Origin of the sequence: Streptomyces zaomyceticus, assembly GCF_014656215.1 — a bacterium.
Classification (GTDB): domain Bacteria; phylum Actinomycetota; class Actinomycetes; order Streptomycetales; family Streptomycetaceae; genus Streptomyces; species Streptomyces zaomyceticus.
On sequence record NZ_BNBZ01000005.1, the window covers coordinates 1 to 230,686 of the forward strand.

The following is a 230,686-nucleotide window of genomic DNA, read 5'->3' on the forward strand; positions in this document are numbered from 1 at the left end:
ACCCGCTACGACAAACGAGCCCGCCACTACAAAGCCCTGGTCACCATCGCCTGCCTGCGACTATGGCTCCCCAACTGACATTGCGGACACGCCCTAGGCCACCCCGGTCGTCTCCGTCCGGTGGACCGATTCCTCGGGCCGCCGTGCGTGACGCAGCACCCGGAGGACGAACGCGGGGGTGAGAAGCCACTCGGGCCTGCGGATCAGGCCCGACACCTCGCCGAGGCGGACGCACACCGCGGCGTCGTGCCGGGCCGCCACGGTGACCCGGGTCATGTAGCGGTTGAGCAGGTCGGTACCGGTCGGCTTGCTGCCCGTGGTGCCGGCGTACACGAAGTCGCCGGCGACGGCGACGGACCAGGCGGCGGCGACCGGATGGGCGACGGTGCGGAAGTAGCGGCGGGAGAAGTGACGGTCGAGGGCGCGGCTCTCGTCGAGGACCCGCCCCAGGGTGGCCGCCTGCTGGGCGGCCGTGCTCATGCCCTGCCCGTGGATCGGGTCGAGGCAGCACACGGCGTCGCCGATCAGCAGCCAGCCCAGGGGGAACCGGCGCATCCGCTCCACATGCCGGCGCTGGTTCGCCGCGAACCGGTAGCCGGTGGGTTCGTCCAGTGGCCGTGAGGCGGCCATGAGGTCGGCGATGACCGGTGAACCCAGGGAGCGGGCGAAGGCCAGCCGGTCGGCCTCGTCGGTCGGGGGGACCTCGCCGTTGATGCCGACGAGCCCGACGACCCACCGGTCGCCCTCCCACGGGAGCGCGACGGCGAGGCGCCGGGTCTCGGGGTCGCCGATCACGGCGGCCGCCTTCCAGTCCCGGCCCGGCTGTTCCTCGCGACGGTAGGTCCGGCTCGTGTAGTGGGCGTCCACGGTGACCACGGAGGTCGGTGGTTCGGCGTACCCCATCCGCTTCAGCCATCCCAGGCTTCTGGCCTGGCGTCCGGTGGCGTCGACCAGGAGATCGCAGTCGAGCGCCGAGCCGTCGGACATCCGGACCCCGACGATCCGGGCCCCCGCGTCGCCGGTGACCACTCCCTTGGCCGAGGACCCGCCCCGCAGGCTCACCCCGGGGAGGGCGGCGACGCGCCCGCGGACGGTCGCCTCCAGCAAGGGGCGAGACATCACCGGCCCGACCATCCCGGTGGGCGGGCGGATCAGTGGGCCGCCGCACTGGTGCCAGTAGAAGTCTCCGCAGAAGTCGAACTCGGTCGCGCCGGCGGCGTACAGCTCGTCGAGGATGCCGGGGAACCAGCCCTCCAGCAGTCGGCTGCCCGCCTGGAGCAGCAGATGCGGGTGCCGCCCCTGCGGCACGCGAGGACGCCACCGTACGTCGTCCGACAACGCGTCGCGGTCGACCACCGTGACCTGTCCGAAGTGCTCGGAGAGCACGCGGGCCGCACACAGGCCCGCCATGCTCGCACCGACGACGACAGCACTCTCACCCAGTCGGTGGGGCCCGCGCGTTTCCATGAGACCTCCCGGGGAGGGGTCCCTCACCCCGATTTTCCCACCGGTGTCCCACGGCCGCCGGGTGAGCCCGGCGTCGGCGCCCGCACCGCCCGCCCCGGCCGCACCGCCCGCCCACCCCGGCCGGCCCCCGCCGCCCGGCGTCCGTCAGGAGCGCGGCGCCGCCGGCACGTAGTACGGGCGGTTGTGTGCCGCCACGGGGGGCGACTGGAACGTCCAGGCGCCGACGGCCGGTGTGCCTTCGCCGAGGAGGGTGACGACGGCGGAGCCGAGGTCGCCGTCCGAGGCGTGGACCGTCAGCCGGGTTCGCCCGGAGTGCTCGGGGGCGGCCAGGTCGTACCAGCGGTACGGCTGGTAGACGTTCATCGGGCCGGCGAGCAGGCGCCCCTCCAGGTCGGTGCCGTAGCCGGTGACGGGGGCGGAGTTGGCGGCGACGGGGGTGAGGCCGTCGAGCTCCGCCCTGAGGTCCAGCAGTGGTCCCGGGTCCTCCTCCGACATGTCGTCCGGCCCGGCCGACGCCGCCTCGCACCGTACGGTCCAGGTCTCGCCCGCGGGTCCGTTGAGCGACGGCAGGTCGACCTCGAACCGGCCCGGGTACTTGGGCTCGGCGTACAGCTCGCGCCCGGCCCTGATCGCGAACGGGTTGTCGCAGACGACGTGGATCCGTGCGATGCCGAGCAGCTTCGTCTGGTCCCAGCCCTGCGCGTACTGGGCGTAGCTCAGCCGCGGCAGCCGGCCCTCCGCGCCCGTCGGGAACGCGATCGCGCTGAACTCGATCTCCTGGGTCACGCCGCCGCCGAACGCGTACTGCGCGAAGTACAGCTGGTAGTTCAGCGAGACCAGCGCCCCGCCGTCGTCGAACTCCGCCGCCGTCAGATCCGGATGGTGCTTGGCGAGCAGCTCGCGGACCGGTCCCGGATCGACCAGCCAGTCGAGGCCGATCTGATGCAACGCCCCGTAGTGGAAAGGGAGTCGAAAGGGCTCGGAGACGGGCGGAAGGGGCAGTGGGCCGGTCATGCGGAGGCTCCTCGGGTCGGTGGTGTCTCGCCGGTCACGGAAGGCCGCGGAGGCGGACCGAGCAGCACCGGGCGGTCACGGGCCGCCAGGTCCGACTCGACGCGCTCCGCGCTGCGCAGCGCCAGCGCGGCCATGGTCAGGGTCGGATTGGAGGTGGCCACCGAGGGCATGCTGCCGCAGCCGACCGCGTACAGGCCCGGGTGGTCCCAGCAGCGCTGCCAGGAGTCCACCACCGAGGTCGCCGGGGAGTCGCCCATGATGTGGGTGCCGGCGGCGTGGCCGGCCCCGCGGTAGCCGTATGCGCGGCCGCCGATCTCGAAACGGCCGGGCCAGTCCGCCACGGGGGAGTAGTCGGTGTGGTCCTCGGCGCCGAGCAGCGCGAAGATCTGGTCCGAGACCGCCCGGGCCGCCACCATCCCCTCCTTCACGTGCTCGTCGAGGTCGTATGTGACGAGGGGGCGGGGCAGCCCCAGGGGATCGCGCTCGGACGGATGGAGGGTGACCCGATTCGCGGGGTCGGCGCCCTGCTCCATCTCGAACTGGAGGGTGAACTGGCGGCGGATCCGGTCCCCGACCGCCCTCCGCAACTCCTTCCCGAACAAGCCCCGTTCGGTGAGGAAGTGCTGCACGTCCGTATCGACCGGACCCTTCGCCCAGATCCAGCCCCACGTGCCGAACTCGATACGGAACGGCGCGCGCATCCGGCGCCCGGGGCCCGCGCGGAAGCCCTCGAAACCGGAGACCGAGCCGGGGCCCCGGTACGGCCCGGCGTCCTCGGGCAGCAGCCCCCACGTCAGCAGCACCGGATGGTCCATCAGGTTGCGGCCGACCTGTCCGCTGCGCCCGGCGAGCCCGGAGAGCAGCAGCAGCCGGGCGTTCTCCACGGCGTGCGCGGCGAGCACCACCACATCGGCGTGCACGACGGACCTCTTCCCGTCGTGCGAGAGGTACTCCACGCCCGTGGCGCGCCCGCTCGCGTCGACGAGGACACGGCTCACCACGGACCGGTCCCGGAGCGTGACGGTGCCGCTCCAGCGGCCCTGGGTCTTGAGCGGGGTGTACTTCGCGTACGAGGGGCAGTGCGGGATGCAGGTCGCGTTGCCCACGCACCGGCTGTCCGGGTCCGGCCGCCCCCGCCGGCCGCGCGGCACATACCCGCGACCGGAGTCGTACCGGGGATCCGGGACGCCGTTGCGCGCGTGCGGCGTGCCGACCACCCTCAGTTCGACCTCGCGCCGGGCCACCGGATCCTTCACGCGCCGTCCGTCGAGGCGGGCCGCGAGGATCCGGTCCAGCCGCGCGGCCGGCAGTGGCCGCATGGGGAAGGCATAACCGTCGGGGAAGGGCAGCCCGACCTGCCCGCGCTGCTCCTCGGCATCGGCGGCCACCCCCAACTCCCGCTCGGCAGAGCGGTAATGGGGTTCGAGATCGTCGTACGCGATCGGCCACCGCCGCCCGTACCCGAAAGGCTCGGTGTCGAAGTCCTCCGGCAGCATCCGTGGCGCGAGGCCGGTCCAGACGGTGCCGGTACCGCCGTTCACCCGCACATAGCCGCTGGCGTACGGGAGCGGACCGTCCTGCCGGAGGTGACCGGACGCCCGGTATCCGGGGACCCCGTCCGTGCCGGCGAGGTCCGTGACCTCGGGCCAGGGAGCCGCCGGAAGGGGCCGGGGGAAGCCGGGGGCCTCGGCCGGGGCGGCCACCGGGGCGGTGGCCGGCGTACCGTCGACCGCTCCACCGGCACCTTTACCGGCACCGTCACCGTCACCGGCACCGTCACCGGCACCTTCACCGGGACCGGCCGGGTCCGCCGCCCCCGCCTCCAGGACCAGGACCCGCCGGCCGTGCCCGCCGAGCCGATGGGCGACGAGCGAGCCCGCGACACCGGCACCGACGACGACGACGTCGTATCGCGTCACGCGAAGCTCCCCTCACCCGTACCGCCGCCCGGGACCGACCGGTCTCCCGCCCCGGCCCAACTCCCGTACCCCCCGGGGTCGGTCGCGGGAGCACCGACCCCCGCCGCCTTCCACACCAGCCCCTCGGCGAGGGCGCGGGGTGACACCACGAACGGCGGCGACCCCGGCCAGCTGCCCGTGTACCAGAGATACGTCACGGCCCGGGCCGCCTCCCGCAGCTCGCCGTCCATCACGGCGTCCGGATCCTCCCGCACCTCGCTCAACAGACGGGCGTACCGCAGGGCGCCGAGCCGCTCCGAGGCCACCGCACGGTACACATCGGTCAATCCGGTGGCCGCCAGTTCCGCCGTGTCGAAGCCGGTCAGTCGTGCGGAGAGGGCGGTGAAGGGCGCTGTCTCGTCAGTGATGGGCACGCGGGCATCGGTGCCCCACCCCCCGCCGCACCATGCGCCGCGCCCCGCGAAGGGCTTGATCACGCCCCTGGGCGCTCACCCACAGGAGCGGCGGAGGACGAGCTGCAGTACGACACACGCCCTACCGCTCGGGAGCCGCGAACCGACGGCGGGGGCAGAGGGAGAGGGCGGAGGTCAGGACCACAGCAGGCGCCGCTGCCAGCGGGTCCCGGCGTCCCTCTCGTACCGCAGCCGGACGTGCACCAGGGTCGGGGCCGCCTGCCAGAACTCGATCACGTCCGGTGCGAGGACGTACAGCGTCCAGGCGGGGTCGACGAGGTCCGGATCCGCCTCGATCCTCGCCAGGCTCGCCCGGAGGGCCCGTTCCCGCTCGTGCGGGTCGATGAGGTACTGGCTCTGCCGGCCGAGCAGGGCCTCGGCCCGTGCCGTGACCGAACGGGCCAGGAAGTCGGCGGCCGAGCGGTCGGCGGCCGCGGGGGAGACGGCGCCACGGACCCGGACCTGCCGCCCGAGCTGCGCCCAGTAGAAGGTGAGGGCCGCCCGGCCGCTGTCCGCGAGCTGTCTGCCCTTGGGGCTGACGGCGTGCCCCGCGAACTGGAATCCCGAGGCGTCCACGTTCTCGAGGATGAGGACCCGGGCGTCGGGAGCGCCCGTCTCGTCCACGGTCGACAGGGTCATGGCGTGCGGATCGGGAACCTTCGCCTCCACGGCGTCTGCCAGCCACTCGAGGAACAGCGACGACGGCTCCGGTGGAGCCTCGTCCGTCGCGAACTCCGGGAGGGGACGCGCGAACACCTCGATGCCGCGCAGCCAGTCACGGACCGTGGGATCGTCGTTCTCGGCCATGCCGTCCCTCTCCTTCGCCTCCGCCCCCTCCTCCTCAGCGATGGAGGAGCCGCTGCCACTCCTGCGGTACGCGGCCGTCCGGGCCGGGGCTCGGCTGGTCGGTCGGGTGGCCGCCCGGAGGCGCCAGCGCGGGGCCGGACTTGTACAGCGCCCCGGTGTCGAAGTTCCAGAACCAGTCCTCACCCGGCTCGAAGCTCTGTACCAGCGCGTGCCCGGTGGACTTCCAGTGGGCGGTGGCGTGCTGGGCCGGCGAGGAGTCGCAGCAGCCGATGTGGCCGCACTGCGCGCAGCGCCGCAGGTGGAACCACCAGCCGCCCACCGCGTCGCAGTCCGCGCAGCCCGTGCCGCTCGGGGGGGTGCTCGGGTCGATGCCGTCGATCTCGGTCATGCGGGCTCCTCGGCGGTCTCGGTCCGGGTCCGGGCAGCGGTCTCGGATGCGGTCTCGGCCTTGGTATCGGTCTCGTTTCCGGTGGTGCTCGGGGTCTCCGACTCCGCTCCGGTCCCGGTCCCGGAATCGGATTCGGAATCGGACTCGGTCTCCGGCGCGGTCAGCGGCAGCAGCACCTGGAACCGGGTGTCGCCCGGGACGGACTCGACCTGGAGGCTGCCGTGATGCTTGCTGACGACGATCCGCCAGGAGATGTCGAGGCCGAGACCGGTGCCCTCGCCGACCGGCTTGGTGGTGAAGAAGGGGTCGAAGATGCGGCTCCGGATGTCCTCGGGAACCCCGGGGCCGGTGTCACGGAACTCCACGAGCAGCCGGTCGCCCTCGCGTGCGGTGCGGACCGTCAGGGTGCCGTCGCCGCCGGCGCTGCCCATGGCGGACACCGCGTTGTCGATGAGGTTGGTCCACACCTGGTTCAGCTCCGCCGGATAGGCGGGCACCTCGGGGAGCGAACGGTCGTACTCCTTGACCACCCGCACCCGCCGGCCGATCTTGCCGGACAGCATCAGCAGTGTGCTGTCGAGGAGTTCGTGGACGTCGACGTCCCGGTGCGGGGCACGGTCGAGCTGCGCGTACTGCTTGGCCGCGTCCACCAGATGGGAGATGCGGTTGGTGGAGTCGCCGATCTCGTCCATCAGCAGCTCGGTCTCGACGGTGTAGTTGAGCCAGCCGACGGCCCCCGGCAGGACGTCCTCGGCCACGGTCGCCGCCACCTGGTCCAGCCAGTCCGTGTCGAGACCGGCCTGGACGAAGGTGGGCGCGACCCGCCAGCCTTCCGGGATCCCGTGGTCCTCCAGCCAGTCGGTGAGCTCGTCCTCCCGGTCGGAGGCCTCCAGCGGGCTCAGCACCGGGGCCTTGGCGACCCGCTCGGCGGTGCGTTCCTGGATCTCGATGAGCTCGGCGAGGGCCTCCCGGGAGTAGGGTCCCCGGGCGATGATCGCGAGCTTGTGCCGCATCTTGCCGACCCGTTCCCGCAGGTCCGCGGTGGCCCGTACGGCCGCGGCGGCCGGGTTGTTGAGCTCGTGGGTCAGCCCGGCGGACAACGACCCCAGCGCCAGCAGGCGTTCGCGCTGGCCGATGGCGCGCTGAGTGTTCTTGGAACCGAAGAAGAGCCCTTCGAGGAGGTGCGCCGCCATCGGGAACCACTCCCGCATGATGTCCGCGAACGACTCCGCCGGCAGCACGAAGAACCGGGTGGGCTCGGTCACCCGCATGGAGTTGTTGTACGTCTGGGGGACCCGGTCTCCCAGATACGCCTGCATGGCGCCCGCGTACACCCCGCGCTGCGAGGTGCGGCTCACCTCCACGTCGTCGCCGCCGACCCGGCGGGACAGGACGACGGTGCCCTCGATCATCACGTAGAAGCAGGTGGCGGGGTCGCCCTCGGTGTAGACCGGGCCGGTGTCGAACCGCTCCACCCGCCCCTCGGCGCAGAGCCGCCCGAGCTGCTCGGGCGAGAGCTTCTCGAAGAGGAACAGCGAGGCGATCTCGTGCCGGTCGCAGGGCAGGACCTGTCCGCTCATGACTGCTCCAGATACCGGTGGACGAGCATCACGGCCATGGCTCCCTCTCCTACGGCGGAGGCGACCCGCTTCGCGGACCGGGCGCGCGCGTCGCCTGCCACGAACACACCGGGAACACTGGTCTCCAAGTGGTAGGGCGGACGGTCGAGTTCCCACTCGGCCGGCGGTCGCCCGTCCGGCGTGAGGTCCGGACCCGCCAGGATGAAGCCGTTCTCGTCGCGCAGCACCGTCCCGTCGAGCCAGTCGGTCAGCGGGGCCGCTCCGATGAAGACGAACATCCACTGGGCGTCGACGGCTTCCGTGGCGCCGCTCGCGGCGTCCCGCAGGGTCAGCCGCTCCAGGTGCTCCTCGCCGTGCGCCGCCTCCACGACGGTCCGGGGCCGCACGGTGATGTTCGGCGCCTCCTCGATCTGCTGGATCAGGTAGTACGACATCGACGCCGTCAGGGACTCCCCGCGCACCAGCAGCGTCACCGACTTCGCGCCCCGCGACAGATGGACGGCCGCCTGCCCGGCGGAGTTCGCGCCCCCGACGATGTACACGTCCTGGTCCTCGCAGGAGGACGCCTCGGTGAGGGAGGAGCCGTAGTACACGCCGCGGCCGGTCAGGTCGGCGCAGCCCGGGGCCAGGAGGTGGCGGTAGGACACTCCGGTCGCCAGGATGACGCTGTGCGCGGCGACCTCCGAGCCGTCCGAGAAGCGCACGACCCGTGCCGCGCCGTTCCTCTCCAGGCCCTTGACCTCGCGCGCGGTGAGGATCTCGGCACCGAAGCGGCTCGCCTGGCGGCGCGCCCGTTCGGTGAGCTGCGCACCCGAGACCCCGTCCGGGAAGCCGAGGTAGTTCTCGATGCGGGAGCTCTGCCCGGCCTGTCCGCCGGTCGCCGAGCGTTCCACCAGCACGGTCCTGAGTCCCTCGGAGGCCCCGTACACCGCCGCGCCGAGCCCGGCCGGGCCGCCGCCGATGACGACGAGGTCGTAGAAGTCCGCGGTCGGTGTCGTCGCGAGACCCACCCGGGCGGCCAGTTCGGGCGCGTCCGGCTCGACCATCGCGGTGCCGTCAGGAGCGATCACCAGGGGCAGCCGGAGGCCGTCGGCGCCGGCCGCGTCGAGCAGCCGCCGTCCCTCCGGCTCGTCGGAGGAGTACCAGCGGTACGGCACCTGGTTGCGGGCGAGGAACTCCCGTACGTACGAGGAACGCGCCGACCATCGGTGCCCGACCACCTTGGTGGCGGGAACCGGCCGGTAGTCGCTGGAGCGCCAGGCCGTGAGGAGGTCGTCCACCACCGGATAGAGCTTCTCCTCCGGAGGGTCCCAGGGCTTGAGCAGATAGTGGTCGAGGTCGACCACGTTGATCGCGTCGATGGCGGCGTTGGTGTCGGCGTACGCGGTCAGCAGCACCCGCCGTGCCCCGGGGTACACGGCGAGGGCTTGTTCCAGGAACTCGATGCCGTTCATCTGCGGCATGCGGTAGTCGGCGAGGATCACCGCCACCAGGTCGCCCCGCAGCTTCAGTTCGCGCAGCGCCTCCAGCGCGGACTCGCCCGATTCCGCGCGCACGATCCGGTACCCGCCGCCGTAGTGGCGCCGCAGGTCCCGGGCGATGGCGCGGGACACTCCCGGATCGTCGTCCACCGTCAGGATGACGGTTCGCGCCGCGTCGGTGGCCTGTGCCATGCGTCTCCGCCCTGCTCGCTCCGGACGGCCGGCACGGCGGGACCGCCGACGCCGGCTCCCGCCCATCGTATGTTCGTTCGTGCGGACCGGCATGTTCCCGCGCACCGGGGCCGCCGCCTCCCCGCCTCGGTCCGTGCCCGGTGGCCGGGGGGTGTCCCCGCGGGGCCGGCGAGGGTGGCGATTCGTGCATCGGCCGGGCAGTCGATAGGGTCCACGTCACGACCGCACCCCGTGGAATCCACGGGCCGGTCAGGGCTCTGCCGCGGTGTGTGGCACCTCCACGCCTGCCTTGCCGACCCCTGCCCGCCCGGGCCCTGGAACACGGGGGCGTTCATCACGGCGGGGCAGCCGGGCCCCGGCCGACGGGTCAGGAGGAACGAGTGGCACAGATCATCGCCGAGGTCTCGCGGACGTTCAACGAGTTTCTGCTCCTGCCGAACCGGACCCGGATCGACTGTTCGTCGGCGACGGTCGATCTGCGCACGCCCCTGGTGCGGCACATCGCCGGTGAGGCGTCGGCGATCGAGTTGCACTCCCCGTTCACCTCGGCGATCATGCAGGCCGTCAGCACCCCGGAACTCGCCATCGCGCTCGCGCGCAACGGCGGACTGAGCTTTCTGCACCACAACCAGCCGGTCCACGACCAGGTGGCGGCGGTCCGGGAGGTGAAGAACTTCAAGGCCGGATTCGTCACCAGCGACACCAACGTCCGCCCCGGCGACAGCCTCGGCGCGCTGGTCGACATCATGCGCCGCACCGGGCACAGCACCGCCGCCGTCACCCATGACGGGACCGCCACCGGCCGGCTGCTCGGCCTGGTGACCTCCCGGGACTTCCACCCCGAGCGCCACGACCTGGCCGAACCGGTCGGCGGCCGGATGACGGCCATCGCCGACCTGCCCACGGTCGGCCCCGACACCACGCTCTCCGAGGCCAACGCCAGGCTGTGGGACGAGCGGCTGGACTGCCTCCCGGTGGTCGGCGCCGACGGCAGTCTGCAGCACCTGGTGTTCCGGTCCGACTACACGGACAACAAGCGGTTCCCGCACCAGGTCGTGGACGCCGCCAAGCGCCTGCGCGTGGGGGCCGGCGTCAACACCCACGACTATCGGGAGCGCGTCCCGGCGCTGGTCGAGGCAGGCGCGGACGCCCTGTGCTTCGACTCGTCCGACGGCTACAGCGACTGGCAGGCGGAGGCCCTGACCTGGGTGAAGAAGCACTACCCCGAGATCCCGGTCGGCGGTGGCAACGTCGTCGACGGTGAGGCGTTCACCTTCCTCGCCGAGGCGGGGGCCGACTTCGTCAAGGTCGGCGTGGGCGGCGGCTCCATCTGCATCACCCGCGACCAGAAGGGCATCGGCCGCGGCCAGGCCAGCGCCGTGCTCGATGTCGCGGCGGCACGGGACGCCTTCCGCGAGCGCACCGGCGAGTACGTCCCGATCTGCTCCGACGGCGGTCTGGTGCACGACTATCACGTGGCCCTGGCGCTGGCGATGGGAGCGGACTTCGTCATGATGGGGCGGTACTTCGCGCGGTTCGACCAGGCGGCCGGCGCGAAGGTGCCCACCCGGGACGGCTTCGTGAAGGAGTACTGGGGCGAGGGATCGAACCGTGCCCGCAACTGGCAGCGCTACGGCCAGGGCGGGCAGGGGCTGCTCTTCGAGGAGGGCGTGGACGGCTACGTCCCCTACGCCGGTGACCTCGACGAGGGCCTCGCCCTGACCGTCGCGAAGCTCAGGACCACGATGGTCTCCTGCGGTTCGGCCACCCTGCCGGAGTTCCGGTCCACGGCCCGGATGACCCTCGTCTCGGACCAGAGCTTCCAGGAGAGCCACGCCAACGTCACCCTGCGGGACACCCCGGCGACGCACATCTGACGGGCCCCGGCCGGTCGGCCGCTCGCCCCGGCGACCGGCCGACCGTACGCCCTCAGCCTGCGTGCAGAACCCGGAACCGCCCGGGTTCCGCCGGGTCGCGGTCGACGACCTGGACGGGTGCCCAGGTCCACTGCCACACACCGATTCCCGGTGTGCGGGAGAACCGGATCGGGCCGCGCGTCCCCTCGACCGCCACGCGCGGCCACGACGCGGCGATCGCCGCCCGGTCCGTTCCGTGGGAACGCAGCAGCTCGGCGAGGACGGCGACGGTGTCCCAGCCCTCGAAGGCGACGAAGGAGGGCTCCTCGCCCAGCCGCTCGCGGAGCTCCCGCCCGACGCGTTCGCCGAGCGGACCGGGGCGCTCGGGCAGATAGCGCAGGAACGGGATTCCGGCGCCGTCCCCGCCCAGCACCGCGGCCCACTCGGCGAACTCCGGCTGCCCGGCCGGAGCGCCGATCAGGAGCTCCCCGAGCCGCCGGTCGCCCCGGACGGCCCTGACGATCGGCACCGCCGGTTCCGGATGGCCGACCAGCAGCAGGAGCGCCGTCGCGCCCCGGTCGACGAGCGCGTCGCACAGGGCCTCGGGGGTGAGCGCGTTCGCGTCGAGTTCGACGACGGTGCCACCGCGGGCGGCGAGGTGGTCCCGCAGGAGGCCCGTCCCGGACGCCCAGTAGACGCTGGGCTGGGTCGCCACGGCGATCCTCCGGTGGCCCGCGCCGAGGAGGAAGTCCCCGTAGATCCGCCAGCCGCGGGACTGCGCCGGGGCCAGCCGCGCGACCCACTCCGTCGGCTCCCCGGTGAGCGCGTCGAGCACCCCGGACGAGCAGAGGAAGGGCACTCCGAGCGCGTCGGCCCGCGCGGCGGCGGCGCGGGCGACGACGCTGTGGTACTCGCCCGCCACGGCGGCCACACCGAGGCCGGCCAGTTCCCCGACGGCGGCCGCGGCCCGCTCGGGATCGGCCGCGGTGTCCCTGACCAGCAGCTCCAGTGGTCTGCCGTCGATCCCGCCCGCGTCGTTGACCTCGCGCGCGGCCAGTTCGAGCCCTGCGAGCAGGTGCCGCCCCGCCCCCACCCAGCCGGGCGGTGTGAGCGGGGCGAGAACGCCGAGGCGGAGGGGCGTGGGGTCGGTGGGCGGTGGCGCGGCCGGCGACGGTGCTCTGGTCATGCCGGTCATTGGATCCGTCACCGTCCGCCGCGGGCAAGCGACTTGTTCGGACGCCGCGAGCGCGGGGCCTCCTGAGCCCGGCCCGGCGCCGGAGCTCCCGGCGCGGTGACGACACCGGGGATCCGGCGCCGTGACGACGCTCGTCGTTCCGGAGCCGTGAGGACGCCCGCCGAGCCGGAGGGGCGACGGCGCTCACCGCTCCGGAGCGGTGTCCCCGGGCCGTCGTCCGGCACCCGTCCTGGCCTCGATCCGGTGCCGTACGAGGGTCGCCAGGACTGTGAGGCGCGTCGACGCCATCGGCAGCGGCGCCGTCGGGTCCTCGATCAGCCGGGCCTCCTCCGGCAGCGCGGCGAGATCGCTCTCGAAGCGGGCGCGTGCGGCGGCCGGGGTGTCCGGCGGTTCCGTGCGCAGTCCGCCGCGCATCACCGTCCGGAGCAGCGGCTCCGTGCCCTCGGGGGGTTCCTCGTTCGCCAGACCGATGACGTCCCGCAGGCCGGGACCGCGGAAGACCTGCTTGGGGCCCGGCGCCGTCGCCTTGCCCGCGGAGAGCTTCATGACGGGCCGGCCGTCGTACTCGACGAGCTTGTACGCCGCGTCCAGGTACGGCGCGTCGGCGGCCGTTCCCACCTTGGTGCCCACGGCGTACGCGTCGATCGGTGCCCCCTCCCGTACGAGGGTGGCGACGGCGTACTCGTCCAGGCCCCCGCTCGCGATGATCCGAACGTCCCGCAGCCCCGCCTCGTCCAGGGCGGCACGGGCCCGGCGTGCCAGCGCGCCCAGATCGCCGCTGTCCAGGCGGATCGCGCACCCCGGCCCGAGCCGGAGGTCCCTGAGGACCCGCGCGGCCGTCGCCACGCCCTGTTCCGTGTCGTAGGTGTCGACCAGGAAGGTCACGGGACCGGGATGGGTGCGGGCGAAGAACCGGAAGGCCTGTTCCTCCGAGGTGAAGGTCTCGACGTACGAGTGGCCCATCGTGCCGGCGGCGGGGATCCCGTACCGGCGCGCCGCGGCGACGTTGCTGGTGCCGGCGAAGCCGACCAGGGCGCAGAGCCTCGCCGCCTGCAGGCCCGCCTCGGGCCCGTGGGCCCGGCGCAGCGAGAAGTCCACCAGCGGCCGTCCGCCCGCGGCGAGCACGCACCGGGCGGCCTTCGACGCGATCACCGTCTGATGGCAGAGGAGGGACATCAGATACGTCTCCACGAGCTGCGCCTGCGGAAGGGACGCGGTGACCTCGAGGAGGGGTTCGCCGGCGAGGACGCACCGCCCCTCGGGCACGGCGCGGACCTGCCCGTCGAAGGACAGGCCCTGCAGCGGTGCGAGGTCCTCGACGGGCCGCTTCAGCGCCTCGGCGAACTCCTGGACGTCGGAGCGGCCCACCCGGAAGCGGGCGAGGTAGTCGAGGGCCGGTTCGAGGCCGGCGGCGACGAGGAACCCGCGGCCCGGCGGCAGGTCGCGGACGAAGAGGCTGAAGGTGGCCGGAGCCCGCATGTCCTCCCGCAGGTACGAGAGCGCCATCGTGACCTCGTACAGGTCGGTGGTGGTCACCTGGGACATGCTTCGAGCATGCGCGGCCGGACGGCACCGCGCACGGGGACGGCCGCACCGGACCCCGCGGGGTCAGCTGCCGAAGCCGAGGCCGAGGCGGTCGAGGGACCGCAGCCACAGGTCCCGGCGGCCCCGGTCGCGGTCCGCGCGGGCGAGGGAGCGCTGGGTGAGGCCGATGCCGAGGGACCGGACGGGCTCGGGCGGGAACGGCAAGGGCTTGCGGCGTACGAGCTGGAGGGCGGTGCGCTCGGTGTACTCGCCGGCCAGCAGGTCCAGCATCACCTCGGCGCCGAAGCGGGTGGCGCCGACGCCGAGCCCGGTGAAGCCGGCGGCGTAGGCGACCTTGCCGCGGTGGCTGGTGTCGAAGAACACGCAGAAGCGGGTGCTGGTGTCGATGGCGCCGCCCCAGGCGTGGCTGAAGCGGAGGCCCTCCAGCTGCGGGAAGGTGTGGAAGAACCGGCGCGCCAGCGTGGCGTAGGTCTCGGGGCGCCGGTCGTGCTCCGAGCGGACGTGGCGGCGGTGCACGGCGTCGTAGCCGCCCCACAGGATGCGGTTGTCGGCGGAGATCCGTACGTAGTGGAAGGAGTTGGCCGGGTCCGCCCAGCCCTGCCGGTTGCGCCAGCCGACCGAGGCGAGCTGCCGCGCGTCCAGTGGTTCGGTCATCAGCGCGTAGTCGTAGACGGGGACGGTGTACGGGCGATGGCGGCGTACCAGGGAGGGGTACGCGTTGGTGGCGAGGGCGACCTTGTGGGTGGTGATCCGGCCGTAGGGGGTGCGGACGGAGACGACGGCCCCGTGTTCCTCCAGGGAGAGGGCCGGGGTGTGCTCGTGGACGCGGACGCCGAGGTCGAGGCAGGCCCGCTTGAGGCCCCAGGCGAGCCGAGCCGGGTTGACCATGGCGGTGTCGCTCTTGTTCCAGACGGCGCCGAGGAAGGTCGGGGAGTCGATCTCGGCGCGGACGGCGTCGGCGTCGAGGACGGTGGTGGTGGCGCCGTACCGTGCGGCCGTCTCGGCCTCCTCGGCGATCCAGTCGAGCTGATGGGGTTCGGTGGCGACGACGAGGGAGCCGGTGCGCTCCCAGTCGCAGTCGATGGAGTGGCGGGCGAGGGTGTCCTCCATGGCCCGGAGGTTCTCGCGGCCGAGGCGTTCCAGGACGCCGATCTCGTCGGGCCAGCGGGCGAGGCCGTTTCCGAGCCCGTGGGTGAGGCTCGACTCGCAGAAGCCGCCGTTGCGGCCCGAGGCGGCGCCACCGGCCTCGTCGGCCTCGACGAGGACGACATCGGCGGAGGGGTCGCGTTCCTTGGCGACGAGGGCGGTCCACAGGCCGGTGTATCCGCCGCCGACGACGAGCAGGTCGCAGGTGGTGCCGCCCACCAGGGCGGAGGTGGCCCGGGGGCGGTTCGGGTGGTCGAGCCAGAAGGGGGTCGGGGCGGCGTCCCGCAGCGACAGCAGGGGGTCCATGAGGGCTTCCTTTCCGGGGTGGCGCCCATGAGACCCGGCTGTGCGCGACAAGGTCAATGGTGTTGACCTAAGGCCCCGCCGTCTTATGTCAACACCATTGACGGTCGGTTGACCTGCGGGCTTCGATGACGCTCGTCACCCGGCACCACGTCGGTCACCCGGCACCACTCCCGGCATCCGGCGGCACGCCCGTGACCCTTCACCACCCCACTGTCGTCCCTCCACCGCGTCCGTAGGCAAGGGAGCCGCCGTATGCGTCACGCCGATCTGGTCTTCACCGGAGGCCCGGTCCTCACCATGGACCCGGCCCGAACCCGGGCGAGTTCGCTCGCGGTCACCGGCGAGCGGATCGCCGCCGTCGGCCATGACGAGGTACGGGAGCTGATCGGGCCCCGTACGGAGGTGGTGGACCTCGGGGGGAGGCTGCTGCTGCCCGGCTTCCAGGACGCCCACGTCCACGCCGTGGGCGGGGGCAGCGAGCTGGCGGAGTGCGACCTGACCGGGGTCGTCGACGCCGGCGCGTACCTGGAGCGGATCCGCTCCTACGCCCTGGAGCATCCCGAGCGGGAGTGGATCACCGGCAGCGGCTGGTCGATGGAGAGTTTCGCGGGCGGGGTGCCGACCCGTCAGCTGCTGGACTCGGTGGTGCCGGACCGGCCTGTGCTGCTCGCCAACCGGGACCACCACGGGGCCTGGGCCAACACCCGGGCGCTCGAACTGGCGGGGCTGACCGCCGCCACCCCGGACCCGGCCGACGGGCGGATGGAGCGGGAGGCCGACGGCTTCCCGAGCGGCATGCTCCAGGAGGGTGCGACGGCCCTGGTCGCCCGGCTGGTGCCCCCGAGCACGCCGGAGGACCGGCTCGCGGGTCTGCTGCGGGCGCAGCGGCTGCTGCACTCGCTCGGCATCACCGGCTGGCAGGACGCGCTGCTCGGTGACTTCAACGGCATGGCGGACCCCTCGACCGCCTATCTGGCCGCGGCGCGGGACGGTTCGCTGACCGCCCGGGTGACCGGCGCGCTGTGGTGGGACCGTGAGCGCGGTGCCGAGCAGATCCCCGAACTGGTCGCGCGTCGGAAGGAGCTGACGTACGGACGGTTCCGGGCCGGGTCGGTGAAGATCATGCAGGACGGGATCGCGGAGAACTTCACGGCGGCGCTGGGCGCCCCGTACCTGGACGGCTGCGGCTGTGCCACCGCCAACAGCGGGCTGAGCTTCGTCGATCCGGAGGCCCTCCGCGACCATGTGACGGCGCTGGACGCGCTGGACTTCCAGGTCCACTTCCACGCGCTGGGCGACCGTGCGGTGCGCGAGGCGCTCGACGCGGTCGAGGCGGCCGTCGCCGCCAACGGGCGACGCGGAAACCGGCACCACCTGGCCCACCTCCAGATCGTCCACCCCGACGACCTGCCCCGCTTCGCGGCGCTCGGCGCCCTCGCGAACATCCAGCCGCTGTGGGCGGCGCACGAGCCGCAGATGGACGAGTTGACCATCCCGTTCCTGGGTCCCGAGCGCGCGGGCTGGCAGTACCCCTTCGGCGGGCTGCTGCGGGCCGGCGCCACCCTGGTGGCGGGCAGCGACTGGCCCGTCTCCAGCCCGGACCCGCTGGCGGGCATCCATGTCGCCGTGAACCGCCGGGAGCCCGGGACGACCGACGACCGGGTGTTCCTGCCCGAGCAGCGCATCGACCTCCTCTCGGCGATCGCCGCCTACACCGCCGGTTCCGCGCATGTGAACGGGCTCGACGACGCCGGCAGTCTGCTGCCCGGCCACCTCGCCGACCTCGTGGTGCTCGACCGGGACATCCTGGCGGCGCCGCCGGAGGAGATCGCCGAGGCGCGGGTGGAGCGGACCTATGTGGGCGGTGAACTCGTGCACGGCGGCTGAGGAGGCGGTGCCGGCGGCGCCGGATGCCCGGACGGTCGTACCGAGGAGGCGCGGACGTCGAGGCGGACCGGCACGAGGGTCCCTCCGGTCTCTGCCCGGCCGTGCTCCAGCACGGCCACGAGCTGTTCGATCCCGGCCTCGGCGACCGCGTCGGGGCGCAGGCTCAGCGTCGTCACCTGCGGTTCGGTGTGCCGGGCGGTCTCGTCCTCGCTGACACAGGCGAGGAGGAGGTCGCCGGGGACCTCGTAACCGTGGCGGCGGGCCGCGTCCAGGACGAGCGGCGGGCTGGCCTCGGCGACCACGAGGAGCGCGTCGGGGCGTTCGGGCAGGCCGGTCAGGGCGGTCTCGACCGCTCGGACGACCGGCCCGTTCCCGGGCTCCGCGGCCCGTACCGCCAGTTCGGGCAGTCCGTGCGCCGCACACCAGTCGTGGTGCGCGGCGAACACCTCGCGATGGAAGCGGGTGGTGCTGTCGGGGACGACCAGCGCGGGCCGCCGGGCGCCCTGCTCCAGGAAGTGGTCCAGGGCCCGGTGGACGGCGGCGGTCGCGTCGACGTCCACCCAGTGGGCGCCGGGCCTGCCCTCCACGGACCGGTCGCTGAAGACCGGGATGCGGGCGGCGAGCAGGTCGTCCACGATCCGGTCGTCGGCCACCGGGTCGGCGACGATCACGGCGTCCAGGGGCAGCGCGGACCACTCGCTCTGCAGGGAGCCGGCGGGCAGCAGCACCATCGCGTAGCCGCGTCCGAGCGCGGTGGCGGCGGTGGCTCCGGTGAGCCGGGCGAAGTACGGCGACTCCAGGAAGGTCCAGGGGACGTCGGCCAGTTCGCCGACCACGTATCCGATCAGCCGGGCCCGCCCCGCGCGCAGCTGGCGCGCGGTGGCGTTGGGCCGGTAGCCCATGCTGCGCGCGGTCTCGCGGGCCCGCTCCCGTACCTCGGGGGAGAGCCGGCCGGTGCCGTTGAGCGCCGCCGAGACGCTCGTCTTGGACAGGCCCGCCTCGCGGGCGACGTCGACGAGACGGACGCGCGGGGCGGGCGAAGAGAGCCGGCCGTCCCGTGGGGAGGGCTGTCCGCCATGCCCTGGAGCTTTGGTCATGGAACCGATGCTGCCACCCTCCCGACCTCTGCAAAACCGTTCCCGCAAACCTCGCCGAACTCTTGTGCGGGAACGTTCCCGCATCAATACTCGCTCCATCCCCCAGTGCCCGTCCACAACACCCGTAAAGGGGTGGGTCTGCATGCGCATGCCCAGATTCGTCGCCCTCGTCTGTACCGCCGCGCTCGCGGCCTCCCTCACCGCCTGCTCCGGCGCCACCCGGCCCGGGGCCGGTGCCACCGGCGGTGCCGGCTTCGAGGTCACGCCGACCTCACCACCCGCCCGGGGCACCCTGGACTCCTTCACCTGGTCGCTGTACGCCGAGCCGTACACCCTCGACTACGCCCTCGCGTACGACTACCCGCCGAACACCGTGCTCGCCAACGTCTGCGAGCAGCTGCTCCGGGTCACCCCCGACCTGAGGATCGAGCCCGGCCTCGCGGTCAAGTGGGCGCGGCCCGACCCGCGCACCCTCGTCTACACCCTGCGCCCCGGGGTGAAGTTCCACGACGGCACCACGATGACCGCCGACGACGTCGTCGCCTCCATCGAGCGCCAGCGGGACCCGGCCACCGGCTCCCCCTGGGGCTCGGCCTTCAAGAACGTCGACTCCGTGGAGAGGACCGGGCCCCTGGAGGTGACGATCCGCCTCGGCAAGCCCGACGTCCTGCTCCACGAGCTCATGGCAGCCTCACCCGGAACCGTCGTGAGCGCCGCCTCCCTCACGAAGGAGGGCAAGGACTACGGCACCCCGAAGGGCGCCCTGAACTGCACCGGCCCCTTCGCCCTGGAGAAATGGGCGCAGGGCGACAGCATCACCCTGCGCGCCAACCCCGCGTACTGGGACGAGAAGCTCGCCCCCAAGTCCCGCTCCGTGAAGTTCACCTTCGTCGAGGACCCGGCCGCCCGCTCCAACGCCTTCCTGTCCGGCACCGCCGACGGCGGCTACATGGTCCCGTCCACCGCCCTCGCCCACCTGCGGACCGCCGGCAAGGGCTCGCTCCTCTTCGGCCCCAACACCGCCGCCGCGAACCTCGCCGTCCTCGACTTCCACGGCCCCCTCGGCGACCGCAGGGTCCGCGAGGCCCTCTCCATGGCGCTCGACCGGAAGAACATCATCAAGGCGGCGGCCGGCGGCGTCGGCCTCCCCGCCAGGGCCCCCGCCGCGCGCGGTGCCTGGGCGCTCGTCCCGGAGAAGACCCCGGCCCTCTACGACACGCTGCCCGAGCCGGTGTACGACATCGAGGGCGCCAAGAAGCTGGTCGGGGAGGCCGGTGCGAGCGGCCGCTCGATCACCGTCGTGACCAGCTCCCTCGCCCCCGAGATCAGCATCGTCGCCAACGCGGTCCAGGCGGCCGGCCGCCGGATCGGCCTCGACGTCACCCTCAAGCCCGTCTCACCCGACGCGTACAGCAGCATCTTCGTCGACCCGAAGGCCCGCGAGGGGATCGACCTGGTCATCACCAACGGCTACGACAACACCCCGGACCCGCTGGAGTTCTACCAGTACCTGCGCACCGGCGACTTCGGCAACTACGGCAACTGGTCCGACGCCGAGTTCGACGTCGCCTTCGACCGGGCCAACACCGAGCCCGACCCCGGCAAGCGCGCCGAACTCACCGCGGAACTCCAGAAGATCGCCCTGCGCGAACTGCCCGTCATCCCCGTGTACGAGGCGCCCTACTCGGTCTTCCTCGGCAAGCGGATCACCGGCGCACCCACCGGCATCGCCCAGCTGTACTACCCCTGGGCCGCGACGATCGGGGCCGCGCAGAAATGACCCGCTTCCTCCTCGGACGGCTCCTGGGCCTCGTCGCCGTGGTGTTCGTGACCTCCGTCGTGGTCTTCGGCACCATCCACCTGGCCCCCGGAGACCCCGTCACCTTCCTGCTGCACGGCCGCCCCGCGACCCCCGAGGCCGTCGCCGCCCTGCGCGCCGAACACCACCTCGACGACCCCCTCGTGGTGCAGTACGGCAGCTGGCTCGGCGGCGTCCTGAGCGGAGACCTCGGCCGCTCCGCCCAGTACCACCAGGACGTCACCGCCCTCCTCGGCTCCCGGCTCCCCGGCACCGCCCTCCTCGTCGGCTACGCGGCCCTCCTCGTCGCCGTCCTCGGGGTGAGCGCCGGCATCCTCGCCGCCCTGCGCCCCGGTCTCCTCGACCGGATGGTGCTCATCGGCACGGGCGTCGCCACCGCCACCCCGTCCTTCGTCACTGCGATCGTCCTCGTCTCGCTCTTCTCCGTGCAGCTCGGCTGGTTCCCCGGGCCGGGCGGCGGCGCCGCGGAGGGCCTGGGCGCCCGGCTCCACCAGCTCACCCTCCCGGCGTTCGCCCTCGCCCTGACCTTCATGGGCCTGCTGGCCCGCGTCACCCGCTCCGCGATGCTCGACGAACTCGGCCGCGAGCACGTCGAGGTGGCGCGTGCCCGGGGCGTCGCCGGCCGGACCGTGGTCCGCCGGCACGTGCTGCGCAACGCGCTGGGCCCGGTCGTCACGGTCGGCGGGACCATGCTCGCCGGCCTGCTCATCAGCACGTCGATCGTGGAGACCGCCTTCGACGTGCCGGGGCTCGGCTCCCTGCTCGTGCAGTCGGTCACCGCCCAGGACTTCGCCGTGGTCCAGGCGGTCACCCTGCTCAGCGTGGTGGCCTTCGTCCTCGTCAACCTCGCGGTCGACCTGCTCGCCCCGCTCATCGACCCCCGTCTCTCCCCCGGGGAAGGCCCCTCATGACCACCACCCTCACCTCGGTGCCGTACCGCAGGCCGGGCCTGCGCGGACTGCGCCTCTTCGGCCGGGGGCCCCTGTTCGCGATCTCGGTCGCGGTGCTCGCCGCCCTCGTCCTCGTCGCCGTCCTCGCACCCGTCCTCGCCCCGTACGACCCCGAGGCGCTCGACCTCTCCGCGAGCCTCGTCGGCACCACGGGCGACCACCTCCTCGGCACCGACCAGTCGGGGCGGGACATCCTGTCCCGACTGCTCCACGGCGCCCGCACCGGACTCCTCGGGCCGCTCCTGGTGGTCGGTGTCTCCACCCTGCTCGGCACGCTCCTCGGCGTGGTGGCGGCCTGGCGGGGCGGCTGGGCCGACGCGGTGCTCTCCCGCTCGATGGACCTCGTCTTCGCGATCCCGGGACTGCTCCTCGCCATCCTGCTCGTCTCCGTCGTCGGCCCCGGCATGACCGCACCCGTCATCGCCATGGCCGTCGCCTACACCCCTTACGTGGGCCGGCTGGTCCGCGGCATCGCCCGGCAGGAGAAGGCACGCCCGTACATCGAGGCCTATGTGGTGCAGGGCTGGTCCGGCCGGACCGTCTGCCTGCGCCACCTCCTGCCGAACATCGCGCCGACCGTCTTCGCCCAGTCCGCGATGAACTTCGGATACGCGCTGATGGACCTGGCGGCCCTGTCGTTCCTCGGCTTCGGCGTTCAGCCGCCCACCGCCGACTGGGGCGCCATGATCAACGAAGGCCAGGGGGCCGTCCTCCAGGGCGCGATGCTCCCGGCGCTCGCGCCGTCCGCGTGCATCGTCCTCGCGGTCGTGGCCTTCGGCATCGTCGGCGAGGGGCTCGCCGACCGGATCGCCCGGAGGGAGAAGTGAACGCCATGACCAAGACACCGACCACACCCGTCCTGGAGATCGAGGACCTCGGAGTACGGCTCCCGGACCACCGGGCCGCCCGGCCCGTCCTGGACGGGGTGAGCCTGACCGTACGGCCCGGGGAGACCGTCGGCCTCGTCGGCGAGTCCGGCTCCGGCAAGTCGGTCGCCTGCCGCAGCGTCCTCGGACTCCTGCCCCCCGGCGCACACACCACCGGCCGGGTCCTGGTGTCCGGCCGGGACGTGCTGACCCTGCGCGCCAAGGAGCTGGCCGCGCTGCGCGCCCGCGAGGTCGCCATGGTCTTCCAGGACCCGCGCGCCTCCGTCAACCCGCTGCGCCGCGTGGGCGACTTCCTCACCGAGGGGCTGCGCGCCGCGGGCACCCCCGCCGACCGGGCCGCCGAGCGCGCCGAGGAACTCCTCGACGCCGTCGGCATCCGCGACCCGCACGGCGCCCTGCGCCGCTTCCCGCACCAGTTCTCCGGCGGCATGCTCCAGCGCGTCGTCATCGCCGCCGCCCTCGCCGCCGAACCCGCCCTGCTGCTCGCCGACGAACCCACCACGGCGCTCGACGTCACCACCCAGGCCGAGGTGATCGCGCTCCTGGCCCGGATGCGGGCCGAGCGCGGCACCGGGATGCTCTTCGTCACCCACGACCTGGAGCTGGCCTCGGCGATCTGCGACCGGGTGTACGTCATGTACGCGGGCCGGATCGTCGAGAGCCGGTCCACCGACGAACTCTTCGACCGCCCCCGCCACCCCTACACGGCGGGCCTCCTCGCCTGCACCCCGCGCATCGGGGCGGGCGCGCCCCCGCCCCGGCCCATCCCGGGCCGGCCGGTGTCGCTCGCCGAGACCCCGCCCGGCTGCGCCTTCGCCGCCCGCTGCCCCCACGCGGTGCCGCGCTGCGCCGAGGAGACGCCCGCACTGGCACCGCACGGCGAGGGGACGGCCGCGTGCCACCGCGCCGAGGAAGGAATCACGCTGTGACCGAGGGACTGGTGGTCGAAGGGCTGAGCAGGCGCTACGGCCGGCACAAGGCCGTCGACGGGGTGTCGTTCACGCTGCCGCCGGGCGGCTCGCTCGCGATCGTCGGCGAGTCCGGCAGCGGCAAGACGACGACGGTCCGGATGATCGTGGGCCTGGAACGCGCGGACGGCGGCACGGTCCGGCTCGACGGCCGGGACCGCACGGCCCGGGCCCGGGGCCGTGCCGAACGGCTCGCCCGCGCCCGGGAGATCCAGATGGTCTTCCAGGACCCCTATCTGTCCCTCGATCCCCGGGTGACGGTGAGCGACTGCCTGGACGAGGTGCTGCGCCTGCACACCGGTCTGGACGGCTCCGCGCGCCGGGCGAGGGTCGCCGAACTCCTCGACCAGGTCGGACTCGGGGCCCGCGAGGCGGCGGCCCTGCCCCGTGGTCTGTCCGGCGGACAGCGCCAGCGCGTGGCGATCGCGCGCGCCCTCGCGGTGGAGCCCCGGGTCCTGGTCCTGGACGAGGCGGTCGCCGCGCTCGACGTGTCGATCCAGGCCCAGATCCTCGAACTGCTCCGGGACATCCGCGCCGGGGCGGGCATCGGCTATCTGTTCGTGACCCACGACCTGGCGGTCGTACGGCACATCGCGGACGAGGTGCTGGTCCTCCGATCGGGCGAGGTCATGGAGTCGGGGCCGGTGGACCGGGTGCTCGACGCGCCGGACACCCGTACACCCGACTTCTGTTGAACTCCGTGCCCCGACGCGGCGCCGGCGCCTGGGGCCGGACCGGCTGAGCGCGCGGGCACGGGTGCGTCAGCCGGCGAGGCCGGCACCCAGCCGGTCGCGGGTGGGCGCCAGGCGGGCACCCGGGACGCCCGGCGGCGCCCGCCCCGCGGCTCAGCCCCGCTACCCGCCTCCGCCGTCCTCGGCGTCGACGAGCAGCACCACATGAAGCGTCCGAGGGCCGTGCACCCCCTCCACCCGGTCGAGTTCGATGTCGCTGGTCGCCGAGGGGCCCGAGATCCATGTCAGCGGGTGGCCCGGGTCGAGCCGGGGCAGTGCCCGCGGAACCGAGGCGACGATCTGGTCCGCCGTCCGTACGACGCAGATGTGCAGGTCGGGCACGAGAGTGAGGGAACGGCGGCCCTGTCCGGGGCCGCCGTCCAGGACGATCGTGCCGGTCTCGGCGATCGCCAGGGCGCAGCCGGTGACGACCGCGTCCGTGGCGTCGAGCTCGTACGGCGTGAGCGTCGCGTCCGGCACGGCCCCCGCCGGGGACGTCCTGTCCCCGGCCGGGACCCGCCCGCCCCGGTCATGGCGCTGTTCCACCGTGGTGCGGGACAGCCAGACGGCGGGCAGACCCGGCGGGACGGCGACCGAGCCCGCGCCGTGTTCCCTCAGCAGCCTCTCCACCAGGGAGGGGAGTTCGGCTTCCGTGCCGCGGTGCACCTTCGCCCGGTAGTCGGCGAGGTTCTCGTGCAGGAGATCGAGGAGCGCGGCCGGGTCGTCGGCGGTGTGGGCGGTGGCGTAGCCCCGTGAGGGTGGCGGGACGTCGGGGGCGCCGGCGAGCGCCGCCCGGACGCGGCCCAGGATCCGATCGCGGGAGGAGGGCGTCGTGGGTGAGCTCATGAGCGGTTCTTCCTCCACCAGTCGCGGAACGGTTCGGCGGGCATCCGAGGCAGATCCCTGCTGTCGGTCCACCCGCTCGCGCCGGGCAGTCTGCCGGGGTGCAGCCCGCGCGTCCTCGCCGCGACACGCTCGCCCGCCGCCAGGACCCCGGGACGGTCGAGGACCCAGCCCGCCGCCTTGACGGCGGCCTTCTCCAGCCGGTGTCCCCTGCCGCCCCGGTCGGCGACCTTCTCCCTGAGGTGGACGAGGACTTCGGGGATGTCGATGGCGACGGGGCAGACGTCGTAGCAGGCACCGCAGAGGGTGGAGGCGTAGGGGAGCGAGGCGTCGATCTCGCTCGTCGTTCCCCTCAGCTGAGGCGTGAGGACGGCGCCGATGGGCCCCGGGTAGACGGAGCCGTAAGCGTGTCCGCCGGCCCGCTCGTACACCGGGCAGACGTTGAGGCAGGCGGAGCAGCGGATGCAGCGCAGCGTCTGTCGTCCGACCTCGTCGGCGAGCACGTCCGTGCGTCCGTTGTCGAGGAGCACCAGATGGAAGTCGGAAGGTCCGTCGTCGTCGCTCGTGCCGGTCCACATGCTCGTGTACGGGTTCATGCGCTCGGCGGTCGACGAACGGGGCAGCGTCTGCAGGAACACCTCCAGATCCCGCCAGGTCGGGACCACCTTCTCGATGCCCACCACGGAGATCAGCGTCTCGGGGAGGGTGAGGCACATGCGGCCGTTGCCCTCGGACTCGACGACGACCAGGGTGCCGGTCTCGGCGACCATGAAGTTGGCGCCCGAGATGCCGACCTTGGCCCGCAGGAACTTCTCCCGCAGGTGCAGCCTGGCCGCCTCCGCCAGCTCGGCGGGGCTGTCGCCGAGACCCTCGGGCGCGGGGCGGCCCCATTTGCCCATCTCCGAGCGGAAGATGTCGCGGATCTCCCCCCGGTTGCGGTGGATGGCGGGGACCAGGATGTGCGACGGGCGGTCCTCGCCGAGCTGCACGATGAGCTCGGCGAGGTCGGTCTCGTACGCGGTGATCCCCTCGGCCTCCAGGGCTTCGTTGAGACCGATCTCCTGCGTGGCCATCGACTTGACCTTGACGACCTCGCTCTCGCCGGTCGCCTTCACCAGGTCGGCGACGATCCGGTTGGCCTCGGCCGCGTCCGCCGCCCAGTGCACCGTCCCGCCCGCGGCGGTGACCGACTCCTCCAGCTGGACCAGGTAGTGGTCGAGCCGGTGGAGCGTGCGGTCCTTGATCTGCTTGCCGGCCTCGCGCAGCTCCGCCCAGTCGTCGAGTTCGGCCACGGCCACCGCTCTCTTGTCGCGGATCGTGCGGGTGGCGTGGCGCAGGTTCGCCCGCAGGGTGTCGTTCCCCACGGCCTCGGCCGCGGCCTCGGGGAAGGCCGGCATACCGATGAAGGCCCGCCCGTCGCCCGGCCCCCGCCCGTCCACGCGCGCCGACGCGCGCGCCTTCTCTTCCTTCACGTCAGGGGCTCCTCTTCCGTGCTCGCGAGAATCTCGGCGATGTGCAGCGTGCGCTGCGGGGCGTCCCGGCGGCGCAGCATGCCGTCGATGTGCAGCAGACAGGAGTTGTCCGCGCCGCACAGCACCTCCGCTCCGGTCGACAGGGAACGACGGATCTTGTCGGCTCCCATCGCCGTGGACACGGCGGGGTTCTTGACCGCGAACGTGCCGCCGAAGCCGCAGCACTCCTCCGCACCCGGCAGCTCCACCAGCTCCAGCCCCTTCACCGCCCGCAGCAGTCTGCGGGGCCGCTCGCCCAGGCCGAGCACACGCAGTCCGTGACAGGAGGGGTGGTACGTCACCGTGTGCGGGAAGTACGCCCCCACATCCGTCACCCCCAGCACGTCGACCAGGAACTCCGTCAGCTCGTACGTCCTCGGGACGAGGGAGTCGGCGGCGTCCGACAGCGCGCTGCCGCGCCCCTCGGAGCGTGCCTTGCGGCCGATCCGGGGGTAGTTGTCGCGCACCATGGCGACGCAGGAAGCGGACGGGGCGACCACATGGTCGTAGCCCTCGAAGGCCCGTGCCGTGCGGCGTACCAGGGGCTCGGTCTCCCGGCGGTAGCCCGTGTTGAACTGGGGCTGGCCGCAGCAGGTCTGGGCGGCGGGGAAGTCCACGGACACGCCGAGGCGTTCGAGCAGCCTGACGGTGGCGATGGCCGTGGACGGGTGGACCGCGTCGTTGACGCAGGTGGCGAAGAGGGCGACGCGCATCAGGAGTTCCTCGGGACGGGGTCGAGTCGGGTGGCGGCCGCGTCCCAGGCGGCGCCGTCGCCCCGGGGGGCGTAGTGCCTCAGGAGCTGCGTGGACGCGACGAGCCGGCGCATGGCGGGGAGGTCGCCGACCAGACCGGCGGCCCGGGCCCGGACGAGGATGTTACCCAGGGCCGTGGCCTCGGCCGGGCCCGCGACGACGGGCAGCCCGGTGGCGTCGGCGGTGAGCCGGCAGAGCAGGTCGTTGCGCGAACCGCCTCCGACGAGATGGACATGGGTGATGTCACGGCCCGCGAGCTCGGAGGCCCGGCGCAGGGTGCGCCGGTGGGCCGGCGCCAGGCTCTCCAGTATGCAGCGGACCACGGCTCCCCGGCCCTCGGGTACGGGCCGGCCGGTACGGGCGCAGAAGTCCCCGATACGGGCGGGCATGTCGCCGGGGGCGAGGAACTCCGGCGCGTCCGGGTCGACGACCGAGACGAACGGCGCCGACCGGGCGGCCTCGGCGAGCAGCGAGGAGAGGGGGACGGGCCCGCCCTCCCCCTGTCCCAGGTGTGTCGGCATTCCTCGAGCAGCCACAGGCCCATGATGTTGCGCGGATAGCGGATCGTGCCGTCGACACCGCGCTCGTTGGTGAAGTTCGCCGCCCGGGACTCCTCGGTCAGGACGGGGGCGTCCAGTTCGAGCCCGGCCGGCGACCAGGTGCCGCACGAGAGGTAGGCGAAGCCGGGAGCGTTGGCCGGTACGGCGACGACGGCGGAGGCGGTGTCGTGCGAGGCGACCGTCGTCACCGGGGTCAGCGGGTCGAGCCCGGTGTACGCGGCGACATGGGGGAGCAGGGTGCCCGCCCCGGTCACCAGGCGTCGACGACCGGCGCGTCGGGCTCGTGCTGCCGCCAGGCGCGGTTGAGGCGTCCGAGCCGGTGCGCCGCGGCGATGCCGCGCAGCGACGCGACCTTGCCGTCGCGGACCTCGAACGCCACGGCGCCCACGATCCGGCCGTCGACCACGGCGAGCACGGCCGGAGAGCCGTTGACCGACGCGATGTGCAGGGCGGGCGAACCGCCTGCCAGTCGCCGCTTCGCGGGCGTGGGCCTGAAGCCGGCCCGTACGTAGGAGGCGACGCGCTCGCGCGTCGTGTACCGCAACAGACGCTTGGCCAGACCGGCACCGTCCGAGAGCGCCGTCACGTCATCGGTGAGCAGCGCCACCAGCCGTTCGGTGCGCCCCGACGTGGCGGCGACGAGGAACTCCTCGACGACCCGGCGCGCGGACGCGGGGTCGGCCTCGGCGCCGCGGCGTCGATCGGCGGCGACCCGGATCCCGGCCCGGTGGACATGCTGCTGGCTCGCGGACACGGTGATCCCGAGGATCCCGGCGATCTCGGCATGACTGTACGAGAACGCCTCGCGCAGCACGTAGACGGCCCGCTCGACCGGGGACAGGCGCTCCAGCAGGGTCAGTACGGCCAGGGACACCGATTCACGCTGCTCGAAGGTGTCGGCGGGGCCGAGCATCGGGTCGCCCTCGAGGAGCGGTTCGGGCAGCCAGGCGCCGGCCGCCCGCTCGTGGCGTGCCTGCGCCGAACGGAGCCGGTCGAGGCAGAGATTGGTGGCGACCCTGGTCAGCCACGCCTCCGGTACCTCGACCCGCTCGCGATCCGCTGCCTGCCAGCGCAGGAACGTGTCCTGCACCGCGTCCTCGGCATCGGCGGCCGAACCGAGCAGACGGTACGCGAGCGAGGCCAGCCGGCCCCGGCTGGCCTCGAACCGATCGATGGCTGCGCTGTCCATGCGGCACAGACTAGGTCGTCGGAGACGGCCGGGACGCGACCGGGACAACGCCGGGGACGGGTGGGCCGGCAAGGCGCCGCGGGCGCTTCGGCATGCCGAAGGTCGGGTGGGCGATGCCCCACCCGGCCCCCGAGAGCACGCCCGCCTTGAGTCGCGCGGCGGTGCGGCCGCCCAGGTACCAGGACGCGGCCCGGACCTCCGCGTCCACCATCTGGAAGATCGCGTCCCGCCGTCCGAGGCTGATGTGGTTGCCGTGGTACTTCAGCCCGGTCAGTGGGACCTCGTCGCCCGTGAGCCGCGCGACGATCGCCGCGGTCGCCTGCATGTTGGTGAAGCCGGCCGAGGCGCAGGACATCGGCAGCGGCCGCCCGTTGTCCCCGATCGCGTAGGCGGAGTCACCGGCGGCGTAGACGTCCGGGTGCGAGACCGAGCGCATGGAACGGTCGACGACGATCCGGCCGTTCTCCGCGACCTCCAGGCCACCGGCGGCCGCCAGGGGGTGCACGGCGAAGCCGGCCGACCACACGGTCACATCGGCCGGGAGGGCCCTGCCGTCGGTGGCGATCGCACGCGCCGGCTCGACGGCCTCGATGCCGGTGTGCTCGTGGACGGTGACGCCGAGCCGGTCGAAGGCCCGGCGCAGATGACGGCGGGCCCTCGCGGAGAGCCAGGCGCCCGGTTCGCCGCGGGCGGCGAGCGCGACCGAGAGGTCCGGCCGGGACTCGGCGAGCTCGGTGGCGGTCTCGATGCCGGTCAGTCCCTCGCCGACGACCAGCACGGTGCCGCCCTCGCCCAGGGCGGAGAGCCGCTCGCGCAGCCGCAGCGCCGAGGACCGGCCGGTCACGTCGAAGGCGTACTCGGCCGCGCCGGGGACACCGTGGTGGGCGACGGAGCTGCCGAGCGCGTAGAGGAGGGTGTCGTACCCGAGCTCGCCCTCGCCGTCCTCGCCGGTCACCGCGACGGCCCTGCGCTCGGGGTCGATGCCCGTGACCCGGGCCAGGCGCAGCCGCACCCCGGTGCCCGCGAACACGTCGGCGAGCGGGCGGGTCGCGAGGTCCTGGCCGGCCGCGAGCTGGTGGAGCCGCATCCGCTCCACGAAGTCGGGCACGGCGTTGACGACGGTGACCTCGACGTCGGAGGAGGAGAGCCGGCGGGCCAGGTTTCCGGCGGCGAAGGCCCCGGCGTATCCGGCGCCGAGTACGACGATGCGGTGCTTCATGGCGTGGCTCCTGTCGTGTTGGCGTGCTCCTTGAACGAGACGGCCCGCCGATTGCTGACAGGCGGGGAGTGTGACGCGCGTCACCGGGCGGGGAGGGGTGTCGCAGCGGCGGCAAACCCTTTGCGGACCACGGCTGCCCTTGCTACGTTGCCGGAGGCCGTGCGAGAGAACGAGGAGGTGGTACCCGTGAACACAGTCTTCACGTGGGTGCTCTCCTCCGGGGTCACGGTCGGGCGATAGGTCGTCCGGGAGCGCCGTTCAGAGCTCTCCCGAAAGGCACGACCATGCGGTTCACTTCCGAACAGCGCTTCGACGACGGCGTCCTCGAGCGCGAATTCACCCTCGGCGAGATCCCCGGCACCCTGTGGACACCGGCGTCCGCCGCACCGGCCCCGCTGATCCTGATGGCCCACAACAACGGCCTGCCGAAGGGGGCGGCCCGACTGGTGGCCCGGGCCCGGCACTCCGCGGCCCACGGCTACGCGGTGGCCACCATCGACGCTCCCGGGTGCGGCGACCGGCCCCGTTCCGCCGCCGACGAGCAGGCCCGCGCAGACATCGGCCGGGCGATGCGGGCCGGCGAGCCGGTCGACGAGATCTTCGAGGCCTTCATCGGCCCCCTGGTCGAGAAGGCGGTCCCGGAGTGGCGGACCACCTTGGACGCCCTCCTCGCGCTGCCGGAGATCGACGGCCCGGTCGGCTACTCGGGGTGGACCGCCGTGGGGATCGGGCTGGCGGCGGTCGAACCGCGCATCAGGGCCGCCGGACTCTTCGCCGGGGGTTTCGTGCCCCGCGCCCAGCGCGAAGAGGCCCGGCGGGTCACCGTCCCGCTGCTGTTCCTCCTGCAGTGGGACGACGAAGGGAACCCCCGGCAGCGGGCCCTGGACCTGTTCGACGCCTTCGGCAGCACGGAGAAGACGCTGCACGCCAATCTCGGCGGACACGTCGGTACCCCGTGGTTCGAGGTGGAGGACGGGAACCGGTTCTACGACCGGCACTTGAGGTGACGTGACGTGACGTGACGTGACGTGACGTGACGTGGGGCCGGGCCGCAGGGCCGCCGGGCCGGCGGTCGGTTCGGCATCGGCTCCGGCGGCCCGGTCCGCGGCGGCGGAGCCGGTGCCGCCCGTGCCGAGTCCGCCGGACTCGGCGTGGCCCCTCTACACGGAGGTGTCGGTTCTACACGGAGGTGTCGGTCGGCTCCTCGTCGGAGGAGACGATCGACACCTCCAGCTTGCGCAGCAGTCGTGCCAGCTGACGGCGTTCGGAGGGCGACAGCCCGGCGAGCATCCGGCGCTCGTTGTCGAGGTGCTCGGCGAACACCACGTCCACCGTCGCCAGACCCTTCTCGGTGAGGCGGGAGTAGACGACCCTGCGGTCGTCGGCGTCCCGTTCCCTGACGATGAGACCGTCCTTCTCCAGGCGGTCGATCCGCAGGGTCACTCCGGCCGACGACACGAGGCCCGAGTCGGCGAGCTGCCCGGCGGTGAGCCGGTGGGGGTGCCCTGCCCTTCGGAGCGCGGTGAGGACGTCGAAGCCCGCCACGGACAGACCGTGGCGCTCGATCGAGGTGGTGAGCCGCGTGCTGTAGCGCAGGAAGGAGCGGTGGAGACGGGCGAGGACCTCCAGCGGGCTGGTGTCCAGCTCGGGCCTCTCCCGCGCCCAGTCCTCGATCACGCCCGCGACCGCGTCCCGGTCGGACGGCCTCGATGCGGCCATGTTCTTCCCCTCGTCCGGCGTCGTCCCCCGATGTGCCTCAGCGCTGAGAATCTTAGTGCTGAGGCGATGGTGGCGACACGCCGCACCGGCCGGGGACCCCGCGTGCCTCAGGCGTTGAGCTCCTCCAGCGTCCTGCCCTTGGTCTCCACGGCGAAGCACGCGATCGCGGCGCCCACGGCGGCGACCACCGCGAGCTGTGCGAAGACGAGGGACAGGCTGCCGCCCGCTCCGATGATCGCGCCGACGGTCACGGGGCCGAGGATGACGCCCAGCCTGTTCCACACACCGCCGAACGCGGCGCCCTTGGCCCGGTTGGAGGTGGGGTACAGCTCGGGGGAGTACAGGTAGAGCCCCGCGTTGATCGCGTACAGGAAGAAGGTCGTGCAGGAGGCGAAGACCGCCACCTGACCGCCCGAGGTGGCGCCGGCGAGGGCCAGTACCCCCAGGGAGAGCACGGTGCCGACGAGCGCGCCCACCAGGGCGGGCCTGCGGCCGACCCGGTCGATCAGGAGGGCGACGACGAACGTGCCGAGCAGCCCGGTCACGTTGCTGAGCAGGCTGTAGACGAGCGCGGTGGTCAGATCCAGGCCGAAGGTCTTCGTGTAGAGCGAGGGCAGCCAGGTGGAGATGCCGTGGTTGACGTAGTACGCGACGAACCACAGCCCCGACACGACCACGGTCCGCCGGAGGTAGCGGCCCCGGAACAGATCGCCCAGGCGGCCGCCCGCCGGCTCGTCGGCCAGGTCGGCGGCGGGGGCGGGCAGCGCCTCGGCGGTGGAGCGGGCGACCTCGGCCTCGATGCGTGCGATGACCTCCTCCGCCTCACGGACCCGTCCTCGGGACAGCAGCCAGCGCGGGGACTCGGCGACCTGGCGGGGGAGTGCGGCGGCGAGCAGCACCGGGACCGTGCCGATGACGAACATCGCGCGCCAGCCGAAGTGGGGGACCACCCAGACGGCCACCAGCGTGGCCGCCGCGAGTCCGGCGGGGAAGATCATCTCGTACAGCAGGACGAAGCGTCCGCGCTTGTCGGAGCGGGCGATCTCGTTGATGTACGTGGCGGCGACGGGTACGACTCCGCCGATGCCGAGGCCCTGGACGAACCGGAAGAGCGAGAAGGTCTCGATGCTGCCGGAGAACGCGACGGCGAGGCTGGCGAGGCCGGTGACGCCGACGCCGAGGGCGACGGTGCGGACGCGGCCGATCCTGTCGCCGAGCCAGCCGGCCGCGAGGGCGCCGAGCAGCATCCCGATGGAGGCGGCGGTCACGGCGAGCGTGGCCTGTCCTGTGGTGAGGTGCCACTCCTTCATCAGGACGGGCAGCGCCGACGCGGCGAGGAGCTGGTCGAACGCCTCGAAGAAGGTGACGGCGCCGATCAGGAACCGGACTTTGACGTGCCACCGGGAGTGCGGAAGCCGTTCGAGTCGCGCGGCTACGGAGCCGAGGGCCTGCTTTCCGGCCACAGTCGTCATGGAGGGGGTCCTTCCGCGGGCAGGGGAGTTGCCGAGACAGTAGGGGGCCTTATCTAAGCGGTCAATGGTTAAGCGCCTAGAGATCTCTGTCTCGTCGGCCCGGTAGCCATCTTCTGCTGCGCGAAGGGCGTGCTCAAGGCCCATTCGGCAACGATCTCGGCTCGGGGGCTTGTCGAGAAATAGTTAAGCGCTTAGATTTCTAGCACTTCGACGATTCCGGTCCCCGGATCGCGCCGGACCCCGTCCGTGCCCGGAGCCAACTCCCCTTCCGCCCCCGCCCGGAGGTCCACCCGTGCCGCTCCTTCCCACCGACATCCTGATCGCGGGCCAGTGGCGACGCGGTGCGGGCGAGCCCCTCGACACCGTCGATCCGGCGACCGGACGCGTCCTCGCCACCGTCCACTCCGCCTCCGCGGCCGAGGTCGCCGAAGCGGCCGAGGCCGCGGCCCGGGCGGTCGCCGACCCCGCCTGGCGGGACCTGCTCCCCCATGAGCGCGCCCGCCTCCTGTGCCGGATCGCCGAGCTGACCGAAGAGGCCGCCCCCGAGCTCGCCGCCGTGCAGACCGCCGACACCGGCAAGACCCTCACCGAGACCCGGGCCCTCGCACTCAGCGCGGCCGGCACCTTCCGGTACATGGCCGCAGCCCTGGAGACGGCCGAGGACACGGTCACGCCGTCCCGCGGCCCGTACGTCACCATGAGCGTCCACGAACCGATCGGCGTGGTCGGCGCCATCAACCCCTGGAACTCCCCGGTCGCCAGCGACGCGCAGAAGATCGCCCCCGCGCTCGCCGCCGGCAACGCCGTCCTCCTCAAGCCCGCCGCCTGGACCCCGCTGGTCTCCCTCGCCCTCGGACGGCTGATCACCCGGGCGCTGGAGGAGTTCGCCCTGCCCACCGCCCTGCTGTCGGTGCTGCCCGGCAGCGGGAGGATCGTCGGCGACGCCCTCGTACGCCACCCCCTCGTCGCCCGGATCGGGTTCACCGGGGGCACCGCGACCGGCCGGTCCATCGCCGCGATCGCCGGCGAGAAGCTCGTCCCCGCCTCGCTGGAGCTGGGCGGCAAGTCGCCGACGATCGTGCGCGCCGACGCCGACATCGAGCAGGCACTGGCCGGGGTGCTGTTCGGGATCTTCTCGTCCAGCGGCCAGTCCTGCATCGCCGGATCGCGGCTCTTCGTGGCACGCGAGATCCACGACGCCTTCGTCGGAGAGCTCGTCGAGCGGGTCCGCACGCTCCGCGTCGGCCCCGGCACCGATCCGGCCACCCAGGTCGGCCCCCTGGTCCACCACCGCCACCGCGACGCCGTCGCCGCCTACGTCGACCTCGCCCGCTCCGAGGGCGCGCGCGTGCTGTGCGGCGGATCGGCGCCCGCGGGGGAGCGGTACCAGGACGGCGCGTACTACCTCCCGACCGTTCTCGACGGTCTGGCCAACACCTCCCGCACCTGCCAGGAGGAGATCTTCGGCCCGGTCCTCGTCACCCTGCCCTACGACGACGAGGACGACCTCGTCCGCCAGGCCAACGACTCCGTCTACGGGCTCGCCTGCGGCATCTGGACCCGCGACCTGCGCGCCGCCTGGCGGATCGCCCGCCGGATCGAGGCCGGCACCGTCTGGATCAACACGTACAAGCAGTTCAGCGCCGCCACCCCGTTCAGCGGATGGAAGGACAGCGGCCTCGGCACGGAGAAGGGCCGGGACGCGCTCCGCGCCTACCAGCGACAGAAGTCCCTGTACTGGGGCACGTCCGACACCCCCCTTCCCTGGGCCGGCTGACCGGACACGCCCGCCCGAGCCGAACGACCCGCCACCGCCCCGGCCCGAGCCGGGCGACCCGGCCCTCACCGCGAGCCGGGCGACCTGCCCCGCCCCGAGCCGTACGCCCCCGCCCGGAGCCGTACGACCCGGCCGCCCCGCCCCGCCCCGAGCCGAACGACCGCGGCACGCCCGCCCGTCTGGAGAGACCCATGCAACCGTCACCGCCCGGTCCGATCGCCCGGCTCCGCTCGCTGCGTTACGTCGAGCTGCACACGCCCGCCTTCACCGAGGCCGCCGACTTCTACGAGGAGGTCTGGGGGCTCGAGACCGTCGAGTCCGACAGCGGCGCGCGATGGCTGCGCGGCACGGGCGACGAGCACCACGTCCTGCACCTGACCGAGCGCGAGCGCGTGGGCCTCGGCCGGCTCGCCTTCTCCGTCGCCACTCCCGCCGAGGTCGACGAGGCCGCCCGGCGGCTCGAAGCACGGGGCATCGTCCCCGTCTTCGGCCCCGGTCCGCTCGACCAGGCGGGCGGCGGACACGGGCTGCGGTTCACCGACCCCGAAGGGCGCCTCATAGAGATCAGCGCCCATGTCGAGGCGGTCGTCCCCCGCGGACGGGACGGCGCGGTCCCCGTCGGAGTCACCCACGCCGTGCTCAACACCACCGACATCGACGCCGCCGTCGCCTTCTACCGCGAGGTGCTCGGACTGCGCGTCTCCGACTGGTCCGAGCACCAGATGGCGTTCCTGCGCTGCAACGCCGACCACCACTGCATCGCCTTCAACCAGGCCGAGTGGACCTCGCTCAACCACGTGGCGTACGAGATGAGCTCGGTCGACCACTTCATGCGCGGCCTCGGGCGGCTCCGTCACCACGGCATCACCCCCCAGTGGGGCCCCGGCCGCCACGGTCCCGGGAACAACACCTTCTCCTACTTCACCGACCCCTCCGGACTGGTCTGCGAGTACACCTCCGAGGTCGCCCAGATCGTCGAGGACACCTGGATCGCCCGCGTGTGGCGGCGCGTCCCGGACCTGTCCGACCTGTGGGGGACGGCGGGCCCGCCCTCGAAGGAGATCCGCTGCCACATGGCGGGCGCGCCCGACCCCGGCCCGCTCGCCCCCGCCCCGCTCGCCCCCGTCGACGCCCAGGAGGTCACCGCATGAACACCGTGAGCACCGTACGCAAGGTCGGCATCGTCGGCTGGGGCGCGATCGGCCGGACCGTCGGCACCGCGCTCGCCGACGGCGGCGTCGATGGCGCCGAGCTGGTGTGCGTCGTCGACAACCGACCCCTCGGCGACGCGGCGCCCGCCCCCCAGGTCCCCCTGGAGGAGGCGCTGGAACTCTGCGACCTGATCGTGGAGGCCGCCGGCCAGGGCGTCGTACGGGAGTGGGGCGAGCGCGTGCTCGCCTCCGGCACCGATCTGCTCGTCGCCTCCAGCGGCGCGATGACCGACGAGGAACTCGCGAAGCGACTGCTCGCGACGGGACCGGGGCGGGTCTACTTCACCGGCGGCGCCGTCGGCGGACTCGACCTGCTCCAGGCGGCCCGCTCGCTCGGCCCGCTGGACGACGTCCGGCTGACCACCACCAAACTGCCGTCGACCCTCGAACAGCCCTGGATGGACGAGGAACTGCTCGCCCGGATGCGGACGGCGACCGGTCCCGTCGAGGTCATGACCGGCACCGCCCGCGAGATCCCGGCGAAGTTCCCCAAATCGACGAACGTGGCCGCCTCGGTCGCGCTGGCCGTCGGCGACCTGGACACTGTGCGGGTCCGGGTCGTCGCCGACCCCGCGGCGCACCACACACGCCATGTGATCGAGGCGTCCGGCGCGCACGGGGCGTACCGCTTCGAGGTCGCGCACCTGCCCGACCCCGGGAACCCGGCGACCAGCCAGGTGGTGCCGTACGCGGTCCTGCGCGGCCTCGCCGCGCTCGCCGGACGGACGGGACAGATCCTGTGAGCACCGACGGTCTCCCCTCCGTCTCCAGGGACGGCCTCCCCTCCGTCTCCAGGGACGGCTTCCCCTCCGACTCCAGAGACGGTTTCCCCTCCGTCTCCACGGAAGGCCGCCCCTCCCTCTCCGCGGACGCCCTCACCGCCCTCCCCGCGGACGTCCACATCGAGGAGGCGGGGGACCACGGCCCCCTGCTCCTCTGCCTCCACGGCATCGGCTCGTCCTCGGCGGCCTTCGCCCCCCAGCTCGCCGAACTCTCCTTGTACGCACGGGTCGTCGCCTGGGACGCCCCCGGCTACGCCTCGTCGCCCGACCCCGAAGTCCCCCTCACCCTCGACGACTTCGCGGACACGGCGGCCCGGATCATCCGGGAGCGCGGCGGCAGCGCCCATGTGCTCGGTGTCTCCTGGGGCGGCGTGATCGCCCTGCGGCTGGCCACCCTCCACCCGGACCTCGTCGCCTCGGTGATCGTGGCCGACTCCAGCCCCGGCTCGGGCACGGACGAGACGAAGGCGGCGGGCATGCGGGCCCGCGCCACCGAACTCGCCGAACTCGGCCCGCGCGCCTTCGCCGAGGCACGCGGCCCCCGCCTGCTGTCACCCGGCGCCCCGGCCGAACTGGTCCGGCGGGTCGTCGACACCATGGCCGCCTCGGTACGGCTCCCCGGCTACGGGTACGCCGCCGAGTCCATGGCCTCGGCCGATCTCCGCGCCGAACTGCCCACGGTCGCCGCGCCCTCGCTGGTCCTCTGCGGCGACCAGGACCGGGTCACCGGTATCGAGGGCAGCCAGGCCGTCGCCGGGGCCCTCCACAAGACCGCCTTCGTGATCGTCAAGGACGCCGGTCACCTGGCCAACCAGGAGCAGCCCGGGCGCTTCAACGCCTGGGTCCTCTCCCACCTCCGCATCACCGCACGCATCCCCGAACAGGAGCTGTCCCCATGCCTCTGACCACCACCGCCTACGACAACGGCGACGACCTCGCCGCGTACACCGACTCCCTCATCGCCACCAAGGACTCCCGGGTGGCCGACTTCGACACCCTCTCCTTCCAGGAGAAGGCAGGCCCGCAGTTCCGCCGCGGCCAGATCCGCTACGTCGGCTCCGGCGCCACCGGCAACCACGAGGGCGACAGCCGCATCATCCCCTCCGGCGGCTTCACCTTCTCCAACATGCTGCTGCCGCCCGGCGCCGAGGGCCCGGCCCACACCCACCACGACGTCGAAGAGGCGTTCTTCGTCCTGGAGGGCGAGGTCGAGGTCGGCATCCACCGCGGCCCCGACGAGGTCGAGTACCGGACCCTCGGGTACCGCGACATGATCGTCGTCCCGGCCGGCGTGACCCGTTCCCTGAAGAACAACGGGGACACCGACGCCCTGTTCTGCGTCGTCATCGGCACGCAGAAGCCGCAGGTGCCGACCTACCCCGAGTACTCGCCGATGCACGGCGTCACCCGTGGCTGACCTGCCCCCGGCCGACGCACGCACCGTCGTCGTCACCGGAGCGGGCCGTGGCCTGGGACTGGCCATGGCCCGCCGGGCCGGCGAGGACGGCTTCCGCGTGGTCCTCGCCGAACTGGAGCGGGAGCGGGGCGAGCGGGCTGCCGCGGAACTGCGCGCGGAGGGCATCGACGCCCACTTCGTACGCTGCGACGTCGCCGACCCGGAATCGGTGGCCGCGCTGGCGGCCGCCGTGCGGGCGATCGGCCCGCTGTACGGCCTGGTCAACAACGCGGCGCTCGCCAACGGCGTGGGCGGAAGAGAGTTCCAGGACATCGACATCGAGGTGTGGGACCGGCTGATGACGGTCAACGCCCGCGGCCCCTGGCTGGTCTCCAAGGCCCTGTACCCGCTCCTCGCCGCACCCGGCCGGATCGTCAACATCGCCTCGGACGCCGCCCTCTACGGCTCCCCGCGCCTCGCCCACTACATCGCCTCCAAGGGAGCGGTCATCGCCCTCACCCGGGCCATGGCACGCGAACTCGGCGACAAGGGGATCACCGTCAACGCGGTCGCCCCCGGACTCACCGAGTGCGAGGCCACCGAGACCGTGCCCGCCGAGCGGCACGACCTCTACCGCGTGAACCGGGCCGTCTCCCGGCCGCAGCAGCCCGACGACCTCACCGGGATCGTCTCCCACCTGCTCGGCGAGGAGTCCCGCTATCTGACCGGACAGGTGATCGCCGTCAACGGCGGCTTCACCATGAACTGAAGCGCAGGAGAACCCCCTATGGATCTGGGCCTCGCCGACCGCACCATCGTGGTCACCGGCGGAAGCTCGGGCGTCGGCCTGGCCACGGTCCGCGCCCTGCTCGACGAGGGCGCCCGCGTCGCCACCTGCGGCCGTGACGCCGACCGGCTCGCCACGGCGGCCGCCCGGCTCGGCGCCGGACCCGACCGCCTGCTCACCGGCGTCTGCGACGTCCGGGACGCCGAAGCCGTGGACCGCTTCGTACGGAGCGCCGCCGACACCTTCGGCGGCGTCGACGGACTCGTCAACAACGCCGGACAGTCCCGTATGAAGGGCCTCGACGACTCGACGGCCGAGGACTGGCGCGACGAACTGGAGCTCAAGTTCGCCGGGGTGCTGAACCCCCTGCGCGCCGCACGCCCGTTCCTCGCCCGTTCCGAGGCCGCGAGCATCGTCAACATCAACGCGGTCCTCGCCAAGCAGCCCGAACCCCGGCTGATCACCACCAGCGCCGCCCGCGCCGGCATCCTCAACCTCTCCAAGTCCCTGTCGGCCGAACTCGCCGCCGATGCCATCCGGGTCAACTCCGTGTGCCTGGGCCTCATCGACACCGGCCAATGGACCCGCCGCCACGCCGCGGCAGCCACCGGCACGAGCTACGAGGACTGGCAGGCGGAACTGGCCGCCGACCGGGGCGTCGCCCTCGGCCGGCTCGGCCGCGCCGAGGAGGTCGCCTACGCGGTCGTCACCCTGCTCTCACCCCGAGCCTCGTACATCACCGGTACCGCCATCGACGTGTGCGGCGGCGTCGGCCGCTCCATCCTCTGAGGAGACACCATGCGTTACGACAACGGAGGCGATCTCCTCGTCGCCGTCCTGCGCGAACTGGGCATCGACACCGTCTTCGGCATCGTCAGCGTGCACAATCTGCCGCTCGTCGAGGCCGTCGACCGCGAGCTCCGCTTCGTCCCCGTACGGCACGAGGCATCGGCCGTGAACGCCGCCGACGCCTACGGACGGGCCCGCGGCTCCCTCGGCTGCGCCCTGACCTCCACCGGAACCGGCGCCGGAAACGCCGCCGGATCGCTGATCGAGTCGCTGAGCGCCGGCAGCTCCGTCCTGCACGTCACCGGCCAGGTGGAGAGCGAATTCCTCGGCAGCGGCCGGGGGTTCATCCACGAGACCAAGGACCAGCTCGGCATGCTCACCGCCGTGTCGGCCCACGCGGCGACCGTGCCCGACACCGAACGGGCGGGCCGCGTCCTGCGCGAGGCGGCGCGCGCCGCGCTCGGCGGACCGGGCGGAACCGGCGGACCGGCGAGCGTGGAGTGGCCCATCGACCTCCAGTACGCCCCACAGACCGACGGCCTCGCCGTCCCCGAGTACCCCGCGGTACCCGCCCCCACCGACGGCGAACTGGCCGCCGCCGGTGCCCTCCTGGCCACCGCCCGCCGCCCGCTCGTCTGGGCCGGCGGCGGCGCCACCGGAGCCCGCGCCGAACTCGCCCGGCTCCTGGAGACGACCGGAGCGGGACTGCTCACCTCCAACTCCGGGCGCGGCAGCGTGCCCGAGGACCACGACCAGGTCATCGGCAACTTCGCCACCACCCCCGCCGCCCGGGCCCTCCTCGCCGACGCGGACGTGCTGCTCACCATCGGCACCCACTTCCGCTCCAACGAGACCGCCGACTACACCCTGGACCTGCCCGCGGCCCACATACAGATCGACCTCGACGCGGCGGCCCTCGGCCGGGTCCACCCCGCCACGCACCCCCTGCACGGCGATGCCGCACCCACTCTCACGGCCCTGACCCGGTACGCCGCGCCCGCCGAGGACGGCTGGCGCGAACGTGTCCGAGCCGTCAGGACCGACGTACGGGAGGCCCTGCACGACAGCATCGGCCCGCAGGCGGCGATCTGCGACGCCATCCGCGCCGCGCTGCCGCGCGAGGCCGTCGTCGCCCGGGACGTGACCATCCCCTCCAGCAGCTGGGGCAACCGCCTCCTCGAGATGTACGACCCCCGGGACAACGTCTTCCCGCGGGGCGGAGGCATCGGCCAGGGCCTCGGCATGGGGATCGGAGCGGCGCTCGCGCGGCCCGGCGCCCCCACCGTCGTCCTCGCCGGAGACGGCGGGCTCGCCGTCCACCTGGGCGAACTGCTCACCCTCGCCCAGGAGCGGCCCCGCCTCACCCTGATCGTCTTCAACGACGGCGGATACGGCGTGCTGCGCAACATGCAGGACCGCCACAGCGAGCGTCGCTCCGGTGTCGACCTCGTCACCCCGGACTTCGAACTGCTCGCCCGCGCCTGCGGCCTGCCGTACCTGCGGATCGCCGCCGAGGAACACGCGGCACCGGTCGTCACCGAGGCCGTCGCCTCGGACGGGCCGACGCTCGTCGAGGTGGACCTCACCGCCCTCGGCCCGATGAAGACCCCCTTCACACCACCCGTACGGATCCCGGGCCGCTAGGCCGTCTCTTCGGACAGGCCGTCCCTTCGGATACTGCCCGACCCGAGAGAGACGGCCCAGTCCGGTCCCGTCCCGCACCCGCACTGCCCGATCGCCGGTAAGGAGGCACCAGGCCATGAGCGAGAACCCGCTGCAGCTGATCGTCCACCGCATGACATGGGAGGCCGAGGGCGTACTGTCCGCCGAGCTGACCCACCCCGAGGGCAAACCCCTGCCCGCCTGGACACCCGGCGCCCACATCGATGTGCACACCGGGGGGCACATCCGCCAGTACAGCCTGTGCGGCGACCCGCACGACCAGGGCACGTACCGGATCGGCGTCCTCAACGAGCCCTCCTCGCGCGGTGGTTCGCGCTTCGTCCACACCCAGCTACGCCCCGGCCAGTCCGTGACGGTCTCCGCACCGCGCAACCACTTCGCGCTGGAGGACGCCGCCTCGTACGTCTTCGTCGCCGGCGGCATCGGCATCACCCCCCTCCTCGCGATGGCCCGCGAGGCCACCCGCCGGGGCACCGAGTGGCGCATGGTCTACGGCGGGCGCAGCCGCGCCTCGATGGCCTTCACCGCCGAACTCTCCCTCCTCGGCGACGACGTGACACTCGTCCCGCAGGACGAGCTGGGACACATCGACCTGGACACGGCACTGACCCGGCTGCCCGACGACGCGCTCGTCTACTCCTGCGGCCCGGAACCCCTCCTCGCGGCCGTGGAGGAACACTGCCCGGCGGACCGCCTCCGACTGGAGCGCTTCACCGCGCCCACCGTGGAACGCACGGGGGAGGACGCCGAGTTCGAGGTCGAGTGCCGCACCTCCGGCCTCACCCTCCGGGTCGACGCCCGCACCTCCATCCTCGACGCCGCCGAGAGCGCCGGTATCGCGGTCAACAGCTCCTGCCGCGACGGCATCTGCGGATCCTGCGAGACCCGGGTGCTCGACGGCACGCCCGACCACCGCGACTTCCTGCTCAGCGACGCGGAACAGTCCGCCGGCGCCACCATGATGATCTGTGTCTCGCGGTGCGCCTCCGGCCGGCTCGTCCTCGATCTGTGACCCCTTCCCCCGCCTCCTCAGGAGAGAACGTGACCGATACCTGGCCGTACCTGGACGTCCACCAGTCCCGTACGCACGAGCCGACCCCGTACGAGTACAAGCTCGCCGCCACCCTCGAAGAGGTCTTCACCCACGAGGGACACGAACTGACCGACGTGGTACGCGGGCTCAACGCCCGCAAGGTGCACACCGCCGACGGCGCGCCGTGGACCGAGGAGTCCTTCCGTGCCGAGATGAACCGCCTGGGAGCCTGACATGACGCTGTCGTCCACCGCCACCGCCGGCCGTATCTACGCCACCGGCCTCCGCAACCAGTGGCACCCCGTCGTCCCCTCCCGCTTCGTCGCCCCCGGCGCCATGCGGAAGGTGACCGCGCTCGGCGAGCAGTGGCTGCTCTTCCGGCGCTCCGACGGAACGCTCGCCATGCTCGCCGACCGCTGCCCGCACCGGGGAGCACCCCTGTCGCTGGGCAAGCACCTCGGCGACCGGGTGGCCTGCTGGTACCACGGTGTCGAGGTCGGCACCGACGGCACCGTCACCTCGGTGCCCGGTCTGCCCGGCTGCAACCTGGAGGGGAAGAAGCTGGTCACCTCGCTGCCCGTGCGCGAGGCCGGCGGCGCGATCCTCGCCTGGTTCGGTGACGAGGAGCACCCCGAGCCCGCCGGACTGACCCTGCCCGAACCCCTGACGGACCCCGCCGTCGACGCGTTCCTCTGCTACGCCGAGTGGGACGTGCCCTGGCGGTACGCCGTGGAGAACCTGCTCGACCCCATGCACGGCGCCTTCCTCCACCACGAGTCGCACACCATGTTCGCCGGCGACACGACCGCCAAGTTCCGCATCCGGGAGACCGATCGCGGCTACTTCTTCGAGAAGACCGACCAGCGGGGCGTCAACTTCGACTGGGTCGAACTGTGTCGTACCGGCGTCGACTGGGTCGACCTGTCCATCCCGTATCCGCCGTCCGCCGGCCCGGGCGGGCCGTTCGGCATCGTGGGCATGGTCTGCCCCGTCGACGAGCAGCGGTCCGGTGTCTTCTTCTGGCGCTACCGCCGAGTCGAGGACTGGCAGCGCGCGTCCTGGCGATTCCTGTACAAGACGCTGATCGAGAAGCGCCATTGGGAGGTGCTGGAGCAGGACCGGGTGATGCTGGAGGCCATGCCCGCCGACGCCGACCAGCGGGAGAACCTGTACCAGCACGACCTGGGAGTGGTACGGCTCCGCCGGCTGTACCGTGCGGAGGCCGAGGCGCAGTCGTCGGCGGGTGCGGCCGGAGGATGAGCGTCCGGCGGGGTGCCGGACAGGCCGGACGGGAAAACGGCGGGTCGCGTTCTCCGCCTCGGGAACCATTCGCCGGGGCGAGCTCCTCCTGGGGAAGGACGCGAAGGCGACCGCCGGGGGGATTCGCACAACTGCTGGCTGAGCAAGGGTGCATGAGACAGATCATCCACCTCCCGCAAGGATCTGACTCTCTGTGCGAAACAGACGAATAGCACCGCTCGTGGCCATCAGCGCGGTCGCGACGCTCGTGCCCGCGCTCACGCCGGCCGTCGCGTCGGCCGCCCCGGCCCCCCGTCCGACGGCCTCCGCCTATTCCCTGAAGCCGTACATGCAGCAGAAGCCGCACTGGAAGCGCTGCGACGCGCAGGCGCCGGCGAACTACCAGTGCGCGACGCTCAAGGTGCCGCTGGACTACACCCGTCCGGGCCGCAGGACGCTCGAGGTCGCCGTGTCCCGGATCAAGGCGACCAGCCCCCAGAAGCGGCGCGGTGTCCTGCTCCTGAATCCCGGCGGCCCCGGCGGTCCGGGCCTGGACATGCCCCTGTGGATGAGCCCTGAGCTTCCGACCGCGGTGAAGGAGCAGTACGACCTCATCGGCTTCGACCCCCGGGGCGTCGGCCAGAGCTCGCCCGTGAGCTGCGGTCTGAACGAGGACGAGCTGAACTGGCAGCGTCCGTACAAGGCCTCGACGTTCGACAAGGACGTCCGCTGGGCCCGGACCGTGGCCGACAAGTGCCGGGCGAAGAGCGGCGCCGTCCTGCCCCACCTCACCACCCGCAACACCGCACGGGACATGGACGTCATCCGCGCCGTGCTCGGCGAGAAGAAGCTCTCGTACCTCGGCTACTCCTACGGCACGTACCTGGGCGCCGTCTACACGCAGATGTTCCCGAAGCGCACCGACCGCTTCGTGCTGGACAGCGCGGTCGACCCGGAGCGCATCTGGCGCGGCATGATCCAGGTGTGGGCGGAGGGCGCGGAGCCGGCGTTCACGCGCTGGAGCCAGTGGACCGCCGATCGGCACACGACGTACGGGCTCGGCGACACCGCGGCCGAGGTCGGCAAGACCTTCTGGGATCTGGTCGCCCAGGCGGAGCGCAAGCCGATCGAGTTCCAGGGCATGCTCCTGACCGGCGACGACATCCGCGCCGGCCGGGCCATGTTCTTCGACGTGAAGGGCGCCGCCGAGGCGATCGCCGAGCTCAAGAAGGCCGCCGAGGGGACGCCGTCCGCGGCTCCCTCGCGACAGAGCACGTCGCCCCGTCCCGTACCGCCGTCGTTCGCCCGCGATGTCCCCTCGGACAACTCGGACGCGGCCTTCTGGGCCGTGGCGTGCGCCGACACCCGCTCGTGGCCGCGCGACCCGGAGCAGTACCGTCGCGACGCGATCCGCGACAAGGTCACCTACCCGCTGTACGGAGACTTCGCGTCGAACATCAAGCCGTGCGCGTTCTGGAAGGACGGCTCCGAGCCCGCCACCAAGGTGGACAACTCCGTCGGAGCGCTCATCCTGCAGAACGAATGGGACTCCCAGACTCCGCTGGTCAGCGGACAGGGGCTGCGCCGGTCGATGAAGGGCTCCCGGATGGTCACCGTCCTCGGCGGCCAGGGCCACGGCATCTACGGCTCCAAGTCCTGCGCCGACAAGACCGCCACCGCCTATCTGACGACCGGCACCCTGCCAGCCGCGGACCTGACCTGCCGGGCCACGGCGGCCCAGGCGCAGAACCGCCTGCAGCTGCCGCTGCCGACGCCCCAGGGCCTCCCGGGCAGCCAGAACCGATTCTGACCGCCACGGCGGACCACGGGTGACCGACAGGGCGATCCGCCTCCGACCGTCTCGGTGAACCGCCCGTGAAGTGGGGCCCTCGTGACACGAGGGCCCCACTGCCGTACCACCGTCGTGGCGCGGGCACGGACACCGCTACCTCACATGGGCTCGGGGCCGGGATTCGTCCAGGTAGGCGGCGAGGACGCCGCGACGGCGGCTGAGTTCGTCGATACGGGCATCGGTGGCCGCCAGTTCACGGTGCATCAGCTCCCGGATGTCGGAGCACCAGTCGAACGCCGACCCGTCCTCACCGGTGCAGGGCAGCACGATCCGGATCACCTCCGTCGACAGTCCGCCGGCCAGCAGGGCACGGATCTTTCGGACGGTGGCCACCGCCTCCTCGTCGTACGAGCGATAGCCGTTGGGGCCGCGCCGGGCCTCCAGCAGCCCCTGCCCCTCGTAGTAGCGCAGCAGCCGGGTGCTCACCCCGGTGCGTCGGGACAACTCCCCGATCAGCATGCGTGCCCTGCCTTCCGCCCGTCCCGGATTGACCTTCACACCAGTGTCAACCGTTAGCGTCCAGCCATGACCAATCATTCCCCGCTCACCGCGGACCGCTCGTTCCTGTTCGTGCTGGGCAGCTCTCGCGCCGACGGCAACACGGAGATTCTCGCCAGGGCCGCCGCCGAGGCGCTGCCCGCCGACGTACCGCGGCGATGGATCGACCTGAACGGACTGCCCCTGCCGGACTTCCAGGACGGACGTCACGAGGACGGCGACTGGCCGGTCCCGGAGAGCGAACGGACGCTGCGGGAGGCCACGCTCGAGGCCACCGACATCGTGATCGCCTCGCCGCTGTACTGGTACACCCTCTCCGCCCACACCAAGCGCTACCTCGACTACTGGTCGGGCTGGCTCGGAGTACCCGGCCTGGACTTCAAGAAGCGGATGGCCGGACGGACGCTCTGGGCGGTGACGGCCATGGCGGAGGAGGACGAGGCGGTCGCCGACGGATTGGTCACCACCCTCAACAACACGGCGGCGTATCTGCGGATGCGCTTCGGCGGGGTCCTGCTCGGAAACGGCTCGCGGCCGGGCCAGGTCCGCGACGACGCGCGGGCGATGGCCCGGGCGGAGACCTATTTCGCGGGGGAGACTCGGCCGGCGCTGTTCCCGGCCGAGGCGCACGCCGAGCGGGCCGTCGGTTCCCTGGTCTGATCCGGCGGCCCCGCCGCGATGGCCGCGTCACCACATGGCGCGGACGCGGACGCGGTTGAGCGGTGCCGGGGAGATCGTCCCGCGGCTCTTGAGGTAGGCCACGAAGCTCTCGTGGTCGGGTCCGTTGCGGACGGGTGCGGTGTAGCCCGCGAAGGCACCGTATCCGTCGGCTCCGATGACGGTGTAGGCGAGGGCGGCCACCCGGTAGGTACGCGCCGGGTCGAGCGGCCGGCCGTTGATCACCACGTCCCGGGGGGAGACCCGGTCGCCGACGGGCCGCGCCGGGTTGTAGCTGTACGAGACGTTGCGGGAGACGGCGAGGGGCGCGGACTTCACCGTCCCGTCGGTCTGCGTCTGCCACTGCTGTTCGAGGATCGCGTCGAGCTGCCGCCCCTTCACACCGACGGTCAGGACCGGATTGCCGTAGCCGTAGGCGTTCCAGGCCTCGCCGAACAGAATGCGCCCGTTCGCGTCGGCGGGGTGGCTGCCCCTGTCGAACGGCAGATCACCCCTCACGGCGTTGCTGCCCTTGGCGGGCCGCGCGGAGATCAGCGCCAGATCGGCCCGCCCCTCGCGGGTGCGGTTGGCGTTCCAGTACTGGGCGTCGGCGTACAGGTCGGCCGCCGTGCTTTCCCCCGCGGGGTTGGGCGTACGGGTGAAGGAGCCGGTCTGCTCGGCGAGCGGCTCGGCGAACCGCTCGGCTCCGCGCCGGGCCCAGTGGTCGACGATCCTCTGGACCTCGGGGTCCGGCGCCACGTCACGCGTCACCGCGTGGTTGACGGACCGGGTGCGGTCCCGGAGGACCTCACCGGTCGCCGTGTCCAGAGACAGGTTGATCTCGCTGATCACGGCGCCGTGGTTGCCCGCCTCCACGATCGGGCGGGGTACGCCTTCCGGGTCGGGCACCATGCAGTTGAAGCGCCAGTGCCAGTCGCCGGTGACGATCGCGTCGATCTCGGCCGGAACCCTCTTCGCCAGTTCGAAGACCGGCCCGAAGACGGAGTCGCACGCGTTCGGGCCCGCGGTCGTGGGGTCCTTCGGCGAGCCGCCCTCGTGCACATTGAGCACGATCGCCTCGACCCCGCGGCGCTTGAGCTCCCTGGTGTAGCGCTCGATGGTCCGCGCCTGGTCGAGGGCGCGCAGACGCGGCTGGAAGGACGTCGAGTTGGTGACGGAACCCTCCACCGTGGTGGTGATGAAGCCGACCGGTACGCGCTTGCCGCCGGGGGAGCGGAACCACTCGACGCGGTACGGGTCCACGACGGTGCGACCGGACTCCGCGTGGACGATGTTCGCCGACTGGAAGTCGAAGTCCGCGCCGTGGAACCGCCGGCCGGTGGAGTCCGTGAAGCAGCTGTCCACGTCGACCGTGCCGAAGCACCGGCCGTCCTCCATGTGCTCGACCAGGAACTCCGGGGACACGTCCAGTTCGTGGTTGCCCATGGCCGAGAAGCGCACGCCGAGCTTGTTGAGGACCTCGATCGTCGGCTCGTCCTGGAAGGCGTCCACTTCGAAGGGCCAGCCGGCGAAACTGTCGCCGGTGGCGAAGGTGACGGAGCGGGGACGGTCGGCCCGCAACTGCATGAGGTGAGTGGCGAGATAGGCGGCGCCGCCGACGGTGACCGAGGTCCCGCGCCCGGTGGGGATGGATCCGCCCTGCCCGGCGGTGGGCGGCTGCAGATAGCCGTGGAAGTCGGTGATGCTGAGGAGTTGGACGTCGACGGTGTCGTCTGCGGCTGCCGGTGAGACGGACAGTGCGCCACCGAGGAGGGCGGTGCCCGCGGCGACGACGCCGATCCGGCGAAGGAAGTTTCTCAAGGCGATGACTCCTTCGGAGTGGGACGAGCACACTCATCCCAGCCCTTGTCGGTGTCATGGCCATGAACGTCGTACTGCGCTCCAAGGCATGGGGAATGACCGCTTCAGCGAAGCGGGACCCGGCGGAAACGCGGGTTGGCCGACGCCCCAACTGCCGTGATCCCACAGCCGAAAACGGCGCCCGGCGGCGGTCGGGCGGTGGCCTGTGTGCACCCGGTCCTGCTGATCCTGCCGCGCCACCTGTTCGCCCACGGCCCGGTCGAGCTCCGCGCCTCCGCGCCTCCGCCTCTTCGCCCGACCCCGGCCGCAGCCCATCGCGCGGGTCGGGGGACCGGCCCACGGGTCCGGATACCGGTGCGGGGGCCGACGCCGCCGGAGGGAACGGACCCGGTCGCCGACCGTCCCGGTCATCGACCGTTTTCCGAAGGTGTCCGGTCCGGCCGCCCACCCTCGTGACCTGCGGCGGAACGCATCCCCCGGGGGTGACTCGTCGCCCCTGCTCCATCTGGCAGGTGCCTTTCATGCCAAATGGTGAGCGGCGTCCCCGAGCGGATCAACGCCGGGGCACCGCGCGTGGTGAGCCGATCGCCGGGAACCGAGACTCGCGCCATGAGACCACTCAGTCACCGACGACCCCCGCGCCCCTGGGGACGCGCCGGGTCCGCCGGACTCGCGTGCGCCGTGTCCCTCGTCGCGGTCCCCGCGCTCATGCTCGGCCCGACGGCGTCCGTCGCGCTCGCGGCCCCGCTTCCCGGGGGCCTCGGCCCCTGTGTCCCCGGGGACTGCCCCGACGAGTTCCCCGAGATCGACAACGGTGACATCGCCGGACGCGACGACGCGATCAACATCTTCGTGGGGAACGACTTCCTCGTCCGTGGCCGGGCCGCGGAGGCCGAAGGGCGGGTCGTCGTCCTCGACGACTTCGACCAGAACAAGGACGCCGCCGCCGGCGGCACGTACAACCTCGGCATCGTCGGTGTGGGATCCAGGGTCCCCCCGCCCGACGGATCGGACTTCCTCACCACCGGCGGTGGCGTCACCGTGGCCGCGGGCCAGACCCTCGACACCACCGGCGGCCTCCTGGGCGAACAGGGAATCGTCCGCCACGCCGGGGCCGTCTCGGGAACGGTGACCGGCACCCTGATCGAGGACGAGAACGCCGTCGCACCCTACGCCGGACTGCGCGACCAGCTCACCGACGCGAGCCAGTGCTACGCCCGTGTCGACGGCGCACCGCGGACGCCCACCGGCACGGCGGTGAACCAAGGCGGTCAGACGCTCTTCACCGGCGACGGAACCTCGCAACTCCAGGTGTTCAACGTCAACTTCGACCTGCAGACGGCGGGCGAGGGCCAGCAGGGGGTCGTCTTCGCGAACATCCCCGACACCGCGACGGTCCTCGTCAACGTCCTCGGGCCCACCCGGACGATCAACACCTACAGCGGTGGTATCGACGACGACACCGACCCGCTGAACTCGTACCGCGAGCGACTGCTGTGGAACTTTCCCGACGCCACCGCGGTGAACCTCGTCGGCACGGGCCAGTTCCAGGGCAGCTTCCTCATCGGCAACCAGTCGTCGAGCACGACGGTGACCCTGCCCGGCATCAACGGCCGCTTCTTCACGACGGGTTCCCTCACCCACACCAGCGCCGCGTCGGGCGGCGGCGGCCAGGAGTTCCACGCGTACCCGTTCAACGGCGACCTTCCGGACTGCGACGGGACCAACACGGTCACCGGTGAGGTGCGGGTGCTGAAGACGGACGCGGCGTCGGGTGCGGTGCTCCCGGGTGCGACGTTCCGTCTGTGGGAGGAGACGAACGGGGTGCCGGGTCTGCAGACGGGCGGGGCGGACCCCGACACGCAGGTGGGGGCCGCGTGCACGACGGGTGCGGACGGTGTGTGCGAGCGGACGGTGGAGACGGGGACGTACTACTGGCAGGAGACGGATGCTCCTGACGGGTACGACCTTCCGTCGCAGGCCGTCTTCGGTCCGCTGGTGCTGACGGAGGCGAACGCGGCAGCCGGGGTGCAGGTCACCGCGACCAACAGCCGCACACCGGTCCCGCCCGGCACCGGATCGGTCAAGCTCCTCAAGACCGACGCGGACAGCGGCCTGCCGCTGCGGGGCGCGAGCTTCGAGCTGTGGGAGGAGACCAACGGACGCACCGGCCTGCAGACGGACGGCACCGACCCCGACACCCGCGTCGGGACACCGTGCACCACGAACGTGGCGGGTCTCTGCTCCTTCGGTGAGCTGGACAACGGCTCCTACTACCTGAGGGAGACCGCCGTCCCGGAGGGCTACGTCCTGCCCGCCGATCCGGTCACGGGCCCCTATGTCGTCGACGGCGACCAGAAGGTCGTCGTGGCCCGGCTGGACAACAGCCGCGCCGATGAGCCCTGCGAGGACGGGGGCTACGGCGACGAATCGGGCTACGGCGACGAATCCGGCTACGGCGACGGTTACGGAGACGGCTACGGCGAGGACCAGGGGTACGGCTCGTGCCCCGGCGACCGGAGCACCAAGAGCGGCAAGGCCGGCAAGAGCACCAAGAGCGGCAAGGCTGACAAGGTCACCAAGAGCGGCAAGAGCGGTGTGAACCGCATCGGCGCCGTCTGAGCGACAACGAGCCGCGCCCACCGTCCGACGTGACCGTGGGCGCGGCTCCGTGCGTCGCTTCGGCAGAGGTGTTCGTCCTGGGGCGAGCGGCCCTCGACTTGATAGGCAAGTGAAAACTTGCCTATCCTGGAGGCGTGGCCGACGACCTCTTCAAAGCCCTGGCCGACCCGACTCGCCGGACCATCCTCGACGAGCTCACGCTGAAGTCCGGACAGACTCTGTTCGAGATCTGCTCGCGACTGAGCATGAAGCACCAGCTCGGCATCTCGCGTCAGGGCGTCTCCCAGCACCTCGCCGTGCTGGAGGCCGCCGGGCTCGTCGAGACCAGGCGGGAGGGCCGCTACAAGTTCCACGACCTGAACACGGCTCCGCTGCGGCGGATAGCCGATCGCTGGCTCGCGCCCGACGCATCCCGACCGGAGGAGAACACCCCATGAAGATCCATCTGACCAGTGTCTTCGTCGACGACCAGGCGAAGGCCCTGCACTTCTACACCGAGATCCTGGGCTTCGTGAAGAAGCACGACGTCCCGGTGGGGGAGCAGGACCGATGGCTGACCGTCGTGTCGCCCGACGAGCCCGGCGGCACCGAGCTCCTCCTGGAGCCCACGGGCCACCCGGCCGCCAAGGCCTACCGCGACGCGCTCGTCCAGGACGGAATCCCGCTCGCCCAGTTCGCCGTCGACGACGTGCACGCGGAGTACGCGCGTCTGCACGGCCTGGGTGTCCACTTCATCCAGGAGCCCCTGGACATGGGGCCCGTCACCACCGCCGTATTCGACGACACCTGCGGCAACCTGATCCAGATCGCGACCGAGCCGGCGTAGCGGGCAGAGGTCACCACAGTCCGGCGGCGGCGACGGCGGACGTCCGGTCCGGGGCCCGTGAAACATAGGGTGCCCGCCGGACGGCCGCGCGTCATCGTCGGCGGTATGAACGTCACCGGCCGAAGCCTCACCGCGACCGCGCGAGCGACCAGCTCGCCGGTTGCCGCCGTCTGACCTTCCTCTTCCCACCGGCGACCGGAAACGGTCCGCCGGTGGTTCTGGGTTCCCGTGGCTTCTCCGCCCGGTCGACGAACGCTCCTGCCGCCGCCCGGCGATCCGGTGCTGTTCACGACCTCCGGCATGCACCCGCTCACCCCGTACCTGGAGGGGCGGCCCCACCCCTTGGGCCGGCGCCTCGTCAACGTACAGCGCTGTCTGCGCACGACGGACCTGGACGAGGGTCCCGAGAGCCTCGACCGGGGGTACGGGCTGCTCACCGAGGGGCTGGGTGTCGATCCGGGCCTCCTCCACGCCACGGTGTACGGGGGAGACGAACGATCGGGCCGGGGCAGCGCCTCCCTGGAGTTCTGGCAGAACCGCCGAGTGCCAGTGGAGCCGACGGTCGAGGACAACTGGTGGTCCAGCGGGCCGACCGGCCCGTGCGGCCCCGACTCCGAGATCTTCTTCTGGAGCGGGGACACCCCGCCCCGTTCGACACCCACCCGGGACGACCGCTGGGTGGAGGTGTGGAACCACGTGATGATGCGCCACCGTCGGCTCGACGACGGTTCCCTCGTGCCGCTTCCCCAGCGCAACATCGGCACCGGGCTCGGTCTGGAGCGGCCGGCCGCCCTGCGCCAGGGGCGGCCGTCGGTGTTCGAGTGCGACGTCTTCGATCCCTGGCGCCGGCTCGTCCCCACGATGTGGCCGGTGGAGGAGCAGTCGCTGAGGCGGGTCTCCGACCATCTGCGCTCGTCCGTCGTCGTGATCGGCGACGGGGTGCGCCCCGGCAGCACCGGACGGGGTTACGTGCTGCGCCGTCTGGTCCGCAGGGTGCTCACCGTGCTGTGGCGCGACGATCCGACGCGGGGTCTCGGCGACCTGCCGTCCGAGCTGACCGAGCACACCCTGGACCACTTCCGGCAGGACATGGACCCTGCCGACGTACGGCGACTGCTGCTCGACGAGGAACTCCACTACCTCCATGACACCCACGGTCTGCCGCGCGACCTGATCATGGCCCTGCGGCAGGAGTGAGGACCGGCGCGTGGTCCGTCGCAATCGCGTCACCCCGCACGTCAATCGGTCAATTCACCGGTGAGTTGTGGACGGGTGCGGCGCCGCCCTGTTCTCTCGGGTCCGACCAGACGGAGGCACACGGACGACAGGGAGTTCAGCGATGGCACGGACAGGACGTCGACAGGGCCCCGTGAAGGGGGCCACCCCGGCGGCCGACGAACTGGCGGGCTTCTTGCGGGAGATCACCGCACAGCTCACCGTACGCGAGCTGGCGGACCGTTTCGGCGGCGGGCGGACCCTGTGGAGCGAGTACCGGTCGGGCGCGAGCACCGTCCCCCTGGGGAGGCTCAACGCGGTGGTCCGGGACCGGTTCCGTGACGCGCGCGGGCGGGAGGCCATGCTGGAGCGCGCGCGCCTGCTGCACGCCGCGGCGCTCATGGCGCGGGCCGTGGCGGAGCCGGAGGTCTCCGTACGCGAGGCGCTGGTCCGGGCCGAGGCGGCCGCCGCGGACGCCGTGCTGCTGGTCCGGGTGCTGCTCTCCATCGTCCAGCTGCTCCAGGGCCCGTTCCTGGCCGCCCGGACCGGGGCGGATGCGGGGCCGGCCGCCGAAGGTCCGGGCGCCCCGACGGCCGAACTGCCCCCTATGGTCATGGAGTTACCGGGAGCGGTGATCCGGACGGACGACGCGCTCGCCCGGCTCGCCGGCGTACGGGAGGCGCACGCCGTGGCCCGCCGGCTCGCCACCGAGATCGAGGTGTGGTCGGTGAACGGGGACACGATCGCCGACGTCCGGCACCTCCGGGCCCTGGCGCGGCTTTCGTGCCTGCTCCAGCAGCACGGAGACGAGGTCGCGGTGCTGCAGTGGCGGGTCAGCGGGCAGGTGCTCGGCCCGTACGCCGACGAGCTGGTCCCCCGGGCCGCACCGCTCCTCCCGGCCACGGACCGCTTCGCGATCTCGCACCGTCTCGCGATCACGGATCACCTCGCCCCCGCGAGCACGGCACGGGGCGGGGACCGTGCCGTGCGGGCGTCCGGCGGGCGTTCGACGGAGGGGCGGCTCGGTCGGCACGCGGTCGTGGTCGCCGCGGCGGCGCTCGTGTCCCTGACCCTCGTCGCCGGTGCCGCGGGCCTCGTCATCGGCCGCGGCTTCGCCCCCGTGACCGGCGCCGCCGCCGCGCCGCCCGTCGTGAACGCCACGATCCTGCTGCCCCCGGGGGCCACGTCCACCCCCGGCGTTCCGACCGCCGGCCCGAAGCCCACCACGGCGACATCCGCCCCACCTCCGACGACCTCGGTGTCCTCCGGCGCCTCCGGACAGCCGGTAGGGGGCACGAGAACCTCACCGCCCTCCTCCGCCCCCGCCTCCGGGCGCCCCGCCGCCACGCCCTCCGCGTCCCCGGGCGCGGGCCCGGCCGACCCGGTCGGCGCCGGCGATCCGGCCGGGCATCCCGCACCCCCGCTGCCCGACGGCCTGTTCCGCCTCACGGATGTGGGCAGCCGGATGTGTCTGTCCGCGCCGCGCGGCAACGACATCCCGGCGGCGGGCATGGTGCAGACGACCTGCGCCGCCGACACGGAGCAGTTCTGGCGGCTGACACCGGAGCACAGCGACCGCGCGGGAACGGCGTACGCCTTGCGCAACCGTTTCAGCGGTCTGTGCCTCTCGGTCGACGCGGCACGCACGACCGACGACGCCATCGTCACCCAGTACGTGTGCGGCGACGACGAGGGGCTGTTTCCCGATCAGCTGTGGACCCTCCGCTACCGTGCGGCCCACCGCGCCTGGCAGCTGATCAACCGGAACAGCGGCAAGTGCGTCGCGATCCGCCCCGGAGGCACGGACCTGGAGCAGGTGCTCCAGACGTCCTGCGCGGACGACCCCTGGATGCTCTGGCGCCCCTGACCCGGCGCCGGAGGACCTCCGTTGTCCGCGGACAAGGACCGTCGCTCGTGGACGAGGCCCGTTGTCCACCCGCCGCACCCGCCCGACCTGTGCCGACGGCGGTTCCCCGGCCAGGACAAGCACGCTCGCTCCCACGCTCGTGCCGTCAGGAAGGAGCCGGTCCGCGCCCGGCACCCACGCGTGCCGGCACGGCCGCGGCCCGGACGAGTCACGACAGGGAGATCCGACATGAACAGGAACACGACCCACCCGGTCACGCAGGACGAGAGGCGTGGGCGGCGTATCCGCGCCCGGCGTCTCGGCTCGACGACGGCAGCCCTTCTGCTGGCCCTGGGCAGCACGGCGGCCCTCACCGGCGAGGCGTCCGCCAGGGCCACCGCGTGCGCCACCTTCGGCTGCGACGGGCACAACCCGAACATCCAGACCTGGCAGCGGGGCCCGAGCGACGCCCTCGGCGAGCCGCACCCCTTCGGAGGCATCGACCTGCGGGCGGGAACGACGGACGGCGATCAGTACGCCTGGGCGCGCGCGACCTATATGACGGGCAGCGGCGGCGGCCACGTCTACGTCAATCGCAGAAACCGCGGTGGCGGCGGCGAAGAGTTCGGACGCGGACCGCGCGCACTGGGACAGGAGGGCTGGACCACGTCCGTGGGCACCAACACGATCGCCACCTGGTCGGGGATGTACTACAACCCGACGTACAAGCAGGTGCAGGCCTGCGTCTACCTGGACGCCCAGGGCCGCTCGTACTGCACCGGCTGGTACTAGCCGATGGACGTGACAAGGGGAGCGACAGGAAGAGCAAGAGGAAGAGCAAGAGCAACGGGGAGGACGGCGGGAGCGGGCGCCCGACGGTGGGCCGCCCTGGGCACCGCCGTGCTCGCCCTCGGGCTGCTGCTGGAAGCCGGGACCCCGAACGCGACGGCACTCCCCGTGCCCCCGCGGCTCGACACGTCCCCGGGAGCGGCCGCCGACGCCCGGCAGGCGCCGACCGACCCGCCCCCGGACCGGGTGCGGGAGCCCGACCGGGATCTGGCGCCGGGCTGGCGCACCGCCGAGGACCGGGCCGTCACCCTCGTGGGGGACGCGGCCGGACTCCACGTCCTCACCGCGCGCAGCGACGAGGCGTACCGCTGGCGCGAGGCGGCGGTACTGCGCCGCGAAGGCCTGGAGACCGACCGGTGGATCGGGAACCTGTGCGTGACCGGTTCGGGAACACGTGCCTTCGTCACCTACGCGCCGAGGGAGTTCACCAACACCGAGGCGCTGTCGGAGGCCGGAGGCTTCGCGGCCGTGGTGGACCTCGACAAGGGCACCGTCCGCCATCTGCCCTTCACCTCCTCCCTCGACTACTACAGCCCCGGCTGCGGTACGGGTGAGTCGGCGGTCTTCACCCAGGCCGGCTTCACCCGGGCGGGGAAGACCCGGCTGGTGACCGTGGACGGTGCGACGGGCCGGGTGACGGGACGGGCCACGGTCGACGGGCAGATCACCTCGGCCGTGCCCACCGCCGAGGGGATCGTCGCCGCCCGGGCCGGCGAGCTCGTGCGCTTCCCCGCCCGCGGCGGACGAGCCACCGCACTGGCGAAGACCGACGGCTCGGCCTTCCGTCTCGTTCCCGACGCCCAGCAGGGGGTGCAGTTCCTCCAGGCGGACGGGGACCGGGTACGGGCGGTGCGTTGGCGCGACGGCCGGGTCGCCGAGCTGGCCCGGGGCCGGCTCGGCGAGCTCAGCCTCGTCCGCGGCGCGGCCGGCCGGGTCTTCCTCACCGGCACGCCGACCGCCACCGCCCGCACGCTGCCCGCCTCGACGCGGCGCGTGACCTCCGCCGCCGGCGAGGAGCTCTCCACACGGGGACGGCTCGCGATCACCAGCGCCCTGCCGGGCCCGCCGCCCGGGAAGGCCGCCGAGAGCACCTCCGGCGGCGCCCCGGATCCCGCGCCCGACGAACCGCTGCCGGCCCGCATCACGGCCAGGGACACGACGACGGGGCGGACCCTGGAGTTCACCGTGCCGGTCGGCGGAGGCACCGACGGGGCCCCGCCCCTCGCCGCCCCGCCCGCCGCGTCCACCGGGGCCGCCCCGAAGTCCTCACCGACCGCCCCCGCCACCGGGACCGCCCCGAAGACCACACCCCCCGGCCCCACCCCGTACGGCCCGGCGGGCGGCGACGTCGAGCACTCTCCCGTCGACAGCGGCGGCCGGTGCGCCGTGGTGCGCAACGACGTCGGCACACAGGTGTACCAGCCGACCCCGAACCAGCTGGAGTGGGCGGTGGACCTGGCCGTACGCAACCTGCTGAACAACACCAACGCCCTGCGCCTCTCCGGCTGGAAGCAGGCCGGCCTGGACGCGCCCTGGTCCCCGCAGGGGCTCTTCCCCTCGCTCCCGTTGGCGGGCGCGGCAGCGGGCAAGCGGGTGCCCGCCCAGATCATGCTCGGAATCCTGGCCCAGGAGTCGAACATGTGGCAGGCCTCCAAGCACACCCTGCCGGGCCAGTACGGCAACCCCCTGATCGGCAACTACTACGGGCTGCCCCTCTACGACGCCGATCCGAACAACGACTGGGACATCAACTGGACCGACCCGAAGAAGGCCGACTGCGGATACGGCGTGGGCCAGGTGACGGACGGAATGCGGGCCGACTCCCCGGTCCACACCGCGTTCCAGAAGCGGGCCATCACGATGGACTACGCCACCAACGTCGCCCGGTCGCTGCAGATCCTGCAGGGCAAGTGGAACGAACTGCACAACCTCCCGACGCCGATGAAGGTGAACGACGACGATCCGATGCGGCTGGAGAACTGGTACCTCGCCCTGTGGAACTACAACCTGGGGTTCAACGCCCCCGGCGCCACCGAGGGCACCGACAAGTGGGGAATGGGCTGGCTGAACAACCCGGCCAACCCGAAGTACCCGGCCGACCGCAGACCGTTCCTCGACAACAACCACTACGCGGACGCCGCCAGACCCCAGAACTGGCCGTACCAGGAGAAGGTCCTCGGCTGGGCCGCCTGGCCCATCGACACGGGCCGCTCGTACAACGACTCAGGTGTCCAGGACAACGGGAACACCCATGGCTACCAGGCCGCCTGGTGGTCGACCGCCGGTGACCGGAGCACGCTGATCGCACCCCGCCTCGCCCTGTGTTCCCCCTCGGTCAACAACTGCGATCCCGACGCCGTCCCGGACTGCCCCGACGAGGCCTGCTACCGACAGCTGTGGTGGACCGGGTCGATCTCCTGGAAGGACTGCTCGATCAGCTGCGGCAACGAGACGATGACCTACAAGACCAAACTCACCGAACCCGGCGACGGACAGGTCAAGATCGCCCCCGCGTGCGGCACGGCGGGGCTGCCGGCGGGTGCGCGGATCGTGGACGACGTGCCGACCGGCTCCCCGGTCTACAACTGCACCAGGAACTGGACCTCTTCGGGCGAGTTCACCTTCACCTTCGAACGCGATCCGGCGATCAACGCCTTCCCCGCCCGTATCGACCTGCACCAGCTGGGCAACACCGGTTTCGGCAGCCACACCTGGTTCAGCCACACCCGTGAGAAGGGGACCCAGAAGGCGGAGCGGCTGAACATCACGGGCACCTGGCGGCTGGACGCGCCCACCGACGCGTGGACCAGGATCATGGTCCACATGCCGAGCAGCGCGGCCTTCACCCAGCAGGCCAGATACGAGGTGGACCTGCCCGACGGCCGCACCAAGGAACGTGTCGTCCCCACCCGTCACCGCGCCAACACCTGGGTCAACCTGGGAGTCTTCGACCTCCGCGGGGACTTCGCGCCGACGGTGCGCCTCTCGACACGGACGAAGGACGGAACCGGGGACGACGACATCGCCTGGGACGCGATGGCCTTCGTACCCCTGCCCGGAAAACCGAAGGACTTCGTCGTGTCCCTCGGCGACTCCTACGCGTCCGGCGAGGGCGCGGAGGACTACACCGTCGTCAGTGACAACAACTACGGCAACCGTGACTGGAACGCCTGCCACCGCAGCAGGCACGCCTGGCCGCGGAAGATGTCCCTGCCCGGCACCGCCACACCCGTCGGGCAGCGCGCGGACGCGGCCGACCCCTCACTCGACTTCGCGTTCCTCGCCTGCTCGGGAGCGCGGTCGACGGAGCTGCTCACCGACGACGCCGGCGGCTACTGGACCCGGGACGGCTGGAAGTTCGACGCCGCGGCCCCCGAGGGGCAGTTCAGGGAGGTCGCCCAGCTCAACTCCGGCTTTCTGGACGAGAACACCACCCTGGTGACGCTCAGCGTCGGCGGCAACGACGCCGGGTTCGCCGACGTCCTGCGGACCTGTGCGACGACGAAATGCCCGTCGAGCGAATCGGTCCAGGCGGGGATCGAGAAGGCCTTCTGCGACACCCTGTCGACGAGCTGCGCACAGGCCGGTCCGGCATCGGTCATCCGCGCGATCCACGCGAAGGCGAGGAACGCGGTGATCGTCCTCGTCGGCTACCCGCACGTGGTCAAACCCACCGCGGACAGCTGCCGCAAGGTGTTCCTGAGCGACTTCGACATCACCACGCTGTCGGAGGGCGCGAACTACATGGCCATGAGCCACTTCTCCGTGGCCACGTACCTCAGGGACGAGGAGCGGATCCCCGTCGCGTTCGTCGACGTCAGATCCGCGTTCGAGGGCCATCGTCTGTGCGAGAGCGACGAATGGCTCAACGGGATCGTCCTCGCCCCGCAGAGCGAGGGCGACTTCGACAGCGGCGCCGCCTGCATCGACCCCCGCGTCGTCGATCCGTTCTGCGTCAGCCGCGAGTCCTTCCATCCGCTCAAGGCGGGCACGACCGGCTATGCCCAGGCGGTGACCACGGGCCTGGCCGACATCTTCTGACCCACTGACCCACTGCCCCACTGACCCTCTGACCCTCTGACCCGCCGACCCGCCGTCTCCACGGCGGCGGTCCGCTTCTCCACCGCGGCGACCCCGGCTCGACGGCCGGAGGGGCCCGGGCTCACGGAGCCCGGGCCCTGCCCTCGTCCTCCCCGGGAACCGTGCCCTCACGGACCAGCCGGAGCCGGCGCCGGGCAGGACGCGACCGGGGTGACGGAGTCAGCGCGCGCCAGGTCGACCGTCGAGGTCACGCCGTTCACCTTGAGCACGACCGTTCCGCGAGCGGCCGACGTCGGCGTGCCGCACAGCGTCGTACCGCCCTGCCGGATCAGGAGCTGCGGCGGGTCCTTCGGCGGCGCGTACCAGGTCACTCCGACCGCGGCCGCGAGCAGAGCCGTACACAGGCAGGTCAGCGTGATGCCGATCCGCAGCGAGCGGGCACTGGCCAGGGTCTCGTCGTGGTCCTCGACGGAGAACGGGCGTACGGCTCCGCCGGGCGACGCGACGACCCGTGCCGCCGAGGGCCGGCCGTGGGCCGCCCGCAGCAGCGCGAGAACCCCCCACGCACCGACGACCAGGGCGCCGAGCAGCAGCAGGCCCGCGACCACGGCCCAGTTCGAGGCGATCTGCCCGACGTCGTTGCGGCCCTTGATCAGGCTGAACCCGATCAGCCCCGCCAGGACCGCGCCGAGCCCGTTCCGCCAGGCCAGTGCCGCCTCGCGGACCCGGCCGAGCTCCGTGGCCAGGGCCCGTCGGACCGACCGGGCATGACGCAGCTGGGCGGGGGTCGGTGCGGGCCCCGCCCGAAGTCCGCCGGTGGGCCCGGTCACGTGCCCGCCTCCGCCGCCAGCACGAGGCTCCAGTACGCGCCGCAGCCCGCCTCGCCCTCCGGGGCGCCCGGGTACTCCACGTCCTCGACGGTGCAGAAGACCACCACCGGCGGGGAGGCGGATGCCGGTGCGGAGGCCCCCGGGGTCGGGGTGCGGAAGATCCGCTCCACGACGGGGAACTCCATCGGGTGCCCGCAGCGCGGGCACGGCCCCGACAGCACCACCGCGCCGGCGAAGTCCTCCCGCAGGAACGTGGCCGCCGCCCGCTGCGCGTACGACGGCTCCGTCACCCGCAGATAGGGCAGGGGCACGGGCCCCTGCGGGATCGGGGGAGTGGTCATCGGCGGTCTCCTGTCCTGCGGTTCCGAGTGATGTCCTCGACGGCGACCGCGCCGTCCTCGGCGCGCCCCGTATAGGTGAACGCACCCCAGTCGCGCAGCGCCCCGAACGGCCGGGAGGACAACCCCCCGGTCGACGGCGGGGGTACGGCGACGGGGCCGCGCAGCACCCGGAGCCGTCGGACCAGCGCGGCCGGCGGCAGATTCCGCAGGGCGGTCTGCGCGGCGCGCAATGCCTCCGCGGGTGCCGCCCCCGCCGCCCACCGCCCGGCGAAGTCCGTCATCACCAGGCAGGCGGCGAGATCGTCCACGGGCCAGGCGGCCGACACCACGCCACCGGCACCCGCGCCGATCAGAGTGCCGGGCAGCCCCACCACCTCGTCGGGCAGCTCCCGCCCCGTCACCGACGTGGCACAGGCGGAGAGCATCACGAGATCGAGCTCGCCGCGGACCTCCAGCAGGTCCCGCACGGTGAGCCGGGCACCGCCGGCCAGGACGAGCGCCGAGTCGAGCGGATCCGCCGCGTCGGTCTCCGCGTGGCAGGCGAAGTGGACGACACCGCCGCCCGCGAGCCAGGCCAGGACCCGCTCGGGCGTCGCCTCCTCGTCCACCAGGACCAGAGACGTGTCGAACAGGGCGGCGACCGCCCGCACCTCCCGCTCGGCGTAGGCCAGTTCCCGCAGGCCCGTGCCGCGACCCACCGCCACGCCCAGGCAGCGGGAGGCGCGGCGCCCGCTCCGGGCCGGCAGGACGGTCATCGCCGGGGCGAAGGCGACCGCGTGGGCGTCGAGCAGGAAACCCGGCGGCGCGCCGCCGGGTGCTTCGTACGCCGTCTGCCACGGGAGGGAGACGAGTTCCCCGACCGGCACCAGGGTGAAGGGGGTGCCAGGCGGGGGCACCACCCCTGCGAGGACGTGCTCCCAGGCCCACCGGGCGAAACGCTCCAGCGGGCCGTCTGTGCCGTCTGTGCCGTCCGTGGCGTCCGGGCCGATCTCCGCCAGGAGCGTGTGCCATCGGGCCGCCGAATCCTCCCCGAGCCCCGGGAGCCCCGTCGCGCGGACGGCACCGTCGCGCACGGTGAACGCCACGCCGGTGTCCGCACCCGGCACCAGGTACACCACCGGTCCGGCGGCCGGGACGAGGGCAGCCGAGGCGCCCGTCCGGGCCGCCGCCTCGGTGTCCGCACCGGCTCCGGCTCCGGCCCCCGCGTCCGCCATCCGCAGCCGCTCGGCGAGCAGCAGCGCGCGGGTCCGCTCCAGTCTGACGACCGCGCCCTCGGCGTCACCGCCCCGCCAGGACGCGAGGGCGACGGCGGCCGGCAGTCCGCGTGAGGTGCGCAGCCAGGTCTCCTTGGCCGAACGGTGCCCCTGCCCGGCCACGAGTCGGCCCACCGCCTCCTCGGCCAGGTCGAAGGCGGCGACGGCCTCGGACCACCGCCCCCTCCGGGCCTCCCACGCCCCCCACTCCATCGCCCCTTCGGCGGCGGCTGCCGGATGACGTTCCCGGGCCGTCTCGTACGCCTCCCGGTAGTGGTCCCGCGCCGCCCGAGCGTCCTCGGAGGCGCCGGTGAGGTCGTGCCGTACGCGGGCGAGACCGGCGAGCGCGAACACGCACGACACCCGGGCCCGGGCCTCCGGTTCGGTGTCCCGGAGGGCCGTCGTGGCATGGCCGATGGCCTCGTCCACCGGCGCGGGCCGACCGGAGAACTCGCCCTGGGCGCCCAGGGCGAGGGCGAGTCCGAGCCGTGCGTCGGCGGCCGGTCCGGAGGTCGGCGGCAGCAGGGTGAGAGCCTCGCGCTGGGCCGCCACGGCCCGCGAGAGCACCGCCGGGTCCGAGGTCGCCTCGAAGCGCGCCTGCAGGGCGTGGCCGAGATTGATCAGTACGGCTCCCCGTTCGGCAGGCTCCGCGGGCAGGGCCGCCGCCGTGGTCAGGCGCTCGACGGCCTCGTCCAGGTCGTCGGGGACACCGCGCCGGTCGTAGCGCTGGTGCAGGGCGACCCCCAGTCCGCTGTGCGCGCCCACCGTGTGCGGCGTCACCGGGTTTCGGGTGTCGACGGCCTCGCGCCAGTGCTCGACGGCCTCGTCGAGATCGGTCATACGGCCCCGGGCCAGGAACCGTTCGTAGAGACCGACGGCCAGGTTCGTCACCGTTCGGGGCCGGTCGGGGGCCCCGCCGGGATCCTCCAGGACCCGGCGCAGCAGGGCCACCGCGCGGTCGAGGGCGAGGGGGTCGGAGGTCAGCGGACCCAGCCGTACGAGCGCACTGGCCCAGGCGTCCCAGAACGAGGTGGCGAGCCGCCCCGTCTCCGGCACGTGCGGAGCCACGGCCTCCAGGGTGCGGCAGGCCTCGACGAGTTCGGCGAGGTCACCGCCGAGTGCGTGCAGCGCGACACGGGCCTCGGCTTCGGCAGCACCCGCGGTGACCGAGAGAGCGGCCTTCGCCGCGGTGTCCGTCCTCGCCCCGGACGCCAGGAGCACCGCGCGATCGAGAAGTCGGGCGCCGTCGGCGGCGCCGGGCGCGCACTCGCGCAGGATCACGGCGAGATTGACGGCGGCCCCCGCCCGCGCCGGAGACGCGGCCGGCAGCCCGTCCACCGCCCGCTCCATGGCGGACCTGGCCTCGTCCAGATCCTCGCGCGCCCCGGTCATGCGGTACCGCTCGAATCGGGCGAGCCCCAGGTTGACCGCGTGTGCGGCGGGATGCTCCATCACCGCGAGGGGACACGAGGGATCGAGCAGGCCGATCACCCTGTCGAGGTCCGCCACCGACTTCGTCCACTGCGCCCGGGTCAGGAGAGTGCGTGCGAGCCCCTTCTCCGGGGCCGCGCGGAGCGCCGGATCCTCCCCGGCGAGGTGCAGCGCCTGGTTCGAGCGGCGGAGGGAATCCTCCAGCAGGTCCGTGTCGTGGGCGAGTTCGGACCGTTCGCGCAGGCTTTCGGCGAGGACGTCGAGGACGAAGATCCGGGTGTCGAGGTCCTCCGGATCGATGTCCCCGTCACCGGCCGCCGACAGTTCCGCCTCGATGACGCGGCTCGCCGTGACCAGGTCCTCCCGACCGCCCGTCGCCGTGAACCGGTCGACGAGACAGCGCCCGATGTGCCCGGCGATGAGCAGTCCGGGCCAGGAGCCCTCGTCGACCTTGTCGATCGCTTCCTCCAGGAGCGGCAACGCCTCCTGGATGTCGCCGAGTTCGCCCTGCGCGAGGAAGCGTGAGTGCAGCGCGTTCGCGAGCCGGAAGAGCGCGTCGGGCCACTCGTCGGACTCCTCGTCGAGCTCGCCCACGGCCTGGCGGAAGTGATGGACCGCGCTGTCGCGGTCCCCGAGCCGCTCGCAGACCGCCCCCACCAGCGCGTACCAGAGCTGACGGTCCTCCTCCTCGGAGAGCTCCGGGGGCGGCCCGACGGCCGCCCGATCGCGTACCGGGCCGAGTATGCGCCGCGTCAGCTCCCGACTCGGTACCGGAAGCTCCATCAACTCCGCCAAGGACAGGGCACCTTCGACCACTCGACTGCTCCCCCGGGATGCGGCTCCATGACGGGGCAGACCGGCGCTCCGTGCTGCCCCCGCGCGCCGAGCCTGTCCATGATCTCGGCGACGAAACGTCGGGGCGGGCTCGGGCGGCGGAGGGATGCCCGGTCGGTGGACGGGGCGTGGCGTCGGCGGAACGGCCTACGGTCGCGCTGCCGGCGGTGCTGCCTCCGCCGGATGTGCCGGCACGGCCGCCCGAAGGTCTTCGGCGGCTTCGGCGGCGCTGTACGACGACGCGAAGGTGAAGGCGCGCGGGGACGGCCCGTGTGCCCGGAGGTCCGCGAGTCGTTCCAGGGCCTCGGTCACGGTCGGGATGTGCCCGGCGGGGATCCACCAGAGCACCAGGTGGGCCTCGACGTGCCGTTCGAACCATTCGCGCCGCCGCCGCATCACCTCCAGGTGGCCGCTGCGGTACGCGAAGTCCCACAGGGCTTCCTGGTTCTCCCACACCGACAGGTTGACGATGACGTTCTCACCCGCGGGGCGCAGGCCGGTCGCGTCGGCCTCACCCTCCTCCACCAGCCGCCATACGAAGCCGGGCGTGCCGTCGGCGGCGGCGTTGACCGGGTCGAGCATCTCGACGAACGGAGCGATGCGCGGGTCGTCGAAGGGGTGGAGGAGCGTGGCGACGTTGAGCTGGGCCAGGTGCGCGGCGGGATGCGGGGATGCGGTCATGGCCTCATCCCAGCACGGGCCGGTTTTCTATGTCAATCATCATTGTTTTTAGAAGCATCGACCACCACGCAACACTCCCCGGGCCGGGCGTCCATACGGGCGCGTACGGGGCCGTCCGTGCCGAGCAGCCCCTCCAGGAGTGCCAGATTCATGCCGCACACGAGCGGCGGGAAGCGCTCGGCGACGGCGTGGAAGGGGCAGTTGCGCATACGGACGACACGCGCGGCCGCCCCGGCGGAGTCCGCGTCCTCGGGGCCCCCGATGTCCTCCAGGTGCGGTTCGTAGCCGCGGGCGGCCAGCATCTTCATGGCCTCTTCGAGGTCTCCGCAGGGCGCCGCCGAGCCCCGCAGCGACTCGCCCCGGCGGCGCGCGGCAGCGCAGAGGCCGGCGTCGAGCCCGGCCTGCTCGGCGGCCTCGGCGAGCAGCTCGGCGGCGGTGCGGTAGTCGCGGGCGGGCAGGGACACCGACCGCTCGGCCTTCGTCCTCGTGTACACCTTGGCGGGACGGCCCGCCCCCGGCCCCGAGCGGCCCGTCAGCCGGCGGCTGCCGCTCTCCAGGAGCCCGGCCTCGGTCAGTCTGTCCAGATGGTGCGCGGCGAGCGTGCGCGCGACCCCGGTCGCCTCGGCGGCCTCGTTGCGGCCGACCTCGCGGCCCTGGGCGGCCACGTACTCGTACAGGCGGCGCCGCACCGGATCCTGCAGCATGGCGATCGCTTCGATGTGCTCCATCCGGTCATTCTAGGAACAACGTGGATTGGAGATAGAAGGTCGGCCTTTTCGAGGCCCCCCGGGCGCGCCCGTGCCGTCGGGCGGCGTCCGCGCCGTCAGGCGGCGTCCGCGAGGAGGCGCTCCAGCGGGCGCGGCACGCGTGCGGGTTCGAGGTCCTCCACGAGGGCCCGTGCGTACTGTGCCTTCCGGCCGCTGTGCGTGCCCAGGAAGCGCCGCAGCTGCTGTTCCACGGTGCGCTCCCGCTGGGCGGGCTGCTTCTGGAAGGTGCGGAACGCGCGCAGCTCACCCTGCTCGTCGACGACCCGCTGAACGGAGTCGGTGCCGAGCGCGCGGATCAGCTCGTCCTCGAGATCCGCCTCGCAGACGTGGAAGGTGCCGAAGCCGAGCCCCGCCTGTTCGAGGCTGCGCCGGAAGTGGGGCTCCTCGCGGATGTCGACGAGACCCGCCAGCCGGAGCCCGAGGCCCTGCGGGCCGAAGAGGACGACGAACTTCCCGATGCTCGTCGCGCCGCCCAGGGGCACGACGGCGACCCCTTCCGCGGCGAGGTCCCGGCCTCGGCGGGCGGCGAGCGCGTCGACGGCGGCCACGTCGCTGACGCCTTCCACGAGGACGACCGTGCTCAGCCCACCGGCCAGCTCCCGCGCCGTCGGAGCGGCGTGCGTTCCACCGGCCGCCCACTCGACTGCCGCCCGAACGAAGCGTCTTGTGTCATCCGCGGTCATGAAGGCGTCTCTCGGGGAGGGGCGGGCGATGAACGGCGGTGCTGCCCACGCTCGTCGCGGCGCGCGGATCGCGGGAGAAGGCCGGGCGCCATCACCCGGAACGCGCCCGCCGTGATCCATGCTCCCCTCGCGACGGAACCCGGACAAGCGATTTACGCCCGGATTCCGGGGCCCGGACGTGGGAAGGGCCTCCCGGTGGTCGTTCCGGGAGGCCCTTCTCGGGTGGGCGGCGCGGCTGCTCCGTACCGGAGCGGCGCGGCCGATCGCTACGGCAGCACGTACGTACCGCACTTGATGGCGACCCAGGCGCGGGTGCCGCCGTTGTTCACCGGCAGCCAGGTGTTGTAGGAGCTGCCGCCGGTGGTGCAGGTGTAGCTGCTGCCCGTGATGACTCCCGTGCAGCTGGAGATCCAGCAGGGGATCGAGTCGTGGCCGCTCGAACCGGCGCAGCTGCCGTTGCGGTTGTAGAGCGTGCGCACGATCGCGGAGGACGTCGTCGCGTTCGCCCGCACGTTCAGCTTGCAGTACACCTGCGTCGGCGCGGCGTAGCCGCCCGCGGCGGCGGGCGCGGCGGTGGCGGTACCCGCCGCGCCCAACAGGGCGAGCAGCATTCCGGAGACGAGGGCCAGGAAGCGCAGAGCACGCATGGCTGAGTCCTTTCACGTCGAGCGCGCTTCCCCGGACCGGTCGATGAACACGGCGAAGCCACGCCGACCTCCCCCGATGAGAGGTCAAGATCAACATTATGAGGGGGTGTGGAACCGCGACGGCCCGGCAGGGGTCGGCAACCTTGCCGAAAAGGCCCACTCGTCCCACGCCCGAACAGTGGCGCGGCCCGGACACCCCCTACGACAGGACCGCCACCACAGGAAACGGCCGGACACTCCAGCCCGCGCGTCCCGCCGCCCGCACGCTCGTGAGTGCCGCCTGTACCTCGCCCGCGAGTGCGATCGGGTCGCCCGTCGGCGTCGTCGGGTAGGGCACGCGGCCGCGGGCCCACGCGTCGTCCCGCGCGAACCAGTCCTGGGCGACCGGCGCGGTGCCGTGCACCAGGGCGGTGTCGAGGCTCGCGAAGTAGGCGGCCCAGCGCGGCGCGTACACGTCCTGTACCAGTCCGGACCACTCACGGTTGGCGTAGTCGTGCAGGCCGGCCGACTCGCTCGGTCCCCGATCGGCCCACGTGGTGAGGATCGAGCGGGCGTCGTACTCCAGCCGGTCGCTCTCCGCCGCGTCGCCGCCCCACGCGCGTGCGTCGGCGAGCCAGGGCCCGACGAGGAACCGCCGGTCGGAGGCGACCAGCCGCCCGAGCAGCTTCTCGTCCGCGCCCCACTCCCGTACCAGCGCCCGGAAGCCGTCGAGGTTCCTGGCCTCGTACGCGGTCTTGATACGGGGCAGCAGGACCCGGGCGCGGTTCGTGAGCGCCTGTCGTGCCACGTCCACGAGGTCGAAGCGGTACGCGTCCGTGGCCCGCAGTTCCGGCGCCACCCGCAGCAGTTCCGTGAGGGCCCGCTCGACCGTGGCGCCGTCGTACCGCATCTCCTTCGGGCTCCACCGCGCGGCGGTGGCCGCCGTCAGGCTCGGCCGGGCGGCGAAGAGGCTGTCCTGCGGCTCGCTCCAGGTGCCGGACCGCATGCTGTACGGGCCGAGGCGCAGCTCCTCCCAGGCAGCGGCCGCATGCGGGTCCGCACCGCCGTAGCGCCGGGCGGCGTACGAGGCGAACCAGCTCTTCTGGTCGATGGGGCCCGGCTGCCAGGCGAGTTCGGTGAAGAGGTCGAAGGCGGCGGGGTTCCCGCCGGTGCCCTCGGGGAGGTAGGCGATACCGCGCAGCGCGCTGTCCGGCTCGGCGAGCAGGCTGGGGAAGCGGCTCACCCACGCGCCGGTGTTCGCGCCCAGACTGGTGTGGCCGCCGAAGTTGGGGATCGTGCCGAAGGCGTACGGCGTGCCGCCCCATGCCGTCTCGCGGTCGAGCCCGTCGTAACGGTCGGAGAGGCCGTCGACGATCAGCACCCGACGGCGGTCGACGCCGTTCAGGAGCTGCGGGGTCGGGTTGAGCTGCCAGCCGAGCATGACCCAGGTGGCACCGGGACGCGCGGTCTCCAGGGCCCGCTGGACGGCTCCCGCGGCCGCGGTGACGTCGACGCTTCCCGGCGACCCGCCCTCGTGCAGCAGGTCCATCTTGAACATGTCGCTGTTCCCGAACCGCTCCCGCTGGTGACGGTAGTAGGCCTCCGCGAGCCGGGGGAAGACCGGTCCGGTCGGATCCAGCCAGTCGGGCCGGTCGAAGCCCACCCATCGCCCCTGCGGGACGGTGACCGCGTCCCGGTTCCGCGCGGTGAAGTCCGGTGGCACCGTGCCGAAGAAGCCCGGCAGCACGGGTGTCATCCCCAGCGAACGGAGGTGCTGTGCGATCCGGCCGCCCAGCGCCGCGCGCTCCTCGATCAAACGCTCGGAGACCGGCCCGCCGAACCGCGACAGGTTCTGCAGCAGCCACCAGCCCTGATGGGCCGGCGCGGGGATCCAGTCGCGCAGTTCCGCGGCGCTGTAGCCGAACTCCTGGAGCGCCCGGTAGTACGGGTACTCGGCCCCCGTCGGGACGAAGACCTCGTTGACGCCGTGCAGGGCCATCAGGTCGATCTGATGCCGGTAGGCGGTGAAGTCCCGGTAGGAGCCGGAGTATCCCTCGTCGGTGTCGTTGAGGGCGTAGCGGTGGGGTACGGCCGCCGACCGCGTGATGGTCCCGGTGACCGCCGGGAGCGTCTCCGGCAGCCGCTCGACACTGCTGCCGGGCCATCCGATGTCGACCCCGGCGACCCGCTCCAGGTACCAGCCGACGCCGGTGAGGAGAGTGGCCGGCGAGGTGCCCCGTACCACGATCGACCCGGCCCCGCCCGTGACGGAGAAGTGGTCGCCCGAGGCGGCCTTCTCGACGGCGACCAGCGTGAACTGCGCCGACCGGGAGGGCAGCAGGCGATTCAGGCTCGCCCGGGCGGGCGCCGGATCGAAGGCGTCGGACGGGGCGAGGGCCGCCGCGGGGGTGAGGACGGCAGAGGGGCCGAGGGCTGCCGAAGGAAGAACGGGAGCAGGGGGTGGTGCGGCCGCGGAGGCGGTGGTGCCCGGAAGCGACGGCAGCCCGGGCGCGGCCGCCGCCACGGCGGCGAGCACCATGGCGGCGAGGACGGTCCGGCGGCGCGGGCCGAGAACGGTACGAGGGCGGGGCGGGAGGACGGTACGGCATCGAACGATCGGGCGGCGGCCCATATGGCTCCCTGCTCGGAGGAGGAGAACGCTGCATGCGGAAGACGGGTCAGATGTCCGGGGTGCGTTCGGTGACCCGCGTCCCCGGGTGGGCCAGCGAGCACAGGAACGCCACGGCCAGGGCGATCGCCATGCCGTAGAACACCCACTGGTTGGCCTCCGCGAAATCCATCCGGATCGCGTCCCCGGCCCCTTGCAGGGCCTTCGCCACCGGCCCGTCACCGGAGGGCCCCTGACCGTCCGGGTGACCGGTGACCGCCTCGGCGACCTTCTCCGCGGTGGCCGATGCCTCGGCCGGGGGCAGCCCGCGGTCCTGGAGCGTGGCGGTGATGCGGTCCGTGGAGACGTGGGACAGCAGGGTGCTGAAGACGGCCATGCCGATGGCGGCCGCGTAGTTGCGGACCGTCTGGGTGATCCCCGTGACCTCGCCGTACGAGGCGCCGATGGCCCGGTTGACGGCGTCGGTGGAGGCCGGCGCGAGCAGGAAGCCGATGCCGGCGCCCGCCATGGCCGCGTACGGCCACTGGTCGTGCATCGACAGATCGGTCATCTTCTGCGCCCAGAGGTAGAACCCGACCGCGCCGAGCGCGCAGCCGAGCTTCATGGCCGGGCGGGCGCCGCGCTTGTCGAGGATCCGTCCGCCCCACTGGGAGGCGAGGCCGAAGCCGATGAAGAAGTACAGCAGGAAGAGCGCGGCCTGGTTCGGGGAGGCGCTGAGCGACACCTGGGCGTACACGGACGAGAAGAAGAACACCGGCACGAAGGCGAGCATCGCGAAGAACAGCACGAGGTTGTCGACGGTGAAGGCGCGGTCCCGGAAGACGTCGAAGTCGATCAGCGGGTGGGTGGTGCGCCGCTCGTAGCCGAAGAACAGCACCAGGACGAGCAGGCCGCCGACGACGCAGGCCCAGGTCGCGACGCTGCCCCAGCCCCAGGACGAGGCCTGCTGGAAGCCCAGCACGCTCAGGCCCATGCCGACGGCGACCAGCGCGGCTCCGACGACGTCCAGCCGCTCGGAGCGGCGGCTCTCGGGGATCCGGGCGAGCACGGCGAGCACGATGGCGACGACGGCCACCGGCACGTTGACCCAGAAGATCGCCCGCCATGTCCACGCGGTCAGCCAGCCGCCGAGCAGGGGCCCGACGGCGGTGAGGGCGCCGGAGAGTCCGAAGAACAGCGCGAGGGCGCGACCGCGCCGGTCGACGGGGAAGACGGCGATGACGACGGCCAGCGCCGCCGGGAACATCAGGGCCGCCCCGAGACCCTGGGTGGCGCGGAAGACGATCAGCCAGGTCTGTGCGAGGTCGCCGGAGGGCACACAGCCGCAGAGCACCGAGGAGATGACGAAGACCAGGGTGCCGATCAGCATGACGCGGCGATGCCCGAAGAGGTCGGAGAGCCGGCCGCCGAGCGCGAAGAACGCGGCGAGGGAGAGCAGGTACGCGTTGACGACCCACTGCATGCCGGAGGCGGTCAGACCGAGCTCGGCGGTGATGTTCGGGGCGGCGATCGAGACGATGGTCTGGTCGATGAAGGTCATCGACACCGCGAAGAGCATGGCCGTGAGCGCCAGCTTCTGGCGGGGCGCCTCGCTGACGGCGGCCGCGGTCGGCGCGGGGGGTGGGGAAGTACCTGCCATGTACGGATGATCGTCCCGGGGCACCGTGCGTGCATGTCGGCGCCGCCGCCCGGGCGGCGGCGGCGCCGGATGGGTGAACCGTCGGGGTGTGGTGCCTCCGAGTGGGCGGTGTCTCCGTTCGATGGCGGTGCCCGGGCGCGTATCCGGTGCCCGGGGGACGGCTCAGGTGCCTACGGGACGGCTCTTGTGCCTAGGGGACGGCGCTGGGGCGGAAGCTCTGGGACGGGGACCCGTCGCAGGAGCGCTGGACCAGCGGGACGCCGACCGTGGCGGCACCGGTGGTGGTGAGGCACTTGCCGCTGTGGCGGGCGACGAAGTGGTACCGGCCTGAGGCTTCGGCCACCGGCAGCCACTGCTGGTTGGTGCCGCCGGAGAAGGACCAGAGCTGCAGCGCCGCGCCGTCCGCGGTCGACCGGTCGGTGACGTCGACGACCTGCTGCGGAGCGGTGCGGACGCCGACGCGGGTGTATCCGTCGGTCGTCGGGGTGAAGCGGAACTGCTGGGCCTGGGTGCCGTTGCAGGTGTACTGCTGGACGGGTGTGCCGTTGGCCGTGCCCGCCGCCCTGACGTCGACGCACAGGCCGTTGGCCTCGGCGGCCAGCGTGTACCAGGAGTCCCCCGGGAAGGGACCGGGCGGGGTGGTGGTGCCGGTGCCCGCCAGCCACTTGAGGCCGTCGATCAGGAGACGGTTCTGGGTGGGGCTCGCGAAGGTGGAGGAGAGCCGGGTGTTGGTGCTGTAGTTCATGGCGTTGTGGCCGAAGTTGGCGTACAGCATGCGGTACTGCGTGTTGGTCCACACGAGGGGGTAGTCGCCGCTGTACCAGGTCTGGTTCGGGTCGGTGCCCAGCGGGAAGCCGGCCGGGTCGACCGAGGCGAGGACCTTGATGGACGGGTTGGACCGCAGGTTGTTCGACCAGCTGTACCACTCGCTGACGGCGGAGGTCCATGTCGTGGGCAGGCCGGCCGCCACGGGATGGGCCGCGTTCTCGGTGCGTACGAGGGCGGTGGTCGGGCCCCAGGTGTTGGAGCGGAAGTTCCCGCTGCCCAGGAACTGGTTGTAGTACCAGTTCCAGCCGGCGGCGTTGGTGGTGAACGCCGAGACGTGGAAGCCGAGCCAGGCCCCGCCGCCCCGCATGTACCGCTCGAACCCGGCGCGTTGCGCGGCGCTCTGCGGGGCGTCGTCGAGGAAGAGGACGACGTCGTAGGCGTCGACGCCGCCGTTGGCGAGCAGGTTCCAGTCGGTGGTCGCCGTGTAGGTGAAGTTGTGGGCGGCCGCGGTGCGCGGGAACCAGTCGTTGGCTTCCTTCACGAAGTCGATGTGGGCCGCGTCCCAGGTGCCGTTGTAGAAGGCGAGCACGCGGAAGTCCGGTGCGGCCGGGGCCGCCTGGGCGGGGGCGACGACCCCGAGGCCGAGGACCAGCGCCATGAGGCCGAGGAGTCGGGTCAGGAGTCGTCTCATGGGTGGCTCACCAGGTTCGCGACGTTGGTGGAGGAGTTGGACGGGCCGCCGCGGTCGTTGACGACGTGCCGGATGGTGCCGGTCCCCCCGAGGGAGACGGTGACCATGTTCCGGAAGCGGACGTCGGGACGGTTCGGGGCCTCGATGGCGTGCTCGGCCGTGACTCCGGGGTTGACGTTGAAGTAGCAGTAGCTGCCGAGTCCGTAGGCCTGGTGACTGGTGACGGAGTCGGCGACCTTGTACGCCGCGTAGCCCTGGGTGGAGCCGTTCATCCAGGCGGCCTGGTTCGGCGGGTCGTACGGCATCTCGTTCTGGTAGAAGTACGTGCGGCCGCGGTTGCCGTTCCAGATCGTCTGGTGCTTCTGGTAGTGCTCGACGAACAGGCCGTACATGGTGACGTCGTCACCGTTGACGATCAGTCCGGTGTCGGCGGTGTTGGTGGTCCAGCCGACGCCGCTGCCGTGGTCCGCGCGCCAGACCCACAGGTGGTCGCCGACGACATGGTCGCTGTTGACGACCAGGCTGGTGGTGGCCTTGCCGACGGCCGCGCCGCCGACCCGGAAGTACACGTCGTGGAGCGAGGTCGGGTTCGTCGCGTGGGAGGCGGACGAACCGGCCGGGCCGAGCTCCAGCAGGGTCTGCGAGTTGACGGTGCCGGCGTCGAAGAGGACGCCCGCGATCTTCACCCCGTCGACGTCGGCGACGGTCATGGCGGTCACGCCGTTGTCGGGGACGAAGGTGGCGAGGCCGAGGCCGAGGATCACGGTGTCGGGGCGGGTGACCCGCAGGGTCTGGTTCAGGTGGTACACCCCGGGGGTGACCAGCAGGTCCTTGCCCGCCGCGAGGGCGGCGTTGATCTGGGCCGCGGTCGCGCCCGGCTTCACGACGTGGAAGCGGTCCATGCCGAGCCGGGTGCCGGCGGGGGTGCCGCCGGAGGCCCAGGTGGTGCCGCTGGAGTCGTTGCGCGGGGCGGGCACGACGACCTCGTAGGCGCCGGCGGCGTCCACGGTGAGGAAGGGCTTCTCCCGTACGACGGGGGTCCGGTCGACGGTCGTGTACGGCGGGTTGGGGAAGCTCGTGCCGGGGACGCCCTGGCTGCCGACGAAGACCATGTTCCAGTTCGACCCCGTCCAGGAGCCGAGCTGTGAGTTGCGGGTCAGCCACTGCTGCTGGGTGCCGGAGCGGACCTGGCCGTCGATCTTGGAGTCGGCCATGAAGCCGCCGCTGGACCAGCCGCCGTCGCTCAGTTCCAGATTGCCGCGCACATGCATCCGGCGGTAGGCAGAGGCCTGCGAGACGGCCCAGCGGTCGGTGCCGCCGGTGGGATTGACGGAGAGGTTCTCCGCGCCGCGCCAGAAGTTCTGGGTGGCGTTCTGGGGCGGGAACCAGTCGGCCTCCACGTGCACGGCGCCGTTGATCGTCACGGCGTCGGGCGACTGGCCGAGGCCCAGGACCTGGGTGTAGAAGCCGACGTTGACATCGTTGTTGTACGTGCCCGGCTTGAACAGGACGGCGTACCGCTCCGACCCGAACTGGTTGGTCTCCTGGCGCTGGAAGATCGTGTTCAGACGGCCCTGTACGGTCGCCGAGGGCATCGACGGGTCGAGGACGACGACGTTCGGACCGAGGTCGACGTCACCGGGGGCGGTGCTGACGGGCGTCACCTGAAACCGCTGGGCGGCCGTGCCGTTGCAGGTGTACTGGACGAGCTGCACACCGTCGGAGGTGGACGCGGCGGGCACGTCGAGGCACTTCCCGCTGTTGCGGTTCACCAGGCGGAACGCCCCGGACCCGTCGTCGACGGCCCGCCACTGCTGGTTGAGGCCGCCGCCGTACGTCCACAGGTGGACGGCGGCGTTGTCGGCGGTGGAGACGTCACTGACGTCGACGACCTGGGCGGAGTCGGCGCGGGCGCCGATCCGGACGTGGCCGTCGGAGGTCGGTACGAGGTTCCACTGCTGGGCGGCGGTGCCGTTGCACGCGTACTGCTGGACGGCGGTGCCGTTGGCGGTCGCGGCGGCGCGGGCGTCGAGACACTTGCCGCTGCCGGAGTTGACGACGGTGACCAGTCCGGTGGGGATCTCGGCCGCGGCCTCGGCCGAGGTGACGGCGGCCGTGGCGGAGCCGGGGGACAGGGCGACCAGGGTCGAACAGGCGACCGCACCGGCGGCCAGGACAGCTCCGAGGTGCCGGAGCCCTGGACGGGCACGGGCGGGGCGCCGGGGTCCGGCGCTCCGTGGGGTGGTGGGCATGGGACTCCTTGGTGGGGGTGGGGAGGTGTACCGGACGTTCACGTGGCGCGGATCAGCCGTTGTAGGCCGCGAGGATCCTGGTGAACTCCCATGCCTGCTGCCCGATGCCGCCGCAGGTGTCGGCGCCGCCGCCGGTGCAGGGCCGGTCGCGGTTGACGGACCAGAAGGTCAGCCGGGCCAGGTGCCGCTGCTGCGCATAGCCGAGGATGGTGTGGAAGTCGGCCTGGGTGATCGTCTCGCCGACGTCCGTGACGCCGTTCATCGAGGAGATGCCGGTGTGGCGGTAGGCCTGGTCGTCGCTGTAGCCGTACGCGTTCTTCACCGCGGTCTTGAGCCCCTCGGCGGCGCGGACGGTCAGGGTGCCCATGTTCTGGCCGTTGCCGCCGAAGTTGAACGGCATGATCGTCCAGCTGTCGACCGTGAGTCCGGCCGCGGCGGCACGGTTGATCAGGCTGGTGTCGGGGCCGTTCTGGCCGGTGCCGAAGGTGACGTACACCTTCAGGCCGGGGTTGGCTGCCTTCACGGTCCTCAGTGCGTCGACCGTGCGCTGCTGGACGGTGGGGCTGTCGTAGGCGGCGGCCTCGATGTCGATGTCGATGGCCTTCAGGCCGTACGCGTTGATGACCTTCTGATAGGCGGCGGCGAGCTCGCCCGCGCTGGAGCACGAGCTCTCCAGCTTGTTGCCGCTCCACCCGCCGAAGGACGGGATGACGTCGCCGCCGGCGGCCCGGACCGTGTTGACCGTCTGCTGGTCGACGCCGCCGAGCAGGGGGCGGCCGCCGTCCCACTGGGGATTGCAGTAGCCGTTGCTGAGGACGAAGGCGAGCGTGAACCACTTGACGCCCGTGGCGTTCATGACGGTCGTCGGGCTCGGCGGGCTGCCCCAGCCGTTGTAGAGGTACGGCGCGACGGCCATGTTCCCGCCGGGCGCGGGACCGGTCCCGCCGGCCGGGGGCGCGGTCCACTTCTGGTTGGCCGTGCCGGTGCACGTCCAGATCTGCAGACGGGTGCCGTTGGCGGAGCTGTTGCCCGTGGCGTCCAGACACTTGTCGGCCACCGGGTTGACGATGTCGCGGGCGGCGGTCACCGTCCAGCGCTGGGCGGCGGAGCCGTTGCAGTCCCAGAGCTGCACCGTCGACCCGTTCGCCGTTCCGGCGGAGGTGACGTCCAGGCACTTGCCGAGGGCCTTGATGGTGCCGTCCGCACCCACGTCCCAGTTCTGGGCGGCGGTGCCGTTGCAGTCGTAGAGCTGGACGGGGGTGCCGTTCGCGGTGTTGGCGCCCGCCACGTCGACGCACTTGCCGCCGATGCCGGTGATCCGGCCGGCGGCGGCCTCGGCGGTGGTGTTCGTGGCCACGGTGAGACCACCGGCGGCGAGCGCGAGTGCGGCGACGGTGAGGGGAAGACGGATCCGTTGCATGCGGGGGGTCCTCTCGGGTGGGGGAGGCTCGTCGGAGGGCGCGGCCGGACGCCGGCGCCCTCCTGGATCGACCGGTCCGTTCATGGACATGAACGCCATTCGACTTTCTGATCAGCGAAAGTAAAGGTCTGAACCAGACACGTCAAGAGTTCGCGCATTCAGGCCTTGAACGCACAACCGCCTTGAAGGACACCCGAGTTGGGATTCGTTGAGAGTTGGCGTGAAGTGTTGACGACAGAGGGGTGCGAAAGGCCCCGAAGGCGTCACCTCGCGATGTTCACCGGGATGCGGAGGTCGGCCACCGCCTGTGCCCAGGTCCGGTCGGATGAGTGCCCGTGACGCCCATGACCGCCGAATAGAGGCTGGTCTGGGCGGTGATGAAGAGACGGTTGCGCTTGGCGCCGCCCCAGGCGATGTTGGCCACCGTCTCCGGTACGGCGAGCCGCCCGATCAGCGTGCCGTCGGGGTCGTAACAGTGCACCCCGTCGTCCATCGCCGCGGCCCAGAGCCGGCCGGCGTCGTCGAAGCGGAGGTTGTCGAAGCGGGCCGCGCCGCGCGCCCCGGCTTCGGCGAAGACCTTGCCGTCCGAGAGGGTTCCGTCCTCGCGCACGTCGAAGACCCGGATGAAGCCCGCCCGGGTGTCGGAGACGAAGAGCTGCCGCTCGTCGGCGGAGAAGACGAGTCCGTTCGGCGCCCCGAAGCCGTCGGCGACCAGGCGCACTTCACCCGTCCCGGGGTCGATGCGGTAGACGTTGTTGGACCCGATCTCGCTCTGGGCGCGATGACCCTCGTAGTCGCTGGTGATGCCGAAGTCCGGGTCGGAGAACCAGATGGAGCCGTCGGACTTGACCGCCGCGTCGTTCGGGCTGTTGAGGCGCTTGCCCTGCCAGCGGTCGGCCAACACGGTGATCGTGCCGTCGTGTTCGGTCCGCGTCACCCGTCGGTTGCCCTGCTCGCAGGTGACGAGTCGGCCCCGGCCGTCGAGGGTGTTGCCGTTGGTGTGCCCGGCGGACCGGCGGAACACGCCGACGGCGCCGGTCTCCTCGTCCCAGCGCAGCATCCGGTCGTTGGGGATGTCGCTCCAGATCAACTGCCGCCAGGCGGGCAGGTAGACCGGCCCCTCCGCCCAGCGGCAGCCGGTGTACAGGACTTCCAGGCCGTCGTCGCCGTTCATGCACCGACCGGTACGGAACCGGTCGTCGAACATCTCGTAGAAAGCGGGGCGCTCGCTGGTCATTGAGGATCCCTCCCATGCAGGCGGCTGCCGAATGTCGTTCGGTATATGGGAAAGATTGCTGGATGACATACGGCAGTCGCAAGAATCACTCGAACGAAGAGTTGTGGATCACAGTCGTCCGGGCCGTCGGCCGAGGACCGGGGGCAGCCGCTGCGTCGACTCCGGAGACGTGTGCCCTTCGCGTCGGGCCCGAGGCGAACGTTCGTGTCGGATTCCTGCCAGAAGCCGGGTGGCGACCGATGGTGGACTGAAGCCATGACCGTCACGCAGTCGGGCAACGCCCACCTCTTCCGTTCCCTGCACACCGCACCCGCGCCCCTGGCCCTCGCCAACGCCTGGGATGTCGCGAGCGCTCGTGTCATCGAGGCCGCGGGTGCCCCCGCGATCGCCACGACCAGCGCCGGTGTCGCCTGGTCACTGGGTTCCCCGGACGGCGACTGCCTCACCCGCGACCGGGCGTTGGAACGGATCGCCCGCATCGTCGCGGCCGTCGCGGTTCCGGTGACCGCCGACATCGAAGGCGGGTACGGGACGGATGCCGCCGGCGTCGCCGAGACGGTGGCCGGGGTGCTCGCGGCCGGCGCCGTCGGCGTCAACATCGAGGACGGCACCCGGCCCCCGACGGAGCTCGCGACGCGGCTGGCGGCGGCCCGGCAGACCGCCGACCGGTCGGGCGAGGACCTGTTTCTCAACGCTCGCGTCGACACCTACCTGCTCGGGCTCGGTGCCCCGGACGCCCGGCTGAAGGAAACCCTGACCCGGGCGCGTCTGTACGTCGACGCGGGGGCGGACGGCATCTTCGTCCCCGGCGTCACCGACACCGCCACCATCGCGGCACTGGCCGGGAGCATCTCCGTACCCCTGAACGTCATGGCCGGTCCGGGAGCCCCGACCGTCGCCGAGCTCGGCGCCCTCGGCGTGGCCCGCGTCAGCCTCGGCTCGGGCGTGGCACAGGCCGCGTACGCCGCCGCCCGCCGCGCCGCGCCGCGCGGGACCTCTTCGGCACCGGCGACTACGAGTCCCTCGCCGCGGGGATCGCCTACCCGGAACTCGACGCGCTGTTCCCCGACCTCCACTGACGTCGGTCGATCGGCCCGGGCGGCTCGAACTACGCTGACGGGCGTGCAGAACGAGCTCGCCCACGAAGGCAGCGCCTTCGTCAACTTTCGGCACTACACGTTCCAGGATGCGAGGTCGCCCGCCTTCAGGTGGGTCGACGTCAAGTGTCTGCTGTTTCCCACGGCACCCGTCGACGATGCGGAACTGCTTGCCGCACTCATCCGCCATGAGCAGTTCCGGGACGACTACGCCGGCGGCGGAGTGGACCCGGAGGGGCTGCGGCACGGCCCGTACTGGCTGAAGGCGGTGACACCCGACGCGTACGAATCCGTCGGCCGGGAGGAGGGTGACCTCATCCTGCGGAAGTGGGCAAACCAGTTCGAGGACCTGCCCGTCGACCTCGCGGCGGATCTACACCGGGAGGTGTTCGACCGTCTGGCCGCGGCCGACAGCATCTACTGCCTGAGGGAACTCGGCGACGAGGCGATGCACGACTGGGGCGGTGTATACGGCGAGTTCCACGAGTTCGTGCTCATCGACCGATCGGCAGAACGGATCACGCTGCTCGTCGCGGCCGACGACTGAATCGACGGCCTGAGTGGCAGTGCAGGAAGCATCGAATCGCCGGGCTCCAGCCGATCCGAGCCTCTGCGCGATCCGCCACCGGGTGAGTCGCTCGACCCCGTCGGGCACGCCCTAGGCTGCCGGGATGATCAAGAAGCCGATAGAACTCGTGATATTCGACTGCGACGGGGTCCTGGTCGACAGTGAACGCATCGCCGTGCGGCTCCAGGTCGAGCTGGGTGCGGAACTCGGCTGGCCGCTGACTCACGACGAGGTCGTCGACCGATTCATCGGGCGGTCCAAGGAGTCCATCTGCGAGCAGATCGCCCAGCGGCTGGGCGAGGCGACGGCGGCGCACTGGTGGGATCAGCTCGTCCGGCGCCATCGGGAGGCGGTGGACGCGGGGCTGGAGCCGGTCGACGGACTGCCCGAGGCGTTGGTCGGGATCACCCTGCCGGTCTGTGTCGCCTCCAGCGGCTCGCACGAGAAGATGCGGCACACTCTGGGCGTCACCGGGCTCCACGAGCGTTTCGAGGGCCGCATCTTCAGCTCCTCCGAGGTGCCCCGAGGCAAGCCCGCCCCCGACCTCTTCCTGCACGCGGCGCGGAGGATGGGGGTCGACCCGGCCGCCTGCGCGGTGGTCGAGGACAGTCGCCCCGGCGTCCAGGCCGCCCGAGCCGCCGGGATGCGCGCCTTCGGCTACGCGGGTGGACTCACCCCGGCCGAACGGCTCGTGGGCCCCGGCACCGTCGTCTTCCACGACATGCGCGAGCTGCCCGGCCTCATCGCCGAGGGGTGACGACCACGGAGCGGCCGAGGTGCCCGCGGCCGATCAGCGGTCGTCAGCCGGCGAGGCGGTCCAGTTCGGCGCCGATCGCCGCGCGGAGGGTGTCGTGCGCCGGGCCGAGCGCGTACTCCTCGTCGTTCCACCGCTGTCGCGGGTACAGCCACACCGGCAACCCCACGAGATCGGCGGGCTCCCACTCGAACCGGGGCCAGACATGGGCGTGCAGGAAGCCGTCGGTGTTCCCGAGGATCTCCAGGTTCACGCGCCGGAACGCGGGGTCCAGCCGAAGGCAGGCGCGCTCGACGGCCTCGCCCAGCCGGTCCATGTCGGACAGAAAGCTCAGACGCCTGTGCTTCGGCAGCTCCGACAGCCGTTGCACGGCGGGATCGTCCGTCAGGAGCACGGAGTACCCGGGCAGGAACTGAACGTCCCCGATGACCGCGAACCCGGCGTCGAGCCGCCGGAGGACCGAGGGGTTCTGGCCCCGAAGCGCGCTCCCGATGCGGTCTGCCCGCCAGTCGTCCGTCATGGAAGCCGAGTCTAGGGGTGTGACCGGCATGGGCCCTGAACCGGAACGGGACCGCGGATCGGTGGCTCGGACTCTTCCTCGAACCCTGCGCCCGTGCCCCGGCGGGACCGCGGGAACTCCATGGAGAAGTCAGCCATCGCAGGTGCTACCCGCGTCCTCCCTTCGGCCCGTCCAGGCGATCGCGGAGGTGAGCAACGGCCTGGTGCGGCCGGCCGCGCCTCACCAGGCGTTCAGCGAGCGCGATGGCACCGTCCACCGTTCCGGAGCGAAGGAGCTCCTCGTCGGATCCGGCGAACTCTGCCGGCTCCACTTCGTCCACGGCTCGGCCGCTCAACTCCATGACCTTGGCCCTCATGAGCGCTTGATCCAGGTGGTTGCCGCCGTGGCGGGTGAAGTGGTCGCCGATGTAGGCAAGTGCGTCGTCGGCCCTCCCGGCATCGACCAGGATGCGGCAGAGCAGGTCGATGATCCAGTCGCAGTCGCCGCCGACCGTCTCAGCGACCGTGCTCAGTATCTCGACGGCCTCGTCGTGGCGGCCGTGACGGGCAAGGAGCTCGGCGAGGCCGAACGCCGAATGAGGATCCCCGGTCCTCGCGGATTGCCCTAGCAGGGCAACCGCTTCCGGAATCCGGTCCTGTTCTTCCAGCAACTGGGCGAGGGCGGCCAGGGCGTACTCCTCGCCGCCGTCGGCCGGGAACGCGCGCAACTCGGCCTCGCGCCCGTGGCGGCCCAGGAGACGGGCGAGCTGCTCGGCGTGGTTCGCGTACACGACACCATCGACACAGACGTGCCTGCCCAGCAGGTGGATCGCCTCGTCGATCCGGCCTTGGAGTTCCAGGAACCTGGCATGCAGGGGGACCGTGTCCACGGCATCCGAGCTCCAGGACTCGAACGGGTCCGTCGGGCCGGTCTGGATATCGGGGAGCAGCGCGGCGATCTCGGCGTCGCGACCGTGGCCCCCAGCGAGCTCCACCAGTTCCTCGGCGAGCAGAAGGTCTGCGGCTCGCGGGCCGAGCAGGGCGACGACCTGGTCGAGGTGGTCCTGCCGAGCCAGCAGCCGTGCCAGGTCGCGCAGGGCGTATCGGTGCCCCGCGTCGGCGAGCGGACGGAGCAACGCAATGGCCTCGTCGTGCCGCTCCCCTTCGGCGAGCAGCCCGGCGACCGCGTCGACGGCAGGCCACCAACCGGTGGCCGCGAAGGGCCGTAGCAATGCCAGCGCCGTCGCCCGTCCCTCCGGGCCGGATGCGGCAGCGGCCTCGGCCAGCCGACGGGCACAGAACCAATCACCGTGGTTCGCCGCCCGGCGCAGGATGTCGTGGTGGCGATACTCGTGAAGGAGCGCGGCGACGGTGGGCGGTATCCAGCCGTCGAACGTGCGGTGACGGTGGTCGAGGTCGGCTTTGTCCATGGTCGCGAACCCTAGCTGCGCCGTCGAGGAGACGGTCACGAGCGGGCACGTTACGGGCCCCGCCCCGACAGCCCGCTGGAGTTCGACGGCCGGGCCGCCCGCCCGGACCGATACCGTGACCGGCCGGCTCGCCGGCACGTGCGGGACCCACGCGGGTGGAGGCCGGGGGCCGGCGCCGTGGGAGTCAGATCGCGGGGAGGGACGGATCGGGTGTCCAGGGAGTGGGGGCGGTGATGGCCCAGCGTTCGTGGTCCCGCCAGTCCCCGTCGATGTAGAGGTACGCGGGTGAGATTCCCTCGTAGCGGAAGCCCAGGCGCTGGACCACGGCGAGCGACGCCTTGTTCCCCGGCTGGATGTTGGCCTCCAGCCGGTGCAGCCGCAGTTCGGTGAAGGCGTACCGCAGGGTGGCGGTGAGCCCTTCCGTCATGTACCCGCGCCCCGCGGACGGGGCGAAGGCCGCATAGCCGAGGGAAGCGCCCTGGAAGCGGCCCCGGATGATCGAGTTGATGTTCACCATGCCGGCGGCTTCGCCGGTCTCCCGGACGCGGATCAGGAAGCCCCGGTTGGTGCCGCCCTCGAAGCGGCGCATCCAGGCCTGGAACTCTTGCTCGTTCGTGGGCAGTTGCATCCACGGCCCGTGCAGCTCGGAGCTGGCCCGCACGAGCGCGCAGAACTCGTCCTGGTCGGAGAGGGTGAGCGGGTGCAGTTCGACCCGTGACGGCGTATTCGACATGGGCCAACGGTAGAGCGCGGGGGGAGCGGACCGTCCAGGTGGTCCGCCAAGGGGCCGGCCGCAGGTGAACGACCTGGGCCGTCCCTTCCGGCCTAGCCTCGGGCGGCGTTCGCGCGGCGGCGTCGGGTGAGGACGAGGATCGCGGCGCCGACGGCGGCCAGAACCGCGGCGGCGGCAGCGTACGGGGTGAAGTGCGCGCCCGTGGTCGCGAGCGAGCCTTCGCCGTGCCCGGTGGCCGACGGCGACGGGGTCGGCGAACCGGGCACGGCCGGGGCGGAACCGCCCTCCGTGGGCGGAGTGGAGGGAGCCGACGGGGCGGGGGTCATCGTCTCCGGGGTGGCGGGGGGGCTCCTCGGAGGGCCCGGAGGCGGAAGGAGCCGGAGTGGTCGGCAGCGGCTGCGTGGGCGTGGCGCTCGGACCGCCCGGCGAGGGCTTGCAGGTGAACGTCGAGGTGCCGGTCCACGGGTAGTTGTGGGTCTCGTTGCCCGTGCCGTGGGTCCGCAGGTCGCCGCCGACATAGACGCGGCCGTTCGTGCTGGCCGTGAGGTCCGCCGACGCCTTGGGGGCGAGGATCGAGCCCATGAAGTTGCCCCCACCGCCCAGGGTGAGGGACGGGGTCGCCTCGAAGTTGTAGAGGATCCGCGACGCGGCCGCCCCGAAGTGGGCGGAGTCGTACACGTCGACGCGGTCGCCGTTGAACCCGACGGACAGGGGGGAGATGCCGACCGGCTGGCCGCCCGTCACGTTCACCAGGACGGCGGACCGCTCGGGGATCGACCGGAAGTCGAAGGACGACGCGCCGTCGAGCTCCTTGGCGGAGATCTCGAACACCTGCGGGCCGTCGGTCCCGCCACGGCCGCCCTCGAAGAGGACGGTGTCGCCCCGGCGTTCGGTCGTGCCGGTGGGCTTCAGCGAACCGAGGGACGTCGACTCGCCGTGGACGGTGGCGGCGAACGTGTCGTACGGGGTGAGTGCCTCTCGTGCTCCCACGCCCGACGAGCGGCCCCCGCCGTTCGTCTCCAGGGTCCCCTTCTCGTCGATCGCTCCACCGACGTGGACGGCACCGCCGTAGCCGGGGCCGGACGTGAGGCCGTGTCCGACGTCGACCGTCGTGCCACGGGCGATCGTGAGGTCGCCGCCCACGGCGAGCATGACGGATCCCGGCGAGGGGAGGATTCCGGAACCGGCGCCGACCCGGCCGACGTTGAACACGCCGCCGGACGCCTTGGCGAAGGCGGCGTCTCCTGCGACGACGAGCAGGCCCTCGGCCTCGGCGGTCGCGCCGTCGGCGGTGTAGTCGCCGCCGGCGAAGAGGGCCACGTTGGCATCGGTGAACCGCGGTTCGTGACCGATCCCGGGCTCCTCGCCGGGAGCCGGGCACGCCAGGGACCCTCCCGGGGCCGGGGCGAGGGGCGCGGCCGGGGCGAGGGGAGTGGCCCCCAGGGCGCTGCCCGGGGTGGTGGGGCCGAGCGCGAGGCCCAGGCCGAGGCTCAGGGCCACAGCGCCGCTCAGTCGCGGGCCCGTGCTTGCGGTGGTGCTCATCTACGTGAACCTTTCAGGTCTCTTGCGAGGTGACGGTGGGGGTGGAGCAGGCCGGGGGCGGGTGTGAACCGGCGGGCTCAGTCGGTCTCGGACCGCAGAAGGGCGCGGGTGAGGGGTCCGTACACCCCGTACTCCTCCGGGATGTTCCGCGCGCCCTGGTAGCGGGTCAGGGCTTCCTCCACGGACCGGTTGAAGACGCCGTCGGCCGAGCCGAGATAGAGGTAGAGCCGCTGGAGCCGGCGCTGGAGGTCGGCGACTTCGGGTCCGGTGCTTCCGAGGGCGAGGTCGCGCGGTTCGGGTGGTGGGTTCCGGCTGGGGCGGTGCGACGACGGCGGGCGCGTCGACGTGGCGACGGGGGAGGGGGAGGAAGGGGACGAGTGCGTCGGGGAGGGGGTGACCGTGACCGCGGCGGTGGCCGAAGGGGTGGGTGTGGGGGTTGGCGCGGATGTGACCGGCGGACGGGTGGAGGGTGTGGCACGAGGGCTCGACCGTGTGGCTGTCTCGTCGGTGACGGGAGGTGCGCCGGTCGCGTTCCCGTTCGGGGTCCGGTCGGCGGTCACGGCGACGGGGAGCGTGAGGGACGGAACCGACGGCGGCCCGGAGCCGGGCTCGGCGGCGATCCAGACCGTCAGTGCGGCGCCGAGTCCTGCCGAGAGCGTGCCCGCGACCATCAGGGGGAGCGACAGGGACCGCCGTGCGGGGGGTGTCGGGTGGCGGTGCCGGTTCCGTCGAGACCCGTGGGCGGGCGGCGCGGCCCGGGCGGGGCCCTTCGGTGGACGGACGACGTCGTCGAAGAGCTCGATGTCCTGCCCGCGTGCCCCCGTACCGGCGCCGCCGCCCGGCTCGGCGACCTTCCCGAAGACGCGGTGGCCCCGGTCGTCCGTCTGCGCGGGTTCATGAGCGACGGAGGTGACTGCTGTGGTCAGGGCAGTCCTGTTGCGCATGGAGTGCTCTCCAGATGAGGTGACGCCGAGGGAGGTGCGGCCGGAACCGAGGGAGGTGTGGCCAAGGCTGAGAGAGGTGAAGTCAGGGCCGAGGAAGGTGTGGCCAAGGCCGAGGGAGGTGAGGTCACGGCCAGGGAGGCGTGGCGAAATCCGAGGGAGATGTGGTGAAGCCGTGGAGATATTGACTGCTGTTCAAAGCAAGCGTCAACCACGTTCAATCCAGGTGAATTCCGAAGATTCGCGACCTTGTTCCTTAAAGGACTTTTAACGCGTGACGCACGTCACGCGATGGGAGCGTCTCGAGCTGCTCTCCGGCCGCTCTCGGGGTGGGGGAGGCGGCCGTGCGCGAACCGGCTCGCCGTGGGCGGAGGGCGGGTGGTCCGGGCGGGCTCGCCGGCCCGGTGCCCCATCGGCGTGGCCCGGCCGCTTGACCTTGACACGGTGGCAAGGTCTTCACTACCGCCAGGGAGGTGGTCCCGATGACCATGCCGAAACAGGACACGGATCCGATGCGCGCTCGCCAAGCCCTGGAGGACGACCGCTCGTCGGTGCGACTGCGGGCGGCGCTCGCGGTCGGCACGACCCCGGACGTACGGTTCGTCGACACGCTGATCGAGCGGTGCGCGGTCGAGCCCGATTTCCACGTACGCGAGATGCTCACATGGGCACTCACCCGCCACCCGCCGGCTGTGACGGTTCCCGAGCTCCTCGACCAGGTCCGCTCGGAGCGGACGCAGGCGCGAAGCCAGGCGCTGCACACCCTGTCCAAGATCGGGGACCGACAGGCATGGCCGGTGATCACACGGGCGCTGCTGTCCGACGCCGACGACGAGGTGGCGCGGAGCGCCTGGCGGGCGGCGGTCGTGCTCGTACCGGAGGAGGAGAAGCCCGAGTTGGCCCATGCTCTGGCGACACAGCTCGGACGCGGTGAGCGTGAGACGCGGTTGAGCCTCAGCCGGGCGCTGATCGCGCTCGGCGAGGTGATCCTGCCGACCCTGCGCTCCGCGACGACCGGGCTCGACCCCGAGGTACGGCTGCACGCCCTCGCCACGGAGCGGCTGTTGCGCGACCCGGACACCGGATTCGAGTTCGCGATCGAGGAGGCGAAGCGGGTCGCCGTACTGGGCCCGGGCCCGACCGGCCAGGAGGAGAACTAGGTCGTGTTGATCGGTTGTGTGGCGCGGCGGTCCGGGGTCAGTGCCCGCATGCTCAGGCATTACGAGTCGCTCGGCCTGGTCCGGCCGACGGGTCGTACCGACGCCGGGTATCGGGAGTACTCCGACGAGGACATCCGGCGCATCTTCCACATCGAGAGCCTGCGGTCGCTGGGGCTCTCGCTGCGTGAGGTCGGGTCCGCGCTCGACGATCCCGGATTCACCCCCACCCGGCTCGTCGACGACCTGGTCCGCCGGACGAGGGAACGCATCGCGACCGAGACGGCGCTGCTCACCCGGCTGCGCCGGATCGGGGCCGCGGAACCGGCGGGCTGGCAGGACGTCCTCCACGTCGTGGCCCTCCTCCAGGCCCTCGGGTCGGAGAGCGCGGGCAGGCGCCAGCGCGCGGCCCTGTCCTCCGTCGAGGGGGCTTCGGTGCCGGTGGAGGCCCTGGTCGAGGCGGTGTTGGGCGAGCCGGACCCGAACGTCGCCGGAGCACTTCGATGGGCCCTGGCGCAGTCGGGCGGCGGAGGCTGGGAGCTGCTGGCGGAGGGCCTCGGCTCACCTGTGGCCGAGGTGCGCGAGCGTGCCGTCCGGACCGTCGCCGAGATGCCGAACGACGAGGCGACCGAGTTGTTGCGGGAGGCCCTCGGCCACTCCGACGTCGAGGTCCGCAGGTGCGCCGCGCCGGCGCTCGCGGCACGGGGAGTGGCCGACGCCGTTCCGACGCTCGTCGACATGGTCGTGGAGGAGGCGCGTGACGCCGAGGCGGCCGACGCCTTGACCGCGCTGGCGAGCCGTCCGGCGGAGGCGGACCGGATCGCCACCGCGCTCGTCGACCGTCTCGCCGGTGGCGCGGTGGGACCGGCCGCCCGCCGGCGCCTGACACAGGCGCTCGCGGACATCCCGGGGAGCACGGCGTCACATGCCCTCGTGGAGCTGTCTCACGACGAGGACCGTGCCGTCGCGCTCACCGCGGCCTACGTGCTGACGCTGCGCGACGCACCGTGACGCGTCACCTGCGAGGGTTCAGCGGGTCATGGGGGTGGCGCCGGTCGCGGCCAGCGACAGTTCCCAGAGTCGTACGGCCGCGTCGGGGTCGACGGCGTACGCGCGGACACCGCCGTCGTCCATCGGTGTGCCGGGGGCGGTGACGCGGGCGATGTCGCAGTCTTCGAGATAGATCCCGCCGCGGCCGTCGAGGAGCGGGGACGTGGCCGCCCACAGACCGGTGGCGGCGCCCTGGGAGGGCGTCTTGAAGTCGGCGCCGATCACGTTGCCGTCCGCGTCCACCCAACCGCGTTCGATCTGTTCCGGGAGTGTCATCTCCCGCTGAAGGCCCGTGATGATCTTTCCGGGGTGGAGAGCGAACGCCCGGACACCGTGCTCGCGCCCCAGGGCGTCGAACCCCACGGCGAAGAGGCTGTTGGCCGTCTTCGCCTGGCCGTACGCCAGCCACCTGTCGTAGCCGGTACGGAAATGAGGGTCGTGCCAACGGAAGTCGGTCAGGGTGTGTCCGGCCGAGCTGTTGACGACGACCCGCGCGCCGTCGGCGGCGGCCAGGAGCGGGGCGAGCTCGCAGGCGAGGACGAAGTGCCCGAAGTGATTGGCCGCGAGCTGGCTCTCCCAGCCGGGGCCGACACGGCGCTCGGGGGTGGCCATGACTCCGGCGACGGCCATGAACAGATCGAGCCGGGTGAGGGCGTCGCCGATCCGTGCGGCGGCGGCGCGCACGCTGCCGAGATCCGCCAGATCCATGGGCACGACGTCACAGCCCGGCACATCCGCGAGTGCGGCGCGGGCGATGTCGGGGCGGCGTGCCGGAACGATCACTTGGGCTCCGGCGGCCGTCAGGGCCCGGGTGGTCGCGAGACCGAGTCCGGAGTAGCCGCCGGTGACGACGGCGCTCGTGCCGGAGAGGTCGAGGCCGGCCATCACGTCCTCGGCGGAGCTGGCGGCGGAGAAGGGCGAGCCGAGCGGCTGCTGATCAGTGCTGGTCATGGCGTCGACGCTACGATCTGGAGTGAGGTCTAGATCAAGTCCTGGATTGACCGGCATGGCGATCGGCGAAACCCCGACCGCGACCGAGGGCCCGACGACGACCGAGGCCTTGACCGCGACCATGACCGAAGCCACGACCACGACCGAAGCCGCGACCACGACCGCCACCGAGGCCACGACCACGACCGAAGCCGCGACCACGACCGCCACCGAGGCCACGACCACGACCGAAGCCGCGACCACAACCGCCACCGAGGCCACGATCACGGCCGAGGTCACGACCGCGACTCCGACCCCGGAAAGCGCTCCGATGCCCGATCAGACGCCCCATCAGACCTCCGATCCGACCCGAACCCCGCCCCTGGCCGCCGGCGCCTCCGGCGAGCCGCTGAGCATCGGCGAAGTCGCCGAGCGGACCGGGCTCAGCGTGCACGCCCTGCGCTTCTACGAGCGGGAGGGGCTGCTGGTCGGACCCGTCGCCCGTACTTCCGGAGGTCGGCGGCGGTACTCCGCGATCGATGTCGACTGGCTGCAGATCTGCGTCAAGCTGCGCGAGTCCGGGATGCCCCTCGCCGACCTCAAGCGGTTCGCCGAGCTGGTGCGCCGGGGGCCGGGCAACGAAGCGGAGCGCCTGGCGCTCCTCGACGGTCATCGGAGGCGGGTCGACGCGCAGATCCAGGCGCTGGAGGAGTGCCGTTCGCTCATCGCGTGGAAGGTCGGCGTCTACGCCGAGCATCTCGACCGGGGCAGGGCCGGCGGCCTCTGGGACCCGACGGCCTGAGGCGCGCAGGGGGCTGGGGCGGGCCCCTGGCGGTCCCTGGCGGGCCGGGTGATCGCCCGTTCGAGGGTCATGCGTCATGGCGAACAGACGCCACGATGCGATCGGTTCATGGCATTTTCCGTGCAGCAATTGGTCGTCTTATGGGCCAAGAGTGATCGGTGGAGGCTGGCCTTCCAGCAAGGTCACATGGCGAACCCGAACTGACTATGCTCCCCGATGTGTTGCGCCGCGATCACAGCGAGTCATGACCGCTGTGGTGCGCGCGGACGGAACACGGCAGTCGCCCGAATGAAATCCGATTCGTTCCTGTCGGCGCGCCGCATCACCTCAGTCCGCTCATTCCAGACTGTTTAGGGACCCCCGATGGTTCGTGCAGGTTCATTTTCCAGAGCCCGGCCACCCGCGGTCGCCCGGGCATGGCTCCTCCCTCCCGGAGTTCTGGCCGGAGCCGCCGCGATAGCGTTGCTCGTCACCCCTGCACAGATACGGACACCGGTCGCCTGGTGCGCCCTTGTCGCGGTCGTCCTGACGACCGTCACCTCGGCCGTGACCGCGCGTTGGCTGCGATCGGCGGACGCGGCCCGCGCGGCGCGGACGAGGGGCGAGGCGCAGGAGTACTACGCACAGCGCGAGGCCGCGCTCATCGGGCGGCTGGCCGATCAGCGGGCCACCACCGTCTGGCTCGCCGAAGAGCTACTTCCGGCGGCCGTCGCCCGGCTGCAGAAGGGTGACCCCGCCTCGGAGATCCTGCAGTCCGTCTCCTACGGGGAGCACCTCGACGGCGAGTTCATCGAGGCGCTCCAGGGGGCCCTGCAGACGCTTCTGGAAGCGGTCGAGGCCGAGGAGAACACGCGCGACTCCTCCCAGCGGGCACTCGTGGCGGTCGCGCGCCGCGTCCAGGCGATCGTGCACCAGCTCGCCAAGGACCTCCACACCATGCAGATCGTCCACGGCACGGATCTCGTGATCTCCCGCGGTCTGCAGGACATCGACCACCGCAACGCCCTGATCGGCCGCCTCGCGGCGAGCATCGCGGTCCTGGGCGACGCCCGCCCCGGACGGCAGTGGTCCAAGGCGATCCCGCTCTACGACGTGCTGCGCGGGGCGATGTCGCGCATCGTGGACTTCCCGCGGGTGAAGCTGCAGTCGGTGACCGAGGTGGCCGTGGTCGGCCCGGGAGCCGAGCCGCTGATCCATCTGCTCGCCGAACTGCTCGACAACGCCACGACCTTCTCGCCGCCGCACACTCCGGTCGAGGTGACCGCGAGCGAGGTGCCCTCCGGCATCGCCATCGAGATCGAGGACCGCGGGGTCGGACTCACCGAGGAGGTCCGGCAGCGCATCGAACGCGTCATGGCGCAGGCGCAGTCGGGCATCCACCTGGCCGGCCTGGGCGAGGTCACCCAGCTCGGACTGCCCGTCGTCAGCCGGCTGGCCCGCGAGCACGGCTGCGAGGTCGATCTGCGGACCTCCGCCTACGGAGGCGTACGGGCCGTCGTGCTCGTTCCCCGGGCGCTGATCACCACGGTGCCGCAGTCCGTCGTGAGGGCCCAGCCGCCCGCCCGCAAGCGCAGGGGAGGCCCGATCCTGCCCAGGCCGACCCCCCCGGGCGACGCACCGCAGAACTCCGGCGAGGTCAGGAAGACCGTCAACGGGCTTCCGCAGCGGCGACGGGAGTCGCCCGTTCCGACACCGGTCGTCCAGACGGCCCCCACCCCCGTCACACCGATCAACTCCCGTGGCACCTCCGGCACGCCCCGCCAGCCGGGGCTGATGTGGGAGGCCTTCAACGGCGACAAGAGATCGGTCACCGAACCGTCCACTCCATACAGCGAGCCGTCAGATGAGGTCGAGTAACATGCAGCCACTGCCGAACATGGACTGGATGCTCAAGGAGCTCGTGGGCGGCGTCCCGTACGTGCGACACGTGGTCGTTCTGTCGTCCGACGGCCTGTGCATCGGACAGGCGAACACGGAGCCCGACACCGCGGACGCGATCGCCGCTGCCTGCTCCGGCATCCAGAGCCTGGCCAGGGCCATCGCGCAGCGGTTCCCGCAGGGGGACGGCTCGACACGGATGGTCGGGATCGAGGCCGACGGCGGCTACTTCTCGTTGATGGCGGCCGGCCCCGGTGCCTATCTCGCGGTGCTCGCCGACGACCAGGTGGACGCCGGACTGCTCGGCGACCGCATGCGGACCCTGGTGGTCCGGATCGGTCAGCACATGACCAGCCCGCCCCGTGATGACGTCGGGCAGGCGATGTGACATCGGAGAACCAGGACCCCTGGAGTGAAGGCACCCCCGTTCCGCTCTATGTCATCACCGGTGGCCCCGATTCCTCGGCCAAGGCCTTCAACCTTGTCACGCTCATCGCGACGAGGTCCGAGCCCGAGCCCGCGATGCAGCCCGAGCAGGCGGCCATCCTCTCCATGTGCACGTACCCGCTGTCGGTGGCCGAGGTATCGGCGTACCTCAGTCTGCCGTTCAGCGTCGTCACCGTGCTCCTGTCCCAACTCGTCGACGACGAGCGGGTCGAGGCCATCGCGCCCGTGCCCGTCGCGGCATTTCCCGAACGCGGCTTATTGGAGGCGGTGATCCATGGACTACGCAAGCTCTGACGCCCTCGATGCCGGCCCGCGCGGCACCGACATGCTGCTGTCGCACGGCGCCAGGGGAGTCAAGGTCGTGATCGTCGGCGGCTTCGGAGTCGGCAAGACGACCATGGTCGGCGCGGTGAGCGAGATCCCGCCCCTGACCACCGAGGAGACCATGACCCAGGCCGGGGTCGGGATCGACCACAACCCCGGTGCCGAGGGCAAGAACACCACGACCGTGGCGATGGACTTCGGACGGATCAGCGTCAACCAGGAGCTGATCCTCTACCTGTTCGGGACGCCGGGCCAGGAGCGCTTCTGGTTCCTGTGGAACGGCATCTTCGAAGGCGCGCTCGGTGCCGTCGTCCTCGTCGACACCCGCAGGATCGAAGTCTGTTTCGAGGTCATCACCCGTCTCGAAGACCGCCGCGTCCCCTTCGTCGTGGCCGTCAACGCCTTTCCGGAGGCCCCGCAGCACCCCCTGTCAGAACTGCGCAGTGCTCTGGCCCTCAGTGAATCCGTGCCCATCATCACCTGTGACGCACGTGACCGGGCGTCCTGCCGTGACGCCCTGCTGTCGCTGATGGTCTACCTGTGCACCCTCGCCGCCGCCCAGGAGACCGCATGACCGTTCCACCCGCTGAACACGCCACCACGCACTCCGGGACGACCCCGCCCCCGGGCTGCCCGGCCCACATCGGCACGGGACCCGGCGGGGCGACCCGGCTCTACGGCCCCGCCGCCGAGACGGACCCCATGGGCCTGTACGAGGAGCTGCGCGCCGCCCACGGACCGGTGGCGCCCGTTCTCCTCGACGGCGACGTACGCGCCTGGCTCGTCCTGGGCTACCTCGAGAACCGGGACGTGGCGAGCCGTCCGACCCAGTTCTCCCGCGACCCCCGCGTCTGGCACGGCTGGCGCAGCGGGGAGATCGACCCCGCCACCTCGCCGCTCGTGCCGATGATCGGCTGGCGTCCCGACTGCGTGTGCGCGGACGGCGAGGAGCACCAGCGTCTGCGCGGAGCCGTCACCGCAGGCCTCAGCCAGTTCGACCACCGCGGAATCCGCCGCCACATCACCCGCTTCGCCCACGAGCTGGTCGACACGTTCTGCGAGAGCGGCGAGGCGGAGCTGGTGGGCCAGTTCACCGAGCACCTGCCCATGCTCACGCTCACCCATCTGCTGGGCATGCCGGACGAGTCCGGCCCCAAGCTCGTGCACGCCGCCCGTGACCTCTTCAAGGCCACCGAGACGTCGCTCGCGAGCAACGCCTACGTGCTGGAATGCCTCGAGCAGCTCGTCGTCGACAAGCGGGCCCGGCCGGGGCAGGACATCGCGTCCGCGCTGATGGCCCATCCGGCCGACCTCACCGACGAAGAGGTGAAGCACCACCTGCGCCTCATCCTGCTCGCCGGCTACGAGACGACCGCCAACCTGATGGCCAACGTCCTGCGCATGGTGGTCACCGACCCCCGGTTCCGCGGGTCCCTCGCAGGCGGGCAGATGACGCTGCCCGAGGCCGTGGAGCAGGTCCTCTGGGACGAGCCGCCCCTGATGGTGTGCCCGGGCCGCTGGGCCAACGACGACACCACCCTCGGCGGACAGCGGATCAGGGCGGGGGACATGCTCCTCCTCGGCCTGGCCGCCGGAAACGTGGACCAGGCGATCCGCCCGGACCCCTCGACCCCCGTGCACCACAACCGCGCGCACCTGTCGTTCAGCGCCGGGACCCACGAATGCCCCGGGCAGGACATCGGCCGCATCATCGCCGACACCGGCATCGACATCCTGCTCACCCGGCTTCCCGACATCGCCCTGGCGATCCCGGAGGAGAGTCTCGACTGGCGCTCCTCCACCTGGGCCCGGCATCTGACGGCCCTGCCCGTGAGCTTCGCCTCCCGCTCACCGCAGGCCCAGGACGTCCCGGCCCCGCTGCCGGCCCCGCCCGCCCCGAGCGGTGGGCTGCCGGCGACGACGGCGGTGCCGCGGCCGGGGAACGCCCCCGAGCCGGAACGTGGGTCCGCACCCCGTGCCTCGTGGTGGACGCGGGTCAGCCGCCTCCTGCGGAGGCGGTAGGCCTGCGGGGCAGGGCGTCGGCGCCGAGCGCCACGGCCGAGGGGGGTGCCGACGACGGTCTGTCGGCACCCCCCTCGCTGCCTGGTCGCTGCCGTTGCTCCGGGACCGAGGCGTCCACGGCGACGTAGCGGGGTGCTCCGGTGTACCAGGCGTGGAGGCCGGAGAGGAATCCGCAGGCTCCCCGGAGCCAGCGCTCCAGTTCCGCTCGCTCCTCGTGGTCGAGACCGGAGCGTCGTACCAGCTGGGGGAGTTCGCTCTGCCTGAGGTGCTCGAAGTCCCGCAGTCGGGTGTTCACCAGGTTCAGGGCGGCCGGTACGGCGTCCTGGAGGGGGATGCCCAGGGACGTGCCGAGGACCACGACCAGGTTGTTGACGTCGTGTTCCTCGTGGACCTCCCGCTCGTATGAGGCGATGTCGTTGGCCAGCCCCATGAAGTCCATGAAGGCGTCGAGGAGGGCGCGGACGGTCCGGCTGTGCCGGATCTTCTCGGGTATTCGCGCGCCGGTGGCCAACTCGACGGAGTACGGGGCGGTATGGGCCGCGAAGCTCTCCCGCCGGAACGGGGCGTAGTCGATCAGATGGGGGATGCGGCCGCCGAGGCTGTTGGCCAGTTCCTCGACTCCGGCGTCCACGTACCGTGCCAGCGCACGGTTGAACTCGTGTCGCCAGTGGGCCAGTCGTGGCGGGAAGAGGTACTGCTGGAGGTCGGCGATTCCCCGCTCGACGGCGTTCACCGGCTCCGGCGGACGGGCGCCCGGCTCGGGCCGCAGGAAGGCGTGCAGCCGGGCCGTGAACGCCAGCGCGGCGGGGAGGTCGCCGGTCTGCTTGAACGCCGAGGCGAAGTAGTCGTCCCAGGCCAGCGCCCAGATGTTGAAACGGTGATTGAGTCGCAGATCGTCCAGGGAGGCGTCCGGCAGCGCCCAGGCGGTCAGCTGGTCCACGGTCATGGCGTGGAACTGCGACCGGGTCCATATCGGGCGGGGGGCCGACGGACCTTCGTCACCGTCCAGCATGCCCATCTCGCGCGCCCAGGTCTCGCTCTCCTCGCGCAGGATCGGCAGATGCGGATTCACCCGAGGCGGATGGGGCATCCACAGCTGTGGCAGTTCGACGGCACGCACGGTCATGGGGACCAACCTCCTTCTCTCTTCGTCCGGTTGAGGAACTCGGTGGGCGGTCCGCTCCCGCACGCGGTGACAGTCGCCACTCCCATGAGGCCGGGCACGATGCCCGTCCTGCGACCCTCCAAACCTGCCCGGGTTGGACGATTGGCAACCCCTCAATCGTTCCTGATCAGCCATCAGATCCGCTTCATGCGGAAGGGATTGATCCCAGTGGGGTGGATTCGGTAAGTCCGCCCCATCCATCGGCCCCACACCGACCGGACCCGCGGGCCGTGCCGCTGACGGTCGCGCTCAGGTGAGGTCGATATGGACGTTGGTCGACTTCACCCGGGCGGTGACGGTGACCCCCACGCCGAGCCCCAGTTCTTCCACGGCCTCCCGCGTCACGAGCGACACGAGACGGTGCGGTCCCGCCTGGACCTCCACCTGCGCCGCCACGTCGTCGACCCGTACCGCCGTCACGATCCCCACGAACGAGTTGCGGACCGAGGTCGGCACGTCGTCCTCCGGCACCGCGTGCAGACCGGCTCCCCGCTCCCGGGCGAAGTGCGCGAGTCCGGCCCCGTCGATCGCCCGGTTCCCCGAGCCGTCCCGGTCCATGCGCAGCCGACCACCGTCCGCCCACCGGCGAACGGTCTCCGAACTCACTCCGAGCAGCCGCGCGGCCTGCCCAATGCTGTACGACGGCACATCCGCACTCTAGGCCAGTGGCGGGCACCCATGACGAAGGGCCCCGGGGAACCGTCGGCGGCGGCCCGGACCGGCCGGGCCGGATCGGGCCGCGCCGCGCTTCGTAACTCCTTCGAGAGACGGTCTTCGGGAGACGGTCTTCGAGAGAGGGGGCTCGCGTGTCGAGCGGGTCGATCAGGCGCCGTTCGACCCGGTCGGCTTCACGGACCGCATCGCCTCCTGGGCCCGCTGCGCCATGTCCTCCTCCGACACGTCCTCGATGTGCGAGGCGACGCTCCAGCGGTGCCCGAAGGGGTCCTCGAACTGACCCGTGCGGTCGCCGTAGAACTCGTCCTTGACCGGTGACAGTTCCTTGGCGCCCTGGGCGAGGGCCTCGGCGAAGACCGCGTCCACGTCTGCCACGTACACATGCAGGGTGAGTGGTGTCCCGCCGATCGACCTGGGGGAGCGGAAGCCCAGCTCCGGGAACTCGTCCGCGAGCATGATGATCGAGTTCCCGAGCGCCAGCTCGGCGTGGCCGATCCCGCCACCGGGGGCCGGCATCCGCATGCGCTCCTCCGCGCCGAGCACGCCCACATAGAAATCGATCGCGGCGGCGGCCCCGTCGACACAGAGGTACGGCGTCACGCGCGGATACCCCTCCGGGATGGGCTGTACGGTCATGCTCTTCCGCCTTCCGGACCCGGACGGTCGCCGTCGACCGCCGTCTGCGCCCACTGATATCCCGGCCCCCGTGCCACGCACCGCAGCCGCGCGGCCGTCGGCCGGGGGATGCCCCGAAGGGCGGCAGCCCGCTGTCGTACGGCATCGAGCCGCCGTCCGGTGGTGGCGACCGGCGCCGCCCGCGCCGCTCGGCGGCGGGACGTCACCGGAAGGACGATCCGGCGGGTCGCCGGAACCCGATCAGGGGCGCGCGCCGCCGTAGAGCGCGAGGTCACGGCGGCGGGAGACATGGCCGCGCCAGCCGGCGAGCAGCACCAGCACGGTCCAGACGGCGAGACCGCCGATCAGCTGGCCCCGCCGGCCCGCCGCGTCGACCTGGTCGGCCCGCTCCATCGGCACCTTGCCGCGGCCGTCGCGGACGACGTCGAGACGCGCACCGACCCGCGGCGCACCGCTGCCCCGGTACACCAGCCTCTCCTCCAGCTCCCGGCCGTCGGAGCCGCGCAGGGTCAGCTCGTGGTTCTTGCCGCCGGTGGCGGCGGCACTGTCCGCGACCACGACGACACGGTCACGGACCCCGTACCGCTCCAGGGCCAGTTCCGGCGCGTACTGGACCGCGCCGACCAGGACGAACAGGGCCGGTACGGCGGCGAGCAGCACCAGCCAGACGCCCCGGTGCAGGGCGTGCAGCAGTATCCCGAAGAGCACGCACAGCAGCACTCCGACGGAGATGGCGACCCATTCCGCACTCGGGAGGAGAAAGGAGACGCCGCACACGACGGCCGCCGCCGCCCAGACGTACAGCACCAGGGCGGCCGTGCGGTACACCGCCGTGAGCGGTCGGGCGGACCGGCGCGCCGAGGCGGGTGGATGGACGGTGTCAGATGCCGTCGTGGTACCGCGTATGCCCTCTGACATGCACTTTCTCCAGATTTCGACCGCCCCTCGCGGGTGCCGCCGTGAGCGACGGTGCACGATAGCCCACCGCACGGGTGGGCCGGGGGCGTCGATGCCGACGGCCGCGCCGGGGCTTGGCCGCGCGGCCGCGGGGAGGCCGACGTATCGTCCGAATATGCGTGACGTGTGCCGCCGCCGAGCTCGATCCGGGCCGCCGGGCCCCGGCACGGGGGCCTGCGCGCCGCACCACGCCGGGCGCCGGGCCCCGTGCCGCCGACGGCCCGTCGCCCCGTGCCCCGACATGTCCGGCGTCCCCGCGGTCGCGGAAGGCCGGTGAGTTCCGTGGGCGGGCCGGAGACCGAGGACGTCTTCGCCGACGGCCGGATGGCCGCCGTCCTGACCGGCCTCATGCGCGACACCGGGGCCTCGGCGGGCCTCGTCTATCTGCTCGTCCCGGGCGACCGGATGCTGCGCCTGGTGCTCCTCTCGGGCGTGCCGCGGGAGGTCGCCGCTCCGTGGGTCCGGATTCCGGTCGACGCCCCGATCCCGGTGGCCGACGCGATCCGGGAGCGGACGTACGTATGGCTGGGCGGCCGGCAGGAGATCGCCCACCGCTACCCGAAGATCGGGATGGTGCTGCCGTACGACTTCCTGCTGGCGGCCGCCCCCATCGCCGACTCCGCGATCGTCTGGGGTGGCGTCGTCCTCCTCTGGCCGGTCTCGCACCCACCGCAGCTCGACGCGCGCGAGCGCGAGTCCCTCGACGCCCACTGCCGGCTGTCGGCACGCCTGCTGCGACGGGCCGCCGACCAGGATCCGCCGCCGCCCCACCCCACCGCGCCGCTCGTCGTGCACCCGGTACGCCCCTCCGAGGCCGATCCGGCCCTGGCAGCAGCCGCTCTCGACCTCACCGAGCGGCTGCCCGTGGGGTGCTGCGCCCTGGACCTCGACGGACGCATCACCTTCATCAACACGGCCGCCGCCGAGCTGGTGAACGCCGGCGCCGCCGACCTGCTCGGCAGTCGGCCGTGGGAAGCGCTGCTCTGGCTGAACGACCCCGCCTTCGAGGACCGCTACCGCGCCGCGATCGTCACCCGCCGGCCGACCTCGTTCACCGTCGTGCGCGGGCAGGCTGCCTCGCTGCACTTCGAGCTCTACCCGGACGCCACCGGCATCAGTGTCCTCATCAGCCCGCGGGAGGAGCCCCCGGGCGAGGAGACCACCCGGGGCGAGGAGGGCGCCGCGTCCGGCGAGGCTCCCGCGCCCGCCGTCCACGCCCCGCCCCCGCCCCCCGCCGAGCCCGTGGGCACGGCCGCGGTCTACCAGCTCATGCATCTGGCGGCGTCCTTGTCGGAGGCCGCGGGGGTGCACGACGTCGTCGAACTCGTCGCCGACCAGATCGTCCCCGCCTTCGGGCCCGACGGACTCGTCCTCATGAACGTCGACGAGGGCCGGCTGCGCATCATCGGGCACCGCGGCTACAGCGAGGAGTTCGTCGAGCGGTACGACGGCAAGCCGGTCACGGCGCCGGTCACCGACGCGCAGGTGCTCGCCACCGGCGTCCCCGTCTTCTTCCCCACGTACGAGGACCTCGTCGACGCCCACCCCCACGCGCCGCGCTACGAGGGACGCAACGCCTGGGCGTTCCTGCCCCTGATCGCCTCCGGCCGCCCCGTGGGCTCGCTCATCCTCTCGTACGAACGACCGCGTCCCTTCCCGTCGGCCGAACGGGCGCTGCTCACCTCCCTGGCCGGACTGATCGCCCAGGCCCTGGCCAGGGCCCGGCTCTACGACTCCGAGCACTCCCTCGCGCGCAGTCTCCAGACCGCCCTGCTGCCGCACGGCCTGGCGCCCATGCCCGGGATCGACGTCGCCGCCCGCTATCTGCCCGCCGGTCACGGCATGGACATCGGCGGGGACTTCTACGACCTGATCCGGGCGACCCCCACCACCGTGGTGGCCGTCATCGGCGACGTCCAGGGCCACAACACGACCGCCGCCGCGCTCATGGGCCAGGTGCGGACCGCCGTCCACGCCCACGCGACGGCGGGCACCTCGCCCGGGGACATCCTGGCGCGCACCAACCGGCTGCTCGACGACCTCGACGCGGACCGCTTCACCAGCTGTCTGATCGCCGAGTTCGACCTCGCCCACGACCGTCTCCGGCTGGCCACCGCGGGCCATCCCCCGCCCCTCCTGCGCCGTGCCGACGGCAGCGCCGAGGTGCTGGAGGTCCCTCCGGGGCTCCTCCTGGGGATCGCCCCGGACGTCGCGTACGACACCGTGGAGCTGCCCTGGGAGCCCGGTTCGGTCCTCGCGCTCTACACCGACGGCCTCGTCGAGGCCCCGGGACTCGACATCGGTACGTCCATGGCGGACCTGGCGGAGCGGCTCTCGGTGTCCCGGGCCCGGGATCTGGACCGGGTCGCGGACGAGCTGACCCTGCACGTCAAGCACGGCGCCCACCGCACCGACGACGTCGCCCTCCTCCTGGTGCGCCGCCGGTCGCCGGAGTCCTGAGACCTACCTCGACACCGGGCGGGTCCCTCGGACGACGGCCGACCTATGCTCTGTCGCGTGGCGAACCCAACCGATCTCCAGGACTCCCCGGCCGGTCCCGTCGTCTCGGACCCCGAGCTCCTCGCTCTGCACGCGGTACGGCTCAAGGGCATGGTCGACGACGAAACGGCAGCGGCGCACTACGGACTCGACCCCGAGGTCGTCGGGGAAGCGCTGCTCGACCACGAGGCGAGAGGCTGGGTGACCCGGCGCGCCTTCGCGGGGACGCGGGGGTGGGCCCTCACCGATTCCGGCCGCGCCGAAGGGGAGCGACGGCTCGCCGGTGAACTGGCCGCCGCGGGGCTCGGCCCCTTCGTACGGGAGTGGTACGAGTCCTTCCTCGCCGACAACGCCCGTTGCCTCCGCGCCTGCACCGACTGGCAGCTGAGGCCGGACGGTTCGGGGCGGCTCGCCGTCAACGACCACGGGGACGCGGAGTGGGACGGGCGGGTGCTCGGCGAACTCACCGCGCTGGAGGGGGCCATCGAGTCCCTGTCGGACGGGCTGGGTGCCCGGCTCCTCCGCTTCGACCGCTACGGCACCCGCTTCGCCGGCGCGCTCGCGCGGGTCCGGCGCGGCGAACTGTCGTGGGTCGACCGGGTCAGGGAGGACTCCTGCCACACGGTCTGGATGGAACTCCACGAGGACCTGCTCGCCACATTGGGCATCGCCCGGGGAGAAGAACCCGAGCCGCGGGGCGAGTGAATCCGGGGCGCCCCGCGAGCGGCGGGAGTGCCCGCGGGGACCGACGGCCGTACGGTCGAAGCCGATACCGAGGAGGGCTTCTGATGCGCAGCGTGACGTATTCGATGGGCGTCTCACTTGACGGCTACATCGTCGGGCCGGACGGCGGCTTCGACTGGACGGCGCCCGAGGACGACGTCTTCCGCTTCTGGATCGAGGAGATCCGGGGCGTCGGCGTCCATCTGCTGGGGCGACGGCTGTACGAGACGATGCTGTACTGGGAGACCGCCGACCAGGACCCCTCGATCGACGAGGACACGCGCGAGTGGATCGCGCTCTGGAATCCGCTTCCCAAGGTGGTGTTCTCCACCACGCTGACGTCGGTACAGGGCAACGCCCGCCTGGCCTCCGGCAGTGTGGCGGAGGAGATCGAGCGGCTGCGGTCCGAGCCGGGCGAGGGCGACATCGCGATCGGCGGCGCGACGCTCGCCGCGGAGGTGGCCGAGGCGGGGCTGATCGACGAGTACCAGATCATGGTCTATCCGGTACTGGTCGGCGGTGGCATCCCGTTCTTCGCCCGCCTGGAGCGCCAGGTGGACCTCGAACTCGTCGAGACCCGCACCTTCAACTCACGGGTCGTCCACCTCCGCTACCGCGTGGTGCGTTAGGCCGCGCGGGCGCGGGTCCGGTCGACGTATTGCCCGCGTCGACCGCGGCCCGAGCCGACCCCCGCCCGCGTCGGTCTCTGCCCGGGGCCGGCCCCGGCCGGCCGGGAGACGGACGGCCGGGGCCGGTGCGGTCAGGAGAGGTCGAACCGGTCCAGGTTCATGACCTTGTTCCACGCCGCCACGAAGTCACGCGCGAACTTCCCGCCGGCGTCCCGGGACCCGTACACCTCCGAGAGGGCCCGGAGCTGGGAGTGCGAGCCGAAGACGAGGTCGGCCGCGGTGGCGGTCCACCTGACCTCGCCGGTGGCGCGGTCGCGGCCCTCGTAGACGTTCTCGGTCGCGGTCGACGGCTTCCACTCCGTGCCCATGTCGAGCAGGTTCACGAAGAAGTCGTTCGTCAGGGTCTCGGGACGGTCGGTGAACACCCCGTGCCGGGATCCCCTGAAGCCGGCGTTCAGCGCCCGCATGCCGCCGACCAGCACCGTCATCTCGGGAGCCGTCAGCGTCAGCATGCAGGCACGGTCGAGCAGCAGGGTCTCGGGGGAGAGCTTCTCGCCCGCCCGGAGGTAGTTGCGGAACCCGTCCGCCCGGGGTTCGAGCACGGCGAACGACTCCACGTCGGTCTGCTCCTGCGAGGCGTCCGTGCGCCCCGGCGAGAACGGGACCGTGATGTCGTGTCCGGCGCTCCTGGCCGCCTGCTCGACGGCCGCGCAGCCGCCCAGGACGATCAGGTCCGCGAGCGAGATCCGCACCCCGCCGGCCTGGGAGGCGTTGAACTCCTGCCGGATCCGGTCGAGGCCGTCCACCGTTCCCGCCACCTCGGGCAGGTCGTTGACCTCCCAGTCCCGCTGCGGCGCGAGCCGGATCCGTGCCCCGTTGGCCCCGCCGCGCTTGTCGGTGCCCCGGAAGCTCGCGGCCGACGCCCAGGCGGTGGTGACCAGGTGGGGGACGGAGAGGCCCGAGGCGAGGATCCTGCCCTTGAGGTCGGCGATGTCCGCGTCCGAGACGAGCTCGTGATCGACCGGGGGGACGGGGTCCTGCCACAGCTGCGGTGCCGGGATCCACGGGCCGAGATAGCGCGAGACGGGTCCCATGTCGCGGTGCAGCAGCTTGTACCAGGCCTTGGCGAAGGCGTCGGCGAGCTTGTCCGGGTTCTCGTGGAAGTGCTTCGCGATCGGCGCGTAGACGGGGTCCAGCTTCAGCGAGAGGTCCGTCGTCAGCATCATCGGGGCGTGCCGCTTCGACGGATCGTGGGCGTCGGGCACCGTGCCCTGGGCCGAGGGGTCCGTGGGGGTCCACTGCTGGGCGCCGGCGGGGCTCGTCGTGAGCTCCCAGTCGTACCGGAACAGGTTGTCGAGGTAGCCGTTGTCCCACGTGGTCGGCGCGGAGGTCCACGCCCCCTCCAGGCCGCTGGTGAGCGCGTCGGCGCCCTTGCCGCTGCCGCAGGTGTTCCGCCAGCCGATGGCCTGCTGCTCGATGGGGGCGGCCTCGGGCTCGGGGCCGATACAGCCGGGGTCGACCGCGCCGTGGCACTTGCCGAAGGTGTGGCCGCCGATGATGAGCGCGGCCGTCTCCTCGTCGTTCATGGCCATACGGGCGAAGGTCTCACGAATGTCCCGGGCGGCGGCGATCGGATCCGGATTTCCGTTCGGGCCTTCCGGATTGACGTAGATCAGGCCCATCTGCACGGCGCCGAAAGGACCGGTGAGTTCCCGGTCGCCGCTGTAGCGCTCGTCTCCGAGCCAGGTGTCCTCGGGCCCCCAGAAGACCTCCTCGGGCTCCCAGATGTCCTGCCGCCCGAATCCGAAGCCGAACGTCTTGAATCCCATGGATTCCATGGCGCAGTCACCGGCGAATACCAGAAGATCGGCCCAGGAGATCTTCCGTCCGTACTTCTGCTTGACCGGCCAGAGCAGGCGGCGCGCCTTGTCGAGGCTCGCGTTGTCCGGCCAGCTGTTGAGCGGCGCGAAACGCTGGGCGCCGGAGCCGCCACCGCCCCGGCCGTCCTCGATGCGGTAGGTTCCCGCCGCGTGCCAGCTCATCCGGATGAAGAGCGGTCCGTAGTGGCCGTAGTCGGCGGGCCACCAGTCCTGCGACGTCGTCATCACCTCGAAGACGTCCCGCTTCAGCGCCTCGACGTCCAGGGTCGCGAACTCGGCCGCGTAGTCGAAGTCCTCGTCCATCGGACTGGCCTGGGGCGAGTTCTGGTGGAGGACCTGGAGGTCCAGTTGATTCGGCCACCAGTCCAGATTCGTCCTGGGGCGGTTGTCCTCGGGGGTCGGGGAGGGGATTGCCGGGTTCTCGCTGTCGCTGCCGGACACGTCCGTCCTTCTTCCTGTCGCGATGTTTCCGTCTGCCGGCCGCTTGCTGATGACGTCCCGCCGGTGAAGTCGGGCGCTTTTCCGGTGTCGAGCACGGCGACTCGGCGTCCGTATGGTCGCGCACCGCGCACCGCGCGGCTAAGAGAACACGCAGAGGGTCACCGCGCAACAAGCGGTGGGAATGCGAAAGTCGCCGGAGAGGCGGCGAAAAGGACGGGGAATTTCCTTGCCCCGGAATACGTGCGAGAAGAGTTAAATGCGATGAGCGGCCCGCGCGGGCGGCTGTGTCCGCCATCGCGAGCCCGCCCGGCCCGCGTCCCCGGGACGAGCGGTGCCCGATCGGGGACGGAGGGACGGCGGATTCAGAGCCCGGCGACCTTCGAGCTCGCCGACAGCTCGTACACCAGCGTGACCGAGCGACGCCCGCCCGGCGGGAGAGTGACGTCCCAGCGGACGATGCCCTCGGCGTCGACCTCGTCCGGAGCCGGGGAGCAGGCCTCCTTGCGCAGGCGCACCTCCACCGCCGACACCTCCGAGACCGGGATCCGCTCCCGGACCACGACCACCCGGTCGCCGAGCTCCCCGGGGGCGGAGAACCGGGACAGATGCAGCCGGACCGTGCGGGTGACCACGGTGCGCTGGGTGATCCCGACGGAGTCGCGCGACTCCTCGGTCTCCCGCACCACCCGGTGGTCGTCGCGGCTGCCGAACGCCAGCTCCACCGAGGCACCCGGGGTGGTGAAGTCGAGCGTCCCGCGGCCGCTGAAGCCACTGCCGCGGACCAGGTCCACGGGCCCGGCGAGCAGCACGTGCCCGGACCGGTTGTCGAACCGCACCACCTGGGTGACCAGCGCGGACACCTCCGGCGAGCAGGCGTACTCACTGCTCGCGGCCGTACGGAAGACGGAGAGCGGCACCCGGTGGGCCCGGCCGTCCGAGGGCACCGAGACCGGCACGGGAGCGTGCAGCACGCGCGTCTCACCGCCGTCGTCCACCCCCGGCAGCCCGAGCACCGCGGCCGGGCCGAGGTCCCCGATCTCCTCCTCGCGCAGCTCGACGTCGACCGTGCGACGCTCCGCCGCCGTGCGCTCCTTGAGGACCAGCCGGTCCTCGCCCAGCGAGGGCGGATCGGTGGCCAGCGCCGACCGGGCCGTCGACAGCGTCAGCCGTACGCCGGACCAGTCCTCGCCCGTGCGCTGCCAGACCATCGCCTCGGTCTCCAGGGTCAGCGACTCCCCGTCGAGCGCGGCCCGGTACGCGGGCCTCCACAGCGCACAGGGCGTGAGGTGGCTCAGCCGCAGTCCGACCCGACCGGCCTCCGCGGCCTCCACCGTCAGCTCGATATGGCCGACCAGCTCCGCGGGCTCCTCCTCGGAGACGTCCATGGCCCGCTGCACGGCCCCGAGTTCGGCGGCCAGAGCGGTCAACCGGGCGTCCACGGTGCGGAGCCGCTCGCCGTGGGTGTCCCGCTCGGCGTCCACCCGGTCCAGCTCGCGGGCCCAGCGCGCCCCTTCGGCCTCCCCGGAACCGGCACCCTCGCCGATGTCCCGCAGCAGGTCGACGGCGAGCCCGCCGAGCAGGTCGAGACGGGTCCGCAGCCGCTCGCGCCGCTGTTCCAGGACGGACCGCTCCTCCTCGAGGGCGTGGACGCGGTGGCGCAGGGCCGAGTCGTCGGCGGCCGGCGGCCGGGGCCCGCGCGGCTCCCAGCTCCGGACGAGACGGGCGTCGAGCACGGTGGCCGGACGGTCCGAGGTCAGTTCGGCATGGAGGGTACGGTCGACGGCCAGCGCGCCGACCGGCCCGAGCCGGAGCCGCTGGACCCCGGCCTCCAGGTCGAGCACGAGGGACCGCTCGACGTGGGCGCGGTCCTCCAGACAGGTGACGGCGGTGACCGGGGCGGCGATCACCGGCACCGCGCCGCCGGGGGCGTCCGGGCCGGGGACGGAGCTCGTCTTCGAGGCGGTGGACATGAGGTGTCTCAGCTCCTGCGGTTGCCGCCGACCAGGGCTTTGCCGGCCGGGATGCGGATCTCGTAGCCGCCGTCGAGGGCGGTGGTGCCACCTGCGGGCAGGTCCACCCGCCAGACGCGGGTGCCCGGGGCGTGCCGCTCGGACCCCGAGCCCTCCTCGGGCGCCGTCCAGTCGGCCCGTTCCTCGATGCGGATGTCGGGCTCGGAGGCGACCGGCACCCGCTCGCGGACCTCGACCACGGCGGGCCTCGCGAGCCCGTTGGCCAGCTCCACATGAACACGGTGGTCGAGCACGGTGATGTTGTTGCGCAGTCCGGCGGTCGACTCGTTCAGATGCGTACGACGGGTGACCCGGACGCCCTCGGCCGGCCCGAGGCCCACCCTGCGGACCCCGCCCGGAGCAAGCGTGGGCAGCGCGGCGGTCAGCAGGAAGTCGTCGTCGACGGTGACCTCCACCGGGCCCGCGAGCAAGGCCTGGTCGGTGGCGTTGGAGAGCACCAGCGTCGCGTAGACGGTCTGCTCCACGGAGGGCACACAGAGGTACTCGGTGCGCAGACCGACCGGGATCTCGCCGACGGTGACGGTGTGCCAGCTGCCGTCCGAAGGAACGTCGGCACGGGCGGCGGCGTCGAAGCGGTGGTCGAACGAACCCGCGGACTCGCGGGGACGCACGGCATACCCGGGCAGCGGCAGCGCGGACACCGACTCGGCGTGACGGCGGTACTCGGCCGCCACCGGGTCGGACGGAGACCCGGGGAACAGCCGGCCCCTGCGGGCGCCCGGCTCGTCCGGCCCGGACAGGACCAGGGCGGCGTAGTCGAGCTCGGCGCCGCTCGGCTGCGGCGGACCGGGCGGGGGAGGCGGCGGAGGGGTCGGCGCGGCCGCGCCGGGAGGCGCGGGGGCCGGAGCCTTGGCGGCGGGGGCGGGCGCGCCCGCGAAGGACGCGCCGCCCCGGGGCATACCGCCCGGCTGGACGGGCCCCCGGCGCGCGAAGGCGGGCGCCTCCTGCCGGAAGGCCTCCGGGGCCGAGCCGTACGCGCCGCCCGGCTCGGGGGGCGCCGCGCCGTAGCCCTGTGGGGCCTGCGCGAGCGGCGGGAGCGGCGGACCGGCGAAGGAGGGTGACGGTGGCAGTGGCGCGACGGGAGCGGGCGGGGGTACGAAGCCTCCCCCTGGGGCCACGGGCCGCGAGCCGCCGGCGGACGCCGGTGCGCCGGTCGCGGCGGGACGGGGGCCGGCTCCTTCGTAACCCGAGAACAGGTCGGCGAGTCCCGCCGGGGGTTCGCGCCAGCCGGACGGCGCGGGGGCGGCCTGGCGGCGGCCGATCCGCATCGAGCGGAGCTTCGGCAGGTCGGTGCGGCGACGGAGGTCGGCGGTGGCGAGGGCGATGCGTACCCCGGCCCAGTCCTCACCGGTGCGCTGGGCGACCGAGGCGCGCAGCACCAGTCGGCCGGTGCCGTCGCCCTGACGGTGGGTGAGCCGGTACGCCGGTACCCAGACCGCGCCGGGGACCCCGTATTCCAGCTCCAGCTCCAGCTCGGGCGCTGCCCCGGTCTCGTCCCGCGCCGGACCTTCCGCCCCGGCCTCACCGGTACCGACGAGGGTCAGGAGGGCGGAGACCGTGGTCTCCACGTGCGCCGACGGCGCGTCGGTCGAGGCACGGGCGAGACGGTCCGCGGCGACGGAGAGCTCGTGATCGGCGCGCAGCAGCGCCTCCTCCAGCTCGACGAGACGGGCGTGCAGCCCGGACAGCCGTTCCTCGACGAAATCGGCGAGCTCCAGCCATGCGTCGACGGGGGTCCTGCGGTACTGCGGGTCGTCACGACTGCTCGGCGGCGGCACCGGGCGCAGGCCTCCGACCTCGGCGATCAGGGCCAGCTGCCGGTCCCGGCGCCCCTGCGCCGCCGCATGCGTGTCGCGCAGCCGCTCGACCTCGTCGCGCAGGCCCTCGGGTGCGCCGGTGACGGTGCCGAGCGGCTCCGCCTCGATCTCCACCCGGGCCTCGGTGACCCGGACACCGGACGAGCCGAGGACCCGGGCCCGCAGGGAGCCGGGGTCCAGCGACCGGGGGAGCCCGGTCACCCGGACCGTGCCCTCCGACGGCAGAACGCCCCGGGCCAGCCGGCGGCAGAGCGCCCCCTGCGCGTACACCACGACCGAATCGAGGGTCGATCCCCACCTCGGTGCCGTTCCAGCCGTCACGTGCCCCCGCCCCCGTCCCACTTCGCCCCGCCCCACGGCGTCGATGCCGAGCGAAGCCTACGCCCGAGCGGGCACGCGGATCGAGGGCAGGCACCTCCCCCACGTCGCCGGAGGATCTCGCCCGGGCCGTCGCCGGAGTCGTCACCCACCGTCGCCGGGAGCCCCCCGCCGTCGCCGGAAGATTTCCCCGGGCCGTCGCCGCGGGCGCTCCCCCTTGCCCCGGCGGGGATGCGTCCACGTGCCGTCGCGCCGTCGTGGGCGGATCCGGACCGCTTCGGTGGTTGGTAGGCCCGGGGAGTGGGACGCTGAAGGTCGGGGGTCCGTGCCGACGAGATCGGGAGGGACCGATGGGACGTGATGTCCCGGCGCTGGAGTTCACCCGCGAGGACCGCCGCCGGTATCGGAACAAGGTGCACACCTGCCTCGACGTGTTCGCACGGATGCTGAGGGAGTCGCGCTTCGACTTCGAGCGGCCGCAGGTCGGTCTGGAGATCGAACTCAACCTCGTGGACGCCACCGCCGAGCCCGCCATGCGCAGCACGGACGTCCTGGAGGCGATCGCCGATCCCACCTGGTCGACCGAGCTGGGCCGGTTCAATCTGGAGATCAACATCGAACCGCGGCGGCTCGCCGAGGGCGGCCCCGACTCCTGGGAGCAGGAGATCCGCGAGGCGCTCAACCACGCCGAGGCGAGGGCGGCGGAGATCGGCGCCCACCTCGTCATGATCGGCATTCTGCCGACGCTGGAGCTGAAGGACGCCGGCCCGGAGTCGCTCTCCGGGGATCCGCGCTACCACCTGCTGAACGAGCAGATCTTCGCCGCGCGCGGCGAGGACCTGCTGATCTCGGTGGACGGGGTGGAGCGGCTGCGGACCCATGCGGAGACGATCACCCCGGAGGCGGCGTGCACCAGCACCCAGTTCCACCTCCAGGTCTCGCCCGACGAGTTCGCGGAGTACTGGAACGCCGCGCAGGCCGTGGCGGGGGTGCAGGTGGCCCTGGCGGCGAACTCGCCGTTCCTGTTCTCGAAGGAGCTGTGGCGAGAGACGCGGATCCCGCTGTTCGAGCAGGCCACCGACACCCGGCCGGAGGAGCTCAAGGTGCAGGGCGTACGGCCGCGGGTGTGGTTCGGCGAGCGGTGGATCACCTCCGTCTTCGACCTCTTCGAGGAGAACGCCCGCTACTTCCCCGCGCTGCTGCCCCTGTGCGACGACGAGGACCCGGAGGAGACGCTCGACCGCGGCGGGATCCCGGGACTCTCGGAACTCACCCTGCACAACGGCACGGTCTACCGCTGGAACCGTCCCGTCTACGCCGTCGTCGACGGCGTACCGCATCTGCGGGTGGAGAACCGGGTGCTGCCCGCGGGACCCACGGTGGCCGACGTACTGGCGAACGGCGCCTTCTACTACGGGCTGATCCGGGCCCTGGTCGAGGAGGACCGGCCCGTCTGGTCACGGATGTCCTTCTCGGCGGCGGAGGACAATCTGCACGCGGCCGCGCGCCACGGCATCGACGCGCATGTGTACTGGCCCGGGATGGGCGAGGTTCCGGTCACCGAGCTGGTGCTCCGGCGCCTGCTGCCCCTGGCGGACCGGGGGCTGGAGCGGATGGGTCTGGAGGTGGCCCGGCGGGAGCCGCTGCTCGGCGTCATCGAGCAGCGGTGCGTCAGCGGCCGCAACGGCGCGGTGTGGCAGTCGGAGATGTTCCACCACATCCATGACATCGACCACGCGGACCGGCACCAGGCACTGCGGAAGATGACCCAGCAGTACATCGAGTACATGCATCTGAACGCTCCGGCGCACACCTGGCCGGTCGACTGACCCCCGGTGCGCCGGCCGCGCGACGCGGCCGAAAGCGAGGCGTACCCGGGGCCGGTCCAGGGCAGGTCGTGATCATGACAGACACGCCTGCGACGAGTCTCGGCACCACCCCCGTCCCCCCCGTCCCGCCGCCGCCCCGTCGGCCGTTGCGACAGCTCCTCGCGGCCTCCGTCGGCAACGCGGTCGAGTGGTACGACTGGTACGCGTACACCTTCCTCGCCGCCTACCTCGCGAACCAGATCTTCCCCAAGGGGTCCGGGAACTCCCTGGTCCCGCTCCTGTCGACGTTCGCCGTCTTCGCCGTCGGCTTCTTCATGCGCCCGGTCGGCGGACTCCTCATGGGCGCCCTCGCGGACCGGCGAGGCAGGCGGACCGCCCTCACCGCCACCATCCTGCTCATGGGCGGGAGCAGCCTGCTGCTCGGTCTGACCCCGACGTACGCGACCGCCGGCGTCCTCGCCCCCGTGGTGCTCGTCGTCGCCCGGCTGCTGCAAGGCCTCTCGGTGGGCGGGGAGTTCGCCGCCTCGACCACCTTCCTCGTCGAGTCGGCGGGACCCGGCCGGCGCGGCCTCTTCTCGTCCTTCCAGTACGTCTCCACGTCCGTCGGCCAGCTCGCCGCCTCGGGCATCGCCGCGCTGCTCATCGGCGTCCTCGGTGAGGACCGGATGAACGGCTGGGGCTGGCGGATCCCCTTCCTGCTCGGCGCGGTGTTCAGCCTCGCCGGCTTCTGGATCCGCCGGGGCGCCGAGGAGACACGGAGCGCCGCGGAGCGGGAAGCCCCCCGGCCGGGCCTCTTCGACGCGCTGCGCCACCACCCGCGCGCGTCGCTGCTGATCTGCGGCATCACGGCCGGCGGCACCCTCGCGTACTACACGTGGACCTCCTACCTGCCGACGTACGCGGTGCTCAACACCGGTATCGACAAGGCGGACGCGCTGCTCGCCGGAACCCTGTCCCTGGCCTTCTTCGCCCTGCTCCAGCCGGTCGGCGGACTGCTCTCCGACCGCTTCGGCCGCAAACCGTCCCTGCTCTTCTTCGGCCTCGGGTTCGCGGCTCTGGGGGTGCCCCTCCTGCGCGCCCTCGACGGCTCGTTCCTCTCCCTCCTCCTGGTGCAGTGCGCGGGCATGGTGCTGCTGACCGGCTTCACCTCGATCTCCGCCGCCGTGAACGCCGAGATGTTCCCCGCGCGCGTGCGGGCGGCCGGGATCGGTTTCCCCTACTCGCTGACCGTCGCGCTCTTCGGCGGCACGGCGCCGTACGTCGGGACGCTCTTCACCGACCTCGACCTTCCGGGACTGTTCCCCTGGTACGTGGCCTTCCTGTGCCTGGTGTCCTCGGTGGTGTACCTCCGGCTGCCGGAGACCGCCCACGGGCGGCTCGACCGCTGACACGGCAACCTCCCGGGGGCGGGCGGCGACCACCGGAGACCGGCAACCGACCAGGAGTCGCCCATGCGTTCGCGATCCCGTGACCCGCACCGCTCCCGGTGCCTCCGGGGTTCGCGTCGGACCGTGCGGCACAGGCCCCGGCCCATGGAAGATCCGCGGAGGCCGCCGCCTCCGCGGATCCGGTGGGGCCATGGGCCGCCGGGGCTAGAAGACGCTCACGCCGTACGCGCTCAGCGCCTCCGTCACCGGCTGGAAGAACGTCGTGCCACCGCTGGAGCAGTTGCCGCTGCCGCCGGAGGTGAGGCCGAGCGCCGTGGTGCCGGAGAAGAGCGCGCCGCCGCTGTCGCCGGGCTCGGCGCAGACGTTGGTCTGGATGAGGCCGTAGACGACGTCGCCGCCGCCGTAGTTGACGGTCGCGTTCAGCCCGGTGACCGTGCCGCCGCGCAGACCGGTCGTGCTGCCGCTGCGCTGGACCGACTGGCCGACGGAGGCGTTGGCCGCGCCGGTGATGTCGCGGTAGCTGCCGTTGTAGAGGTAGACCCGGCCGTCCGCCGCAGAGGCGTTGGAGTGCCGGATGATGCCGTAGTCGTTGGTCGGGAAACTGCTGCCGGCCCGGGTGCCGAGCACCGTGGTGTTGCCCGAGTTGGTGTACCAGGTGCTGCCGATGTTGGTGCAGTGGCCTGCCGTCAGGGCGTAGTAGGTCGAGCCGCTGCGGACGTTGAAGCCGAGCGAGCAGCGCCCGCCGCCCGCGTAGATGGCCTGGCCGCCGGCGATGAGCTTGTTGAACGTGCCGGGGGTCCGCTTGATCTGCAGGTCGCCGGCACGGTCACCGGCGGCCTTCTTGATCGAGGCGATCTCGGCGGCGGAGACCGTGGAGTCGGCGGTGAGGACGATCTTCCCGGTCGCCTGGTCGGTGTACCAGGCGGTGCCGGGCACGTCCGCTCCACGGACTGCCTGGTCGGCGGCGGCCAGCTGGGCGGTGGTGGCGCGGCCGTCCACGGCCGGGGCGGCGGACGAGGCGGGGACGGCAAGCGCCGAGGCGGCGATCAGGGCGGAGGTCACGGCGATCAGCCGTGCGCCCTTGGCGGCGCCGCCGAGGGGGGACAGACGCTTGAAGTTCACTTGATCCTCCGGTGGGGGAGTGGGGGGAATCGCTGGGTGGGCGATCCCTCGGTGCCGAGCGGACGGGGCCGGGACGGAAAGATGGCGTAGTCATGGACCTGTCAATCTCGACAGGTCGAATCCTCGAATCCAGGCGACCCGGGGGCAAGGACGCCTTTCGGCCTATCTACGCGCGTTCATGGGGATCCCGGATCCGGAGGTGCGGTCGGCGCGTATCGACGGTCGCGGCGGAGGGGGCGGACCGAGGTCGTGAAAAGCCTTGCGGAAATTTGCTGACTTTCCCTCAGGTGTGCTCCCGGGGTCGCGGGTTCACGGAGTGGGACGCGCCTTGAGGAGTGGAAGGGGGCGCACCGTCTCCCCAGTTCAGGCGCGGCGGTGGGCGCGCTCCCACGCCGTGCGTGCCACCGCCCTCGGTGCCGGTCGCGCGGAGCTCCGGTCGGCCGCCGAGGAAGTCGCGGGCGCACAGATCCGGCCGCGGCCCGCGATGCGGTCCGGGCGATACGAGAGTTCCGCGCCCTGGCGGAGAGTCGGGCACCGCGGGCCCGCGGGCCGGGCCCGGACGCCCCTCAATGCCGGAATCGTTCCCTCCGTCCGGGCGCTCCGGGTGTCCGGTTCCCGTCCCCGGGGTTCGGGACGGCCCGGGTCGTACCGTCCTCAGGGCGCCGCGAGTGCCCCGTACAGCGCCTCGACCAGTGCCATCTTGCGAGGGTCGTCCGCGATGCGGGGACCCATGCGGTTCATCACGTAACCGAGGGATACGCCCGACTCCGGGTCCGCCAGGCCGCAGGAGCCGCCGTAGCCGTCGTGCCCGAAGGCGCGCGGATTGGGGCCGTAGGAGGCGTTCGTCCCGCTGAGCCAGAGACCGAGGGCGCACTCCGTCTCCTGGGCGAAGCCCGCGCCGAGGATCAGGTCCCTGCCCGCGCCCTGCCCCTCGCGGGCCCGTTCGACGGCCGCCTCGGAGAGGACGCGGTGCTCGCCGGAGCGGCCGCGTCCGGCGAAGACGCCGTACAGCTGCGCGACCGCGCGGGCCGTCCCGTGCCCGTTGGCCGCCGGCACCTCGGCGGCGCGCCACTCGGGGCTGTTGGCCTCGACGGCGCCGACGGGCGGGTTGGCCAGCGCGGCCTGCGCCGCGGGCGCCAACTGGGAGAAGGCCGCGGCCCGTTCGCCGTCCGGTGAGGTGTGGGGGTGAACGAGCTCGGCGGCCCTGTCCGCCTCCTTCTCCGGCAGGCCGATGGTGAAGTCGATGCCGAGGGGTCCGGTGATCTCCTCGCGGAGGAACGCGCCGGGCATCCGCCCGGTGACGCGCCGGATCACCTCGCCGACGAGGAAGCCGTACGTCATGGCGTGATAGCCGGAGCGGGTGCCGGGCTCCCACCACGGCTCCGTCGCCGCGAGCCGGGCGGTCGTCACCTCCCAGTCGTAGAACTCCCCGAGGGTCAGCGGCTCGCGCAGACCGGAGAGCCCCGCGCGGTGCGACAGGAGATACCGCACGGGGAGCGCCTCCTTGCCCGCGGCGGCGAACTCGGGCCAGTAGGAGGCGACCGGCGCGTCCAGGTCGAGCAGGCCCCGGTCCGCGAGGAGATGGGCGCAGAGCGCGGTGACGCCCTTGGTCGTGGACCAGACGTTGACGACGGTGTCCCGCTCCCAGGGGCGCGTGCGCGCGGGGTCCGCCCAGCCGCCCCACAGGTCGACCACGGTCTCGCCGTGGACCTGGACCGTCACGGCGGCGCCGAGCTCGTCCCGCGTGCGGAAATTGGCCTCGAAGGCGTCTCGGACGGCGGCGAAGTGGGGGTCGCAGTGGCCTTCGGCGGCGGGTCGGGGGTGAGGGCGGGGCTCGGGCATGACGTCCTCCAGGGGGTGCCGGGCGGTCGCGAGCAACATACCGACCGGTCGGACAGTGAGGAAGGGGCCGCGCACGCACCACGCGGTTCGCCCGGTCGGTCCCCCCGTGTTGCCGGGACGGCGGTCCGCGGGTTGCGTGGACCCGAGGAGTGGCGCCGAAGGCGCGGAACCGCGGAGAAGCGAGGTCGCCCGTGCCCGACTACCCCCCGATCGCCAACCACGGAATGATCGGCGACCTGCAGAGCGCCGCGCTGATCTCCGCCGACGGCGCGGTCGACTGGTTCTGCGCGCCCCGCTTCGACTCCCCGAGCATCTTCGCCTCTCTGCTCGACCAGGAGCGCGGCGGCCACTTCACCGTCGCACCCGCCCTCGACGACGTGACCGTCCGCCAGCTCTACCTGCCCGACACGGCCGTCCTGATCACCCGGTTCCTCACCCCGGAGGGCGTGGGCGAGGTGGTCGACTTCATGCCGGTGGGCGACCGGCCCGACATCCCCACCGACCGGCACCGACTCGTCCGGGCCCTGCGCGTGGTGCGCGGCACCCTCACCTTCCACGTCCAGTGCCGGCCGCGCTTCGACTACGGCCGCGCCCCGCACACCCTCACGCTCGACGGCGCCGCGGCCACCTTCCACGGCCCCGGCCTCGACGTCCATCTGCGGAGCAGCTTCCCCCTGGAAGCCGACGGGCAGGACGTGCGCGCCACCCTCACCCTCCGGCACGGCCAGACCGCCGGCATCGTCCTGGAGACCTCCGCCCCGGGAGCCGTCGCCCCCGAGCCGGTCACCGAGGAGGCCCTGGAGGCGACGATGGAGGACACCCGTGTCTTCTGGCACGGATGGATCCGCCGCTGCCGCTACCGGGGTCGCTGGCAGAACATGGTCAACCGCTCGGCCATCACCCTCAAGCTGCTCATCTACGCCCCGTCCGGCGCCCCGATCGCCGCCCCCACCATGGGCCTTCCCGAACAGATTGGCGGCGAGCGGAACTGGGACTACCGCTACACCTGGATCCGCGACGCCTCGCTCTCCGTGCGGGTCCTGCTCGACCTCGGATACCTCGAGGAGGCCGACGCCTTCCGCCGCTGGCTCGGCGGCCGGGGCCGCGCCCCGCGCCCGCCCGGCAGCGAGCCGATGCAGATCATGTACCGGGTCGACGGCGATCCCCTGTTGTCCGAGGAGGTCCTCGGGCACCTGTCCGGCTACCGCGACTCCTTCCCCGTACGGGCCGGGAACGGCGCCGCCGACCAGCTCCAGCTCGACATCTACGGCGAGTTCGCCTACGCGATGACCCACTCGCCCGACCTCGCCGAACTGGCCGGCTACGAGGGCTGGAAGGGGTTCGCCTCGCTCCTCGACTGGCTCTGCGAGCACTGGGACCGCCCCGACGAGGGCATCTGGGAGACCCGCGGCGGCCGCAAGGACTTCACCTACAGCCGGGTGATGTGCTGGGTGGCCCTCGACCGCGGCATCCGCCTCGCCACCGAGTACGCACGCCCCGCCGACGTCCCGCGCTGGACCGCGCAGCGCGACGCGATCCTCGTCCAGGTGATGGAACGCGGCTGGAATCCCGAGATCAAGGCCTTCGTCCAGCACTACGACAGCGAAGTGATCGACGCGTCCCTGCTGCTCATGCCCCTCGTCGGCTTCATCTCGCCGAGGGCGCCCTCGTGGCTGTCGACCCTGGACGCCATGGACCGGGAACTCGTCACGGACAGCCTCGTCTACCGCTACAACCCCGAGGCGTCCCCCGACGGGCTGCGCGGCTCCGAGGGCACGTTCTCGCTCTGCAGCTTCCTCTACGTCGAGGCGCTCGCCCGGGCCGGCCGCCTCGACCAGGCCCGCTACGCCATGGACAAGATGCTCACGTACGCCAACCACGTCGGGCTCTTCGCGGAGGAGATCGGACGCACCGGCGAACAGCTCGGGAACTTCCCCCAGGCCTTCACCCACCTCGCCCTGATCACGGCGGCGATGGCCCTCGACGAGGAACTCGACAGGGCGGCCGACCGCCGCTGACCGGCAGCGGCGCCCGGCGTCCGCCGGCGGTGAGCCGCGTCTCACCCGGGCGGCCGGACTTGCCTATGCAACGAGTTGCATAGAAGGATTCCGGGTGTGGCGATCGAACACGCGATTCTTGTGTCCCTGCTGGAACAGCCCGGATCCGGCTACGAGCTGGCCCGGCGTTTCGAGCGGTCCATCGGTTACTTCTGGACCGCCAGCCATCAGCAGATCTACCGCGTCCTCAAGCGGATGGAGAACGACGGCTGGGTCGACGTCCGGGACGTGCCGCAGCACGGCCGCCCGGACAAGAAGGAGTACTCCGTCGCGGACCTCGGACGGGCCGCCCTGTCCAGCTGGCTCCACGAGCCCGTCGAGCCGGAGAGCCTCCGGCACGACCTCGCCGTGAAGATCCGCGGTGCCGCCTTCGACGACCCCGCCACGCTCATCGGCGAGGTGGAACGGCACCGCCAGGCGCACTCCGAGCGGCTCGCCCGCTACCTCGCCGGCGAGGAACGCGATTTCACGGGAGCCGAGGCACGCCGCCCGGCCGCCGCCCCGCCCGACGCGGGCCGGGAGCTCCAGCACGTCGTCCTGCGCGGCGGCATCGCGTACGAGCGGATGACGCTCGCCTGGCTCGACGACGTCCTCGCCACCCTCCACCGGCTCGTCCCCGAGCGCTGACCGGCGCCCGGAGCGCGTCCCCCTCGACCACCCGCCGGCAGGCCCCGCCCGCCGGCGTCACGACCCTCGTCCACCGGACCGAAAGATGGATCACATGGCCGACTCGCTGCTGTTCAACCCGCACACCTACGACCCGGCGCACTTCGATCCCGAGACGCGCAGGCTGCTCCGCGCCACCGTCGACTGGTTCGAGGCGCGAGGCAAGCGCCGGCTGATCGAGGACTACCGCACCCGTGCCTGGCTCGGGGACTTCCTCGCCTTCTCGGCCAAGGAGGGACTGTTCGAGACCTTCCTGACCCCGTCCGCCGAGGCCGGGGAGGGACAGGGCGACAAGCGCTGGGACACCGCCCGGATCGCCGCCCTGAACGAGATCCTCGGCTTCTACGGCCTCGACTACTGGTACGCCTGGCAGGTCACCATCCTCGGTCTCGGCCCGGTCTGGCAGAGCGACAACGCCGCCGCCCGCGCCCGTGCCGCCGAACTCCTCTCCCAGGGCGAGGTGTTCGCGTTCGGTCTCTCCGAGAAGAGCCACGGCGCCGACATCTACTCCACCGACATGCTCCTGGAGCCCGAGGCCGACGGCGGCTTCCGGGCCACCGGTTCCAAGTACTACATCGGCAACGGCAACGCGGCCGGACTCGTCTCCGTCTTCGGCCGCCGCACCGATGTCGAGGGCCCCGACGGCTATGTCTTCTTCGCCGCCGACAGCCGCCACCCGGCGTACCACCTCGTGAAGAACGTCGTCGACTCCTCGAAGTTCGTGAGCGAGTTCCGCCTGGAGGACTACCCCGTCGCGGCGGAGGACGTCCTGCACACCGGCCGCGCCGCCTTCGACGCCGCCCTCAACACGGTCAACGTCGGCAAGTTCAACCTCTGCACCGCCTCGATCGGCATCTGCGAGCACGCGATGTACGAGGCCGTCACCCACGCCCAGAACCGCATCCTCTACGGCCGCCCCGTCACCGCCTTCCCGCACGTGCGGCGCGAGCTGGCCGACGCCTACGTCCGCCTCGTCGGCATGAAGCTGTTCAGCGACCGCGCCGTGGACTACTTCCGTACCGCCGGTCCCGACGACCGGCGCTACCTCCTCTTCAACCCGATGACGAAGATGAAGGTGACCACGGAGGGTGAGAAGGTCATCGACCTGATGTGGGACGTCATCGCCGCCAAGGGCTTCGAGAAGGACAACTACTTCGCCCAGGCGGCCGTCGAGATCCGGGGCCTGCCCAAGCTCGAGGGAACGGTCCACGTCAACCTGGCCCTGATCCTGAAGTTCATGCGGAACCACCTGCTGGACCCGGCCGCGTACGAGCCCGTTCCGACCCGCCTGGACGCGGCCGACGACACCTTCCTCTTCCAGCAGGGACCCGCCCGCGGCCTGGGATCCGTACGCTTCCACGACTGGCGCCCGGCCTACGACACGTACGCCGGGGTGGCGAACGTCGCCCGCTTCCGCGAGCAGGCCGACGCCCTGTGCGAGTTCGTCCGCACCGCCGCCCCCGACGAGGCGCAGAGCCGCGACCTGGATCTCCTCCTCGCCGTCGGCCAGCTGTTCGCGCTGGTCGTCCACGGCCAGCTGGTCCTGGAGCAGGCCGCGCTGACCGGTCTCGACGAGGACGTCCTCGACGAGCTGTTCGCCGTCCTCGTACGGGACTTCTCCGCCCACGCAGTCGAGCTGCACGGCAAGGACTCCGCCACCGAGCAGCAGCAGGCCTGGGCGCTGGGAGCCGTACGGCGCCCGGTCGTCGACGAGGCGCGCTCGGGCCGCGTCTGGCAGCGCGTCGAGGCGCTGTCGGGCACGTACGAGATGGCGCCGTAGGGTCCCGCCGTTCCGTCGTCCCGTGGGTGCGGGAGGACGCCCGGGTAGGGTTGACGGCGGCGAGGTGGCAGGTTGCCGCCCCGCCGTCGTCGTGCCGGGGCCGATGCCGCCCCCGGCGGATCCGCACCATGCCCCGGCCCCGTCCACCGTGGGGCGTGCCCCCGTGTGACAGGTTCCTCTCCCTTGCCCTCTTCGCCCGCCCGTGCCTCCCTCGCGTCCCCGTCCTCCTGGGCGGCCCGTCTGCGTTCCGACCGGCTGACCGATCCCAAGGTCTGGCGCACCGAGGTGCTGGCCGGTCTGGTCGTCGCCCTGGCGTTGATCCCGGAGGCGATCTCGTTCTCGATCATCGCCGGGGTCGATCCGGCGATCGGCCTCTTCTCCGCCTTCACCATGGCCGTGACGATCTCGATCGTCGGCGGCCGCCGGGCGATGATCTCCGCCGCGACCGGTGCCGTCGCCCTCGTCATCGCGCCGCTGAACCGAGAGCACGGGCTCGGGTACCTGATCGCGGCGGTGATTCTCGCCGGCGTGGTCCAGGTGGTCCTCGGCGCGCTCGGGGTGGCGAAGCTGATGCGCTTCATCCCGCGTTCGGTGATGGTCGGGTTCGTCAACGCACTGGCCCTCATGATCTTCATGACCCAGCTCCCCGAGCTGTGGAACGTCCCCTGGCCCGTCTACCCGCTCGCCGCCGCCGGCCTGTTCCTGATGGTGTTCTTCCCGAAGATCACCACCGTGGTCCCCGCGCCCCTGGTCTCCATCGTGATCCTGACGGCCGTCACGGTCGCCGCCGGCATCGCGGTGCCCACGGTCGGCGACAAGGGGGCCCTGCCGTCCTCCCTGCCGGTGCCCGGGCTGCCCGACGTGCCGTTCACCCCGGACACCCTGATGACGATCGCGCCGTACGCCGTGGCCATGGCGCTGGTGGGTCTGATGGAGTCGCTGATGACGGCCAAGCTCGTCGACGACATCACCGACACGCGCTCGAACAAGACCCGCGAGTCCGTCGGGCAGGGCATCGCCAACATCGTCACGGGCTTCTTCGGCGGCATGGGCGGCTGCGCCATGATCGGTCAGACGATGATCAACGTGAAAGTGTCCGGAGCCCGGACCCGCCTCTCCACGTTCTTCGCGGGCGCCTTCCTGATGGTGCTCTGCATCGTCTTCGGCCCGATCGTCTCCGGCATCCCGATGGCCGCCCTGGTGGCCGTCATGATCATGGTGTGCTTCGCGACCTTCGACTGGCACTCCGTCGCCCCGGCGACCCTCAGGCGGATGCCCGCCGGAGAGATCGCCGTCATGATGATCACCGTGGCGTGCGTGCTCGCCACCCACAACCTCGCCGTCGGTGTGGTCGCCGGGTCGGTCACCGCCATGGTGATCTTCACGAGGCGCGTCGCCCACCATGCCGAGGTCACCGCGGTGACCGACCCCGACGGCCGCTCGGTGGTCTACCGGGTGACCGGAGCGCTGTTCTTCGCGTCGGCCAACGAACTCGTCGACCGGTTCGCGTACGCCACCGACCCCGACAGGGTCGTCATCGACCTGTCGGCCGCCCACGTCTGGGACGCCTCGTCCGTCGCCGTCCTGGACGCGGTCCGGGCGAAGTACGCCCAGCGCGGCAGGACGGTGGAGATCACGGGGCTGAACGGGCCGAGCGCGGCCCTCCACGGCCGGCTCAGCGGAGAACTCGCCGGCGCCTGACCGGGATCCGGGCCGGCGTCGTCACACGACGGGGTGGCCCGCGCTGTTCGTGCGTCCCGCCTGGCTGGAGAACTTGTTCAGGAAGACGTCGTACCGGCCGTCGGGGCGTTCGAGGAGCGTCGCGCCGTCCTGCCAGATGCCGTTCTCCTCCCACCACTGCGAGCCGGACGGGTCCCCCTGGTTCTGGTGGATGTTGTGCATGCCGAGGTCGCCCTCGGGGTCGTCGGTGAACGGTTCTCCGAAGACGAGGATCCGGCGGCCGGGGACCAGCATCGGCTCCAGCGCGTCGGCGGCGTCGACGTTGGTGCCCGTGTGCCAAGGGCGCGAGCCCAGCAGGTCGAGGAGCTCCTGCAGCCAGGAAGGCGGGCGTCGCTCGAAGAGGACACCGGTGCGGTCCACCAGTTCGGGATGGCGCAGATAGTCCATGGCGCCCGAGTAGGGCTCGGACGCGAGGTCGTGGTACCCGGGGGCGAGGGCGGCGGCCGGCCCGACGGCGGAGGCCTTCAGGGTGAAGGTCTTCCACTGCACTCCGACGTTGGACTTGTGGCTGTCCACGTCGACGGCACAGTGGTACTGCCCGGCAGGCGCGTCCACCTTCAGATTGATGTGGAACCAGCGGCCCTGGGCGTCTTCGGTGTCGCGGAAATGGCTGTGGAGGGTCCCCACGAGCACGCCGTAGCTCTGGAATGGCATAGCGCCAGTGAAACACCGGATGTCACGTAACGCATTCCCTGGTGACGCTCCGTGCTCTGTGCTCTGTGCTCTGTGCTCTGTGCTCCGTGCTCCGTGCTGCGGGAGCGGGCGGGCCGGAGTCGCCCGGGTGGACCGTCCCCCAGGTGCCGGGGCGGGGGTGTTCAGAACTCCGGGCCTTCCCTGTCCACCCCGCCCGCGCGGACGAGGCCGGTCTCGTACGCGAGGATGACGAGCTGGACGCGGTCCCGGACGCCGAGTTTGCCGAGCGAGCGTGTGACGTGGGTCTTGGCGGTCAAAGGACTGATGACCAGCTTCTCCGCGACCTGCTCGTTGGACAGGCCGGTGGCGATCAGCCGGACCACGTCGCGCTCGCGCGAGGTCAGCGCCTCCAGCCGCCGAGGGGCGTCGACGGGCGCGGGAGCCGCACGGTGGGCGAACCGCTCGATCACCCGGCGGGTGACGCTCGGCGCCAGCAGGGCGTCACCCGCGGCGACGGCCCTGACGGCCTGACGCAGCTCGTCGGGCTCGGTCTCCTTGGTGAGGAAGCCGCTGGCCCCGGCGCGCAGCGCCTCGAAGACGTACTCGTCCGTCTCGAACGTGGTGAGCACGATCACCCGGCACCCGCTCAGCTCGCGGTCCTCCGAAATGTGCCGGGTGGCGGTCAGGCCGTCGCCCCCGGGCATGCGGATGTCCATGAGCACCACGTCGGGCCGCAGGGCCCGGACCTGTCGAACCGCCTCGTCCCCCGTGCTCGCCTCGCCCACGACCGTGATGTCACGTGCCCGGCCGAGCAGGCTGCGGAAGCCGGCCCGTACCAGGGCCTGGTCGTCGGCGAGGAGCACCTTGATCGTCATGGCCGGAAGCCTGGCACAGGAAGCTCGGCCCGTACGGCGTATCCGCCCCGCGGACGGCCGGGCCCCGCTTCGAAGGTGCCGCCGAGCGCGCGGACGCGCTCGCGCATACCCCGCACCCCGTGACCGCCGCCCTCCTGGTCCGCCTGTGGGCCGGCGTCGCCGGTGCCGTCGTCGACGACGTGGACGTGCAGCGTTCCACCGGTGAGGAGGACGCGCACGGTGGCCCGGGTGGCACCCGCGTGGCGGACCGTGTTGGTGAGGGACTCCTGCACCACCCGGTACGCGGCCAGCGAGGCGGGCGCAGGGGCGCGGGACAGTTCGCCCGAGGTCTCCAGACGGACGTCCAGGCCCGTCGACCGCATGCGGTCGACGAGGGCCTCCAGGTCGTCGAGGCCGGCCTGCGGGGCCAGCCGGGCGGGAGGCCGCGTGGCGGGGACACTGCCCCGGCGGTCGCCGATCCCGCCGCCGCTTCCGCCGCCGACCCCGTCGCCGGAACCGTCGTCCGGATCGCGCAGGACGTCGATGAGCGAGCGCAGATCGTTCACCGCGTCCTTCCGCACCCGTTGCGCCGTCGCGAGGGCGGCGCGGGCCTCGTCCGGCGAGTCGTCGAGGGCCTCGCCCGCCACCCGCAACTGCACTCCCACCACGGTCAGGGTGTGCGCCACCACGTCGTGCAGCTCCCGCGCGATCTGGAGCCGGGCCTCGGCGATCCGTCGACGGGCCTCGGTTTCCTGTTCCCTGGCGGCGCGGAGCAGGCCCGCGTCGACCTCGGCGCGCCAGCGGCGCCGGTCGCGGTGGGCGGCGGCGACGGCGAGGACCAGCGCGAGCCACAGGGCCTCGGCCCCCGTGGACGCGAGCACCGTCCGGGGGGCCGCGCCCGTGGACGCCTCCCAGGCGGCGGCGAAGCCCAGCTGGACGAGGCCGATGCCGAGCGCCCACGGCAGTCCCGGACGGCCGGGCGGCCCGGGCCGGTCGGTGGCCGCCAGGGTGAAGTAGGCCGCGGTGACGGGCCACACCCAGCCGACGTCGGTGAGCCCCGCGCTCCGGAAGACGATCACGGCCTGTACGCCGAGCAGCAGCACGGCGATCGGCCACCGGCGGCGTACCAGGAGGAGCAGGCCCAGTTGGAGGGCGAGCGGCAGGGCGCCGCCGGGATCGAGCCGGCCGTCGAGCAGCGCCGTGCCCGCGCACACGGCGATCACCGTCACCGCGGACACGGCCCCGTCGGCCCCCGTGACACGGGCCGACGGCGCGTGAACGGCCGTGTGCGGGCGGCCGGGTGGCGTGGTGGTCGTCATCGGATCGGCCGTCATGCGGTGATCATGCACGACGGTCACCGGAGGGGATACGGGCAAGGGCATCGCCGTCGTACGACCGACCGTCGTACGACCGACCACCGATCTGCGGGCCATTGTTCCTCCGACCACTGTTCCGCCCACCACGGTTCCGTCGCCCGGCGTCCCGTCGATCGCGGGAGACCGCGACCGCGGCGAGCGCGACCCAGGCGACGTCGGCGGTGATGGCCAGCCGCTCGACCAGTCCGACGAGCGTCGGAGCGCCGCCGAGACCCAGGGACGGCCCGCCGCTCATCACGTCGGCCAGGAACACGGCGAGCGTCACCGTCGTGACCGCCGACGCCGCCGTGACGGCGAGGAGGGCCCGCCGGCCGGCCGGCCACACGGTCGTGAGGGCGCGCAGGGACACCGTGGCGGCCAACGGCAGCGCGAGGAAGGCGGGGAGCGCGGCGGCTCCGTGGATCAGGTCCGAGGTCGAGGGACGTCCCCACTGCCCGGGCGGGTCCGCCGGGAAGAGCCCCGCCACCAGTACCCCACCCGCCCAGACGGCCAGGGCGCCCCGGGCCGCGCGACGGGCGGCGGGGCGGCCGGGAAGGCCTCGCAGCCACCGGGCGACGACCGCCGAGGCCGAGCCGATGGAGAGCAGGGCCAGGGGGATCAGCCATCCGCCCGTGCCGTGGACATAGCGGCTGACGGTCTCGCTTACGGGATCGATCCGTGGGTTGAGGACATCGGTCGCGATCATGGCCGCGCAGCCGGCGGCGAGGGCGAGAAGGACCGCTCTCCGCAGGGCGACGCCTCCCCGCGGGGAGGCGAACCGGCCGGGCCCGTTGTCCACGAGCTCGGCCGGACTGTTCCGGGATGCCTTCGTCATCGGTTCCTCCTCGTTGTGGTGACGAGGGGAACGCTAGGAACACGGCATACGGCCCGTCGTCGTCCACGCGCAGTCACCCGGTCGTACGTCGGCCGAGTACGCCGTACACCCGATGGCGTACGGGACAGCGACGCGCCGACCCGGACACGGCCCACCGAGCCGCTGACCACGGGAAACGGAGGTGAATTGCAGGTCGGACCCCTGATATATTCATCTTGTCGCCGCGAGTGATCACCACTCCGGGCGACGCACACCCTGTCCGGGTGGCGGAATGGCAGACGCGCTAGCTTGAGGTGCTAGTGCCCTTTATCGGGCGTGGGGGTTCAAGTCCCCCCTCGGACACAAGGTATTCGACGACGTGGTGGTCGGGAGCGATCCCGGCCACCACGTCGTCGTTTCCGCGCGCGGCCTCACATCAGCAGCGCCCCCGGATCCCTGATCAGGGGTGCCGTGCCCACCGAGTTGCTCACGTTGAAGGTGACGCTGCCCGCCCGGTAGCGGTCGTCCGTCCATTCGATGGGGCGGCCGTCGGGGTTGCTGGTGAGGTGGCGTTGGCGCAGCAGGGGGCTTCCGCGGCGGACGCGGAGCAGGCGGGCGTCGTCGCTCCCCGCGGGGACGGCGTCGATGAGGTGTTCACCGTAGTGGGCGACGATTCCGGCCTCCGCCGCCATGCTGTCCATGATCGAGGCGCAGTCGACCGGCAGGGCCTCGACCGTGGGGGCGGCCCAGTCCGCGTACGCCGTGCGCTCCACCATCACCGGTTCGCCGTCCAGGAGTCGCAGTCGCAGGACGTCCAGGACCCCGGAGCCCTCCGGCAGGGCGAGGCGGCGGGCCTCCTCGGGGGTGGCCCCGCGGCGCTCCCGGTGGAGGAAACGGCTCGTCGCCCGGTAGCCCATGGCCTGCGCCCACTGCGCGAAGCTGTGGAGTTCGGCGAAACTGTGCCGGCGCTCCCTGCGGAGCACGATCCGGCGGGCGCCCTGGCGCGAGCCGATGAGCCCTTCCGAGGTGAGCAGGGCCACGGCCTGCCGCACCGTGCCGCGGGAGGCGGACCAGCGCAGGGCGAGGTCGCTCTCGGACGGCAGCCGGGCGCCGACGGCGTACTCGCCGCTGAGGATCGAGCGGCGGAGTCCCTCCGCGATCTCCACGTAGAGCGCCGTCACGGCATCCCCCTTCTTCGCGCGTGGCTGTGCGCAGTCGGTCACAGCGTGTGCTGTACGGAGGATCAGCCTAACCCGGCGGGAGAGTGTCCGTAGGTCCCCGGGGAGGGTTCAACTCCATGCGATTCACCTGGTGTTCATCGCATCCGGCTCTTCCGGAAGGCGCCCGGATTCGGTCATGCCCCGTTCATCTCGCGGACAGGACGTACGGGCGAACTAAGGGCGTCTTGTTCAGACAAGTTCCTCACTCGCTCCTGGGAGAAACCCGTGCGCAGAACCCCCGTCCGCGGTGCCGCCGTCCTGCTCGGCGCCGTCGCCCTGACCACCGTCACCGCCTGTGGCGCCGCCCCCGAGGGCGACGCCGGCGCCAAGGGCGGCGGCGCGAAGGCGGTCACCGCGGCGTCGGCCAAGGAGTTCGGAGGCCTGGACGCCCTCGTCGCGGCAGCGAAGAAGGAAGGCGCGCTCCACGTCATCGCCCTGCCGCCGGACTGGGCCAACTACGGCGAACTGATCAAGACCTTCGAGACGAAGTACGGCATCGAGGTCGAGAGCGAGAACCCGGACGCCGCGAGCGCCGACGAGATTGCCGCCGTCAAGTCCCGCAAGGGCCAGAAGCGCGCCCCCGACGTCCTCGACCTGGGCATCGCCTTCGCCCGCTCCGGCGCCGAGGAGGGCCTCTTCGCCCCGTACAAGGTCGAGGCCTGGGACAAGATCCCGGCGGCCCAGAAGGACGAGGCCGGGCGCTGGTACAACGACTACGGCGGCTACGTCTCCATCGGCTGCGACGCCAAGCGCGTCCCGAACTGCCCGAAGACCTTCGCCGACCTCCTCAAGCCCGAGTACAAGGGCAAGGTGGCCCTCAACGGCAACCCGACCAAGTCCGGCTCGGCGTTCGGCGGCGTGTACGCGGCGGCCCTCGCCAACAAGGGCTCCTTCGCCGACATCCAGCCCGGCATCGACTTCTTCGGCAAGCTCAGGAAGAGCGGCAACTTCATCCCCGTCGAGTCCACCCCGGCCACGGTCGAGAAGGGCGAGACGCCGATCAGCATCGACTGGGACTACCTCAACGCCGGCTACGCCGACCAGTTCAAGGACAAGGGCGTCGACTGGCAGGTCGCCGTGCCCACCGACGGTGTGTACGCCCAGTTCTACTCGCAGGCCGTCAACAAGGACGCCCCGCACCCCGCGGCCGCCCGTCTGTGGATGGAGTTCCTCTACAGCACCGAGGGTCAGAACCTCTGGCTCAAGGGGTACGCCCGTCCCGTGCTGCTCCCGGCCATGACCGCCGACGGCACCGCCGACAAGACCTTCGTCGCCAAGCTGCCCGCCGTCGCCGGCACCCCCGCCTTCCCGGCCTCCGCCGAGCTCGACACGGCCAAGGCCACCCTCGCCGAGAAGTGGGACAAGGCCGTCTCCTGATGTCCTCCGCCTCCTCCACCCCCACCGAGGGAACCGGCCCCACCGAGGGAACCGCCCCCACCGAGGGAACCGGCCCCGCCGGGACGCCCGTTCCCGTCGTGGACGATGTCCCCCTCGCGGACACCGCCCCCCTCGATCGTGCCGCCGGCGGCACCCGCCGCCGGCGGCGCGGACCGCGCATCTGGCTCGCCGCGCTCCCGCTGATCGCCTTCACCGGGCTGTGCTTCGGGCTGCCGCTCGGCGCCCTCCTGTACGGCGCCGTGACCCGCACCGACCCCGACACCGGCGCCACCGCCCTCACCGGCGAGCACCTGAGCCGCTCGCTCCAGGGCCCCTACCTGGGATCGCTCGTCGGCAGCGTGCAGCTCTCCGCCGTCACCGCGCTCATCGCCTCGGTCCTCGGCGTCCTCATCGCCCAGGCCGTCGTCACCTCCCGCTCCCAGGCCCTGCGCAACGCCGTACTGACCGCCTCCGGGGTCCTCGCCAACTTCGGTGGCGTCCCCCTCGCGTTCGCGTTCATCGCGACCCTCGGCATCTCCGGCGTCGTCACCCGGCTCGGCGATCTCACGAGCCTCGGCTGGAACCTGTACTCGTTCACCGGCCTCGCCGTCGTCTACCTGTACTTCCTCGTCCCGCTCATGGTCCTGGTGATCCTCCCCGCCCTCGACGGACTGCGCCCCCAGTGGCGGGAAGCCGCGCAGAACGCGGGCGCCGGCAGCCTGCGGTACTGGCGTCATGTCGCCCTCCCCGTCCTCGCGCCGTCCCTGCTCGGCGGGTTCGTGCTGCTCTTCGGCAGCGCCTTCGCCGCCCACGCCACCGCGGCGGCCCTCGTCGGCGGTTCCGTCCCCCTGGTCACCCTCAAGATCGCGGACGCCCTCTCCGGGAACGTCCTCGTGGGCCAGGAGAACGTCGCCCTCGCCCTCGGGCTCGACATGATCCTGATCGCCGGACTCGTCATGGCTGTCTACCTCCCCCTCCAGCGCAGGAGCGCCCGATGGCTGCGATGACCCCCTCCGCCCGGGAGGCCGCCCCGAAGCCCGACCCGGACGCGGCGCCGGCGGCCCGACCCGTAGGGCCGAGGCGGCGGCCCCGCCTGTGGCGCGGCGCCGTCCTCGGCCTCGGCGGCGCCTACTTCCTCGTTCCGCTCGTCGCCTCGTTCGTCTTCACCGTGCACACCCCCGGCCAGGGCGTCTCCTTCGAGGCGTACACCGCGCTCCTCTCGGCCGACGGCTTCGCCGAGAGCCTGGCGCTCTCCCTCGGGCTCGCCGCCGCCACCATCGCCCTCGCCCTGCTCCTCGCCGTCCCCGCCCTCGTGGCCGTACGGCTCGGGGCGCCCCGGCTGCGGCCGGTCGTCGAGGTGATGTGCATGCTGCCGCTGGTGGTGCCGCCGATCGCCCTGGTCACCGGCATCAGCACCGTTCTGCGCTGGGGCCCCGAGCACCTCTCGAGGACCCCGCTCTACCAGACCTTCCTCGCGGTCCAGAACGAGAGCTTCCCCGTCGTCCTGGTCCTCGCGTACACGGTCATGGCGCTCCCGTTCGTCTACCGCTCCCTCGACGCCGGACTGCGCGCCGTCGATGTCCCGACCCTCGTCGAGGCCGCGCGCAGCTGCGGGGCGAGCCGGTCGTACGTGATGTTCCGCGTCGTCCTGCCCAATCTGCGGTCCTCGCTCGCCGGCGCCGCGTTCCTCACCCTGGCCCTGGTCCTCGGCGAGTTCACCATCGCCTCCCTGCTCGGCTTCCGGCCCTTCGCGGTGTGGATCGTCTCCATCTCCGGGGCCCACGCCCGGATGTCGGTGGCCGTCTCCCTGCTCAGCCTGATCATCACCTGGCTCCTGCTGCTCGCCCTGTCCAGGGCCGGAACGGCACCGACGAGCACGCCCGGCGGCGCCCGTGCCCCCCGTACCTCCCGCACCTCGCCCAAGGAGTCCTGACCCATGTCCTCGTCCACAGCAACAGCGGAACGGACGAAGCCCGTCGCGGCCGGCGGGGCACGCGTCGAATTCCGGGGCCTGCGCCGTACGTTCGGTGCCACGACCGCCCTCGACGGACTCGACCTCACCGTCGAACCGGGCGAACTCCTCGCCCTGCTCGGGCCGTCGGGCTGCGGGAAGACCACCGCGCTCCGCGTCCTCGCCGGATTCGAGCGGCCCGACGCGGGCGACGTCCTCGTCGACGGTGCCGACATCACCCGGGTCCCGGCCAACCGGCGCGACGCCGGCATGGTCTTCCAGTCGTACAGCCTCTTCCCCCACCTCACCGCCGCCGACAACGTCGCCTTCGGCCTGCGCGTACGGAAGGTCAAGGCCGCCGAGCGGCGCACCCGGGCCGCCGAACTCCTCGACCTCGTCGGCCTGCCCCGGCACGGCGACCGCTACCCCCACCAGATGTCGGGCGGCCAGCAGCAGCGGGTGGCACTCGCCCGGGCGCTCGCCCTGCGCCCCCGCGTCCTGCTCCTCGACGAACCGCTGTCCGCGCTCGACGCCAAGGTCCGCCTCAGCCTGCGGGAGGAGATCCGGCGTCTCCAGCTCTCCCTCGGCATCACGACGGTCTTCGTCACCCACGACCAGGAGGAGGCGCTGTCCATGGCGGACCGCGTCGCCGTCCTCAACGCCGGGAGGCTTGAGCAGTGCGCGGCCCCGGCCGAGCTCTACCGGCGCCCGGCGACCGCCTTCGTCGCCGAGTTCGTCGGCACCATGAACCGGCTCCCCGGCCATCTGACGGACTCCGGCCACGTCGAGGTCGCCGGCACCCGGCTGCCCGTCGACGGGGAGGCCCCGGCCGGCCGCGAGGTCGACGTCCTGGTCCGCCCCGAGACGGTCACCGTGACCGAGAGCCCCGACGGCGACGCGACCGTGGTCTCCACCTCGTTCCTCGGCTCCGTCACCCGCGTCCACCTCGACCACGCCGGTACGCGGGTCAAGGCGGACCTGCCCTCCCGGGAGGCGACCGCACTCGTCCCGGGGACGCGCGTCACCCTCGGCCTCGCCCCGCACCCCGCGCTCGTCGCGCCGAGGGCGGAGCGGTGAGCGCACTCGCGGCCGTTCTCTTCGACATGGACGGCACCCTCGTCGACACCGAGACCCTCTGGTGGGCGGCGACGGAGGAGGTCGCCGCCCGGATCGGCCACCGTCTGACGGCCGCCGACGCACCCGAGGTCGTCGGACGCGCCGTCGAGGACACCGCCGCACACCTCGTACGCCGCACCGGCACGGCGGACGCGGACGGTGTCGCCACCGCCCTGACCGCAGCCTTCCAGGAGCGCGTCGACCGAGGCGCTCCGCTGCGCCCCGGCGCGGGCCGGCTGCTCGCCGCACTGGCAGCGGAAGGCATGCCGTTCGCCCTGGTCAGCGCGTCCCCGCGGTCGGTCGTCGACTCGGTGATCGGGGGTGCGCTCGCGGACGTGCCGTTCGCCTTCACGCTCTCGGCCGACGACACCGTACGGACGAAGCCGCACCCCGATCCCTACCGCGAGGCCGCCCGGCGGTTCGGGGTACGGGGCGCGGCCTGCGTCGCCGTCGAGGACTCGCCCGACGGAGCCGCGTCCGCCGACGCCGCGGGGTGCACCGTTCTGGTCGTGCCCTCCCTGCTGCCCGTGCCCGCGCGACCGGGGCGGATCTTCGCGGACAGCCTGGAGGAGGTGTCCCTCGCGGACCTGCGCCGCTGGATCGCGGACGGCGCGACCGCCTCAGGCCCCGTCTGACGTGGCCACGGCCGCCGCGAAGGACGGCGCGACCCGTACGTCGGTCAGCGTCCAGCCCGGCACGGCGGCCGGCTCCGGGCCCAGACCGAGGTACGTCCGCTCGAGCCCGCCGGCCAGCCCCTCGCCCGTACCCTTCAGATACGCCTCCTTCCGCACCCAGCACCGGGTGAACGCGGCCGGCCGGACCTCCGGGGGCAGCCGGGCGAACTCGTCCCGCTCCAGCGGGTGGAGGCTGTCCGCCACGAGGTCCGACACACCGGCCTCGGGGTGGGCCTCCACGTCCACGCCCACGGGCACCGGGGCGAGAGCGATGAGCACCAGGTCCCCGCTGTGGGAGAGCGAGAAGTGGACCCCGCCGCCCCGCACGGCGGGCCGGCCGTGCGGCCCGCCGCAGAGGGGGCAGTCCTCCCTGACGAACTCGACGCGGTCCGCGGGTATCCGCAGCCGGTGCCCGAGCAGCCGCCGCAGGGACCCGTGCGCGGCGAGATACCGTGCCCGGTCCTCTTCCCGTACCAGCGCCCTCCACCGCCGCCGTTCCTCGGCGTCCAGGAGCTCGTGCGCCGTCGGATCCGCCGCCACCCGCGTCAGCCAGAGCGCGACCGCCCCGTCGGCGGTGGGCGGGACGGCCGGTTCCGGCAGGTCGCCGGCTCGCAACTCCCGTACAGGGGTGATCTCCAAGGTCATGCCGTCATTCTGACGCCTGACGCCTGGCGCCCGACGCGCGGCCGGCAGGGGCGGGCGGCACGCCCGACGCTCAGCCGGCGGCCGGTGCCTCCGGGACTCGGGGGACGGCGGCGCCGAACCAGGTGGGCAGGTGCTCGACCAGCTCCCGCTGGTCCTCGCCGACCCAGGCCACGTGGCCGTCCGGACGCAGCAGTACGGCGGGCACGTCCGGTTCGTCGCCGCTGTCGACGACATGGTCCACCCGGTCCTCCCAGCCCTCCACCGACAGCAGGCCGGTCCGGTCGAGCAGCAGGCCGCGGCCCTCGTGCATCCGCTCGTAGAGGCGGCCGTCCTTGAGCCCGACGTCCTTCATGCGCCGGCCGAGCAGTTCGTGCCCGTCGCCGAAGTCGTAGCGGACGGAGATCGCCGTGATCTTCTCGATCAGATACCGGTTGACGTTCTCGAACTCCACCAGCTCGGCCAGGAGCCTGCGCACCGCCCGGGGCCCCGGTTCGGTCGACATCAGCTGGATCTGCGCACGGGTGTTGTCCAGGACGTCGGTGGCCACGGGGTGCCGCTCGGAGTGATAGGAGTCGAGCAGTCCCTCCGGCGCCCAGCCCTCGACCGCGGCGGCCAGCTTCCAGCCGAGGTTGAAAGCGTCCTGGATGCCGAGGTTGAGCCCCTGGCCGCCGGTCGGCGGGTGGATGTGCGCCGCGTCGCCGGCCAGGAACACCCGGCCGACCCGGTACCGCTCCGCCTGCCGCGTGGCATCGCCGAAGCGGGAGAGCCAGCGCGGCGAGTGCACACCGAAATCGGTGCCGGCGAAGGCCCGCAGCTGCACCTTGAACTCGTCGAGCGTCGGCGCGGCGGTACGGTCCTCGGCGACTCCCTCGGCGGGCACGATGACGCGGTACGCCCCGTCACCCAGGGGCATGGCGCCGAACCGCAGCTGGGTCTTGCGGACCTCGGCCACCACGGAGGCCAGCTCCTCGGGGGACGCGGTCAGCTCCATCTCGCCGAGCAGCGTCTCGACCCTGGAGGGCTCCCCGGGGAAGTCGACGCCGAGCTGCCTGCGCACCGTGCTGCGGCCGCCGTCGCAACCGACGAGGTAGCGCGAGCGCAACCGCTCGCCGTCGGCGAGTTCGACGGTCACGCCGTCGTCGTCCTGACTCAGTCCGACCACCTCGCGGCCACGCCGGATCTCCGCGCCGACCTCGATGGCGTGCTCGGCCAGCAGGCGCTCGGTGACTGCCTGGGGGATGCCGAGGACGTACGAATGCGCGGTGTCCAGCCCGGCGGGCCACTCCTTGGCGAGGCCGGCGAAGAAGCCGCCGACCGCGATCTGCTTCCCGAGCGGGAGGAAGCGCTCCAGCAGACCGCGCTGGGCCATCACCTCGATGCTGCGTACGTGCAGCCCCTGTGCGCGGGACTGAAGGGTCGGCTCCGTCTCCTTGTCCAGTACGAGCACGCGCACGCCGTGCAGCCGCAGTTCGCCCGCCAGCATCAAGCCGGTCGGACCGCTGCCGACAACGATCACGTCGATCATGAAAACCGCCCCGTTTCCCAAAGTCGCGTCCGGCCGGTCACCCGGCGGCGGAATCCCGCGCCCCAAGGGCTGCGGGCGCCGCCTGCATCACTGATTTCCGCAGGTCACCGGCAACGGATGAAGAGTCTGCCCCAGTACGGGGGCCTTGCCGCAAGGCCCCCGGTGCGCTATATCTTGAGAGTGGCAAGAGGTCGACGACCTTCTTGCCTTTCGTGCTTTCCGGGCGTGTTTCTCGAAGACCCCGGCCCTCTCGGCCCTCTCGGCCCTCTCGCCCTCTCGGCACCTTCGCTCTCCCGGCCCCCTCGCCTTCATGGCCGCTCTCGGCCCCCTCGGCCCCTCCCGGCTCGCGCCCACCCCTCGCGTGTTACCCGTTGGTAGGGCATGCTGGCGGCCAACCATCCACACGGCCGGGGGCTGAGGTAGCGGTGACGACTTTCGAGGAACGGGCCACGGTGCACGCCTTCCGGGACGACGCGCTGGGGGACCACGACGCCGTCGGGCTCGCCGCGGCGATCCGGAGCGGCGAGGTCGGCGCGGCCGAGGTCGCCCGGGACGCGGCCGAGCGGGTACGCGCGGTCCAGAAGCGGCTGCACGCGGTCCAGGTGCACATCGACGCCCCCGCGCCCGCCGCCGGTTCCGGCGGCGGAGCCTTCGCCGGGGTGCCGACCTTCGTCAAGGACAACACCGACTACCTGGGCCTGCCCACGGGACACGGCAGCGCCGCCTTCACCCCGAGGACCGCCCGGCGCCACGCCCCGTTCGCCCGGCAGCTCCTCAGCAGCGGCGTCACCGTGCTCGGCAAGACCCGGCTGCCCGAGTTCGGCTTCAGCCCCACCACGGAGTACGAGACCGCCGAACCGGTCCGCAACCCGTGGAACACCGGCTACTCGGCAGGTGGTTCGTCCGGCGGCAGCGCGGCGCTCGTCGCCGCCGGAGCGGTGCCGATCGCCCACGCCAACGACGGCGGGGGCTCGATCCGCATCCCCGCCGCCTGCTGCGGACTCGTCGGTCTCAAGCCGACCCGCGGCCGCGTCGTGACCAACGCCCAGAGCCGGCAACTGCCCCTCGACATCGTCTCCGACGGCATCGTGAGCCGTTCGGTACGGGACACCGCCGCCTTCCTCGCCGCCGCCGAGACCCACTGGCGCAACCCGAAGCTGCCGCCCCTCGGCCTCGTCGAAGGCCCCTCGGACCGGCGCCTGCGCATCGGGTTCCTGCTCGACTCGCCCAACGGTGTCCCCGCCGACGCCGCCACCCGGGCCGCCGTCACGGAGACCGTGGCGACCCTCGAACGGCTCGGTCACACCGTGGAGCCGGTGGAGCTGGCCCTCGACCCCCGCTTCACCGAGGACTTCCTCACCTACTGGGGTCTGCTGTCCTTTCTCATCGGCGTCACCGGCCGGAGCTTCGGCGCGGACTTCGACCGGCGCCGGATGGACGGCCTCAGCCGGGGCCTGCGCGAGGAGTACCTGAAGAACTGGCGGCGCACGCCCGGCGTACTGCGGAGGCTGAAGCGTACGAAGGAGGCGTACGCGGCGGCCTTCCGCGGCCTCGACCTCGTCCTCACACCCGTACTGGCGCACACCACGCCCGAGATCGGTCACCTCGGCCCGACCGTGCCGTACACGACGCTGATCGAGCGGATCCTCGCGTACGTCGCGTTCACACCGGTCAACAACGTCGTCGGGACCCCGTCGATCTCGGTGCCCGCCGCGAGCGCGACGGAGGACGGCCTGCCCATCGGCGTCATGTTCTCCGGCCGCCCCGGCAGCGAACGGACACTCCTCGACGTCGCGTTCGCGCTGGAGGCGGACCGCCCCTTCCGCCGCATCCAGGACGTCTGACCTCCGGGAGGCCGGGCGTTCCGTCAGCTGTCGCCGCCGAGGGCGCGCGGCAGCCGCGCCTTGTTCATCCTGCGAGCGCCGGCCGCCGCGCTCGCCGGAGGCTCACTCCTTCCGTCGCGCGGTGTACCGGTACCGGGACCACAGCGGCAGCGCGAACCAGCACAGCAGGTACCAGGCGGCGACCCCGGCGACGATCCAGGGCACGATCGAGTTGTCCGTGGCCACCCGCAGGATGAGGAAGAGCGCGCTGGTGAGGGTGGCGAGCAGGAGCACGATCCCGAGGAAGGTCAGCCGGGACGCCCAGGTGACCGCCTGGGGTTTGATCCGCCGCCCCGCGACGATGCGGTGGAAGGGGACCGGCGCGATCAGCGCGCCGGTGGCCAGCGAGCCGAGGACCACCGTCAGGATGTAGATCCCCTTGTCGGTCGAACCGAGACTTTCGAACCGGGGGGTGAAGACGACGGTCAGCAGGAATCCGAGGAGGATCTGGACACCCGTCTGGACCACCCGGATCTCCTGCATGAGGTCCTGCCACTGGCGGTCGGCGCGTTCGTCCGCGGTCTCCTGTCGGCCCCGCCTGTTCTCGTGCCCCTCCTGCCCGTCCGGGTGGGCCCCTTGGCGGGTCTCGTGCCCGCCTTCTCCGGTCTCGTGGATTCCCACCGTGTTCTCCCGTCCCCCCGCGCTCTCACGCCCCCGCCCGGCTTCGCCGTCAGTCATCCGACTCACCTTCCGGTCCCGGGGGCCCGCACGAAACGGAGGCCGTGTGCGGCGTCTGCCCGGCCTGCCCGCTCGCATCCGTACCCCGGCGGCTCTTCGTGCCATCGCACGAGACCGTAAGGCGTCCGCCCGGCCCTCTCCGGCGGCCCGGGGCGTCGGCTCGCAGTGCCCGGAGTCCTCGGCGTATCGTCGGCCCCAGCCCGGAATTCTGCGCCGAAGGGAACCGGAGAGAGCCGAATGCCAAGGGATGTGACGGGTACGGGTGATGCCGGGCTCGTCGGCCCGCGCCTCACCGCCTCGGTCCGCCGGAGCGGCGCCACGGCCGTCGTCACGGTGGCGGGGGAGCTCGACCGCGACACCCAGGAGCCGCTGCGCGTGGCGCTGGACGAAGCCCTGGATCGGCGCCCCGAGCGCATCGTGGTGGACTGCGGAGGGCTGACGTTCTGCGACTCGACCGGGCTCAATCTGCTGCTGACCGCGCGCATGGACGCGCTGGAGGCGGGGAGCGGGCTGGAGCTGGCCGCGCTGCGTCCGCCGGTGGACCGGGTGTTCGGCATCACGGGAGTCGTGGCCATGTTCACGGTGTACGACGAGCTGCCCGCGGATCTGGTCGAGGGGGAGCAGCCGTGAGCGAGACACGGAGCACACGGAGCCGGGGGCGACGGCGGTGGGAACGGCGGAGGTGGGCGCGGTGGCGGAGGGGATGAGCGAACCGGTCAGGTCGAGGGGCCAGATCCGTCGGCTCGGCCTGCGGAGCGGCGATTCGGTGGTCGCCCGCTGCCGTGACTTCTGCAGGGTGGCGATCGCCGACTGGGCCTGGCCGGGTGCGGAGGGCTCGGGGCTCACGGCGGAGGAGCGGGAGTTCGCGATCGAGGACGTGCTCCTGGTGGTGTCGGAAGCGGTGACCAACGCCTGCATCCACGCCGGCGGCCCGACGGAGCTGGTGATCCGCCTCGTCCCCACCCGTGTGCCGGAAACGGGTGCGGCGGGGGACCTGAGGATCGAGGTGAGCGACCGGAGCAGCCGTGTGCCGGCCTTCCGGCCACGGGGCGCGCCCGGGCAGCCCGGCGGCAACGGACTGATCGTGATCGACCGGCTCGCGCGGGCATGGGGAGCGGTCGTCACGGAATCGGGCAAATCCGTCTGGATGGAGCTGGCGGCACCGGTCCCGGAGGCTCGGCGGACCCTCGCGCCGAAGGCACGGCACGGGTTCGACGGTGCCTCGGGCGCGATTCCCGGGGATGCTCCCGGACCCGGAGGCGGCGCCCCGGGCCCGTGACGTCGGCGCCCCCGGGCCGTGCGCGCGCCGCCGGCTTCGGCGCCCGGGCTACCGGGCTGCCGGGGTCGCCGGCGGCGCAGGGGCGTCCGGCGGTGGCTCGTCCGTCATGAGGGCCGTACGCAGTCCGCCCAGGATGCGGCCGAGGAGACGGGAGACGTGCATCTGCGAGAGGCCGAGCCGCTCGCCTATCTCCGCCTGGGTCAGCTCCTCGCCGAAGCGCAGCGACAGGATCGTCCGGTCGCGTCCGGACAGAGCGGTGACGAGCGGCTTGAGCGCTGCCAGGTTCTCGACCTTCTCGAAGGCGTCGTCGTCGGTCCCCAGCCGGCGCGCGATCATGCCCGGTCCGTCGTTGTCTTCGTCCATGGGGACGTCGAGCGAGCGGCTGGTGAATCCGTTCGCGGCGAGCCGGCCCTCGCACAGTTCCGCCTCGGTGATGTGGAGGCGGTCGCAGAGCTCCGCGGGTGTCGGAGGGCGGCCCAGGTCCTGTTCGAGGGCGTCGCTCGCCTTCGCCAGGTCGAGGCGCAGCTCCTGCAGCCTGCGCGGCACGTGCACACTCCAGCCGGTGTCGCGCAGATGCCGCCGTATCTCGCCGAGCACGGTGGGCAGGGCGAAGGACATGAACTCGTTCCCGCGGTCGGGGTCGAACCGGTTGATCGCCTTGATGAGGCCCACGGTGCCGACCTGGACGATGTCCTCCCAGGACTCGCCCGAACGGCGGAACCGGGCCGCCGCGTACTTGACCAGGCTGAGGTTCAGCTCGACCAGGGTGTTGCGCACGTACGAGTAGGAGGCCGTGCCCTCCTCCAGCGACCGCAACCGCTCGAACAGGGGCGTCGAGAGTGCGCGGGCGTCCGAGGTGCTCACCGCCAGAGGGTCCTCGATCTCCGGGAGGCCGGCCGGCCGCTCCGGATCCCGGGGGTCGGCAACGGCGTCATGGGCGGTGGGGAGGTGGTTCGACATGAAGGCTCCTCGACAGGGGCCCCTCCGGCCTCGTACCCACCGGTGTGTCCCACGGGCCGCGCGGGTGCCGGAGGTGGAGGAGGAAAAGGGGGGAATGCGAATGCTTCGTCGGGGCAGGGGCTGGGGGAGCGACAAGAAAGAGAACGGGTGGGACGAGCCCGGACAGGGCGGAACGCGCCCAGACAGGGTGGGAAGAACCGTGACTGCAGCACATCGCAGGCTGGAGAAGCCCCCGATCCTTGTCCCGCGCGACGCGTCCGAGGCTCGGGCCCGGGTGGCGCGTGCCTTGGAGGCGGCCGGGGCGGGTCCCGGCGGTTCGCCGTCCGGCACCGCCTTCGGGGACGCGCTGCTCGTGACGTCCGAGCTGGTGACGAACGCGCTGCGGCACGGGGGCGGCCTCACCGGCTTCGGCGTGGACCTCGGCCGGGGCACGGTGACGATCACCGTGGCGGACGCGAGCGCCGAGCTGCCGCACCGCAGGGACGTGCGGGGGAGGGGGCGCGCCGACGGCCTTGCGGAGGGCGGCTTCGGCTGGCCCCTGATCAGGCTCCTCGCGCTGGAGATCAGGCTGAGTCTGCCGCCCGAGGGAGGGAAGATCATCGAGGTATGGCTGCCGCTTCACTGACTCGGTCCCGTCTCCCGGCTCGGGCCCGTCTCCGAGGACCGGCTCCGCCCGGTCCTCCCCGACCGGCCTCGTTCCGTCTCCGGTGCTCCGAGGAGTACCCAGGTGCCGGTGAGTTCGAGCAGTCGTTTCACCCGGGGGCTCACGGGTCCCAGGGTGAGGGTGGGCCGGTCGCCGTCGAGGTGCTGGTGCCGGGCGGCGAGGACGGCGCGCAGACCGGCGCAGTCGCAGAAGGTGGCTGCGGACAGGTCGAGCGTGACACCCGCGGGGTGTGCGAGGAGCGCGAGCCGCAGGGTCCGCTGCAGCTCGGAGGCGGTGGTGCTGTCGATCTCACCGCTGACGACGACGGTGCCGCCCGGTGTGACCTCCACGGTCATCGAGGGGTGCGGGCCGGGCGCGGCCGGATGGGGCCCGGGGCCGGCGCTGTGAGTCCGGAGGGAGTGCTCCGAGAAGGGCTGCATGGTGGCCTCCCGCGGCCAGCCAAACCTGGCCTATCCGTATCTATGGTCCTCTTTCATCCCATAACACGTCAAGAATTACATGAAACTGATTTCAGGTCTTGAGTCTCGCGAGGAAACCATCACATAATGGATGCATGGGTGACAATTCAGGCGATCGTCAGTGGACTTTCCTGACGAATCACGCCCGAGTGCTGGTGGTGATCGCCCGGGATCCCGGTGTCCGCCTGCGTGATGTCGCCACCGCGTGTGTGGTGACCGAGCGGACGGTGCAGGCCATCGTGGCCGATCTGGAAGCCGCCGGTTATCTCACGCACGCGCGCGAAGGGCGGCGCAATCGCTACCACCTGGCCTCGGGCATGCGCTTCCGGCATCCACTGGAAGGCGACCACGAGATCACCGGCCTGCTCGACCTCTTCATGGCCGCACCCGGCGACGGTGGCTCCGTGTCCCGCGCCGCGGCGAACGACGGCGTGGGCGCGTCGTGACACCCTGCCGCCGGCGCGCGCGTCAGCCGTCGAGGAACTCGGCGCACCGGTAGGGGCCCAGCTCGGGGCCCTCCGGCTGCCGCAGGACGACCTCGACGTCGTCGGCCCTGACCTTCGGGTCGAGCACGGACTGGGCGCGGGCCAGCGTGCACACCAGCTGCCCCGTGCCCTGGTCGCGGCCCGTCGCGGCGTAGGGGTCCTCCAGGCGCACCGTGACCCGTGTGCCCCGGCCCGTCACCGTGTAGCCGCCGAGCTCGACGAGGTTGGTGAGGCCGTCGCGCCGCTCCGCGGGCGGCGGGCCGGCGGCGAGCAGCTTCACGACCGCGGCGAGGCTCTCGACCTTCCTGTCGAGCACCGGCACACCCCGCAGTCCGCTGTCGGACGCGAAGTACAGCCGGGCCCCGCGCGTCAGCCCGGTCGCCGGTTCACCCGCGCCTATCACCCCCGTCGGCTGCACGCCGCACCCGACCAGGACGATCCCGAGAACGGACGCCGGTGCGCACCTCCGTACCCTCACCGTGTCTCCTCTCCCGTACGCCGAAGCGGCAGCCGCAGGGTGAACACCGCTCCGCCCTCCGGCCCCTCGCCGACCTCGATGGTGCCGCCGTGCAGCCGCGCGTTCTCCAGCGCGATCGCCGTGCCGAGGCCGCTGCCCTGCCCCTCGGTGTCGGCCGCGCTCCTCGTACGTGCCGCGTCCGCCTTGTAGAAGCGGTCGAAGACCCGCTCCCGGGCCTCCGGCGGCAGCCCGGGGCCGTGGTCGGCGACCTCCACCGTCACCCACGTCCCGTCCGCCGCGACAGCCGTACCGAGGGTCACGACGACGGGCGGGGCTCCGTGGCGCAGCGCGTTGCCGACCAGGTTCGCGACGATCACATCGACGCGACGGCGGTCGACCTCGGCCCGTACGCCCTCGTCGAGCCGGGTCTCCACCCGGTCCGCCCAGCCGCGCAGCGCCAGGGACGCCCGTACCGCTTCGGCCAGGTCCGTCTCCGCCGGATTCAGCCGTACCGCGTTCGCGTCGAAGCGGGAGATCTCCATCAGGTCCTCGACGAGCCGGGAGAGCCGGGCCGTCTCCGCGCCCACCGTGCGCGCCGCCCGCGCGGCGTCGGGCGGCAGCTGGTCGGCGTCCTCCTCCAGGACCGTCGCGACCATCGTCATCGCCGCGAGCGGGGTGCGCAGTTCGTGCGACACGTCCGCCACGAAGCGCCTGGCCTTCGCCTCCTGCTCGCGCAGGCGTGCGTCGGAGGCCTGCAGGGCGTCCGCCGTCTCGTTGAACGTCCGTGCCAGATCGGCGAGTTCGTCGTGCCCCCGCACCGCGACCCGGCTGCCGAGATCACCGGCCGCGAGCCCGCGAGTGGCCCGCCCCAGCTTCCGTACGGGGCGCAGGACCGTCCCGGCGGCGAGCAGCGCCAGGACGGCGGCCAGCACCACCACCGGTACGACGCCCGCCCGAACCGAGTCCAACAGCGCTGCCGTGTCGTCGCGTTCGGCCCGAAGGTCGGTGATGACGAAGACCTCGAGACCGGAGGAGCGGCGGTCCCCGTCCGCGTACGTCACCGGCATGCCGACCACCAGATACGGCTCGCCCCGCCACATCACCCGCTGGAACCGGGCCCCGTCCCCGGCCCGAACGGCGGCCCGCAGCTCGGCGGTGATCCGGGCCTCCGTGTCGGCGAGCGAGTCGGAGACCGCCACCAGATCCTGGTGGCGGGCGACCACGATCCTGGCGCCGAGGCCGTCCGACACCTTCGCCGCGAAGCGCGAGAGCGAGCGCTGGTCGGGCGGCAGGTCGAAGTCGGCGGCGACCGCGGTGACCCGTGTCCGTACGTCGTTCACCGCGGCGTCCTGGGTGCGCCGGAGGACCGCGGTGCGCGCGTCCCGGTAGGCGAGCGCGGTCGCGGTCACCGCGCTGATGAGCGCGACGACGACGAACGTCACGACCAGCCGGGTCCGCAGCCCGCCGACGAGCCGCCGCGAGCGCCGTCCGGGGACGGCGCCCCGCCCGGCCGTGCCGGTGGCGTCGGCGCGGGACGCCTCCCGGGCGTCCGTCCCCGCACGTGAGGAGTCGGTTCCCTCGTGCCCGGCGCCCTTCCCGCCGCTCACAGCGGTCCGAAGCGGTAGCCGAAGCCCCGCACCGTCTGCACGTACCGCGGTCTCGCCGGTACGTCCTCCAGCTTGGCCCGCAGCCGGCCGACCGCCGCGTCCACCAGCCGGGAGTCTCCCAGGAAGGTGTGGTCCCAGACGGACTCGAGGAGCTGCTCGCGGCTGAGGACCCGGCCGGGGGAGGCCGACAGTTCGAGCAGCAGCCTCAGCTCGGTGGGCGGCAGCGGGATCGTGACGCCCTGCTTGGTGACGGTGAGCCCGGCCCGGTCGATCACCAGCCCCGCGAGATCCGCCTCGGCCGACCGTGCCTGCCCGGACGGTTCGGCGCGTCGCAGCGCGGCCCGGATCCGCGCCTCCAGGACGGGCGCGGTCACCGGCTTGACGACGTAGTCGTCGGCGCCCGCCTCCAGGCCCGTCACGATGTCGTGGTCGTCCCCGCGCGCCGTCAGCATGATGACCGGCAGGACGGCCGTCCGGGCACGGATGCGGCGGCACACCTCGAAGCCGTCCATCCCCGGCAGCATCAGGTCGAGGACGGCCAGCTCGACCTTCCCGCCGGCCGGGCCGTCGAGCAGGGCGAGCGCCTCCTCGCCGGTGGCCGCCGTGTCGACGTCGTACCCGTGCCGGCGCAGCACGAGCTCCATTCCGTCCCGTACGGACGCGTCGTCCTCGATCAGCAGTACATGCGGCATGCGGTCGATTATGGGTGCCGCGCGGACCGCCCCACCGCCCCGAGGCGGGGGCGATGCCCAGGTCGGGGGGCATTGTTACCTTCCCATCATGTCGCCATGGAGTCGTCATCACGTGGCCCGGCGAGGGTCGTCGTCATGAGCCCCGAGACAACCTCCCGTATCCCCGCCCGGCTTCGCCTGACCGCGCTCGCCGTGCTCCCCGTCCTCGCCTTCACCGTGGCGTGCGGCGGCGGTGACGACAGCGCCTCCGGCGCACCGAGGAACGACGACATCGCAACGGTGCCGGAGACCGCCACGGCCTCGCCGACCGCGAAGGGCGACGGCACTCCGAGCACCCGGCCCGCCGGGAAGAGCGCCTTCTACGACGCCCAGCTGGCCTACGTCCGGTGCATGCGCGTCAAGGGCGGCTACAAGGACTACCCCGACCCGAAGCTCAGCGGCCACCTCGACTGGGGGAAGGTCGAGGAGATCTCCTCGCGGCCCGGCCAGATGGAGGCCGCCAAGGGCGGAAAGAACGGCGTCTGTGTCGCCGAGCTCCAGAAGGCCATGCAGGCCGAACCCAAGAGGGACCAGCAGAAGGACTACGAGTCGATGCTCGCGCACGCCAAGTGCATGCGGGACAACGGCGTCTCCCGGTTCACCAACCCCACGATGAGCGGCGGCAACGCCCAGCCGGGCGGCGACCCGAACCCGGCGTCCCCGACCATCGACAGCGGCTCCCCGGCGTACAAGCAGGCCCGCGAGGCCTGCAGGACGAAGCTGCTCGACGGTCTGGACGGCATGCAGTGAGGCGTCGCACCACCTTCCGCGTCCTCGGCGCGATGACGGTCGTCGCCGCCGTCGCCGGGGGAGTCGCGTTCCTCGGTGACGGCGGGGCCCTCGGACTCCTCGGCGAAGGCCGGGGCACGGGCGGCTCCCGTACCTCCGGCGATCTGCCGCCCGCCACCGCGACCGTCGTCCGCACCGACCTCGTGCAGTCCAAGACCGTCGACGGCAGGCTCGACTTCGCGCAGCGCCGGCCCGTCAGGTCCGCCGTCGCGGGCACGGTCACGGTGGCCGCCGCCGAGGGGAGGACCCTGACCCGGGGACAGGCACTGTACGAACTCGACGACAAGCCCGTCACCCTGCTCTACGGGCCGGTCCCGATGTTCCGTGAGATGAGGACCGGCGACCGGGGCACCGACGTGCTCCAACTGGAGCGGAACCTCCGCGACCTGGGCCACGGGGCGGGTCTGTACGTCGACACGCGGTACGACAAGGACACCGAGACCGCCGTCAAGCGGTGGCAGAAGTCCCTCAACCGTGAACCCACCGGCAAGGTCGGCAGAGGACATGTGGTCTTCCAGCCCGGCGAGGTGAAGGTGGTCTCCGTCGACGCCGCCCTCGCCGACCAGGTCGGCCCGGACGAACCCGTCCTGACCATCGCCTCCACCAAGCCCGTCGTCCGGGCACACCTGGACCAGACGGACGGTGCCCTCACCGCCGCGGGCACCAAGGTCGAGATCACCCTGCCCAGCGGGAAGACCGTGGCCGGCCGGGTCGACGGAACCGTACGCCCCGAGGAGACCGGCTCCGGGGACGGCGCCGGCGCACAGGAGGGCATCGTCGTCGAGGTCGTCCTTGACGGCGGCGCGAGCGCGGCGGCCGGGGAGGACACCAAGGCACCGGCCAGTGTGAAGTTCGTCAGCGAGGCCCGCAAGGGGGTCCTCGCGGTCCCCGTCGAGGCGGTCCTCGCCCTGCGCGGCGAGAACGGCGGTTACGGCCTCCAGATCGTCCGGGGCACCACCACGACGACGATACGGGTGGAGACGGGCATGACCGCGGACGGGCAGATCGAGGTCAGCGGCCCGGACGTGCGCGAAGGCCTGAAGGTCGGAGTGGCCGCGTCATGAGCCCGACCCCCGTCGTCGAACTGCGGGACGCCGCCAAGTCGTACCCCGGCGGCGTCCATGCCCTGCGCGGAGTGAACCTCACCGTCGACGAGGGCGAACTGCTCGCCGTCGTCGGCCCCTCCGGCTCCGGCAAATCCACGATGCTCCACGTGATGGGCACCCTCGACAGGCCGACGAGCGGCACCGTCAGGATCGCCGGCCACGAGGTGTCCACGCTCTCCGACTCCCGGCTCTCCGCCCTGCGCGCCCGGCACATCGGCTTCGTGTTCCAGCACTTCCATCTGGCGGCGGGCCGTGACGCCGTCGACAACGTCGCCGACGGGCTGCTGTACGCCGGTGTACCCCGTCGCGAACGCCGGGCGCGGGCGCGGGAAGCGCTCGCCCGGGTCCGGCTCGACCACCGCGGCTCCCACACGCCGAACGAACTGTCCGGCGGCGAGAAGCAGCGTGTGGCCATCGCCCGCGCCCTGGTGGGAGCACCCCGGCTGCTGCTCGCGGACGAGCCGACCGGGGCGCTCGACACCGCCTCCGGCGCGATCGTCATGGAGTTGCTGCACGAGCTGAACGCCTCGGGCACCACCGTCTGCGTCATCACCCACGACAACGGGATCGCGGAGTCGCTGCCGAGACGGGTGCGGTTCAAGGACGGCGTGATCGTCGCGGACGAGCGCGCCGCCCTCCCCGGTGAAGGAGCCTCGCCGTGAAAGACATCGCCGTGAAAGACATCGCCGTGAAAGACACCGCTGTGAAAGACACGGCCGTGGGAGACATCGCTGTGAAGGACACCCTCAAGCCCTCACGCCTCTCCGCCCGGGACGTCCTCGGCCTCGGCGCGGTCGGTCTCCGCGCGCGCCGTGCGCGGGTGGTGCTCTCCGCGCTCGGCATCGCCATCGGCATCGCGACGATGGTCGCGGTCGTCGGCCTGTCCGAATCCAGCCGCGCGGACCTGATGGCCCGGCTCGACCGCCTGGGCACCAACCTCCTCACCGCCGAGGCGGGCAAGGACGCCTCGGGCAAGGACGTCACACTCCCCAGGAACGCGGTCGCGATGGTCGAGCGCATCGGCCCCGTCCGGCACGCCACCGGCACCGGGAACGTCGACGCCCGCATCCGCCGCAGCGACCTGGTCCCCGAGGAGCGCACGGCGGGGGTCACCACCCAGGCGGTCCGCACCGACCTCCTGGTCGCGCTCGGCGGCGAGGTCGACAGGGGAGTCTGGCTCGACCCGGCCGGCGAGAGGCTCCCGGTCACGGTCCTCGGAGCGGTGGCCGCCGACCGGCTGGGTATCACCCGCACCGGGGAGACCATCATGATGAACGACGTCCGGGTGGTCGTCGTCGGCATCCTGAAACCGCTCGAACTCGTCCCGAACCTGGACCGGGTGGCGATGGTCGGATTCCCCGCCGCCGAGCGCCACTTCGGCTTCGACGGCCACCCGACCACCGTCTTCGAGCGGTCCACGGACGCCTCGGTGGAGGACGTACGGGCGATCCTGGCCCGCACGATCAGCCCCGGAAGCGAGGGGGGCGTCAAGGTCTCACGGCCCTCGGACGCGCTGGCCGCCAAGGCGGCCACAGACAAGGGACTGACCACTCTGATGCTGGGTCTGGGAGCGGTGGCCCTCCTGGTCGGCGGTGTCGGCGTCGCCAACACCATGGTCGTCTCCGTCCTGGAGCGCCGTCAGGAGATCGGCCTGCGCCGGTCCCTCGGCGCGACCCGGAACGCGATCAGGCTGCAGTTCCTGACCGAGTCCCTGCTGCTGTCGGCCCTGGGCGGGGCGACGGGGGCCCTGTTGGGCGCGGCGGCGACGTACGGGTTCGCACGGGTGCAGGGCTGGACGGCCGTGGTCCCGCCCTGGTCCCTCGCGGGCGGCCTGGCCGCCACGCTCCTGATCGGCGTGATCGCGGGCCTCTACCCGGCGATCCGCGCCTCCCGCCTCCACCCGACGGTGGCGCTCAACGCGACGTGATCGTCGGCGTGTCGCCGGGCGGGAGGAACCTTCCCGCCTTCTCGGCGAGCACGGCGGCGAAGAAGTCCGCGGCGTCGTCGGGGCGCATCCGGGTGAGGGTGACCATGCCGGTGATCACGGCGTCGACCACTTCCTCCTGCACCTGCTCCCAGCTGTGGGTGCGGCCCTTGCGGGGATTCACCGCCCGGACCCCGAGGACGGCCTGCGCGGCCTCACCGACCTCCTCGGAGAGCTTGAGGACCTGGAGCGTCCACTGCTCCTCCGGAGCGAGACCCCGTTCGGCGTCGAACTCCGTGAAATGCGCGGCGAGCGAACGGACGGTCTCCCACGGGTCGTTGTCGCTCACGAGGTCTCCTCGGGTGTGCCGTCGCGCGGTGGGCCGCAGCGGTCGCGGCGGCCCCGTCATGTGGACGGTAGCCGCCCGCCGGGAGGGGTGGAGGGGGAACCGGCCGGCGTCACCCGCCGCGGCGGATCCGCGCGGCCTGGCGGGCCTCGGCCGTCTTGCGGGCCTCGGCGGCCCGCCGGGACTCGTTCTTGGCGCGGCCGGGGCGGCCCGGGACGGTGCCCATGCCGCGGAAGGCCGCGCCACCGCGCTTGACGCCCTCCTGGCTCTTCGCGGCACCGTCGACGGGAACGCCCGAGGGGGTCCGGGCGCCGGTGATACGGCTCAGCTCGGCCTCGCCCGAGCGGACCTGGGTCACCTGGGGGTGAAGGCCCGCGTCGGCCATGAGGCGGGCCACGTCACGTCGTTCCTCGGAGGTGACGAGGGTGACGACGACGCCGGACTCGCCGGCGCGCGCGGTGCGGCCGCCCCGGTGCAGGTAGTCCTTGGCGTCGGCGGGCGGGTCGACGTTCACGACGAGGTCGAGCTCGTCGACGTGGATGCCGCGCGCCGCCACGTTGGTGGCGACGAGCACCGGGACCTCACCGGTCCTGAAACGGTCCAGGGTGCGGGTCCGCAGGGGCTGGGACTTGCCGCCGTGCAGCGCCGCGGCGCGTACCCCGCTGCCCAGGAGGTGCCGGGTGAAGCGGTCGACGGACGCCTTCGTCGCCAGGAACATGATGACCCGTCCGTCACGGGCGGCGATCTCCGTGGCGGTGGCGAACTTGTCGGCGCCGTGCACCTGGAGCACATGGTGGTCCATGGTGGAGACGGTCGCGGACGACGGGTCGACGGAGTGGACGACGGGGTCCTTGAGGTACCGCTCGACCAGCAGGTCGACGTTGCGGTCGAGCGTGGCCGAGAACAGCATCCGCTGGCCCTCGGGCCGCACCAGGTCGAGCAGCTCGGTGACCTGGGGCATGAAGCCCAGATCGGCCATCTGGTCGGCCTCGTCGAGGACGGTGACGGCCACCCGGTCCAGACGGCAGTCCTTGCGCTCCACGAGGTCCATGAGGCGGCCCGGTGTGGCGATCAGGACCTCGGCCCCGTCGCGCAGCGCCGTCGCCTGCCGGCCGATCGACATACCGCCGACGACGGCCGTCAGACGCAGCTTGAGCGCCTCGGCGAAGGGGGCGAGCGCGTCCGTGACCTGCTGGGCCAGTTCACGGGTGGGGACGAGGACCAGCGCGAGCGGCTTGCGGGCCTCGGCGCGGCGTCCCGCGGTGCGGACGAGCAGGGGCAGGCCGAAGGCGAGGGTCTTGCCGGACCCGGTGCGCCCGCGGCCCAGGACGTCACGGCCCGAGAGGGCGTCGGGCAGGGTCGCGGACTGGATCGGGAAGGGCTCGTCGACGCCGAGGCGGGTGAGCACGCCGAGGACCTCGGCCGGCAGGTCGAGCTCGGCGAAGGTGGCGGCCGGGGGCAGGGCGGGGGTGCCGGTGGACGGCGCCGTGAGCTCGTTCCTCGCCGCGTGGCCGCGTCGCGCCCTGTCCGTGCGGGGGGTGCTGTTTGTACCGTTCGTGCTGTTCATGGGGACCTTCCTCGAAACGGTGCGCTTCGAGGAATTCGCGGTTGGGCCGCGGGCCCAATGAATTACAGGAACGTACCGACGCGATATGCGTGCGGATCCGGCCAGTCCGAGGTTGAAAAGCGGCGTCCGGTCCGTCAATAAGTCTGGAAAGGCTTGAAAAGCCTGGAAAATGCAACGAGCCGGGGCCCTCACCACACGGGTGAGGACCCCAGCTGCGTCGGACGTGTCAACGTCAGGCGGGGAGGATGTTCTCCGCCTGGGGGCCCTTCTGGCCCTGCGTGACGTCGAAGGTCACCTTCTGGCCTTCCTGGAGCTCACGGAAGCCAGAGGTGGCGATGTTGGAGTAGTGGGCGAAGACGTCCGGGCCGCCACCCTCCTGCTCGATGAAGCCGAAGCCCTTTTCGCTGTTGAACCACTTCACGGTGCCGTTAGCCATGTCAAATCTCCTTCGGGGCGTAGCCCTGGAATCCACACTGTGCGGATCCCGGAGTCGCCGTGATGATTGCCCCGTCCGGAAAACTGCACCGAAAACACAGAAAGTGCCTGACGATGTCGAATCGTCAAAGGCACTTGTAAGTTTCTTTGGGAACCACAACTGCAACTGCTGTCGACTGTACCACGTCCCCTGCATGCGTGCACGGAATTGTCGAATTGCGCCGCCGCCCGGCGGCGGAGGCATTTCCGGCCGGGCCCCGGACCCCGGCCCTCGCCCCGTGGGCCGTCAGGACGAAGGTGACCGTGATGAGCAGCGCCCAGGCACCGAACTTCGCGATCGACACCGGTTGCCAGCCGTCGAGTTGGTCCGGGTAGCTCCAGGCGCCGACGTACGTCGCCGCGTTCTCCGCGATCCAGAGGAAGAAGCCGATCAGCACGAACGAGAGGGCCAGCGGCATCCGGTACTCCCGCTCGGCCACCCGGAACCGCACCCAGCTGCCCGCCGTCGCGGCGACGAGCAGCGCCCCCAGGGCCCAGCGGGCGTCGGGCAGCCAGTGGTGGCTGAAGAAGTTCACGTACACGGCGCCGGCGAGGACGGCCGTCACGCGCGGCCGGTAGCCGGTCAGCCGCAGGTCGAACAGACGCCAGGCCCGGCAGACGTAACTCCCGAGCGCCGCGTAGAGGAACCCGCCGTACAGCGGCACCCCGCCGACCTTCGTCAGCGCCTCCTCCGGATAACTCCACGAACCCATCCGCACCTTGACCAACTCGAAGAGCAGGCCGATGGCGTGGCAGCCGGCGATCACCGCCACGTCGCGCCCGGTGTCCCAGCCGACCTTCCAGGAGAGGACGGTGAGACCGATCCCGTACAGCAGGAGGAGGTCGTAGCGGGCGATCGGCAGATCCGGCAGCAGGGTCGAGACCGCGATGCCGCCGACGAGGGCGACGGCGAAGGCGCAGCAGCGTGCCTCGAGCACCGCGAACCGCAGGAGCTGGCGTGTCCCGTGCGTGAACGTCGTCATGGGGGAAGGGACGTCGGACCCGTCGCGGTCGGTTCGCCGGCGCCTCGGGCGGGGGCCGAGGCGCCGGGTGGCGAAGCGGAACGGCGGCGCGCCGCACCCCCGGAGGAGATGCGGCGCGCCGCCGTGCGAGGAGCCGGTGGGGATCAGACCGCCGGAGCCGGGAAGGTCGGGTACTCCACGCCGGAGACGTGCTGGACGACCCGGATGACCTGGCACGAGTAGCCGAACTCGTTGTCGTACCAGAGGTAGAGGATCGCGTTGTCGCCGTCGACCTTGGTCGCGCCGGCGTCGACGATCGACGCGTGACGCGAACCGACGAAGTCCATCGAGACGGCGTCGGGGGCCGTGGTGAAGTCGATCTGGCGCTTCAGCGGCGAGTGCAGCGAGACGTCGCGGAGGTACTCGAGGACCTCGTCGCGGGTGGTCTCGCGGCCCAGGCGCAGGCTCAGGATCGCGATCGAGACGTCCGGGACGGGGACGCGGATGGAGCTGCCCGTGATCGGGGCCTTCAGCTCCGGCAGCGCCTTGGCGACGGCCGAGGCGGCACCGGTCTCGGTGATCACCATGTTGAGCGGCGCGGAACGGCCGCGACGGTCGGCCTTGTGGTAGTTGTCCAGGAGGTTCTGGTCGTTCGTGAACGAGTGGACCGTCTCCACGTGACCGCGCAGCACGCCGTACTCGTCGTCCATCGCCTTGAGCGGCGGCACGATCGCGTTGGTGGTGCAGGAGGCGCAGGACAAAATCTGCTCGTCCGGCTTGATCGTGTCGTGGTTGACGCCGTGCACGATGTTCGGCACGTCACCCTTGCCGGGCGCGGTCAGGACGACCTTGTCGATGCCGGGGCGCAGGTGCTTGGACAGGCCCTCGCGGTCGCGCCACTTGCCGGTGTTGTCGATGAGGATGGCGTTCTCGATGCCGTACGCCGTGTAGTCGACCTCGGAGGGGTCGTTGGCGTAGATCACCTTGATGGTGTTGCCGTTGGCGACGATGGTGCTGTTCGCCTCGTCGACGGTGATCGTGCCCTGGAACTGGCCGTGGATCGAGTCGCGGCGCAGCAGCGACGCACGCTTCACGAGATCCTGCTCGCCACCGCCGCGGACGACGATCGCGCGCAGACGCAGACCGTTGCCCGAACCGGCCTTCTCGATGAGGAGGCGGGCGACGAGGCGGCCGATGCGGCCGAAGCCGTAGAGGACGACGTCACGGCCGTCACGGCGCTCGATCTTGTTCTCACCGGTGGCACCGGCGACGGCCTCGGCGGTGAACGCCTCCACCGTGAGACCGCGGTTGTCGGTCTTGTACTCGGCGGCCAGCATGCCGATGTCGATCTGGGACGGGCCGAGATCGAGGGTGGTGAGCGTCTGCAGGAACGGAAGCGTCTCCGTGACCGACAGTTCCTCGCCGGCGATCTGGCGGGCGAACCGGTGGGTCTTGAGGATGCTGACCACCGACTTGTTCACCAGGGAGCGGCTGTGGACCAGGACGGTGATGTCCTGCTCCCGGTGCAGCTTCCCGATGATCGGGATCATCGACTCCGCGATCTCCTCGCGGTTCTTCCAGCTGGTGAACGAGTCGTCATTGACAGTCACAAGTTTATCTTTCGAGCTAGGCGGCGCTCATATGGTAACCCCCGGCCGGTTCGATCAATCAAGGGGTGCCGAACCGTACGATGGGGCCGTCGGGATCCGCCTCCGCTCGGGCGGGCCGACCTACCTTGATGCGGGGGCATGGTGGTCACGTTCGGGCTGCTCGGATCGCTGGTCGTCCACGACGGGACGGAGCTGCGACCCGTCACCGGGCCGAAGGTCCGCGTCCTCCTCGCCGCGCTGCTGCTCCAGGCGAACCGCCCCGTCTCCAGGGACGCCCTCAAGGCGGCCCTCTGGGGCGCCTCCGTACCCGCCAGCGCCGACGCCGCCCTCGCCAACCACCTCACCCGACTGCGCCGGATCCTCGCCACCCCGGACCACGGGCCCGAGGAACGGCTGCGGACCGTGGCCCCCGGCTACCAGCTGCTCGTCCACGACGGCGAGCTCGACGCCGATGTCTTCGAGGCCCGGGTCCGGGCCGTACGGCACGCGCACCGGCAGGAGGACTGGGAGGAGGTCCGGCGCGAGACCGCCCTCGCCATGCCCCTGTGGCGGGGCACCCCCCTCGCCGATCTGGCCCCCTTCGCCGACACCGAGGGGCCCGCGCTCCGTGTCCACCAGCTCACGGAGGCCCGCCTCCAGACCCTCGAGTGGAGCTTCGACGCCGAACTCCACCTCGGACGGCACCACGAGGCCGTCGCCCCGCTCGGCACCCTCGCGGCGGAGCACCCCCTGCGGGAGGGCTTCCACCGCCGGCTGATGCTCGCCCTGCACCGGTCCGGCCGCCAGGCCGAGGCCTTCTCCGTCTACCGGCGGCTGCGCCGCAGCCTCGTCGACGAGCTCGGCACCGAACCGGGCGCCGCCGTCCAGCAGGCCCACCAGGAGGTACTCGCGGGCGAGGCCGCGCCCCGCCCGCGCGCCCACCCGCCACGTCCCTCCGCGGCCCGGCCGCCCTTCCAGCTGCCCCGCGAGGGGGACGCCTTCACGGGCCGCGCTGCCGAGATCGCGACCGTACGGGCGCTGCTCGGGGGAGCGACGGGGGACGGACCCGACACCGCGCCCCCGGGAACGGGTGCGGGTGCCGGCGCGGACCGGAGTGCCGACGGTACGGATCCGGGCGCCGAAGGCACCGGCACCCCGGCCGCCGGCACCCCGGCCGCCGGCACCCCGGCCGCCGGCACCCCGGCCGCCGGCACCCCGGCCACCGGCGGCAGAGACACCGACACCGACGGCCCCGCGGAGCCCTCCGCCCCCATCAGGCCCGTCGTCATCTCCGGCATGGGCGGCGTCGGCAAGACCGCCCTCGCCGTCCACATCGCCCACCGGGTGCGCGAGGCCTTCCCGGACGGAGCCCTCTACGCCGACCTGCGCGGCTACTGCGTCAACGGCGCGCGCACCGCCCACGAGCTGCTCGCCCGCTTCCTCTCGGACCTCGGCGTCCACCACGACACCCTCCCCGAGGACACCGACGACCGCGCCCTCCTCCTGCGCGCCGCTCTCGCCGAGCGCCGCGTCCTGCTGGTCCTCGACAACGCGCGCAACGCCGCCCATGTGGCACCCCTGCTCCCCGCCGGTGGGCGGAGCGCCGCCCTGATCACCAGCCGGCAGCTGCTCGCCGACCTGCCCGGCGCCGTCAAGGTCCCGCTCGCACCGCTGCCGGAGGCCGAGCAGCACGCGCTGCTCGCCGCGCTCGCCGGGGCCGATCGCGTACGCGACGAGCCGGAGGCACTGGCCGACATCATGGCCGCCTGCGGGGGCCTGCCGCTCGCCCTGCACATCGTCGGCGGCCGGCTGGCCTCCCGCCCCACCTGGCCCCTGGCGCTCCTGGCGAAACGACTCACCCCCCACCAGGGCCGCCTCGAAACCCTCGCCATGGGCACCTTCGACGTCCAGCGGACCTTCGCCATGAGCTACGTGGCCATGCGCGACAGCGACGAGCCCCTGGAACGCGAAGGCGCCCGGGCCTTCCGTCTGCTCGGCCGGGTCTGGTCGGGCCACCAGGTCACCCCGCAGTCCACCGCCGCGCTCCTCGACGTCACCGAGACCCGTGCCGCGGCCGTCCTCGACGTACTGGCCGACGCCCACCTCGTACTCAACCCCGAGCCCGACCGGTACGTGCTCCACGACCTCCTCGGCGAGTACGCCTGGCAGCGGGGCGAGGAGGAGGACACGGAGGCGGAGCGCACCGCGGCCGCCCTGCGGCTGCTCTCCTGGTACGTCACCGCTCTCGCGGCCGCGTCGCTCGCCGCCACCCGCGAGACACAGTCCCCGCCCGCGTTGGAACGGGAGACCGGGGAACCCCTGTCGATCCCCGAGTTCGCCGACGACGACGAGGCGATCCGCTGGACCACCGGAGAACTCCCGGCCATCCGGGAGGCCCTCACCCGCGCCGGGGAGCTGGGCCGCTCCGACATGGCGTGGCGGCTCGCCGTGGGGCTCTTCGGGTACGCCGGAACACACTGGTGGACAGCCGAGTGGGACGCCTGCCTCGGCCAGGCGATGGACATCGCCCGAGCCCACGACGACACCCTCGGCCAGGCATGGCTGCACCGGCGGACCGCCGTCGCCCACGGCATGGCCTTCCGCAACGAGGCCTGCCTCGAACACCTCCGCATCGCCCTGGACCTCTTCACGGCCCGCGGCGACGTACTCGCCCGCGCCTCGATCCTCGGCAACATGTCGGCCCTCTACTCCCAGATCGAGGACGCCGAGCAGGCGCTGGTGTACGCCGAACTCTCCCGCGACCTGTACCGGGAGGCGGGCAACTCCCGGGGCGAGGCGCTCGTGCTCAGCAGGATCGCGGACGCCCGGCAACTGCTCGGGGACTTCGAGCAGGCCGCGGCGGACCGTCTGCGGGTGGTCGAGCTGCTGAGGGCGGACGGCCACTGGGTGTTCCTCGCCACGAGCCTCACCAAGTACGGCGACATCCTCCGCGATCTCGGCCGCCGCGACGAGTCCTTCGCGGCCCTCAGGGAGGCGCTCGGCATCCGGCACCGGATGGAGGACGTCGGGGGGACGGCCGACTGCCTGGTCTTCACGGCCCGCGCCCACCACCACTTCGGCGAGTGGGACGCGGCCCGCGCGACCTGGGAGTCCTGCCTGGACCTGGCCCGCGACCACAACCTGACCATGCGGATCGACGAGAGCCTGGAAGGCCTGGCCGCCCTTCCCGATCCCGACCCGCCACGGTCCGGCGGGTCCTGCCCGGGCGCCGCCTTCGACAAGGCCTAGCCCGTCCCCTCCGGCGCTCGCCCGACCCGGGGCGCCTAGCTCCGGAGGAGACGACCTAGGCGGACCGCCCGGCGGCCAGACGTTCTTCCAGCGCCGCCCGGCGTGCGGGCCATTCCGAGGAGACGAACGAGAACATCGCGGTGTCGCGGAGGCCGTCCTCGCCGGGGGCCCAGGAACGGGACCAGTTCCGCAGGACTCCCTCGAAGGTCGCGCCCGCGCCCGCGATCGCCGCCCGGGAACGGGCGTTGCGGGCATCCGTCTTGAGGTCCACCCGGGCCGCGCCCCAGTGCTCGAAGGCGTGCCGGAGCAGCAGGTACTTGGCCTCCCTGTTGATCCCCGTGCCCTGGGCGGAGGCCGCGAGCCAGGTGTAGCCGATCTCGACCGCGCACAGGCCCTCGCCGGACGGCCACGGACGCGGGTCCAGGAAGGAGGTGTGGCCCACCGTGCGGCCGGTCGCCACGCTCACCTGCGCGTAGGGGGCGAGCACCCCGGCGGCGGAGGCGGCGAGCCTCTCCTCGACATACGCGTCGACCTCCTCGCGCCTCGGCACGGGGGTGAACGCATAGGTGTCCCGGTTCTCCTCCGCCGCCTCCGCCAGCCCGGCCGCGTGGTGCCGCCCCAGCGGCTCCAGGCGCACGAGCGCGCCCTCCAGGACCGGTCCCTCAAGGGTGAAACCCATCGTCGTGCACTCCATGGATGTCGAGCTCGTCAAAGATCGTCCGATCGGGGTGCAGGCTCGCAGAGTCGCCGCGCAGCGGCACGTCAATTTCGCGGGACGGCCTTCGCGGGACGGTCACGGGAGGGCGAGGGCCCTGAAGACGTCCCTGACCCGGGCCAGCGGGCCGGGGTCGCGGGTGAGCCGGAGGCGGTTGGTCAGCAGGACCGCCCAGCGGCCCCGGGACGGCGACACCCAGAGGCCCGTGCCGGTGAAGCCGAAGTGCGCCCAGATGTCGTCCGCAGGCTCCGTGCCCGGCGCCGGATGCCAGAACAGGCCCCGCGGCGGCACGAGTTCGCCGGTGTGGACGCGGAGCGAGGCGGCCGTCCACCCGGCGGAGAAGGTCCCCGGCACCGGGGACAGGAGATGGCGCAGGAAGCGGCCGATGTCGGCCGAGGTCGTGAACACCCCCGCGATCCCGCACGCGCCACCGAGGAGCCGTGCCGAGAAGTCGTGGACGACGCCCTGGAGAGGGGCGCCGCTCTCCTCGTCGTACTCGGTGGGCGCGCACCGCTCCCTGACCGCTTCGCGCAGCGGGCCGTACCGGGTCTCCGTCATCGCGAGCGGGGTCCAGACCCGCTCCTCGGCGAGCCGGGGGAGTGGCCTCCGGGTCAGATGCTCGGCGAGGTAGCCGAGGATCAGCGCCGCCCGGTCGGTGTACGCGACGGCCTCCCCGGGCCGGTGTCGCAGGGGTTCGGCGAGGACACCGTCCCGGACGTCCTGCGGGTCGGAGCCGTACAGGTGCCGAAGGTTGGCGCGGAGCGGCATGCCCGCGGTGTGGGTGAGGAGGTGGTGCGCCGTCACGTCGGAGAGCGGCCGGCCCGCCGCCTCCGACCAGTAGTCGCCGAGCGGGGCGGCCAGGTCGAGCTTCCCCGCGTCGACGAGGGTGCCGATCACCGCCCAGACGGCGAGGATCTTGGTGAGGCTGGCGACGTCGAAGAGCGTGCCGGGCCGCATCGGTTCCCCGGGCCGCGTCGGGTCGAGGAGGCCGACGGACCCCTCGGTCAGGGTCGTACCGGCGTCACCCACGGCCCAGACCATGCCGGGGCAGACGCCCGCGCGCACGGCGTCGCCGAGGAGTCGCTCGAAGGGATCGCTGCGCTCTGCCAAGGCGTGCCTCCGACGGGGTTGAGGGCGGCCCTGGCCTGGTGGGCCGTGCTCCGGAGTCATGCCCCGGCCGTACGGGAAGACACCCTTCCGGGCCTCCGTCTCCCGTCGGCCGTCCGCGCGTCACCCGCCGTCGGTGTCCCCGTCGACCGGCTTGCAGGTGACCTCGTCGCGCGGGGTGTAGTGGGTCTTGAAGGTCTCGCGCTTCACCTCGGTGCCGCCGTCCTTGAACACCCGGTCCACCGAGATGTCGAAGCCCTCGAGGGGAGGCTGCGGCACACAGGCCTTGCCGGTGCCCTCGCGCTTGGTGGGCTCCTTCAGGTTGGTCCGCTCTCCGGCGACCGCCTCCACGGAGTCGTACTTCTTCGTCCCGAGGAAGCTCACGGTCACGGAGGAGTCCGTCGCGCCCGCCTTGATGTAGATCGGCTTTCCGGTGTCGTTGCGGAACTTCAGGTCGAGCGAGCCCCAGGCGACGGTCGCCTCCCGGCCGGCCGGGTAGCGCTCGATGTAGAAGGAGTGGGCGCCGTACTCGACGGGCTTCACCCCGGCGAAGAACATGGCGTTGAAGACGGTGGTGGCCATGGCCGACACACCACCGCCGGGCGCCGAGCGGTACTGGCCGTCGAGGATCATCGTGCCGTCGACGAAGCCGTTGTCCGGGGTGCGCTCACCGACGGTCCTGTTGAAGCTCCACACCTCGCCCGGCTGCACGATCGAACCGTTGATCAGCTCGGCGGCCCGGCCGATGTTCGTCGTCCGGTACGGCGCGGCCGGGAAGTTCACGGTGAAGGTCGACATCTGCTCGGTGATGCCGAGCCGGGCCAGTGAGGCGGAGCTCAGCTCGGGCTCGGTGACCGTCGTGGCCACCGGAGCGGTCCGCGCCGCCGAGCCGGACTTGGCCAGCAGCGGGGTCACGGCGTCGCCGAGGGCCTTCGCGGTCACCTCGTGCCCCTGCCGGCCCTCCTCCTCCACGACGACCTTGCCGTCCCGAACCCCGAGGGTCGCCTCGACGGGCGCGCCCGACAGCGAGGCGATCGGCCGCGCCACGTCCGGGTCGCGGAGCAGGGCCTCCGCGTCGAGCGCGGCGGTGAGCCGGCCGTTCTCGGTCTTCACGGTGAGGTGGTCGCCGAGCGTGGCGGCGGAGATCCGCACCCGCTGGTCGCCGGTCGTGAGCGTCACCGGGCCGGAGACGGCGGGCGTCGCGTACGTGTCGAGGAAGCGGTTCACCTCGGCGGCGGGCAGCTTCGGCTCGGTCACCGCGACGGGCAGGGTGACGGCCGCGGCCCCGGTGGCGGGGTAGGCGGCGCGCAGGGTCTCGACGGCCTTCCCGGTGTCCAGCTTCTGGCCGGTCACGGGCTGCGTCGCGACGGCCCTGCCCTCGCGGAAGGCGACGGACCCCTCGCGCACCGCGCGGTCGTTCTTCTCGGCGAGCCCGGCCACGGTCGCCTTCGCCTTGACGGAGTCGTACGCGAGGACCGGCCGGATCTCCCGCTCGCCCGAGGAGAAGAGCCGCCCGATGACGGTGAAGGGGTCACGGGAGGGATCGGCGGCCTCGTCGACGGTCTTCGCCAGGTCCACGGTCATACCGGCGGCGGCCGGCTCCACCTTCGCGGAGTGGTCGCCGACCCGCACGGGTATCGGCGCGCTCCACGCGGCCGGAGCCTCGGCCGCCAGCTTGGCCTGCGCCTCCGCGCGGCTCATGCCGCCGATGTCCACACCGCCGACACGGGTGCCGGCGGATATGTCGTCGCCGGTGGCCACGAGCCCCGCCACGTACAGGCCGCCCGCGGCGACGGCGACCACGCCCGTCGCGACAGCCGCCGTGCGAAGACGGGGTCGGCGCCCCTCGTGGGGCGTCGGGGCATGGTCGGTCCTGGAGCGGGGCACACGCTCTCCCGTGGCGTCGAGGATGGGGGGAACCACTCGACGGTACGCCGAAAGAGTGTCTTATGCACATAAGGGTGGTTTGACCTGCGGAGATACGGAGGGGAGCGGAGTCTGTACGGAGTGTTCCCGGGCGTCCCCGGATCCCGGCCCGGGCGTCCCCGGACCGGGGCTGAGCCTCCGCGGAGGAACCGCAGGGGCTGGGCCTCCGCGGAAGAACCGGGAAGCGGCCCGCCGCGGCGCCCGTCACGACCTCCCGGCGAGGTTCCGCCCCTGGCCGGCGCCCCGCCCTCACCGCTCCGCCTAAGCTGGACCGGTGCCTGACTCGCCCCCGAGCCCCGGGCCCCGGTCCGTCGACCGGGCCCTCGCCGTCCTCGACGCCGTCGCCGACGCCGACCGGCCCGTCGGGGCCAAGGCGCTCGCACGGCGGCTCGGCTGCGCCCTCTCGACCGTGTACCACCTCACCGGGCCCCTCCTTGAGCGCGGCTACCTCGTTCGCACCGCCGAGGGATACGCCCCCGGCCCCCGCGTCCCGGCCCTGTACCGCTCCCACCAGCGGCACCACGGGCTGGGAGCCGGGACCGGCGCGCTTCTCGGCCGGCTGCGCCGGGCCACGGGCGCGGAGGCGTACCACACCGCCTACCGCGACGGTCTGATCACCGTCGTCGACACCACCGCCCCGGTCACCGACACCGCCCATCCCTTCGCTCCGGGCCCCGAGGAGCGCGCGCACGCGACCGCCCACGGCAAGGCGCTGCTCGCCGCGCTGCCCCGTCCGCTGCGCCGCCGGTATCTGGCGGAGCACGGAATGGCCCGCTTCACCGAGCGGACGATCACCGGCACCGAGCGCTTCGAGGCCGAGATCGAGCGGGTGCGCGGCCAGGGCTTCGCCGTGTCGGTGGGCGAGGCCGACCTCGCGTACACCTGCCTCGCCGTCGCCCTGCCCGAGCGCGGCGACGGCATCGTGCACGCCCTCTCCGTCTCGCTGCCGACCGCCGACTTCGGGCGGCGCCAGGGCGAGATCCGGGCCGCGCTCACCCGTGCCGTACCCGAGTTTCCGGCCCTGCCGGAATCCTGACCGGACCGGCTGGCCGCGGCGGGCGTCGCGCGGCAGCCTGGACGCATGATCTTCATCGCCGTACGGTTCACCGCCCGCCCCGACCACGCCGACCGCTGGCTCGACCTGGTCGCCGACTTCACCCGCGCCACCCGCGAGGAGCCCGGCAACCTCTTCTTCGACTGGTCCCGCAGTGTCGACGACCCGAACGTCTTCGTCCTCCTGGAGGCCTTCGCCGACGCCGAGGCGGGCGCCGCCCATGTCGCCTCCGCGCACTTCTCGGCCGGTCTCGCGGCCATGGCCGGAGCCATCGCCACCACCCCCGAGATCATCAACGTCGAGGTTCCGCAGCAGGGCTGGGGCGCCATGGCCGAGCTCGCCCCGACCGGCGCCTGAGCCGCCCCCGGAGCCCCGCGCCCGCGCCGGACCCCGCCCGTCGAAGCCCCGCGCCCGGGCCCGCCCCGGCCCGTCGGAGCCCCGCGTCCCGGCCGTCCCCGGCACCCCCGGGCGCGCGCCGTCCCGCCTGATAGGTTCGCGTGCACACGCAGGCGGGGCGGCGGCCCGAGGGGAGAAGCGGCACATGGCGGTGAGCGGGCGGCAGACCGGCAGGCCCACCCTTGAGGAGGTCGCGGCCAGGGCCGGAGTCGGCCGCGGCACGGTCTCCCGGGTCATCAACGGCTCCCCCCGGGTGAGCGAACAGGCCAAGGCCGCCGTCGAGCGGGCCGTCGCCGAACTCGGATACGTCCCCAACCGGGCCGCCCGAGCCCTGGCCGGCAGCCGGACCGACGCCGTCGCCCTGGTCATCCCCGAGACCGAGGCCCGGCTCTTCGCCGAGCCGTACTTCCTCGACATCATCCGTGGCGTCAGCAGCGAACTCGCCGACGCCGACAAGCAGTTGCTGCTCACCCTGATCCGCAGCGAACAGGAGCGGCAGCGCTTCGAGCAGTACCTCGCCGCGCAGCGCGTCGACGGCGTCCTCCTCGTCTCCGTGCACGGCTCCGACCCGTTGCCCGACCAGGTCCGCGCCCTCGGACTGCCCGCGGTCCTCAACGGCCGCCGCACCGAGGACGAGCGGGTCGCCTTCGTCGACTCCGACAACACGGGCGCCGGCCGGACCGCCGTCGCCCATCTCGCCGCGCGCGGTCGGCGCGCCATCGCCACCATCACCGGACCGCTCGACATGTACGTGGCCCGCTGCCGCCTCGACGGCTATCACGAGGGCCTGTCGGAGGCCGGACTCGCCCCCGACGAACTGCTCGTCGCGAACGGTGACTTCACCGAGGACGGCGGGCGGCGCGCCATGCGGGAACTCCTGGACCGCAGACCGGACCTGGACGCCGTCTTCGCCGCCTCCGACGTCATGGCCGCGGGCGCCCGGGGCGTCCTGCGCGAGGCGGGCCGCCGGGTCCCCGAGGACGTGGCCCTCGTCGGCGTCGACGACTCGGCCGTCGCCCGGCACATGGACCCGCCGCTGACGAGCGTCCGCCAGCCCATCGAGGAGATGGGCCGCACGATGGCCCGGCTGCTCCTCCAGGAGATCGCCGCACCCAGCGAGCCGGACGAGCAGCCCCGCCGGATGCTTCCCACCGAACTCGTGGTCCGCGCCTCCTCCTGACACCCGGCCACCCGGCGCGGCCGACACCCGGCGACCCGGTCGCGCCGGAAGCCGGCCGGCCCGACCGTCGCGGACACCGGGCCGGGCCGCGGCGGGCACCGGCGCCCGCCCGAGGACCCCTGGCGGAGCGGCCCCGTCACGCGCCGAGATGCAGCCGTACCGGGGGCCCCGGAGAATGGACACCGTACGGGGTCCTATCCGCGACCAGGGCGCTCCCGACGGCGTCCGTCCGACCCGGCAAGGGGGCGGTCGACGATGTCGCTGCGGCAGCCGAACCGGCCGCTCACCGCGTCCGGGACACTCCGCCGGTGGACGCTGCTGTACCTCCTCGTCGTGACCCTGCTGACGGTCGCGTACCTGGAGTTCCCCGCCCGGCACACGGTCCTCTGGGCCCTCATCGGGCTCGGCGGCGTCGTGGCCATCCTCATCGGCGTCCATCTGCACCGACCCTCCCGGCGCTGGCCCTGGCTGGTGCTCGCCGCCGCCAACCTCGCCTTCGTGGGCGGCGACACCGCGTACAACGCCCTGGAGGCCTTCTTCGGCCAGACCCGGCCCTTTCCCTCGGTCGCCGACGCCCTGTACCTGGCCACCTATCCGCTGTTCGCCGTCGGCCTCTTCGGCTTCATCCGCTACCGGGCCGTCGGCCGCGACCTCGGTGTGGTCCTCGACGCGCTGATCCTCACCTCGGGCCTCGCCCTGCTCTCCTGGGTCAACCTCATCACCCCGCTGGCCAGGAGCGACGAGATGAGCTGGCTCGAGAAGGCCATCTCCATCGCGTATCCCCTCGGCGACGTCCTGATGCTCGCGATGCTCGCCCGGCTCCTCGTCCCCGGCGGTCTCAGATCCCGGTCCGTGCAGCTCCTCACCCTCGGCACCTGCGGCATCCTCGCCTCCGATGTCATCTACGGCACGCTCCAGCTCAAGGGCACCTGGCAGGTCGGCACCCCCTGGGACCTGGGCTGGGTCGTCTTCTTCACCGCCTGGGGCCTCGCCGCGCTCCACCCCTCGATGACCGGCCTCACCGAGCGTGCCCCGGAACCGTCGCCGCGCGTGGCCGAGCGGCGCCTCGCGCTGCTCGCGGGCGCCTCACTGGTGGCCCCCGCCCTGCTGCTCTTCCAGTCGCTGCGCGACGACCGGGACCAGGACATCGCCGTCATCGCGATCTTCTCCGCCCTGATGTTCCTGCTCGTTCTCGCCCGGCTCTGGGGCATGATGAACGACCACGACAAGGCCGAGGCCCGCGAGCGCAGTCTGCGGGTGGCCGCCGCCTCCCTCGTCGCGGCCCTGAGCCCCCGGGAGGTCGCCGGCGCCGTGGAGACGGCGTCCGCCACCCTGTTCGGCCCCGGCACCGGTCATCGGGTCCTCCTCCTCACGAGGGACCGCAAGGGCGGGCTCGACGCCGTGGCCACCACGAGCCACCCGTGGAGCTGCCGCACCGACGCGCTGACCCGCCCACCGAGCGGGGCCCCGGGCGGCTCTGGCGGGTCGTCGAAGGGGACGTCCAGCGAGTCCTCGGGCGGGTCCGACCGGGGCCCGGCCGGGTCGGTCCGGAAGCCCACCGGGTCGACCCCTCCGCCCGACGAACCGCCCCTGCCGCCGATGGCGGCCTGGCCCGAGAGCGTCGCCCACGGCACCCGGCTCCTCCCGGTGACCCGGCTCGACCCCGCCGTCGCCGCGGAGCTCGCACCCGAACCGTTCGTCCTGCTCTGCCCCCTGGAACTCCAGGCCACTGCGGGCCCCGAACCGCTGCTCGGCGTCCTCCTCCTCGCGGGCACCGAGAAGAAGCTCGCCGAGATCTCCGGCCCCGCCCAGTCCCTCGCCTCCCAGGCCGCCCTGGCCATCGAACGCTTCGCCCTCAGTGAGGAGGTCAACCGCCGGACCAGCGAGGCCTACTTCCGCACCCTCGTGCACAACACCTCGGACGTCATCCTCATCGTCGACGACGACGACACCGTCCGTTACGCCAGCCCCTCCGCCGAGTCCCTGTTCGGCCGCCCGCTGCTCCCCGGCACCCCCCTGACCGACCTCGTCGCCCCCTCCGACACGGCCTCCGCACTACGCGTCCTGGCCGACGCGCGCACCCGATCCGCCGTCGACGCCCGGGACGACTGGAAGCTGCTGCACGGCGGCTCCGCGGACCTGGAGGTCGAGGTCCGCTGCAGCAATCTGCGCGACGAACACACCGTCCACGGCCTGGTCCTCACCCTCCGTGACGTGACCGAGCAGCGGAAACTGGAACGCGAGCTGACCCACCGGGCCTTCCACGACTCGCTCACCGGGCTGCCCAACCGGGTCCTCCTCCTCGAGCGGGTCGAGCGGGCCCTGCTCAGGGGCCGCCGCGAATCCACCCTGACCTGCATGCTCTTCGTCGACCTCGACGACTTCAAGGTCGTCAACGACACCATGGGGCACTCCGTCGGCGACGAACTCCTCGTCGCCGTCGCCCGCCGTCTCACCTCCGTCCTGCGGCTCACCGACACCGCGGCCCGCCTCGGCGGCGACGAGTTCGCCGTCCTCATCGAGGGAGCGCGCGAACCCCGCGACGCCGAGGCCCTGGCGGCCGAGATCGTGCACACCCTGAGCCAGCCCTTCCATCTCACCGACGGAGCGGTCTCCGTGTCGACCAGCGTGGGCGTCGCGACCGTCCTCGACAGCGCCCACGCCGAGGAACTCCTCGGCCACGCCGACCTCGCCCTCTACGCGGCCAAGGCCGCGGGCAAGAAGAGATGGCGGCTCTTCCACCCCGAGTTCCACTCCCGGCTCGTCGCCCGGCACGAACTCCAGGCGGGCATGGACACGGCCATCGCCGACCACGCGTTCGCCCTGCGGTACCAGCCGATCGTCGAGGTGCGCGACGGCGCCCCCGCCGGACTCGAAGCGCTCATCCGCTGGCCGCACGCGCGCCGCGGCATGGTCCCGCCGGACCAGTTCATCGCCCTGGCCGAGGAGAGCGGCCACATCATGCCGCTCGGTGCCTGGGTCCTGGAGCACGCCGCGCTCGACATCGCGCGCTGGCAGCGCGCCCGCCCCTCGAAGTCCCCCCTGTACGCCAGCGTCAACGTCTCCGCCCGTCAGTTCCGCGACCCGGGGTTCCTCGACAGCGTGCGCCGCACCCTGCGTTCCTCGGGGCTCGCGCCGGGCTCGCTCGTCCTGGAGCTCACCGAGACCGTCCTCATGCGCAGGGACGCCCAGATCCGGACCACCATGGCCGCCCTCAAGGAGATGGGCGTCTCCATCGCGATCGACGACTTCGGTACGGGCTTCTCCTCGCTCAGCTACCTCCGCGAGTTCCCCATCGACGTCCTCAAGGTCGACAAGTCGTTCATCGACAACATCACGACCGACCCGCAGCAGGTGGCCCTCGTGGAGGGCATCGTGCGCATCGCCGAGGTCCTCGGCCTCCAGGTCGTCGCCGAGGGCATCGAGCACGAGGAACAGCGGGCCCTGCTGGCCGAGATGGGCTGCCGCTACGGGCAGGGCTATCTCTTCGCCCGCCCCATGACCGCCCATCAGGCCGAGTCCTATCTGCACCGTGCCCTGCCGACCGGTGAACGTCCGTCCGCCCGCCCCGTCGTCCGCCGCCCGGCCGCCCCGGCGGGGCGCCCCCCGAGCGCCTCCCGCTGGCGCGACCTCGAACACCTCCACCGGACCAGCCGCATGTGCGACGCGGTCATCGACGAGATCGACGGCCGCCGCATCCGGGTCGGCGAGGACTGGCTCATCGACTTCGCCTCCTGCAACTACCTCGGCCTCGATCTCGACCCGACGGTCATCGCGGCGATCGAACCCGAGGTGAAGCGATGGGGCACCCACCCCAGCTGGTCCCGGCTCATCGGCAGCCCCCGGCTCTACCCCCTGATCGAGGAACGGCTCACCGAACTCCTCGGCGCCTCCGACACCCTGCTGCTTCCCACCATCACCCTCATCCACCAGTCGGTGATCCCGCTCCTGGCCGGCACCGGACAGGTCTTCGTCGAGGCCCAGGCCCACCGCACGGTGTACGACGGCTGTGTCGCCGCCCGTGGCCAGGGCGCCGAGATCCACCGCTTCCACGCCGAACGGCCCGACGAGCTGGCGGCGCTGCTGCGCGGCGCGCCCGCCGACGCGAGCCGGCTCGTCTGCATGGACGGCGTCAACAGCATGACCGGCAACTTCCCCGACCTGCCCACCCTGGCCCGGGTCTGCCGGGAGAACGGCGCGCTCCTGTACGTCGACGACGCCCACGGCTTCGGGGTCATCGGGGAGCGTGGCCCCGGCGAGAGCAGCCCGTACGGCTCGCGCGGCAACAGCATCGTCCGCCACCTCGGCGAGACCTATGACGACCTGGTGCTTGTCGGCGGCTTCTCCAAGGCGTTCTCCTCGCTGCTGGCCTTCCTCGCGGTCCCGAAGTGGCTCAAGGACCACCTCAAGGTGGCGGCGGCCCCGTACCTGTACTCAGGGCCCTCGCCCACGGCCTCGCTCGCCACCGCCCTCGCCGGACTCGACGTCAACGACGAGCGCGGGGACGAGATCCGGGCCGACCTCTACCGCAAGACGGCCCGTGTCCTCGCCCATGTGCGCGGCCTGGGAATCGCCACACCCAACACGGACGGGCTGCCGATCATCGAGATCCCGCTCGCCGACTCCGACGACCTCGACGGCGTCGCCGCCTTCCTCTGGGAACACGGCATCTACGTGACGCTCGCCTCCTATCCGCTCGTCCCGCGCGACCGGGTCGGCTTCCGCGTCCAGGTCACCGCGGCCAACACCGACGAGGAGATCGAGGAGCTCTGCGCGGCCCTCACGCAGCTCGCCGCGCGCTTCCGTCTGCAACCCGCCCTCGCCGCGGGCCCCGGCGCCCTGGCGGCCGGCCGGACGGCGGAGAAGTGAGGGAGGCGGCGGGGCCGCACTCCCCGGGAACCGGCCCGGCCGAACGGAACACGGCCGAGACGTCCCGGGGCGAACAATCCACGGTCCCCGTGCGCCGCAACCGGGACGCCGACTGGAACGCCTGGCCCGTCGCCGACTACCTCGCAGAGAACTACCGGGAACTCCACCCCATCGACATCGGCGTCATCCGCCACCACTCCGCCGTCTACCGGAGCCACGCCCCGGGGAGCCTGGCCCGCACCCTCGAACTGGGCGCGGGGCCCAACCTCTACCCGCTGATGCTCGCGGGCGCCGCCGCCCGCCGGATCGACGCCCTCGAACCCAGCGCCGCCGGCGTCCGTTATCTGCGCCGCCAGCTCGCACAGGGCCCCGACGACAGCTGGGGGCCCTTCTACGCCCTGTGCCGTTCCCTCGACCCCGCGCTTCCCGAGAGCTGCGCCGAGGCCCTCCGCCCGGTGCGGGTCGTGCGGGGAACCGCCGACGACCTGGTCCCCGGCAGCTACGACCTCGCCTCGATGAACTTCGTCGCCGAGAGCGTGACCGAGGACCTCGGCGAGTTCACCGCCCTCTGCGAGACCTTCGTCCACGCCGTCCGCCCCGGCGGCCGGCTTCTCGCCGCCTTCATGGAAGGCATGCCGAGCTACCGCATCGGCGCGGGACCGGTCTGGCCCGCCCTTCCGGTCGACGAGTCCGCCCTGCGGGCCGTCTTCGCGCCCCGCACCACGGGACTGCGCATCGCCCGGCTCGCCAAGGACCGCACCCTGCCCGAGTACGGGGACTCCGGCATCCTGCTCCTCACCGCCGAACGGCCCCCGACATCCCCTACTCATGGGGCTCAGGGGTCTCAGAGGTCTCTGGGGTCTCAGGGGTGACGCCGGATCGTCTCCGCGTAGTCGTCCAGCGACGAGCCCGGAGTCCCGTCGTACAGCTGCTCGTCGAAGGCCCACATGATGCCTTCGAGGCCGCAGGACGTCATCTGCCGGGCCGCCGTCTCCGTCACACCGGGCCGGTACGGGGAGATCTGCGGTCCCGCGCTCTCCCCGGTCAGCCGGGTGAAGCCCGCGCTCCGGGCCACCGCCACCACCCAGCGGGGCGAGGACCAGTCGCGCACCGGCGCGTCGTCCGGGGCGGCGACGTCCGTCCGCGCGTCGGCCGGTGAGCAGCCGTTGTCCACGGGGGCGCCGGTGCCGTCCACCAGGGCGGTGGTGACGATCCGTACCGTGTCCCGGTGCTCCACCAGGGGGAGCGTGAGGAAGAACCCGACGCCGCGCGCGACGAGCTGGAGGGAGGGGGAGCCGACGAGCCGGGCGTCGACGGCCGCCCGCAGGTCCGAGGGGTAGAAACCGGATCCGGGGATCAGCACCTTGAGGGCGCCCTCGTACCCGAGCGAGGTGTACAGGTCGAGCTGCCAGTTCACCGCACCGGCGAGCGCTCCGGCGTACCAGTCGTACCACCGGGCCACCTGCTCCCGGGTGAACGGCCTCCCGTGGTAGGTGCTCTCCCCGGGCCGCCAGCCCGGATACGGGCTCTGCTCCTGGGCGTGGCGGTCGTACGCCCAGAACTCGGCGGAACGGCTGCTCGTCTCCGGAGGGTTCGGATAGGCGAACTCGCCGGTCTCGCTGATGCCGACCCGGACGGCCCAGAACCGGTCGAGGCCGATCAGCCGGTCCACCGCGCGCACGTACTCGGCGATGTGTTCCCGTACGGGTTCGCTGAACACGATGTTCGGCGCGGTGGTGGACTGCTCGCCGAACTGGTTCACGAACACCGAGCTGGGGAAGGCGTCCGGCAGCCAGGGCGGCGCGTCGTTCAGGCCGAGCCCCGCCTCGACGCGCAGCCCCGCCCCGCGGAAGACGTCCAGCGTGTCCCGTACCTCGCGCGCGTACTCCTCGTCGTACACCCCCGGCTCGGGCTCGAACCTGTCCCAGTCGAGCTGGAGATGGGCCACCCGGATGCCGTGCTCGTACTCGACGGCCGCCCGGTCGGGGCCGGTCTGGAGTGTGCCGTACCAGTACGGCTCCGGCTCCGGTTCCGGGGCTTCGCGCGGCAGCGCTCCGATCGCCCCCACGAGCAGCAGGAGCACCGCGAGCACCAGAGCGGCGGCCGGCGCGGCCCGGCGTCGCCTCCACCACCGTGCCGTCACGACAGCAGCTCCCGGTAGAGGGCCGTGTACCGGGCCGCGAAGCGCTCGGGACCGAAGTGGTCCTCGGCGAGCGCCCGGCCCCGCTCGGCGAGCACGTCCCAGGAGCGCGGCTGGTCGAGCAGCCACGCGAGCTGCTGCCCGGTGCGGCGCGCGTCGCCCGCGGGGGCGCGGAGCACCGCGTGTCCGAAGTCGGCGAACTGGGGGAGGTCGCTGAGGATCGCGGGCCGGCCCGACGCGAGTGCCTGGAGCACGGTCAGCGGGATGTCCGCCTTGCCTCCGAGCGCCGGCGGCGGGAAGAGCAGCACCTGGACGGTGGCGAGCAGCGCGTGCATGTCCTCGACATAGCCCAGCACCTCGAAGTCCGTGAGGCCCGCCGCGCCGGCCCGTTCCCGCAGTGCCTCGTCGAGCATCGCCTTGTCCTGTCCGGGTCGTCCGCGCATCGCGAGCACCAGACGGAACCGGCCCCCGGTCCGTACGGCCTCCGCCGCCGCGTCGATCGCGGTCTCCGCGCCGCCGTGCGGATCGTGGTGTCCCGAGAACAGGACCACGGGGAAGCCCTCCGGGCGCGGGAGATACGGCCATTCGTCGAGGGCGATCATGGGCGGGACGACCCGTACGTCCCCGAAGTTCGCGGACCGCAGCCGCCGTGCCATCGACTCGGACAGGGCGACCGTGGTGCCCAGCGGCCGGACACGGTTCAGGACGCGGGTGTTCATCACCCCGGGCACGGTGTGGACGACCGGCCGGCCCCCGAGCATCAGGGGGCGCAGCCAGGAGAAGGCGGGGAAGCCCCGGCCGACGGTGAGGAAGGCGTGCACGAGGTCGACCCGGCGGGCCCACACCGCCCCCGCGAGGGCGGACTGCACCTGCTCGGGCAGACGGGGCGATCCGTCCCGGGAGAGGATGCGGACGGGCCTCCCGCGCGGCGACGCCGGCGGGTGCCCCCGGTCCGGCCAACGGGAGAACCAGACGAAGTCCACGTCGGGCAGGGTGCCGAGGACGTCGGCGGCGAGCCGCACGTCACTGCCTTCCGCCCCGTCCAGCGGACTGCCGGTCAGGAGCAGGACACGGGGACGCTCACCGTGCCGCATCGCCCACCTCCGAGGCCGGTGGCTCTGTCGCCGGAAGCAGCGGACCCGTCACCGCCGAGTCCGGCACCGCGAGCCGCGTGAGGTTCGGCCCCGGCAGCGGCGACGGCAGCCGGTAGAGGGCGAGCGTGCCGTACATGGGCCCGTCGAACGCGAACTCGGGCCGCAGTCCGTCGGTGAGCCGGCGTACCTCCGCGAGCGAGGAACGCCCGTACCCCTGCTCGACGACCCGCCACGGCACGATCAGGTACCCGGCGCCGTTCGCGGCCTGCTCCTCGGGCGTCACCCAGGGGCCGAGCCGGTAGGTGTCGCGCAGCACCCAGTCCGTCACGCCCCGGGCCCGGGCCCCGTCCACCGTGACGATGCCGCTGCCGGCCGGTACGTGCGTGAGCAGATAGGCGCGGAGCCGCTCGTAGCCGTTGTCGGGTGTCCCCCGGGCGTGGGCGTAGCTCGCGGCGGGCGCGGCGAGCAGCGCCACGAGGACACCGCAGCCGAGGACCCGCAGGACGGGCCGGGTCCTGGACGGCATCGGCACGGTGACCGCGAGTGCCACCAGGTTCGGCACGAACAGCAGGTACAGGGCCTGCTCCTCCAGGGTGCCGAGGCCGACCGCGTACCCCAGGGTGACGATCGCGGAGGCCTGGAAGAGCGCGAGCAGCCGGTACACCGGTTCCTTGCGGCGCAACAGAAGGAAGAGGGCCACGGGAGTGAGGGCGAGCAGCAGGTAGGTGCTGGTGTACCCGGGGAGTTCGGCGACGAGCCGGCCCGTGAGCGAGGGTGTGCCCTCGGAGTTGAAGCCGGTCTCCTGCACGACCCCGAGCAGTCGGCGCACGCCCGCCGTCTTGGCCTCCCAGAAGGCCCCGAAGTGGCCGTTGAGGGCGATCAGGGCCACGTAGACGCAGTACGAGGCGAGGGTCGTGGCGGCGGTGAGCGCCACCAGGCGCCGGGGTGGCCCCCAGCCGAGGAGCAGGGCGGCGAGCAGCGGCAGCACGGTGATCAGTACCGCGTGGTCCTTGGTGAGGATCGCGAGCCCGAAGAACAGCCCCGCGAGCAGGGCCCGGGCCCTGGGGCGTGTACCCGGGCCGGACCGGGCGGTCGAACCGGCGGGACCGGTGGAACCCGCGGGACCGGACGAACCGGACCGACCGGAAGGACCGGCGGGACCGGACGGACCGGGCCGCGTGAGGCCCACCAGGACCAAGTAGCCGGCGAGGACCCACACCATCGTCCCGGTCTCCAGGAGCACCCGGTTGTTCTGCCGGATGCAGTACTCGTCCAGGGCGAACACCAGCCCCGCGACCGCCCCCGCGCCGCGCGAGCGCACCCGGGCGACGAGGAAGACCAGGAGGGCCGCCGTCACCCCGGCGAGCAGCGCGTTGAGCACCCGCGAGGAGTACACGCCCGCGATGACGTCGCTGTGCGCCCCGACGAGCTTCGTCCAGCCGGCCTCCACGTAGAAGTAGCCGGGCGGGTGGAGGAAGAACAGCCCCTCGTCGGTGCGGGGGAAGCCGCCGGCGGCGGCGCTGTCCCCGAGCCGCCGGTAGATCGGCTCGTCGATGAACAGGTCGCCCGCCCGGGAGCTCTGGAACAGCCGCAGCGCCACGGTCAGCAGCGCCGCCCCGGCCGCGTACACGAAGGTCGGCACGGGCCGGCGCCGCCCTCGCGGCCGCGGGGCGGGAACCGCTGTCATCGGCTCCGTCCCGGTGGACACGGGAACGGTGCGGGGGACGGTCACGACACGCCTCCCGCGGTGGGGACCGAGCGCGCGTCCGGGCGCGGCGCGGTCGGACGCGTGACCCCGGGAGCGCCCTTGCCGGCCGCCTCGGGAAGCAGATAGACCTCGGGAGCGCGTGGGATGAGGCCCTCGGGGAACAGGGCACGGGCCTGGGTGCCGTAACCCCGGATCAGTTCGGCCTTCCGGTCGAGGCCCCGCTCCCAGCAGCGGGCCACCAGATGGTGCCGCCCGGTGAACCGGGTGTCGGGGGTGGAGCGCTGGTTGTACGGGAAGTCGCTGTAGTACGCGATCCGGCGGCCGCACTTCGCGGCTGCGTCGCGGACGAGGATGTGATCGGCGTGCCCGCCCACGCCCAGCGGGGCGAGGACCAGACCTCCGGAGGGGCCGGGCAGCAGGGCGTCGATCGTCTCGCCGACCTCGCGGAGCATCTCGGTGTCCAGCGGGGAGACCCGGCCCCGGGAGAGGTGCAGCCGGTACGTCGGGTACACGTGGGCCAGCTCGGGCAGCAGCCGGGCCAGTCGCTCGGTGCCCGGGCGGGGCCGGGCAGGCCGGCGGAACAGCCCGTCGACCAGGCCGACGTGGCAGTACCGGACGTCGAGCCGCTCCAGGACCCGTCGGTCCTCCGCACGCCGCTCGGCGTACAGGTCCTCGGCGTCGTCCACGCCCAGCTGCTTCAGGTACTGCCGGGCGGAGCGGGTGTACGGCGGCGGCGCGGTCTCCGTGAACAGGGTGGCGACCGTCACCGGGGCCCGGCGCCCGGCCCACCCGAGCAGTCCGCCGCAGGACAGCACGGCGTCGTCCAGGTGCGGCGAGAGCACCAGGACCGGGACGTCCGAGCGGACGACGATCCGGACGAAACTGGTCAGCGGGTCGTCAGCCATGACGCACCCCTCTTCCTCGGCCGCCGTGCGGAGGCGGGTGTGTCCAGAAGCCGGTGGGCCAGGGCCAGATAGCGGCCCGTCATCTCGTCCCATGTGTAGTGCTGTGCGGCGAGCCCGGAGCGTCGTCCCAGACGGCGGCGGAGCGTCGCGTCCGTGGCCAGCTCGTTCATCCGCCGCCCGTACGCCGCCACGTCGAAGGGCGACACGGTGACGTCGCCCCCGTCGCGCATCCAGCGCAGCGCGGGCAGGTCGAAGTGGAGGACGGGCTTGCCGTACGACATGCTTTCGAGGGCGACCAGACCGAAGGTCTCGTGGCGGGAGGGCATCACCATGAACGCGCTGTCGCGCAGGAGTTGACGCTTGCGTTCCGGCCCGGCGAAGCCCAGCCAGTGGATCCGGGGCTCCGGCCCGCGGTCGTGGGCGGCGACGAGCGCGGCGAGCCGGCGTTCCTCCGCCGGGGTGCCGCTGCCCGCGATCAGCAGCTCCAGCGGGGGAGCGGACCGGTCGTACGCGTCGAGGAGCAGGTCGAGGCCCTTGATCCAGGTGTCGATCCGTCCCAGGAAGAGGATGAACCGTCCGGTCCCCAGCCGGTTCTCGTCGAGGAGCCGCTGATCGACCCCGTTGGCGATCACCTGGACGTCGGCGCGGGGGCTGAGCCGCCGGATCACCGATCCGTCGGCCGCGTTCATGACCACGATGTGCCGGTAGCAGCGCAGCCCGAGCCGTTCGACCAGGAAGAAGGGGATGTGATAGCGCCGCCACAGGGCCTCGGCGCTGCGCCCCTGGTCGATGCCGACGACGGGGGCGCCCGTCGTCACGGGCAGGAAGCTCGTCGAGAACGGCGGAGTGAAGCTCTCCAGCCACAGGTCGTGCCGGATGCGGCGGGCCACCAGCGGCAGCAGCGCCAGGAACAGCATCTGCCCGGCGCGCGGACCCGCCCGGCCCACCGGAATCCGGAGGTACCTGACGCCGTTCCGGTCCTCGGTGCCGGCGTTGCGGCCCGCCGTCACGACGGTCACCCGGAAGTCCTCGGCGAGCCTGCGGGCCACCTTGGAGATGACCAGGGCGCCGCCGCCCCGGTAGGCGGGGTTGTCCGCGTCGTCGTAGATGGACAGCACGACGTGCCGACGCGGATCGGTGGCGTCCGGGGCGGCTTCCCGCTTCCGTACGGCGTCGAGGACGCGGTCAAGCGCCGTGGCCGCCACCAGGGACGGAGCCCGTTGGCCGTCGATCCGCGCGATCCGCGGCAGCCGCCGCGACCAGCTCCGGTACGGGGCCCACGCGGCGGTCGAGGGACCGTCGGTGCGCTCCCAGCCCTTGCCCCGCAGCGTGTCGGACCCGTTCTCCAGGAGCAGCGTCAGGCCGTAGCGGCCGGCGATCCGGCGGAAGAGGCCCGCCGCGGCGGAACCGTCCGGCAGACCGTATGCCACCAGGTCGTCGAGCGGTCCCCGGTCCGTGAGGACCACGGACTCGCCGCCACGCGCGCGTGCACGGGCCCGCAGCCCGGCGAAGGCGGTCCGGGCCGCCCGTTCGCCGGCGTCCAGGAACGCGTGGGCACGGCGCAGTCGGGATCCCCGGCGCTTGGGATCCCCGTCGCGCCGTACCCACTCGTCCCCACCCGGTTCCCCCGCATCCCTCACCCGCGGCGGAACCGGGAACCTTCGGCAGAGGAAGCAGCCGGAGGAGTGCAGGGCGACGACCGTGAGGCCGCGCTCGCCGAGGAGCGCCGTGAGCCGGCCGACCAGCGAGGAGGTGCCGACGGCGTCGGGTCCGGACACGGCGACGAGAAGCGGGCTCCGGGGGGTCGTCATGACGCCCGCCTCCTCAGCCTCTTGGTCACCACGAGGGGTACGCGGAGCGACGCCTCACGGGTCGCGGCGCCCACCCGGCCCTCGCCGAGGAGGTGGCCGGAGTGCTCGGCCCCCACCCGCAGCGAGGTGCGCACCGGGAGGGGCAGCGGCAGCGGGACGGACTCGCCCCGGTCGAGTCGGCCCATCGCCTCGACGGCGGTGCTGAGGGCCTGTCGGCCGCCCGCGCACCAGCCCTCGCGGGCGGCCTCGCGACGTGCCTCCGCGACGATGTCGGGGTGCAGCAGCGCGCGCAGGGCGAGGAGTTCGGACATGTCGAGGCTCAGGTTCTGGAAGAGGGCGTCGGCCAGCCCGATCCGCAGCCGGTCGGAGGGGCACGGGGTCAGCCAGTCGTGGCCGTCGGCGCGGGCGAAGAGCCGCTCGGTCGGCACCACCGGCACCCCGAACCAGGAGACCGAGCCGTGCAGTCGGGCCGCCGGCCCGCTCGGCGGTTCCAGCAGCACCTTCGTCGAACGCTCCAGCCAGTACGTGGTGCGGCGCGCGTACCAGCCGTCGAGCGCGGCCAGCGCCGCCCCCAGCCGTCCCGGCGGCACCACCAGGTCGAAGTTCCCGTACACGTGGTCCCCCGCCGGCTCTGCCTTGATCAGGACGGTGGGAATGCCCGCCGCCCGCAGCCGCTCCGTGGACTCGACGAGGTTCCGGCGGAACAGCCCGGCCGCGCTCTCCACCTCGGTGAGCGTGGCCGCGAGCTGACGGGGGTACGCGCGGGCCAGCAGGCCCTCGACCTGGTTGCGCCGGGCCGCGGCCAGCGCTCCGAGCAGTTCCTCGTCATCGGCGGGCCGGACCCGGCCCCGCCATACGGCGTCGACGAGAAGCGGCACGGAACGCTCGTCGTGGACCGCGGCCCGGGTCCCTCGTGCCCCGGCCGGAGGCGTGCGGGGCTCCGGCACGGGCTCCCCGTCCGTTCCCTCGCCGGCGACGCCCTGGGGGCCGTCCGGGGGAGTGGGGGCGGGAAGGGGCGGCTCGCGACGCTTCCCGAAGAAGCGCCACAGGGCGACCGCTGTGATCGTCACCGCTGCGGCGAGCCAGATGTAGGGGTACGGGCGGAGCAGCGCGAGGCCGCCGGCGAGCGCGAGCAGGGGCAGCACCACGCGGCTGAACGGCCGGTCCGCGACACCGAACCCGTGCCGGTGGGCGTGCCGTACGGCGAGGAGGATCAGGGCGGCGACCGTGCCGCACAGTCCGCCGATCGCCATGCCGAGCACACCGCCGGTGGTCCAGCCGGCCGCCAGGGCGGTCACGTACAGGGCGAGACCCACGAGCAGGGTGCGCAGACAGGCGTAGTCGTTGACCGCCTGTGCGAAGGTCACGAGCAGCGCGAGCGCGCCGAGTGCGAGCCCGGCCGTCGCCGTGCAGGCCATCAGGGTCGCGACCGTCGAGTAGCCCGGCGGGAAGATCTTCGTGAGCAGCCCGCTGGGCAGGGTCGCGGCCACCACCGTCAGGGGCAGCGCCACGGTGAGGTACATCCGCAGCGCGCTCGCCGTCAGCGGGTCGCCCGCCCGCCGCCGCGAGAGCGCCGGCAGGAAGGCGATCGACACGGCTCCGGCGAGGAAGAGCGGGACCCGGCCGAGCATGACCGCCGCCTGGTAACTGGCCGCGGCCGCACGGCCGGTGGGCAGTACCGCGACGAGGACGATGTCCACGGCCGCGAGCATGGCGACCACGCCCTGGAGCGAGGCCACACCGCCCGCCCGCCGCCACAGGTCCCGGTCGGCGCTCACGGCCCGCCAGGGACGGTGGGACTCGTCGTGCAGGCCGCGCGGCCGGAAGAACACGTACGGCAGGACGGCGACGGCGAAGGCGACGAGGGCGCCCGTCTCGCCGAGGCCGAGCACCGCCACGAAGAACAGGCCCACGCCGAACTTGAGGGCGGCCTCGACGGCGGTGAGGACCCCGAGCGTCCGCAGCCGTTCGGTGCCCTGGAGCCAGCCCGCGCTGACCCGGGTGATGTAGATGGCGAGGGTCGCGCCCGCGATGGCGAAGGTGGTCGGCATGCTCGCGAACTGCATGGCCACGCACCCCACGGCCACCGCGGCGACGGTGCCGCCCAGGATCGCCGTGATCACGGCGAAGCGGACCGCCTCGACGCGCTGGGTGTCCGTGTCGGCCCGCGCCAGCGCCTGCGCCAGCATCCAGGGCACGGTCACCACGGCCACCGCGGCGGTGCAGACGATGAGCCCCTGGCCCGCGGCGAAGGTGGCGTAGCCGGAGACGTCGAGAAGCCGGGTGAGGATCAGGGTGTACGCGTAGTTGAGGGCGCCGACCGTCACCACGGCGGTGGCGATCCAGCGCGCGCCGTGCACCGCGGTGACCTCGTCCTGGAGGACCGCGGAGGCCGACCGCTCGGCGACCTGACCGGCGGAGATCATGTCCGCCGCCCGGGGGCCGGACCCGGCGCGGACCCGTTGCCCGCTTCTGCCGCGCCGAGCAGGACGTCGTGGCCGTTCGCCAGGGCGATGTCGGCCTCCGCCACGTCGAGCCGGCGCAGCGCGTTCAGGGCCCGCATCTCGTCGCAGCCGTGGAGCAGCACGCGGAAGGCGTCGCCGTCCCGGTGCCACGCGTCGGTCTGCCGCAGGGCGTTCCGTACCGCGCGCTCGGTGGCGTCGGGGTCGGGGGAGGTGAAGCGGGTGACCACGGAGAGATCGTTGGCCGAGCGGCGGGAACGCCGGTGCCGGTGGATGCGCTGGAGGTCCTCGACGACGACCTGGGCGAGCCGTTCGGCGCTCGCGTCCCAGGAGAAGGCGGCGGCCCACGCGTGGCAGCGGTCCGCGGAGAGCGACCGCGCCTCGGGTGTGGACAGCGCGTCGAGGGCCGAGGCGATGCCGGCCGCCAGGTCGGCGTCGGGGTCGAGGAGCCACCCGTTGACGCCGGTCCGGATCGCGTCCCGCAGCCCGGGTACGTCGAAGGCGAGGGCGGGAGTGCCGACGGCGTTCGCCTCGATGACGGCGAGCCCCCAGCCCTCGGCGACGGACGGCACGACCGTCAGCCACGCCCGGTGGAAGAGTTCCTGCTTGCGCTCGTCGGAGACGTATCCGTGGAACTCGACGGCGGATCCGATGCCGAGTCCTGCGGCGAGCTTGCGCAGCGACTCGGCCTCCGGCCCGTCGCCGCAGAGGTCGACCCGGAGTTCGGGCCACCGGGTGAGGAGAGCGGGCACGGCCCGGAGGATCAGGTCGACCCGCTTCTGCGGCACGAGCCTGCTGACGACGGTGAGCGCGGGAGTCGCGGACCGCTGCCCGGCGGGGGCCGTGAGCGCGGGGCAGGGGCGCCCGTTCGGCACGATGTGGATGGGGTTGCCGAAGCCGAGTTCGCGCCGGGTGCCCTCGCGGGTGGAGGGCGATACGACGACCACCGGCCGTCCGCGGTAGACACGCCGGCTGACCTGCTTCTCGAGGACCCGCCCCACGCTGTTCATCGGCCACCGGAAGCGGGTGTCGAACTGCTGCTGGTGGACGTGGTGGATGACGCAGATGTCGGCGGTCCACCGGGGGGTGAACAGCGGTGAGAAGAACGGGATCCCGTTCTGGAAGTCGACCACGGCGTCGTACGCGTGACGGTTCCGCAGCAGGTGTGCCGCGGCGGCCGCGTACACCCCGAACGTGCCGCCGCCGCGTACGACGCGGATCCCGTCGCGGTCCTCCTGGGGCCGCGAACCCGCGTGCCGCGAGGAGAGGAGGGTGATGTGGGCCCCGGCCGCCGCGAACCGCCGGGCGATCTCCCAGCAGTACGCCTCGGCGCCACCCGCGTCGGGGTGCGCGGGGTCGCGCCAGTTGAGGAAGGCGAGGTCGGTGCGGGCGAGGCGGTCGAGAGCGGTCACAGGAATCACCGGGCCAGTGAGATACGCAGGAGATCGGCCATCGAGCGCAGTCCGTCGCGCCGTGCCGAGAACGTGGATCCGGGTACGTCGTGCCAGACCACCGGCACCTCCACGACGTCCCGCCCGGCCCGTACGACACGGGCGAGCAGCTCCACGTCGAAGGCGAAGCCGTCGATGTGGCAGTCGCGCACGATCGTGTGGGCGAGCGGACCGGAGAAGAACTTGAACCCGCACTGGGTGTCGGCGACCCCGGGCAGCGACAGATGCGCGAGCGAACGGAACAGCAGCCCGCCGCCGCGCCGCAGCGCCGACTGCTCGATGTCGAGACGGGCGCCGGGCGCGTGGCGCGAGGCGATGACGGCGCCGTGGCCCTCCCGCAGCAGCTCCATCACCCGGTCCAGGGTCTCGACGGGCGTGGCGTTGTCGGCGTCGGCGAAGCCGACGAACCGGGCGGAGGAGGTCTCGATCCCGCGCCGGACCGCCGCGCCCTTGCCCTGGTCGCTGCAGCCGATGACGTGCACCGGGACGGGGGACCCGGCGAAGCGTTCCAGGACGTCGAGGGTTCCGTCGGCGCTGTTGTTGTCGACCACGACGACCGCCGACGACCAGGGCCGTTCGGCGAGGAAGTCGACGGTGGCCTTCACGGTCGACGGCAGTCGGCGCTGTTCGTTGTAGGCGGGGATCAGCAGTTCCAGGTCCACCGGTGTGCGGACGAGCCGGTGGGAGAGCGGTGCGTGCGCGCGTACGGCGGCCATCACGCCTCGCCTCCTCGGGGGAAGGCGCGGGGCGCGGGGCGCACGGGCGCGCGGGGGACAGGTGCGGGGACGGGGGTGGGGCGCGGGCGGGCGGAGCGGTCATGGACGGCCGCGTGCCCTACCGGGCGGGCCGGTGCGTACGAGTGTGATCGGGCGGGTTCGGAGGACCCTGGTCCGGCCGTTTCGGACGCGCCTGTTCGGGCTGGTTCGGCCGGTTCGGACGAGCCCGGTCCGGCCGGCTCCGACGACCCGGCTGGGCCGCCGGAGGCGCGACTGTGGCGCGCGGTGCGGGTGTGGCCCGTACGGCCACGCCGCCTGCGTGCCGCACCACGCGGCCTGCACGCCCGGCTCCGTGGCGGAGGGACGGCGGCGGCGACCCGGTCGGACGCCCGGCGTGCCGGGTGTGCGGTCGGGCGGTGGGCGGGGCGGCGGAGCGAGCGGCGCCGGGCGTCGGCGAGGGGCCAGTCGGTCACCCGTCGCAGGGGATGCGATGCGGATGCCACCGGCGTTCGGTTGGTGGGGGTGGAGGTCACGACGAGCCTCTTCCGGCAACCGACCCTGCCGAGTGTGTGTGCTCAGGGTCTACTTTGTCTGAAAATGGTGCTTGTTCCACGGTTAGCACTCTTTGGTGGCTTTAGTCAACCGGAGGGGTCGCGGGTGCTCCGGGTGTTCCGGTCGCCGCGCGACGGCAGTCGGTGCCGTGCCAGCCGCGACAGGACGTTGTGCGGCCGCTCGTCGAGCAGGGTGCCGAGGATGCGGGTGCCGTCACGTACCGTGCGGGGGTGCGACGGGCCGTGACGGCGCGGCAGTTCGAGACTGGGCACCTCGGCGACGCGCAGGCCGTAGTGCAGGGCGTGCGTGACGAGTTCCGCCCCCAGCTCGACACCGTCCTCGCGCAGGTCGAGAAGGTCCACGAAAGAGCGCCGGAACGCGCAGAATCCGTACCAGAGATCGGTCAGGTGCTGGCCGTACAGCTGGCGTGCGACACGCAGCAGGGCCCGATGTCCGAGCCGCCTCGACAGCGGATAGTCGGCGAAATCCCCGCCCGCGATGAAACGCGATCCCTTGACGAAGTCGTAACCGCTTTCCAGATAGTGCAGATAGTGCGGGATCTCGTGCGGCGACATGCTTCCGTCGGCGTTCATGACCACGACCAGATCGCCGGTCGCCGCGAGCAGCCCCGCGTGCGGGATGTCGCCCCGGCTCGCGTCCCAGGCGCCGAGTTCGCGGACGGCGAGTCCTTCGCGCGCCCGGCGGTCACCGGCCGGTCCGCCGATCAGGACCACGTCCCGCACGCTCGAAGGCACTTGGTCGAGGAGCGGGTCGAGAGGCGGCCCCTGGGCTCCTTCGCCGGGTCGGACCGTGAGGACGAGACTCACCGTCCGCGTGCCGGATCCGGGCGCGTGGTCGGTCGACCGGCGCAGGGGATGCGAATCGCTACTCATCGGTACGGCCTTCCGCGCGGCGGACCCGCGTTCTTCACAATCCTTCGCCCGGGTGATCCCGTCAAGAATCGCGGAAGAGTATGCGGACGCCCGCGAAGCGATTCCCTCCCCGGCGCTCCTCAGATTTCCTGACGGGCCTTCGATCCGGATCGGCCATTCCCCGGCCGCTTCTGCACCGGCCTCTCGCAAGGCATACAATCCGGTCATGGCAGGGCGAATTGAAGACTACGCCCTCGTCGGTGACCTGGAGACTGCCGCTCTCGTCGGGACCGACGGGTCCGTCGACTGGTGGTGCGCGCCGCGCTTCGACTCGCCGGCCTGTCTCGCGGCCCTCCTCGGTGATCCGGGACACGGCCGCTGGCTCCTCGCCCCCGTCGGCGCCGCCGACTGCACACGCAGGAGCTACCGGGGCGACACCCTCGTCCTCGACACCGTCTGGGAAACCGTCGGCGGAACCGTCAGGGTCACCGACTTCATGCCGCCGCGCTCGCCGAGCGAGGACGCCCCGCGCATCGTCCGCGTGGTCGAGGGCGTCGCCGGACGCGTCGGCATGCGCGGTGAGTTGAGGGTCCGCTTCCACCACGGCAGCATCGTGCCCTGGACCCGCTCGGTGGACCGCCGCACCGTCGCCTCCATCGCCGGACCCGACGCCGCCTACCTCGCCTGCGGCCCGGGGGTCGAGCCCGTCGTCACCCCGGACCGCGCCACCGTCGAGTTCACCGTCACCGCCGGCCGGCGGGTCGCGTTCGTCCTCGGCTGGCGCCCCTCGCACAAGCCCGTGCCTCCCGCCGCCTCGCCCGCCGAGATCGACGGCGCCCTCGCCCGGACCCTCGCCTTCTGGAACGACTGGGCCGCCGCGCTCCGCTACGAGGGCCCCGCGCGCGAGGCCGTGATCCGCTCCCTGCTCACCCTCAAGGCCCTCACCTACGCCCCCACCGGCGGAGTCGTCGCAGCGGCCACCGCGTCCCTCCCCGAGACCATCGGCGGGCAGCGCAACTGGGACTACCGCTTCTGCTGGTTGCGCGACGCCACCTTCACGCTCTCCTGCCTCCTGCGCGGCGGATACCGCCGCGAGGCGCTCGCCTGGAACGACTGGCTGGTCCGCGCCGTCGCAGGCGACCCCGCCGACCTCCAGCCGCTGTACGGGGTCGAGGGACAGCGGCGGCTCCCCGAGACGTACGCCGACTGGCTCCCCGGATACGAGGACTCACGACCCGTCAGATTCGGCAACGCGGCCGTCGGCCAGTTCCAGCTCGACATCTACGGCGAGGTGCTCAACACCGTCTACTCGGCCGTCCGGGCCGGAGTCGCCCTCGACGCCACGGCCTGGGGCCTGGTGGCCTCGCTCCTCGAATACCTCGGCAAACGCTGGCAGGAACCCGACGAGGGCATCTGGGAAGTCCGGGGACCACGCCGCCACTTCGTCCACTCCAAGGTCATGGCCTGGGTCGCCGCCGACCGCGCCGTCCGCCTCGCCCGGGTGGCCGGCCTCCGCGGCACCCTCCGGCGCTGGCAGGCCCTGCGCAGCGAACTGCGCACGGAGATCTGCTCCCGGGGCTGGAGCGAGGAGCAGCAGTCCTTCACCCAGTACTACGGGAGCCACCAGGTCGACGCCACCGCCCTGTTGATCCCCCGGCTCGGTTTCCTCCCCGCCGACGACCCCCGGGTGCTCGGCACCGTACGGGCGATGGCGCGGCTCGACGACCACGGCTTCCTGCGCCGCTACGGCGACGTCAGGGACGGCGGGACGCACGAGATGGACGACCTCGGCGGCACCGAGGGGAGCTTCGTCGCCTGCACGTTCTGGTACGCCGACGCGCTCGCCATGACCGGCCGCGCCGAGGAGGCCAGGACCGTCTTCCAGCGGGTCCTCGACATCCGCAACGACGTCGGCCTGCTCGCCGAGGAGTGGGACCCGGTGGCGGGCCGTCAGCTCGGCAACACGCCCCAGGCCCTCAGTCATGTGGCCCTGGTGAACACGGCGTTCACGCTGTACGGCACGCGCCGCCGCGACCGGACGACGGTCTCGCGCGCGACGTTCACCGGATCCGCCTCCTGAGGCGCTCGCGGGCCCCGGGTCCGGACCCCGCGCCTCGGGCGCCACCCCCTCGGGCACCGCCCCCTCGGGCGCCTCAGTTCCGCGGGCCCCTGTCCTCGTCCGGCAGGACCCAGCGCCCGTCGCCGCCCCGCCCCGCGCGGAAGGGGCGGCTGTCCGTCCGCCGTGAGGAGTGGTGCTCCTCCGCCCAGATCCAGAAGCCGTACGCCACGACCACCACGGCGATCCCGATCGCGCCGAGGACGTACCAGCCGTTGGGGGCGAAGATCCCGATCGCGACGAGGACCAGCAGGCCGATCCCCATCCTGCGCAACAGTGACATGCGGAGCGTCTCCCCCCGGAGAAAGCGAATGGTCAACCGGGCAGACGCGGGGCGCCCCCGCCCGGTTCCCGATCCCTCGGCGTGTCGTTCGGGTGCGCCCAGCGGGCGGGCCCGCCGCGCGTGGGTTCGAATCGGGGCATGGCTTCCTACGACAGGCCCCGCGCGAGCGGCTCCCCGAGGCCGCGGCAGGCCGGTGACACGTGGTGGTACGCCGCCGTGGCAGGCGAGGCGGCAGGATCGTTCAGCACCCGCGTCCGCACCCGGACCCGGCGTGGATGCCTCGGGGCCGTGCTCCTCCTCACGGTCGTCTACGCCGGCCTCGTGCTCACCGCGACCGGCCGGCGCTGGGGCGACGGCGCCATGACCGGCAGGCGGGCCGACGCCGCCGCCGTCACCGTGCTCCGCGAGCACCCCTCCCTCGCCGGGCTCACCACCCTGTCCCTGGTCCTCGGCTGCGTCCTGCTGGTCGCCGTCGGTCTGATACGCAAGCGGTACGCCGTCACCGGCATGGCCGCCGGTGGCATCGTCACCGCACTCGCCCTCACGGGACTGCTCCAGCGCTACGCACCCCGCCCCCGCCTCGTCGACACCGGCGGGGCGCTCGTGTCGAGCGGTTTCCCCAGCGTCCAGACCACCCTCGCCCTGGGTGTCGCCCTCGGTCTGGTCCTCGTCGTGCCGTACCGGCCGCGCGGCCTCGTGGTCGGCGCCGCGACGCTGTGGGCCGTCGGCGTCGGCGCGTACACCCTCGCGGCCGGACAGCACCGGCCCGGCGACGTGATCGCGTCCGCCCTGCTCGTCCTCGCCGTCTTCTGCGGCCTCGTCGCCGTCCTCGCCCGCAAGGGCAAGGTGCGCCCCGGCGCGCGGCCCGGCCCCGCGCTGCCCGGCCTCCCGGCGACCGTGCCGCTCGCCCTCGTCGCCGTCACCGGGCTCGGCGCCGGCCTGTGGCTCCTCGGCGACACCCTCGCCCTGCCCGCGGCCGCTCCCTACGACCCGGCCCAGCTCCGGCTCGCCCACCGCTGCGGCCAGGCCCTCGCCGCGGGAGTGGCCGCCGCCGCGGGGCTGATCCTTCTCGGCCTGCTCCGCCGGGTCGACCTGGAGGCCGCCCCCGCGCCGTACCGGCTCGGCGGACCCTTCGTGGAGGCCGCCGGGGTGCCCCGGGACACCGAGCTCGTGGGCCCCTTTACCGAGGACCTCGATCACGAGATATCTTGATGTCGAGCAATCTCGCATACGCAGACGTGGAGCGGAGCACCCTGGTGACTGACTCGACCATCATTTACACCCACACTGACGAGGCGCCCGCCCTGGCGACGTACTCGTTCCTGCCCGTGATCCAGGCGTATGCCTCGCAGGCCGGCGTCACGGTCGAGACGCGTGACATCTCCCTCGCGGGCCGCATCATCGCCGTCTTCCCCGAGTTCCTGGAGGAGGGTCAGCGCATCGCCGACGCCCTCTCCGAGCTCGGCGACCTGGCCAAGACGCCCGGCGCCAACATCATCAAGCTGCCGAACGTCTCGGCGTCCATCCCGCAGCTCAAGGCCGCGGTCGCCGAGCTCCAGGCGCAGGGCTACGCCCTCCCGGACTACCCGGACGACCCGCAGACGGACCAGGACAAGGACGTCCGCGCCCGTTACGACAAGATCAAGGGCTCGGCCGTCAACCCGGTCCTGCGCGAGGGCAACTCCGACCGCCGCGCGCCCGGCTCGGTCAAGAACTACGCCAAGAACCACCCCCACCGCATGGGCGCCTGGACCCCCGAGTCCAAGACCAACGTCGCCACGATGGGCGAGAACGACTTCGCCTCCACGGAGAAGTCGGTCGTCGTCACCAAGGACGACACCCTCCGCTTCGAGTTCACCGCCGCCGACGGCACCACCAGCGAGCTCCGCGAGCCGCTGAAGGTCATCGCCGGCGAGGTCGTCGACGCCGCCGTCATGCGCGCGGCCGCCCTCCGTTCCTTCCTGAGCGAGCAGGTCGCCCGCGCCAAGGCCGAGAACGTGCTCTTCTCCGTGCACCTCAAGGCCACGATGATGAAGGTCTCCGACCCGATCGTCTTCGGTCACGTCGTGCGCGCCTTCTTCCCCGCGACCTTCGCCACGTACGGCGAGGTGCTCGCCGGTGCCGGCCTGTCCCCGAACGACGGCCTCGGCGGCGTCCTGAAGGGCCTGGACTCCCTCCCGCAGGGCGAGGAGATCAAGGCCTCCTTCGAGGCCGAGCTCGCCGCGGGCCCCGCCCTGGCGATGGTCGACTCCGACAAGGGCATCACCAACCTGCACGTGCCGTCCGACGTCATCGTCGACGCCTCGATGCCGGCCATGATCCGCACCTCCGGCCACATGTGGGGCCCGGACGGCCAGGAGGCCGACACCCTCGCGGTCCTGCCGGACCACAGCTACTCCGGCGTGTACCAGGTCGTCATCGACGACTGCCGTGCCAACGGCGCCTTCGACCCGTCGACCATGGGCTCCGTCCCGAACGTCGGCCTCATGGCGCAGAAGGCCGAGGAGTACGGCTCCCACGACAAGACCTTCGAGATCGCGCAGGCCGGCACCGTCCGCCTCGTCGACTCCGAGGGCAACGTCGTCCTGGAGCAGGAGGTCGCCGAGGGCGACATCTTCCGCGCCTGCCAGACCAAGGACCTGCCCATCCAGGACTGGGTCAAGCTCGCCGTCACCCGCGCCCGCGCCACCGGTGCCCCGGCCGTCTTCTGGCTGGACGAGAACCGCGCCCACGACGCGCAGCTGATCGCCAAGGTCAACGAGTACCTCCCGCAGCACGACACCGAGGGCCTGGACATCAAGGTCCTGTCCCCGGTCGAGGCGACGAAGTTCTCCCTGGAGCGCATCCGCCGCGGCGAGGACACCATCTCCGTCACCGGCAACGTCCTCCGTGACTACCTGACCGACCTCTTCCCCATCCTGGAGCTGGGCACCAGCGCCAAGATGCTGTCGGTCGTCCCGCTGATGGCGGGCGGCGGCCTCTTCGAGACCGGCGCCGGCGGCTCCGCCCCGAAGCACGTCCAGCAGCTCGTCAAGGAGAACTACCTCCGCTGGGACAGCCTCGGCGAGTTCTTCGCCCTGGCCGCCAGCTTCGAGCACCTCGCGACGTCCACGGGCAACGCCCGCGCCCAGGTCCTCGCCGACACCCTCGACCGCGCCACCGGCACCTTCCTCAACGAGGACAAGTCGCCGACCCGTCGCCTCGGTGGTATCGACAACCGCGGCAGCCACTTCTACCTGTCCTTCTACTGGGCCCAGGAGCTGGCCGCCCAGACCGAGGACGCGGAGCTGGCCAAGGCCTTCGCCCCGCTCGCCGAGACGCTGGCCGCCAACGAGCAGAAGATCGTCGACGAGCTGAACGCCGTCCAGGGCTCCCCGGCCGAGATCGGTGGCTACTACCAGCCCGACCCGGCCAAGGCCGCGGCCGTGATGCGTCCGTCCGCCACGTTCAACGAGGCCGTCGCGTCCCTCGCCTGATCCGGCACGCACCGCGTACCGCCCCGACCGGAACTTCTCCGGCCGGGGCGGTCCCGTCGGTGGCGCATACGCCGTTCGGGTGTGAACCTGGATGGATGAGTTGGGCATCTTGGACGACCGCCGGTGTCTACACCGGGCGAGGTGGGGTGCTGACCGTCGAGGCAGGTGTCGTCACGGGCGATGTGACCGTGCACACCACCTGGACCGAGACCGAGGCACGCGTGGCCGTGCAGTACAGCGGCGCGTCCGACTGGTTCACCATGTCGGGCAGTCCCGTTCCGTGCGCGTCGGAGGAGGAGAGCCGCGATCTGCACGACGCCGTCGTGGCAGCGGTCCGGGAGGGAAACGGGGCCACGGTCCCGACCCTGCCGGTACCACCGGTGTAGACGCCGAGGGCGTTCATCACCGATCATCGGTCACCGGCGACAGGTGACCACCGACCGAACACCACCGCCGACCGACCGAGCAACGCCGACCGAACACCACCGACCGATCATCGCCGACCGATCACCGGTCGGCGATCACCCGGATAAGTGTTATCCCTCCCGAGCCCACGGGTCTCCGAACGCAGGGGGACTCCGATCAGGGACGAGGGAGCAGATCCATGCACAGCGACGAGCGCCGCACCACCGCACTGGTGGAGGCGGCCAGGGCCGGTGACGCGCAGGCCAGGGACGCACTGGTACGCGCGTACCTGCCCCTCGTCCACAACATCGTCGGCCGCGCCCTCGACGGCCACGCCGACACCGACGACATCGTCCAGGAGACGATGGTCCGCGCTCTCGACGGCCTCACCGGCCTCCGCGACCCGGCCCGCTTCCGGTCCTGGCTCGTCGCCATCGCCATGAACGGGATACGGCGCCGCTGGCGCGAACGCCAGCAGGCGCCCGAACCCGGCCTCGACCGGGCCACCGACCTCGCCGACCCGGCCGGCGACTTCACCGAGGTCACCATCCTGCGGCTCGGCCTCTCCGGACAGCGCCGGGACGTGGCCCGCGCGACCCGCTGGCTCGACGAGGACGACCGCGAACTCCTCGCCCTGTGGTGGCTGGAGGCCGCGGGCGAACTCACCCGCGCCGAACTCGCCGAGGGGCTCGACGGGATCTCCCCGCAACACGCCGCCGTCCGGATCCAGCGGATGAAGGAACGCCTCGAAACCGGCCGGGCCGTCGTCCGCGCCCTCGACGCGGTACCCCTGTGCCCGGAGCTCGCGGAGACCGTCACCGCCTGGGACGGACGCCCCTCCCCGCTCTGGCGCAAACGGATCGCCCGCCATGTGCGGACCTGCACCGTCTGCACCACCCGGGTGACCGGCCGGAGCGGCCTCGCCCCCGTCGAGGGCCTGCTCGTCGGCATCGGCCTCGTACCCCCGCTCGCGATCGCCGTCACGGACGGACACACCCCGGACCCCGTCGCCTTCGAGACCGTCTCCCGGTGGACACCCCTGCGGCGCGTCGGAGTCGCGGGAGCGGCGGCCGTCGCCGTCCTCGGGGCGGTCGCCCTCCTGATCCCCCAGGATCCGCACGCGCGCCTCTCGCCCGGCACACCCGTCGCCGCGCCCCCGGCGAGCCCCGCGCCGACGACTCCACCCCCGACCCCGACGGCCACTGGTGCCACCCTCACACCGACGACGACGGCCCCCACACCCCGTCGCACCCCGCGCCCCGCGCCGACCCCCGCCCCGGAGGAGCGCGTGACCGGCCTCGTCAACCGCCTCCGTGCGGAGGCGGGTTGCGCCCCGCTGCGCATCGACCCCCGGCTCACCGCGGCGGCCCGCGGCTACGCCCGCGACATGGCCGCCCGCGACTACTACGGACACTCCAGCCCCGAGGGCGAGTTCGCGGACTCGCGGATCACCGCCGCCGGCTACGCCTGGAGTGCCTGGGCCGAGAACCTGGACCGGGGCGCGACCGACCCGGCGTCCGTCGTCGACGACTGGACGGACGGGTCGATGCACGAGGAGAACATGCTCGACTGCCGTTACCGGGACACCGGAGTGGCCTCGGCCCCCGGCCCCCGGGGCAGGATCTGGGTCCAGAAACTGGCCACCCCCGCGTCCTGACCGCGCGGAGCCGGGGTCTCAGCGCTTCACACCGAAGTTCTGGACCCACCAGGGGCCATTGGACGTGAGGGTCACCCCGACGCCGATGTCCTTGAAGGAGCAGTTGAGGATGTTCGCCCGGTGGCCCGGGCTGTTCATCCAGTCCTCCATCGCCCGGGCCGGGGTGCGAGGCCCCCGGTGGATGTTCTCCCCCCAGGTCGACCACGCGTATCCGGCGCCGCTCATCCGGTCGCCCGCGTCGTGGCCCTCCGGGCTGTCGTGCTCGTAGTAGTCCCGGGCCGACATGTCGTCGGCGTGCTTCTGCGCGGCGGTCCGCAGACGGCTCTCCGAGTGGAGGGGCCCGCAACCGGCCTTCTCCCGCTCGGTGTTGGCGAGCGTGACGACATCCTGGACGAAGCCGACGACGTTGCCCGCCGGGGTCTGCGCCCCTGGCGCCGCACCCGGCTGCCGCACTCCCTGTTCCTGGTTCCGCCCCGGCTCCCGAGCTGGCCCCGGGGGCTGCTGTTCGGGTTCCGGTACCCGCCGCGGCTCCGATTCCGCCTTCGGCCGTGTGCTCGTGAGCGTGGCGCGGGCCGGGATGGTGCCGGCCGTGCGAGGCGCGGGTGTGGCCGTGGCCTGAGCGGCGGCGGCGGTTCCGGGGCCGGCGGCCGGGAAGGACGCCACGTACACCCCGGTGGCCACCGTCAGGACCGCGGCCGCGGCCCCGGCGGCGGTGACGGCGGTGCGGAAGGTCGGACGGCGCGCACGGCGTCGCCGTGCCCCGCCCCCCTTGCGGTGCCGGCCGCCCACGGGCTCCGCCGAGGCTCCGTCCCGTACGGATTCCCGGGAGAAGTCCCCTACAGGACCGTCGGGGTGGACGGGGTGGATGGAGTGGACGGGGACGGGGTGGATGGAGTGGATGGGCCGTTCGAGGTGGTCGGGGCGTCCGGCGTGCTCGGGGTGATCAGGGCGTTCGGGATGTTCGTGGTGGCCGGGACGGTCGTCGTGCCGCATGGAGCTCCGCTCTCTCGCCGTGGTCGCCGGGCGGTCCGGCGCTGGGGAGAGCCACCGGGGCGACGGCGATATCACTTTCCGGCCCCGGCCACCCCGACACTCCTCGTCAACATGGCGCGTCAACCCGGTGCGTCAACGCACATCGAACCCTTTCAGCCCTGCGGGACGACCGCCACCGGACAGGGCGCGAGGTGCAGCGCCGCGTGCGCGACGGAACCGATGCGCCCGCCGACGGCCCCCCGCCTGGCCCTTCGGCCGACCACGAGGAGCTGGGCCGCACCCGAGGCGGAGAGCAGCACCTGGCCGGCGCTGCCCAGCTCCACGTGTTCGGTGACCGGCACGTCCGGGTAGCGCTCGCGCCAGGGCGCGAGGGCCTCGCGCAGCGTCTTCTCCTCGTACGGGACGAGCCCGCCGGCCTCGTCGGCGAGCCGCATCGAGGCCGGGCTGTACGCGTAGAGCGGAGGGAGGCTCCAGGCGCGCACGGCCCGCACCGCGGCCCCGCGTGCGGCGGCCGTCTCGAAGGCGAAGCCCAGCGTGGCGGCGCTGTCCTCCGGGGAGCCGAGCTGTCCGACGAGCACGTGCCCGGTGGGCGGTTCGGCCGGCTCGCCGTCGCGGGACCGGACGGCCACCACGGGACGGGTGGCGGAGGCGATGATCTGCCGGCCGTACGAGCCGAGCAGGAAGCCGGCCACGGCGCCGTGGCCGCGCGAGCCGATGACGAGCATCTCGGCCCGCTCCTCGGTGCCGAGCAGTGCGGTGACCGGTGTGTCGAGCAGGACCTCGGCCGTGAGCGCCACGTCGGGGTAGCGGTCGGCGATCGTGGTCTCCGCCTCGCGCAGGACCGCCTCCGCCGCGCGTTCCTGGGTCGCGCGGTCCTGGACGAGGGGGAGGTCGATCGGTTCCCAGCGCCACGCGTGCGCGAGCCGCAACGGGAGCCCCCGGTGGAGGGCCTCGCGGGCGGCCCAGTCGGCCGCGGCGACGCTCTCCGGGGAGCCGTCCACCCCTGCGACGATCTCACGACTCATCAGGCTGCCTCCATGGATGCGGTGTCGGGCCCGCCGGACGGCCGGACCCGCTCCTTCCAGCTTGGGCCCTTCGGCGGCTCGACGAGAGGGCCGGACGTCCCGACATGCCGGTCCTTCCGTCCCTTCGTCGGCACCCTTGGTCCACGGGGCCGACCGCACGGCGGCGGACCGCACGGCCGGGGGCGGCCACGCGGCGCCCCACGGGCGTGCGCGGCTCAGGCCAGCAGGGTGAGCCGCGCGTGGGTGCCGTTGAGGTAGTGGTCCCCGATGTCACGGAGGCGGTGGGCCGACTGCGTGGGGGCGGTGAGCGCGCGGGCGTTGCGCCAGAAGCGGTCGAAGCCCGGGCCTCCGCCCCGGGCGTCGGCGCCCGCCGTCCCGTCGACGAGTTCGAGGATGCGGGTGGTGATGTGGACGGCGGCCCGGCCGGTGACCGTCTCGGCCGCGGCCACCAGGACGGCGATGTCGGCCCGTTCCTCCACGCCCAGCGACCGGGCGGCGAGCAGACCGCGGGTCAGCGCGTCCGTCGCCCGTTCCACCACCGCGGCGGCGGCGTGCGCGGCGGTCGCCAGTTCCCCGTAGGCGAGGAGGAGGTAGGGATCGTCTCCGCCGCCGACCGCCCCGGAGCCGTCCGGCGTCAGGGACCCCGCCGTGCGGCGTGCCGGAGCCGGCCCCGCCTGATCGGCGCGGCTGATGTCGCGGGCCTCGGCGAGCGCTCCCTCGGCGATGCCCAGCCCGACCTGGACCAGGAGGAGTCGCAGGGCCAGCGGGGCGAGGGTGGCGTACGGGGCGACGGCGTGCTCGTCGTGGGGGAGTGTGCCCAGGATGTCCTCCGGCGGTACCGGGACATGGTCGAAGGTGACGGTGCCCGCTCCGGCGAGCCGCTGCCCGACCCGCTCCGTCCCGGCGTCCGTGTACACCCCGGGCCGTGCCGGATCCACCAGGACCACCAGGAGGTCGCCGGTGCCGCCGGGACGGGCCCCGACGACGAGACGGTCGGCCACGGTCACGGCGGAGGCGAAGGTGCGGCTCCCGTCGAGGAACCATCCGCCGCCCGACTCGGCGGGGGTGAGGGTGAGGCCGGGGTCGGCCTCGGTGCGCGGCGGTTCGACGCCGCCGGCGAGCAGCCAGTGCTCCTCGGCGGTGCGGACGTCGAGCGGGAGGGCGGCCGCGCGAGTGACGTCCGACTCCTGCGCGGGGCCGAAGAAGCGGCTGCTCCAGGACAGGGCGTAGTGGTGGGCGAGGAGTTCGCCCACGGAACTGTCGGCTGCGGAGATCTCCCGTACGACCGCACACGCGGCCCGCCAGTCGGCGCCACGCCGGTTCGGTCCCGGCGCCGTCAGCAGGGCGGGCAGCCCGGCCTCCTGGAGCCGGGCGACCTCGTCGAACGGCGCTTTGCCGGCCCGGTCCCTGGCGAGGGCGTCGACGGCGAGGTCGTCGGCGAGTTCACGGGTGACGCGGGGCCACAACTCGTCGTCGGCGGGCCGGTCGACGGGCCCGCCGGCCGGCCTTCCGGCGGGCCGGGCGTCCGGTGCGGAGACGGTGCGTATCGCGGGTCTCTTCGGCGATTTCCTCGGCGTACTCACGTCACCTCACATGATCCCTAGTATTCCCACTGGAATAGTAGGGATAGTGGCAGAGGTGACCGCGCCTGCCCAAGAGGCGTCCGCAGGGTGGACAAGGGCGTCTTGATGTGTGAGACGGAGTCAAGTCGACGCAGGAAGAGGGCGATTGCCCCCGTCGATCAGGGGTTGGTCCAGGCCTCCGGGTCGTCCGCGAGCGAGACGATCCCCTCCGGAAGCCGGGCCGCCGCCACCTCCGCGAGCGAGACCCCGAGCACCTCGCGGACACCGGCGCGGAGCGCGATCCACAGCGTGAGCAGCGACTCGGCCGGCCCGGTGTACGAGAGGTCCGGCGGGCGCTCCCCGCGCACGGAGACCAGCGGGCCCTCCACGCAGCGGATGACGTCCGCCACCGAGATCGACTCCGCGGGCCTGGCCAGCCAGTAGCCGCCGTTGCCGCCCCGCTGGCTCTGCACCAGACCGCCCTTGCGCATGTCCCCGAGGATGCCCTCGAGGAACTTGTGCGAGATGCCCTGGTCCTCGGCGATGGCCTCGGCCTTCAGCGGCCCGGCGTCCTGGGCGGCGGCGAGCTGGAGGGCGGCACGCACCGCGTAATCGGCCCTGGCTGAAATGCGCATGCGCGCATTATTCCGTACGCGCGTGAGCGGATCCGTGCGGCCACGACGTGACCCGTGCGCCGCGTGGGGATTCGTGCGCGCGGATCGGGTCCGGGGCCGGAGGGGAGTGAACCGGGCGCCGGGGAAGTGACCCGTACCGCACCCTTGACGCCGTACGGGACCGGTCCGAGACTCAAGGGCGGGGAAACCGAGCGAACGGGTAGGGAACCATGGGACGCAGCGGTCGAAAGGACACCTCACTCACCGCACCCCTCCCGCGTTCCCTGCCCCTCACGTCCCGCCGGCACATCGATCTGCTGCGGGTCTGCAGTGCGGCGAGTCGAGGTTCCCGCAGGGGCGTCCACCCCGTCCGCTGACACCTACGTCCGCCGACACGCACGTCCGCCGAGACGTCGCCTCACCGCGCTCAGGCCGTCTCCTCCTTCCCGTACCTCTGCCGCCTCCGGGCCCGTCCGGCCGGTGCCGCCGTCGCGCCTCCGCGACCGGTGCCGCGCCGCGCGCCGCCCCGACCCGGCACCGAGCACCCTCCAGGGAGAAGCATGTCCGTCGTCCCGTCCTCGCTGCTGCCCGCCTCCGCCGTGCCCGCCTTCAGGGGCCGGATCGGCCGCGACGTGCACAGCGGCCACTACGCGGTGCCCCACCGCTATCGCCTCCACGTCGCGCCCTACGACCCCGGCTGTCTGAGCATCGCCCTCACCCACAGCCTCCTCGGAATCGACGACACGCTCCCGCTCGCCGTGCTCCCCGAGACCACCGACACGCCCGACGGCGGGTACACCGCCCTCCGCCCGCTGTACGAGGCGAGCGCGCACCTCTACGACGGTCCGGCCGCCGCGCCCGTCCTCAGCGACGGATGGACCGGACGGATCGTCAGCACCCACGTCCCCGACATCCTCCGCGACCTCGCCCTCCGCTTCCGCGGCGACGGACCCGAGCTGCTGCCGGAAGGACAGCGGGCCGAGATCGAGGCGATCGGCGACCTGTGCGAGCGGAGCATCAACAGGGCGGCCCAGCGCGCCGGTGAACTCGGACTGGACGGCGAGGCCGCCCACCGCGACCCCCTCGGCGTCCTCTTCTCGGCCCTCGGCTCCCTGGAGCGCCGCCTCGTCCGCCACCCCTACGTCCTCGGCGACGCGCCGACCGCCGCCGACGTGCAGGTCTGGGTCACCCTGGTCCAGCTCGACACCGTCCACCGCTGGCACCTGGACGCCGCCGCCATGGAACGGGTCGCCGGATACCCGGCCCTGTGGGCCTACGCCCGGCGGCTGGCCGCGCGCCCCGAGTTCGCCCGCCGGCTCGACATCGAAGGCGTCATGCGACGCCACCGTGCCCACTGCCGGGGCCGCGAGGCCGCGGGCGCGGCGATCCGCCTCGTCGACTGGTCGGGCACGACCCGCTGAACCGACACGGCGGGCGCCCTCCGGCCGGCGCGGGCGGCGCTTCCGTGGGCGTGGGGTGACACCCCGGCCGGGGAGACGCCTCGGCGGTCCTCGGAGCCACGCCGGCCGACGCGACGGACGGCCTTCAGCCGATGCGGTGGCCCGCCAAGGGCCCGGTGTCGTCGCCCGTACCCGCGCGGACTCCCCGCAGGAACGCCTCCAGCGCCTCCACGGAACTCCTCGAGGGCTCCCACTCCAGCTCCCTCCGTGCCCGCTCGGTCGCCAGCAGCGGCATGTGCCGCAGCGCGTCGAACAGGCCGGGGGAGGCCGGCACGAGCCGGAGTCGCCAGGCCGCCGACAGGGCACCCCGTACCGTCCCCGCAGGGACCCGCACCGGCCGGGCGTTCAGCAGCTCACCCAGGACCGCCGCGTCGATCACCGGCTCGGCGGCCAGGTTGAACGCGCCGCGGACGTCCGTGAGCAGCGCCTTCCGATAGGCGTCGGCGGCGTCCTCGGTGTGCAGGACCTGGAAGCGGAGCCCCTCGAACTCCGGGAGCAGCGGCAGCAGATCGGGCCGCACCAGCTGACCGGGGAAGAACCGCCCCGCGAAGATCCGGCGCTGCCCGCTCGCCGACTCCTCCTTGAAGAGGAACGCCGGACGCATCCGGACCACCCGGATCAGGGGATGGTCCCGCTCGAAGGTGTCGAGGACCCGCTCCAGATAGGCCTTCTCCCGGGTGTACGCGGCACCCGGCCAGCCGTGCGTCGGCCACGCCTCGGACACCGGGGCACCGCCCGCCGGGCCGGGGGAGTACGCCCCCACCGACGAGGCGTACACCAGAACGGGCACCCGCGCCGCCGCCACCGCGTCGAAGACGCGCACCGCACCCAGGACATTGGTCCGCCAGGTCTCCGCCGGATCGTGGGTCGGCCCGAAGCGCCAGGCCAGATGCACCACGGCGTCGGCGTCGGCGACATGCCGCGCGAGCAGCGGCTCGTCACCCTCCCGGGAGAGATCCACCTCGGCCCACTCCACCCCGGGGAGTTCGATCCCCGGCCGACGCCGGGCGAGCCCCAGGACCGAGCCGACGCGCGGCTCGCGCGCCAGCGCGCGGACGAGACTCGTGCCCACGTTGCCGGTGGCGCCGATGACGACCACCCGCGGAATCGTGCTCGGGTTCATGCCTTCGACCCTCCGCCATGAGCGGCGGAAGCGCACTCCGAGCGGCGTCCCGACGGCGTACCGGCAGCCGTCGTGACCCGGGGACATCACTCACCGTGTTCGTGTCGGTCGCGAGTGCGGCCGACGACCGGGACTATGGAGCGACTCAGGAGATGGAGGACACCATGCTGCTGCCCGACAGGAACACGGTCGACCGGCTGCTCCGGCACTACCGCGCACAGGAGCGGACCGTGCTGGCCAGGCCGTGCGACCTGTCGGCGCGTCGGCGCTTCGAGGACACGGCGTACACCCTGTGCGTGCTGATGGGAGAACGTACCGCCCGCGAGGCCGTCCACGCCGCCGAGCACTACGTGACCGTCGACCCCGCCGCACGGCAGGCCCTGGAGGGCCTCCCAGGGCTCTGATCCGCGTGGGCAGCGGGAGTCGGCCGGGGCGCCGGGCCGAGGTCGATCCGGAGCCGATCAGGATTTGAGAAGCGTCGCCGTCCGACCCCCGCTAGCGTGGCGGGCATGGACCTGGCGACACCCCCGCGGTCGGCGACGGCGGGTCGCGCCGGTCCTCCGTGTTTCGGCCCCGCGCGACAGCTGGAGAGACGATGAGCAAGGCCCCCAGGGCGGACAAGCAGCCGCACCCGGCCGACCGGCACGACCTGATCCGTGTGCACGGCGCGCGGGAGAACAACCTCAAGGACGTCAGCATCGAGATCCCGAAGCGCCGTCTCACGGTGTTCACGGGCGTCTCCGGCTCGGGCAAGAGCTCCCTCGTCTTCGACACGATCGCCGCGGAGTCCCAGCGGCTGATCAACGAGACGTACAGCGCCTTCGTCCAGGGCTTCATGCCGACCCTGGCACGCCCCGAGGTCGACGTCCTGGAGGGCGTCACGACCGCGATCATCGTCGACCAGCAGCGGATGGGCGCCGACCCCCGCTCCACGGTCGGCACCGCCACCGACGCCAACGCGATGCTGCGCATCCTCTTCAGCCGGCTCGGGAAGCCGCACATCGGGCCGCCCAGCGCGTACGCCTTCAACGTCCCCTCGGTCCGTGCGGCCGGCGCGATCACCGTCGAGCGGGGCTCCAAGAAGACCGTCAAGGCGACCTTCAACCGCACCGGTGGCATGTGTCCGAGGTGCGAGGGGCGCGGCACCGTCTCCGACATCGACCTCACCCAGCTCTACGACGACTCCAAGTCGCTCGACGAGGGCGCGCTCACCATCCCCGGCTACACCCCGGGCGGCTGGAACTACCGCCTCTACAGCGAGTCGGGGCTCGTCGACCCCGCCAAGCCGATCCGCAAGTACACCAAGAAGGAACTGCAGGCCTTCCTGCACCACGAGCCGACCCGCATGAAGATCGCGGGCATCAACATGACGTACGAAGGCCTGATCCCGCGGATCCAGAAGTCCTTCCTGGCCAAGGACAAGGAGGGCATGCAGCCGCACATCCGCGCGTTCGTCGACCGGGCCGTCACCTTCACCACCTGTCCCGAGTGCCAGGGCACACGGCTCGCGGAGGGCGCACGCTCCTCGAAGATCAAGCGGGTCAGCATCGCCGACGCGTGCGCGATGCAGATCAGCGACCTGGCCACCTGGGTCCGCGGGCTCGACGAGCCGTCGGTGGCACCACTCCTCACGGCGCTCCAGCTGACCCTCGACTCGTTCGTGGAGATCGGCCTCGGCTACCTCTCCCTCGACCGGCCGGCGGGCACGCTCTCCGGCGGCGAGGCGCAGCGCGTCAAGATGATCCGCCATCTCGGCTCCTCGCTCACCGACGTCACCTACGTCTTCGACGAGCCCACCGTCGGACTGCACCCCCACGACATCCAGCGGATGAACGAACTGCTCCTGCAACTGCGCGACAAGGGCAACACGGTGCTCGTGGTGGAGCACAAGCCGGAGACCATCGCGATCGCCGACCACGTCGTCGACCTCGGCCCCGGCGCCGGTACCGGGGGCGGCACCGTCTGCTTCGAGGGCACCGTCGAGGGGCTGCGGACCGGAGGCACCGTCACCGGCCGCCATTTCGACGACCGCGCCTCCGTCAAGGACACCGTGCGGGAAGCCACCGGCACCCTGGAGATCAGGGGCGCGAAGACCCACAACCTGCGCGACGTCGACGTCGACATCCCGCTCGGGGTGCTCGCCGTCGTCACCGGAGTCGCCGGATCCGGCAAGAGCTCGCTCGTCCACGGCTCGATCCCGGTCGGCGACGACGTGGTGTCGATCGACCAGAGCCCCATCCGGGGCTCGCGCCGCAGCAACCCGGCCACCTACACCGGACTGCTCGACCCGATCCGCAAGGCCTTCGCCAAGGCCAACGGCGTGAAGCCCGCGCTGTTCAGCGCCAATTCCGAGGGCGCCTGCCCCACCTGCAACGGCGCGGGCGTCATCTACACCGACCTCGGGATGATGGCCGGCGTCTCCTCCACCTGCGAGGACTGCGAGGGCAAGCGGTTCCAGGCCTCGGTGCTCGAATACCTCCTCGGCGGCCGTGACATCAGCGAGGTGCTCGCGATGTCCGTGACCGAGGCCGTGGAGTTCTTCGGCTCGGGCGAGGCGAGCACCCCGGCCGCGCAGCGCATCCTCGCCCGGCTCGCCGACGTGGGTCTCGGCTACCTCAGTCTCGGCCAGCCGCTCACCACGCTGTCCGGCGGAGAGCGCCAGCGGCTCAAGCTGGCCACGAACATGGGCGAGAAGGGCAGCGTCTACATCCTCGACGAGCCGACCACCGGCCTGCACCTCGCCGACGTGGAGCAGTTGCTCGGGCTGCTCGACCGGCTCGTGGACTCGGGCAAGTCGGTCATCGTCGTCGAGCACCACCAGGCCGTGATGGCCCACGCCGACTGGATCATCGACCTCGGCCCTGGCGCCGGTCACGACGGCGGCACGGTCGTCTTCGAGGGCACGCCCGCGGACCTCGTGGCCGCGCGGCCCACGCTCACGGGCGAGCATCTGGCGGCGTACGTGGGGGCGTGAGGGGGCGTGAGGGGGCGCGAGGGAGCGAGCGGGCGACGGGCCGCGGCCCTTCCGGCCTGCCACTCTCCCGGGCATTCGGCCCGTCACCCTTCCGGGCAGTCGGCCCCTCACTCTCCCGGGCATTCGGCCTGTCACTCATCAGGCCCCTCGTCCCGTCACCCTTCCGGTCCCTCGTCCCGTCACCCTTCCGGTCCCTCGTCCCGTCACCCTTCCGGTCCCTCGGCTCACGCCGCGGGGCCGGAAGGTGACGGGCGGGGCGGCCGAAGCCGGACCGTGCGGCGTCCACCGGACCGTCGCCGGCACGACCCCGGCCCGATGTCTCCAGTGACGCCGCACGACCGGCGGTCTTCTCCGGGGGGTTCACTCCCGGTGCCGCGGCACACGTCCGGGTGTTCCCTGTCGGCTCACCCGGTCCGGTGTGGTCCACTGCGGTGCGTGCTCGACGGTCAGTTCACCCGGTTGACCGACCGTCGCCGCCGGGCCCACAGCGCGAGGGCCGCCGCGCAGGCCGATCCCACCAGGGCGAGCGGAAGGCCGACCGACGCGCCGGAGGGCGCCGCCCCGACCGGGGAGTCCTTCCCCGGTACGGCCGCCGCCTCGGCTCCGGCGCGGGGCGCGTTCCCCGTCGCCGCGGCCTTCCCGACCGCCGCGGCCTTCCCGACCGCCTCGGCCTTTCCGGCCGCTTCCGCCTTCGCGGCCGCCTCGGCCTTCCCCGCCGCCACCACCTTCCCGGCGGCCTTCGCGGCGGCGCCTTCACGGGGCACCGAAACGGCCCGGCTGTCCGCACCGGCCGCCGCCTTCGTGTGTACGGGCAGCAGCGAGCCCACCGGCCGGACCTGTTCCACCGCCTCGAAGCCCCAGTCGAGCAGTTCCCGCGCCTCCTCGTACACGGCGAGGCCGCCACCGCCCTGCGGGTTCATCACCGAGACGACCAGGGTCCGGTCGCCGCGCCGGGCCGCGGAGATCAGCGTGTTGCCCGCGTTGCTCGTGTAGCCGTTCTTGATCCCGAGGAGCCCCGGGTATCGGGCCACGCCGTCCTCGCCGGTCAGGAGACGGTTGGTGTTGGCGATCCCGTACGACCAGGAGCCCGCGGGGAAGTCCGCGTACCGCGTCGAGCAGTAGCGGGTGAACTCCGGGTCCTGGAGGCCGGCCCTGCCGAACACGGCCAGGTCGTACGCCGAGGACACCTGCCCCGGGGCGTCGTAACCGTCGGGGGACACCACATGGGTGTCCATGGCGCCGAGGGACCGGGCCTTGTCCTGCATCTGCCGGGACATCGACTCCCAGCCGCCGTTCATCGCGGCGAGGACGTGCACCGCGTCGTTGCCCGAGCTGAGGAACACGCCGTTCCACAGGTCGGAGACCTTGTAGGTGTACCCCTCCTTGACCCCGACCAGGCTGCTGCCGTCCCCGATCCCGGTCAGCTCGGAATCGGCCACGGTGTGCTGCTCGGAGGATTCGTGGTGGGGGAGCGCGGTGAGGGCGAACAACGCCTTGAGGGTGCTGGCCGGCGGCAGCTTCCGGTGCGCGTTCCGCGCCGCGAGGACCTCGCCCGAGGAGGCGTCCGCCACGACCCAAGACAGGGCGGAGAGCGAGGGCACGGAGGGCGCGCCCGGCAGCGGTTGCACCTGGGTGCCCTTCCGGTCGAGCCGTGCCGGGTCGACGTGGTGCCGCACGGGCGGCGTGGGCTCCCTGAGCGAGGAGTCGGAGGTGCCGGACGCCGCTGAAGCCCCTGGTACGCCCGATACGGCGGACGCGGGCGAGGTGACGGTGACGGCCGAGGTGACGGGGACGGCCGAGGTGACGGGAGACGCCGTGGCCGCCGGAACGGGCAGCACGAACAGCACCGCCGCGGTGCCGGCGGCGGCATGACGAACAGCTGACGTGACGATCATTCAGTCACCGTAGGAAGGAGGCGGGCGACGCGCAGATCGGAGTGCGCCGACCGGCGTAGCAGGTGCGGCGTACGGCGGCGAGTCGTGAGCCCGCCCGGGTGGTGACGGACCGCCGGAATCCTTGTCGGTGGGGCAGTGCATGCTGGTGACGTGCCCTCACACCCGTACCAGAGCAACGCCGTTCCGGCCGACAGCGCCGGAGCGCCCCCCGCCGAACCGGCCGCCCGTCCCGTCCCTGCCCCCGCCAGGCCGTCGGGTGCCACCGGCGGCGGTCCCTTCGGCGCACCCGCCTTCCGGACCGAGCGGCAGCCCCGCCGGGCCCCGGCCGGGCACATGATCGTCTGCGGGGACGACGCCCTCGCCCACCGCCTCGCGGGCGAGTTGCACGAGGTGTACGGAGAGCGGGTCACCCTCCTGGTGCCGGTACGGCCCGACGCCCCGCGCACGCCCACCGCCCGCACCGGCCGGGCCCTCGCGCTCTTCGGCCGGGTCACCGCGGCCGTCACCCGCACCACCGGCTCCCCGGCCGTGCCCGCTCCCGCCGCGACCGAAGCGAGCGGTGGCGACGGCGCCGAACCCACCGGAACCCTGCGCGTCGTGGAGGCCGCCGAGGCCGACGACCGGGCCCTGACGGACGCCGGGGTGGAGCGGGCCGCCGCGCTCGCCCTGGTGCACGAGGACGACGAGACCAACATCCGGGCCGCACTCACCGCCCGCCGCCTCAACCCCCGGCTGCGCCTGGTCATCCGCCTCTACAACCGCAAACTCGGCCAGCACCTCGAGACCCTCCTCGACCAGGCCGCCGCCGTCGCCGAGCCGGGCCTCGACCCCGAGAAGCTCGACGCCGCCACCACGGTCCTCTCCGATGTCGACACCGCCGCCCCCGGCCTCGCCGCGGCCGCCGTGGCGGGCACCAGCAAGGTGGTCCAGGCCGGAGGGCTGCTGCTGCACGCCGTGGAGCGCCTGCCCGCGCCCGGCGAGGCGCCCGACCCCGGCCTGTGCACGCTCGCCCTGCTCTCCGCCACGACCGGCGACCCGGCGGGCTGCGAGGGATCCGAGCGCAGCGGAGACGCGGGACCCCGGCTCCTGCCCGACGACCGGACGGTGGCCGCCGCCGTCGGCCGTGCCGCCGTCACCCTCGAAGCGGTCACCCCGGCGGGCCCCGCCCAGCCGGCCGCCCGCCTCGCCGCCTCCGCGCTGCCCGTCGCCTCCCTCTTCTCCCGCCGACTGCGCTGGTCCCTGACCGGCGCGGCCGCCGCCGTCCTCGCCCTCGCGCTCGCCTCCACCCTCACCACCGGCGACCACCCCCTGCACGCCGCCTATCTGACGCTCCTCGACATCTTCGCCATCGGCGACCCGGCCGTGGGGGAGTCGACCGGACGCCAGATCATCCAGATCCTCGCCGGGTTCGTCGGCCTGCTCCTGCTGCCGGTGATCGTCGCCGCGGTCATCGAAGGACTGGGCACCTTCCGTACGGCGACCACCCTGCGCCGCCCGCCCCGCGGACTCTCCGGGCATGTCGTGCTCCTCGGCCTCGGCAAGGTCGGCACCCGCGTCCTCGCCCGGCTGCGCAGGCTGAACATTCCCGTGGTGTGCGTCGAATCCGATCCGGAGGCCCGCGGCATCGCCGTCGCCCGCCGACTACGCGTACCCACCGTCATCGGAGACGTCACGGAGGAGGGCGTCCTGGAGGCGGCCCGGATCCACCGCGCCCACGCCCTCCTCGCCCTGACCAGCGTCGACATCACCAATCTGGAGGCCGCGCTCTCCGCCCGCGCCGTCACGCCCGACCTGAGAGTCGTTCTGCGCCTGTACGACGACGACTTCGCCACCGCCGTCTTCCGCACCCTGCGTACGGCCCACCCCGCGGCCCTCACCCGCAGCCGCAGCGTCTCCCATCTCGCCGCGCCCGCCTTCGCCGGCGCCATGCTCGGCCGTCAGGTGCTCGGCGCCGTGCCGGTGGAGCGCCGGGTCCTCCTCTTCGCCGCGGTGGACGTCGCGGACCATCCGCTCCTGGACGGCCTGACCGTGGCCGAGGCGTTCCACCCCGGCAACTGGCGGGTCATCGCCATGGACGGGAGCGCGGCCGCGCGCTCCGCCGCCCGCACGGGTGCGGCCGCCCGCGACCAGGGCTGGCGACTGGATCCCGAACGCGTCCTCGGACCGGGCGACCGGGTCGTCGTCGCCGCCACCCGCCGGGGCCTAGCGGAACTCCTGGGCCGCGGTGGGCGCCCACGCGGACCCGGCGACGACCTGACGCCGCCCGACAACTCCACTGGTATTGCCCGAGGTTGACGTAGAGTCTGGTCGCCCGGGCGACGTGTCCGCCACAATGCCCGGGCGCCGAGGAGCCGGATCACCCGGGACGCCGCCCGTGCGCGGCGCGACCGCCCCTCGCACGGTCCCGCTCCCGCCAGGCACCGCACCACAAGGGCCCGCACCGGCCACGCATCCGCAGTCAGGAGTCGCCCCAGTGACCACACCGCACAGCGTCGCCCCCGCCGGCCCCCCGCACCGGTTGGACCCGGCCGGCGGCTGCCCCCACGCGGTCAACGCACGGCTGCTCGCCGAGGGCGCCGTCGCCCCGGTGATCCTCCCCGGCGAGATCGAGGGCATGGTGGTGCTCGGCCACGACGCCCTCCGTGACTTCCTCGCCCACCCCGACGTCGCCAAGGGCGCCCAGCACTTCACCGCCCTGGCCGAGGGACGCATACCCGAGGGCTGGCCGCTGCGGACCTTCGCCACCGTGCCCGGCATGACCACCGCGGACGGCGCCGACCACCGCCGGCTGCGGGCCCTGGTCAGCAGCGCCTTCACCGCCCGCCGGGTCGAGGAACTCAGGCCGCGCGTCGAGACGGTCACCGCCGGACTGCTCGACGGGCTCGCCGAGGCGGCCGGAAGCGGCGGCGGTGTCGCGGACCTCCGCCGGCACTACGCGCTTCCGCTGCCGCTCGGCGTCATCTGTGAACTCCTCGGCGTCGACCCCGCCCACCAGGACCGGCTGCACCATCTCTCCAGCCTGGTCGTCGCGACCGACACGGAGCCCGCACGGGCCCTCGCCGCCAACCGTGAGCTCCTCGAACTCCTCGGTGCCATCGTCGGCGCCAGGGCGGCCGCCCCCGGCGACGACCTCACCAGCGCGCTCGTCGCGGCCCGGGACGAGGACGGCGACCGGCTGAGCGGGCCCGAACTGATCGGCACCCTGCTCCTGCTGATCATCGCGGGCCACGAGACCACCCTGAATCTGGTCACCAACGCGGTCCGCGCGCTCTGCACCCACCGCGACCAGCTCGCCCTCGTCGTCGAGGGCCGCGCAGGCTGGGCGGACGTGGTCGAGGAGACCCTCCGCTGGGACAGCCCGGTGAGCTATTTCCCGTTCCGCTACCCCACCCGCGACCTGACGGTCGACGGCACGCTCATCCCACGGGGCACCCCCGTCCTGGCCGGATACTCGGCGGCGGGCCGGGACCAGAAGGCACACGGCCCGGACGCCGACCGCTTCGACCTCGCCCGTGCCGCGGGGCCGAAGCACCTCTCGCTCGGCCACGGCCCCCACTACTGCCTGGGCGCGCCGCTCGCCCGGATGGAGGCCGCCATCGCCCTGGAGGCGCTCTTCACCCGCTTCCCCGACCTTGACCTGGCGGTCCCGGAATCCGAGCTGCCCCGCCACGCCGGCTTCGTCGGCAACAGCGTTCGAACACTCCCCGTCCGTCTGGCAGGCTGACCGCCCCCGGACCCAGGCCCGCCACGCCCCGGGCCCCCCAGGCCGCCGGCCCCGCCCGGCCCCCAGGCCGGGAGGGGCGCGGGGGCGCCCTCTCACCACCTCATCCGGCGCGCCCCCGCGCGGTCGTCGCGGGGGAGGCCCGCAGGGACGAGACGAGCCGCAGCAGCCGGTCCTCGTTCCCCGAGAGGCCCGCGGCGCGGAGCGCCTCGTCCGCCTCGGCCATCGGACTGGTCAGCATCACCCCCGCGTACGGGGCGAGCTGCGGGTCGGTCAGCACGGCCTGGGTGGATTCGAGCAGCCGCAGGTACGCCTGGGCGGCCGCGCGCTCGCTGGCGGTGATCGTGGTCATGTCGGGCTCCCTCTCGACAGTTCGGCGCTCACCACCCTCTCCTACGGGTCTGACAATCGACCTCGGCCGTGTCCGCCGAGCTGTTCCTCCAGCCGTTCCAGGAAGACCCGCTGCCCCTCGACGAGCAGCGGCGCGGCCGCCTCCGGGGTGAACCAGCCCACCCGGTCGATCTCCGGGAACTCCCCCTGGACGCCGGACCGGGGCGGCCACTCCATGGTGAAGGTGCCCGGCACGATGGCGGCCGGGTCGAGGGTGCCCTCGACGGCCCAGACGGTGACGAGTTTTCCGTTGCGCTGCCGGGCCTCACCGAGGTCCAGCCACGCGCCCTCCGGAGCCGGTAGGCCCAGCTCCTCCAGGAACTCGCGGCTCGCCGCGGCCTCCGGAGCCTCGTCCGGCTCGTACTCCCCCTTGGGGATCGACCAGGCGGCCTGCTCGCGGGAGGCCCAGAAGGGCCCGCCCATATGGCCGATGAGAACCTCGACACCACCGTCCGCCGTACGGCGGAAGACCAGAAGACCCGCGCTGCGCTTGACCGACATGCCGCCCAGTCTGGCCGAAGGGCCCGGCCGCCGCAGCCGCGCGAGCCCTCGCCCGCACGCCCTCGGCGCGTCAGTCCTCCGAACCGACCACCACGGGGCCGCCCGTGAGGTCCACGCCGCTCGTCCAGTGGAGCGGAAGCCGGACCGAACGCCACGGGGCGAGCGACCCGCTCAGCCGCTCCCGCCGCAGCGGGACGCCGTCCTGGGTGACGGTCAGGACCGGGCGTACCAGCCTGCGGTCCGCCCGGAGGATCAGCGGCGCGGCCACCGGACCGAGAAGGCCGGGCGTCACCCACCGCAGCGGTCCCGATGCCGTCACCGGCACCCCGCCTCCGGGCCAGGGACGTCCGTCGAGACGGTCGAGCACGGCGGCCGCCGCCGCCCGTCCCTCGGCGGCGGCCACCAGCGCCGGCTCCCCGCCCCGCAGCAGGTTGCCGACGGCGAAGATCCCGGGTTCGGCGGTACGGAACGAACCGTCCGTCGCGGGGCCCCGGGTGCCCGGCACGAGCGGAAGCCCGCGGGCCCGGGCGAGTTCGTGGTCCGGGATCCAGTCGCCGGTGAACACCACGGTGTCGCAGCGCAGCGTCGCTGTGCGGCCGTCCCCGCCCCGGACCGCGACCCCGGTCAGCCGGCCGCGCCCGACGAGCTCGGTCACGACCGTGCCGCCGAGTACCGGGACCGCGCCGAACGCGTGCCGTCCCACCGGCGGTTCGGCCACGACCGCCGCCACCTCCACCCCGGCGCGGCGAAGCGTCCGCACGGCGTCGCGGGCCACCGGGTCGCCGCCCACGACCACGGCCCGTCGCCCGAGGTGCTCGCGCCGGGCGCCGAACCGGAGGACCAGCCGCTGGAGCTCGCCCGTCGTGAGCACTCCGGCGGGCCGCGAGCCGGGCACGAGCCGTGCGCTGCGTGGCCGTTCGCGGGCCCCGGTGGCGAGGACCACCGCGCGGGCCCGGATGCGTTCGAGTCCGCTCGGGGCGGTGACGTCCAGGGTGAGCGGCCCGGCCCAGCCGGTGGCCGACACGCCGGCACGGACGGTGGCCCCGGCCCGCAGCGCCGCTCGGACCGCGCGTCGCGCGTACGCGGGGCCGTCCAGCGGCAGGCCCCGGGCGTCCGCGCCGAATCCCGGGCGGGCGCAGTGCCGTGGGACCCCGCCCGCGGCCCGCTCCCGTTCCAGGACCTCGACACGGCCCGCGCCCGAGGCCGCGAGCCGGGCGGCCGCGGCGAGCCCGGCCGGTCCGGCGCCGACCACGAGGACGTCGACCGTACGGTTCACCGGGCGCCCCTTCCTTTCTTCTCGGGGCCGTACTCCTCGAACAACGCCCGTACCTCCGCGCCGCAGTGGTGCCCCTGGCAGCGACCGCCCCGGGCGCGTGTCCTGCGCCGCAGACCGTCGAGGCCTCCCGGCGGGATCGTGGAGGTGAGCGCGGCCCGGATCTCGCCCTCGGTGACCCGCTCGCAGTGGCAGACGATCGCTCCGAACTCCGGGTTCCCGGCGATGAGCCGGGCATCCCGGTAGGGGCGGGAGAAGGCTTCGCCGAGGTTCGGCATCCGGAGCCGGGCGAGCGGGCGCTCGGGCCCCGGATCCAGCCCGCAGTCGGCGAGCAGTCCGCGGACGTGCTCGGCGACGGCCAGGGAGGCGGTGAGCCCGGTGGACCGGATCCCGCCCACCGTGACGTAGCGGAGCCCGGGGTGGGCGGCGATCCGGTAGTCCTCCTGTCCGGTGGCGGCCCGAAGCCCCGCGTAGACGGCCGTGACCTCCTCGTCGAGCAGCGCCGGGAGGATCCGGCCGCCCTGCTCGCGAAGACCGGCGAGCCCCTCCGCCGTCGTGCCGGTGGCGGTCTTGTCGTCCAGGTCCTCGGCGGTGGGCCCGAGCATGACGTTCCCGTACACCGTCGGTGTGATGAGCACGCCCTTGCCGAGCGGGCCGGGGACGGGGAGCAGGATGTGACGCACCAGGTCGCGTGCGAACTTGTCGAAGACCAGCAGCTGCCCCCTACGGGGGGTGACGACGAAGTCCTCGCGGCCGACCAGCGCGTCGAACGCGTCCGCGTGGAGTCCGCAGGCGTTCACGAGATGACGGGTCCGCAGAACCCCCCGGCGGGTGACGAGCCGGTGGTACGGATCGCCCGGACGCACCTGCTCCACCGAGCAGTTGAGGTGCAGGTCGACGCCGGAGCGGACGGCCTGCGTGGCGTACGCGAGGGTGGTCGTCCAGGGGCAGATCACCGCCTCGCCCGGTACCTCCAGCGCGCCGAGACCACCCGGCCCCAGGTGCGGTTCCCGGGCGCGGAGTTCGGCGGCGGTGAGCAGCCGGGTCGTGCGGTGTCCGTTGCGCTCGGCCTTCTCCGCGAGACGGGGGAGGGCGGCGCGCTGCCCCTCGTCCCAGGCGACGAGCAGAGCGCCCAGGGGCTCCACGGGGATGCCTGTCTCCCGCGCGTACGCGGACAGCAGCCGGTGGCCCTCGCGGACGAGCCGTGCCTCCAGGGTGCCGGGCGCGGCGTCGAAGCCGGTGTGCAGGATGGCGGTGTTGGCCTTCGACGTACCGTCGCCGACGTCGTTGGACGCCTCCACGAGCGCGATCCGCAGCGGGTGGCGGGCCAGGGTCCGGGCGATCGCGGAGCCGACGACTCCCGCTCCGACGACCACGACGTCGTAGGCCGCGTCGGCGCCGACTGGGAGGGCGCCCGTGCGGGTGACGCTCATCCGGTTCCGGTTCCGGTGCCGGTGCCGGTGCCGGTGCCGGTGGTGCCAGGGCCGGCGGCAGCGCCGGAGGCGGCGTCCACCTCCGTTCCGGGACCCGCCGTCGTTCCCGGCGCCCCGCCGCCGACCCCGGCGTCGGCGCGTTCGACCAGCGCCGACACCTCTCCCCGGAAGCGCGCCAGACGTTCGGCCGCCTCGTCGCCCGAGATCCGGGGCTCGTACACGACGGAAGGCTTCCATTCGGGTACCGCCTCGCGGAGCGTGAGCCGCGGGTCGTGGCCGAGCCGGGCCACCGCGCCCACCCCGAGCGCCGTGGCGTCGGGCAGCGAGGAGACCTCGACCGGCAGTTGCAGCAGGTCCGCCTGGGTCTGCATGAGCAGCGCGGACCGGGTGAGGCCGCCGTCTGCGCGCAGCGAGGTCAGCGGCGCCCCGCGGTCCGCCGCGACGGCCGAGGAGAGCTCCACCACCTGTGCGGCGATGCCCTCGCACAGGGCCCGGACCAGATGGCCCGGCGTGGTGTCGAGACCGAGGCCGGTGAGCGAACCGCGTACGTCGCCGCGCCACCAGGGCGCGGCGAGCCCCGCGAGCGCGGGAACGAAGGTCACCCCACCGGCGTCCGCGACTTCGCCGCCGACCGGGTCGAGTTCCTCGGCCCCGGCGATGACGCCGAGGTCGGTGAGCCAGCGCACGGCCGATGCGACCGTGTACACCTGACCGTCGAGACAGTGGGACACCTGCCCGCCGAGCCGCCAGGCGACACAGCTGACCAGGCCGGAAGAGGTGCGCCGTGGCTCGGGGCCGGTCTGGGCGAGGAGGAAGGCCCCGGTGCCGTAGGTGCACTTGGCGGCGGACGGGCGGTCGGCGCTCTGGGTGAGCAGCGCCGCCTGCTGGTCCACCAGGAGACCGGTGAGCGGCAGGGGCGGTCCGAAGGCGGTCGTGGTGCCGACGGGTGTGTCGCAGTCGACGACACGGGGGAGCCGCTCGCCGCCGAGACCGTACAGATCGAGCGCCGTCTCCGACCAGGCGAGGGTGTCGAGGTCGAGCAGTCCGGTCCGCCCGGCGGTCGCCGCGTCGGTGACGAAGGCGCCCGTGAGCCGGTGGACGAGCCAGGCGTCGCTGGTGGTGACGACGCCCGCGCCGGTGGCGTGGCGGCGGATCCAGGCCATCTTCGGAGCGGCGAAGTAGGGGTCGAGGGGGAGACCGGTCAGTTGCCTCAACCGCTCTGCATGGGAGTTGAGTTCGGCGCAGACGGAGGCGGCCCTGCGGTCCTGCCACACGAGGGCGTCGGTGAGCGGAAGGCCGGTGGCGGGGTCCCAGGCGAGGACGGTCTCCCCCTGGTTGGCGAGGCCCACCGCCACCACCGGGGTGCCGGCCTCGGCGAGCGCCGCCCGGCCCGCGCTGACGACGGAGTCGTACAGCTCACGCGGGTCCACCTCGACCAGGCCGCCCGGCAGGTAGCGGGGACGGACCGGGGCCGTACCGCTGCCGATGACGCCGCGCTCGGGGCAGAGGACGAGCGCCTTGGTGCCCGAGGTGCCCTGGTCGACGGCGAGTACCGGGCCGCCCGTCATCGCGCTGCTCCTGTCCTTGGACGTTCAGTGATCATCCGATCACCGAAAAGGGTCAGGGTGCCGTCGTCGGGGTGCTCCGTCAAGCCTCCGCCGACGATCACGTCAGGTCCGTCGGCATACCTGAGAGTAAGTCAAATTCGGTCGTTGGCTTAATAGTTGCCGTCACAAAAGAAAGTGGACCGGTCGCGTCCAGAGCCCTCTATAGTGATCGCCGATCAACGGCCGGGACGCCCGCCGGGGGACTGACCACCCCCTCCATCCACCGAGGACCCATGTCATCCACACCACGCCCCACCCCCTGATGGCCGGACACGGCTTCCGCCCCGTCTACCATCCCGCGGGCCACGACCACGCCCTGCGCAACGCCGCCCAGGACTTACGCACCGGCCGCTGGGTGGCGATGGCCCGACTCCTCGACGAGACGACGGGCTGGGACGCCTGGACCCGCCGCACCCAGGTCCTCGCCGCCGTCGCCGCCGGCACCGACGTCGTCCACACCTGGCGGACCGAGCAGCCCGAGAGCCTCGCCGCCGGAGTGATGCACAGCCGGGTCGCCGTCGAGCGGGCCGTACGCGCCCACCGCGCCGGCCACACCCGCACCCGGGAACTCTGGCAGGAGGCCTGGACCGCCTGCCGCGAGGCCGCCGACCTGGCCCCCGCCGACCCGGTTCCCTGGGTGGGCCTGATCGCCCTCGCCACCCTCGACGGCCGCCAGCGCATGGCCGAGCACCGGATCTCCCCGCCCGCCCCCATGCTGCCGCCCGGCCCCTGGGGCCTGCTCGCCGAGGCGGAGAAACGCGACCCGCACAACCGCGAGGCGCACCACCGGATGCTGCAGTTCGTCTACGCCCGACGCCCCGGACCCCTCTCCGAGGCCGTCAACTACGCCCACTGGGCGGCCTCCTCGGCCCCCGTCGGCTCCGCCCTGCACGTCCTCCCGCTCTACGTCCGCGTCGAACGCTACCGGCGCGAGCGGGGCCACGAGCGCGCCCTCGACCTCCACTGGGTCGCCGAGGACGCCCTGCGCGACGCCCAGCGCGCCCTGGACACCTGGTTCCTCTTCTGCGCCACCGACGAGGCCTCCCTGCTCGACCTCAACCACCTGGCGCACGCCCTCTTCGGGGCCCTGCGCTTCACCGAGGCGGCCCGGGTCTTCGAGGCGCTCGGCCCGTACTACACGACCCTGCCGTGGGCGTACCGGACCCCTCACCCCGACGACCGCGTGCTCGCCGAAGAGGTCTTCCTGCGCGCCCGCGCGCGCTGTCTCGGCGACTGAGGCCCTCCGCCCGCCCTCCCGCCGCCCCCGCCCGCAGCACGCCCCGCCCCCGACCCGACGCACCCCCGTTCACCCCCACTCGCCCCGCTCACTCCCGTCCCCGGAGGAACCGATGTCCCGCACGACCGCCCCCACCGACGCGATACGCAAGCCGCCCCCCGCCCAGGACGAGGAGGCGCGGCTGAGAGAACTCGGCTACCAGCCGGTCCTCGCCCGGCGCATGGGCGGCTTCGGCAACTTCGCGATCAGCTTCTCGGTCATCTCCGTCCTCTCCGGATGCATGACCCTGTACGGCTTCGGCATGGGCACCGGCGGACCCGCCGTCATGCTGTGGGGCTGGGCCGGTGTCGGTCTCTTCGTGCTGTGCGTGGGACTCGCCCTCGCCGAGGTGACCAGCGCCTACCCGACGTCCGGCGCCCTCTACTACATGGCGGACCGGCTCGGCGGGCGCCGCTGGGGCTGGTACACCGGCTGGCTGAATCTGCTCGGTCTGCTCGGCGCCATCGCCGGTATCGACTACGGCGCGGCACTCTTCACCGGGGCCTTCCTCAACCTCCAGTGGGGCTTCGTCCCCACACCGGAGTCCACCTTCCTGATCTTCCTGGCGATCCTGCTGCTCCACGCCGTCCTGAACCTCTTCGGAGTGCGCCTGGTCAGCGTGCTCAACTCGGTCAGCGTCTGGTGGCACCTGGCGGGCGTGGCGGTCATCGTCGGCGCCCTGGCGTTCATCCCCGACCGGCACCAGTCCGCCGAGTTCGTGTTCACCGAGTTCGTCAACGACACCGGCTGGGCCAACCCCTTCTACGTCGCCGCCATCGGCCTGCTCCTCGCCCAGTACACCTTCTCCGGCTACGACGCCTCGGCCCATCTCTCCGAGGAGACCTCCAACGCCTCCGTCGCCGCCGCCAAGGGCATCGTGCGGGCCATCTGGGTCTCCTGGATCGCCGGCTTCGCCCTGCTCGCCGGACTGAGCTTCGCCATCCAGGACTACGCGGCCACACAGAACAGCGCCACCGGAGTTCCGCCCGCCCAGATCCTCCTGGACGCGCTCGGTTCCGGCGGCGCCACGGCCCTGCTCCTCGTGGTGATCGTCGCCCAGCTCTTCTGCGGCAACGCCGAGGTGGCCGCCGCCAGCCGGATGGTCTTCGCCTTCAGCCGCGACAACGCCCTGCCCGGCTCCGCGATCTGGCGCAAGGTCAGCGGCCGCACCCAGACCCCGGTCCCCGCCGTCTGGCTCGCGGTGGCGGTGGCAGCCCTGCTCGCCGTGCCCTCGCTGTACTCCGCCACCGCCTACGGCGCCGTCACCGCGATCAACGTCATCGGCATCACGCCCGCCTACGCCATCCCGATCTATCTGCGCCTGCGCGCCGGGAACCGCTTCACTCCCGGCCCGTGGAGCCTGGGCCGCTGGAGCAAGCCGATCGGCTGGACCGCCGTCGTCTGGGTGGCGATCGTGACCGTGCTGTTCTGCCTGCCCCAGAAGTCCCCCGTCACGGTCGACACCATGAACTACGCGGTGATCGCGCTCGCCGTCGTGCTCGTGCTGGCCAGCGTCTGGTGGTACGTCGCCCGCCGCTCGTACGGCACGCCGACGGCGTACGGCACGGCCCGCGAGGAGGCGGAGATCGCGGAGGGCATCGTCTGACGGAGGGCACCGGGATCGCCCGGTTCACCTCGTTCGACGGGCGCACCTGGCGCACCGGGCTCGTCGAGGACGCCCGTGGCGCCGGGAGCGCCGACAGGGCGGAGGGCCTGGCTCCTGTCCCCGTACCGGACAGGAACCGGGCCCTCCAGGGCACCCGAGGGTCGTCGTCAGGCGCTGAACTCGTAGGTCCAGGCCGCCGACTGGGCCGAGAAATCGATGTCAGTGATCTCCAGGGCGTGCCCGTGCTGATCGCTCACCACCCGGTGGACGATCAGCCGGGCCGCGCCGCCGGCTGTCGTCGTGGCCGGGCCGGGCGGCACGCCGACCGACTCCCGGTGGGTGATCCGAAGCCCCGCCTGGTGCATCCAGTGGTAGAGCAGCCGCAGGTCGGGCTGTTGCCTGCAGTCCCGGCCCCTGCGGTAGCGGGCCAGTTGGGGGATCTCGGTCAGCGCGGGCCGGGAGAACCACGACACCGCCCGCTGGAGCGCGGTTCCGTGCGGTCCGAGCACGACGTGCCGGTGGACGAGCGTCGGCTCGCCCGGGGCGAGCTGGAGCCGCGCCGTCAGGGGAGTCGGCGGCGGTTCCCAGGTGAGCGTGGCCCGCACCAGCGCCTCGGCCGCGCGGGGCCCGCCCGGGAAGGTCGGCCGGCGGGCCGTCAGCGCCGGGACGGCGGGCTCGCCCCCGGCTCCGGCGGCGGCGAAGGTGCCGCGCCGGTCGGTGACCACGAGCCGTTCGTCGCGCAGGAGCTGGAGCGCGCTGCGTACGGTCTGCCGGTTGACGTGGTACCGCATGGACAGGGATCGTTCCGAAGGGAGCCGACTGCCGGGTGAGATGCGCCGGTGGGCGAGGTCCTCGCGCAGTGCGGCGGCGACCCGGAGATAGAGCGGCGCTTCTGCCGCCGCCTCGGTTTCGGGCTCGGCCATGATCAGACCCTCTCTTCGCTCAGCGTGACCGCGTGGGTCGTGTGGGTGATCAATTCCTATCATTGGTCTAAACCATTTCGCTAGGCCGGTCCGTCAGAGTGGCCGAAACGAGCGTCGCCCCTTGTAATGAGGTACCAGGTGAACGGGTACGAGACCGCGGCGGCGGAAGAGGCGGGTGAGGCCGGATGCTGACACCATCTGAGCGCGCCGAGCGGGGCAGGGCGGCCCGTAAGCGCGTCCCCCGCTCCTCCCACGGCCGCTGGATACCCAGCTCCCAGCGGCCCGACCCGGTCGGCGTGCTGGAACGCCAGTCCGAGGGCCGGGTGCCCGAACTCGTACCACTCCGGTACGGCCGGATGGCCGTGTCCCCCTTCGCCTTCTTCCGCGGCGCCGCCGCCGTCATGGCCGCCGACCTCGCCGCCCAGCAGCACACCGGCCTGACCGTCCAGCTCTGCGGCGACGCCCACCTCCTCAACTTCGGGGTCTACGCCTCACCCGAACGGACGCTTCTCTTCGATGTGAACGATTTCGACGAGACGCTCCCCGGTCCCTTCGAATGGGACGTGAAAAGGCTCGCCGCCAGCGTCACCGTCGCGGCCCTCCAGAACGGCAGCACCAAGCCCAAGGCCCACCGCGCGGCCCTGGTCGCCGCCGAGGCGTACCGGACGGCCGTGCGCCGCCTCGCGGGCCTCGGCGAACTGGCCGTCTGGTACGAGCGGATCGCCGCCGACGAGCTCGTCCCCCTCGTCCGCCGCGAGGACCGTGCCCGCTTCGTGAACCGGCTCGCCCGCGCCCGTCGCCGCACCAGCCTCCAGGCCTTCACCAAGCTCACCGAGGCCGACGCGAGCGGAGCCCGCCACATCGTCGACGACCCGCCACTCCTCCAACGCGCCACCGACCTCGACCGGGTCACCCTCGGCAAGATCTTCAGCGACTACCGCAGCTCGCTCGCCGAGGAACGCCGGATCCTGCTCGACCGCTACCGCTTCCTCGACGCCGCCCGCAAGGTGGTCGGCGTCGGCAGTGTCGGCACCCGCTGCTTCGTCCTCCTCCTCGAAGGCCGTGACGACACGGACCCGCTCATCCTCCAGATCAAGGAGGCCGGCCCGTCCGTCCTGGAGCCCTACCTGACGCCGAGCGTGTACCCCCATCAGGGCCGCCGTGTCGTCTCGGGCCAGCGCCTCACGCAGGCGTCGAGCGACATCTTCCTCGGCTGGATGACCGGCCCCGAGCAGCGGCACTTCTACTGGCGCCAACTGCGCGACATGAAGGGCTCCGCGGAGGTGGAGTCCATGTCCCCGTCCCTGCTGCGGGACTACGCCCGGCTCTGCGGACGGGCACTGGCCCGCGCCCACGCCCGCTCCGGCGACCGGATCGCGATAGCGGCCTATCTCGGAGGTTCGGACGTCTTCGACCGGGCGATGGCCGACTTCGCCCTCGCCTACGCGCGACAGAACGCCGACGACTACGCGGCGCTCGGCGGCGCGATCGCCGCGGGAGTGGTCGCGGCGGCACCGGGAGCCTGAGCCGCCCCTGCCGGAGGCCGGACACCCGGCTCGATCCCTGGCGGGGGCCCGACGCCGGGCCCTCGCTCCCTGCCCGGGCCCTAAGACGGATCCGCCCCCTGCCCGGGACCCGAAGACGGACCCGCCCCCCTGCCCGGGACCCGAAGACGGACTCCGCCCCCGCCGGCCCCCGGCCGGCCCCGAGCACGACGGCTCGGGCCCGACCGGGGCGGCGGCGCGGGGCTTGCTACGGTTCGCGCCGCAGCGGGGGTCCCGCCGGCGATTCGGCCGGGGGTCCGAACAGCACCGCCCGTGCCACCGGGGGCGCGAAGAGGCTCGTCAGCGGGGCGGTCAGGGTCAGGGCCGCACGGAACGACTCGCCCACGACCGGATCACCCGCGGCCCGCTGCTGGACCCGGCTCAGATACCAGCCGACCGCCTTGTCCGCGGGACCCGTACGGGCCGCGTCCCCGGTCGCGCCCGGCATCTTCTTGTCGGCGCCCGCCGAGATGTCCCAGGCCTGCCGGGAGGCGTCGAGCAGTGCGCGCTGCACCGTGCGCGTGGTCGCGGTGCGCCGGGGATCGGCGAGCGCCTTGCGCAGGGCGACAGCGCTGAGCGCGGCGACGGCCATGCCCTGCCCGTAGATGGGGTTGAACGCGCACAGCGCGTCGCCGGTGGCGAGGAAGCCGGCCGGGCGCCGGCCCGGACGGTCGTACCGGCGCCGGATGTTCGCGGTCTTGCGGAAGCCGTACACCGGGGACACCGGCTCGGCCCGCGCCAGCCAGTCGCTGATCACCGGATGCGGCAGCCGCTTGGCGTACTCCTCGAACTCGCCCTCGTCGGTGGGCGGTTCGTCCCCGCGCAGCCCGGAGAGGGTCACGAGGTGGTGTCCGTCGCCGAGGGGCAGGACGACACCGCCGTACACCTGGGCGGGGTTGGGCACGATGTAGTAGCCGGTCGCGTCGGTGCCGGGGTCCTCGTCCGGCGCGCGGTAGACGCGGGTGCCGTATGCGAGACCGGTGTCGAGGGTCTCCTCGTGCGGGGCCTCCGCGCCGATGTCCGCCAGCCAGTCGGCGGACTTCGTGGACCGCCCGGAGGCGTCCACCACCAGATCGGCCGCGAGGGTACGGGGCTGCTTGTCGGCCCCCGCACCGCGCTCACGCACCCGCACCCCACGCACCCGCGAGGAGTCACCCGTCAGGCCCACGGTCTCGGTGCCCTCGATCAGCTCGATCCGCGGGTCGGCGAGCACCCGCTGCCGCACCAGCCACTCCAGCTGGGGGCGTGCGCCGGTGAAGAAGCTGACGGTCGCGGGCGTACGGCGGTACCACCGGCCGTTCTGCCACTGGACCATGTCCTCGGGGACGCCCACCTTGGGCGCGCCGAGCTCGGCCAGCTCGTCCATGAACCCGGGAAGCAGCTCGTCGAAGGCCTGCTGGCCACCCGCGATCAGCACGTGCAGATGCCGCCCCTGCGGGACACCCGGCCGCGCCTCCGGCCCCTCGGGAAGCCGGTCGCGCTCGACGACCGTCACCTTCTCCGCGTGCTCGGCGAGCACCCGGGCCGCCAGCAGCCCGGCGAGACTTCCCCCGATGACCACCGCGTGACGTGTCGCGCGGTGCCCCAAGTCGTCGGCCATACCCGCCCTTTCGTGTCGTGGATTCCGAACCACCCAGTATCCACTGCGCCGGGCGCCGGGCGGGGGTATCGCCGTACGGTTTCGGCCTCTCCGGGGCGATGTCACGCCCCGGACGTCACTCCGTTCCGAGTTCCGCCAGTGCGCCCGTCAGCCATTCCACCCAGAAGCGCTCCATCTCGATCCCGCCCCGCAGGACGAGATGGCGCAGCCGGTCGGGTTCGGAGTGGCGGCGGTCGGCCGGGAAGTCGCGGGACTCGATGGCCAGGTACTCGTCCAGCTGTTCCTGGTGCAGGGCGAGATGGCGGGACAGCTCGGCGCGGAGGCCGGTCGCGCCGACCACGGCGGCCGCCCGCATCCTCAGCAGCAGGGCGGCCCGCATCGGCTTGGGGTCCTCGGACCTGGCGACCCAGGTGCCCAGCTCGGCGCGGCCCGCGGGCAGCACCTCGTACTCCTTGCGCTGCCCCCGTACGGGCACCGGGGCGGGCAGGGCACGGATGTGCCCCGCCTGCTCCAGCTTGCCCAGCTCGCGGTAGATCTGCTGGTGCGTGGCCGACCAGAAGTAGCCGATCGACTTGTCGAAGCGGCGCGTCAGTTCGAGGCCGGAGGACGGCTTTTCGAGCAGCGCGGTGAGGATCGCGTGCGGGAGGGACATGCACGCATCCTAGAAGTGGCCGGCCACGGCGATCACAGCGTGGCCGCCAGCCGGGTGCCCTGGTCGATCGCCCGCTTGGCGTCCAGCTCGGCGGCGACGTCCGCGCCACCGATCAGGTGCGCCACGCGGCCCGCCGCGATCAGCTCCTCGTACAGGTCCCGGCGCGGCTCCTGGCCCGCGCAGAGGACGACGGTGTCGACGGGGAGCAGCTGCTGCTCGCCGCCGATCGTGACGTGCAGGCCCTCGTCGTCGATCCGGTCGTACGACACGCCCGCGACCATCGCCACACCCCGGTGCTTGAGCTCGGTGCGGTGGATCCACCCCGTGGTCTTGCCGAGGCCCGCGCCGACCTTGGACTCCTTGCGCTGGAGCAGGTGCACCTGGCGCGGCGGTGCGGGGCGCTCGGGGACGCGCAGTCCGCCCCGGTTCTCGTACGAGGTGTCCACACCCCACTGCCGGAAGTACGTCTCGGGGTCCTGGCTCGCGCCCTCCCCGCCGTCGGTGAGGAACTCCGCGACGTCGAAGCCGATGCCGCCCGCGCCGATGATGGCGACGCGCTCGCCGACGGGCGCGCCGTCCCGCAGCACGTCCAGGTAGCTGAGGACGCTCGGGTGGTCGACGCCCGCGATGCCGGGGGTGCGGGGGGAGACGCCGGTGGCGACGACGACCTCGTCGAAGCCGTCCAGGTCGGTCGCGGAGACCGGGGTGTTCAGCCGGACGTCGACGCCGCGTTCGGCGAGCTGTACACGGAAGTAGCGCAGCGTCTCGTCGAACTCCTCCTTGCCGGGGACCCGCTTGGCGATGTTGAGCTGACCGCCGACCTCGGCGGCCGCGTCGAAGAGGGTGACGGAGTGTCCGCGCTCGGCCGCGGACACCGCGCAGGAGAGACCGGCCGGACCCGCGCCGACGACGGCGATCCGCTTGGCGCGGCGGGTGGGGGAGAGGACCAGCTCGGTCTCGTGGCACGCCCGCGGGTTGACCAGGCAGGAGGTGATCTTCAGGTTGAAGGTGTGGTCGAGGCAGGCCTGGTTGCAGCCGATGCAGGTGTTGATGGTGTCGGCGCGGTCGGCGCCGGCCTTGGCGACGAAGTCGGGGTCGGCGAGGAACGGGCGGGCCAGCGAGACGAGGTCGGCGCGGCCGTCGGCGAGGATCTCCTCGGCGACCTCGGGGGTGTTGATGCGGTTGCTGGTGACGAGCGGGACGGAGACCGCGCCCATCAGCTTCTTGGTCACCCAGGTGTAGGCGCCGCGCGGCACGGAGGTCGCGATGGTGGGGATGCGCGCCTCGTGCCAGCCGATGCCGGTGTTGATGATGGTGGCGCCCGCGGCCTCGATCTCCTTGGCGAGCTGGACGACCTCTTCCAGGGTGGAGCCGCCGGGCACGAGGTCCAGCATGGAGAGGCGGTAGACGAGGATGAAGTCCTCGCCGACCCGCTCCCGGATCCTGCGGACGATCTCCAGCGGGAAGCGGACGCGGTTCTCGTAGGAGCCGCCCCAGCGGTCCGTGCGCCGGTTGGTGGCGGCGGCGATGAACTCGTTGATGAGGTAGCCCTCGGAGCCCATCACCTCGACGCCGTCGTACCCGGCCTCCTTGGCGAGCTCGGCGCAGCGGGCGTAGTCCTCGACGGTCTGCTCGACCTCGGCGTCGGTCAGCTCGTTCGGTACGAAGGGGCTGATGGGGGCCTTGATCGCGCTGGGCGCGACGAGCGCGGGGTGGTACGCGTACCGGCCGAAGTGCAGGATCTGCATCGCGATCCGGCCGCCGGCCTCGTGCACGGCGTCCGTGATCAGACGGTGCTCGGCGGCCTCCTCGGCGGTGGTGAGCTTGGCGCCGCCGTCCCAGGGGCGTCCGGCGTCGTTGGGCGCGATGCCACCGGTGACGATGAGGCCGACGCCGCCTCGGGCGCGCTCGGCGTAGAAGGCGGCCATGCGCTCGAAGCCGTGCTCGGTCTCTTCGAGTCCGACGTGCATCGATCCCATGATCACCCGGTTGGGCAGGGTGGTGAACCCGAGGTCGAGCGGGCTCAGCAGGTGCGGGTACGGGGTCATGCGGGCGCCTCCTCGCGCAGGATCGTCGACTCAGTTCTAAGGGACCCCCTCTGGTTCTGCAACTAGTTGCAGAAGATTCGGGACGTGATGTCTACTACTCGGTAGCAAAGGCTCGGCTCAGGACCCGGTGCGGGCGCTCGCCGCCCCCGTCCCGGTCCACGCGTCCAGGTCCTCCGGGGTACGCGGCTCCCTGGCGTCCGCGGTGAGCAGGCCGTGGGCGCGTAGCAGACGCGCCACCGTCGTACCCCAGGGACGGCGCAGCCGGGCCTCCTCCAGGAGCACGTCGTCCGCGAGGAGCTCCGCGACCGGACCGGTGCGCAGGCCCGAGGGCGCCAGAACCGCCGCCTCGTCCGCCCACCGGAGTGCCAGGTCCACGTCGTGCGTCGCCATCAGCACGGTCGTACCCGCCTCCCGCAGCCGCTGGAGCGCGTCGAGCAGCCGCTCCTGCCCGTGCGGGTCGAGCCCCGCCGTCGGCTCGTCCATGATCAGGACCCGGGGCCGCATCGCCATCGCGCCGGCGATCGCCGCCCGCTTGCGCTGCCCGTACGACAGCAGATGCGTCGGACGGTCCGCGAGGGCCACGATGTCCAGCGCCTCCAGCGCCTCCCGCACCCGGAGCCGTACCTCCTCCTCCGGCAGCCCCAGGTTCATCGGACCGAACGACACGTCCTGACCGACCGACGCCGCGAACAGCTGGTCGTCCGGATCCTGCACCACCAGCTGCACGGTGGTCCGCAGGCGCGTCAACCCCTTCCGGTCGTACGCCACCTCCGCCCCGTCGAGGAGCAGCGACCCGCTCCCGCACCGCAGCCCGCCGCTGAGCAGCCGCAGCAGTGTCGTCTTCCCACTGCCGTTCCGACCGAGCAGCGCGACCGCCCGGCCCTCCGCCACGGCGAAGTCCACACCCGAGAGGACCGCGGGCCCGTCCTCGTAGGCGAAGCCCGCGCCCACCAGTTCCACGACGGGGGCAGGACGGGGAGGAGGCGTCGTAGACGTCACGGAAGAGACCTTTCCAGTACGAGAGTGAGGGCGACGAGCCCCGCGAGCAGCGCGGCCGACACGGCGAGGAACCGGCGGGAGACCGCCGACACGGGAACCAGGACCCGCAGCGTCCCGTCGTACCCCCGGCCCGCGAGCCCCGAGTGCAGCCGCTGCGCCCGGTCGAAGGCCCGCACGAACGTGGTCGCGCCGAGGCCGGCGAGCGAACGCCAGGTCGCGGCCCGTGAGGTGTGCCCGAGCCGTGCCGCCTGGGCCTGCCGGATCTTGGACAGCGAGTCGAGCAGCAGGAAGATGATCCGGTACATCACGAGTGCCACGTCCACCACCGGCGCCGGCACCCCGGCCCGGACGAGCCGGGGCAGGACGTCCGACACCGGCGTGGTGAAGGCGAAGAGGAGCACTCCGAGCGACGCCGACGCCGTCCGCAGCAGCAGCTCGCCCGCCTGCGCCGGACCGCCCGGCGCGAGTGCCACGACCCCCCGGGCGCCGCCCACCTCGAAGAGCAGGGGAATCGCCCCCGTGACACAGAAGCCGAGCGGGATCCGGAACGCCCGCCACAGTGCCCGGCCCGGCACACCCGCCGGCCCGAGCAGGACCGTGAGCGTCGCCGCCGCCACGAGGACCGCACCGGGCCAGGGCGGCAGGCTCACCGCGCACAACGTGAGACCGAAGCCGAGCAGCGCCTTCTCGGCGGGATGGCGGCGGCGCCAGCGACTGCTGTGCGCCGCCGCGTCGATCGGCAGCATCGGCGGCTACGCGTCCTGCCCGTCGACGGACGCTCCGGCCCGGGACTCGGCGGTGCCGGTGCCGGTGCCGGTGCCGCTGTCCGCCTCGGCCGTGGCACCGCCGTCGCCCCCGCCCGCCACCGCGGACTTCGCCCCGGCGGCCTCCGCTCGGGCCGCCCCCTGCCGACGCCCGCGCCGCACCCCGAAGTAGTACGCGAGCACCCCGGCGCCGAGAGCCGCCTGGAGGGCGAACAGCGCGGACTCGATCTCCCCGGACGGCGGTTCGTACAGCGGGCTGAACCACGGTTCGTAGTCCGGCCGGAGCTCCGTGATCGCGGTCTCCGCCTCCGCGTCCGCCCCGGTGAACGGCTCTTCCTTGTGGTCTCCGAGACCCAGCGCGAGCGGCAGGACCGCCAGCGCGGCGACGATGAGCAGCAGCAGGGTGTTGATCTTCGCGTTCCGGCTCATCGCGCGGCCGCCTCCTCGCGTCGCTCCGTCTTGTCGCGCCCGGCGAAGATGCCGAGCCGGGTCAGCTCTCCCTTGCTCGACTGGGTCAGCAGCCGCATCACGAGCACGGTGAGCAGGCCCTCGCTGACCGCCAGCGGAATCTGCGTCACGGCGAAGATCCCGCCGAACTTGGCGAGCGCGCCGGGAATGCCGCTCCCCGGATCCGGGAAGGCGAGCGCCAGCTGCACACTGGTCACGCAGTACGTGGACAGGTCGGCGACAAAGGCGCCGAAGAAGACGGCGACCATCAGCGGCGCGCCGAAGCGGCGGAACAGCCGATACGCCCCGTACCCCGCCCAGGGCCCGACGATCGCCATCGAGAAGGCGTTCGCGCCGAGCGTGGTCAGCCCGCCGTGGGCGAGCAGCAGGGCCTGGAAGAGCAGGGTGATCGTGCCCAGGACCGCCATGATCGGCGGCCGGAACAGGATCGCGCCCAGCCCCGTCCCGGTGGGATGGGAGCAACTGCCGGTCACGGAAGGCAGCTTGAGCGCCGACAGGACGAACGTGAAGGCGCCGGAGGCGCCGAGCAACAGAGTGGACTCAGGATTCGACCGCACCTCGCGGGTCAGCGCGCGGACCCCGTGGACGACGAACGGCGCGGACGCGACGCCCCAGGCGGCGGCGTGCACAGGGGGTAGATACCCCTCGGCTATATGCATGGTTGGGAGACCCTCTCCAGCACCTCGTGGATGGACAACGCACCCTGGCCGGTCTCCTGGCTGACGGTCATGCGCCCGGACTCCGCCTTCCCACACCACGGCGGTCTCCCGTCGTGGTCCAGTGGCTTCCCCGTGGGTGTCTCCCGCGGGGGTGGAGCCGGACCTCCCGATCACAGTGGCGAGGGCCGCACCGGTACTTCACCGGTTTCCCGTACACCAAGGCCCTGCGACATTAGTGCGTTGACCTGCTGGATCACAACACGGTCGCCACCCGGTGCGGCCCCGCGCTCACTGCGCGCAGTCACTCCTTGCGGTAGGCGTACGCCTCCGAGGCCGCCGCCGCCACGGCGTCGAGGTCGCCGCCCGCGCTCGCGGTGACCAGTGCGGCGACCGCGCCCTCGACGAACGGCGCGTCCACCAGTCGAGACGACTCGGGCAGGTCGTCGCCCTCGGCGAGCAAGGCCTTCACGGTGAGCACGGCGCTTCCCAGGTCCACGAGGATCGCGACTCCGGCACCCCGGTCGACGCCCTTCGCCGCCGCGCAGATCAGTTCGGAACTCGTCCCCAGCCCGCCGTCCGGGGTCCCGCCGGCCGGCAGGACCGGTGCGAGATCACCTCCTCCGGCAAGCCCCCGGGCCAGCTCGGCCACGGCCGTGGCGACGGCGGAGCTGTGCGAGACGAGCACGATGCCGACGGGCTGGGAGCCACCACCGTTCCCGGCCCCGGCACTCCCCGCCGCCCCGCTCATGACGCCCCCTCGGTTCGCCCGGCCTCGGCGAGCGCCGTCTCGTCCAGCGCGGCGAAGAGCAGCGCAGAGGACGTCGCCCCCGGATCCTGGTGCCCCACCGACCGCTCGCCCAGATAACTGGCCCTGCCCTTGCGGGCCCGCAGGGGTACGGTCGCGAGGGCGCCCTCCTCGGCGGCGGCGCGGGCCGCCGCGAACGACTCCCTCAGACCCTGCACGGCGGGGACCAGCGCGTCCAGCATCGTCTTGTCCCCCACCTGGGCGCCGCCCAGCTGCGCCACGGCGGCCACGCCGGAGCCGAGTGCCTCCGCCAACTGCTCCCGGGTCACCCGGTCGCCGTCGCCCAGCGTCTTTCCCGTACGGCGCAGAAGCGTGCCGTACAGCGGCCCCGACGCGCCGCCCACGGTGGAGATCAGCTGCCGCCCGGCGGAGGCCAGCACCGCGCCGGGCGTCGCCGGCGGTTCCTTGGCCAAGGTCTCGGTCACGGCGGCGAACCCCCGAGTGAGGTTGGCGCCGTGGTCGGCGTCGCCGATCGCCGAGTCCAGCTCGGTGAGGTGCTCGGCCTCACGGTCGACGGCCTCGGCCACCGCGGCCAGCCAGCGCACCAGGAAATCCGCGCCGAAGGTCCCTGTCATGTCGATCCCCATTCCCGTCCCACGTCCTCTGCCGAGTCCCGAGCCCTGTCCAGGTATCGCGTTCGTTCGCGTCTCAGCGGCCCCAGCGCAGCGCGGCCGTCTGCACGGGCGCGTCCCAGAGCCGCAGGAGCTCCTCGTCCACCGCGCACAGGGTCACCGAGCAGCCGGCCATGTCGAGCGAGGTCACGTAGTTCCCGACGAGCGTCCGGGCCACCGGCACCTTCCGCTCGCCGAGCACGCGCTGCACCTCGGCGTTGAATCCGTACAGTTCGAGGAGCGGGGTCGCGCCCATCCCGTTCACCAGGGCGATGACCGGCCCGGAGGGGCGGAGATCCTCGAGGACGGCGTCGACGGCGAAGTCCGCGATCTCCCGGGACGTCATCATGGGACGCCGCTCGCGGCCCGGTTCGCCGTGGATGCCGACGCCCAGCTCCAGTTCACCCGCGGGGAGATCGAAGGTGGGGCTGCCCTTGGCGGGGGTGGTGCACGCGCTGAGGGCCACGCCGAAGGAGCGGGAGCGCTCGTTGACCCGGCGGGCGATCGCCTCCACGCGCTCCAGCGGAGCGCCCTCCTCCGCGGCGGCGCCCGCGATCTTCTCCACGAAGAGCGTGGCACCGGTCCCGCGCCGGCCCGCCGTGTACAGACTGTCCTTGACGGCGACGTCGTCGTCGACGAGGACCTTGGCGACCTGGATGCCCTCGTCCTCGGCGAGCTCCGCGGCCATCTCGAAGTTCAGTACGTCGCCGGTGTAGTTCTTGACGACGAACAGGACGCCGGCACCGCTGTCGACGGCGGCCGCGGCCCGCACCATCTGATCGGGCACGGGCGAGGTGAACACCTCACCGGGACACGCGGCCGCCAGCATCCCGGGCCCCACGAAGCCCCCGTGCAAGGGCTCGTGCCCCGACCCACCGCCGGAGACCAGCGCCACCTTGCCCGCCACGGGCGCGTCCCGCCGCACCACGACCCGGCGCTCCACGTCCACGGTGAGCTCGGGATGAGCGGCGGCCATCCCACGCAGCGCATCGGCGACGACGGTCTCGGGGACGTTGATGAGCATCCTCACGGGTATCTCCTTGCGGTTTCAGCGGAAGGGCCTTGGGCTGGTGTCTTCGCAGATCAGGTGGCGTTCCCGAGTGAGATGATCTTGGCGCTGTGTGGCGGCTGGAAGCGCCTCCTGTCGGTTCTGGTACTGACCTGATGCCGACGTACATGATGATGTGTCAGATCGAAGTGCTGCCTTGATGGGTGGCGATGGAGACTCCCGGCTCGGACGATATCGACATTGCCGCCGCCAAGGCCATGTGGGCAAGGCTGATTCCAGCGAGTCGTCGGGCACGCTCGTCGACCTGGTCGCCGCCGACTCGATGCCGTGCCCGGCCGGCGTCGCGCTCTACCGGACGGGCCCGGGACGCGTCGCGCGCCCGGGCCCGTCCCGTATCGGTGCAGGTCAGCGGACCTGGACGGATGCGACCAGAGTGTTCAGGTCCGGCCAGAGCTTCTTGTTCGTCTCCGGCAGTACGACCCACAGCACCGAGGGGCGGACCCGCCCGGTGTCGACCACGAGGACCGCGTTCAGGTCCATCGTGGACGGCACCCCGCGTTTGTGGAAGTGGATCTCGCTGACCAGCAGCCAGGCGTCATGTCCGTCGACCTTCAGCGGCTGCGAGGCGACGTCGACCAGGATCGCCTGGTCACGCGGGTACTCGTAGCGCCGCCGCTCGTCCATCACCGCGCCCGCCACGCCCCGCAGCTCCCCGGTGCCGCCGGCCGCGGCCATGATGTCCTCGTCGACCTGCGTGGACTTCACGAGTGCGCGCTGGCGCCCCTCCTGCTTGCGGGTGAAGCCGTCGAAGATCGGATCCAGCGTCTTGCTCCGGTCCCACGTGCCGCCCAGCTCCGCGTACTCCAGGGAGGAGTCCGTGACGGTGCCGATGACCGGCGAGCCCTCGCCCGGGTAGTCCGGCACCTTGGCGGTCCCGGTGAGCCGCCGCTCCTCGGGCAGCGGGGATGCGCCGGGGGTGAGAGTGGGCACGGGGATGCCCCGCTGCGGGGCGTCCGCGGTGCTGCCCGCGCAGGTGGCGGACGAGGAGTCCGGTGTGCTGTGCGCCTGCTGGACCACCTTGCCGCCGACCAGCACGGTGCACGTGAGAGTGCCCCCTTCCTGGTCCTCGCGGCTTCTGACGTCCAGGTAGAAGTCGGCGCCCGCCTCCAGCTCGACGGTCTTGCGGTACGGCAGGATGACGACCTTGTGGGGCTCGTGGTTGCCGTTCGCCTCCCCGACGGTGAGGTTCACCGAGGGGTGGTCGCCCGTCGCGATGTAGGTGACCTCGACCCGCCGGGATTCCTTGTCCGGGGATGCCCCGTCGTCGCTCGGGTCGCCGACGGCCAGGGCCAGGCCCACCGCGCCGAGCGTGACCACCTCGAAGAGGATCACCAGGGCGCCGACCAGGTAGAACCCGCCCGGGATCCGGTCGAAGATCTTCTTGCCACGGCCGGAGTGGAACTCGCGTCTCGGCCGGGATGTCTGCGTCATGTCGTCCTCCCCCTCACGCCCGGCCGCTGTCGCCGGACCGGCGGTCGGCCGGCTCGTCGGCGAACCGCGTGGCCAGCAGCCCCGCCTCCCGCGCCTCGTCCAGCATCCGGTGCAGGTCATGGAGCCGGGACCGGTCGGCGAGCCCCTCGATCTCGGCGACGGCCAGCTCGTCCCGCACCGTGTTCACCACCAGCTCGTGCATGTCCTCGCCGAGTTGCTCCAGCTCTCGTACGGCCTCCCACTCGCGGTACGCCGCGTCCGCCGCGCGGGTGTTCTCGGCGTACCGCTCCAGCGCCTCCACCCGCTCCTCCAGCGCGCTCGACGACAGCCGCAGCGCCTGCCGCTGAGTCCGCAGCACCTCCTCCACCCGCGAGCCGGAGGCGTCCCCGGCAGCGGTGCGCACCTTCCGCGCCAGCCCGGGTCAGCTCGGCCAGGCGCTGGGCGATCTCGTACTGTTGGGTCGGCAGCGTCACGTCGTTGGCGATGTCGTCCAGCAGCCCGTCCCGGTCGACCTGCGACTGGAGTACCGCCGTCACGGCGGCCTGGGCGCGCTCCATCCGGCGCAGCGGCGAGTGGCCCAGCAGCTCGCGCAGGGAGTCGTCGCCGAAGTCCTCGGCCAGGTAGTAGCGGCCGTGGCGCAGCCGGGCCACCCGCTGCCGCTCGTCGGTCCCGCAGCCGAGGACGACGATCAGCAGCCAGGCCAGCAGGTGCACGCCCACGACGGTCAGGATGAACGCCTCGAACCCGAACTGGACCCCGACCCAGATCAGCCCCGCCTGCGCCGCGAGCCCGACGGCCAGGCCGGGCCACACGCCGATCAGCGCCCACAGGATCGTCACCGGCAGTAGCGCGCACACCGCGGAGGCCCCCAGAGCCGTCCAGATGTCCGCCTTGGTACGGCCGCCCAGCCCCGGCTCCTCGGGCAGCGGCAGGGTGGCCGGGAAGAGACCGTCGGCGGACTTCTCCAGCAGCGCGCGCTCCGCGTCCTCGAGGGCCGGATCCACCACCGGCCGCAGCGCAATGTCCTGCGCCATTCAGCAACACCCCCCACAGGTTGGGGAGATCGTGACACACGCCGGAGGGGCTGCCCACGCCACCCCTGTTCCCGGCCGCCGACTGAGACGGCGCGAACCCGAAGACAAACTGTCTTCGACCCTTGGCCTGATGCCGCTGAGGCCGACGGGGTGCGACGCGCAGCCAGAGGCGCGAGAGGCGCCCCTGTCCGGTAGCCGGCGCCCCCCCGTGACGGGCAGGTCTTGCGCAGTCCCCGGTCGATCTCGACCAGCGTTCGCTGCTCAGTGAAGGGCCGTGAACTCAGTGCTCACTGAACGGTCCGCACTCCGGTCTCCTCGACCTGAGGCAGGGCGCGGACGATTTCCAGAGTGACCTCGGCTACGAGTGCGCATCCTGGCACGTCACCCTCAGGGCGGATCAAGCCAGCCTTAAGGGAACGTTAAGTCGCTGGCGCATGGGGAAAACCGCAGGTCAGAGACGCGTAAGGGTTGAAGCCCGATGTTGCCATGTGCATTACACCTCCGCAATACTCACTGGCCGCGGGTGACGCCGCGTCACCCTTGAGAGCGCTCTCACAGGACAGTCGGACGGTTTGTCCTGCGAAAACGCTTTCTCGTCCCCCTCCCTCGGAAAAGGATGACTGCCCATGGCTGCTGCTCATCGAGCGAGACGTTGGTCCTTCGGTGGACTGGTGCTCGTCGTCACCGCCGGACTGGTGGTGGCGGTGTTCATGTCCTTCGTCGGTTCGGGCGCTTCGCGGGCCGGTGCCGCCGCGGTCGCCGCGCAGACCTGGTCCGACGAGTTCGACGGACCGGCGGGTCGCGGACCCGATTCCGCGAAGTGGACGCTGGAGACCGGTGGTTCGGGATTCGGGAACCACGAGTTGCAGTACTACACCAACAGCACGTCGAACGCCGCGCTCGACGGTCAGGGCCACCTGGTCCTCACCGCGCGGAAGAACGGCGATGCCGGACTGCAGTGCTGGTACGGGCAGTGTCAGTACACATCGGCGCGGCTGAACACCGCCAAGACGTTCACGCAGACGTACGGACGTTTCGAGGCGCGGATCAAGATCCCGCGGGGACAGGGGATTTGGCCCGCGTTCTGGATGCTGGGCAATGATCTCGGCACCGTCGGGTGGCCCAACAGCGGCGAGATCGACATCATGGAGAACATCGGACGCGAGCCCCATACGGTGCACGGAACCGTGCACGGACCGGGGTACTCGGGAGCGGGCGGCCTGGGGGCGTCGTACAACCTGCCCGGTGGACGGGCTTTCGCCGACGACTTCCATGTGTTCGCCGTGGACTGGAGCCCGAACTCGATCGTCTGGTCGGTGGACGGCACGACGTACAAGACGCTCACCCCGGCCGGCACCAACGGCAACAAGTGGGTCTTCGACCACCCGTTCTTCCTCATCCTCAACGTGGCGGTCGGCGGCGACTGGCCCGGTAGCCCCGATGCCTCCTCGGCCTTCCCGCAGACGATGGTCGTCGACTACGTACGTGCCTCCGGCAGCGCCACCGCCGCACGTCCGATCCGCGGCATCGGCGGAATGTGCGTCGACGTCGCGGGCGGTTCGAACGCCGACCGTACGCCGATCCAGCTGCACAACTGCACCGGGAACGCGGCCCAGCAGTGGACCATCGGCGGCGACGGCACCGTTCGCGCTCTCGGCAAGTGCCTCGATGTGGCGGGTGGTTCCACCGCGGATGGCGCCGTGGTCCAGCTCTACACCTGCAACGGCACCAACGCCCAGAAATGGACGTACACGGGCGCCCGCGACCTCACCAACATCGGCGCCGGCAAGTGCCTGGACGCCAAGGGCAACTCCTCGGCCGACGGAACCCGGCTGCAGACCTGGGCCTGCACCGGCGGCGCCAATCAGAAGTGGACGGTCGGCTGATCGATGCACGGAGTCGGCAGCGCCCTGCCGCGGCTGATTCCCGACTCCGGCTCCGCCCCCGTACCCGGCTCTCCCTCAACCCCTCGCAGAACGGACCCCCCACCGTGACGGCTCGCCACCAGCGAACGATGTCCCGCAGAAAACTCCTCACCGCGACCGCGGGCCTGGCCCTGGCGGTGCCCGCCGCGGCGACCTGGCTCGAGGTCGACGCCGACGCTTCGACCGCCCCGACGCTCCCTCTGGATCTGGTCAACACCACCGGCGGAAATACGGTGTACGCCTATGTGCTCGGCCGCGACCCGGCAGCCGGTGGCAACTGGGCCTTCATCCAGGCGGACGGCTCCAGCCTGCACCACCCGCCGTCCCCGGCCGCTGACCAGACCCCGCTCGGCGTCGACTGCGCGATCGCGCTCAACGCGTCCGGCGCCGGGGCGCGGAGGGTGACCCTGCCGCGGCTGTACAGCGGACGCATCTACTTCTCCGTCGGAGCGAAGCTCACCTTCCTGATGAACCGCGGCGGCGGCCTGGCCCTGCCCTCGGTGAGCAACCCGACCGACCCCAACGTGAACGTCCACCACGACTTCTGCGAATTCACCTTCAACAGCGACCAGTTGTACGCCAACATCACGTTCGTCGACATGGTCTCGCTGCCGATCGCCTTCCAGCTGGAGACCGGACAGGGTCCCCAGACGGTGCGTGGACTGCCCGCCGACGGGCTGTCCCGGGTCGCCGCAGCACTCCGGGCCCAGTCCGCCGCCGACGGCAGCGACTGGAGCAGGCTGATCGTCACCAAGGGCGGCGCCGACCTGCGCGTAGTCAGCCCCAACCTGGCCATCCGGGGCGACAACGCCCTGTTCCGCGGTTACTTCGACAGCTACGTCGACGAGGTGTGGAACAAGTACCGCTCCACCGACCTGCGCATCGACACCCAGTTCACCTGGGGCACCGTCACCGGCCGCGTGAACGGCGACACGCTCACCTTCCCGGGAGTGGGCAGCTTCGCCAAGCCGTCCACCCTCTCCATCTTCTCCTGCAGCGACGCCCCCTTCACCACGGGCAACGACCTCATGGGCAACCTCAGCGCACGACTCGCCGCCGCCTTCAACCGCACCACCCTGCTGGACAACCCCCACCAGCCGACCGCCGAGAACCCGGCCTCCTTCTACACCCGGCCGCGGACCAACCACTACGCCCGCATCCTGCACGACACCACCCCCGACCACCTCGGGTACGCCTTCCCCTACGACGACGTCCACCCGGCCGGAGTGGACTTCGAGGGCAAGGTCCAGTCCGGCAGCCCCGGCCGCTGGACCATCACCGTGGGGGGAACCACCGGCGGCGGGGGCGGTACGCCGACGCCGACCGCCACCGCCACGAGCGGCGGGGTCAGCGCCTTCGCCACCATCCAGGCCGAGGCGTTCAGCTCCCAGACGGGAACCCAGGTGGAGGTCTGCTCCGACACCGGCGGCGGTTCCGACGTCGGCTGGCTGTCCAACGGCGACTGGCTCAAGTACTCCTCCGTCGCCTTCGGCACCCGCGGCGCCACCCGCTTCACCGCCCGCGTCGCATCCGGCGCCGCCACGGGTGTCAGCGGCCTGGTCCAGGTCCGCCTCGGCAGCCCCACCGCCACCCCGATCGGCAGCTTCGCCGTCGCCGGCACCGGGGGCTGGCAGACCTGGCGCACCGTGCCCGCCGACATCAGCCCCACCACAGGCACCCACGACGTCTACCTGACCTTCACCAGCGGTCAGCCCGCCGACTTCGTCAACCTCAACTGGTTCACCTTCGCCTAGGACGGCAACGGTGTTGCAGTGACGCTTGTTTGCTTTCGGGCAGGAGGTCACCGACGGCAGTGCGGATCGCGCCGCGGCCGACACGGTGGTCGCGGGCGAGGGCGGTGACGGAACGCCTTCCAGGTACGCGGTGCGCACGTCGCCGACCTCCGCGGCCGCCACGGCGAGGTGGCGTCCGCCGTTGCCGCCCTTGGCCGCGGCGTCGCGTTGTCCGTCGTGGCCGTGGGCGGCATCACCGCCAGGTGCACGAGGCTCCCCGCCGCTCGGCAGGGCTCCGCCTCGACCCTCCATCCATCGGTCTCGACCCGCTCGAGATCCGGCGCGAGGCCTGGCATGTCGCTTTCGGCCGTGGGGTCCGGCCTTCCGTGGTAAGAGTGGCTCAGGCCGTCGGGAACGATGTGGCATCTACGTCAGCGACCTCGGGGCCACAGGGCAGGGGAGCGCGGGGGTGGCATTGTTCGAGGACCTGAAGCCGGAGGATCCGCGGCGGGTCGGGCGATACCGTCTCGTCGCACGGCTTGGCGCGGGTGGCATGGGCCGCGTGTATCTGGCGCGTTCGCCGGGTGGCCGCCCGGTCGCGGTGAAGGTGGTTCGCCCGGAGCTGGCCGAAGACAGCGAGTTCCGGCGCCGCTTCGCCCGTGAGGTGACCGCCGCCCGCAGGGTGAACGGGGCTTTCACCGCCGGTGTGGTGGACGCCGATCCGGAGGGCTTCCCGGCCTGGCTGGCCACCGTCTACGTCCCCGGCGTCTCCCTGGGGGAGGCGATCACCGAGCACGGCCCCTGGCCCGCCCGCCCCGTCCTCGCCCTGGGCGCCGGGCTGGCTGAGGCGCTGGAGGCGATTCATGCCGTCGGCGTCGTCCACCGCGACCTCAAACCCTCCAACATCCTCCTGGCCGCCGACGGCCCGAGAGTGATCGACTTCGGCATCTCGATCGCGAGCGGGGCCGGCGCGCTGACCCGCACCGGTACGACCATCGGCACTCCCGGCTTCATGTCCCCCGAACAGCTCACCGGCCGGCCGGTCGGACCCGCCGGCGACGTCTTCGCCCTCGGTGCGGTGCTTGCCTACATCGGCACCGGCACCGGACCGTTCGGCACCGGCACCCCTGACGTTTTGCACTACCGAGCCGTCCACGAACCCCCCGACATCACCTCCCTGTCGTCGGAGCTGCGCGAGGTGGTGGCCGCCTGCCTGGCCAAGGATCCCGACCGGCGCCCCTCCGTCGCCCAACTCCTCGACCGGCTCGCCTCCGCGGCCGGATCCGGCAGTGGCGCGGACACGGCCACAGTCGAGCTGCTGGCCGAACCCGGCTGGATGCCCGACCGGATCGCCCAGCTGGTCCAGGCACAGACCGCCGGCGACCTGCCCGACACCCCGTCGGGCGAACCGTCCGGCCCCACAACGCCCACCGACACGCCACCCGCCCCCGGGCCGCACCGGACACCGTCCCGGACCGCGGAACAGCACCAGCCCGTCACCCTTGCCCTGCGGCAGCCCGAACCCACCGGGCCCGCCCCGGCGACAGGGCCGCCGGTCGTCATGCCACCGCCGGGAGACGCTCCCGAACCGGGGCGCCGCCCTGATGCCCGGCGCCGTACCGTGCTCGGCCTGGCAGGCACCGCCCTCACCGCGGGAGCCGGCCTCACCGGGTGGAAGATGCTCACCGACGACACCGCGGACTCCGGCGCCGGGCCTTCGAAGTCGCCCAGCGAGTCCCCCTCACCGAACTCCACCGGTTCCTCGGAAGCCGGCAGCGCCGGCAGCGGAGATTCCAGCGGTTCGAGTGGCGACAAGGACGCGGGCTCGGGCGCTGAGCTCGCGAAGACCACCGACATCCCGGAGGGCGGAGGCAAGGTCTTCAAGAGCGAGGGCGTGGTGGTCACCCAGCCCGAGGAGGGCACGTTCAAGGCGTTCACGGCCGTGTGCACCCACCAGGGCTGTGCCGTGACGAGCATCGTCAACGGCGTCATCATGTGCCCCTGCCACGGCAGCAAGTTCTCGATCGCCGACGGCAGCGTGCAGAGCGGACCGGCGACGCAGGCGCTGCCCGAGAAGCGGATCTCGGTGGACGGCGACGCGATCACACTGGCCTGACGGAGCCGGGACCGCCGAAGGATGCGACAGCTTCAGCGTTTCTGATCGAGCAGCTACCGGGCGTCACGCCGTCGTCGTCGCGCGCGCTCGAACTCGGCGACGTCGGACATCCAGGGACCGTGCTGTGCGAGTGCGGCGTAGCCACCGCGGACGAAGGCACTCACCAGGTTCCGGTACCCGGCGATCCCGTCGACCAGGCTGTACTCGACCCGGTACTCCGGATCCGACCTGCCATCGCCCTCGCGCAGCGTCATGATCCG

Annotated in this window: 188 protein-coding genes, 1 tRNA gene, 4 pseudogenes and 1 riboswitch (1 of these 194 cut by a window edge); of the genes and pseudogenes, 86 read left to right on the forward strand and 107 right to left on the reverse strand. The window is 72.7% G+C overall.

Annotation, left to right across the window (positions count from 1 at the left end):
• Nucleotides 1-93: 93 nt before the first annotated feature.
• The 8 genes from IE311_RS08905 to IE311_RS08940 all read right to left on the reverse strand — a co-directional run bounded on the left by IE311_RS08905 (nt 94) and on the right by IE311_RS08940 (nt 9,300).
• The gene (locus IE311_RS08905) at nt 94-1,410 is read right to left on the reverse strand and encodes an FAD-dependent oxidoreductase (RefSeq protein ID WP_189831049.1); all 1,317 of its coding nucleotides are present in this window, start codon (nt 1,408-1,410) and stop codon (nt 94-96) included.
• Nucleotides 1,411-1,611: 201 nt separating this feature from the next.
• A complete protein-coding gene (locus IE311_RS08910; protein ID WP_229901802.1) occupies nt 1,612-2,415 on the reverse strand; it encodes a hypothetical protein in 804 nt (267 codons plus the stop codon).
• Nucleotides 2,416-2,477: 62 nt separating this feature from the next.
• Nucleotides 2,478-4,400: a GMC family oxidoreductase gene (locus IE311_RS08915; protein ID WP_189831051.1), complete on the reverse strand. Its 1,923-nt coding sequence runs from the start codon at nt 4,398-4,400 to the stop codon at nt 2,478-2,480.
• Entirely contained in the window at nt 4,397-4,813 is a 417-nt protein-coding gene (locus IE311_RS08920; protein ID WP_189831052.1) for a hypothetical protein, read from the reverse strand. Before IE311_RS08920 ends, IE311_RS08915 begins: the two co-directional genes overlap by 4 nt.
• A 174-nt stretch (nt 4,814-4,987) precedes the next feature.
• Nucleotides 4,988-5,659 (reverse strand): pyridoxine/pyridoxamine 5'-phosphate oxidase, encoded by a 672-nt coding sequence (locus IE311_RS08925; RefSeq protein ID WP_189831053.1) that lies wholly within the window; start codon nt 5,657-5,659, stop codon nt 4,988-4,990.
• A 34-nt stretch (nt 5,660-5,693) separates the two neighbouring features.
• The gene (locus IE311_RS08930; RefSeq protein ID WP_189831054.1) at nt 5,694-6,047 is read right to left on the reverse strand and encodes a UBP-type zinc finger domain-containing protein; all 354 of its coding nucleotides are present in this window, start codon (nt 6,045-6,047) and stop codon (nt 5,694-5,696) included.
• Entirely contained in the window at nt 6,044-7,627 is a 1,584-nt protein-coding gene (locus tag IE311_RS08935) for an ATP-binding protein (protein WP_229901803.1), read from the reverse strand. Before IE311_RS08935 ends, IE311_RS08930 begins: the two co-directional genes overlap by 4 nt.
• On the reverse strand, nt 7,624-9,300 hold the full coding sequence (locus IE311_RS08940) for an NAD(P)/FAD-dependent oxidoreductase (RefSeq protein WP_189831055.1): 1,677 nt from the start codon (nt 9,298-9,300) through the stop codon (nt 7,624-7,626). Before IE311_RS08940 ends, IE311_RS08935 begins: the two co-directional genes overlap by 4 nt.
• Nucleotides 9,301-9,680: 380 nt before the next feature.
• On the opposite strand from IE311_RS08940, the gene IE311_RS08945 reads away from it, so the two are divergent.
• Nucleotides 9,681-11,177, forward strand: a complete 1,497-nt coding sequence (locus IE311_RS08945) for an IMP dehydrogenase (RefSeq protein ID WP_189831056.1) — start codon at nt 9,681-9,683, stop codon at nt 11,175-11,177.
• 52 nt (nt 11,178-11,229) lie between these two features.
• On the opposite strand, the gene IE311_RS08950 is transcribed toward IE311_RS08945, so the two are convergent.
• The 3 genes from IE311_RS08950 to IE311_RS08960 all read right to left on the reverse strand — a co-directional run bounded on the left by IE311_RS08950 (nt 11,230) and on the right by IE311_RS08960 (nt 15,348).
• Nucleotides 11,230-12,342, reverse strand: coding sequence for an ABC transporter substrate-binding protein (locus IE311_RS08950; protein ID WP_189831057.1), 1,113 nt, complete (start codon nt 12,340-12,342; stop codon nt 11,230-11,232).
• 192 nt (nt 12,343-12,534) lie between these two features.
• Complete coding sequence (locus tag IE311_RS08955; RefSeq protein WP_189831058.1) at nt 12,535-13,896, reverse strand: nicotinate phosphoribosyltransferase; 1,362 nt, start codon at nt 13,894-13,896, stop codon at nt 12,535-12,537.
• A 63-nt stretch (nt 13,897-13,959) separates the two neighbouring features.
• Complete coding sequence (locus tag IE311_RS08960) at nt 13,960-15,348, reverse strand: NAD(P)/FAD-dependent oxidoreductase (RefSeq protein WP_189831059.1); 1,389 nt, start codon at nt 15,346-15,348, stop codon at nt 13,960-13,962.
• A gap of 252 nt (nt 15,349-15,600) precedes the next feature.
• On the opposite strand from IE311_RS08960, the gene IE311_RS08965 reads away from it, so the two are divergent.
• Nucleotides 15,601-17,235, forward strand: a complete 1,635-nt coding sequence (locus tag IE311_RS08965; protein WP_189831060.1) for an amidohydrolase — start codon at nt 15,601-15,603, stop codon at nt 17,233-17,235.
• Here the strand turns inward: IE311_RS08965 and IE311_RS08970 are convergent.
• Nucleotides 17,202-18,332 carry a LacI family DNA-binding transcriptional regulator gene (locus IE311_RS08970; RefSeq protein WP_189831061.1) on the reverse strand — a complete coding sequence of 377 codons (1,131 nt, stop codon included), beginning with the start codon at nt 18,330-18,332 and terminating at the stop codon, nt 17,202-17,204. The two genes, IE311_RS08965 and IE311_RS08970, sit on opposite strands and share 34 nt — an antisense overlap.
• Nucleotides 18,333-18,474: 142 nt before the next feature.
• On the opposite strand from IE311_RS08970, the gene IE311_RS08975 reads away from it, so the two are divergent.
• The 5 genes and pseudogenes from IE311_RS08975 to IE311_RS08995 all read left to right on the forward strand — a co-directional run bounded on the left by IE311_RS08975 (nt 18,475) and on the right by IE311_RS08995 (nt 23,698).
• Nucleotides 18,475-20,112, forward strand: coding sequence for an ABC transporter substrate-binding protein (locus IE311_RS08975; protein ID WP_189831062.1), 1,638 nt, complete (start codon nt 18,475-18,477; stop codon nt 20,110-20,112).
• Complete coding sequence (locus tag IE311_RS08980) at nt 20,109-21,062, forward strand: ABC transporter permease (RefSeq protein ID WP_189831063.1); 954 nt, start codon at nt 20,109-20,111, stop codon at nt 21,060-21,062. The genes IE311_RS08975 and IE311_RS08980 overlap by 4 nt, the downstream gene beginning before the upstream one ends.
• Nucleotides 21,059-21,928: an ABC transporter permease gene (locus tag IE311_RS08985; RefSeq protein ID WP_189831064.1), complete on the forward strand. Its 870-nt coding sequence runs from the start codon at nt 21,059-21,061 to the stop codon at nt 21,926-21,928. The genes IE311_RS08980 and IE311_RS08985 overlap by 4 nt, the downstream gene beginning before the upstream one ends.
• Before the next feature lie 5 nt (nt 21,929-21,933).
• Entirely contained in the window at nt 21,934-22,917 is a 984-nt protein-coding gene (locus tag IE311_RS08990; RefSeq protein WP_189831065.1) for an ABC transporter ATP-binding protein, read from the forward strand.
• Nucleotides 22,884-23,698: pseudogene (locus IE311_RS08995) on the forward strand (ABC transporter ATP-binding protein). Before IE311_RS08990 ends, IE311_RS08995 begins: the two are co-directional and overlap by 34 nt.
• Nucleotides 23,699-23,810: 112 nt before the next feature.
• Here IE311_RS08995 and IE311_RS09000 read toward each other — a convergent pair.
• The 6 genes and pseudogenes from IE311_RS09000 to IE311_RS09025 all read right to left on the reverse strand — a co-directional run bounded on the left by IE311_RS09000 (nt 23,811) and on the right by IE311_RS09025 (nt 29,761).
• Entirely contained in the window at nt 23,811-24,533 is a 723-nt protein-coding gene (locus IE311_RS09000; protein WP_189831066.1) for a LutC/YkgG family protein, read from the reverse strand.
• Nucleotides 24,530-25,927, reverse strand: coding sequence for a LutB/LldF family L-lactate oxidation iron-sulfur protein (locus tag IE311_RS09005; RefSeq protein WP_189831270.1), 1,398 nt, complete (start codon nt 25,925-25,927; stop codon nt 24,530-24,532). Before IE311_RS09005 ends, IE311_RS09000 begins: the two co-directional genes overlap by 4 nt.
• A 71-nt stretch (nt 25,928-25,998) precedes the next feature.
• Entirely contained in the window at nt 25,999-26,754 is a 756-nt protein-coding gene (locus IE311_RS09010; protein WP_189831067.1) for a (Fe-S)-binding protein, read from the reverse strand.
• Nucleotides 26,754-27,598, reverse strand: a pseudogene (locus tag IE311_RS09015) (rhamnulokinase); the annotation flags it as partial. The pseudogene IE311_RS09015 and the gene IE311_RS09010, both read right to left, overlap by 1 nt.
• 5 nt (nt 27,599-27,603) lie before the next feature.
• Nucleotides 27,604-28,542 (reverse strand): sigma-70 family RNA polymerase sigma factor, encoded by a 939-nt coding sequence (locus tag IE311_RS09020; protein ID WP_189831068.1) that lies wholly within the window; start codon nt 28,540-28,542, stop codon nt 27,604-27,606.
• 10 nt (nt 28,543-28,552) lie between these two features.
• A complete protein-coding gene (locus IE311_RS09025; RefSeq protein WP_189831069.1) occupies nt 28,553-29,761 on the reverse strand; it encodes an NAD(P)/FAD-dependent oxidoreductase in 1,209 nt (402 codons plus the stop codon).
• A 284-nt stretch (nt 29,762-30,045) separates the two neighbouring features.
• Here IE311_RS09025 and IE311_RS09030 point away from each other — a divergent pair, with 284 nt between their 5' ends.
• Nucleotides 30,046-30,768 carry a dienelactone hydrolase family protein gene (locus IE311_RS09030; protein WP_189831070.1) on the forward strand — a complete coding sequence of 241 codons (723 nt, stop codon included), beginning with the start codon at nt 30,046-30,048 and terminating at the stop codon, nt 30,766-30,768.
• Between the two features lie 172 nt (nt 30,769-30,940).
• Here IE311_RS09030 and IE311_RS09035 read toward each other — a convergent pair whose 3' ends face one another.
• Together IE311_RS09035 and IE311_RS09040 are read right to left on the reverse strand one after the other, a co-directional pair.
• A complete protein-coding gene (locus tag IE311_RS09035) occupies nt 30,941-31,480 on the reverse strand; it encodes a MarR family winged helix-turn-helix transcriptional regulator (RefSeq protein WP_189831071.1) in 540 nt (179 codons plus the stop codon).
• A gap of 107 nt (nt 31,481-31,587) precedes the next feature.
• Nucleotides 31,588-32,952 (reverse strand): MFS transporter, encoded by a 1,365-nt coding sequence (locus IE311_RS09040; protein WP_189831072.1) that lies wholly within the window; start codon nt 32,950-32,952, stop codon nt 31,588-31,590.
• A 292-nt stretch (nt 32,953-33,244) separates the two neighbouring features.
• Here IE311_RS09040 and IE311_RS09045 point away from each other — a divergent pair, with 292 nt between their 5' ends.
• The 12 genes from IE311_RS09045 to IE311_RS09100 all read left to right on the forward strand — a co-directional run bounded on the left by IE311_RS09045 (nt 33,245) and on the right by IE311_RS09100 (nt 45,459).
• On the forward strand, nt 33,245-34,729 hold the full coding sequence (locus tag IE311_RS09045; protein ID WP_189831073.1) for an aldehyde dehydrogenase: 1,485 nt from the start codon (nt 33,245-33,247) through the stop codon (nt 34,727-34,729).
• A 191-nt stretch (nt 34,730-34,920) separates the two neighbouring features.
• Nucleotides 34,921-35,880 (forward strand): VOC family protein, encoded by a 960-nt coding sequence (locus IE311_RS09050; RefSeq protein ID WP_189831074.1) that lies wholly within the window; start codon nt 34,921-34,923, stop codon nt 35,878-35,880.
• Nucleotides 35,877-36,683: an aspartate dehydrogenase domain-containing protein gene (locus tag IE311_RS09055; RefSeq protein ID WP_189831075.1), complete on the forward strand. Its 807-nt coding sequence runs from the start codon at nt 35,877-35,879 to the stop codon at nt 36,681-36,683. Before IE311_RS09050 ends, IE311_RS09055 begins: the two co-directional genes overlap by 4 nt.
• A gap of 158 nt (nt 36,684-36,841) precedes the next feature.
• Nucleotides 36,842-37,627, forward strand: coding sequence for an alpha/beta fold hydrolase (locus tag IE311_RS09060; protein ID WP_189831271.1), 786 nt, complete (start codon nt 36,842-36,844; stop codon nt 37,625-37,627).
• Nucleotides 37,618-38,139, forward strand: coding sequence for a cupin domain-containing protein (locus IE311_RS09065; protein WP_189831076.1), 522 nt, complete (start codon nt 37,618-37,620; stop codon nt 38,137-38,139). Before IE311_RS09060 ends, IE311_RS09065 begins: the two co-directional genes overlap by 10 nt.
• Complete coding sequence (locus tag IE311_RS09070; protein WP_268257173.1) at nt 38,132-38,887, forward strand: SDR family oxidoreductase; 756 nt, start codon at nt 38,132-38,134, stop codon at nt 38,885-38,887. Before IE311_RS09065 ends, IE311_RS09070 begins: the two co-directional genes overlap by 8 nt.
• A gap of 18 nt (nt 38,888-38,905) precedes the next feature.
• Nucleotides 38,906-39,694 carry an SDR family oxidoreductase gene (locus IE311_RS09075; RefSeq protein WP_189831077.1) on the forward strand — a complete coding sequence of 263 codons (789 nt, stop codon included), beginning with the start codon at nt 38,906-38,908 and terminating at the stop codon, nt 39,692-39,694.
• Nucleotides 39,695-39,703: 9 nt separating this feature from the next.
• The gene (locus IE311_RS09080) at nt 39,704-41,338 is read left to right on the forward strand and encodes a thiamine pyrophosphate-binding protein (RefSeq protein WP_189831078.1); all 1,635 of its coding nucleotides are present in this window, start codon (nt 39,704-39,706) and stop codon (nt 41,336-41,338) included.
• A gap of 115 nt (nt 41,339-41,453) precedes the next feature.
• Nucleotides 41,454-42,389, forward strand: coding sequence for a PDR/VanB family oxidoreductase (locus IE311_RS09085; RefSeq protein WP_189831079.1), 936 nt, complete (start codon nt 41,454-41,456; stop codon nt 42,387-42,389).
• A 29-nt stretch (nt 42,390-42,418) separates the two neighbouring features.
• Nucleotides 42,419-42,643, forward strand: a complete 225-nt coding sequence (locus IE311_RS09090) for a recombinase-like helix-turn-helix domain-containing protein (protein WP_189831080.1) — start codon at nt 42,419-42,421, stop codon at nt 42,641-42,643.
• 1 nt (nt 42,644) lies between these two features.
• On the forward strand, nt 42,645-43,670 hold the full coding sequence (locus tag IE311_RS09095; RefSeq protein ID WP_189831081.1) for an aromatic ring-hydroxylating oxygenase subunit alpha: 1,026 nt from the start codon (nt 42,645-42,647) through the stop codon (nt 43,668-43,670).
• 193 nt (nt 43,671-43,863) lie between these two features.
• On the forward strand, nt 43,864-45,459 hold the full coding sequence (locus tag IE311_RS09100) for an alpha/beta hydrolase (RefSeq protein WP_189831082.1): 1,596 nt from the start codon (nt 43,864-43,866) through the stop codon (nt 45,457-45,459).
• A 135-nt stretch (nt 45,460-45,594) separates the two neighbouring features.
• On the opposite strand, the gene IE311_RS09105 is transcribed toward IE311_RS09100, so the two are convergent.
• Nucleotides 45,595-45,960, reverse strand: coding sequence for a MerR family transcriptional regulator (locus tag IE311_RS09105; protein WP_189831083.1), 366 nt, complete (start codon nt 45,958-45,960; stop codon nt 45,595-45,597).
• Between the two features lie 66 nt (nt 45,961-46,026).
• Between IE311_RS09105 and IE311_RS09110 the strand changes: the two genes are divergently transcribed.
• On the forward strand, nt 46,027-46,659 hold the full coding sequence (locus IE311_RS09110) for a flavodoxin family protein (RefSeq protein WP_189831084.1): 633 nt from the start codon (nt 46,027-46,029) through the stop codon (nt 46,657-46,659).
• 27 nt (nt 46,660-46,686) lie between these two features.
• Here IE311_RS09110 and IE311_RS09115 read toward each other — a convergent pair whose 3' ends face one another.
• Nucleotides 46,687-48,477 carry a bifunctional metallophosphatase/5'-nucleotidase gene (locus tag IE311_RS09115; RefSeq protein WP_189831085.1) on the reverse strand — a complete coding sequence of 597 codons (1,791 nt, stop codon included), beginning with the start codon at nt 48,475-48,477 and terminating at the stop codon, nt 46,687-46,689.
• 609 nt (nt 48,478-49,086) lie between these two features.
• Here IE311_RS09115 and IE311_RS37065 point away from each other — a divergent pair.
• The 7 genes from IE311_RS37065 to IE311_RS37070 all read left to right on the forward strand — a co-directional run bounded on the left by IE311_RS37065 (nt 49,087) and on the right by IE311_RS37070 (nt 59,876).
• Nucleotides 49,087-51,099, forward strand: coding sequence for a choice-of-anchor A family protein (locus IE311_RS37065; protein ID WP_189831086.1), 2,013 nt, complete (start codon nt 49,087-49,089; stop codon nt 51,097-51,099).
• Nucleotides 51,100-51,233: 134 nt separating this feature from the next.
• Nucleotides 51,234-51,536, forward strand: coding sequence for an ArsR/SmtB family transcription factor (locus IE311_RS09125; RefSeq protein ID WP_189831087.1), 303 nt, complete (start codon nt 51,234-51,236; stop codon nt 51,534-51,536).
• Nucleotides 51,533-51,925 (forward strand): VOC family protein, encoded by a 393-nt coding sequence (locus IE311_RS09130; RefSeq protein WP_189831088.1) that lies wholly within the window; start codon nt 51,533-51,535, stop codon nt 51,923-51,925. The genes IE311_RS09125 and IE311_RS09130 overlap by 4 nt, the downstream gene beginning before the upstream one ends.
• Before the next feature lie 228 nt (nt 51,926-52,153).
• The gene (locus tag IE311_RS09135; protein ID WP_229901804.1) at nt 52,154-53,122 is read left to right on the forward strand and encodes an alanine--tRNA ligase-related protein; all 969 of its coding nucleotides are present in this window, start codon (nt 52,154-52,156) and stop codon (nt 53,120-53,122) included.
• Between the two features lie 142 nt (nt 53,123-53,264).
• On the forward strand, nt 53,265-55,007 hold the full coding sequence (locus tag IE311_RS09140) for an RICIN domain-containing protein (protein ID WP_189831089.1): 1,743 nt from the start codon (nt 53,265-53,267) through the stop codon (nt 55,005-55,007).
• A 228-nt stretch (nt 55,008-55,235) separates the two neighbouring features.
• Complete coding sequence (locus IE311_RS09145; protein ID WP_189831090.1) at nt 55,236-55,778, forward strand: hypothetical protein; 543 nt, start codon at nt 55,236-55,238, stop codon at nt 55,776-55,778.
• A 108-nt stretch (nt 55,779-55,886) separates the two neighbouring features.
• Entirely contained in the window at nt 55,887-59,876 is a 3,990-nt protein-coding gene (locus IE311_RS37070) for a golvesin C-terminal-like domain-containing protein (RefSeq protein ID WP_189831091.1), read from the forward strand.
• Nucleotides 59,877-60,043: 167 nt separating this feature from the next.
• Here the strand turns inward: IE311_RS37070 and IE311_RS09155 are convergent, their stop codons facing one another.
• The 13 genes from IE311_RS09155 to IE311_RS09215 all read right to left on the reverse strand — a co-directional run bounded on the left by IE311_RS09155 (nt 60,044) and on the right by IE311_RS09215 (nt 77,958).
• Nucleotides 60,044-60,706 (reverse strand): hypothetical protein, encoded by a 663-nt coding sequence (locus tag IE311_RS09155; RefSeq protein ID WP_189831092.1) that lies wholly within the window; start codon nt 60,704-60,706, stop codon nt 60,044-60,046.
• Nucleotides 60,703-61,047: a hypothetical protein gene (locus IE311_RS09160; protein WP_189831093.1), complete on the reverse strand. Its 345-nt coding sequence runs from the start codon at nt 61,045-61,047 to the stop codon at nt 60,703-60,705. Before IE311_RS09160 ends, IE311_RS09155 begins: the two co-directional genes overlap by 4 nt.
• Nucleotides 61,044-64,526 (reverse strand): CHAT domain-containing protein, encoded by a 3,483-nt coding sequence (locus tag IE311_RS09165; RefSeq protein ID WP_189831094.1) that lies wholly within the window; start codon nt 64,524-64,526, stop codon nt 61,044-61,046. The genes IE311_RS09160 and IE311_RS09165 overlap by 4 nt, the downstream gene beginning before the upstream one ends.
• 186 nt (nt 64,527-64,712) lie before the next feature.
• Nucleotides 64,713-65,246, reverse strand: coding sequence for a DUF3291 domain-containing protein (locus IE311_RS09170; RefSeq protein ID WP_189831095.1), 534 nt, complete (start codon nt 65,244-65,246; stop codon nt 64,713-64,715).
• A 32-nt stretch (nt 65,247-65,278) separates the two neighbouring features.
• Entirely contained in the window at nt 65,279-65,974 is a 696-nt protein-coding gene (locus IE311_RS09175; RefSeq protein ID WP_189831096.1) for a helix-turn-helix transcriptional regulator, read from the reverse strand.
• Nucleotides 65,975-66,069: 95 nt separating this feature from the next.
• Nucleotides 66,070-66,696, reverse strand: coding sequence for a TOPRIM nucleotidyl transferase/hydrolase domain-containing protein (locus IE311_RS09180; RefSeq protein ID WP_189831097.1), 627 nt, complete (start codon nt 66,694-66,696; stop codon nt 66,070-66,072).
• 266 nt (nt 66,697-66,962) lie between these two features.
• Nucleotides 66,963-67,343 carry a hypothetical protein gene (locus IE311_RS09185; RefSeq protein ID WP_189831098.1) on the reverse strand — a complete coding sequence of 127 codons (381 nt, stop codon included), beginning with the start codon at nt 67,341-67,343 and terminating at the stop codon, nt 66,963-66,965.
• 199 nt (nt 67,344-67,542) lie between these two features.
• Nucleotides 67,543-69,954 carry an alpha-N-acetylglucosaminidase gene (locus IE311_RS09190; protein ID WP_229901805.1) on the reverse strand — a complete coding sequence of 804 codons (2,412 nt, stop codon included), beginning with the start codon at nt 69,952-69,954 and terminating at the stop codon, nt 67,543-67,545.
• Between the two features lie 46 nt (nt 69,955-70,000).
• Nucleotides 70,001-71,590 carry an MFS transporter gene (locus IE311_RS09195; protein WP_189831099.1) on the reverse strand — a complete coding sequence of 530 codons (1,590 nt, stop codon included), beginning with the start codon at nt 71,588-71,590 and terminating at the stop codon, nt 70,001-70,003.
• 190 nt (nt 71,591-71,780) lie between these two features.
• Nucleotides 71,781-73,049 (reverse strand): ThuA domain-containing protein, encoded by a 1,269-nt coding sequence (locus IE311_RS09200; RefSeq protein WP_189831100.1) that lies wholly within the window; start codon nt 73,047-73,049, stop codon nt 71,781-71,783.
• Nucleotides 73,046-75,301 carry an RICIN domain-containing protein gene (locus IE311_RS09205; RefSeq protein ID WP_229901806.1) on the reverse strand — a complete coding sequence of 752 codons (2,256 nt, stop codon included), beginning with the start codon at nt 75,299-75,301 and terminating at the stop codon, nt 73,046-73,048. The genes IE311_RS09200 and IE311_RS09205 overlap by 4 nt, the downstream gene beginning before the upstream one ends.
• A 52-nt stretch (nt 75,302-75,353) precedes the next feature.
• Nucleotides 75,354-76,721 carry a chitinase gene (locus IE311_RS09210; protein ID WP_189831101.1) on the reverse strand — a complete coding sequence of 456 codons (1,368 nt, stop codon included), beginning with the start codon at nt 76,719-76,721 and terminating at the stop codon, nt 75,354-75,356.
• A 277-nt stretch (nt 76,722-76,998) separates the two neighbouring features.
• Complete coding sequence (locus IE311_RS09215; RefSeq protein WP_189831102.1) at nt 76,999-77,958, reverse strand: SMP-30/gluconolactonase/LRE family protein; 960 nt, start codon at nt 77,956-77,958, stop codon at nt 76,999-77,001.
• 255 nt (nt 77,959-78,213) lie between these two features.
• Here IE311_RS09215 and IE311_RS09220 point away from each other — a divergent pair.
• From IE311_RS09220 to IE311_RS09230, 3 genes and pseudogenes are all read left to right on the forward strand, one after another.
• Nucleotides 78,214-79,037, forward strand: a pseudogene (locus tag IE311_RS09220) (isocitrate lyase/PEP mutase family protein).
• 43 nt (nt 79,038-79,080) lie between these two features.
• Entirely contained in the window at nt 79,081-79,602 is a 522-nt protein-coding gene (locus IE311_RS09225; RefSeq protein ID WP_189831103.1) for a hypothetical protein, read from the forward strand.
• Nucleotides 79,603-79,726: 124 nt separating this feature from the next.
• A complete protein-coding gene (locus tag IE311_RS09230) occupies nt 79,727-80,380 on the forward strand; it encodes an HAD family hydrolase (RefSeq protein WP_373313792.1) in 654 nt (217 codons plus the stop codon).
• A gap of 43 nt (nt 80,381-80,423) precedes the next feature.
• Here the strand turns inward: IE311_RS09230 and IE311_RS09235 are convergent, their stop codons facing one another.
• The 6 genes and pseudogenes from IE311_RS09235 to IE311_RS09260 form a co-directional block, all read right to left on the reverse strand.
• Nucleotides 80,424-80,897: a diadenosine tetraphosphate hydrolase gene (locus tag IE311_RS09235; RefSeq protein WP_189831104.1), complete on the reverse strand. Its 474-nt coding sequence runs from the start codon at nt 80,895-80,897 to the stop codon at nt 80,424-80,426.
• A gap of 145 nt (nt 80,898-81,042) precedes the next feature.
• Nucleotides 81,043-82,305, reverse strand: coding sequence for a hypothetical protein (locus IE311_RS09240; protein ID WP_189831105.1), 1,263 nt, complete (start codon nt 82,303-82,305; stop codon nt 81,043-81,045).
• Between the two features lie 184 nt (nt 82,306-82,489).
• Nucleotides 82,490-83,038 (reverse strand): GNAT family N-acetyltransferase, encoded by a 549-nt coding sequence (locus IE311_RS37310; protein ID WP_189831277.1) that lies wholly within the window; start codon nt 83,036-83,038, stop codon nt 82,490-82,492.
• 92 nt (nt 83,039-83,130) lie between these two features.
• Complete coding sequence (locus IE311_RS37315) at nt 83,131-83,556, reverse strand: LPXTG cell wall anchor domain-containing protein (RefSeq protein ID WP_189831278.1); 426 nt, start codon at nt 83,554-83,556, stop codon at nt 83,131-83,133.
• Nucleotides 83,504-84,580 (reverse strand): annotated as a pseudogene (locus tag IE311_RS37320) (choice-of-anchor A family protein); the annotation flags it as partial. The gene IE311_RS37315 and the pseudogene IE311_RS37320, both read right to left, overlap by 53 nt.
• A gap of 77 nt (nt 84,581-84,657) precedes the next feature.
• The gene (locus tag IE311_RS09260; protein ID WP_189831106.1) at nt 84,658-85,524 is read right to left on the reverse strand and encodes a peptidoglycan-binding domain-containing protein; all 867 of its coding nucleotides are present in this window, start codon (nt 85,522-85,524) and stop codon (nt 84,658-84,660) included.
• Nucleotides 85,525-86,003: 479 nt separating this feature from the next.
• On the opposite strand from IE311_RS09260, the gene IE311_RS09265 reads away from it, so the two are divergent.
• A complete protein-coding gene (locus tag IE311_RS09265; RefSeq protein WP_189831107.1) occupies nt 86,004-86,681 on the forward strand; it encodes a HEAT repeat domain-containing protein in 678 nt (225 codons plus the stop codon).
• A 3-nt stretch (nt 86,682-86,684) separates the two neighbouring features.
• On the forward strand, nt 86,685-87,689 hold the full coding sequence (locus tag IE311_RS09270) for a HEAT repeat domain-containing protein (protein ID WP_189831108.1): 1,005 nt from the start codon (nt 86,685-86,687) through the stop codon (nt 87,687-87,689).
• Nucleotides 87,690-87,707: 18 nt separating this feature from the next.
• Here IE311_RS09270 and IE311_RS09275 read toward each other — a convergent pair whose 3' ends face one another.
• Nucleotides 87,708-88,679 carry an SDR family NAD(P)-dependent oxidoreductase gene (locus IE311_RS09275; protein ID WP_189831109.1) on the reverse strand — a complete coding sequence of 324 codons (972 nt, stop codon included), beginning with the start codon at nt 88,677-88,679 and terminating at the stop codon, nt 87,708-87,710.
• A gap of 361 nt (nt 88,680-89,040) precedes the next feature.
• Between IE311_RS09275 and IE311_RS09280 the strand changes: the two genes are divergently transcribed.
• The 6 genes from IE311_RS09280 to IE311_RS09305 all read left to right on the forward strand — a co-directional run bounded on the left by IE311_RS09280 (nt 89,041) and on the right by IE311_RS09305 (nt 94,131).
• A complete protein-coding gene (locus IE311_RS09280) occupies nt 89,041-89,460 on the forward strand; it encodes a MerR family transcriptional regulator (RefSeq protein WP_229901834.1) in 420 nt (139 codons plus the stop codon).
• Between the two features lie 462 nt (nt 89,461-89,922).
• Nucleotides 89,923-91,317, forward strand: a complete 1,395-nt coding sequence (locus IE311_RS09285; RefSeq protein WP_189831110.1) for an ATP-binding protein — start codon at nt 89,923-89,925, stop codon at nt 91,315-91,317.
• A 1-nt stretch (nt 91,318) separates the two neighbouring features.
• Nucleotides 91,319-91,726 carry a roadblock/LC7 domain-containing protein gene (locus IE311_RS09290; protein ID WP_229901808.1) on the forward strand — a complete coding sequence of 136 codons (408 nt, stop codon included), beginning with the start codon at nt 91,319-91,321 and terminating at the stop codon, nt 91,724-91,726.
• A complete protein-coding gene (locus IE311_RS09295; RefSeq protein ID WP_189831111.1) occupies nt 91,723-92,079 on the forward strand; it encodes a DUF742 domain-containing protein in 357 nt (118 codons plus the stop codon). Before IE311_RS09290 ends, IE311_RS09295 begins: the two co-directional genes overlap by 4 nt.
• Nucleotides 92,060-92,683 carry a GTP-binding protein gene (locus IE311_RS09300; RefSeq protein WP_189831112.1) on the forward strand — a complete coding sequence of 208 codons (624 nt, stop codon included), beginning with the start codon at nt 92,060-92,062 and terminating at the stop codon, nt 92,681-92,683. The genes IE311_RS09295 and IE311_RS09300 overlap by 20 nt, the downstream gene beginning before the upstream one ends.
• Nucleotides 92,680-94,131, forward strand: coding sequence for a cytochrome P450 (locus IE311_RS09305; RefSeq protein WP_189831113.1), 1,452 nt, complete (start codon nt 92,680-92,682; stop codon nt 94,129-94,131). Before IE311_RS09300 ends, IE311_RS09305 begins: the two co-directional genes overlap by 4 nt.
• On the opposite strand, the gene IE311_RS09310 is transcribed toward IE311_RS09305, so the two are convergent.
• The 4 genes from IE311_RS09310 to IE311_RS09325 form a co-directional block, all read right to left on the reverse strand.
• Complete coding sequence (locus IE311_RS09310; RefSeq protein WP_189831114.1) at nt 94,106-95,257, reverse strand: terpene synthase family protein; 1,152 nt, start codon at nt 95,255-95,257, stop codon at nt 94,106-94,108. The genes IE311_RS09305 and IE311_RS09310 overlap by 26 nt on opposite strands.
• A 288-nt stretch (nt 95,258-95,545) precedes the next feature.
• A complete protein-coding gene (locus IE311_RS09315; RefSeq protein WP_189831115.1) occupies nt 95,546-95,944 on the reverse strand; it encodes a TOBE domain-containing protein in 399 nt (132 codons plus the stop codon).
• A 174-nt stretch (nt 95,945-96,118) separates the two neighbouring features.
• A complete protein-coding gene (locus tag IE311_RS09320) occupies nt 96,119-96,607 on the reverse strand; it encodes a VOC family protein (RefSeq protein WP_189831116.1) in 489 nt (162 codons plus the stop codon).
• A gap of 240 nt (nt 96,608-96,847) precedes the next feature.
• Nucleotides 96,848-97,435, reverse strand: a complete 588-nt coding sequence (locus IE311_RS09325; RefSeq protein ID WP_229901809.1) for a hypothetical protein — start codon at nt 97,433-97,435, stop codon at nt 96,848-96,850.
• A 453-nt stretch (nt 97,436-97,888) separates the two neighbouring features.
• Between IE311_RS09325 and IE311_RS09330 the strand changes: the two genes are divergently transcribed.
• The 3 genes from IE311_RS09330 to IE311_RS09340 all read left to right on the forward strand — a co-directional run bounded on the left by IE311_RS09330 (nt 97,889) and on the right by IE311_RS09340 (nt 101,415).
• Entirely contained in the window at nt 97,889-100,024 is a 2,136-nt protein-coding gene (locus IE311_RS09330) for a SpoIIE family protein phosphatase (RefSeq protein ID WP_189831281.1), read from the forward strand.
• Between the two features lie 57 nt (nt 100,025-100,081).
• Nucleotides 100,082-100,768: a transcriptional regulator gene (locus IE311_RS09335; protein ID WP_229901811.1), complete on the forward strand. Its 687-nt coding sequence runs from the start codon at nt 100,082-100,084 to the stop codon at nt 100,766-100,768.
• A gap of 83 nt (nt 100,769-100,851) precedes the next feature.
• Nucleotides 100,852-101,415 carry a dihydrofolate reductase family protein gene (locus IE311_RS09340; RefSeq protein ID WP_189831119.1) on the forward strand — a complete coding sequence of 188 codons (564 nt, stop codon included), beginning with the start codon at nt 100,852-100,854 and terminating at the stop codon, nt 101,413-101,415.
• Nucleotides 101,416-101,546: 131 nt separating this feature from the next.
• Here IE311_RS09340 and katG read toward each other — a convergent pair whose 3' ends face one another.
• The 3 genes from katG to IE311_RS09355 form a co-directional block, all read right to left on the reverse strand.
• Entirely contained in the window at nt 101,547-103,736 is a 2,190-nt protein-coding gene (gene katG / locus IE311_RS09345) for a catalase/peroxidase HPI (RefSeq protein WP_189831120.1), read from the reverse strand.
• A 362-nt stretch (nt 103,737-104,098) separates the two neighbouring features.
• On the reverse strand, nt 104,099-105,706 hold the full coding sequence (locus IE311_RS09350) for a mucoidy inhibitor MuiA family protein (RefSeq protein ID WP_189831121.1): 1,608 nt from the start codon (nt 105,704-105,706) through the stop codon (nt 104,099-104,101).
• Between the two features lie 8 nt (nt 105,707-105,714).
• Nucleotides 105,715-107,856, reverse strand: a complete 2,142-nt coding sequence (locus IE311_RS09355) for a DUF4139 domain-containing protein (RefSeq protein ID WP_189831122.1) — start codon at nt 107,854-107,856, stop codon at nt 105,715-105,717.
• A 395-nt stretch (nt 107,857-108,251) separates the two neighbouring features.
• Between IE311_RS09355 and IE311_RS09360 the strand changes: the two genes are divergently transcribed.
• Nucleotides 108,252-109,730: a glutamate--cysteine ligase family protein gene (locus IE311_RS09360; protein WP_189831123.1), complete on the forward strand. Its 1,479-nt coding sequence runs from the start codon at nt 108,252-108,254 to the stop codon at nt 109,728-109,730.
• 74 nt (nt 109,731-109,804) lie between these two features.
• Nucleotides 109,805-111,118, forward strand: a complete 1,314-nt coding sequence (locus IE311_RS09365) for an MFS transporter (protein WP_229901812.1) — start codon at nt 109,805-109,807, stop codon at nt 111,116-111,118.
• A 204-nt stretch (nt 111,119-111,322) separates the two neighbouring features.
• On the opposite strand, the gene IE311_RS09370 is transcribed toward IE311_RS09365, so the two are convergent.
• A complete protein-coding gene (locus tag IE311_RS09370) occupies nt 111,323-112,240 on the reverse strand; it encodes a S1 family peptidase (protein WP_189831124.1) in 918 nt (305 codons plus the stop codon).
• Nucleotides 112,241-112,894: 654 nt separating this feature from the next.
• On the reverse strand, nt 112,895-114,082 hold the full coding sequence (locus tag IE311_RS09375; protein WP_189831125.1) for a serine hydrolase domain-containing protein: 1,188 nt from the start codon (nt 114,080-114,082) through the stop codon (nt 112,895-112,897).
• A 191-nt stretch (nt 114,083-114,273) separates the two neighbouring features.
• On the opposite strand from IE311_RS09375, the gene IE311_RS09380 reads away from it, so the two are divergent.
• The 4 genes from IE311_RS09380 (at nt 114,274) to IE311_RS09395 (ending at nt 120,286) form a co-directional block, all read left to right on the forward strand.
• Nucleotides 114,274-116,100: a glycoside hydrolase family 15 protein gene (locus tag IE311_RS09380; RefSeq protein ID WP_189831126.1), complete on the forward strand. Its 1,827-nt coding sequence runs from the start codon at nt 114,274-114,276 to the stop codon at nt 116,098-116,100.
• Between the two features lie 96 nt (nt 116,101-116,196).
• Nucleotides 116,197-116,766 (forward strand): PadR family transcriptional regulator, encoded by a 570-nt coding sequence (locus IE311_RS09385; protein WP_189831127.1) that lies wholly within the window; start codon nt 116,197-116,199, stop codon nt 116,764-116,766.
• A 94-nt stretch (nt 116,767-116,860) separates the two neighbouring features.
• Complete coding sequence (locus tag IE311_RS09390; protein WP_189831128.1) at nt 116,861-118,585, forward strand: acyl-CoA dehydrogenase family protein; 1,725 nt, start codon at nt 116,861-116,863, stop codon at nt 118,583-118,585.
• A 240-nt stretch (nt 118,586-118,825) separates the two neighbouring features.
• Nucleotides 118,826-120,286, forward strand: coding sequence for a SulP family inorganic anion transporter (locus IE311_RS09395; protein ID WP_373313803.1), 1,461 nt, complete (start codon nt 118,826-118,828; stop codon nt 120,284-120,286).
• A 21-nt stretch (nt 120,287-120,307) separates the two neighbouring features.
• Here the strand turns inward: IE311_RS09395 and IE311_RS09400 are convergent, their stop codons facing one another.
• The 4 genes from IE311_RS09400 to IE311_RS09415 all read right to left on the reverse strand — a co-directional run bounded on the left by IE311_RS09400 (nt 120,308) and on the right by IE311_RS09415 (nt 124,002).
• Nucleotides 120,308-120,979 carry a DUF2278 family protein gene (locus tag IE311_RS09400; RefSeq protein WP_189831130.1) on the reverse strand — a complete coding sequence of 224 codons (672 nt, stop codon included), beginning with the start codon at nt 120,977-120,979 and terminating at the stop codon, nt 120,308-120,310.
• Nucleotides 120,980-121,140: 161 nt separating this feature from the next.
• A complete protein-coding gene (locus tag IE311_RS09405; RefSeq protein WP_189831131.1) occupies nt 121,141-121,833 on the reverse strand; it encodes a response regulator transcription factor in 693 nt (230 codons plus the stop codon).
• Complete coding sequence (locus tag IE311_RS09410; RefSeq protein WP_189831132.1) at nt 121,830-123,146, reverse strand: sensor histidine kinase; 1,317 nt, start codon at nt 123,144-123,146, stop codon at nt 121,830-121,832. The genes IE311_RS09405 and IE311_RS09410 overlap by 4 nt, the downstream gene beginning before the upstream one ends.
• A 7-nt stretch (nt 123,147-123,153) precedes the next feature.
• Nucleotides 123,154-124,002, reverse strand: coding sequence for a DUF998 domain-containing protein (locus tag IE311_RS09415; protein ID WP_189831133.1), 849 nt, complete (start codon nt 124,000-124,002; stop codon nt 123,154-123,156).
• 257 nt (nt 124,003-124,259) lie between these two features.
• Here IE311_RS09415 and IE311_RS09420 point away from each other — a divergent pair.
• Nucleotides 124,260-124,344 (forward strand) — tRNA-Leu (locus IE311_RS09420).
• A 68-nt stretch (nt 124,345-124,412) separates the two neighbouring features.
• On the opposite strand, the gene IE311_RS09425 is transcribed toward IE311_RS09420, so the two are convergent.
• Nucleotides 124,413-125,162, reverse strand: a complete 750-nt coding sequence (locus tag IE311_RS09425; RefSeq protein ID WP_189831134.1) for a GntR family transcriptional regulator — start codon at nt 125,160-125,162, stop codon at nt 124,413-124,415.
• Nucleotides 125,163-125,426: 264 nt separating this feature from the next.
• Between IE311_RS09425 and IE311_RS09430 the strand changes: the two genes are divergently transcribed.
• Genes IE311_RS09430 through IE311_RS09450 form a run of 5 tightly spaced genes read left to right on the forward strand, consistent with a single transcriptional unit; the run spans nt 125,427 to nt 130,280 of the window.
• A complete protein-coding gene (locus tag IE311_RS09430) occupies nt 125,427-126,578 on the forward strand; it encodes an ABC transporter substrate-binding protein (RefSeq protein ID WP_229901813.1) in 1,152 nt (383 codons plus the stop codon).
• Nucleotides 126,578-127,585, forward strand: a complete 1,008-nt coding sequence (locus tag IE311_RS09435; protein ID WP_189831135.1) for an ABC transporter permease — start codon at nt 126,578-126,580, stop codon at nt 127,583-127,585. Before IE311_RS09430 ends, IE311_RS09435 begins: the two co-directional genes overlap by 1 nt.
• Nucleotides 127,573-128,511, forward strand: coding sequence for an ABC transporter permease (locus IE311_RS09440; protein WP_189831136.1), 939 nt, complete (start codon nt 127,573-127,575; stop codon nt 128,509-128,511). Before IE311_RS09435 ends, IE311_RS09440 begins: the two co-directional genes overlap by 13 nt.
• Before the next feature lie 3 nt (nt 128,512-128,514).
• Nucleotides 128,515-129,606 (forward strand): ABC transporter ATP-binding protein, encoded by a 1,092-nt coding sequence (locus tag IE311_RS09445; RefSeq protein WP_189831137.1) that lies wholly within the window; start codon nt 128,515-128,517, stop codon nt 129,604-129,606.
• Nucleotides 129,603-130,280, forward strand: a complete 678-nt coding sequence (locus IE311_RS09450) for an HAD family hydrolase (RefSeq protein ID WP_268257175.1) — start codon at nt 129,603-129,605, stop codon at nt 130,278-130,280. Before IE311_RS09445 ends, IE311_RS09450 begins: the two co-directional genes overlap by 4 nt.
• On the opposite strand, the gene IE311_RS09455 is transcribed toward IE311_RS09450, so the two are convergent.
• Complete coding sequence (locus IE311_RS09455; RefSeq protein ID WP_189831138.1) at nt 130,266-130,964, reverse strand: 4'-phosphopantetheinyl transferase family protein; 699 nt, start codon at nt 130,962-130,964, stop codon at nt 130,266-130,268. The two genes, IE311_RS09450 and IE311_RS09455, sit on opposite strands and share 15 nt — an antisense overlap.
• A 70-nt stretch (nt 130,965-131,034) precedes the next feature.
• Entirely contained in the window at nt 131,035-132,489 is a 1,455-nt protein-coding gene (gene rox, locus IE311_RS09460; RefSeq protein ID WP_189831139.1) for a rifampin monooxygenase, read from the reverse strand.
• A 425-nt stretch (nt 132,490-132,914) separates the two neighbouring features.
• Here rox and IE311_RS09465 point away from each other — a divergent pair, with 425 nt between their 5' ends.
• Complete coding sequence (locus tag IE311_RS09465) at nt 132,915-134,333, forward strand: amidase (RefSeq protein WP_189831140.1); 1,419 nt, start codon at nt 132,915-132,917, stop codon at nt 134,331-134,333.
• A 102-nt stretch (nt 134,334-134,435) separates the two neighbouring features.
• Here the strand turns inward: IE311_RS09465 and IE311_RS09470 are convergent, their stop codons facing one another.
• Nucleotides 134,436-135,050 (reverse strand): DUF6328 family protein, encoded by a 615-nt coding sequence (locus IE311_RS09470; protein WP_189831141.1) that lies wholly within the window; start codon nt 135,048-135,050, stop codon nt 134,436-134,438.
• Between the two features lie 237 nt (nt 135,051-135,287).
• Between IE311_RS09470 and IE311_RS09475 the strand changes: the two genes are divergently transcribed.
• Together IE311_RS09475 and IE311_RS09480 are read left to right on the forward strand one after the other, a co-directional pair.
• The gene (locus IE311_RS09475; protein ID WP_189831142.1) at nt 135,288-135,680 is read left to right on the forward strand and encodes an STAS domain-containing protein; all 393 of its coding nucleotides are present in this window, start codon (nt 135,288-135,290) and stop codon (nt 135,678-135,680) included.
• A 73-nt stretch (nt 135,681-135,753) separates the two neighbouring features.
• Complete coding sequence (locus tag IE311_RS09480; RefSeq protein ID WP_189831143.1) at nt 135,754-136,329, forward strand: ATP-binding protein; 576 nt, start codon at nt 135,754-135,756, stop codon at nt 136,327-136,329.
• Between the two features lie 48 nt (nt 136,330-136,377).
• Here IE311_RS09480 and IE311_RS09485 read toward each other — a convergent pair whose 3' ends face one another.
• Nucleotides 136,378-137,289 (reverse strand): SigB/SigF/SigG family RNA polymerase sigma factor, encoded by a 912-nt coding sequence (locus tag IE311_RS09485; RefSeq protein ID WP_189831144.1) that lies wholly within the window; start codon nt 137,287-137,289, stop codon nt 136,378-136,380.
• Nucleotides 137,290-137,488: 199 nt separating this feature from the next.
• Here IE311_RS09485 and IE311_RS09490 point away from each other — a divergent pair, with 199 nt between their 5' ends.
• Nucleotides 137,489-137,914: an ATP-binding protein gene (locus IE311_RS09490; protein WP_229901814.1), complete on the forward strand. Its 426-nt coding sequence runs from the start codon at nt 137,489-137,491 to the stop codon at nt 137,912-137,914.
• On the opposite strand, the gene IE311_RS09495 is transcribed toward IE311_RS09490, so the two are convergent.
• Nucleotides 137,908-138,372 carry an STAS domain-containing protein gene (locus IE311_RS09495; protein WP_189831145.1) on the reverse strand — a complete coding sequence of 155 codons (465 nt, stop codon included), beginning with the start codon at nt 138,370-138,372 and terminating at the stop codon, nt 137,908-137,910. The two genes, IE311_RS09490 and IE311_RS09495, sit on opposite strands and share 7 nt — an antisense overlap.
• Before the next feature lie 134 nt (nt 138,373-138,506).
• Here IE311_RS09495 and IE311_RS09500 point away from each other — a divergent pair, with 134 nt between their 5' ends.
• Nucleotides 138,507-138,857 carry a helix-turn-helix transcriptional regulator gene (locus IE311_RS09500; protein ID WP_189831146.1) on the forward strand — a complete coding sequence of 117 codons (351 nt, stop codon included), beginning with the start codon at nt 138,507-138,509 and terminating at the stop codon, nt 138,855-138,857.
• A 22-nt stretch (nt 138,858-138,879) separates the two neighbouring features.
• On the opposite strand, the gene IE311_RS09505 is transcribed toward IE311_RS09500, so the two are convergent.
• The 3 genes from IE311_RS09505 to IE311_RS09515 all read right to left on the reverse strand — a co-directional run bounded on the left by IE311_RS09505 (nt 138,880) and on the right by IE311_RS09515 (nt 141,652).
• Nucleotides 138,880-139,374: a GerMN domain-containing protein gene (locus tag IE311_RS09505; protein ID WP_189831147.1), complete on the reverse strand. Its 495-nt coding sequence runs from the start codon at nt 139,372-139,374 to the stop codon at nt 138,880-138,882.
• On the reverse strand, nt 139,371-140,813 hold the full coding sequence (locus IE311_RS09510) for a sensor histidine kinase (RefSeq protein ID WP_189831286.1): 1,443 nt from the start codon (nt 140,811-140,813) through the stop codon (nt 139,371-139,373). The genes IE311_RS09505 and IE311_RS09510 overlap by 4 nt, the downstream gene beginning before the upstream one ends.
• Nucleotides 140,814-140,956: 143 nt before the next feature.
• On the reverse strand, nt 140,957-141,652 hold the full coding sequence (locus IE311_RS09515; protein ID WP_189831148.1) for a response regulator transcription factor: 696 nt from the start codon (nt 141,650-141,652) through the stop codon (nt 140,957-140,959).
• Nucleotides 141,653-141,787: 135 nt separating this feature from the next.
• Here IE311_RS09515 and IE311_RS09520 point away from each other — a divergent pair, with 135 nt between their 5' ends.
• From IE311_RS09520 to IE311_RS09535, 4 genes are all read left to right on the forward strand, one after another.
• Entirely contained in the window at nt 141,788-142,441 is a 654-nt protein-coding gene (locus IE311_RS09520; RefSeq protein WP_189831149.1) for a hypothetical protein, read from the forward strand.
• A 32-nt stretch (nt 142,442-142,473) separates the two neighbouring features.
• Nucleotides 142,474-143,544 carry a peptidoglycan-binding protein gene (locus IE311_RS09525; protein WP_189831287.1) on the forward strand — a complete coding sequence of 357 codons (1,071 nt, stop codon included), beginning with the start codon at nt 142,474-142,476 and terminating at the stop codon, nt 143,542-143,544.
• Nucleotides 143,541-144,248, forward strand: coding sequence for an ABC transporter ATP-binding protein (locus IE311_RS09530; protein WP_189831150.1), 708 nt, complete (start codon nt 143,541-143,543; stop codon nt 144,246-144,248). Before IE311_RS09525 ends, IE311_RS09530 begins: the two co-directional genes overlap by 4 nt.
• A 71-nt stretch (nt 144,249-144,319) precedes the next feature.
• Nucleotides 144,320-145,513 carry an ABC transporter permease gene (locus IE311_RS09535; protein ID WP_189831288.1) on the forward strand — a complete coding sequence of 398 codons (1,194 nt, stop codon included), beginning with the start codon at nt 144,320-144,322 and terminating at the stop codon, nt 145,511-145,513.
• Here IE311_RS09535 and IE311_RS09540 read toward each other — a convergent pair.
• The 5 genes from IE311_RS09540 to IE311_RS09560 all read right to left on the reverse strand — a co-directional run bounded on the left by IE311_RS09540 (nt 145,500) and on the right by IE311_RS09560 (nt 150,469).
• Nucleotides 145,500-145,859, reverse strand: coding sequence for a MazG-like family protein (locus tag IE311_RS09540; RefSeq protein WP_189831151.1), 360 nt, complete (start codon nt 145,857-145,859; stop codon nt 145,500-145,502). The genes IE311_RS09535 and IE311_RS09540 overlap by 14 nt on opposite strands.
• Before the next feature lie 109 nt (nt 145,860-145,968).
• The gene (locus tag IE311_RS09545; protein WP_189831152.1) at nt 145,969-147,423 is read right to left on the reverse strand and encodes a DEAD/DEAH box helicase; all 1,455 of its coding nucleotides are present in this window, start codon (nt 147,421-147,423) and stop codon (nt 145,969-145,971) included.
• 232 nt (nt 147,424-147,655) lie between these two features.
• Nucleotides 147,656-147,859, reverse strand: coding sequence for a cold-shock protein (locus tag IE311_RS09550; protein ID WP_015031667.1), 204 nt, complete (start codon nt 147,857-147,859; stop codon nt 147,656-147,658).
• Between the two features lie 124 nt (nt 147,860-147,983).
• On the reverse strand, nt 147,984-148,880 hold the full coding sequence (locus tag IE311_RS09555) for a DUF817 domain-containing protein (protein WP_229901815.1): 897 nt from the start codon (nt 148,878-148,880) through the stop codon (nt 147,984-147,986).
• A 143-nt stretch (nt 148,881-149,023) separates the two neighbouring features.
• A complete protein-coding gene (locus IE311_RS09560; protein WP_189831153.1) occupies nt 149,024-150,469 on the reverse strand; it encodes a glyceraldehyde-3-phosphate dehydrogenase in 1,446 nt (481 codons plus the stop codon).
• 138 nt (nt 150,470-150,607) lie between these two features.
• On the opposite strand from IE311_RS09560, the gene IE311_RS09565 reads away from it, so the two are divergent.
• Nucleotides 150,608-153,697, forward strand: a complete 3,090-nt coding sequence (locus IE311_RS09565; protein ID WP_189831154.1) for an AfsR/SARP family transcriptional regulator — start codon at nt 150,608-150,610, stop codon at nt 153,695-153,697.
• 55 nt (nt 153,698-153,752) lie between these two features.
• On the opposite strand, the gene IE311_RS09570 is transcribed toward IE311_RS09565, so the two are convergent.
• The 3 genes from IE311_RS09570 to IE311_RS09580 form a co-directional block, all read right to left on the reverse strand.
• The gene (locus IE311_RS09570; RefSeq protein ID WP_189831155.1) at nt 153,753-154,376 is read right to left on the reverse strand and encodes a GNAT family N-acetyltransferase; all 624 of its coding nucleotides are present in this window, start codon (nt 154,374-154,376) and stop codon (nt 153,753-153,755) included.
• A gap of 114 nt (nt 154,377-154,490) precedes the next feature.
• Complete coding sequence (locus tag IE311_RS09575) at nt 154,491-155,522, reverse strand: serine hydrolase domain-containing protein (RefSeq protein WP_229901816.1); 1,032 nt, start codon at nt 155,520-155,522, stop codon at nt 154,491-154,493.
• A gap of 120 nt (nt 155,523-155,642) precedes the next feature.
• On the reverse strand, nt 155,643-157,406 hold the full coding sequence (locus IE311_RS09580; protein WP_189831157.1) for a VanW family protein: 1,764 nt from the start codon (nt 157,404-157,406) through the stop codon (nt 155,643-155,645).
• 313 nt (nt 157,407-157,719) lie between these two features.
• Between IE311_RS09580 and IE311_RS09585 the strand changes: the two genes are divergently transcribed.
• The 5 genes from IE311_RS09585 to IE311_RS09605 all read left to right on the forward strand — a co-directional run bounded on the left by IE311_RS09585 (nt 157,720) and on the right by IE311_RS09605 (nt 165,816).
• Nucleotides 157,720-158,481 (forward strand): IclR family transcriptional regulator, encoded by a 762-nt coding sequence (locus tag IE311_RS09585; RefSeq protein ID WP_189831158.1) that lies wholly within the window; start codon nt 157,720-157,722, stop codon nt 158,479-158,481.
• Nucleotides 158,482-158,526: 45 nt separating this feature from the next.
• Nucleotides 158,527-158,856: a putative quinol monooxygenase gene (locus IE311_RS09590; protein WP_189831159.1), complete on the forward strand. Its 330-nt coding sequence runs from the start codon at nt 158,527-158,529 to the stop codon at nt 158,854-158,856.
• Between the two features lie 184 nt (nt 158,857-159,040).
• Nucleotides 159,041-160,075 carry a LacI family DNA-binding transcriptional regulator gene (locus IE311_RS09595; RefSeq protein ID WP_189831160.1) on the forward strand — a complete coding sequence of 345 codons (1,035 nt, stop codon included), beginning with the start codon at nt 159,041-159,043 and terminating at the stop codon, nt 160,073-160,075.
• Nucleotides 160,076-160,330: 255 nt separating this feature from the next.
• A complete protein-coding gene (locus IE311_RS09600; RefSeq protein ID WP_229901817.1) occupies nt 160,331-164,944 on the forward strand; it encodes an aminotransferase class I/II-fold pyridoxal phosphate-dependent enzyme in 4,614 nt (1,537 codons plus the stop codon).
• 89 nt (nt 164,945-165,033) lie between these two features.
• Nucleotides 165,034-165,816 (forward strand): class I SAM-dependent methyltransferase, encoded by a 783-nt coding sequence (locus tag IE311_RS09605; protein WP_189831161.1) that lies wholly within the window; start codon nt 165,034-165,036, stop codon nt 165,814-165,816.
• Here the strand turns inward: IE311_RS09605 and IE311_RS09610 are convergent.
• The 9 genes from IE311_RS09610 to IE311_RS09650 all read right to left on the reverse strand — a co-directional run bounded on the left by IE311_RS09610 (nt 165,807) and on the right by IE311_RS09650 (nt 178,538).
• On the reverse strand, nt 165,807-167,087 hold the full coding sequence (locus IE311_RS09610) for an alpha-amylase family protein (protein ID WP_189831162.1): 1,281 nt from the start codon (nt 167,085-167,087) through the stop codon (nt 165,807-165,809). The two genes, IE311_RS09605 and IE311_RS09610, sit on opposite strands and share 10 nt — an antisense overlap.
• Entirely contained in the window at nt 167,084-168,178 is a 1,095-nt protein-coding gene (locus IE311_RS09615) for a glycosyltransferase family 4 protein (protein WP_189831163.1), read from the reverse strand. The genes IE311_RS09610 and IE311_RS09615 overlap by 4 nt, the downstream gene beginning before the upstream one ends.
• Nucleotides 168,165-169,820: an ArnT family glycosyltransferase gene (locus IE311_RS09620; protein WP_189831164.1), complete on the reverse strand. Its 1,656-nt coding sequence runs from the start codon at nt 169,818-169,820 to the stop codon at nt 168,165-168,167. The genes IE311_RS09615 and IE311_RS09620 overlap by 14 nt, the downstream gene beginning before the upstream one ends.
• 86 nt (nt 169,821-169,906) lie before the next feature.
• Complete coding sequence (locus IE311_RS09625) at nt 169,907-170,791, reverse strand: PIG-L deacetylase family protein (protein WP_189831165.1); 885 nt, start codon at nt 170,789-170,791, stop codon at nt 169,907-169,909.
• On the reverse strand, nt 170,773-172,602 hold the full coding sequence (locus IE311_RS09630; protein WP_189831166.1) for a glycosyltransferase family 4 protein: 1,830 nt from the start codon (nt 172,600-172,602) through the stop codon (nt 170,773-170,775). The genes IE311_RS09625 and IE311_RS09630 overlap by 19 nt, the downstream gene beginning before the upstream one ends.
• Complete coding sequence (locus tag IE311_RS09635; protein WP_189831167.1) at nt 172,599-175,028, reverse strand: lipopolysaccharide biosynthesis protein; 2,430 nt, start codon at nt 175,026-175,028, stop codon at nt 172,599-172,601. The genes IE311_RS09630 and IE311_RS09635 overlap by 4 nt, the downstream gene beginning before the upstream one ends.
• Nucleotides 175,025-176,476, reverse strand: a complete 1,452-nt coding sequence (locus tag IE311_RS09640) for a glycosyltransferase family 4 protein (protein WP_189831168.1) — start codon at nt 176,474-176,476, stop codon at nt 175,025-175,027. The genes IE311_RS09635 and IE311_RS09640 overlap by 4 nt, the downstream gene beginning before the upstream one ends.
• 5 nt (nt 176,477-176,481) lie before the next feature.
• On the reverse strand, nt 176,482-177,231 hold the full coding sequence (locus tag IE311_RS09645) for a glycosyltransferase (protein ID WP_189831169.1): 750 nt from the start codon (nt 177,229-177,231) through the stop codon (nt 176,482-176,484).
• A gap of 638 nt (nt 177,232-177,869) precedes the next feature.
• Nucleotides 177,870-178,538, reverse strand: a complete 669-nt coding sequence (locus IE311_RS09650) for a glycosyltransferase family 2 protein (RefSeq protein WP_229901818.1) — start codon at nt 178,536-178,538, stop codon at nt 177,870-177,872.
• 343 nt (nt 178,539-178,881) lie between these two features.
• On the opposite strand from IE311_RS09650, the gene IE311_RS09655 reads away from it, so the two are divergent.
• A complete protein-coding gene (locus tag IE311_RS09655; RefSeq protein WP_189831171.1) occupies nt 178,882-180,735 on the forward strand; it encodes a glycoside hydrolase family 15 protein in 1,854 nt (617 codons plus the stop codon).
• Between the two features lie 73 nt (nt 180,736-180,808).
• On the opposite strand, the gene IE311_RS09660 is transcribed toward IE311_RS09655, so the two are convergent.
• The gene (locus IE311_RS09660; RefSeq protein WP_189831172.1) at nt 180,809-181,054 is read right to left on the reverse strand and encodes a hypothetical protein; all 246 of its coding nucleotides are present in this window, start codon (nt 181,052-181,054) and stop codon (nt 180,809-180,811) included.
• A gap of 138 nt (nt 181,055-181,192) precedes the next feature.
• Between IE311_RS09660 and IE311_RS09665 the strand changes: the two genes are divergently transcribed.
• The 4 genes from IE311_RS09665 (at nt 181,193) to IE311_RS09680 (ending at nt 186,592) form a co-directional block, all read left to right on the forward strand.
• Complete coding sequence (locus tag IE311_RS09665) at nt 181,193-182,266, forward strand: phosphatase PAP2 family protein (protein WP_189831173.1); 1,074 nt, start codon at nt 181,193-181,195, stop codon at nt 182,264-182,266.
• A 44-nt stretch (nt 182,267-182,310) separates the two neighbouring features.
• Nucleotides 182,311-184,530, forward strand: coding sequence for an NADP-dependent isocitrate dehydrogenase (locus IE311_RS09670; protein ID WP_189831174.1), 2,220 nt, complete (start codon nt 182,311-182,313; stop codon nt 184,528-184,530).
• Between the two features lie 95 nt (nt 184,531-184,625).
• Nucleotides 184,626-184,916, forward strand: a complete 291-nt coding sequence (locus tag IE311_RS09675) for a hypothetical protein (RefSeq protein WP_189831175.1) — start codon at nt 184,626-184,628, stop codon at nt 184,914-184,916.
• 218 nt (nt 184,917-185,134) lie between these two features.
• On the forward strand, nt 185,135-186,592 hold the full coding sequence (locus IE311_RS09680) for a sigma-70 family RNA polymerase sigma factor (RefSeq protein ID WP_189831176.1): 1,458 nt from the start codon (nt 185,135-185,137) through the stop codon (nt 186,590-186,592).
• Nucleotides 186,593-186,610: 18 nt separating this feature from the next.
• On the opposite strand, the gene IE311_RS36625 is transcribed toward IE311_RS09680, so the two are convergent.
• The 4 genes from IE311_RS36625 to IE311_RS09700 all read right to left on the reverse strand — a co-directional run bounded on the left by IE311_RS36625 (nt 186,611) and on the right by IE311_RS09700 (nt 190,807).
• Entirely contained in the window at nt 186,611-187,585 is a 975-nt protein-coding gene (locus IE311_RS36625; protein WP_229901819.1) for a CAP domain-containing protein, read from the reverse strand.
• A 152-nt stretch (nt 187,586-187,737) separates the two neighbouring features.
• Nucleotides 187,738-188,610, reverse strand: coding sequence for a universal stress protein (locus IE311_RS09690; protein WP_189831177.1), 873 nt, complete (start codon nt 188,608-188,610; stop codon nt 187,738-187,740).
• 215 nt (nt 188,611-188,825) lie between these two features.
• Nucleotides 188,826-190,193, reverse strand: coding sequence for an acyl-CoA dehydrogenase family protein (locus IE311_RS09695; RefSeq protein ID WP_189831178.1), 1,368 nt, complete (start codon nt 190,191-190,193; stop codon nt 188,826-188,828).
• A 158-nt stretch (nt 190,194-190,351) separates the two neighbouring features.
• Nucleotides 190,352-190,807 carry an RrF2 family transcriptional regulator gene (locus IE311_RS09700; protein WP_189831179.1) on the reverse strand — a complete coding sequence of 152 codons (456 nt, stop codon included), beginning with the start codon at nt 190,805-190,807 and terminating at the stop codon, nt 190,352-190,354.
• Nucleotides 190,808-191,346: 539 nt separating this feature from the next.
• On the opposite strand from IE311_RS09700, the gene IE311_RS09705 reads away from it, so the two are divergent.
• Entirely contained in the window at nt 191,347-192,207 is an 861-nt protein-coding gene (locus tag IE311_RS09705; RefSeq protein ID WP_189831180.1) for a glutathione S-transferase C-terminal domain-containing protein, read from the forward strand.
• 124 nt (nt 192,208-192,331) lie between these two features.
• On the opposite strand, the gene IE311_RS09710 is transcribed toward IE311_RS09705, so the two are convergent.
• On the reverse strand, nt 192,332-193,369 hold the full coding sequence (locus tag IE311_RS09710) for an NAD-dependent epimerase/dehydratase family protein (RefSeq protein WP_189831181.1): 1,038 nt from the start codon (nt 193,367-193,369) through the stop codon (nt 192,332-192,334).
• A gap of 152 nt (nt 193,370-193,521) precedes the next feature.
• On the opposite strand from IE311_RS09710, the gene IE311_RS09715 reads away from it, so the two are divergent.
• Complete coding sequence (locus IE311_RS09715) at nt 193,522-193,773, forward strand: DUF5133 domain-containing protein (protein WP_308439801.1); 252 nt, start codon at nt 193,522-193,524, stop codon at nt 193,771-193,773.
• Between the two features lie 191 nt (nt 193,774-193,964).
• On the forward strand, nt 193,965-196,343 hold the full coding sequence (locus IE311_RS09720) for an ATP-binding cassette domain-containing protein (protein ID WP_189831182.1): 2,379 nt from the start codon (nt 193,965-193,967) through the stop codon (nt 196,341-196,343).
• 446 nt (nt 196,344-196,789) lie between these two features.
• On the opposite strand, the gene IE311_RS09725 is transcribed toward IE311_RS09720, so the two are convergent.
• Nucleotides 196,790-198,238, reverse strand: a complete 1,449-nt coding sequence (locus tag IE311_RS09725) for a D-alanyl-D-alanine carboxypeptidase family protein (protein WP_229901820.1) — start codon at nt 198,236-198,238, stop codon at nt 196,790-196,792.
• 333 nt (nt 198,239-198,571) lie between these two features.
• Between IE311_RS09725 and IE311_RS09730 the strand changes: the two genes are divergently transcribed.
• Both IE311_RS09730 and IE311_RS09735 read left to right on the forward strand, forming a co-directional pair.
• The gene (locus IE311_RS09730; RefSeq protein ID WP_189831293.1) at nt 198,572-200,533 is read left to right on the forward strand and encodes an NAD-binding protein; all 1,962 of its coding nucleotides are present in this window, start codon (nt 198,572-198,574) and stop codon (nt 200,531-200,533) included.
• A gap of 178 nt (nt 200,534-200,711) precedes the next feature.
• Nucleotides 200,712-201,962 carry a cytochrome P450 family protein gene (locus tag IE311_RS09735; RefSeq protein WP_229901821.1) on the forward strand — a complete coding sequence of 417 codons (1,251 nt, stop codon included), beginning with the start codon at nt 200,712-200,714 and terminating at the stop codon, nt 201,960-201,962.
• A gap of 100 nt (nt 201,963-202,062) precedes the next feature.
• On the opposite strand, the gene IE311_RS09740 is transcribed toward IE311_RS09735, so the two are convergent.
• From IE311_RS09740 to IE311_RS09760, 5 genes are all read right to left on the reverse strand, one after another.
• Nucleotides 202,063-202,311: a hypothetical protein gene (locus IE311_RS09740; RefSeq protein ID WP_189831183.1), complete on the reverse strand. Its 249-nt coding sequence runs from the start codon at nt 202,309-202,311 to the stop codon at nt 202,063-202,065.
• A 41-nt stretch (nt 202,312-202,352) separates the two neighbouring features.
• Nucleotides 202,353-202,850: an NUDIX domain-containing protein gene (locus IE311_RS09745; protein WP_189831184.1), complete on the reverse strand. Its 498-nt coding sequence runs from the start codon at nt 202,848-202,850 to the stop codon at nt 202,353-202,355.
• Nucleotides 202,851-202,920: 70 nt separating this feature from the next.
• Nucleotides 202,921-204,126 carry an FAD-dependent oxidoreductase gene (locus IE311_RS09750; protein ID WP_189831185.1) on the reverse strand — a complete coding sequence of 402 codons (1,206 nt, stop codon included), beginning with the start codon at nt 204,124-204,126 and terminating at the stop codon, nt 202,921-202,923.
• The gene (locus IE311_RS09755) at nt 204,123-205,556 is read right to left on the reverse strand and encodes an FAD-dependent oxidoreductase (RefSeq protein ID WP_189831186.1); all 1,434 of its coding nucleotides are present in this window, start codon (nt 205,554-205,556) and stop codon (nt 204,123-204,125) included. The genes IE311_RS09750 and IE311_RS09755 overlap by 4 nt, the downstream gene beginning before the upstream one ends.
• Nucleotides 205,553-207,124 (reverse strand): FGGY family carbohydrate kinase, encoded by a 1,572-nt coding sequence (locus IE311_RS09760; protein ID WP_229901822.1) that lies wholly within the window; start codon nt 207,122-207,124, stop codon nt 205,553-205,555. The genes IE311_RS09755 and IE311_RS09760 overlap by 4 nt, the downstream gene beginning before the upstream one ends.
• A 301-nt stretch (nt 207,125-207,425) precedes the next feature.
• Here IE311_RS09760 and IE311_RS09765 point away from each other — a divergent pair, with 301 nt between their 5' ends.
• Together IE311_RS09765 and IE311_RS09770 are read left to right on the forward strand one after the other, a co-directional pair.
• Nucleotides 207,426-208,400: a hypothetical protein gene (locus IE311_RS09765; protein ID WP_189831187.1), complete on the forward strand. Its 975-nt coding sequence runs from the start codon at nt 207,426-207,428 to the stop codon at nt 208,398-208,400.
• 112 nt (nt 208,401-208,512) lie between these two features.
• The gene (locus tag IE311_RS09770; RefSeq protein ID WP_189831188.1) at nt 208,513-210,045 is read left to right on the forward strand and encodes an amino acid permease; all 1,533 of its coding nucleotides are present in this window, start codon (nt 208,513-208,515) and stop codon (nt 210,043-210,045) included.
• A 167-nt stretch (nt 210,046-210,212) separates the two neighbouring features.
• Here IE311_RS09770 and IE311_RS09775 read toward each other — a convergent pair whose 3' ends face one another.
• Complete coding sequence (locus IE311_RS09775) at nt 210,213-210,968, reverse strand: GntR family transcriptional regulator (protein ID WP_189831189.1); 756 nt, start codon at nt 210,966-210,968, stop codon at nt 210,213-210,215.
• A 185-nt stretch (nt 210,969-211,153) separates the two neighbouring features.
• Between IE311_RS09775 and IE311_RS09780 the strand changes: the two genes are divergently transcribed.
• A complete protein-coding gene (locus IE311_RS09780) occupies nt 211,154-212,494 on the forward strand; it encodes a DUF2252 domain-containing protein (protein ID WP_189831190.1) in 1,341 nt (446 codons plus the stop codon).
• A 226-nt stretch (nt 212,495-212,720) separates the two neighbouring features.
• Here IE311_RS09780 and IE311_RS09785 read toward each other — a convergent pair whose 3' ends face one another.
• The 12 genes from IE311_RS09785 to IE311_RS36630 all read right to left on the reverse strand — a co-directional run bounded on the left by IE311_RS09785 (nt 212,721) and on the right by IE311_RS36630 (nt 224,021).
• Complete coding sequence (locus IE311_RS09785) at nt 212,721-214,112, reverse strand: FAD-dependent oxidoreductase (RefSeq protein WP_189831191.1); 1,392 nt, start codon at nt 214,110-214,112, stop codon at nt 212,721-212,723.
• A gap of 115 nt (nt 214,113-214,227) precedes the next feature.
• On the reverse strand, nt 214,228-214,764 hold the full coding sequence (locus tag IE311_RS09790) for a PadR family transcriptional regulator (RefSeq protein ID WP_189831192.1): 537 nt from the start codon (nt 214,762-214,764) through the stop codon (nt 214,228-214,230).
• A gap of 32 nt (nt 214,765-214,796) precedes the next feature.
• Nucleotides 214,797-216,812 (reverse strand): NADPH-dependent 2,4-dienoyl-CoA reductase, encoded by a 2,016-nt coding sequence (locus tag IE311_RS09795; RefSeq protein ID WP_189831193.1) that lies wholly within the window; start codon nt 216,810-216,812, stop codon nt 214,797-214,799.
• 117 nt (nt 216,813-216,929) lie between these two features.
• The gene (locus IE311_RS09800; RefSeq protein WP_229901823.1) at nt 216,930-217,811 is read right to left on the reverse strand and encodes an energy-coupling factor ABC transporter ATP-binding protein; all 882 of its coding nucleotides are present in this window, start codon (nt 217,809-217,811) and stop codon (nt 216,930-216,932) included.
• Nucleotides 217,808-218,557 (reverse strand): cobalt ECF transporter T component CbiQ, encoded by a 750-nt coding sequence (gene cbiQ, locus IE311_RS09805; protein WP_189831194.1) that lies wholly within the window; start codon nt 218,555-218,557, stop codon nt 217,808-217,810. The genes IE311_RS09800 and cbiQ overlap by 4 nt, the downstream gene beginning before the upstream one ends.
• Nucleotides 218,558-218,563: 6 nt before the next feature.
• Nucleotides 218,564-219,004, reverse strand: coding sequence for an energy-coupling factor ABC transporter substrate-binding protein (locus IE311_RS09810; protein ID WP_189831195.1), 441 nt, complete (start codon nt 219,002-219,004; stop codon nt 218,564-218,566).
• Complete coding sequence (locus tag IE311_RS09815; protein WP_189831196.1) at nt 219,001-219,702, reverse strand: energy-coupling factor ABC transporter permease; 702 nt, start codon at nt 219,700-219,702, stop codon at nt 219,001-219,003. Before IE311_RS09815 ends, IE311_RS09810 begins: the two co-directional genes overlap by 4 nt.
• A 29-nt stretch (nt 219,703-219,731) precedes the next feature.
• A riboswitch (cobalamin riboswitch) is annotated at nt 219,732-219,938 on the reverse strand.
• A 65-nt stretch (nt 219,939-220,003) separates the two neighbouring features.
• On the reverse strand, nt 220,004-220,450 hold the full coding sequence (locus IE311_RS09820; RefSeq protein WP_189831197.1) for a PTS-dependent dihydroxyacetone kinase phosphotransferase subunit DhaM: 447 nt from the start codon (nt 220,448-220,450) through the stop codon (nt 220,004-220,006).
• Nucleotides 220,447-221,082, reverse strand: coding sequence for a dihydroxyacetone kinase subunit DhaL (dhaL, locus tag IE311_RS09825; RefSeq protein ID WP_189831198.1), 636 nt, complete (start codon nt 221,080-221,082; stop codon nt 220,447-220,449). The genes IE311_RS09820 and dhaL overlap by 4 nt, the downstream gene beginning before the upstream one ends.
• A gap of 73 nt (nt 221,083-221,155) precedes the next feature.
• A complete protein-coding gene (gene dhaK, locus IE311_RS09830) occupies nt 221,156-222,148 on the reverse strand; it encodes a dihydroxyacetone kinase subunit DhaK (protein ID WP_189831199.1) in 993 nt (330 codons plus the stop codon).
• 384 nt (nt 222,149-222,532) lie between these two features.
• Nucleotides 222,533-223,618 (reverse strand): hypothetical protein, encoded by a 1,086-nt coding sequence (locus IE311_RS09835; protein ID WP_189831200.1) that lies wholly within the window; start codon nt 223,616-223,618, stop codon nt 222,533-222,535.
• Nucleotides 223,619-223,631: 13 nt separating this feature from the next.
• Nucleotides 223,632-224,021 (reverse strand): hypothetical protein, encoded by a 390-nt coding sequence (locus IE311_RS36630; RefSeq protein ID WP_229901824.1) that lies wholly within the window; start codon nt 224,019-224,021, stop codon nt 223,632-223,634.
• On the opposite strand from IE311_RS36630, the gene IE311_RS36635 reads away from it, so the two are divergent.
• The 4 genes from IE311_RS36635 (at nt 224,014) to IE311_RS09855 (ending at nt 230,426) form a co-directional block, all read left to right on the forward strand.
• Nucleotides 224,014-224,466, forward strand: coding sequence for a hypothetical protein (locus IE311_RS36635; protein ID WP_229901825.1), 453 nt, complete (start codon nt 224,014-224,016; stop codon nt 224,464-224,466). The two genes, IE311_RS36630 and IE311_RS36635, sit on opposite strands and share 8 nt — an antisense overlap.
• Nucleotides 224,467-225,278: 812 nt before the next feature.
• Nucleotides 225,279-226,538 (forward strand): glycoside hydrolase family 16 protein, encoded by a 1,260-nt coding sequence (locus IE311_RS09845; RefSeq protein ID WP_189831201.1) that lies wholly within the window; start codon nt 225,279-225,281, stop codon nt 226,536-226,538.
• Between the two features lie 128 nt (nt 226,539-226,666).
• Nucleotides 226,667-228,331: a glycoside hydrolase family 64 protein gene (locus IE311_RS09850; RefSeq protein ID WP_189831202.1), complete on the forward strand. Its 1,665-nt coding sequence runs from the start codon at nt 226,667-226,669 to the stop codon at nt 228,329-228,331.
• A gap of 448 nt (nt 228,332-228,779) precedes the next feature.
• Nucleotides 228,780-230,426, forward strand: coding sequence for a protein kinase domain-containing protein (locus IE311_RS09855; RefSeq protein ID WP_189831203.1), 1,647 nt, complete (start codon nt 228,780-228,782; stop codon nt 230,424-230,426).
• 53 nt (nt 230,427-230,479) lie between these two features.
• Here IE311_RS09855 and IE311_RS09860 read toward each other — a convergent pair whose 3' ends face one another.
• On the reverse strand, nt 230,480-230,686 hold the 3' portion of the coding sequence (locus IE311_RS09860; protein WP_189831204.1) for a DUF6357 family protein. 1,059 nt of this gene lie beyond the right edge of the window; only the last 207 of its 1,266 coding nucleotides appear in the window; its start codon lies off the right edge, out of view — the gene reads right to left on this strand; it ends in the stop codon at nt 230,480-230,482.

Excerpts from the sequence above, each read along its gene's own strand:
- IE311_RS09565 (WP_189831154.1), top strand. The coding sequence starts at position 150,608 with ATGGTGGTCACGTTCGGGCTGCTCGGATCGCTGGTCGTCCACGACGGG.
- IE311_RS09615 (WP_189831163.1), bottom strand. The coding sequence starts at position 168,178 with ATGCGGCACGGTGAGCGTCCCCGTGTCCTGCTCCTGACCGGCAGTCCG.
- IE311_RS09305 (WP_189831113.1), top strand. The coding sequence starts at position 92,680 with ATGACCGTTCCACCCGCTGAACACGCCACCACGCACTCCGGGACGACC.
- IE311_RS09205 (WP_229901806.1), bottom strand. The coding sequence starts at position 75,301 with ATGCCCACCACCCCACGGAGCGCCGGACCCCGGCGCCCCGCCCGTGCC.
- IE311_RS09065 (WP_189831076.1), top strand. The coding sequence starts at position 37,618 with ATGCCTCTGACCACCACCGCCTACGACAACGGCGACGACCTCGCCGCG.
- IE311_RS09035 (WP_189831071.1), bottom strand. The coding sequence starts at position 31,480 with ATGGCCGCATCGAGGCCGTCCGACCGGGACGCGGTCGCGGGCGTGATC.
- IE311_RS09435 (WP_189831135.1), top strand. The coding sequence starts at position 126,578 with ATGTCCTCCGCCTCCTCCACCCCCACCGAGGGAACCGGCCCCACCGAG.
- IE311_RS09390 (WP_189831128.1), top strand. The coding sequence starts at position 116,861 with ATGGCCGACTCGCTGCTGTTCAACCCGCACACCTACGACCCGGCGCAC.
- IE311_RS09785 (WP_189831191.1), bottom strand. The coding sequence starts at position 214,112 with ATGGCCGACGACTTGGGGCACCGCGCGACACGTCACGCGGTGGTCATC.
- IE311_RS09635 (WP_189831167.1), bottom strand. The coding sequence starts at position 175,028 with ATGATCTCCGCCGGTCAGGTCGCCGAGCGGTCGGCCTCCGCGGTCCTC.
- IE311_RS09525 (WP_189831287.1), top strand. The coding sequence starts at position 142,474 with ATGACGGTCGTCGCCGCCGTCGCCGGGGGAGTCGCGTTCCTCGGTGAC.
- IE311_RS09235 (WP_189831104.1), bottom strand. The coding sequence starts at position 80,897 with ATGACGGACGACTGGCGGGCAGACCGCATCGGGAGCGCGCTTCGGGGC.
- IE311_RS09095 (WP_189831081.1), top strand. The coding sequence starts at position 42,645 with ATGACGCTGTCGTCCACCGCCACCGCCGGCCGTATCTACGCCACCGGC.
- IE311_RS09300 (WP_189831112.1), top strand. The coding sequence starts at position 92,060 with ATGGACTACGCAAGCTCTGACGCCCTCGATGCCGGCCCGCGCGGCACC.
- IE311_RS09705 (WP_189831180.1), top strand. The coding sequence starts at position 191,347 with ATGTCCGTCGTCCCGTCCTCGCTGCTGCCCGCCTCCGCCGTGCCCGCC.
- IE311_RS09195 (WP_189831099.1), bottom strand. The coding sequence starts at position 71,590 with ATGGCAGGTACTTCCCCACCCCCCGCGCCGACCGCGGCCGCCGTCAGC.
- IE311_RS08955 (WP_189831058.1), bottom strand. The coding sequence starts at position 13,896 with ATGTCCCAGGTGACCACCACCGACCTGTACGAGGTCACGATGGCGCTC.
- IE311_RS09130 (WP_189831088.1), top strand. The coding sequence starts at position 51,533 with ATGAAGATCCATCTGACCAGTGTCTTCGTCGACGACCAGGCGAAGGCC.
- IE311_RS08990 (WP_189831065.1), top strand. The coding sequence starts at position 21,934 with ATGACCAAGACACCGACCACACCCGTCCTGGAGATCGAGGACCTCGGA.
- IE311_RS09555 (WP_229901815.1), bottom strand. The coding sequence starts at position 148,880 with ATGACGACGTTCACGCACGGGACACGCCAGCTCCTGCGGTTCGCGGTG.
- IE311_RS09710 (WP_189831181.1), bottom strand. The coding sequence starts at position 193,369 with ATGAACCCGAGCACGATTCCGCGGGTGGTCGTCATCGGCGCCACCGGC.
- IE311_RS09675 (WP_189831175.1), top strand. The coding sequence starts at position 184,626 with ATGAGTTGGGCATCTTGGACGACCGCCGGTGTCTACACCGGGCGAGGT.
- IE311_RS09180 (WP_189831097.1), bottom strand. The coding sequence starts at position 66,696 with ATGACCGCGGATGACACAAGACGCTTCGTTCGGGCGGCAGTCGAGTGG.
- IE311_RS09645 (WP_189831169.1), bottom strand. The coding sequence starts at position 177,231 with ATGGCCGCCGTACGCGCGCACGCACCGCTCTCCCACCGGCTCGTCCGC.
- IE311_RS09025 (WP_189831069.1), bottom strand. The coding sequence starts at position 29,761 with ATGAAGCACCGCATCGTCGTACTCGGCGCCGGATACGCCGGGGCCTTC.
- IE311_RS09340 (WP_189831119.1), top strand. The coding sequence starts at position 100,852 with ATGCGCAGCGTGACGTATTCGATGGGCGTCTCACTTGACGGCTACATC.
- IE311_RS09655 (WP_189831171.1), top strand. The coding sequence starts at position 178,882 with ATGGCAGGGCGAATTGAAGACTACGCCCTCGTCGGTGACCTGGAGACT.
- IE311_RS09375 (WP_189831125.1), bottom strand. The coding sequence starts at position 114,082 with ATGCCCGAGCCCCGCCCTCACCCCCGACCCGCCGCCGAAGGCCACTGC.
- IE311_RS37315 (WP_189831278.1), bottom strand. The coding sequence starts at position 83,556 with ATGTCGGCGGCGACCTGCGGACCCACGGCACGGGCAACGAGACCCACA.
- IE311_RS09625 (WP_189831165.1), bottom strand. The coding sequence starts at position 170,791 with ATGGCTGACGACCCGCTGACCAGTTTCGTCCGGATCGTCGTCCGCTCG.
- IE311_RS09160 (WP_189831093.1), bottom strand. The coding sequence starts at position 61,047 with ATGACCACTCCCCCGATCCCGCAGGGGCCCGTGCCCCTGCCCTATCTG.
- IE311_RS08960 (WP_189831059.1), bottom strand. The coding sequence starts at position 15,348 with ATGGACCCCCTGCTGTCGCTGCGGGACGCCGCCCCGACCCCCTTCTGG.
- IE311_RS09415 (WP_189831133.1), bottom strand. The coding sequence starts at position 124,002 with ATGACGAAGGCATCCCGGAACAGTCCGGCCGAGCTCGTGGACAACGGG.
- IE311_RS09760 (WP_229901822.1), bottom strand. The coding sequence starts at position 207,124 with ATGACGGGCGGCCCGGTACTCGCCGTCGACCAGGGCACCTCGGGCACC.
- IE311_RS09545 (WP_189831152.1), bottom strand. The coding sequence starts at position 147,423 with ATGAACAGCACGAACGGTACAAACAGCACCCCCCGCACGGACAGGGCG.
- IE311_RS09350 (WP_189831121.1), bottom strand. The coding sequence starts at position 105,706 with ATGTCCACCGCCTCGAAGACGAGCTCCGTCCCCGGCCCGGACGCCCCC.
- IE311_RS09365 (WP_229901812.1), top strand. The coding sequence starts at position 109,805 with ATGACAGACACGCCTGCGACGAGTCTCGGCACCACCCCCGTCCCCCCC.
- IE311_RS09780 (WP_189831190.1), top strand. The coding sequence starts at position 211,154 with ATGCTGACACCATCTGAGCGCGCCGAGCGGGGCAGGGCGGCCCGTAAG.
- IE311_RS36625 (WP_229901819.1), bottom strand. The coding sequence starts at position 187,585 with ATGCGGCACGACGACCGTCCCGGCCACCACGAACATCCCGAACGCCCT.
- IE311_RS09140 (WP_189831089.1), top strand. The coding sequence starts at position 53,265 with ATGGCACGGACAGGACGTCGACAGGGCCCCGTGAAGGGGGCCACCCCG.
- IE311_RS09850 (WP_189831202.1), top strand. The coding sequence starts at position 226,667 with ATGTCCCGCAGAAAACTCCTCACCGCGACCGCGGGCCTGGCCCTGGCG.
- IE311_RS08975 (WP_189831062.1), top strand. The coding sequence starts at position 18,475 with ATGCGCATGCCCAGATTCGTCGCCCTCGTCTGTACCGCCGCGCTCGCG.
- IE311_RS09740 (WP_189831183.1), bottom strand. The coding sequence starts at position 202,311 with ATGACCACGATCACCGCCAGCGAGCGCGCGGCCGCCCAGGCGTACCTG.
- IE311_RS09000 (WP_189831066.1), bottom strand. The coding sequence starts at position 24,533 with ATGAGCTCACCCACGACGCCCTCCTCCCGCGATCGGATCCTGGGCCGC.
- IE311_RS09405 (WP_189831131.1), bottom strand. The coding sequence starts at position 121,833 with ATGACGATCAAGGTGCTCCTCGCCGACGACCAGGCCCTGGTACGGGCC.
- IE311_RS09110 (WP_189831084.1), top strand. The coding sequence starts at position 46,027 with ATGACCAATCATTCCCCGCTCACCGCGGACCGCTCGTTCCTGTTCGTG.
- IE311_RS09190 (WP_229901805.1), bottom strand. The coding sequence starts at position 69,954 with ATGGGCCGCCGCCCGATCGTTCGATGCCGTACCGTCCTCCCGCCCCGC.
- IE311_RS37310 (WP_189831277.1), bottom strand. The coding sequence starts at position 83,038 with ATGTCGAATACGCCGTCACGGGTCGAACTGCACCCGCTCACCCTCTCC.
- IE311_RS09040 (WP_189831072.1), bottom strand. The coding sequence starts at position 32,952 with ATGACGACTGTGGCCGGAAAGCAGGCCCTCGGCTCCGTAGCCGCGCGA.
- IE311_RS09725 (WP_229901820.1), bottom strand. The coding sequence starts at position 198,238 with ATGATCGTCACGTCAGCTGTTCGTCATGCCGCCGCCGGCACCGCGGCG.
- IE311_RS09320 (WP_189831116.1), bottom strand. The coding sequence starts at position 96,607 with ATGACCGTACAGCCCATCCCGGAGGGGTATCCGCGCGTGACGCCGTAC.
- IE311_RS09595 (WP_189831160.1), top strand. The coding sequence starts at position 159,041 with ATGGCGGTGAGCGGGCGGCAGACCGGCAGGCCCACCCTTGAGGAGGTC.
- IE311_RS09075 (WP_189831077.1), top strand. The coding sequence starts at position 38,906 with ATGGATCTGGGCCTCGCCGACCGCACCATCGTGGTCACCGGCGGAAGC.
- IE311_RS09485 (WP_189831144.1), bottom strand. The coding sequence starts at position 137,289 with ATGTCGAACCACCTCCCCACCGCCCATGACGCCGTTGCCGACCCCCGG.
- IE311_RS09470 (WP_189831141.1), bottom strand. The coding sequence starts at position 135,050 with ATGACTGACGGCGAAGCCGGGCGGGGGCGTGAGAGCGCGGGGGGACGG.
- IE311_RS09210 (WP_189831101.1), bottom strand. The coding sequence starts at position 76,721 with ATGCAACGGATCCGTCTTCCCCTCACCGTCGCCGCACTCGCGCTCGCC.
- IE311_RS09700 (WP_189831179.1), bottom strand. The coding sequence starts at position 190,807 with ATGCGCATTTCAGCCAGGGCCGATTACGCGGTGCGTGCCGCCCTCCAG.
- IE311_RS08965 (WP_189831060.1), top strand. The coding sequence starts at position 15,601 with ATGCGTCACGCCGATCTGGTCTTCACCGGAGGCCCGGTCCTCACCATG.
- IE311_RS09810 (WP_189831195.1), bottom strand. The coding sequence starts at position 219,004 with ATGAGCCGGAACGCGAAGATCAACACCCTGCTGCTGCTCATCGTCGCC.
- IE311_RS09835 (WP_189831200.1), bottom strand. The coding sequence starts at position 223,618 with ATGACGCAGACATCCCGGCCGAGACGCGAGTTCCACTCCGGCCGTGGC.
- IE311_RS09520 (WP_189831149.1), top strand. The coding sequence starts at position 141,788 with ATGAGCCCCGAGACAACCTCCCGTATCCCCGCCCGGCTTCGCCTGACC.
- IE311_RS09440 (WP_189831136.1), top strand. The coding sequence starts at position 127,573 with ATGGCTGCGATGACCCCCTCCGCCCGGGAGGCCGCCCCGAAGCCCGAC.
- IE311_RS09590 (WP_189831159.1), top strand. The coding sequence starts at position 158,527 with ATGATCTTCATCGCCGTACGGTTCACCGCCCGCCCCGACCACGCCGAC.
- IE311_RS09820 (WP_189831197.1), bottom strand. The coding sequence starts at position 220,450 with ATGAGCGGGGCGGCGGGGAGTGCCGGGGCCGGGAACGGTGGTGGCTCC.
- IE311_RS09480 (WP_189831143.1), top strand. The coding sequence starts at position 135,754 with ATGAGCGAACCGGTCAGGTCGAGGGGCCAGATCCGTCGGCTCGGCCTG.
- IE311_RS08935 (WP_229901803.1), bottom strand. The coding sequence starts at position 7,627 with ATGAGCGGACAGGTCCTGCCCTGCGACCGGCACGAGATCGCCTCGCTG.
- IE311_RS09770 (WP_189831188.1), top strand. The coding sequence starts at position 208,513 with ATGTCCCGCACGACCGCCCCCACCGACGCGATACGCAAGCCGCCCCCC.
- IE311_RS09275 (WP_189831109.1), bottom strand. The coding sequence starts at position 88,679 with ATGACCAGCACTGATCAGCAGCCGCTCGGCTCGCCCTTCTCCGCCGCC.
- IE311_RS09260 (WP_189831106.1), bottom strand. The coding sequence starts at position 85,524 with ATGCGCAACAGGACTGCCCTGACCACAGCAGTCACCTCCGTCGCTCAT.
- IE311_RS09105 (WP_189831083.1), bottom strand. The coding sequence starts at position 45,960 with ATGCTGATCGGGGAGTTGTCCCGACGCACCGGGGTGAGCACCCGGCTG.
- IE311_RS09310 (WP_189831114.1), bottom strand. The coding sequence starts at position 95,257 with ATGACCGTGCGTGCCGTCGAACTGCCACAGCTGTGGATGCCCCATCCG.
- IE311_RS09030 (WP_189831070.1), top strand. The coding sequence starts at position 30,046 with ATGCGGTTCACTTCCGAACAGCGCTTCGACGACGGCGTCCTCGAGCGC.
- IE311_RS09765 (WP_189831187.1), top strand. The coding sequence starts at position 207,426 with ATGGCCGGACACGGCTTCCGCCCCGTCTACCATCCCGCGGGCCACGAC.
- IE311_RS09005 (WP_189831270.1), bottom strand. The coding sequence starts at position 25,927 with ATGCCGGCCTTCCCCGAGGCCGCGGCCGAGGCCGTGGGGAACGACACC.
- dhaL (WP_189831198.1), bottom strand. The coding sequence starts at position 221,082 with ATGACAGGGACCTTCGGCGCGGATTTCCTGGTGCGCTGGCTGGCCGCG.
- IE311_RS08985 (WP_189831064.1), top strand. The coding sequence starts at position 21,059 with ATGACCACCACCCTCACCTCGGTGCCGTACCGCAGGCCGGGCCTGCGC.
- IE311_RS09845 (WP_189831201.1), top strand. The coding sequence starts at position 225,279 with ATGGCTGCTGCTCATCGAGCGAGACGTTGGTCCTTCGGTGGACTGGTG.
- IE311_RS09230 (WP_373313792.1), top strand. The coding sequence starts at position 79,727 with ATGATCAAGAAGCCGATAGAACTCGTGATATTCGACTGCGACGGGGTC.
- IE311_RS08950 (WP_189831057.1), bottom strand. The coding sequence starts at position 12,342 with ATGACCAGAGCACCGTCGCCGGCCGCGCCACCGCCCACCGACCCCACG.
- IE311_RS09020 (WP_189831068.1), bottom strand. The coding sequence starts at position 28,542 with ATGGACAGCGCAGCCATCGATCGGTTCGAGGCCAGCCGGGGCCGGCTG.
- rox (WP_189831139.1), bottom strand. The coding sequence starts at position 132,489 with ATGATCGACGTGATCGTTGTCGGCAGCGGTCCGACCGGCTTGATGCTG.
- IE311_RS09795 (WP_189831193.1), bottom strand. The coding sequence starts at position 216,812 with ATGACCCCGTACCCGCACCTGCTGAGCCCGCTCGACCTCGGGTTCACC.
- IE311_RS09400 (WP_189831130.1), bottom strand. The coding sequence starts at position 120,979 with ATGCCATTCCAGAGCTACGGCGTGCTCGTGGGGACCCTCCACAGCCAT.
- IE311_RS09755 (WP_189831186.1), bottom strand. The coding sequence starts at position 205,556 with ATGAGCGTCACCCGCACGGGCGCCCTCCCAGTCGGCGCCGACGCGGCC.
- IE311_RS09600 (WP_229901817.1), top strand. The coding sequence starts at position 160,331 with ATGTCGCTGCGGCAGCCGAACCGGCCGCTCACCGCGTCCGGGACACTC.
- IE311_RS09715 (WP_308439801.1), top strand. The coding sequence starts at position 193,522 with ATGGAGGACACCATGCTGCTGCCCGACAGGAACACGGTCGACCGGCTG.
- IE311_RS09240 (WP_189831105.1), bottom strand. The coding sequence starts at position 82,305 with ATGGACAAAGCCGACCTCGACCACCGTCACCGCACGTTCGACGGCTGG.
- IE311_RS09730 (WP_189831293.1), top strand. The coding sequence starts at position 198,572 with ATGATCGTCTGCGGGGACGACGCCCTCGCCCACCGCCTCGCGGGCGAG.
- IE311_RS08940 (WP_189831055.1), bottom strand. The coding sequence starts at position 9,300 with ATGGCACAGGCCACCGACGCGGCGCGAACCGTCATCCTGACGGTGGAC.
- cbiQ (WP_189831194.1), bottom strand. The coding sequence starts at position 218,557 with ATGCTGCCGATCGACGCGGCGGCGCACAGCAGTCGCTGGCGCCGCCGC.
- IE311_RS09550 (WP_015031667.1), bottom strand. The coding sequence starts at position 147,859 with ATGGCTAACGGCACCGTGAAGTGGTTCAACAGCGAAAAGGGCTTCGGC.
- IE311_RS09530 (WP_189831150.1), top strand. The coding sequence starts at position 143,541 with ATGAGCCCGACCCCCGTCGTCGAACTGCGGGACGCCGCCAAGTCGTAC.
- IE311_RS09185 (WP_189831098.1), bottom strand. The coding sequence starts at position 67,343 with ATGCGTGCTCTGCGCTTCCTGGCCCTCGTCTCCGGAATGCTGCTCGCC.
- IE311_RS08930 (WP_189831054.1), bottom strand. The coding sequence starts at position 6,047 with ATGACCGAGATCGACGGCATCGACCCGAGCACCCCCCCGAGCGGCACG.
- IE311_RS09455 (WP_189831138.1), bottom strand. The coding sequence starts at position 130,964 with ATGACCTTGGAGATCACCCCTGTACGGGAGTTGCGAGCCGGCGACCTG.
- IE311_RS09790 (WP_189831192.1), bottom strand. The coding sequence starts at position 214,764 with ATGTCCCTCCCGCACGCGATCCTCACCGCGCTGCTCGAAAAGCCGTCC.
- IE311_RS08925 (WP_189831053.1), bottom strand. The coding sequence starts at position 5,659 with ATGGCCGAGAACGACGATCCCACGGTCCGTGACTGGCTGCGCGGCATC.
- IE311_RS09745 (WP_189831184.1), bottom strand. The coding sequence starts at position 202,850 with ATGTCGGTCAAGCGCAGCGCGGGTCTTCTGGTCTTCCGCCGTACGGCG.
- IE311_RS09175 (WP_189831096.1), bottom strand. The coding sequence starts at position 65,974 with ATGGAGCACATCGAAGCGATCGCCATGCTGCAGGATCCGGTGCGGCGC.
- IE311_RS09495 (WP_189831145.1), bottom strand. The coding sequence starts at position 138,372 with ATGCAGCCCTTCTCGGAGCACTCCCTCCGGACTCACAGCGCCGGCCCC.
- IE311_RS09080 (WP_189831078.1), top strand. The coding sequence starts at position 39,704 with ATGCGTTACGACAACGGAGGCGATCTCCTCGTCGCCGTCCTGCGCGAA.
- IE311_RS09145 (WP_189831090.1), top strand. The coding sequence starts at position 55,236 with ATGAACAGGAACACGACCCACCCGGTCACGCAGGACGAGAGGCGTGGG.
- IE311_RS08970 (WP_189831061.1), bottom strand. The coding sequence starts at position 18,332 with ATGACCAAAGCTCCAGGGCATGGCGGACAGCCCTCCCCACGGGACGGC.
- IE311_RS08980 (WP_189831063.1), top strand. The coding sequence starts at position 20,109 with ATGACCCGCTTCCTCCTCGGACGGCTCCTGGGCCTCGTCGCCGTGGTG.
- IE311_RS09815 (WP_189831196.1), bottom strand. The coding sequence starts at position 219,702 with ATGCATATAGCCGAGGGGTATCTACCCCCTGTGCACGCCGCCGCCTGG.
- IE311_RS09690 (WP_189831177.1), bottom strand. The coding sequence starts at position 188,610 with ATGAGTCGTGAGATCGTCGCAGGGGTGGACGGCTCCCCGGAGAGCGTC.
- IE311_RS09055 (WP_189831075.1), top strand. The coding sequence starts at position 35,877 with ATGAACACCGTGAGCACCGTACGCAAGGTCGGCATCGTCGGCTGGGGC.
- IE311_RS09775 (WP_189831189.1), bottom strand. The coding sequence starts at position 210,968 with ATGGCCGAGCCCGAAACCGAGGCGGCGGCAGAAGCGCCGCTCTATCTC.
- IE311_RS09085 (WP_189831079.1), top strand. The coding sequence starts at position 41,454 with ATGAGCGAGAACCCGCTGCAGCTGATCGTCCACCGCATGACATGGGAG.
- IE311_RS09290 (WP_229901808.1), top strand. The coding sequence starts at position 91,319 with ATGCAGCCACTGCCGAACATGGACTGGATGCTCAAGGAGCTCGTGGGC.
- IE311_RS09170 (WP_189831095.1), bottom strand. The coding sequence starts at position 65,246 with ATGACCGCATCCCCGCATCCCGCCGCGCACCTGGCCCAGCTCAACGTC.
- IE311_RS09050 (WP_189831074.1), top strand. The coding sequence starts at position 34,921 with ATGCAACCGTCACCGCCCGGTCCGATCGCCCGGCTCCGCTCGCTGCGT.
- IE311_RS08905 (WP_189831049.1), bottom strand. The coding sequence starts at position 1,410 with ATGGCGGGCCTGTGTGCGGCCCGCGTGCTCTCCGAGCACTTCGGACAG.
- IE311_RS09200 (WP_189831100.1), bottom strand. The coding sequence starts at position 73,049 with ATGAGACGACTCCTGACCCGACTCCTCGGCCTCATGGCGCTGGTCCTC.
- IE311_RS09515 (WP_189831148.1), bottom strand. The coding sequence starts at position 141,652 with ATGCCGCATGTACTGCTGATCGAGGACGACGCGTCCGTACGGGACGGA.
- IE311_RS09410 (WP_189831132.1), bottom strand. The coding sequence starts at position 123,146 with ATGACGGCCGATCCGATGACGACCACCACGCCACCCGGCCGCCCGCAC.
- IE311_RS09680 (WP_189831176.1), top strand. The coding sequence starts at position 185,135 with ATGCACAGCGACGAGCGCCGCACCACCGCACTGGTGGAGGCGGCCAGG.
- IE311_RS37065 (WP_189831086.1), top strand. The coding sequence starts at position 49,087 with ATGAGACCACTCAGTCACCGACGACCCCCGCGCCCCTGGGGACGCGCC.
- IE311_RS09720 (WP_189831182.1), top strand. The coding sequence starts at position 193,965 with ATGAGCAAGGCCCCCAGGGCGGACAAGCAGCCGCACCCGGCCGACCGG.
- IE311_RS09010 (WP_189831067.1), bottom strand. The coding sequence starts at position 26,754 with ATGCGCGTCGCCCTCTTCGCCACCTGCGTCAACGACGCGGTCCACCCG.
- IE311_RS09570 (WP_189831155.1), bottom strand. The coding sequence starts at position 154,376 with ATGGGTTTCACCCTTGAGGGACCGGTCCTGGAGGGCGCGCTCGTGCGC.
- IE311_RS09265 (WP_189831107.1), top strand. The coding sequence starts at position 86,004 with ATGACCATGCCGAAACAGGACACGGATCCGATGCGCGCTCGCCAAGCC.
- IE311_RS09665 (WP_189831173.1), top strand. The coding sequence starts at position 181,193 with ATGGCTTCCTACGACAGGCCCCGCGCGAGCGGCTCCCCGAGGCCGCGG.
- IE311_RS09360 (WP_189831123.1), top strand. The coding sequence starts at position 108,252 with ATGGGACGTGATGTCCCGGCGCTGGAGTTCACCCGCGAGGACCGCCGC.
- IE311_RS09445 (WP_189831137.1), top strand. The coding sequence starts at position 128,515 with ATGTCCTCGTCCACAGCAACAGCGGAACGGACGAAGCCCGTCGCGGCC.
- IE311_RS09330 (WP_189831281.1), top strand. The coding sequence starts at position 97,889 with ATGGCCGCCGTCCTGACCGGCCTCATGCGCGACACCGGGGCCTCGGCG.
- IE311_RS09660 (WP_189831172.1), bottom strand. The coding sequence starts at position 181,054 with ATGTCACTGTTGCGCAGGATGGGGATCGGCCTGCTGGTCCTCGTCGCG.
- IE311_RS09630 (WP_189831166.1), bottom strand. The coding sequence starts at position 172,602 with ATGACGACCCCCCGGAGCCCGCTTCTCGTCGCCGTGTCCGGACCCGAC.
- IE311_RS09500 (WP_189831146.1), top strand. The coding sequence starts at position 138,507 with ATGGGTGACAATTCAGGCGATCGTCAGTGGACTTTCCTGACGAATCAC.
- IE311_RS09475 (WP_189831142.1), top strand. The coding sequence starts at position 135,288 with ATGCCAAGGGATGTGACGGGTACGGGTGATGCCGGGCTCGTCGGCCCG.
- IE311_RS09215 (WP_189831102.1), bottom strand. The coding sequence starts at position 77,958 with ATGACCAGCGAGCGCCCCGCTTTCTACGAGATGTTCGACGACCGGTTC.